Here is a 225,937-nt window from a genome sequence, read left to right on the forward strand (position 1 = left end):
AGTCGGCCTACAACCTCGGGTCGCAGAACGGCCTGTCGGTCCGCGAGATCATGGACGCGATGGCCCGCGTCACGGGCATCGACTTCACCCCGAGGGTCGGCCCGCGTCGCCCCGGCGACCCCGACCGCATCGTCGCCACCGGCGAGCTCGCCGCCCGCGACCTCGAGTGGGCCAACCGCTACTCGGTCGACGAACTGGTGCGCACCGGCTGGGAGGCGCGCCGGGCGGCATCCGTCTGACCGGACCCACATGCCGAACTGAGCTCACGCGGGCGCTTCACCTCAGCGCAGAGCTCGCGCGGACGACGAGCTCGGTGGGCATGGTGTGCGCCGGGGCCGTCGAGCCCGACTCGATGACCTCCACGAGCGCCTCGACGGCACGTGCGCCGAGGGCGTCGAAGTCCTGGCGGACGGTCGTCAGCGGCGGCCGGTACTCCGCGGCATCCACCACGTCGTCGAATCCGACGACCGCGACGTCGTCCGGCACCGCGCGACCGGCGTCGCTGAAGGCACGGAGCAGGCCGAGCGCCATCTGGTCGTTCGCGGCGAACACCGCGGTGGCATCCACGAGCGCCGCACCGGCCGCGTGACCGCCGCGTGAGGTCCAGTCGCCGCGGACGACCTCGGGTACCGCCGCATCCGCGTCGATCAACGCCTCGCGCCACCCGCGCTCGCGTTCTTGAGCCGCGAACGAGGCTGCGGGCCCCGCGAGGTGCTGCACCGTCGTATGCCCCAGCTCGAGCAGGTGCTGCGTCGCCTGTCGGGCGCCTCCCGCGTGGTCGGTCTGCACGATGGCGAAGCGGTCGTCGGGGGGCGAGTCGACGACGACGAGGCGGAGGTCGGCGGGCGGTGCGGTGTCGCGAGCGAGCCGCGTCGCCTCGTTGAGCACGATCGCTCCGTCGACGCCCTGGTCGCGCAGCTGGGCGAACGCCTCCGCGATGTCGCGCGCACCGGCGACCGTCACCACGGCCAGAGCGTAGTCGCGCTCAGCCGCCGCGTCGGCGATGGCCTGCAGCATGCGGGAATTGCCGACCGAGGCGAGGGTCGAGACGACGAGGCCGATCGTGCGGGTCTGGCCGGTGCGCAGCGCCCGGGCGGCGCGATGCATGCGGTAGCCGAGCGTCGCCATGGACGCCTCGACCCGGGCCCGCGTCGCGGGATCGACGCGCGGGCTGCCGTTGGCCACACGCGAGACGGTCTGCGCCGAGACGCCCGCGTGAGCCGCCACCTGGGCCATCGAGACGCGCATGCCGGTCCTCTCGTCGGGGTGTGTTGACGATATCACGGCCGGAATGTAGCGTGTTATCGTGAACATCAGCGCCCCTCCCGCCGTGCCGCTCGGCGCGGGCGTCGTCAAACGCTCCACGCGCCTCGACGACGGCCGCGAGCTTCTCTACTACGACGACCCCGACACGACGCTCGGCCCCGAGCGCGCCGTCGACGCCCGCACCCTCGACCCCCGCCCCGAGACCGCGACGATGCGGCAGGACATCCTGACGGGCGACTGGATCTCGATCGCGGCATCGCGCCAGAACCGCGCCTTCCTGCCCCCGGCCGAGCTCGACCCGCTCGCCCCGCAGACGCCGACCAACCCCTCCGAGATCCCGTCGCGCTACGACGTCGCCGTCTTCGAGAACAAGTCGCCGTCGTTCGGCCCCGCCCTCGCCGAGGCGTTCGGCGGCGCACCCGCGGCATCCGACCCGCCCCGCGGCATCGATGACCTCGCGCACCTGGGCCTCGGCCGCACCCGCACGAGCGTCGGACGCACCGAGGTCGTGTGCTTCTCCCCCGAGCACGCCGGATCCTTCGGAACCCAGACGGTCACCCGCGCCCGTACCGTCATCGAGGCGTGGGCCGATCGCACGGCCGCGCTGTCCGCGCTCCCCGGCATCGAGCAGGTGTTCCCGTTCGAGAACCGCGGCGAGGCGATCGGCGTCACCCTGCCGCACCCGCACGGGCAGATCTACGCCTACCCGTACATCACACCGCGCACGACGCGCCTGCTCGACTCGATCGACCGCACGGCTCCCGATCTGTTCCAGCGCATCCTCGAGTTCGAGCAGGCGGGTCCCCGGGTCGTGCTCCGCGGCGAGCACTGGACGGCGTTCGTCCCGTTCGCCGCGCGCTGGCCGATCGAGGTGCACCTCCTGCCCCACCGGCACGTCGCCGACTTCGCCGAGACGAACGAGGCCGAGCGCGACGAGCTCGCCCCGCTCTACCTGCGATTGCTGCGCGGGATCGACGCACTGTACGAGACCCCGACGCCGTACATCGCGGCATGGCACCAGGCACCGGTCCGCCACGCCCGCGACACCGCCCGCCTGCACCTGCAGCTGACGAGCCCGCGCCGCGCAGCCGACAAGCTCAAGTTCCTCGCCGGGTCCGAGGCCGCCATGGGCGCCTGGATCGGCGACATCCCGCCCGAGACCGCGGCTGCGCGTATTCGCGAGGCTGTAGAAGGAGTGACCCTGTGACCGACACCGATCCGCGCACCGACGCGCGCGACCTGCTGGCCTCCCTCGGCGCGACCGCGACGAGCGAATGGTCGGCCCCGGGCCGCGTCAACCTCATCGGCGAGCACACCGACTACAACGACGGCTTCGTGTTCCCGTTCGCCACTCCCCACCGCACGCACGTCGCGCTCGCCGCCCGCACGGACGGGCGCCTGCGGGTCATCTCGACGTTCGACACCGTGCCGGTCGAGGTCGCGATCGCCGACCTCGACGCGATCTTCCCGACCACAGGTGGCGAGCACGCCGTGCCCGAGTGGTCCGCGTACCCGCTGGGCGTCGCCTGGGCACTGATCCAGGCCGCCGGCGCAGACCCGACCACGCTGACCGGCGCCGATCTCGCGTTCGCGTCGAACGTGCCGGTCGGCGCGGGCCTGTCGTCGTCCGCCGCGATCGAAGGCGCCACCGCCTCGGCGCTCAACGAGCTGTGGAGCCTCGGACTCGACCGCGTCGCGCTCGCGCAGGTCGGCCGTCGCGCCGAGAACGAGGCCGTCGGAGCGCCCACGGGCATCATGGACCAGATGGCCTCGATGCTCGGTGAGCCGGATGCCGCGACGTTCCTCGACTGCCGTTCGCTCGAGACCGACGAGGTCGAGCTCGGCTTCGCCGCCGCGGGGCTGACGCTGCTCGTGATGGACACCAACGTCAAGCACGCGCACTCCACGGGTGGCTACGGCGAGCGCCGTGCCTCGTGCGAGAAGGGCGCGCAGCTCATGGGCGTCCCGATGCTGCGCGACCTGTCGGTCGACGACCTCGACCGCGCCGCCGGCATCCTCGACGACGTCACCTTCCGCCGCGTGCGCCACATCGTGACCGAGAACCAGCGCGTTCTCGACACCGTTCGCACCCTGCGCGAGCAGGGGCCGCGGGCGATCGGATCGCTGCTGGACGCCTCGCACGTCTCGATGCGCGACGACTTCGAGATCTCCGTGCCCGAGCTCGACCTCGCCGTCGAGACGGCGCGGGGCGCGGGCGCCATCGGGGCCCGGATGACCGGCGGCGGCTTTGGCGGCGCGGCGATCGCGCTCGTCGAGACCGGTGCCGTCGACGCGGTGGCCGGCGCCGTCGAGAAGGCATTCGCGGATGCCGGCTACGCGGCTCCGACGATCTTCTCGGTCAGCCCGTCGGCTGGCGCGCGCCGCGACGGCTGATACCGCGCCCGACAACCACGCACGCACGACGAGAGGGGGATGCCGGCCCGGCACCCCCCTCTGCGTTCACGCGACTTACTTGAAGGCGTCCTTGACGTCTTCGCCCGTCTTCTTCGCCTCGGCCTTGACCTGGTCGGCCTTGCCTTCGGCTTCGAGCTTGTCGTTGTCGGTCGCCTTGCCGATGGCCTCCTTCGCCTTGCCGGCGATGTCCTGGGCGGCGTTCTTGATCTTGTCGTCGAGACCCATGATGGGCTCCTCTCCTTCGGTGGTGACGCCCCGGGCGGGGCTGTGGACGTGTGCGGTCAGGACAGGCGGCGCTGGTCGTGCGCCAGCTTCGCGCGCAGCCCCGTGTGGATGGAGATGTAGGTCGTGAGCTGCTGACCCGTCAGAGTGCCGAGGTTGCCGACGAGACGTTCGACGGTCTCGGCCACGTGCAGCGGCGAGGTGTTCTGCCGCGGAGTGACGCTGACGTGCAGCACCGGCTGCTTCTTGATGTCGTTCGCGGTGACACGGGCGCTGAGGATCTCGTCGCGGTCGGCGAGCGCGTTCTTCAGCGCGTCCGCCGCGAATCCCTCGGTGACCGTGATGCGGCCGAGGTCGCTCTCCGCACCCGTCGCCCGGAGTGCGGTTCGGCGGCGGCCGTGGATGCTGCGCACGACCAGAACGATCAGCAGCACGACCAGCAGCGCGAGCGCGGCGAGCACGCCGACGGCGAGCCAGGTGAGGCTCGTGCCCGCGATGACGGTGGCATCCCACGCCTGCTTCGCCCAGTCCTCGGCCCCGGACCCGACCGAGGTCCAGGTGTCGGCGGCTGCCGGCCACACCGCGCCGGCGATGATTCCGCCGCCGACGACGACGAGCACCAGTCCCAGGATCAGGAGGATCGTGCGGTTGACCGCGCGATTGGTGTTGTTCATGCGTTCTCCTCCTGTTCGCGGGGCCGCTCGACCCGCACCGCGGTGCGCAGCTTCGACGCGAGCCGATACGACTCCAGCTCCGCGTCCGCCAGGGCGCGGACCTGCGTCTCGTCGACGGGGACTCCCACCGCGGGGGTGAGGGTCACATCGACCGAGCGGTGGCCGACACCGACCCGCACCTGGTCGCGGGGCAGTCCGCTCTCGTCGCTGACCCGCTGCGCGATCGCCGAGGCGATCACGCCGTTGTCGGCGACGACGGCGCTCTCACCGACGACGAGCTGGTGCTTCGACAGGCGGCCCGGGGCGACGGCGAGCGCCACGAGGATGACGCCGAGCACCGCGATGACCGCGCCGATGGCGACGCTGACGCCGACCGGCACCTCCGTCGGGAGTCCGACGACCCACCCGAAGGCGGCGGCGGGACCGAGGAGAAGGGCCGGCTGACCGGCGAGGTTCAGCACGATCTCCGTACCGACGTAGACGAGCGCGAGGATGACGAGGACGACGGCGACGATCATCGCGACGGTGCGCGGCGAGTGCGTCTCACGCCGCACGACGCGGCGCAGCACGGGACTGCTCATCGGACTCTCCTCCTTGCGGGTGTCGTGGCGCCGATGACGGTGATGTCGACGCGCGTGACGGGCTTGCCCAGCACGCGGCCGAGCTCTTCCTGCACGCGGCGCTGGGCCTCACGGGCGATGTCGACGACGGCTCCGGCGGCTCGCACCGCTTCGGTGTCGTCGAGCGACGGGACGGGGAACGGCGCCTGGATGCGGACGGCCACCCCACCCCGGTGATCGGATGCCGTGACCGACACACGGTCGACGTCCACGCCGATGACCTGGGATGCGATCTGCTCCGAGACCTTCCGCACCACGCGCTCGCGCACATCGACCCGTCCGGCGAGACCGGACGCCCCGCCGGTGGCGGCCGTGACGCCGCCACCGGGACGGATGGCCTCTGCGACGGTCATGACGAGGTGCGCCGCCCGGTCAGCACGTCGGCCAGCCCGCGGACGTCGAGCTTGCCGGACGCGATGCGGCCGACCGCGGCACCGATCGCCATGAAGAGGGCGACGAGGAGGAATCCCCAGAAGCCGAACAGCAGGGCGGCGGCGGCGAGGATGGCGCCGATGAGCGCACCCGAGACGGTGGCGCTCATGCGACGCGCGACTCGGACTCGTCGTCGTCGTCAGCGCCGGCGATGTGCACGTCGTTGACCTCGACGTTGACCTCGACGACCTCGAGGCCCACGAGTCGGCTGATGGCACCGGCAACGGCGGCACGGACGTTGTCAGCGACCTCCTGGATCGGCGCGGGGTACTCGACGACGATCGTGAGGTCGGCTGCGGCCTGGGTCTCGCCGACCTCGACCTTGACGCCCTGCGACAGGTCGGTGGCGTTGATGGCGTCGCGGATCGCACCGAAGGCGCGGGCTCCGCCGCCACCGAGGGCGTAGACGCCGGCGACCTCACGGGCTGCGATGCCGGCGACCTTCGCCACGACGCCGTCGGCGATCGTGGTCTTGCCCGCGGCATCGGTGTCGGCCGGGACACGCGACGACGAGAACGTGCGGTCGACGCGCGAAGCCTGCGGCGCGGCGGCCTGCGACTTCGTGGTCTCAGCAGCGGGGGCGGTGTTCTTCTGGTCCTCAGCCATGACGTTTCCTTATCTGTCTGCGTTGTCCGATGCAAGCTCTCGGCTCGTCATTCGGTGAGCGTTACGTTCGCTCTACAGATAAGAGGGCGGCTCATCCGGATTCGTCACAAAAAAGTTCGAGAAGTTTTCTGGGGGAACGATGCGAGCCGAAGACAGCGGGTCGAACCCCGACCTGCAGGCCGCGCCCGACGGCATCCTGGCGGCCCGAGCCGCCTCCGGAGACGCCGATGCCTTCGACGTCCTCCTTCATCGGCACACCCGCATCGTCCGCGCCTACGTGTACCGCATCGTCGGTACCCTCTCGGAGACCGACGACGTCGTGCAAGAGGCCTTCCTCACCGCGTGGCGGCAGCTGTCCACCTTGCGCGACCCGAACGCCGTGAAGGCGTGGCTGATGAAGATCGCGAGCCGCGAGGCGTATGCGCATCTCAGGAAGCGCCCCGACCATGACACACTGGACGGATTCGACAGAGCCGCGGAGGCGGGTCTCCTCCCCGAGGCCGCTGCCATCCGCAACGCACAGTTGCAAGCGCTCTCTCTTGCACTCGATGCGCTGCCGGAAGCCCAACGCCGCTGCTGGCTGCTCCGAGAAGTCGGGTCGCTCAGCTATACCGAGATCGCAGAAGAGATGAACCTCCCTCTCAGCACCGTTCGAGGAAACCTGTCCCGCGCCCGCGCCAGCATCACGATCCAGATGGCGGGGTGGCGCTGATGGATGCCGATGGCATGACTCTCGAGTGCGGCAAGACGATCGACGAGATCAGCGACTACCTCGACAGCGGTCGCTCGCCGTACGACCCCGAGATCGAGACCTGTCCCGACTGTCTGAACGCCCTCGACGCGCTCGAGCGCGCGGGGCGGTTGTCACGCGAGCTCATCGCGGCGGATGCCGCGGAGATGCCCGAGCCCTCGGAGAACTGGTTCCACGGCGTGATGAACGCGGTGCGGGCCGAGCTGCGGGCCGGGCGCTCGATCCCGCTCTCGCATCCCGATCCCCGGGTCTCGATGACCGTCACCGAGGGAGCCGTGCAAGCGCTCATCCGCGCCAGCGGCGACGCGATCGACGGCGTCTTCATCGGCCATTCGCGCATCATCGGCGACGTCGAGGTGCCCGATGCGCCGATCGCCGTCGACATCACCGCGTCGGTCGCGTGGGGCGAGTCGCTGCCGACCGCCGCCGGAGCGGTCCGCCGAGCGGTGTCCGACGCGCTCGCCCAACACACCGAGCTGAACGTCACCGCTGTCGACGTCACCGTCGAAGACCTCCACCGTCCCTTCCCGCCCAAGGACACCGCATGATCGAGCCCGTCTCCATCGTCGACCCGTCGGCTCCGCGCCCCCTCGTCGAGGTGCCCGGGGTCAGTGCCGTGCACGACCCCCGCCCGCCGCTGACCCGCGTGCTGGGAGCAGCGGCATCCGCGCTCCACCGAGAGACGGCGGCACCGACGAACGGCGTCCTCGTCACGGCCGATGGCGAGGTGGTGACCGCTGCCGCTGCCATCTCCGTCGCCGCATCCGCACGCACCCCCGAGGTGGCCCGCGCCGTCGCCGACGAACTGTGCGCGCAGCATCCGACGGCCGACCGCATCACGGTGCAGGTCCGCCGCATCGCCTGACCCGCGGTCGCCTCACCGAGGCGCCGCGGAGTCCGCTAGCTTCGGACTGTGTCTGCGACCGTCTCCGTCTCTCTCCGCCCCGCGGGTCCCGATGATCTTCCCGCTGTCCGGGAACTCGACAGGCTGTGTTTCCCGCCCGGGCGCGACGACGTCGAGCCCGCTCACCCGGGCGAGCTCGAGAGCGCCTTGGCGGGTGAACAGATCACGCTCGCCGTCATCGGCGACTCCGTGGTGGGGATGCTGCAGACCGAACGACTCGGCCCCGAGCACGTCTACCTCGCCGCCTTGGCCGTTCATCCCGACCACCAGCGCGCCGGGATCGGAGCGCGGCTCGTCCGGCACTTCTCCGACACGGTGAAGGGGATGTCGCCGCGGCCCTCGGCCACGACGGTGACCAGCCCCAGGAACGTCGCGATGATCGACCTGCTGACCCGGAGCGGCTTCGTCGGATCGCGCGGCATCCACGCCTACTTCGGTCCGAGCAAGGACCGTCTCTACTTCCAGCTGAAGAGCCGGCAGCTGGTCGCCGATCCCGACGACCGCGTCCTCGTCCCGGTGGCGGCGACCGATCACCTGTTCGATCTGCTGAACGCCGACGCGAACGCCGTGACCAGCGTCATCAAGAGCGTGCAGGGGACGTTCTTCGAGGTCTCGACCTTCGAGGTCGAGGACCGACCCGGCCTGCGCGCCGACGAGACGTCCGTCAGCACGGGTGAGGCGGGCGCCGTCCTGGCGGCACTCACCTTCCTGCTCGGCTTCTCGCTGACGATCACCGACTTCTCCGAAGCGCTGCGGATCTTCCTGCTGGTCGCCACGATCCTGACTCTGGGAGCCACGCAGGTCTACGCGAACGCGTCGGGCTCGTTGTCGCGCCTGCAGGACGATCAGTTCGGCCTGCATATGAAGTGGGGCAATCTTCTGCTCGAGTTCGGCGGGGTCTATCCCCTCGTCCTGGTGCTGCCGGCCGTGTTCGCCGACGCCTCCGACAACGCCGGACTCTCCCTCGCGACCGCGATCGTCGTCGCCGTCCTCGTCCTCGCGTACGAGGTGTCACCGTTCTCGATCAGCGGCCGGTACCGACGCAACATCGTGTTCTACGCGCTCGCGGTGGTCACAGCCGCGGCCCCGGTCGCCGCCGCGCCACTGCAGGCGCTGACCGGGCGCGACACCGCATGGGTCGTCCTGACAGCTGTCATCCTCATCGTCCGCTTGGCGTATCTCATCCCCGCCGGCCGGCAGGAGCTCGGCGCCCGAACCCGCCCCCGGCTGATGCGTCGCGCCCGGAGGACGCGATGAGCGCCGCAGCGGGGGAAAGCGGTGGCGGGAACCTCGTTCGCGCCACCGCGGCGGGCCGCGTGCGCGGCACGCGTCGCCCCGACGGAACCCTCGTCTTCCTCGGCATCCCGTACGCGCAGCCGCCGACCGGCGCACGGCGCTTCGGCGAGCCCGTGCCCGTCGAGCCGTGGGACGGCGTCCGCGACGCGACCGCCTACGGACCGACGCCGCAGCGCGGTGACCACGGCGACACCCTCATCCCCGAGCCGTCGATCCCCGGCGACGACACCCTGTCGGTCAACGTGTTCGCGCCGGACTCGTCTGGCGAGGCGGGCACCGTCGCACGGCATCCCGTTCTCGTCTACATCCACGGCGGCGGTTTCGTGCAGGGCTCCCCCGCGAGCCCCTGGTACGACGGCGGCTCGTTCGCGCGGGCGGGCATCGTCGTGGTCACGGTCTCGTACCGCCTCGGCTTCGACGGCTTCGGCCTCCTCCCCGGCGCCCCGACCAACCGCGCCGTGCGCGACTGGATCGCTGCCCTCGAATGGGTGCGGGCGAACGTCGCCGTGTTCGGAGGAAACCCCGATGACGTGACGATCGCCGGGCAGTCCGCCGGCGGCGGCGCGGTGCTCACTCTGCTCGGGATGCCCGATGCCCAGCACTTGTTCCATCGCGTGCTGTCCATCTCTGCGGCCCTGACGAACGTGCCGCCCGCCCGGGCGGCGACGGCGACCGGCCGGCTCGCGGCGCGCCTCGGGATCGCCCCGACCCGCGAGGCGTTCGCCGGCGTGGACGAGCTCACGGTGCTCGGGGCGCAGCAAGCGCTGGAATCGGAGCGGCACGGCAGCATCATCGCCTCGGTGCGCTCGCGGCTCGCCGACGGGCTCACGTGGGGACCGGTCGTCGACGGCGAGCTCATCCCGCGCCCGACCCTCGATGCGCTCGCTGCCGGCGTCGGCGCGGACAAGTCGCTCGTGCTCGGCACGACGGACGACGAGTTCACGATGATCACCGACGGGGTCGCCGGCCCGCTGCGTCTCGTCCCGCCGGCGCTGGCGCTTGCCGCACTCGGGGTCGGCCATGCGATGCGCTGGCGCTACATCCGCGACAACCGTACGCAGCGACGACTCGGCACCGCCGCATTCCTCGGCCGCTACGCCACCGACCGCATCTTCCGCGACACCGTGCCCCTCGTCGCCCGGACCCGTGGCGGTTCTTCGACGTGGGCCTACCGATTCAGCTGGCCCTCGCCGACCAAGCGCTGGGCGCTGCACTGCCTCGATGTGCCGTTCTGGTGGGACGCCTTGGGCGCCGACGGCGTCGCGAAGCTTGCGGGGCCACAGCCGCCGCAGGAGCTGGCCGACGCGATGCACGGCGCCGCCGTGTCGTTCGTCCGGACCGGCGGTCCGGGCTGGCCGCGATGGACGCCGGACGAGCGGACGACGCGGATGTTCGGCGCCGCGCCGTCGGTGCCGACGGTCGTGGCCGACGGTTACGCATCGGTGCGAGCGCTCGTCGGTTGACGGGGTGTCGACGATCCGGCGGCTTAGGGAACGCGCTTGAGCCAGGCGTCCGTCGCGAACTTCGACTCGACGAGCGCTTCGGCCTCGGCGTACTCCTCGTCCGAGATCGTGCCGGGAACCGCGCCGTAGCGCTTCGAGAACACCTCGATGAACCGCTCGATGATCGCGTCGCGCGGCAGACCCGTCTGGCTGCGCAGCGGATCGACGCGCTTGGCGGCCGAGACGGTGCCCTTGTCGCTGAGCTTCTCGCGGCCGATGCGCAGCACCTCGGTGAGCACCTGCCCGTCCATGTCGTACGACAGGGTGGCGTGGTGGAGCACCCCGCCGTTGGCGAGACGCTTCTGCGCGGCGCCGCCGATCTTGCCCGAAGGCGAGGCGATGTCGTTGAGCGGCTGGTACGTCGCCTCGATGCCGAGCGAGCGGAGGGCCTCGAGCACCCAATCGTCGAGGAAGGCGTACGAGTCGGCGAAGGTCAGCCCGGCGACGAGGGATGCCGGCACGTACAGCGAGTACGTCACGATCGAGTTCGCCGCCATCATCATCGCGCCGCCGCCGGAGATGCGGCGCACGACGTCGAAGCCGTGCTTCGCGGCACCCTCGGGGTCGACCTCGTTGCGGTACGACTGGAACGACCCGATGACGACGGCCGATTCGTTCCACTCCCAGATGCGCAGGGTGGGGTTGCGGCGCCCGTCGCCGACGCGGGTGGTGAGGACCTCGTCGAGCGCGAGGTTCATGCTCGGCGACACGGCGCGGTCGTGGACGACCTCCCAGTCGAACTCGCGCCAGCCCGGGGCGGTGATCATCGCGCGGCGAACCGCGGTGCCGACCGACTCGGGAGTGAAGCCGAGCAGTTGCGCGCCGTCGGGCAGCGCCGAACGCACGGCGGCCGCGATGGTGGCGACATCCGACTCCTCGGGCAGGCCCGTCACGGCCGCATCGATGTCGGCGAGCGCGTCGTCGGGCTCGAGGAAGAAGTCGCCCGCCAGGTGGAAATCGGCGATGCGGCCGTCGCGCACCTCGAGGTCGACGACGACCAGCTTTCCTCCGGGGACCTTGTATTCGCCGTGCATGCGTCCAGCCTAGGACCGGGCGGAGGATCGGTCGCCCGATGGATGCCGTTACACCTCGCGACGGACGACGGCGCGGGCCCCGCTCGGAAGAGTGGATGACATGAACCCCACCATCGACTCCGCCCCCGTCCTCGAAGCCCGCGGGCTCGTGAAGCGCTACGGGCCGCTCACCGCGCTCGACCGCGTGGACCTGACCGTCCGCGCCGGCGAGGCCGTCGCGATCATGGGCGCATCGGGGTCGGGAAAGACGACGCTCCTGCACTGCCTCGCCGCGATCATCGCGCCCGATGCCGGCTCCGTCCGCCTCACCGCTCCCGGTACGGCGCCGCGCGAGCTCGTCGGGATGCCCGACGCCGACCGGTCCGCGGTCCGGCGCAGCAGCCTCGGCTTCGTCTTCCAGGACCACCTGCTGCTTCCCGAGCTCACCGCCGTCGAGAACGCCGCGCTGCCGCTGCTTCTCGTGGGCACGGCCCGCGCGGCCGCCGAGGCCCACGCCGCGGCGTGGCTGGGCGCGCTGGGACTCGCGGGCATGGAGAACCGTCGCATCGGCGAGCTCTCGGGCGGACAGGCGCAGCGCGTCGCCATCGCCCGGGCTCAGGTGACCGGCGCTCCCGTCGTGTTCGCCGACGAGCCGACCGGAGCCCTCGACTCCACCACCTCGGCGGAGGTGCTCGACGCGCTGCTGCACGCCACGACCGGTCAGGGACGCAGCCTCGTCGTCGTCACGCACGACGCGGAGGTCGCGCGCCGCTGCGACCGCGTCCTCCGGATGCGCGACGGGCGCATCGTCGACTCGTCTGCCGGCCCCGCGCGTGCGGGCGCGGCCGCCACCGGGGCGACCCGATGAGCGCCGTCGTCGCGACCGGTTCGCTCCCGCAGCCTCCCGCTCCGCTCGCGCACGCTTCCGAGGCGCCGGGCGGCATCGGCCGCGTCGCAGCTCTGACGATCCTGCTCGCCCGGCCGGCGCGGCAGGGGTCGGCGGCGATCGTCCTGCCGCTGACGGCCTTCGCCGTGACGACGATGCTCATGCTGATCGTCGCGGGCGGCACGCGCATGTTCCTCACCGACCCGCGTGCGGGCGAGATGGCCTTCCTCTACGGCGTGCTCAGCGTCCTGGCGCTCATCCTCCTCGCCGTCCCGACGGCGACCCTCGGGGCTGCCGCCGCCCGCCTGTCGAGCCGCCGCCGCAACGACCGCCTCTCGACGCTGCGGCTCCTCGGGGCCACGAACACGGAGGTCGGAGCGATGGCGGTGGGCGAGGCATCCGTCGTCGCGTTCGCCGGTGCCGTCGTCGGCGCCGCCGCCTACGGCGTCGCGTTGCCCCTGGTCGGGCTGCTCCCCTTCTTCGGCGGGCCCGTCGGCGCCGCCGCGGTGTGGGCGGGGTGGCCGATCGTCCTCGCCGTCGTCATCGGGGTCGGTCTCATCGCCACCGTGAGCGCGGCGGCGAGCCTGCGTCGCGTGCGGCTGACCCCTCTCGGCGTGCGCCGCCGCACCGAGGCGCCGCCGCGACGCACCCGGACCCTCGTGATCTCCGCGATCGCGATCGTCGCCGTCGGCACCATCGTGGCCCAGTTCAGCAGCGTCAGCGCAGTCCTGGCCCCCGCTGCGTCGATCGTGGTGCTGCTGGCCCTGTTCGCCGGCGCCCTCGCGCTGGTCAACCTCATCGGGACTCCGATCGTCGCGGCGCGCGGACGATCGATGGCGCGCCGAGCCCGGACGGCTGCTCAGCTCATCGCCGGCCGCGAGCTCGCCGCACACGCCCCCACCGCGTGGCGCCGCGTGTCGAGCATCGCGATGATCTCGTTCATCGCGGTCGTCGGCGGCAGCGGAATGGCGCTGACCGAGATCGCCGGCGACGAGCCCGGGATGACGCTGTTCGCCGACATCCGCACCGGCGTCCTCGTCACGCTGGGCGCGGGCTTCATCCTGCTCGCCGCCTCGGTGGGCGTCAGTCAGGCGGCGTCGGTGCTCGACGACCGCGAGCTCATCGTGGGCCTCGACCGTCTCGGCATGGAACCCGCCGAGCTCGCCCGGGCACGTCGCATCACCGTGATGCTGCCCCTGCGCTGGGCGGCCGCCGGCGGGGCCGTCGTCGGGGTGGCGCTGGCCCTCCCGATCGTGGGGATCAGCCTGGTCGTGGCGCCGCTCACGATGGCCGTCATCGCGGCGACCTTCGTCGCGGGCTTCGGCGCGGTCGCGCTGGCGCTCCTCGCGTCACGCCCGCTCGTCACGGCGATCCGGCGCGGCCCCGCCCGGTGACCCCGACGCTCGCTTCCCCCGGCTCAGCCCCGCGGGAAGCGAGCGTCGAGCCACGCGAGCAGATCGGCCTGCACGTCGCCCCGCACCGCCTCGTTGAAGATCTCGTGGCGGGCACCCGGGTACACGAGTGTGGTCACGTCCGTCAGACCCGAACGCGTGCGGTAGGCGTCGGCGAGACGGTGGACGCTCCGCGGGCCGCCGACGGTGTCGTCGCGCCCGACCATGAGCAGGACCGGGACGTCGACCCCGAGGTCGCGACGCGGCCGGCCGATGAGCTTGAGCGTCTCGACGGGGCCGAACAGTCGGGGCAGCGCTGTCGTCGTGGTCAGTGGGTCGTCGAGGAAGCTCTGCTGCACGGCGACATCCGTGCTCAGCCACTCGACGCCGTTCGCGCCGGGTGCCTTCCACGGCGCGTTCAGGTCGCCGGAGTTGAGCGATCCGGGCCAGCGCAGCGCCGACCCCGAGAGCACGAGTCCGGCGTAGGCGTCCGGCCGGTCGTCGAAGAGCATCTGCGCCAGGAACGATCCCCACGAGTGGCCGAGGAGCACGATGGGCGCCCCGGGATGGTCGCGCTCGATGATGCGGGTAAGCTCGGCGCACGCGTCGCGCGCGGCATGCAGTCCGCCCCGGCCGAGCTTGCCGAGCTTGCTCGGGTCACCGTGCTGCCGGATGCCGGTGCGTCCATGGCCGCGGTGGTCGTCGGCGTAGACGGTGAAGCCGGCGGCGGTGAGCACCTCGGCCAGCTCGGCGTAACGGCCCGCGTGCTCGCCGACGCCGTGCAGCAGCTGCACGACCGCCCGCTGCGCACCCTGCGCGGGATGGATGTCGTAGACGATCGCGACCCCGTGCGCGTCGGTGAACTCGGGCATGCGGCGAGTCTACGTTTTCGGCCGTCGCATTCCGGACACCACAGACCGTTAGCAAGACTAATGAGCTAAGCTAAACATCACAGATGAGCACCTCCTCCCCCGCCTCCGCCCCGCCGTCCGCCATCGATCTCGCGCACGACGCGACCGACCTCCGCATGGCGACCTTCCGCCTCGCACGGCGACTCCGCGCGCAGCGCGCCGTCGATTCGATGAGCGACGGGCAGTACGCCGTGCTCGCGAACCTGCACGTGCACGGTCCGCACACGCTCGGTGAGCTGGCGGACCGCGAGCGCGTATCGGCGCCGTCGATGAACCGCACCGTCAACCACCTCGAAGAGCTCGGCTACCTGACACGGACGCCCGACGACGGCGACCGTCGCAAGGTCAACATCGCCCTCACCGACGAGGGCCGCACCGTCGTGATCGAGACGACCCGCCGTCGCGACTCCTGGCTCGAGCACGCGCTGGAAGAGCTCGAACCGGCCGACCGTGAGACTCTGGCCGCCGCCGCCGTCATCATGCGGGCGGTGGCCGACCGATGAGCTCTGCGATGTTCCGCTCCTTCTCGGTGTTCAACTACCGGGTGTGGTTCTTCGGCGCCCTCGTGTCGAACGTCGGCGCGTGGATGCAGGCCACGGCGCTGAGCTGGGTCGTCCTCACCGGCCTCACCGACAACGACGCGGGAGCGATGGGCGTCACGATGGCGCTGCAGTTCGCGCCGCCGCTCCTGCTCGTCGGCGTCACCGGGTGGGTCGCCGACCGTTTCGACCGGCGCCGTCTGCTCGTGGTCACGCAGAGCTCGCTCATGCTCGTCGGGCTGATCATCGGCACGCTCCTGCTCACGGGTGTCATGACGCTTCCGCTCATGTACGTCTTCGCGTTCACGCTCGGCATGATCTCGGCCTTCGACAATCCGGCACGCCAGGCGTTCGTCTCCGACATCGTCGCGCGCGAGATCGCGGCCAACGCCGTCGCGCTCAACGCGGCATCCTTCAACGGTGCGCGCATGATCGGCCCCGCAGCTGCGGGCATCGTCATCGTCGCGGTCGGCACCGGCTGGGTCTTCTTCATCAACGCGGCGACGTTCCTCGCGATGATCGTCGCGCTCTTCCTCATCCGGCCGGGCGAGCTCATCCCGCGCGTGACCTCGCCGGGCGCGGCTCGCCTCGCCGACGGCTTCCGGTACGTTCGCGGGCGCCCCGACCTCATGGTCACTTTCGCGATGGTGTTCCTCCTCGGCGCCTTCGGCATGAACTTCCCGATCTTCGCGTCGACGATGGCGATCGAGTTCGGGCGCGACGCCGACGGGTACGGCCTCCTCAGCTCGATCCTGGCGATCGGGTCCCTCGCCGGCGCCCTGATGGCGGCCCGTCGTGAGCGGGCGCGCATCCGCGTCGTGATCCTCGGCGCCGGACTCTTCGCCGTGGCCGCCGCGGTGTCGGCCTTCATGCCGGATTACTGGCTGTACGCGGTGACGCTGATGTTCACGGGCTTCGCGGTCGTGACCACCCTGACCACGGCCAACGGCTACGTGCAGACGACGACCGACCCGGCCCTGCGCGGCCGCGTGCTCGCGCTGTACATGGCGATCCTCATGGGCGGCACCCCCATCGGCGCCCCGATCGTCGGATGGGTCGCCGACCAGTTCGGGCCGCGCGCGGCCATCGGTCTCGGTGCCGTCGCCGCCCTGGTCGCGTTCGGCGTCGGGGTGACATGGATGCTCGTCTCCGGACGCGTCCACCGCTCGAGCTCGCGCCGGTTCGCGCTCTCGCTCGACGAGACGCGCCCGATCTCGGTCGTCGCGCCCGAGGAGTTCAGCGACGAGGTCGCCGGAACGACGCCCATCCCGCTGCCCGACGCAGCCGCCGAGCGCCCCCACCGCATGCGCTGAGGCCCCGCCGGCGCCGATCCGCGCCCGAACCCGATACATCCGTCGGACGGGTGGGGCTGGTGAGCGTTCGCGCCGCGTCACCAGCCCCACCCGTCACTCCGGTCCTGCAGATGTATCAGGGCATCACGTCTGAGCGGGCCGCCTCAGCACATCCGGGCGAAGTAGGGCACGTCGTAGGTGGCGTGGTAGCCGACTCCGTCGAGCCACTGATACGCCGTCACGGTCGCCGATCCGGGCACGAGCGAGTCACGGCCCGCGTCGAAGAGCCGGTACGCCGCGTCGCCCGCGGCGACCTTGTGCTGCGCGTGCTCACCGCCGACCGCGGCCAGCCGCACGTCGATCGCACCCTCAGCCTCGTTCGCAGCGTGGACCGCGACGTGCACCGCCCCGTTCACGCACTGCGACCGCGCGCTCACGCGCAGCGGCACCGGCTGCCCCGCTCGCACCGTGGCCGTCGCCGACGGCTGTGACGGTGCCGCCTGGCCGAAGGTTCCCGCGGGGGTGACGGTCGCGGTCCACTCCCCCGGCGGCACCGCCGCGAACCGCGCGGAGCGAGCCTCGGCCCCGACCTGCTGGGCGACGGTCTCACCCGCCGCCGAGCGGAGCGTGACGGCGAAGCCGGTGGCCGGGGCGCCGGCATCCGTCGTCGCCCACGTGACGTTGACGCCGGCCGAGTCGACCCCGATGCCGGGAGCCGCGACGGGCGCGGGGGCGGGCCGCAGCGGCACACCGGCGAAGTCCATGCCGGAGGCGAGGTGGAACCCGGTGTAGCTCGGCTGGTTGTAGGTCGTCTGCTGACGGGCGACCTCGGCGCGGTACTGCGGATCGTGCATGAGCGTATACAGCTTGTGCTCGGTCACCTCGGTCGAGACGTACAGCCGCAGCGCCGACGAGTCCGCCGTCCGTACGACCAGCTCTTCGCGCCAGTCGCCCAGCACGTCGGCGACGAGGCCGGGGTTTCCCTTCGTGCCGTTGTTGGCGAGGGCTCCGGATGCCGTCAGCACGGTGCCGCGCGCCCAGTCGTCGATCGTCGGGGCGACGTCGCCGCTGCCGTTCACGATCTGCGTCGTGAGGTCGCCGGCCCAGCGGATCGAGGCGTTCGTGCCGGGCGTCGCCGCCGAGAGCACCTCGCCCTGGGCGGTCAGCAGGCCCGAGGCATCCGTCCCGCCGGGCATGCTCGACCAGACCTCCATGCCGGGGACGTCGGGGCGGACATCGCCGATCATCCCGCGCCCGGTGTCGCGACCCGAGTAGGCGCCGAAGACGACCTCGCCGGTGGCCGCATCCCGCAGCGCCGTGCCGTACGGCGCATACGCTCCGCCCTCGTGCACGGTGAAGATCTCGAGGCCCGGGCGCGACGGGTCGATGTCGGCGACGTGCATCGCGTCGCCGTGACCGAGACGCGCCATCTCGCCCGGGGTCGCCGATCCCTCGGGCATCTCGGCGAACGAGCTGTAGAGGAGGCTTCCGTCGTCATCCAGCGTCGCCGATCCGTAGACGATCTCGTGGCGGCCGTCGCCGTCGACATCCGCCGCCGAGAGGCTGTGGAAGCCCTGCGTCGTGATCGTGCCGTACACGGGGTCGGTGCCGTCGACCCCGTGCGGGCCGTCGTTGAACGGGTTGGTCATCGGCGCGTGCCCGCTGTCGACGAACCAGCGCTTGACGAGGTTCTCGCCGTCCCAGTCGTAGGTCCCGATCGTCGTGCGCGTGTAGTAGCCGCGGGCGAAGACCGCCGACGGACGCTCGCCGTCGAGGTAGGCGACGCCCGCCAGGAACCGGTCGACCCGGTTTCCGGGCTCGATGCGCGACATCGCGTAGTCGCCCCACAGCAGGCCGTCGTCGCCGCGGTCCGGCTCGTAGCGCACGGTCTGCAGCTCGGCTCCGCTCTCGCCGTCGAAGACGGTGAGGTACTCGGGCCCGTCGAGGATGAAGCCCTCGAAGTTCCGCAGGGCGTTGCGGGCGCTTCGGCTCGGCGCGTACACGTCGATGAAGTGGTCGACGAGGGCGCGGGCGTCGGCATCCGACAGCGGGTAGTCGAAGCGCGGCTCGATGCCGAAGGCCTCCTCGAGCGTGGCCGGCCACCGGCCCGACACGACCTCGTCGCGCGTGGACCACCCGCGGAACACCTCGACGAGGTGATCGGCGTAGTCGGCGGCGCTCATGCGGTAGTCGTCGGTGTGGGCGTAGCCCGCGGCGACATCCTCGCCCGGCATCGTGATGTACTGCTCCGACGCCACCGAGCCGTCGTCGGCGTAGGTGATCGACTTCGTCCCCGGCGCGGTCTTGAGCATCGTCTCCGACCGTCCGTCGCCGTCGAAGTCGTAGACGAGGAACTGCGTGTAATGCGCGCCGGCCCGGATGTTGGGACCGAGGTCGAGCCGGTTCAGCAGGCGTCCCTCGAGGCTGTAGGTGTCGATGTAGACCCCGCCGGTGTACCCGACCTGCGAGACGTCTTTGGAGTTCGAGGGGTCCCACTTCACGACGAATTCGTAGCGCCCGTCGCCGTCGACGTCGCCGACCGAGACGTCGTTCGCCGAGTAGGTGTACTCCTCGCCTGCCGGAGTCACCCCGCCTTGGGGCCGCTGCAGCGCGATGTCGAGGAAGCCGTCTTGCATCGGGATCGCGGCGTCGCTCGCCGCCGTCTCGACGCCCGCCGTGACCGGCGCCACGCGGTAGACGGATGCCGCCGTGCCGGCGTCGTCGCGGTAGTTCGTGCTGTCGGTGACGGTGGCGATCGGCGCGTCATCGCGGTAGACGACGAAGTCGGTGCCGGTGAGGCCGGTCTCGCCGGCACCGCTGGCCTCGCCCGCGAGGAGGCGCCAGCTGAGGAAGACGCCCTCGCTCGTCGGCACCGCGACGAGGCCCCGGTCGAGGGTCTCGAGCCGGGGCACGGGGGCGGCCGGTGGCTCCTGCGCGCCCGCGGCCGGGAGCGTCGCGACGCCTCCGGCGGTGAGGGTCGCGGCGGCGAGCGTTCCCGCGGTGAGGCCCGCGAGCAGCGTGGAGCGGAGTCTGTTCTTCATCGAATGGATCCCATCGGAATACGCTTTCCTGGATTCCGACGAGCCTAGGCGACGACGCTCCTCGCCCCGATGAGTTCTCTCTCATCCCCCGCATCCCTCGCGGCTCACAACGCGGCGGGCACCACCTTGAACACCAGGGATGCGGGGGCGTAGCCGGGGGCGGAGGCCGTGACGGCGACCGTGCCGGTACCGGAGGGCTTCACCACCGCGAGCAGCCGGCCGTCGAACGTCCTGAAGACGGGACCGGCGAACGACTCCTCACCGTCGGTCCGCCCCGACCCGATGCCCGCCAGCACTCCGGCGCCGGCCACCTCGACCGTCACCGGAACGTCGCGGTCGCAGACCACGACTCCGTCGTCGTCCTCGAGCGTCACCGCGACGAATGCGAGACCGTCGTGGTGCACGGCGGCGTCTTCCAGACGTGCGACCAGCGAGGCCGGGCCCGCGCTGACGAGAGCGTGCCGCCCGATCTCGGCACCGCGGCGAGCCACGGCGACGAGGCGGCCCGGGCGGTACCGGGTCTCGAAGCGAGCGAGGAACGCCTTCTCGCGGCCGACCGGCTCGGCGCGCACGCTCTCGTCGTCGACGAACAGCTCGACCTCGTCGGCATCCGCGTAGACGTCCACGGTCACGGGGGCACCGGATGCCGAATCCCACGACCACGACGACACCGTGTCGGTCCACGACCACGGCGTCGTCGCCGTCGGCCGCCCGTGATGCTGCGGGCGGTGCACGGCGATGTAGGGGTCGCGGCGCAGCCCGTAGACGATCTCGCGGTAGTACGAGATCGGCCGGCGGAACCCGGTGATGTCGAGGTCGCCGCAGCCGGCCAGCCGGTAGGGATAGGGACCGGCCGTGCCGGTGGGCGTGTAGCCGGGCTCGTCGGTGTAGTCGACGCGACCGATGCCGGCCTCGCCGAGGTAGTCCCAGCCCGTCCACGTGAAGTCGCCGATGACGTGCGGCAGCTCGCGCACGAGCTCCCACATCACGTCGATGCGCTCGGGGAAGGTCTCGGAACCGACGATGATGCGATTCGGATGGTCGAGGGCGTCCTGCCGGTAGCGCGAGTCGGCGTAGTTGAACCCGACCACGTCGAGCACCGCTGCCGACTCCTCGATCGACGCGCTCACGAGCGGCGAGGCGTTCATGAGCCCCATCTGCTCACCCATCCCCGCCATCATCGTGTTGGCGTCGGGCATCTGCTCGCGGGCTTCGGCCATGCGGTCGAGGTTCGCGATGATGCCGTTGATCCCGTTCGTGACGAATCGCGTCGGGTCGAGCTCTCGCACCTGCTCGGCGAGCCGCCGGCTCCAGGTCGCGCCCAGCGGCGTGGCGAGCTCGAGGATCTCGTTGCCGATCGAGTACATCACGACGCTCGGGTGGTTGCGGTCCTTCGCGACGAGCGAGGCGATGTCGTCGCGCCAGTGCTCGGCGAACGTGATCGTCGCGTCGAACGGGGCCTTCGGGCGCGTCCAGGCGTCGGTCAGCTCGTCCATGACGAGCATCCCGTGCCGGTCGCATGCCGCGAGCATCGCGCGACTCATCGGATTGTGTGCGCTGCGCAGCGCGGTGAAACCCGCCCGCTTGAGCAGCCGGACGCGCCGGTCCTCGGCGGCGGGCTCGGTGGCCGCTCCGAGCATGCCGTTGTCGTGGTGAACGCAAGCGCCGCGCAGGTCGATCGAGCGCCCGTTCAGACGGAGGCCGTGGCGCGGATCGAGCTGGAGCGAGCGGATGCCGAAGTCGGTGACATCCTCGTCGAGCAGCGCGCCGTCGGCGGAGGCGAGCGTGCTGCGCACCCGGTACAGGTCGGGCGTCTCGACATCCCAGCGCATCGGCGCCTCGACCGTCACCCGCGCCCGGGCCACGGCGCGCTCGCCCGGCAGGACCGTGACGGGCGAATGCGCACTCGCGACCACCGTTCCGTCGGGCGCCGCGACCTGCCAGCTCACCCGGGTCGTCACGGTGTGCCGCGTCGTGTTCGCGACCTCCGTCGCGACGGCGACGACCGCGCGCTCGTCGTCGATGTCGGGTGTCTCGACCCGCACGCCGTCGAGCGGGATGTGCACGGGATCGGCCACGACGAGATGCACCGGGCGGTAGATCCCCGCCCCGGAGTACCAGCGCGAATCGCGATGCGCCCGCGCCTCGACGCTGATGCGGTTGACGGCGCCGAACTCGAGGAAGGGGTCGAGCACGACCGAGAACCCGGCGTAGCCGCCCGCCTGATGCGCGGCGAACGCGCCGTTCACGAACACGACGGCGTCGCGGTAGACGCCCTCGAACTCGAGGACGACGGTGCGCGAACGCCAGTCGCCGGGCACGTCGAGCAACCGCGCGTACTCGAAGACGCCGCCCGGGGTGTATCCGGTGTGCACGCCCTGCGGTTCGTCGGGCGAGCGCGGCAGATCGCGCAGCGCATCGTGCGGCAGGGTCACGGCGACGGGACCCCGCCCGTCGGCCGGGGTCTCGAACGGACCGAGCTTGGGGCCGACCGTCCACCCGTCGTGCAGCGGGACGCGGATCACGACGACGGCTCTTCTCGGGTTCGGGGCGACCACTCGATGTCGACGAAGCTCGCGAACATGGCCTGCAGCTCCGCGGCCATGTCCAGCGCGTCGCGGTCGAGCAGCCACTGCACCTGCAGGCCGTCCATGAGGGCCACGGCCATGATCGCCGCGCGACGAGGCGTCATCCCGTGCCGGAGGCGCCCCTCGTCGCGCAGGACCCGGAACGACCGTTCGATGTTGCCGCGGGTGTACTCGTACCGACGGACGAAGTAGCCGTGCGCCGGATGATCGGACGCCGTCGCCTCGGCCGACAGCGTCGTGTAGAGCTCGACGACGCCAGGCGTCGAGGCGTTGTGCGAGGCGAGTTCGATGAGCCCGCGGAGGACATCGGTGCCGTCCTCCGACTCGATGGGCACCAGTGCGCGGGCGCGGGCGTCGCGCTCCTCGAGCACGGCCTCGAGCAGGGCGCTCTTGTTGCGGAAGTGGTGCAGCAGCCCGGCCTCGCTCATGCCCACGCGCGTCGCGATGTCACGGAGCGATCCCGCACGGTAGCCGGACTGCGAGAACACCTCGAGAGCGGCATCCAGGATCGCCTGGCGGGTGGCCTCGGTCTTCGCGTACGTGCCTCGCCGTCGACGGCGCTCGGGCGCCGTCGTGTCGGTCGTCGTCATCATCGTCCATCTGTCCGTCGTCGCCCTCGTCGGCGAACGGAGGCCAGTCTGCCCGCTCGGATAACGAAAACCTAGCGATCGATAGAAATTCGTCTCAAAAATCTAGTCACCGCTCGGATTTGGTGCTAGCGTCCAGCGCCAGGGCGATCCACCGGGGTATCGCCTCTCCCGAGAAAAAGGACCAAAGATGTTCCGATGGAAGGCCACAGCAGCCCTCACGGTCGTCGCCGCACTCGCCCTGGCGGGGTGCGCGGGGACCGACGACGGATCCGGCGGTGACAGCGGTCGCGCCGACCGGCTCACCCTCACGGCGATCGCCGCTCCCACGAGTTACGACATCGGCCAGGGCGCGGAATGGGGCAACCGCAGCCCCTTCTTCCAGGCCGTGTTCGACACCCTCCTGTCGAAGGACTCCTCCGGTGAGACGCAGCCCTGGCTCGCCACCGAGTGGTCGTACAACGACGACAACACGGTGCTGACCCTGACGCTCCGCGAGGGCGTGAAGTTCACCGACGGCACCGACCTCGACGCCGCGGCGGTCGTCGCGAGCCTCGAGCACTTCCGCGACGGCACCGCCCCGCAGGCTGCGACCCTCGCCGGCAAGGAGTTCGCCGCCGTCGACGCGACGACGGTGACGATCACGCAGCAGGCGCCCGACCCCTCGCTGATCAACCTGCTCTCGATCGCCCCGGGCCTGATCCAGGCCCCGTCGACGTTCGACGACCCCGACTCCGCGACCGACCCCATCGGCTCGGGCGCGTACATCCTCGATACCGCCTCGTCGGTCACCGGGACCACGTACAACTACACCGCGAACCCCGACTACTGGAACGCGGACGCCGTCAAGTACGACAACCTCACGATCAACGTCCTCGAGGACGTCACCGCCACCGTCAACGCGATCCGCGCGGGCGAGGCGAACGGCGCGAAGATCGCCGACAACAACACGATCTCCGAGGTCGAAGGCGCCGGCTGGACGATCGAGTCGAACGAGCTCGACTTCCAGGGTCTGCTGCTGCTGGACCGCGCCGGCACGATGGCCCCCGAGCTCGCCGACGTCAAGGTCCGCCAGGCGATCAACATGGCCTTCGACCGCGAGGCGCTGCTGGCGTCGCTGCAGAGCGGATACGGCACCGTCACCGAGCAGGTGTTCCCCGAGACCTCCGTCGCGTACGACGCCGCGCTCGACAGCACCTACCCGTACGACCCGGATGCCGCGAAGGACCTCCTCGCCGAGGCGGGCTACCCCGACGGGTTCACGCTCAACATGATGTCGACCCCGGCCTTCCAGACCACCTTCGACCTCGTCGCCCAGCAGCTGTCCGACATCGGGATCGCCGTCAACTACACCGACCCCGGCACCGGCAACTTCATCACCGACATGCTGGCGCCGAAGTACCCCGCGACCTGGATGGCGCTGGAGCAGAACCCCGACTGGCAGCTGATCAACTTCATGGTCGGCCCCGACGCGACGTTCAACCCCTTCAAGTACCAGGACCCGACGGTCGACGGCTACATCGAGACCGTGCAGTTCGGCACCCCGGACGAGTCGGACCAGGCTCTCAAGGACCTGAACAAGTACCTCGTCGACCAGGCGTGGTTCGCGCCGTTCTTCCGGGTGCAGGGCACGTTCGCGACCGACGCGAACACGAACCTCGAGTTCTGGCCCACCAACGCCTACCCGTCGATCTTCGACTTCTCGCCGAAGAACTGATCAGACTCCCTCGGACCGGGCGACTCTCCAGCGCCCGGTCCGAGGGTTCCACCTTCGGGAAGGCATCATGCTCACATTCATCCTGCGCCGCCTGCTCTCGGGCGTCGTGCTGATCGCGGTGATCTCGTTCCTCGCGTTCGTCCTGCTGTACGCCGGCGGCGGCGACATCGCCCGCCGCATCCTCGGCGAGAACGCGACCGCCGAGACCGTCGCGAAGAAGACCGAGGAGCTCGGTCTGAACCGCCCGCTGCTCGTCCAGTACGGCGACTGGGTCGCCTCCGCACTGACCGGCAACCTCGGACGCAGCTGGTTCACCGGCGAACTCGTCTCGGTGAGCGTCAGCGGGCGCCTCGCCGTCACCCTCTCGCTGGTGCTGGGCGCGACGATCGTCTCCGCCGTCCTCGCCGTCGTCCTCGGCGTTCTCGCGGCACGCCGCGGCGGCATCGTCGACGGGGCCGTGCAGTTCCTCTCGCTCGTCGGCTTCGCCGTGCCGGGCTTCCTCATCGCCCTGCTCCTCGTGCTCGTCTTCGCCATCAACCTCGGATGGTTCAAGGCGACCGGTTACGTGCCCATCACCACGTCACCGACGGGCTGGCTCGCCTCGGTGACCCTGCCCGTGGTCGCCCTCTCGCTGGGGGCGATCGCGACGGTCGCCGCTCAGGTGCGCGGCTCGGTCATCGACGCGATGTCGCGCGACTACGTCCGCACCCTCCGCTCGCGGGGCCTCGGCATGCGCTCGGTCATCTACAAGCACGTCCTGCGCAACGCGGGCGGCCCGGCGCTGGCCGTCCTGGCCGTGCAGTTCGTCGGTCTTCTCGGCGGCGCGGTCGTCGTCGAGCAGATCTTCGCCATCCCCGGCATGGGCCAGCTGAGCGTCCGCTCCACCACCCTCGGCGACGTCCCCGTCGTCATGGGCCTCGTGATCGCGTTCGCGATCATCGTCGTCATCGTGAACCTCCTGATCGACCTCGCCCAGGCCGCTCTGAACCCGAAGGTGAGACTGTCATGACCGCCGTCGACGTCCCTCCCGCCGTCCCCATCGCCCCCGTGCGGGTGAGTCTGTTCCGCCGGCTGCTGAAGAAGCCCCTCGGAGTCGTCTCGGCGCTGTTCCTGCTGCTGGTCGCCGTCGTCGCGGTCATCGGCCCGGTGATCGCGCCGCAGGACCCGAACTTCGCCGACATCCGCAGCATCCTCGCCCCGCCGAGCGCCGCGCACCTCCTCGGCACCGACGGGAGCGGCCGCGACGTGCTGTCGCGCCTGCTCGCAGCCACCCAGACGAGCGTCGCCGCCGCTCTCATCGCGGTCGTCGTGGCCGTCGTGCTCGGCGTCGTCAGCGGACTCATCGCCGGTTACTACCAGGGCTGGTTCAACACCGTCGCCACCTGGGTGACCGAGCTGAACATGGCCCTACCCGGCATCGTGGTGCTGCTCGCGGCACGCGCCGTGCTCGGCCCGTCGGTGTGGATCTCGATGCTGATCTTCGGCATCCTGCTCGCCCCGGCGTTCTTCCGACTCGTGTACGCCGCGGTCACCGCGGTGCGCGGCGAGCTGTACGTGGATGCCGCCCGGGTCTCGGGGCTCGGCGACGGCCGCATCATCGGACGCCACGTGCTCGCGGTGGTGCGGGCGCCGATCATCATCCAGGGCGCGATCATCTCCGGCATCGCCCTGGCCATCCAGTCGGGCCTGGAGTTCCTCGGCCTCGGCGACGTCAACGTCCCGACGTGGGGATCGATGCTGACCGACGGCTTCAAGAACATCTACAAGACGCCCGTCCTGATGATCTGGCCCTCGCTCGCGATCGCCCTGACCTGCATCGCTCTCACTCTCCTGGCCAACGTCATGCGCGACGAGCTCGAGCGCACCGTCACCGTCCGGCGCAAGCGCCGCCGTGCGGTGACCACCGCCACCGGCTCGGTCGCCGCCGTCACCACCTCGGTGTCGACCGGCGGCGGTGAGCCCATCGAGGACCTCGACGAGCTGCCCGTCGTCGAGGGCTCCGACGTCATCGTCCATCCCGAGGACGCACGCAGCAAGGCGACCGAGCGCGTGCTGCAGATCCGCGACCTGCGCGTCGGCTACGACCAGCCCGACGGCTCGCACATCGAGGTGGTGCACGGTGTCTCGCTCGACATCCGCCGGGGCGAGGTGCACGGACTGATCGGCGAATCCGGCTCGGGCAAGACGCAGACCGCCTTCGGCGTGCTGGGCCTCCTCCCCCGCGGCGGCCGGGTGACCGGCGGCTCGATCACCTACGAGGGCACCGAGCTCGCCGACGCCTCGGACCGGGTGTACGCGGGAGTGCGCGGCAAGCGCATCGGCTACATCCCGCAGGAGCCGATGAGCAACCTCGACCCCGCCTTCACGATCGGAAGCCAGCTCGTCGAGCCGCTGCGCGCGACGCTCGGGCTGTCGAAGAAGGAGGCGACCGAGCGATCGCTCGACCTGCTCGCCCGCGTCGGGATCCCGCAGCCGAAGCGGACGTTCGATGCCTACCCGTTCGAGGTCTCGGGCGGCATGGCGCAGCGCGTGCTGATCGCCGGCGCGGTCTCGACCGATCCCGACCTCATCGTCGCCGACGAGCCGACGACCGCCCTCGACGTCACCGTGCAGGCCGAGGTGCTCGATCTGCTCCGCGATCTCCAGGCCGAGCGTCACATGGCGATGCTGCTCGTGACGCACAACTTCGGCGTCGTCGCAGACCTGTGCGACCGCGTCACCGTGATGCAGAACGGCCGCTTCGTCGAGCAGGGCCCCGTGCGCTCGATCTTCCGCGACGCACGTCATCCGTACACCCGAGCGCTGCTGGACGCGATCCTCGACGAGGGTCCCGCCCGCCCGGCGCTGGTCACGAAGGGAGCGAGCGCATGACCGCTCCGCTGCTCGAGGTCTCCGATCTCGTCGTCGAGTACCCCGGCAAGGGATTCCGCGCCGAGCCGTTCCGCGCCCTCAAGGGGGTCTCGCTCGACATCCTGCCGGGCGAGACCGTGGGTCTCGTGGGCGAATCCGGCTCGGGCAAGACCACGCTCGGGCGCGCGGCGCTCGGCCTGGCACCCGTCACCGAGGGCTCGATCATCTTCGACGGCCGCGACATCTCGCACCTGACCCGGCGCGAACGGCGCCCCCTCAGCGCCGACATCCAGGTCGTCTTCCAAGATCCGTACTCGTCGCTGAACCCGTCGATGACGATCGAGCAGATCCTGACCGAGCCCCTCACCGCGGCCGGTGTCGGCGCTCGTGAGGCCCGCGACCGGGTGCGCGAGCTGCTCGACCAGGTCGGCCTGCCCGGCGATGCGCGCAGTCGCCTCCCCCGCGAGTTCTCGGGGGGCCAGCGTCAGCGCGTCGCGATCGCGCGCGCGCTCGCGCTGCGTCCGCGCCTGATCGTGTGCGACGAGCCGGTCTCAGCGCTCGACCTGTCGACGCAGGCGCGCGTGCTCGACCTGTTCATCGAGATCCAGGAGCGCACCGGCGTGGCCTACCTGTTCGTCACGCACGACCTGGCCGTCGTCCGCCATGTCAGCCACCGCGTCGCGGTGATGTACCGCGGCGAGATCGTCGAGTCGGGCGACGCCGACCAGGTCACCTTCCGGCCGGAGCACCCGTACACGCAGCGCCTGTTCATGGCGGCCCCCGTGCCCGACCCCGACCGGCAGGAGGAGCGCCGCGCCGCCCGACGCGCGTTCCTCGCGTCCGAGGCCGCGCGCGGCGCAGCCTGAACGGATGCCGGGGCTCCCGTTCCGGCGCCCCGGCATCCACCCCCTCACCCCCTCTCGCTTGGAGTTCCCGTGACCGCGTCCACCGACCACCTCCGTCCTCTACTCGACCAGCTCACCCTCGAGGACAAGGCCGCCCTCGTCCAGGGCGCCGACTTCTGGACGACGGTGCCGCTGCCGGCGATCGGGCTGCGGGCGATGACCCTCTCGGACGGACCCGCGGGTGTGCGCGGCCCCCGCTGGGACGAACGCGATCCCTCGCTGAACCTGCCCTCGGGCTCCGCGCTGGCGGCATCGTGGGACGCCGACCTCGCCTACCGCTACGGCGCCGCCTCGGCATCCGAGGCCCGCCGCAAGGGCGTCGACGTCGTGCTCGGACCCACCATCAACCTGCACCGCACCCCGCTCGGCGGACGGCACTTCGAGTGCCTGTCGGAGGACCCCGAGCTCACCGGCGAGCTCGGCGCCGCCTACGTGCGCGGCCTGCAGGACAACGGGGTCGCCGCGACGCCCAAGCACTACGTCGCCAACGACTCCGAGACCGACCGCTTCACCGTCGACGTGCAGGTGGACGAGCGCACCCTGCGCGAGCTCTACCTCGCCCCCTTCGAACGGACGGTCACGGATGCCGGCGCCTGGGCCCTCATGAGCTCGTACAACTCCGTCGACGGCGTCACGATGACCGAGAACGCCCTCCTCGAGACGCCGCTGAACACCGAGTGGGGCTTCGACGGCGTCGTCATCAGCGACTGGACCGCGGTGCGATCCCTCGGCGCCGTGCCCGCGGCACAGGACCTCGCCATGCCGGGACCGGCGCCGGCGTACGCCGACCTCGTCGCCGCCGTGCGCGACGGGCGCGTCGACGAGACCGACCTCGACCGCAAGGTGCTGCGCATCCTGCTGCTCGCCGAGCGGGTCGGTGCCCTGGGCGACAGCGCGCCGAGCGAGACGGCCCCGGTCGACGGCGTCGCGTTCGCGCGGGAGGCGGCGGTCGCCGGAACCGTGCTGCTGCGCAACGACGGCCTCCTGCCCCTCGACGCCACGCCGCTTCGCCGCGTCGCGGTCGTCGGCCAGAACGCCCGCGACGCCCGGACGCAGGGTGGCGGGTCGGCGACGGTCGTGCCCGCGCGGGTGGTGTCGCCGCTCGACGCTCTGCGCGAAGCCCTGCCCGGTGCCGAGGTGCGCTTCGAGATCGGCGCCGTCGTGCAGGAGGGCGTCGCCGAGCTGCCGCTGTCGCAGCTGACGAACCCCGTGACCGGAGAGCCCGGCATGCGCGTGAGCTTCCTCGACGCCGCCGGCGGCGAGATCTTCGCCGAGGACCGCCGCTCGACCGCCCTCGTGTGGTTCGGCGGCGACGCCCCCATCGGCGAGAGCGCGACGGTCGTCTACGAGACACGGCTCACCCCGGCCGAGTCCGGCGAGATCGAGCTCGGCTTCGCCGGGGCGAACCCGGGCCGCCTCTTCGTCGACGGCGAGCTGCGTCTCGACGACGCCCCCGTGCTGACGGGCACCGACCTCGGCGCCGCGTTCCTCAACCCGCCTTCGCTCACCGCGCCGGTGACCGTGACGGCCGGTACGCCCGTCGACATCCGGGTGGAGTTCGCGCGGGCGGGGGACGGCGCGATCGCCGGCGCGTTCTCCGCCACCCTCGGCATCGCCCCCGAGCGCACCGATCCCGACGAGCTGATCGCCCGCGCGGTCGACGCCGCCGCCGCGGCCGAGATCGCGGTCGTCGTCGTGGGCACGAACTCCAAGGTCGAGTCCGAGGGCTACGACCGGACAGACCTCGACCTCCCCGGCCGCCAGGACGACCTCGTGCGGGCCGTCGCCGCGACGGGAACCCCGACGATCGTCATCGTCAACGCGGGATCCCCCGTCGTGCTGCCGTGGGCCGGCGACGTCGCCGCGGTGCTGCAGGGCTACTTCGGCGGCCAGGAGTTCGGCCACGCCCTCGCCGACATCCTCACCGGCGCCGCGGAGCCCGGCGGCCGCCTCCCCACGACCTGGCCCGCCGCACTGGCCGACGTCCCGGTCACCGAGGTGACCCCCTCGGACGGCGTGCTGCGCTACGCCGAGGGCATCCACGTCGGCTACCGGGCCTGGCTGCGAGACCACGTCGAGCCCGCTTTCGTCTTCGGACACGGGCTCGGCTATACGACCTGGCGATGGGATGCCGCGCAGCGCCACGGCGACACGCTCACGGTGACGCTCACCAACACCGGTGATCGCGCCGGCAAGCAGGTCGTGCAGGTCTACGCCGAGCGGCCCGGCTCCGCCGTCGACCGCCCGGTGCGGTGGCTCGTCGAATTCGCCGTCGTGCGCGCCGAGGCCGGACAGACGGTGTCGGTCGACATCGCGGTCGACCCGCGTCGCCTCGCGCACTGGGACGGCGCCTGGGTCGTCGAGCCCGGCGCCTATACCCTGCACACGGGAGCATCGGTGGCCGAGCTCCCGCTCACCGCCGAGTGGGAGGTTCCCGCATGACCACTGAGCCGACGACCGAGCTGACCGGCGTCCTGCACGGGCGGGCCGACGATCGCCTGACCGAGGTGGTGACCGAGCTCGAGGGGCTGCTCACCGCCGATCCCGACCTGTCGTTCCAGGTCGCGGCGATCCACCGCGGCCGCACGGTGCTCGACGCGTGGGGCGGTCCGCACCTGAACGGCGAGTCCGTCATCGTGCCGTACTCGGTCACCAAGAACACGATCGGGCTCTCCGTCGGCCTGCTCGTCGAACGCGGCGAGATCGACCTCGATGAGCGCGTCGCGCACTACTGGACCGAGTTCGCCGCGAAGGGCAAGGGGGCCGTGACCGTCCGTCAGCTGCTGTCGCACCAGGCCGGCCTCCCCCAGACCGACGATCCCCTCACGTGGGACGAGCTGCTCGACCACCACGCCGCCGCCGCGCGGCTGGCCGACGCGACGCCGTTCTGGCACCCCGGCAGCGCCTTCGGCTACCACGCCATCACGATCGGCAGCCTCGGCGACGAGCTCGTGTACCGCGTGACCGGCCGCACGCTCCACGAGTTCTACGAGACCGAGATCCGCGCGCCGCACGCGATCGACTTCCATCTCGGGCTCCCCGCCGACCTCGAGCACCGCCGCGTCGATGTTCTGCCGATAATCCGGCCCGTCTCCGACACGGCCGAACGACCCTCGTCCGCGCTCGGGCCATGGGTGTTCGCGCCCCCGGCGGGCGGCCTCGACCTCGCCAACTCCCCGCGGAGCTGGCGCTACGGGCATCCGGCCGGCAGCGGTACCGGGTCGGCCCGCGGGCTGGCGCGCCTGTTCGCGGCCATGGTCACCGGGGTCGACGGTGCCGCACCGGTGCTCGGCGCCGACACGGTCGCCGCGATCGGCCAGCAGCAGGTCCGCGGCTACGACGAAGTGCTCCACCAGCACGACCGCGCACACGCCATCGTCTTCCAGAAACCCTCGCAGCAGCTCGCGTTCGGCGGCCCGCGCGCGTTCGGGCACGACGGAGCCGCCGGCGCGCTCGCGTGCGTGGACCCCGAGACGGGGCTCGCCTTCGCCTGGACGATCGCCCGCGGCCCCTGGCCCGGCGGCGCCGATCCGCGCGCCGTGGCGCTGGCCGCTCGGCTCGGCCGCATCCTGGGCGACGCATGACCGCCGCGATCGCGACGCTGCGTGCCGAGCTGCGCGACGACACCGCTTTCGTCGCCACCCCGACACCGCGGCTGAGCTGGACCGTCCGGACGGACGAGTCCGACTGGATGCAGCGACGCGCCGAGATCGACGACGGTTCGGGTGCGGTCGCCCTCGAGCACGACGAGAGCGCGCTCGTGACGTGGCCGTTCGCCCCGCTCGCGCCCGGGGAGGCGAGGCGCGTGCGCATCCGCGTCGAGGGCGCCTCGGGCACGATGACCCCCTGGAGCGACGACCTCGTCGTCACCGCGGCCTTCCTCGCCGACGACGAGTGGGTCGCCGAGCCCGTCGGGTTGGCCGCCCCGCAGCGTCCCGCCCAGCCCACCGTCGTCCGCACCCGGTTCCGGCCGCCCCGGCCCGTCGCCCGCGCGATCCTCTTCTGGACGGCGCTCGGGTCGGCAGAGCCCGAGATCAACGGCGTCGCCGTCTCGGACGAGGTGCTCGCCCCGGGCTGGACCGCCTACCGCGATCGTCTCGTGCACGAGACCGTCGATGTCACCGATCTCCTCCGCGACGGCGAGAACGAGCTGACCGCGACCCTCGCGGGCGCCTGGTACACCGAGAAGTACGGCTTCTTCGCGTTCGCCGATCGGCTGTACGGCGACCAGCCGTCGTTCCTCGCGCAGCTGCGGGTGACCTACGACGACGGCTCCGCCGAGACCCTCGCCGCGACCGGCGCGGGATGGGAGGCCGCGGGCGACGGACCCGTCGTCGACTCCGGCATCTACGCGGGCGAGCACCAGGATCTCGCACGCACGGCGACCGCCTTCTCGCCGGCGCGGGTCGGCGCGTCGGCACGTCCCGGTTACGAGAACGTGCCGACGCCGGAGGCTCGCATCGCCCCGCCCGTTCGCCGCACCCAGGCGCTTGCGGTGTCCGAGGTGCTCACCACGCCGTCGGGCGGGCGCATCCTCGACTTCGGCCAGAACCTCGTCGGGCGGCTGCGGCTGCGCGTGCGCGGCCGGGCCGGTCAGCGCGTCGTCATCCGCCACGCCGAGGTGCTCGATGACGGCGAGCTGGCGCTGCGTCCGTTGCGCAACGCAGCGGCGACGGCGACGTTCGACCTCTCGGGCGGCGACGACGTCCTCGAGTCGCGCTTCACCTTCTACGGGTTCCGGTACGCCGAGATCACCGGTGCCGACGTCGACCCCGCCGACATCGAAGCCGTCGTCCTGCACACCGACATGACCCGCACCGGATGGTTCGCCTCGTCCGACCCGCTGATCGACCGGCTGCACGAGAACGTCGTGTGGGGCATGCGGGGCAACTTCCTCTCGATCCCCACCGACTGTCCGCAGCGCGACGAGCGTCTGGGCTGGACCGGCGACCTGCAGGTCTTCGCGCCGACGGCATCCTTCCTCTACGACTGCGCCGGCTTCCTGACGTCGTGGCTGCGCGACCTCGCTCACGAGCAGCGCCGCAGCGGCGGCTCGGTGCCCGTCGTCGTCCCCGCTGCCCTCACGGGCTTCGGGGCGTTCGGGGTGAGCCCCGCAGCGTGGGGCGACGCCGCGACGGTCGTGCCCACCGTGATGCACGAACGCTTCGGCGATCGCGACGTCGTCGCCGCGCAGTACGCGAGCATGCGCTCGTGGGTCGACGCGGTGGCCGCCGACGCAGGCGACAGCGGGCTGTGGGCCGGACGCATGCAGCTGGGCGACTGGCTCGACCCCGCCGCTCCCCCCGACAAGCCGGGCCAGGCGAAGGTCGACTCCGACATCGTCGCGAGCGCGTACTTCGCCCGCTCGCTGCGGCAGGTCGCCGACGCCGCCGGGCTGCTCGGGTTCGACGCGGACGCCGCTCACTACGGAGCACTCGCGGAGCGCAGCCGGAAGGCCTTCGTCGCGGAGTACGTCACCCCCGCCGGCCGGATGGTCAGCGATGCCCCGACCGCCTACGCCCTGGCGCTCGAGTTCGACCTCGTCGTCGACCCGCCGGTGCGCGCGGCCCTCGCCTCCCGGCTGGCCGACCTCGTCCGCGAGGGCGGCTACCGCATCGGCACCGGATTCGTCGGCACGCCGCTGGTGGCGGACGCCCTCGCCGAGGGAGGACGGCTGGATGCCGCGGAGCGCCTCCTCACGCAGACGGAGTGCCCGTCATGGCTGTACCCGGTCACGCAGGGCGCGACGACCGTCTGGGAACGCTGGGACTCACTGCTGCCCGACGGAAGCGTGAACCCGGGCGAGATGACGTCGTTCAACCACTACGCCCTCGGCGCGGTCGCCGACTGGCTGCACCGCACGGTCGCGGGGCTCGCCCCGGCAGCCCCGGGCTATCGGCGGATCCGGGTCGCTCCCCGCCCGCTGCGTTCGCTCGACCACGCCTCGGCGCGCCACTTCACGCCGTACGGCGAGGCGAGCGTGGCCTGGCGCCGCGGCGGCGGGGAGATCGTCGTGACGGCGACCGTGCCGCCGAGCACCCGCGCCGACGTCGACCTGCCGGGGCTGCGCGGCCTGAGCGCCGAGGTCGGTTCGGGAACGCACGAGTGGCGTTTCGCAGCTGAGAGCGCGCCGGCGCTCCCGCCGCTCAACGGCCTGAGCGCTTCGCTCGCCGACGTGATCGACGACCCGCGGGCGTACGGCGCGCTGCTCGGCGCGCTCGAGCAGCACGCCCCCGACCGGGTGCCGGCCGTCCGCGACGAGACCCGCTGGGGCGCCGGCCGCACGGTGAGCTCGGTCCTCATGTTCAGCCCGCCCGACCTCCTCACGGCGGTCGACTCCGCCATCCGCGAGGCCACCGCGCGCTGAGCAGCGCGACGCCCCGACCCCGCTCCGACCCGCCCGACCCTCCCGATCCCGTTCCCGCCCAGGAGGCATGAATGTTCGACCGCGCCACGACCTTCGGCGAAGCCCTCGACGACCCCGCCGCGCGCGCCATCCTCGAGCGGTACATGCCCGGGGTCGCTGCCTCGCCGATGGCGACCCAGTTCCGGGGCGGTCGTCTCGGCCAGCTCGTCGCGATCGTGCCGGCGCTCGAGGACCTCGCCGAGCGCGAGCGCTTCTTCGCGGCTCTCGCCGAGGTCGGCAGCGGCGCGCCCCGACCGCCGTACGCGCCGGCGCTCGAGCCCGATCCCGCATACGAGGGCGACGACATCGCGCGCGGGTCGGCTGCGCTCGACGTACCGGCGAGCGCAGCCCTGTGGGACCCGATCGAGATCCGCATCACCGGCCCCGCCCACGGCAACCCCTTCGTCGACGTCGAGCTCGACGCGATCTTCGAGCGGGACGGCGCCGAGGTGCGGGTCGGCGGCTTCTACGACGGCGACGGCGTCTACGTCATCCGCGCCCTCGCCGACGCTCTCGGCGCCTGGACCTTCCGCACCCGGTCGACGGCGCGGTCGCTCGACGGCATCACCGGCGCTCTCGAGGTCGTCACGGCACGCGCGGGCTCGCACGGACCGGTTCGCGTCGACGGCTTCCACTTCCGGCACGCCGACGGCACGAGACACCGTCCGCTCGGGACGACGGCGTACGCCTGGACGCACCAGCCCGACGAGCTGCAGGAGCAGACGCTGTCGACCCTCGCTGCGGCATCCTTCGCGAAGCTCCGCATGTGCGTCTTCCCGAAGTCGTACCTGTACAACAGCGACGAGCCGGCCGACTTCCCCTTCGTCGGCAGCCTCGCGGACGGTTTCGACCTCGAGCGCTTCGACCCCGCGCACTTCCGCCGCCTCGAGAGGCGGATCGCCCAGCTCGGCGAGCTCGGCATCGAGGCCGACGTCATCCTCTTCCACGCCTACGACCGATGGGGTTTCGCCGACCTCGGACCGGCCGTCGACGAGCGCTACCTGCGTTACGTCGTGCGACGCCTGTCGGGCTATGCGAACGTGTGGTGGTCGATGGCCAACGAGTACGACCTGCTGTGGTCGAAGGATCTCGACGACTGGGAGCGGCTCGCCGCCGTCGTCGGCGAGGAGGACGCGTTCGGTCACCTCAACTCCATCCACAACTGCCGACCGGTCTACGACTACGACAAGCCCTGGATCACGCACGTCAGCATCCAGCGGGTCGACGTCTACCGCACGGCCGAGAACACCGATCAGTGGCGCGAGCAGTGGGGAAAGCCCGTCGTCATCGACGAGTGCGCCTACGAGGGCGACATCGACCAGGGCTGGGGCAACATCACCGGCGAGGAGATGACGCGGAGATTCTGGGAGGGCGCGGTGCGCGGCGGCTACGTCGGCCATGGCGAGACCTACTACCCGCCCGCGCACGGCCGCGATGACGAGATCCTCTGGTGGTCGAAGGGCGGCGAGCTGCACGGGTCGTCCCCCGAGCGCATCGCGTTCCTGGAGCGCCTCCAGTCCGAGTCGCCGACCGGGGTGTGGGACCCCCTGCCGAGCGACTGGGACGTGCCGTGGGGCGGGGTCGCGGGAGCCGTGAAGATCGGCTACTTCGGATTCAACCGCCCACGGTTCCGTAACGTCATCCTCGAGGAGGGCGCCTGGCGGGTCGAGGTCGTCGACACCTGGAACATGACCGTCGAGCCGGTGCCGGGCGAGCATCGCGGCCAGCTGCGCGTCGAGCTTCCCGGCCGCCCCTACATGGCCATCCGCCTCACCCGTCTCTCCGACTGACCCCGCCCCCGCGCGGGCACCCACCTCGAGGTCCCCGTTCGGCCGGGTATGGGACCCGGATAACCGGCCGAAGTGGGACCTCGCGGTTCTGTGAGCGGCCGGTCAGGGGGCGATGCGGCGGGCGGCGGTGGCCATGTGGGTGGCCATGGCCGAGGCCGCGGCATCCTCGTCGCCGGCGGCGACGGCCCGCGCGATCTCCTCGTGCTCGGCGAGGGCGCGGCGCGCCTGCTCGTCGTCGTGCACCGCACGGTCGGCGTAGACCTGCAGCAGCGACCGCACGACGTGGAGCAGATCGATCAGCATCGTGTTGCCGGCGATGCGGGCCAGCTCGTGGTGGAACGCCAGGTCGGCGCGGGCGAACGCGCCGAGGTCGCCGAGCGTCGACCGCATCCGCTCGACGTGAGCCTCGAGGTCGCCCGAACCGTCCGCCGCGGCGGCGAGGCGGGCGACGTAGATCTCCAGTCCCGATCGCAGCTCGATCAGCTCGTGCGTGTTCCGCTCTCCGATGAGCAGCCCCCACCGCAGCGTCTGCGGCAGCAGCTCGCTCGCCGCACCGCGCAGGTACGTGCCCGAGCCGGGGCGCACGTCGACGATGCCGAGGATCTCGAGGGCGGCGAGCGCCTCGCGCACGGCCGATCGGCCGACTTCGAGCGTCGCGGCGAGCTGTCGCTCCGGAGGCAGCCGCGTTCCCGGGGCGACCTCGCCCGACGTGAACAGGTCGAGCAGGCGCCGAGCCACCTCCGAGACGGGGGTGCGCGCCGGGAGCGCCGCGAGGGATGCCGCGAGGTCGGGCGATCCGTCGGAGCGATAGGCGGGCATGACGACAAACCTACCCGGCGCCCCTCGGGTTGCAATTGGTCAACCGGTTTGCCAAACTAGCCGAGCGATGAGGCAACCCATCGCGCAACCGACGATGGGAAGTCAGCGTGGACACCTCTTCCGAAACGGAATCCCCCGTAGCCCGTTCCGCGATCCGCAAGGTCGCGATCCGCCTCGTGCCCTTCGTGGCTTTGATGTTCTTCATCAACTACCTCGACCGCACCGCGATCGGCTTCGCCGCCCCGAACGGCATGAACGACGACCTCGCCCTGAGCGCCGCGCAGTTCGGGTTCGCCTCGGGGGTGTTCTTCATCGGCTACATCCTGCTCGAGGTGCCCTCCAACCTCGCCCTGCACCGCTTCGGCGCCCGCAAGTGGCTCGCGCGCATCATGGTCAGCTGGGGCATCGTCGCCGTGCTGTTCACCTGGGTGCAGAACTTCGAGCAGCTCGTCGTCCTGCGCTTCCTGCTCGGTGTCGCCGAGGCCGGGTTCTTCCCCGGCGCGATCCTGTTCCTGAGCCTCTGGGTGCCCTCGCGCTACCGCGGCCGCATCCTCATGCTCTTCTACCTGGCCCAGCCCCTCACCACCGTGATCGGAGCGCCGCTGGCCGGAGCCCTGATCCAGCAGCACGGCGTCTTCTTCGGGCTCGAGGGATGGCGGTTCATGTTCCTCGGCGTCGCGATCCCCGCCGTCGTCGTCGGCGTCGTGGCCTGGTTCTACCTGAAGGACTCCCCCGCGGATGCCGCGTGGCTGACGACCGACGAGAAGACCTGGCTCACCGGAGCCCTCGCGGCCGAGCGGTCGGCGACCGAGGCACGCGAGAAGCACGTCTCGGCACGGTTCGCCTTCGGCAGCGGACGCGTGTGGGCGCTGTCGTTCATCTACTTCGGCTTCATCTACGGCCTCTACGCGCTGGCGTTCTTCCTCCCGACGATCATCGAGGGCTTCCAGGAGCAGACGGGCCAGACCTTCGACGTCTTCCAGAAGGGCCTGATCACCGCGATCCCGTACCTGCCCGCGGCGATCGTCATGGTCCTGTGGTCGCGCGACGCCCACCGCCGCGGCATGAAGACCTGGCACATCGCGGTGCCCGCCGTGGCCGGCGCCGTATCGATCCCGCTCGCGCTCTTCGCCGGCTCGCCCGCCGCGACGATCGCCGTCATCACGGTCACCGCGTGCGCGATCTTCGCCGCCCTGCCGAACTTCTGGACCCTGCCCACCCGCTTCCTCACGGGAGCCGCGGCCGCCGCCGGCGTCGCGCTGATCAACACCGTCGGAAACCTCGCCGGCTTCAGCGCGCCCTACATCACCGGCGCCGTCCGCGACTGGACCGGGGGCTACGAGGTGCCGATGGTCATCGTCGGCGTGATGATGCTCGTCTCGGCCGTGCTGATGGCGCTGCTCGCGCGCGGCGACCGGATGGCTCCCGCGGCCGTCCCGCGAACAGGCCAGACGGCCGCCGCGACGCAGAACGGGCCCGCGACACGATGACCCGCCTGTGGAACGACCCGGCCGACTTCGCCGACGAGATGATCGACGGCTTCGTCGCGGCCAACGCGCGCTACGTCCGACGCGTCTCGGGAGGCGTGGTCCGCACCACGCCCGCGCCCGCGGGCCGGGTGGCCGTCGTCGTCGGCGGCGGATCGGGCCACTACCCGGCCTTCGGCGGGCTCGTCGGGGCAGGCCTGGCCGACGGCGCCGCGATGGGCAACCTCTTCGCCTCCCCCTCGACGCAGCAGATCCACGCCGTCGCCCGCGCAGCTCACGGCGGCGGCGGGGTGCTGTTCTCGTACGGCAACTACGCCGGCGACGTGCTGAACTTCGACGCGGCGCAGGAGCGGCTGCGCGCCGAAGGCATCGCGTGCGAGACGGTCGCCGTCACCGACGACATCGCCAGCGCATCGGCTGACGAGATCCACCGGCGGCGCGGGATCGCGGGAGACCTCACGGTCTTCCGTTCCGCCGCGGGCGCGGCATCCGCCGGTTACGACCTCGCGGACGTCGCGCGCGTGGCGCGCCTCGCGAACGACCGGACGCGCTCGTTCGGCGTCGCGTTCTCGGGATGCACGCTTCCGGGCGCCCCCGCACCTCTGTTCAGCGTTGCCGAGGGGCGCATGGCGATCGGACTGGGCATCCACGGCGAGCCGGGCATCGACGAGGCCGAGGTGCCGACCGCCGACGGGCTGGCCGAGCTGCTCGTGTCGCGGCTGCTCGCCGAACGCCCCGACGGCGCGGACGGACGCGTCGTGCCCATCCTCAACGGCCTGGGGTCGCTCAAGCACGAGGAGATGTTCGTCGTCTACCGGCGCATCGCCCAGCTGCTCGCCGACGCGGGCCTCGAGGTCATCGACCCGCACGTGGGCGAATACTGCACGAGCTTCGACATGGCGGGCACCTCGCTCACGCTGTTCTGGCTCGACGACGAGCTCGCCGAACTGTGGGAGACCCCCGTCGACACCCCGGCCTATCGCCGCGGTTCCGTCGCGCCCGAGGCCTCCGGTCGGTACACGGCGACGACCGCCGGCGCCGACGCAGATGGCGGTGAAGCCGCCACCGCCATCGTCCCCGGCGACACCGACTCGCAGTCCGTCGCCCGCGTGGTCGTCGAGGTGGTCGACACGGTCGCCCGCACGGTCGACACCCACGTCGACGAGCTGGGACGGATGGATGCGATCGCGGGCGACGGCGACCACGGCATCGGGATGCAGCGAGGCTCGCACGCCGCCCGCGCTGCCGCCCAGGAGAGCGCGGCCGCCGGGGCCGGCGCCGCCACGACGCTCGCCCGCGCCGCCGATGCCTGGTCCGACCGCGCCGGCGGCACGTCCGGGGCCCTGTGGGGCGTCATCCTCACCTCGGTCGCGAGCGCGCTCGGCGACACGGGACGGCCGGATGCCGCCGGGGTGGCCGCAGGTGTCGCTGCCGCGACCCGCGGGGTGATGTCGTACGGCAAGGCGGAGCTCGGCGACAAGACGATGGTCGACGCCCTCGTTCCCTTCAGCGCGCAGCTCACGACCGCGGTCGCGGGCGGCGCGACGCTGGCCGAGGCCTGGCGCTCGGCGGCATCCGCCGCGTCGGCCGCCGCTGCCGCGACGGCCGCGCTGCTCCCCCGCATGGGCCGGGCGCGCACCCACGGCCAGCACAGCGTCGGCACCCCCGACCCGGGCGCGCACTCCCTCGCGCTCATCGTCACCGCCGTCGGCGACGTGCTCACCCACCACGAGAGGACCCCGTCATGACCGAACCGCTCCGCATCGTCATCGGCTGCGACGACGCCGGCTTCGACTACAAAGAGGTGCTCAAGCGCGACCTCGAGGCCAGCGCCGGCGTCGCGTCGGTCATCGACGTGGGCGTCGGCGCCGACGGCCACACCCCCTACCCGACCGTCGCGATCGAGGCCGCCGAGCGGGTCGCACGCGGCGAGGCCGACCGCGCCCTGCTCATCTGCGGCACCGGGCTCGGTGTCGCGATCGCAGCCAACAAGGTCGCCGGCATCCGTGCCGTCACGGCGCACGACTCGTTCTCGGTCGAGCGCGGGGTGCTCTCCAACAACGCGCAGGTGCTGACGATGGGCCAGCGGGTCGTGGGCATCGAGCTCGCGCGCCGCCTCGTCCGCGAGTGGCTGACCTACCGCTTCGACACGTCCTCCGCCTCGGCCGAGAAGGTGGCCGTCATCGACCGGTACGAGAGCACCGGATCCTGCTGATGACGCCCGTGACCGTCGGGGTGAGCCTCAAGGCGTACTTCGGCCGACGCGCCGCCCGCGTGTGGTTCGGCGAGGTCGCCGCCGCCGTGAGCGAGCGCGAGGCCGTGCGCAGCGGCGCGGTCGAGGTCTTCGTCATCCCCACCTACCTGCAGTTCGACGATGCGCGCGACTACCTCGCGCCCGCCGGCGTCCGCGTGGGGGTGCAGGACGTCTCGGCGTACGAACCCGGCGCCTACACCGGCGAGATCACCGCGGCGGAGGTCGCGGAGTCGGGCGGCGCGTTCGCCGAGATCGGCCACGCCGAACGCCGGCGCCTGTTCGGCGAGACCGACGAGATCACGGCGGCCAAGGCAGCGGCGGCCCTGCGACACGGCGTCACCCCCGTGCTCTGCATCGGAGAGCCGGAACGGACGGATGCCGAGTCCGCGGCACGCACGGCCGTCGCTCAGCTGCACGCGGATCTCACGGGGGCTCCCGCCGGCCGGGTCGTCGTGGCGTACGAGCCCGTGTGGGCGATCGGCGCCCCCGAGCCCGCACCCACAGCGCACATCGTCACCGTGAGCCGCGCGCTGCGGGCAGCGCTCGACGCCGATCCGGAGCGCGCCGGATCGAGCGTCATCTACGGCGGCTCGGCCGGCCCCGGTCTGCTCGCGCGGCTCGAGGGCGCCGTCGACGGCCTCTTCCTCGGGCGCTTCGCGCACGACGCCGCCGCCTTCGGCCGCGTCATCGATGAAGCCACCGAGCTCGCGGCAGCCCGCAGCACGCAGAACGGAGCGACGTCGTGATCGGCCTCGGCACCTATGCCTTCCTGTGGGAGCACTCCGAGCGTGCACCCCAGCCCCTCTCGCTCGTCGGCGCGTTCGAGCGCACCCGCGAGCTCGGCGTCGACCTGTTCCAGATCTGCGACTACGCGCCGCTGGAGCGCATGGACGGCATCGAGCTGCGCGATGCGGCCGCCGCGGCCCGCGACCTCGGCCTGACGATCGAGGTCGGCACGAAGGGGGTCGCCCCCGAGCGTCTGACCCGCTTCCTCGAGCTCGCCGCGGTCTTCGAGGCGCGGCTCGTGCGCAGCATGATCTACGCCCCCGACTCCCACCCGACGCTGGCCGAGGCCGAGGCGTGGCTGCGCGGCATCCTGCCCGCGTACGAGGCAGCCGGGGTCTCCCTCGCTCTGGAGACCTACGAGCAGGTGTCGACCGCAGATCTCACACGGCTCATCGCCGCCATCGACAGCCCCGCCCTCGGGGTGTGCCTCGACCCGGCCAACGTCGTCGCGCGCCTGGAGCTGCCGCGCGAGACCGTCGAGCTCGCCGCGCCCTACGTCACGAACATCCACGTGAAGGACTTCGCCTTCGCCCGGCAGCCCGGCTGGGTCGGTTTCACGTTCACCGGGGCCCGCATGGGCGAGGGCCTGCACGACTACCCCCATCTGCTCGAGACCGTGAGGCCGCGCGAGCGCGGGGTCGACGAGCGCGAGGTCAACGAGATCGTCGAGCACTGGCTGCCCTGGCAGGGCGATGCCGAGACCACTGTCCGAACCGAGCGGGACTGGACCCGCGCCACCCTGGAATACCTGAGGAGCACCTGATGAGCCACACGATCGCCGTCGTCGGAGCGGGCGGGAAAATGGGCACGCGCGTGTCCAACAACCTCGTCAAGACCGATCACACCGTCTTCTACGTCGAGAACTCCCCGGCCGGGCGCGAGCGCACGATCGCCGCCGGGCGCGAGCTGACGGATGCCGCCGCCGCGGTCGCCGACGCCGACATCGTCGTGCTCGCCGTGCCCGACCTCGCGCTGGGACCGGTGACCGCCGATCTCGTCCCCCAGCTCAAGCCGGGCGCCATCGTGCTGACGCTCGACCCGGCCGCCGCCTACGCGGGCCTGCTGACGACGCGCGACGACGTCATCCAGGCCGTCGCGCACCCGTGCCACCCGTCGGTCTTCCTCGAGCGGACCACGAAGGAGGAGTGGGCCGACACGTTCGGCGGCATCGCGGCCCCGCAGGACGCGATCGCCGCGATCGAGTCGGACGACCCCGAGAAGCAGCGCATCGTCGAAGAGACCGTTCGCGCGATCTACGCACCGGTCATCGACGTGCACTGGGTGACGATCAAGCAGCTCGCGCAGCTCGAGCCGACCCTCGTCGAGACCGTCGCCTGCATGATCGGGTCGCTCCTGAACGAGGCGCTCGACGAGGCGATCCACACGATGGGCGTGCCCGAAGCCGCGGCCCGCAGCATCCTGTACGGCCACACGCAGGTCGCCCTCGCGAACGGCCTGCGCGGCGACAACCCGTTCAGCGATGCGTGCCTGATCGCGATGGACTACGGTCGCGAGAGCATCATCAAGGACGACTGGAAGAAGATCTTCCGCGACGACGAGCTCGATAAGAACCTCGCCCGGATGCTGCACCTGGATCACATCGAGCGCTGAGGACGACGACGATGACGAGACTGCAGGGCAAGACGGCGCTCGTGACCGGCGCTGCGATGGGCATCGGACACGCCGTCGCCGAGCGCTTCGTCGCCGAGGGCGCGCGCGTCGTTCTCGCCGACCGCAACGGGCCGGCCGTCGGCGATGCGGCGGCCTCGCTCGGGCCGCTCGCGCGCGCCGTGACGATGGACATCTCCGACGAGACCGCCGTCGCGGCGGCATTCGCCGAGGTCGAGTCGGCGGGGTGGACGCCCGACGTCGTCGTCGCGAACGCCGGCGTGCAGCTCTTCGGACAGGACGCATCCGCCGCCGACCTCGACCTCGACGTGTGGCGGCGGACGATCGACATCAACCTCACCGGGACGTTCCTCACCGTGAAGTACGCCGTCCGCGCGCTGCTGTCGCGCGGCGGCGGGTCGATCATCCTGACCGGGAGCCCGACCGCCGTCAACGGCGAGGGGTGGGCGTTCACCGCCTACAGCGCGTCGAAGGCCGGCGTGCACGGGCTCGGCCGCACGGTCGCCGCGGCATACGCCGATCGCGGCATCCGGGTGAACACCGTCCAGCCCGCGTACACCGAGACGCCGCTCGTGTCGGCCATCAGCGACGACCCGGAGTCGCGGGCGGCGATCGTCTCGCGCATCCCCGTGGGCCGCGCGGGCACCCCCGCCGACGTCACCGGCATCATGGTCTACCTCGCGAGCGACGAGGGCTCGTTCGCGACGGGGGCGACCTTCTCGGTCGACGGCGGCATGACGACCCTCTGAGGATGCCGACGATGTGGGGACGCGACGCCGCGGATCGGCGACGGATCGGGGCCTGGGAGTTCGAGCTGCGCGGCGACGAGTTCGCCGACGTCCGCTTCCGCGGACGGCCCGTGCTGCGCAGCATCCGGGCCGTCGTGCGCGACCGCGACTGGAACACGCTCGACCTCGTCGTCGACCGGGTCACCGCCAGCGAGATTAGCCTCACGATGCACGTGCGGACCGGCGACGAGCGGATGCCGCTGAGCGGCGTCGTCCGCGCCGAGGTCCGCGGCGATAGCCTGCGGGTGCTGTGCGACCTCGAGGCGGCGACGCCCATCGAGACGAACCGCACGGGCCTCGTCGCCCTCATCCCGCCCTCGGCGGCCGGGGCCGGATTGTCGGTGACCCACAGCACGGGCGGGGTGTCGCAGACGGCGCTTCCGGTCGCCATCAGCCCCCACCAGCCGGTGCTCGACATCGCGGGTCTGCGGTGGCGTGACGGCGGCGTCGACGTCGGGCTCGCGTTCGACGGCGATGTGTTCGAGATGGAGGACCAGCGCAACTGGACCGACGCCTCGTTCAAGGTCTACAGCCGGCCGCTCGCACTGCCGTTCCCCTACCCGGTCGCGGCGGGCGAGCGCGTGCGGCAGCAGATCACCGTCACGGCTGAGGCCGCGCCGACGCGGGGTGCCGCGCCGACCGAGGACTCCGCCGCCGAGAGCGATGTGATCGGGGATGCCGTGATCGAGCTGCGGCGCGCCGGAACCTTCCCCGCGATCGGGCTGAGCGCGTCGACCGCCCCCGACCCGGCGCCCGCTCCCGCGTCGGCACGCATCGGGACCGGCGGCTCGGCGAGCACGCTCGTCGAGCTCGACCTGGCGTGGCCGGGGTGGCCGGCGGCGCTCGAGCGCGCGGCATCCGAAGGCCCTCCCCTCGACGTCCGGCTCGTGCTGCCCGCCGAGGCGGGGGTGTCTGATGGCGCGGATGCCGCGATCGCCTCGGCGCTCTCCGGCGCGATGGCCGCGCTCGGTCGTCTTCGTGTGACGCGGGTGGCGGCGTTCCAGCCCTGCGGGCCGGGCCGTCACGTCTCCGACGAGGCCACGGTCGCGCTGCTCCGAGACGCGCTGGATCAGTCGGGCCTGGACGTGCCCGTCGTCGGCGGCGCACGCTCGCACTTCACCGAGCTCAACCGCGAGCAGCACCGCCTGCCGCGGGGTCTCGCGGGGCTGACGTTCAGCGTCACGCCGCTCTTCCACAGCCGCGACACCGAGCAGCTCGTCGAGTCGCTCGCGATGCAGCGCCTGGTCGCGACGCAGGCGGTCGAGATCGGCGGCGGGGTGCCGGTGCACGTCGGCCCGGTGACCCTGCGGCCGCACTTCAACGACGTCGCCACGACGGCGCCGCCGCGCCCCGCGGCATCCGATCTGTCGGCCGGCTACGGCACGCACCTGATCGACGCCGACGACTCGCGCCAGCACGCGGCCGAGCTCGCGGCCTGGACGATCGCGAGTGCCGCGGCCCTCGCCGCGCCCGGCGTCGCGAGCCTGACGTTCTTCGAGTCGTGGGGGCCGCGCGGCATCCTCGACTCCGATGGCACGGCGCTGCCGGTCGCCGAGGCGATCGCAGCCCTCGCCGGGCTCGCGGGCGGCGAGCTGCTCTCGGGCTCGAGCCCCGACGGTCTCGTCTGGGCCGTCGGCGCCGAGCATCGCGGTGAGGTCACGGTGCTGGCGGCCAACCTCGACACCCGCCCCCGCACGCTCACCGTGACCACCCCCGCCACTCTCCCTGCCTCCGTCCCTCTCTCCCCCACCACCTGGTCCCACCTCTGACCCCCCCTGCCCCGCCCTCTCTCCCCCCCCTCTACCTCCGCCTCGCCTCGAGGACGCGCGAACGCACGGTCAGAGCGGCCCAACACCGTGCAGACCTGCACTCTCGCCGCTGGTCAAGAGCAGAACCCGGGGCCGGGTGGGCGCGAGGTCCCCGTTGGGCCGGGAATTCGGCGCGCAGAACCGGCCGAACTGGGACCTCGCGGGGGGGGGGATACCGGGGCGGGGGGATACCGGGGGGTCAGGCGGTGGAGTCGCGGACGACGAGCTCGGGACGGAAGCGCACGCGGCGCTCGTGCTCGCCGCCGGGATCGTCGAGGCCGCGCAACAGGAGGTCGACGGCGCGGTATCCGATCTCGTGCGCGGGCTGGCGGATCGAGCTGAGCGGCACGACGGTGGCCGACGCGAAGTCGATGTCGTCGTAGCCGATCAGGGCGACCTCCTCGGGCACCCGTAGGCGCCCGAGGACCGCGAAGGCCTGCAGCACGCCGACGGCGAGCAGATCGTTCGCGGCGAACACGGCATCGACGCGGTCCTCTCCGCGGCGCTCGCGCAGCTGCTCCCCGGCGGCGCGGCCGTGCAGCACCGACAGGGCGGGCACGGCGATCTCCTCCAGCCGTGCGTCGGCGACCTCGGCCACCGCACGCCGCGCACCCTCGAGACGATCGGCGACCTGACGGATCGACACCGGCCCGCGGACGAAAGCGATATGCCGGCGCCCGCGCGCCAAGAGATGCGACACGGCGAGGTAGCCGCCCTCGACGTCGTCGACCGAGACCGAGGCGAAGACGTCGTCGGGTACCTCGCGGTCGACGAGGACGACGGGCACACCCGCCGCCTGCAGCCCGCGCAGCCGTTCGAGGTCATCGCTCGCGGGAGTCACGAGCACGCCGTTGACACGCTGCTCGCGGAAGAGGTCGAGGTACGCCGACTCGCGCTCGGGCTTCTCGTCGCTCGTGCTGAGCAGCACCGCCATGCCGCTCTCGGCCGCACGCTCCTCCGCGCCCCGTGCGACCTCGGCGAAGAACGGGTTGCCGATGTCGAGCACCACGAGACCGATCGATCGGCTCCGCCCGGCCCGCAGCTGCCGCGCCGCATCGTTGCGGACGAATCCCAGATCGGCGATGGCCTGCTGCACGCGCGCGACCATCTCGGGCGACACGCGCGTCGGGTTGTTGAGGACGTTCGAGACGGTCCCCACCGAAACGGATGCCGCGACCGCGACATCCCGCACGCTCACTGCCATGCACACCACCGTAGCGCGAGCACGACGGCAACGGCAGGATGTGGGTAAGCGCTTGCCGTTTGTGCTCCCGCGAACAACCCGCTACGCTCGTGAAACGATTCACAACCGCTCACCAAGGAGCCTCGATGACGAGTGCATCTGCCCACCGGGTCTGCTTCTCGTTGCAGATCCGTCCGGACCTGCTCGATGAGTACATCGCCCGGCACACCCCTGTCTGGCCCGAGATGCTGGCGGAGATCGCGGCATCCGGCCGTCGCAACTACTCGCTGTTCCTCGGCGAGGGCGGACGACTCATCGGCTACTACGAGGTCGACGACGATGCAGCGGCTCAGGCCTACCTCGCCGCGTCGCCCGTCGCCGCCCGCTGGGAGGCCGAGATGGCGCGCTTCTTCGTCGGGCTCGAAGGCCGCCCCGACCAGGCCGCCACACCCCTGACCGAGGTCTTCAACCTGCACGACCAACTCGCGGCGGCGACCACCGCCGCGGCCGTCACCGACACGGCCGCCACGACATCCACCGAAAACCCCGACGAAAGCGACGACGCATCGTGAGCACCCTCTCCCCCGACCATTTCGCCCTGCTCGAGCGCCAGGGCATCGAGCTGCCCAGCTGGGCGTTCGGCAATTCCGGCACCCGGTTCCGGGTCTTCCCCACCGCCGGCACGCCCCGCGATCCGTTCGAGAAGATCGCGGATGCCGCCGAGGTCAACCGCGTGACGGGCCTCGCCCCCGCCGTCGCCCTGCACATCCCGTGGGACAAGGTCGACGACTTCGGCGCCCTGCGCCGCCACGCCGAGGATCTGGGCGTCGCGCTCGGCACGATCAACTCCAACACGTTCCAGGACGAGGACTACAAGTTCGGCGCCCTCACCCACGAGGACGACGCGATCCGCCGCAAGGCCATCGACCACCACCTCGAGTGCATCGACGTGATGGATGCCACGGGCTCGCGCGACCTGAAGATCTGGCTCGCCGAGGGGTCGAACTACCCCGGGCAGAACGACATGCGCGCACGCCAGGACCGCCTGGCCGACTCGCTGCAGCGGATCTACGACCGCCTCACGGGCGAGCAGCGCCTCGTGCTGGAGTACAAGTTCTTCGAGCCGTCGTTCTACCACACCGACGTCCCCGACTGGGGGACCAGCTACGTGCAGGTGGCGGCGCTCGGTGAGCGCGCGATGGTGTGCCTCGACACCGGGCACCACGCCCCCGGCACGAACATCGAGTTCATCGTCATGCAGCTGCTGCGCCTCGGCAAGCTCGGCTCGTTCGACTTCAACTCGCGCTTCTACGCCGACGACGACCTCATCGTGGGCGCGGCCGACCCGTTCCAGCTGTTCCGCATCCTCGTCGAGGTGCTGCGCGGCGGCGGCTTCGACAACCCCGACGTGGTCTTCATGCTCGACCAGTGCCACAACATCGAGGCGAAGATCCCCGGGCAGATCCGCTCGGTGCTCAACGTCCAGGAGATGACGGCCCGCGCATTGCTCATCGACGCCGACGCCCTCGCCGCCGCCCGCACCGCGAACGACGTGCTCGGGGCGCAGGCGGTGTTCATGGATGCCTTCTACACCGACGTCCGGCCGGCCCTGGCCGAGTGGCGCGAGTCGCGGGGGCTTCCCGCCGACCCGATGGCCGCGTACGCGGCATCCGGCTATCAGGAGAAGATCGAAGCCGACCGCGTCGGCGGCACCCAGGCGGGGTGGGGCGCATGAGCACGACCCGCACCCGGCGCCCCCTGAGCGCGTGGAAGGCGACGATCGCCGTCGCCATGTCGAACTACATCGAGGCCGGCGCGATCATCGCGCTCGCCACGAGCCTGACGCTGTGGCAGGAGGCCTTCGGCTTCGACGACGGCGTCGTCGGCATCGTCGCCGCCCTGTCGGCCAACGCCTTCGGCGCGGCGATCGGCGCCGCGATCGGCGGCCCGCTGTGCGACCGGCTGGGCCGGAAGTTCATCTACACCTACGACCTGATCGTGTTCATGCTCGGCGCTCTCGCCGTGACGTTCGCGCCGAACCTCGCGGTTCTGCTCGTCGGCGTCATCCTCATGGGCATCGCCGTCGGCGCGGGCGTTCCCGCGTCGTGGACCTACATCGCCGAGGAGGCGCCCAACGAGCACCGTGCCGCGCACGTGGGCACGGCGCAGCTCGCCTGGTCGATCGGCCCCGCGGTCGGGTTCCTCCTCGCCGTCATCGTCGGCCCGCTCGGCCTGCTCGGCTCGCGCCTGATCTTCTTCCACCTCTTCGTCATCGCCGCGGTGACGTGGTGGGTGCGCCGCGGACTCCCCGAGTCGCGCCGGTGGAAGAGCCAGCGCGAGGCCGCGCTCGTCGCGGGCGAGCGCCCGTCGTTCTTCTCCGGCATCGTCGGCCTGCTCAAAGAGCCGAAGAACTGGGGCGCTCTCGCCTTCCTCATCGGCGTCTACGGCCTCTGGAACACCGTCGCCGGCCAGGCCGGCATCTTCCAGCCGCGGGTCTACGACGCCGCGGGCCTGCACGACCCGATGCAGCAGAACCTGCTGCAGGTGCTCGTCTGGAGCCTCACCGCCGCGGCGACCTTCTTCGGCTTCATGCGCTTCGGCGACCGGGTGCGCCGCAAGTGGCTCTACCTCGCTGGTGCGGCGCTCGGCGTCGTGGCGTGGGCCGTGCTGATCTACGCTCCCCCGGGCCTGTTCTCGCTGCTGTTCTTCGCCGTCACATGGGGTGTCTCCGCCGGCATCGGGGCACAGGCGTTCTACGGCCTGTGGACGGCCGAGCTGTTCGCCACCCGTTACCGCGCGAGCGCCCAGGGCGTGCTCTTCATGCTCGCCCGCGTCATGGTCGGCCTCCTGAGCCTCGTCTTCCCCGTCCTGCTGTCGGGACTCGGACTCGGCGGACTGGGCGTGATCATCCTCGGCCTGCTCGTCGCGGCGCTGCTCATCGGCACGATCTGGGCACCGAACACCGAGGGCAAGTCGCTCGAGGACATCGAGCTCGAGCGCTACGGCCGGCACGTCCCGACGCCGGCGGAAGAGCGGGTGGCCCGGTGAGCGCCGCCGCCCCGGCCGCGTCCTCCCCCACCTCCCAGGCGGACGGGCTCATCCGGCTCTACCGCGCGACCGAGCCCGACGGCACCGGACTGGTCTGGATGCACGGCGGCGGGTTCGCGTTCGGCGACCTCGACATGCCGGAAGCGGATGCCGTGGCCCGCGGGCTCGCCGCGGCGGGGACGACGGTCTTCTCCGTCGACTACCGCCTCGCCCCGGTCCCGCCGACCTGGGACGGCGGCGATGAGCAGACGGACGACCGCAGCGGCAACCGCTACCCGGCGGCATCCGACGACGTCCTGCGCGCCTGGGAGTGGGCGACCTCACACGCCGAGGAGCTCGGCGTGACGCGTCTCGCGATCGGCGGGGCAAGCGCCGGCGCGAACCTCGCGACGGGCGCGACCCTGCGCCTGCTCGGCGCGGACGGCATCCTGCCCCGCCTCGTCGTGCTGGCCTACCCCACGCTGCTCGCCGTGCAGCCGGCCCCCGGCCCGGCGCTGCGTGCCGCCCTCGCCGCTCACCCCGAGCACGACCGGTTCGGAGCCGACGTCGTCCGTGACATGTACGAGAACTACCTCGGCGGTTCGGTGATCGGCGCGCCGATCGCCGCTGTCCCGGGCCTCGCGTCGGCGACCGAGCTGCGGGGGTTCCCCCCGACGCTCATGATCAACAGCGAGATCGACGAGCTGAGCGTCTCGGGCGACGTGTTCGCCGCGACCCTGCGAGAGGCCGGTGGCGACGTGGAAGTCGTCGTCGAGCCGGGCACCGACCACGGCCACCTCAACCGGCCCGAGCGCCCGGGCTTCGCCGCCTCGATGGCACGCATCGCGCAGCGATTCGCCGGCCTCGCCGCATCCTGACCTCCCCTCCCTACCCCCGAAGGAAAGCCATGACCTCCGCCGCAGCCGCCGACCTCATCGCGCGCAGCAACCGCCTGGGCTCCGACCCGAAGAACACCAACTACGCCGGCGGCAACACCTCCGCCAAGGGCACCGACATCGACCCCGTCACCGGTGAGCCCGTCGAGCTGCTCTGGGTCAAAGGCTCCGGCGGCGACCTCGGCACCCTGACCGAGTCGGGGCTCGCGGTGCTGCGCCTCGACCGGATGCGGGCACTGGTGAACGTCTACCCCGGGGTCGAGCGCGAGGACGAGATGGTCGCCGCATTCGACTACTGCCTTCACGGCAAGGGCGGGGCGGCCCCCTCGATCGACACGGCGATGCACGGACTGGTGGATGCCGCGCACGTCGACCACCTGCATCCCGACGCCGGCATCGCCATCGCGACCGCCGCCGACGGCGAGGAGCTGACGGCGAAGATCTTCGGCGAGAAGGTGGTCTGGGTGCCGTGGCGGCGGCCCGGCTTCCAGCTCGGCCTCGACATCGCCGAGATCAAGAAGCAGAACCCGCAGGCGATCGGGTGCATCCTCGGCGGGCACGGCATCACGGCGTGGGGCGACACCTCGGATGAGGCCGAGGCGAACAGCCTCTGGATCATCGAGACCGCGCAGGCCTACATCGACGAGCACGGCGCGGCAGAGCCCTTCGGCGGCGTGCGCGCCGGGTTCCAGGCGCTGCCCGAGACCGAGCGCCGCGCCCGCGCCGCCGCCCTCGCCCCCACGATCCGCGGCATCGCCTCGACCGACAAGCCGATGGTCGGCCACTACACCGACGCCGACGTCGTGCTCGACTTCCTGACATCCGAGAAGGCGCCCGCTCTCGCCGCTCTGGGCACGAGCTGCCCCGACCACTTCCTGCGCACGAAGGTCAAGCCCCTCATCCTCGACGTTCCCGCGACGGCAACGGCCGAGGAGCAGATCGCCCGTCTGCACGAGCTGCACGCCGAGTACCGCGCCGACTACCAGGCGTACTACGACGCCCACGCCGACGCGGACTCGCCGGCGATCCGCGGCGCCGACCCGCTCATCGTGCTGGTTCCGGGTGTGGGGATGTTCTCGTACGGCGCGAACAAGCAGACCGCGCGCGTCGCCGGTGAGTTCTACGTCAACGCGATCAACGTCATGCGCGGCGCCGAGGCCCTCTCGACGTACGCGCCGATCTCGGACGCCGAGAAGTTCCGCATCGAGTACTGGGCCCTCGAAGAGGCCAAGCTCCAGCGGATGCCCAAGCCCAAGACCCACCAGGGGCGCATCGCGTTCGTCACGGGTGCGGCATCCGGCATCGGCAAGGCCATCGCCACCCGGCTCGCGGCCGAGGGCGCGTGCGTCGTCGTCGCCGACCTCGACCTCGAGAAGGCGAAGGCTGCCGCCGCCGAGCTCGGCGGCACCGACGTCGCGATCGGCGTCGCAGCCAACGTCGCGGACGCGGACGGCGTGCAGGCCGCGATCGACGCGACGCTGCTGGCGTTCGGGGGCATCGACCTCGTCGTCAACAACGCCGGGCTGTCGCTGTCGAAGCCGCTGCTGGAGACCACCGAGAAGGACTGGGACCTGCAGCACGACGTCATGGCGAAGGGCTCGTTCCTCGTCTCCAAGGCCGCAGCGAAGGCACTCATCGAGCAGAGGATGGGCGGCGACGTCATCTACATCTCGTCGAAGAACTCCGTCTTCGCAGGTCCGAACAACATCGCGTACTCGGCGACGAAGGCCGACCAGGCCCACCAGGTGCGGCTGCTGGCGGTCGAGCTCGGCGAGCACGGCGTGCGCGTGAACGGCATCAACCCCGACGGTGTCGTGCGCGGCTCGGGCATCTTCGCCTCCGGCTGGGGCGCCAACCGCGCCGCCACCTACGGCGTCAACGAGGAGGACCTCGGCCAGTTCTACGCCAACCGCACGATCCTCAAGCGCGAGGTGGTGCCCGAGAACGTCGCCGACGCGGTCTACGTCCTCACCGGCCCCGAGCTCTCGCGCACGACCGGCCTGCACATCCCCGTGGACTCCGGCGTCGCCGCCGCGTTCCTCCGATGAACGCGGGCACTCGAGTGCACGGCTTCGCGCCGAGTGCACGGCATCCGCACACTCCGAGGTCGTGCACTCGGCGGCAGGCCGTGCACTCGAAGGAAGGATGCGGCGCGTGAGCGTGTCGGGGAATGTGGCGGCGGTGGATCTCGGGGCCACCAGTGGGCGGGTCATCGTGGGGCATGTGGGGGCAGACACGCTCGAGACCGAGACGGTCGCGCGATTCGCCAACGACCCGGTGCACGCGGGCGACGGCCTGCACTGGAACCTCGTGGGCATGTACGGCGCGGTGCTGGGAGGGCTGCGCGACGCGTTCCGCACGACCCCCGGCCTCGCCTCGATCGGCGTCGACTCGTGGGCTGTCGACTACGGGCTGCTGCGCGGCGGGCGGATGCTGGGCGAACCGTTCCACTACCGCGACGAGCGCACCGCGCGCGGGGTCGAGAGCGTGCACGCCCGCTTTCCGCACGCCGAGCTCTTCGAGCGCAACGGCCTGCAGTTCCTGCCGTTCAACACGCTGTACCAGCTCGCCGCCGAAGACCCGGAGGTGCTCGCGTTCGCCGACACCGCCCTCCTCGTACCCGACCTCGTCGGGTACTGGCTGACCGGCGAGGCCCGCGCCGAGCAGACCAACGCGTCGACGACCGGACTCCTGCGGGTGCTGCAGGCCTCATGGGACGGCGCCCTCGTCTCGGCGCTCGGCATCCCCCGCGGCATCCTCCCCCCGCTCATCGCACCGGGTGATCGGCTCGGCCCGCTGCGGGCGCACGTCGCGGCGTCGATCGGAGCACCCGAGGGCACGCCCGTCACCGCCGTCGGCTCGCACGACACCGCCTCGGCCGTCGTCGCCGTGCCGATGCAGCCGGATGCCGCGGCCTACATCTCCTGCGGCACGTGGGGCCTCGTCGGCGTCGAGGTCGACCACCTCGTGCTCAGCCGCGCCGCGCTCGAGGCGAACTTCACGAACGAGGGCGGCGTCGACGGCCGCATCCGCCTGCTGCACAACGTCATGGGCCTGTGGGTGCTGAGCGAGGCCGTCCGTCAGTGGGAACGGCACGAGGGGCACCGGATCGACCTGCCGACGCTGCTCGACGCCGCACGCGAAGCGGATGGCGTCGTCTTCGACGTCAACGACCCGCGTTTCCTCGCCCCCGGCGAGATGACCTCCCGCATCGACGCGTGGTGCGCCGAGCACGATGTCGCACCGCCGCGCACGCGCGCCGAGTACACCCGGTCGGTCGTCGAGTCGCTTGCGCAGGCGTTCGCCGATGCCGTGGCCGACGCCGCTCGCCTCGGCCGCGTCGACGTCCGGACGATCCACATCGTCGGAGGCGGAGCGCTCAACGAGCTGCTGTGCCAACGCACGGCCGATCGCGCCGGAATGCCGGTTCTCGCCGGCCCGGTCGAGGCGACGGCGCTCGGCAACGTGCTGGTGCAGGCCCGCGCCGCGGGGTTCGTGTCGGGCTCGCTCGAGGCGCTCCGCGATCTCGTCGCCCGCACGCACGCCCCGCGCCGCTACGAGCCCCGCGCCTAGCCCCAGCGCCTGGCGGCGATACATTCGTCGGACCGGCGGTGCGGGAGTGGCCTCAAGCGGAGGCCGTCACCACTCCTGTCACGCCGATCCGACGGGTGTATCGGCACCACGGCCGGATCGCGTGTCAAGGGGTGCCGCGCGCGGCGACGGCGAGCGTAACGTCGCGCCCATGAGCAGCCACGACAACCCGGCCGGCGGCGCCGGAGACAGCGCGATCCCGTCCGAAGAGCCCACAGGCGACCGTCACCTCGACGATCCCAGCGCCGAGCAGTCGATCACCGACGACGCACCCCGCGGTGGCGATGAGACCACCGAGGACGAGCTCACGGCCGACAACGCCGCCGAGGAGGACATGCTCAAGACGCTCGACCCGGGCGACCCGCCCGCCTGATCCACGGGCTCGATCGAGACGGCCGGTTCCCCGCGGGACCGGCCGTTTTCGCGTTGCGCGAACCACGCCTTGTGCCCGCAATTTTGCTAGCTATTCTAGCAATCATGGAAACTTCGGCACGCCGCCGGTGGGCGGGACTCGTCTTCATCAGCATCGCCGTCGCACTCATCATCGTGGACTCGACGATCGTCAACGTCGCCGTCCCCTCGATCGTCGACGACCTCGGCATCACCTCGACCCAGGTGCAGTGGGTGCAGGAGGCGTACACCCTCGTATTCGCCTCACTGCTGCTCGTCTTCGGCAGCATCGCCGATCGGGTCGGCCGCCGCAGGATGCTGCTGACCGGCGTCGTCGTCTTCGCGCTCGCCTCCGTGGGCGCGGTGCTCGCGTCGACCGGCGACCTGCTCATCCTCGCCCGTTTCGTGCAGGGCGTCGGCGGCGCGATGATCCTGCCGACCACGCTGTCGCTGCTGAACGCGACCTTCCGCGGCCGCGAGCGCGGCATCGCCTTCGCCGTCTGGGGTTCGACCATCGGCGGCATGGCCGCGGTCGGACCGCTGCTCGGCGGCTGGCTGACGACGACGTTCTCGTGGCACTGGGCCTTCGGCATCAACATCCCGCTCGGCATCCTCATCGTCGTGGGCGTCCTGCTCACGGTCGACGAGTCGCGCGGCGGCGCGACGCGGATCGACGTCGTCGGAGCCGTCCTGTCGGTCATCGCCATGGGAACCCTCGTCTTCGGCCTCATCGAGGGACGTACCTACGGCTGGTGGACCGTCGACCAGCGTCCCGAGCTCTTCGGCGCGTCGTGGCCCGGCGACCTCTCGCCCGTCCCGATCGCGTTCGCGGTCTCGGCCCTCGCGATCGCGGCCTTCATCGCCTGGGGCCTGCACCGTCGCCGTGCCGGCCAGCCCACTCTGCTGGCGTTCGGGCTCTTCGGCATCCCGTCGTTCCGCAACGGAAACCTCGCCGCTCTCGTCGTCGCGCTCGGCGAGTTCGGCATCATCCTCGCCCTCCCCCTGTGGCTGCAGTTCGCGCTCGGTTTCGAGGCGGTCCAGACGGGCCTCGTGCTGCTCGCCCTCGCCGCGGGCTCGTTCGTCGCGAGCGGGCTGGCCGGCGCCCTGTCGGGCAAGGTCGCGCCGGTGTGGGTGGTGCGCGCGGGCCTCGCGGCCGAGATCGTCGGCGTCGCCGGCGTCGCCCTCGTCATCGGGCCGGATGCCACCTGGGGTCCGCTCATCCCCGCGCTGTTCGTCTACGGCATCGGCGTGGGCCTCGCCACGGCGCAGCTGACCGGTGTCGTGCTCGCCGACGTCCCCGTCGCCGAGGGAGGACAGGCGTCCGGCACGCAGTCGACCGCCCGTCAGCTCGGCGCCGCGCTCGGCATCGCGATCCTCGGAACCATCCTGTTCTCGACGACCTCCGGCGCCCTCGCGACGCGACTCGACGATCGGGGCATCCCGCCCGAGCAGCGCGATGAGGTCGTCAGCGCCGTCGTCGAGAGCGCGGGCGGCGCGATCGCGGGCCTCGAGGCCTCACCGCAGACCGCCGACATCGCGACCGACGCGAGAGCCGCCCTCTCCGACGGCACGCGCGCCGCGAGCTTCGCCGCGGCCGGATTCCTCGTGCTGGGCCTCGCCGCGACGGCATCCCTCGGCCGGGGCACCCGCCGCGAGGCGGATGAAGCGGATGCCGCCGAGGTCACGCCTCGCGGGTGATCGTCACCGTGACGTGCAGGGCGCTCTTGTAGGGCCCCGCGAACACGCCGCGCAGCGGCGGGACGTCGTTGTAGTCGCGCCCGCGCCCGACCAGCACGTGCCGGTCGCTGATCTCGACGTTGTTCGTCGGATCGAAACCCTGCCAGTCGCCGGCGAACCACTCGATCCAGGCGTGCGACTCACCCGTCACCGGCTCACCGACCTGCGCGTCGGGATCGGGATGCAGGTATCCCGAGACGTAGCGGGCGGGGATGCCGACGCTGCGCAGCGCCCCGAGGGTGATGTGCGCGATGTCCTGGCACACGCCCTTGCGCTCGGGCCACGACTCCGCCGCCGTCGAGTGCACTCCCGTGACGCCGGTCATGTACTCCACGGCGTCCCCGATCGCGATCGCGATCGCGTGCGCCGCCGGCCCCGGCTCGTCGTGAGACGCCGCGATCTCGCGGGCGAGCTGCACGACCTCCGGATGCGGCGCGGTACGGGCGGTCTGCCCCAGCTGCTCGACCGTGTGGATCGAGCGCTCGGTCTCGGCGGCCAGCTCCTCCCACGAGATCTGGCGGTGCTCGATGGGGCGCGGCCGCACCTCGACGAGCGAGCGGGCCGTGATCGCGAGCGAACGGTGGGCGGCCAGCACGTCGAACGCCGCGACCCGGGTGCCGAAGTAGTCGACGTAGTGGTTGACCGCCGTCGTCGGGTCGATGTCGAGCTGCGAGCTCAGCACGAACTGGCTGTCGGTCGAGCTCGGCAGCATCCGCGCCTCGTTGTACGACGCGGCGACGTCGCCGGGGTAGGTGAACCCGGTCGTGTGCTCGATGCGCAGACGCTTCACGAGGTCTCTCCGATCCAGTTCGGTTCCGCCGCGGTGGGGAAGAAACGGCTCCGGATCGCCTCGGAGGCCTCCCGGGTCACCTTCTGCACGTTGTCCATGTGCTCGGGCAGCTCCGACAGGATCTCGCCCAGCGGCCGGTACTCGAGGTCGTTGCGGATGCGGCCGAGCGCGCGGAGCACCGCATTGGAGTGGCCCACGCGGTCGGCGACCGGGTCGATCGCACTCATGCATTCCTCGGCGCGCTGGATCGAGTGGATGATCGAGCGCGGGAAGAGCCGATCGAGCAGCAGGAACTCCGCGGCGTTGCGCGCGCTCGGCATGCCGCGGTAGGTGCGCAGATACGCCTCGTACGCGCCGCAGGAGCGGAGGATCGTCGTCCACGACGGGCCGGACTCCTCGGTCAGCGACCGGGTCGCGAGCAGCCGCGCCGTCATGTCGGTGCGCTCGATCGAGCGTCCCAGCGTGAAGAACTGCCAGGCCTCGTCGCGGCTCGTCGACGAGTCGGTGACGCCGACGGCGAGCGCCGCGCGCTCGCGCACCCAGTGGAAGAACTCGTGCACCTTCTCGGCGTTGAGCCGCCGCGGCATCCGGGAGTAGGTCGTGTTGAGGGTCTCCCACAGCTCGGTCGAGACGATCTCTCGCGCGCGGCGGGCGTTCTCGCGAGCCGACTGCAGCGAGTAGGCGATGCTGGACGGGTTGGTGCGGTCGACCGCGAGCCGGGTCAGCACGTCCTGACGGGTCACTGTATCGAGGCCCTCGGGCGGGAACGACCCCATGACCGACAGGAGCGACCGGCAGGCGGTGTCCTCGTCGATCCACGGGTCCTCGAGCAGCAGCTGCAGGTGCACATCGAGGATGCGGGCGGTGCCGTCGCTCCGCTCGATGTAGCGTCCGATCCAGAAGAGGCTCTCGGCGATGCGGCTCAGCACGTCGCACCCCCGGTCTGCTGCTGCTGCTCCTGCTGCTCGCTCAGGCCGCCGGGATGGTCCTGCGGCGAATGGGCCGGCTCGTCCTGCTCGTCGTAGATGATCGGGATCGCCTGCGTCGACGCCTGGTCGGCCACGAGCCCGGCGAGGTTGCCCTGGCTGTACTCGGCCGTCCGGGGCGCATCGCCTCCGACGACCCACGTGTCCTTCGATCCGCCGCCCTGGCTGGAGTTGACGACGAGCTGGCCCTCCGGCAGCGCGACGCGGGTGAGGCCGCCCGGCAGCACCCACACCTCCTCGCCGTTGTTGACCGCGAACGGGCGGAGGTCGGCGTGGCGGGGACGCATGCCGTCCTCGACGAGCGTCGGGATCGTCGAGAGCATGACGACGGGCTGCGCGATCCAGCCGCGCGGGTCGGCGAGCAGCTTCTTGCGGAGCTTCTCGAGTTCGGCGGGTGAGGCGTCGGGCCCCACCACGAGCCCCTTGCCGCCCGAGCCGTCGACCGGCTTCACGACGAGCTCGTCGAGGCGGTCGAGCACCTCTTCGAGCGCCCCCGGGTCTTCGAGCCGCCAGGTGTCGACGTTCTTGAGGATGGGCTCCTCCGCGAGGTAGTAGCGGATGAGGTCGGGAACGTAGGTGTAGAGCAGCTTGTCGTCGGCGACGCCGTTGCCCACGGCGTTGGCGATCGTGACGTTGCCCAGGCGCGCGGCGAGCATGAGGCCCGGGGCGCCGAGCATGGAGTCGGCGCGGAACTGCAGCGGATCGAGGAAGTCGTCGTCGACCCGACGGTAGATGACGTCGACGCGCTGCGGGCCGCGCGTCGTGCGCATGAACACCTTGCCGCCCGAGCAGACGAGGTCGCGGCCCTCGACGAGCTCGACGCCCATGAGGCGCGCGAGCAGCGTGTGCTCGAAGTAGGCGGAGTTGTAGACGCCCGGGGTCAGCACGACGACGTTGGGGTCGTCGACTCCGGGCGGGGCCGAGGCGCGCAGCGCCTGCAGCAGCTTGTTCGGGTAGTCGCCGACGGGGCGCACCCGCATCGAGACGAACAGCTCCGGCAGGGTCTGGGCCATCACCCGGCGGTTCGAGATGACGTAGCTGACCCCCGAGGGCACGCGGACGTTGTCTTCGAGAACCCGCATCTCGCCGTGCTCGTCGCGGATGAGGTCGATGCCGGAGACCTGGATGCGCACGCCGTTGGCGGAGCGGATGCCGGCCGCCTGACGGTAGTAGTACTGCGACGAGGCGATGAGCTTCGCCGGCAGCACACCGTCGCGGACGCAGAACTGATGGCCGTACGCGTCGTCGAGGAAGGCCTCGAGGGCGCGCACGCGCTGCTTCACGCCCGACTCGACGTGCGACCACTCGTCGTAGTCGATGACGCGGGGAACGGCATCCAGCGGGAAGGGCCGCTCCTCTCCCGCGAAGTCGAACGTGACGCCCTGCGCGAGGTACGAGCTCGCGAGCGACTCGGTGCGTCCCCGGAGCTCCTCCTGGGTCATCTGCGCGAGCGCCTGGTAGAGCTCGCGGTATGCCGCACGCGAGCTGCCCGGAGCGGGCAGAGTGCCCGAGACCTCGAACATCTCGTCGTACGGCGGCACCCCCGTCACGGTCTTGCGCGGCGTCAGCGTCGAGCCGTATCCGTCGAAGAGGTCACCCATGGATGCGAGCCTAATCCGGGCTGTGTTGCGTCAGTATTTCCCGGTTCGTTTCGCTCGCCGGGTTGACATCCGGCGCGCAGGTTCGGCGATACATCCGTCGGACCGGTGGGGCTGGTGTCGTCCCGCCGTCGGCGGGCGTTGACACCAGCCCCATCGGTCCTGCAGCTGTATCGCGACGAGGCGAGATCAGCCGCGCACGGCGAGCTCGTAGACGCGCGCGATCTTGGCCTCGGTGGTCGAAGCCGAGGGGTTCGTGACCACCAGGCGCACCGCTTCGACGCCGTCGACCCCGATCGCGACCTCGCGCGCCGCCTGCGTGTTGCCGGTGATGGCGGCGACCTGCTGCCATCCCGCTGCGGTGCGGACCTCGACCGTGAAGTCGACCAGCACGACGCCGGTTCCGGCCCCGCCGCCGAACCCGCTGTAGACGCCGAGCGAGCTCACCCGCTGCGGCGCGGCCAGCTCGATCGTCGCCGTCGGCGTCGCATCGCCCACCGCCGAGAGCCACCGGCCGGCGTCGGTGCAGTCGCCGTCGACGAGGCGCGAGCCGGGGAACGCCGCGGAGTACGTCGATGACACCGTGACCGCGGCCCCGAGGCCGTCGTGCGAGGCGCACGGCGAGACGTTGGGCAGGCCGCCCAGCCAGTCCTTGACGAACTGCCCCTGGTGCTCGCCGCCGAGGATGTTCCAGTCGTAGTCGAACATCTGCGGCTTCCAGAAGTTGTCGAGGATCCATGCCTGCCACCCGATCCACGGGCGCGCGTCGAGGTAGGTGCGGAACGGCACGCCCCAGTTCGTCGTGGTCCCCGCCGTGATGCTGTCGGAGAACTCCCCGGGCGGATTCCACCCGAACTCGGTGATGACGACGGGAATCTGCTGTGCGGCGTTGCCGAACTTGCTGTCGAGCAGCGCCGTCGTCGGTGCCCCCTGGTTGGGGTAGATGTGGAACACGTAGGCGATGTTGCCGCCGGCGATCGGGTCGGTCACCGCGCCGTTGACGAACGTGCTCCACTGGGGCGAGCCCATCAGCAGCAGGGTGTCGGGCGCGGTCTCCCGGATGCCGTCGACGACGGGCTGGATGTAGGCCTTCCACGTCGACCAGCTCGCGGGGTTGATGGGCTCGTTGAAGACCTCGAAGACGACGTTGGTCACATCGCCGTACTGCGGGGCTACGTAGTCCCAGAAGCGCTCGACCGTCGAGCGCGGCACTGCGCCCGCCCCGTCGCCGTAGTCGCGGACGAGGTGCAGGTCGATGATCAGGTAGATGCCGAGGTCGACGGCCTGCTGCACGTACGGCGCGATGTACTCGGCGTCGTAGGCGGCGAGGTCGGTGGTCGCCGAGATCTCGGTGACCGGCAGGCGCACCACCTTCGATCCCCAGGCCGCCGCGAGATCGATCATCTCGGAGGTCGGACGCGAATCGCAGTAGTCGCAGAGGTCGTTCTGCTCGGGGGCGAGCACCGACACCCCGCGCAGGGCGACATCGGCGCCGGTGGCGTCGACGACGCGGTTGCCCTGGGTCGACAGCGCCGGGAGCGACCCGTCGGCGACGGCCGCGGTGGGTGCGGCCCACGCGAGGCCGGCGATGAGCGCGACCGCCGAGACGGCGGCGCCGAAACGTCGCCGCAAGCGTCCGCGCCGGCGCGCGGCGGGATGGGGCGGGTGGGAGAGAGGGGGCATGGATCCGTCCTTCCTGACACGTGCGCCGGCCTCGTCGCCGGCGCACGATCCCGGCGCGTCAGCGCGACGGGACGATGTGGCGGGTTCGTTCCCGCGGCTTCCAGTGGTGCGTGCGCACCTCTTCCGGCCAGCGCAGCGTGATGCCGAGCCGGCCCGTCAGCACCCGGCGCAGGTCGTCGAGCAGTCGCGGCTGTGCCCGCACGGCGCGCGGCGGCACGCGTTCGGCGAGCGCGACGGCGGCGAGTGCGGCGACGGCCTCGCCGATGCTCCATTCGACCGGATGCAGCCGGTAGCAGCCGTTGGTGATGTGGGTCGAGCCGATGTTCTTCGCGGCCGGCAGCAGATTGTCCACGCGCACCGGCAGCAGCGCGCCCAGCGGGATCTGGAACGGGTACGACTCGATGTCGACGTACGTGCGACCCGCCGTCGAGGGATGCAGGTCGATGCGGTAGTGCCCGAGCCCGACGCTGTCGTCGAACACGGCGCTCCCCACCCCCGCACCGCGGGCCTGCACCCCGACGTGCTGCTCGAGCACGCGGAACTCGGTCACCGCGCGTCGCGCCTCGCGGATGTAGACGCGGTCGGCGTATCCGTCGGCGGTGCCGGTGACGTCGCCGCGCAGGCGGAGACCCGGATATCCGGTGCCGCCGTCGTGACGGGGCGCCTCGGTCTGCATCCAGTACAGGAACGACTCCGACAGCTCGCGGCTCGCCGCGCGGGCCCGATCGGCCGCTGCGACGTCGACCCCGAGGAGCGGTGCCTCCCAGTAGTCGATCTGCGGCCAGTTCACGAGCGTGACGTCGGAGATCCCGCCGGTGAAGTTCGCGGCGGCGAGCACACGACGGTACCGCCACAGATCGAAGGGCACCTCGGGGGTGTCGATCTCCTGGAAGAGCGGCCGTGTGCGTTCGTGCAGGCCGATCGGTTCGATGTCGGTCCACGACAACTGCGGCCCCGGCCAGAACGCATCGACGTGCGTCCGCCAGTGCTCGTAGCGCGCGGGTCGGTCGCCGACGTGGTCCTCGCCCTCGCGGTGCTCGATCGCGAAGCACCACGACACCGCCTGCTGGTCCATCGGATCGGCGACGGCCGGGGCGTGCAGCTCGCCGGTGTCGTCGGCCCCCTCGGCTCCGATGACGTGTTCGACCCGCGCCAGCTCGAGCAGGTCGCCGAGCTCGGTGGCATCCACGACGATCGGGGCCGTCAGCACGATCTCCTCCCCCGTGCTGCCGCGGACGACGACAGCCTCGATCCGGTCGCCCACGACCTCGACGGCGACCGGCTCGTGGTCTCGCAGGATCCGCAGTCTCCCGGTCGCGAGCCACGGCGCGAGCATCTCGTCGATGACCGCGTCGGCCACACGAGGCTCGTGGCAGAGCCGGCTGACGATGCCGCGTCCCGGGTTGAAGACCTGCTCGGCCGCCGCCTCCGCGGTCACGGGGTAGTTGCGGCGATAGTAGTCGCGCACACGCCTCCGGAACTCGGCGTAGCTCGGCGACGTCGTCGGCTGCTCGATCCAGGCGTGCTCGTCGGGCGGCACGGCCTGGGAGGTCAGCTGCCCCCCGAGTCTGCCCGATTCCTCGGTCATCACGACCCGCAGGCCGAGGCGGGTCGCGGTGATGGCCGCGGCCACCCCGCCGACGCCGCCTCCGATGATCAGCAGGTCGATCGGCTCGGTCATCCTCGTTCCTCCTTGACGCGGGCGACCGTGGCGCCGGCGACCACCTCGCACGCGACGAACGTGCTCTCGCGGGCGGCATCCGGATCGTCCACCATCTCGATGAGGCGGTCGACGGCGATGCGCCCGATCTCCTGGCGCGGGATGCGGAGGTCGTCCCATCGCACGTCCCCGGCGCTGGTGTCCTCGAGGACGGCGACCGAGACGTCGCCGGGGATGTCGACGCCGCGCTCCGTCAGCCGGGTGCGCAGCTCGGCGGCGACGCGCTCGCTCTCGGCGACGGCGGCGGTGCACAGGCCACCCGCGAGAGCGTCGACGACCTCGTCGGGCACACCCGCCCGGCCCTCGCGGTACCCGGGCGATGCGTCGGCGATGCCGAGACGAGTGACCGCCTCGGCGTACCCGGCGCGGCGGTCCTCGTAGGGTTCGACGTCGATGGAATCGCGCAGATAGACGAGGTCGCGATGCCCGAGCTCGTGCAGGCGTCCGACGATCTCGGATGCCGCTGCGCGGTAATCGGGGATGATGCACGGGATGTCGGCGCCCGGCACATCGCGCCGGCCGATGTGGATGAAGGGGTATCCCTCGCGCCAGAGCTTGGCGAGCTCGTCGCGGTCGGGCGACACGCCCAGCAGCACGCTGCCGTCGGCGATGCGCAACCGGTTCGTCTCGTCGCGGTAGATCCGGCGTCCGCCGGCACCGTCGCCCGTCGAGCTGAACAGCACGAGGTCGTGACCCGTCTCCTCGGCGCGCTGCTCGATGCCGAGGAGGAACTCGACGTAGAAGCCCTCGCGGGCGTTCGGGAAGAGCGGCTCGAACGTGTGCACCCCCAGCAGCTGGGTGCGCGAGCCGCGGAGGTTGCGGGCGACCGGGTTGGGCACGTAGCCGAGCTCGGCGATCGCCTCGTGGATGCGCCGCCGGGTCTCGTCGGGGATCCGCGCGGCGTCGCCGCTGATCACGCGTGACACCGCCGACTGCGACACCCCGGCGAGGCGGGCCACGTCGGACTGGCGGATGGAGCGCGGGCGCGCGGCGGGCGTGGTCACGGGACCTCCTCGGTCAGGGTGCGGGAGACGAGCTGCGTCATCGATGAACCGGCGAGCTCGTGCCCGCGACCGACGTCGTGCAGCCAGCAGTCTGCGCCATGGTCGGGCCCCACGGCGATCCGCGGCGGACGCGTCGTCCGGCACTGCTCCATCGCGAACGGGCACCGCGGGTGGAAGCGGCATCCGCTCGGCGGGTCGATCAGGCTCGGCGGCTCGCCCAGGTCGTCGGCCGATCCGAAGACGGCGTCACGATCGCGGTCGGGGTCGCCCTGCGGGTCGGGCGACGACTCGATGAGCAGCTTCGTATACGGATGCTGCGGATCGGCGATCACCGCCTCCTTCGGCCCCATCTCGACGATGCGGCCCGCGTACATCACCACGATGTCATCGCAGAGGTAGCGGGCGCTCGCGATGTCGTGGGTGATGTACAGCAGGGCGAGACCGTCCTCGCGACGAAGCCGGTCGAGCAGATTCAGCATCTCCAGCCGGATCGAGACGTCGAGCATCGAGATCGGTTCGTCGCCGAGGAGGACACGAGGCTCGACGGCGAGCGCCCGCGCGATCACCACGCGCTGGCGCTGACCGCCCGACAGCTCGTGCGGGAACTTCTCGAGGTAGTCGTCGGCCGGGGTCAGCGCGACGCGTTCCAGCAGCTCGCGCGCGCGGCCGAGTCGCTGTGCGCGCGAGAGCCCGCGGTGATGCAGGCGGATCGCCCTGTCGATGTTGTGCCGTACGCGGTGCAGCGGGTTGAGCGACCCGAAGGGGTCTTGGAAGATCAGCTGCACCGCCTTCCGGTACGCGAGCTCTTCCTGACCGGTCGGCCGCTCGACGGGTCGCCCCTCGAGGCGGACGGTGCCCGAGGTGGGTTCGTAGAAGCGCGCGAGCAGCCGCGCGAGCGTCGTCTTGCCGCTCCCGCTCTCGCCGACGACGGCCGTGACCCGGCCGGGGACGAGCCGGAGCGTGATGTCCTCGACCGCGTGCACGGTCGCCTTGGCGCCGAGCCCCGAGGTGACGGTGAAGTGCTTGGTGACGCCGACGGCCTCGAGCACGGGCGCGGGCTCGATCGGGGGCTCGATCGTCGTGGTCTCATTCATGAGCCGACCTCCTCGGGTTCGCGCAGGTGGCAGGCGACGGACCGTTCGCCGTGCGGGGTGAGCTGCGGCAGTTCCGACCGGCATCGGTCGAACGCGTGGGGGCACCGGGGCGCGAACGGGCAGCCCGCGGGGAGCAGACGCAGATCGGGCGGCGTTCCCGGGATGCCCTCGAGCCGTTGGATCGGCGCGTGCAAGGGCGGGAACGAATCACGCAGCCCCTGCGTGTACGGATGCAGCGGCGAGCGGTAGATCTCGCGCGACGCCGCGAGCTCGACGATGCGGCCGGCGTACATGACGGCGATGCGGTCGGCGAGCTCGAGCAGCAGCGACAGGTCGTGCGTGACGAACACGACGGCGAACCCGAGCTCGCGCCGCAACCGCAGTACCTGGGCGAGGATCTGCCGCTGCATCACGACATCGACCGCCGTCGTCGGCTCATCCATGACGACGAGCTCGGGTCGGCACGCGAGGGCCAGCGCGATGGTCGCACGCTGCCGCATCCCGCCCGACAGCTCGTGCGGGAAGCTCCGCGCACGGTCGGCCGAGATGCCGACGAGCCCGAGCAGCCGCCGCGCCTCCTCCCACGCCGCGGCCCGGCTCATCGAGCGGTCGTGGGTGCGCAGCACGTCGACGAACTGCTCGCCGACTCGGGTGACCGGGTTGAGCGCGTCCATCGCGCTCTGCAGCACGATCGACAGTCGCGTCCAGCGGAGTCCCCGCAGCCGCCGCGGGCTGAGCTGGACGAGATCGATCCCCGCTCCGCCCTCGCGAGGGTGGTAGACCACGCTTCCCGCCGTCGTGACAGCCGGCGGCCGCTGCAACCGCGTGAGCGCCGTGATGAGCGTCGACTTGCCCGATCCCGACTCCCCCACGACACCGAGGATCTCGCCGCGCTGCAGGTCGAAGGTGACATCGGCGCACGCGCGCACCGCGCCCGTCGCTCCGGCGTACTCGACCGTGAGCCCCCGCACTTCGAGTAGCACGTCCGAGCCCGCGGCATCCGAGGGCGCGTCCGGTCGCCTCTCCTGGATCATCGTCATGTCATGCCCTCTCTGCACCGGTCGTCTCGAGCACGGCGGCCTCCCGGCGCACCGAGGCGGTGCGCTTCGCGACGCGCCGGCTCGCCGCCCGCAGCTTGGGGTTGGCGAGCTCGTCCACGCCGAAGTTGATGAGCGCGGCGGCCGTGCCGACCAGAGCGATGCACAGGCCCGGCGGCACGAACCACCACCAGAGCCCGCGCAGCACCGCGCTCTGCTGCTGCGCGGCCTGGATCATGGTGCCCCAGCTGATCGCCGACGAGTCCGAGACCCCGAGGAAGGCGAGCCCGGCCTCGGCCATGACGGCGCCGATGAGGCCGCCGAGGAACATCGACGCGATCCAGCCGTAGAGGTGCGGCAGCACCTCTACGAAGATGAGGCGGCGGTGGGGCTCGCCCAGCATCCGCATGGCCTGGACGAAGTCGCGGTTGCGCACGCTCATGGCCTGTGCACGGAGCGTCCGCGCCCCGCCGGCCCAGCCGAACACGCCGATGATGATCGCGATCATGACCAGGCCCGTGCCCTGCAGGTAGCCGGCCACGACGAAGATCAGCGGCAGCACCGGCATGACGAGGAAGATGTTGGTGAGGAAGTTCAGCAGGTTGCCCGTCGTGCCGCCGAAGTAGCCCGCCGGCACACCGACGACGATCGCGATCGCGGTGCCGATGGCCGCCCCGAGGAAGCCCACGAACATCGAGCCCCGAGCGCCTTCGATGACCTGCGCGAGCACGTCCTGACCGAACTGGGTCGTACCCAGCGGATGCGCCGCGCTCGGCGGGGCGGCGATCGCCGAGATGTCGTTGGCGCGGGCGTCGAGGCCGAGCGCCGACAGCAGCACGGGGCCCAGCAGCGCGAGCAGCACGAAGAACGCCAGCACGACGACTCCGAAAAGCACCTTGCCGTTGCGGAGCAGGGAGGCACGCATGTCAGCTCTCCTCTCGGACGCGGGGATCGAGCCACACGTAGAGCGAGTCGGCGATGAGGTTGGCCAGCAGGACGGTGAGGGTCACGAGCAGGAACACGCCCTGCATGACCGGATAGTCGCGCTTCTGCAGCGCCGAGAACAGCAGGTATCCGATGCCCGGGTAGCTGAAGACGATCTCGGTCAGCAGCGCCCCGCCGACCACGCCGCCGAGCGCCATCGCGAAGCCGGTGAACTGCGGGAGCATCGCGTTGCGCGCCGCATAACGCCAGCGCACGCGCGCGGGAGAAAGGCCCTTGGCCTGCGCGAGGAGCACGTAGTCCTCGCGCACCGTCGTGACGGTCATGTTGCGCATGCCCAGCATCCACCCGCCGAACGCCGAGAAGATGATCGTCAGGGCGGGCAGCGCCCCGTACTGCATGACGCTCAGCAGGAACGCCGGCTCGAGCGAGATCGGCAAGTTCGGGTCGTACCCGCCCGAGAGCGGGAACCAGCCGACGACGAAGCCGAACAGCCACAGGGCCAGCAGCGCGATCCAGAAGTAGGGCACCGACGAGACGAAGGTGATGAGCGGCGTCATGATCGAGTCGAACCTCGACCCGGCCCGCCATCCGACGGCGACTCCGAGCATCGTGCCGAGGACGAACGAGATGACGGTCGTCGTCCCCACCAGCAGCAGCGTCCACGGCAGGCCGGCGCCGACGAGATCGGCGACCGGCACCGGGAAGTTCGAGATCGACACGCCGAGGTCGAACCTCGCCAGCTGGGCGAGGTAGGCGCCGTACTGCTCCAACAGGTTCTGATCGGGGTTGCCGAAGAGCCCGCGGATCGACACGAGCGCCTCCGGCGCGAGCGCCTGACCGCTCACCCGTTCGAGCTGGTCGATGATCGCCGCCGACGGATCGCCGGGCATGAGGCGCGGGATGACGAAGTTCAGTGTGATCGCCGACCATGCGGCCACCAGGTAGAACCCGAGGCGCTTGAGGAGGAAGGCTCCGCTGCGCCGGCGGGGCTTCCGGCGCGCCGAGACCTCGGCCAGGGCCGTCGTCGTCGTGGGCGTGGGAGCCCCACCGAGCGCGGTCATGACGCGGGCTTCAGCGAGAGCAGCGTGCGGACGGTGTCGGGCCCGAGGCTCGGGAAGGGCACCGCATCGAAGTCGTCGGGCGTCGGCCAGCCGGTCCAATACGTCGCGTTGACGTCGACGAACCAGTACGAGTTGTACAGCGGGCTGAAGGGCACCTCGTCGACGACGATCCGCTGCATCTCCTGCCCCAGCGAGCGCAGCGTGTCTTCGTCGGCCGCGCGGGTCATGTCCGACAGGATGCGGTCGGTCTCGGGGTCGTTCCAGCGCCCGATGTTCGTCGCGGCGGCGGTGCCGAGAGGCTCGACGTACCGGCTGTCGAGGAACCCGTAGACGCCGTAGACCCCCGCACCGCCGGTCGTGGCGATGGTCAGGTCGAAGTCGCCCGTCTTCTGCTGGTCGTAGAGAGTCGCCCCCGGGGCCCCAACCGGGGCGACCGAGATGCCCAGCACCGACTTCCAGCTGTTGATCATGATGTCGGCGTACGCGTTCCACCCGAAGTCCTGGTTGAACGACAGGCGCGGCGAATACCGCTGCCCGTCCTTCTCGAGGGCGCCGTCGACGACCGTGAAACCGGATGCCGCGAGGGCGGCCTGCGCCGCAGCCGCATCCACCTCCTGCACGACGCCGCGATACTCCGGCGCGATCCAGTCGGCGTAGATCTGGTCGACGAGGCCCGTGGGGCCCGCCTCGGTGCCCGGCCGGTTGAGCGTCGCGGTGATGTCCGAGCGCGGGATCGACAGCGCGAGCGCGCGCCGCAGGTCGGCGTTGTCGAAGGGCGGCTGCGCGGTGTTGTACATCATCGAGTACGCGCCGCCGGTGGCGTAGAGCTGGTACAGGTTCGTCTCGGGGTTCTGCGCGACGAACTCCTCCTCCGCGCCCGCCCACGAGGCCGGGGCCCAGTCGACGTCGCCGCGGAGCAGCTGCGCCTTGACCGCCTCCGCGTTGGTCGCGAGCACCTTGAGGTAGGTCATGGGCATCTGCCCGCCCCAGTAGTCGTCGCGCGCCTTGAGCGTCACCTGCTGGGCCGCGAACGCGTCGACCGTGAAGGGACCCGTGCCCACGGGGTCGGGGTTCGTCCAGCTCATGAGGTCCTGGTCGCGCCAGATGTGCTCGGGGACGACCGGCAGCGAGCTCGACGCGAACTGGTTGAGAGCGGCGAACGAGGGCTCGGCGAAGTCGACCTGGACCGTGTCGTCGTCTATCTTGCTCACCGCCTCGTAGGTCACGCCGGCGAGGTTGAGCTCGGGGCGCTCGAGCGGCAGCGAGAGCGAGTAGACGACATCGTCGGCATCCATCGCCTCGCCGTCCGAGAATGTGACGTCGGAGCGCAGCTCGATCGTGAGCGCGGTGCCGGCCTCGTCGAACTGCAGCGACTGCGCGAGCCAGGGTTCGACCACCGCGCCGTTGGCGTAGTCGATGCGCGCGAGCGGCTCGTAGATCAGCTCGGCGTTGGGCGCCTTCTCGGTCGCGGGACCCAGGACGTTGTAGTTGCGGACGTAGGTGGTACCGCCGTCGGACTTGCCGTAGATCAGGGTGTCGGCTCGGGCGACGGTGTTCGTGGCGGCACCCGGTGTGCAGGCGGCCAGGGCGAGCGCCGCGGTCGCGAGGGCGGCGGTGGCGGCGATTCGGGAAGTGCGCATTCCGGTCTCCTGTGACGTGGCGTGCGGTTCCGACGGTCATACGTATGAGCGCCGATCCGTAGAAGAACGACGGTGTGCTTCTACGTATGACCAGCACGGTAGCGGCTCGGCGGCGACCGTGTCAACGACGGATTCTGCGGGCTCGGCGACGAGGCGGGATCAGGCCGCGAGCACGACGCGCAGCTGCTCGATCGCCCAGTCGAGCTCGGTCGCCCGAATGATCAACGGCGGGGCGAGCACGATCGTCGACTCGCCGACCACGTCGACGAGCACACCGCGTGCGACGAGGCGCCGGGCGACCTCGGGGGCGGTGACGACCGCCGGGTCGACGTCGACCCCCGCCCACACCCCCGCGGTGCGGACGGCCACGGCACCCGCTCCGACGAGGGCCTCCACGCGTCCGGCGAGGTGCTCGGCGAGAGCACGGGCCCGGTTCTGCAGCTCGCCCGCCTCGAGCATCTCGACCACGCGGTGGGCGATGGCACTCGCAAGCGAAGACACGGATGCCGGCGCCACGACACCGCCGAGCAGCGCACGGCTCCCGACGACGGCGGCGATGGGGACGATCGCGCCGCCCAGCGCCGGGCCGAGCACGCGGAGATCGGGGGCCATCCCTCCCCCGGCGAGGGCGACGGTGTCGCCGAGCCGGCCCAGGCCGCTGCGGGTCTCGTCGAGGATCAGGGCGATCCCGCGATCGGCGGTCGCCTGCCGCACGGCTTCGAGGTATCCCTCCGGCGCGCCGACGACGCCCGCGCGGGCCTGCACGGGCTCGAGGACGACGGCCGCGACGGTGGCGTCGAGCGCCGCGACGAGCGCGTCCACCTCACCGAAAGGCACGGCGACGGCTCCCGATGCGACGAGCTCGGGGTGCGAGCCGGCCGCGACGACGACGGTCGTCCGCTCCCCCGCACCGAGCACGACGTCGACCGCGACTTGCAGCGCATCGTCGCCGGTGCCGACGGGCAGCACCGCCTCAGCGCCGAGAAGAGCGGCCAGTGCGTCGGCGAAACCGTCGGCACGGTCGTCGGCGACGACGGCGCTCGTCGCGGTCAACCGACCCAGCTGTTCGGTGGCGACGGCGAGCAGGGCGGGATGGCGGTGCCCGAAGGCGAGCGCGGGATCGGCGGTCAGATCGAGGTACCGGCGCCCCTCGACGTCGGTCACCCACGCGCCCTCGGCCGTCGCGGCCATGACCGGCAGCAGCGGCGCGGGTCCCGCGAGGGCGCGCGTCGAGCTGCCGCTTTCATTCGCATCGGGGGCGGCAGGTGGGTCGGCGATCGTCATTCGGGCTCCTGGCGTCGGCGGTCGCGCACGCGGCGGCGGGTCGCCGGGCGGCCGGCATCCATTCTCCCCCGGGCCGTTCGGGCTCCGCTGAGAGACATCGCGGTCCGATTGCGCAAGGTCCTGCCCGTTCGCGGTCGCGCCTGACAGGCTGGAGCCACACCACCGCTCATCGTCGAAGGAGACCCATGCAGCAACGCACCCTCGGACCGTTCACCGTCTCGGCCATCGGCCTGGGCGGGATGCCCGTCTCGATGAACAACGACAAGCAGATCCCCGACCGGAAGGATGCCGTCGCCACGGTCCACGCCGCACTCGACGCGGGCGTCACCCTGCTCGACACCGCCGACATCTACGCCCCGAGCTGGGACACGATGGGGCACAACGAGGAGATCATGGCCGAGGCCCTGGCCACGTGGAGCGGCGACCGCTCGCAGATCGTGGTGGCCACGAAGGGCGGCATCACCCGCAGCGAGGGCGAGAAGTGGGGCCGCGACGGCTCGCTCGACTACCTGCGGAAGGCCGTCGAGGCCTCGCTCCGCGCGCTCCGCGTCGACGTGATCGACCTGTACCAGTACCACCGCCCCGACCGCTGGATGGTCTACGGCGAGGTCATGGAGAATCTCAAGACCCTGCAGCAGGAGGGCAAGATCCGGGCGGTCGGCATCTCGAACGCGAGCGTCGAGGAGATCGAGATCGCCGAGCAGGTGCTCGGCGCCGGCAACCTCACGAGCGTCCAGAACGAGTTCTCGCCGCGGCACCCGGGAAGCTACGACGAGCTGCGCTACTGCGTCGACCGTGGCATCGCGTTCCTGCCCTGGAGCCCCCTGGGCGGCACGGGCGGTGGCGCACGCTCGATCGGTGATCGCTTCGCCGTGTTCGGCGAGGTCGCCCGCGCCCACGACGTGAGCCCGCAGCAGGTCGTGCTGGCCTGGGAGCTGGGACTCGGCGACACCGTCATCCCGATTCCGGGAGCGCGTCGCGCCGAGTCGATCGTCGACAGCGCGAAGGCGGTCGACCTCGAGCTCTCCGGCGACGAGCGCGCACGCCTGTCGCACTCGGTCGGCATCGACGCCTGATCCGGCGCAGACCGATCGCGACGGCCCGCCCCCGACTCCGGCCGGGGCGGGCCGTCGCGCGTCCGGCCCGGCCGCCTCAGGCGGTGAGGGGATGCTCGCCGACGACGACATCCGGGTTCATCGGGATGGGGCCGAGGATGCGGGGCTGCCCATCGACCCGCGCCACCTCGACGCCGTTGCGCGCGAGACCCTCGACACTGCAGTCGATCCGCAGCAGCGGCAGCCGCACGTCGGCGTAGACCGTGGCGACGACGTCGGCCACGTCCGCGGGATCGCAGGCCCGGATGTGGCCGCCCGGCTCCCACGGCATGCCCCGTGTCGCGACCTCGTACTCGCCGAACTTCCGGCTCATGCCCCAGTCGTCGGCGATCGCGATGTGACAGACGATCTCGTCCATGGCGCCTCCTTAATGAAACGCCACCGTATCATTCTGCTAACCTGTCGGCATGCCCTCGACCGCAGACCGCCGCCGCGGACGGCCACCCGTCCACGAGCAGGCCGCACGCGACGCCCGCATCGTCGCGGTGGCCGCGCGGCTGTTCGTCGCGGTCGGCTTCCACGCCGCCTCGCTCGATGCGATCGCGCAGGAGGCGGGCGTGACCAAGCGCACGATCTACGACCGGATCGGCGACAAGCCGGCGCTCCTTCGCGCCGCGGTGACCGATGTGCACGACTACCTCGAGGTCGAAGCGCGCGGCCTCCGGCACGCCTGCACCCTGATCGCGGCGGCGCTGTTCGCCGACCGCGCCGTCGGCCTGCACCGCGCAGCCGTGGCGGTCGCGCTCGACGACCCCGCGATCTCGCGCGCGTTCTACGACGCCGGTCCGCTCGCGGCGCAGCGTTACCTCGCCGCCCACCTGAACGGCGACGAGCGCCGCGCCGAGCATCTCTTCGGGGCACTGCTGGGCGAGCCGCACCGTCGACGCCTCCTCGCCCTCGACCCCGAGCCGGCGCCGAAGGCACTGGATGCCCACGTCACCGCCGTGCTCGACGCCATCGCCTAGAGGTCGCGCGCAGCGCCGGGCTCAGCTCAGCGAGAGGCGGAGGCCGGGGCGGACCCGAGCCGGTCGAGCGCGGCGGCGGCACGCGCGGCGGCCGAACGGCGCAGGATGCCGTGGACGAGCAGCACCGCCCCCGCACCGACACCCACGAGCACCGGCAGGCTGAGAGACGGCGAGAACGCCAGCCCGATGACGGCGATCGCGAGTCCCACCGCCCCGAGCCCGATGAACAAGGCCCCGGTGAGCGACTCGCGTTCGATCGACAGGCGGGCCAGGATCAGCGTGGGCGCGGCGGCTGCGTCATCCGTCATCCCGCCACGCTACCGAGGCGGCTCCGCAGTCGTACGTCAGATGACCGCCTCGGACCAGTCGTCGGGGTTGCCGAAGCGGTGCGCCGTGATCGTGATCGACTGCTCGTGCACGAACGGCAGCACCTCGATGCGGCCGGCCGTCGTGACCTCGTCGGCGTAGACGGCGACATCCGGGTCGCCGCCGGTCGCCCCCGCGATCGCGGTTCGCAGCTCGGCCACCGCGTCTCGCGACCCGACCAGGCGGATGCGGCCGGGGCGCCGATCCGCCGCGGCGATGCGCTGCAGCCATTCACCATCCGTCTCGACCGACACCGAGATGTCGACCTCGCCGAGCGCCCGCCGCACCTCGGCCGGCAGGCCCACCGGCGAGCTGAGCGTCACGCCCGACCCGGCCCGCACACCCGCGACGATCACGCGGAGCACCGCCTGCCAGGTGGCGTCCGAAGACGCGCGCACGGCGACGTCGACCGGGCGGTACCGGAACAGGTTCCGCTCGACGCCGAGGCCGGACACGTCGCGCACCTGCCCGAACTCGCGGTCCCACGCGACGGCATCCGAGAGCGCACCGCGCCGCAGCCACTCGAACGACTCGTAGTCGAGCGTGGGCTGCGCCGACTCGATGATGGTCGTGATGCGCGAGTCGAGACCGCGCAGGTGCAGTGTGCTGGACGCCGACCCGCTCGAGGCGCGCCACGAACCGAGACCGACGAGGTAGTTCGGTCCCCCGGCCTTCGTGCCCGCGCCCACCGACGACCGCTTCCAGCCGCCGAAGGGCTGACGCTGCACGATGGCACCCGTGATACCGCGGTTGACGTACAGGTTGCCGGCCTCGACCCGGTCGAGCCACGTCGCGAGGTCGGCGGCATCCTGGGTGTGCAGGCCCGCGGTCAAGCCGTAGGCGACCGCGTTCTGCAGCTCGATCGCCTCCTCGAGCGTGCGGGCGTGCATGATGCCGAGCACCGGACCGAAGAACTCCTCGAGATGCGTGCGCGACCCCGGGCTCACCCCGACCTTGACGCCCGGCGACCAGAACCGGCCCGCGGTGTCGTCGCCGAGGTCGAGACGACGCGGCTCGACGAGCCAGCGCTCACCGTCCTCGAGCGAGGTGAGCGCCCACTCGAGCTTGCCCTGGGGCGGCTCGATCACGGGTCCGACCTCGCTGCGCGGATCGGTCGGCGGACCCACCCGCAGCGAACGGGTGGCGTCGACGAGCTGGCGCGCGAACCGCTTCGACCGGCCGACCGGTCCGACGAGGATCGCGAGCGACGCGGCGGAGCACTTCTGACCGGCGTGCCCGAACGCGCTCTTGATGAGGTCGGATGCCGCCAGATCGAGGTCTGCCGAGGGCATGACGATGATCGCGTTCTTGCCGCTCGTCTCGGCCAGCAGCGGCAGCTCGGGCCGCCACGACCGGAACAGCGCCGCCGTCTCCCACGAGCCGGTGAGGATGACGCGGTCGACCGACGGGTGGGTGATGAGGCGTCGGCCGAGATCGCCCTCGTCGATGTCGACCAGCGCGAGCAGGTCGCGGGGCACACCGGCGTCCCACAGCGCCTCGGCGACGACCGCCGCGCAGCGCCGGGCCTGCGGCGCTGGCTTGAAGACGACGCCCGAGCCGGCAGCGAGGGCCGCGAGCACGCCGCCGGCGGGGATGGCGAGCGGGAAGTTCCACGGCGGGGTGACCACCGTGACCGAGGCCGGCTGGAAGACGGCACCGCTCACCCGGTCGAGCTCGCGCGCCGTCGCCGCATAGTAGGCGGCGAAATCGACCGCCTCGCTGACCTCGACGTCGGCTTCGGCCAGCACCTTGCCCGTCTCGGACGCGGCGACCTCGATGAGCTCGGCCCGGCGCGACTCGAGCGCACGCGAGGCCGCGAGCAGCACGGCGCTGCGGTCGGCTGCCGCCATCGCGCCCCAGGCGGATGCCGCCGAGCCGACGCGCGCCACGATCTCGTCGAGCGTTCCGGCGTCGTCGACCCGCGCCGCCGCGATCGTCTCGTCACCGGCCGTGCTGCCGGCGATCCGCGAGAGGATGCCGCGCGCCCACTCCCGATTGACCGCGAGCGCGGGGTCGGAGTCGGGGGTGTTGGCGAAACCAGGTGCCCCGAGTGCCGGTGCGCGGCGCGTCTCGCGGGGCGCGTACACCGCCGTCTCGACGAAACGCTCACCGCCGAACAGGATGTCGTCGTGCTGGCCCAGCGCCGTGGTGTCGTCCGAGCGGCCCGCGGCGTCGGCGATCCCGAGCACCGCCTGCGTGAGGCCGTCGTCGCCGCCGGCGGGGTCGCGCGTGATGCGCTGCGGCGCGATGGGCCGGAGCGAGAGCGTGCGGTCCTGCGTACGGTTGGGCGAACTGGGCAGCGCCGGGTCGGCCGCGCGCTCGAGCGAGGCGAGGAATCGGTCGCGCTCGCGCTCGAACAGACTCGCATCGGTCGCGAGGTCGAACGCGGCGGAGAGGAAGTTCTCGCTCGAGGCGTTCTCCTCCAGCCGGCGGACGAGGTAGCTGATCGCGACATCGAACTCGTCGGGCCGCACGACCGGCACGTACAGCAGGACGTGGCCGACATCGGCCGTCACCGCCGCGACCTGGCCCTGGGCCATGCCGAGCAGCATCTCGATCTCGATGTCGTCGCTCACGCCGCGCTCGCCGGCGAGCAGCCAGGCGTAGGCGATGTCGAAGAGGTTGTGGCCGGCGACGCCGAGCCGCACCGCCGCGCTGCGCTCGGGACGCAGGGCCCGGTCGAGGCAGCGGAGGTACATCGCGTCGGCGTCGAGCTTGCTGGCGTGGGTCGCGAGCGGCCAGCCGTGGATCGTCGCGTCCACGCGCTCCATCGCGAGGTTCGCCCCCTTGACCAGGCGCACCTTGATCCGGCTTCCGCCGGCGGCGACGCGGGCCTGCGCCCACGCCGTCAGCTCGTCGAGGGCGTCCGCGGCGTCGGGGAGGTACGCCTGCAGCACGATTCCCGCCTCGAGGCCCCGGAGGCGCTCGTCTTCGAGCAGGCGGGTGAAGACGGCGATCGTGAGGTCGAGGTCGCGGTACTCCTCCATGTCGAGGTTGATGAAGGTGCCGTCCTCGGCGGCGCTGAGGTACAACGGCAGCAGACGTTCGACCACGTCGGCGACGACCTCGTCGAACGCCCACATCGAGATGCGGCTGACGATCGCCGAGACCTTGACCGAGACGTAGTCGACGTCGTCGCGGCGGATCAGCTCGTGGATGCCCGCGAGCCGGCGGCGGGCTTCGTCCTCGCCGAGCACGGCCTCGCCCAGGAGGTTGAGGTTCAGTCGGGCGCCGGACTCGCGGATCCGGGCGATCGCCGGGCCGAGCTTGTGGGGTCGAGCGTCGACGACCAGGTGTCCGACCATCTCGCGCAGCGCCGTGCGGGCGATCGGCACGACCGGGGTCGGCAGCATCGGGGCGACGGCGCCGCCGACGCGCACGGCCCCGCGGAGGTACCACGGCAGGAACTCGGGGACGAGCGGGGCGACGTGGTGCAGCCGGGTCGCTGCGGCGGTCACGCTCTCGGGGCGCATCACCCCGTCGACGAAGCCGATCGTGAACGGCAGCCCGTTCGGGTCGCGCAGGACTCCGGCGAGGCGCTGCGCTGCGGCATCCGCGGGGAAATCGGCCGACGAGTGCACCCATTTCTGGGCCAGGTCCACCGCCTGTTGGGCGAGGTTGTCGTCGGCGGGGAAGCCCGGCGGGGTGGTGCCGGACGAAACGGTGTCGGACATGCCGTCAGCCTATGTCGCGGCAGCTCTCCCGGGGTGGCGCCTCGCCCGGGCGATCACTCCCAGATGCTGGGCGCCTCGGCACGGGTCGACGGAAGCGCGGTAGCGGCAGCCCATTCGGTCATCCACGGCTCGAGCGGGGGCAGGTCGTCGCGTCGGCCGAGAACGTCGAACAGCTCGTCGAGCGGCACGATGCCACCCGTGCGGCGGAGGAACCGCGACCGCACGACCATCTCGGCGTACACCTCGCCGCGGACGACCGCGCGGTGCACCATGTACACCGACTTGTCGTCGTGCCCGTGCAGGCGCGTCTCGATCGTGAAGCGCTGCCAGAGGTTCAGCGACTTCCGGAAGGTGATCGTGCTGCTCGCGACGACGCCGTACCAGCCCTTCTCCTGGAACGTGTCCCAGATGCCGTTGCGCACCAGCAGGTCGAACCGGCCGAGGTCGAACAGCGAGGCGTAGCGCCCGTTGTTCATGTGCCCGAGCAGGTCGATGTCGGTCGGCAGCGTTCGCAGCTTCACCCGGCCGACCGCCATGAGCGGCCGCGGGCCGTTCCTGCGCAGCTGTCGCTTCGCTCGCCAGATCGTCAGCAGGGTCCGGAGCCACACGTTCACGAGGGCCGACGCTATCGGATGCCCCATGCCCCCACCCGCATCCGTTGTGCCCCTTCCACAACCCCGGCCCCCGCCGACCCGCGCGCAAGAACGGAGAATCGCGCGAACATCGGAGGATCTCGCGGGATCGGTCCGAGGTACGCGCGATTCTCCGACGTACGCGCGACGCGCGGGTCAGGCGCGCGCGGTGTCGAGCACGATCACCGCCCACGACAGCGGGGGCAGGGTCGCTCGCAGCGTGCCCTCGTCGAGACCGACGCCGCGCAGAGGCACGAGGCCGACGGAATCCTGGTCGTGCTCCGTGTTGGCCGACCGCCGGTCGCCGCCCTCGGGAACCGTCAGCACCTCGGCCGACACGACGCCCGAGGCCCCGAGCCCGCGCAGCTCGAGCGACACCTCGGTCTCGGAGTCGAGCGAGCGGTTCGCGACGAACAGGGCGACGCGGCCGGTCGCCTCGTCCCACGTGGCGGCCGCGTCGACGACGTCCACATCGCCGAACTTCGTCGTCGGCGTCTGGTCGGAGTCGACCGCGAGCCGGAGCACCCGCCCCTGGGCGAGCTGCGACATGCGGGCGAACGGCCAGAAGATCGACTGCCGCCAGGCCGGTCCGCCCTCCTCGGAACGGATCGGGGCGATCACGTTGACCAGCTGCGCCTGGTTGGCGATGCGCACGCGGTCGCCGTGGCGCAGCAGGCTGTGCAGGAACGTCCCGACCACGACGGCGTCGGTGACGTTGTAGGTGTCCTCGATGAGGCGCGGGTGGGCGCGCCATTCCTTCGACGCCGAGACGATGTGCGGCTGGTCCTCGGTGTCGAGGCCCCGCTGGTACCAGACGTTCCACTCGTCGAACGAGATGTCGACCTGCTTGCGGTGCTTGCCCGCGGCCTTCACCGCGTCGATCGTCGAGACGACGCCGTCGATGAAGGCGTCCATGTCGACGGCCTCGGCGAGGAAGGATGCCGCATCCCCGCCGTCCTCTTGGTAGTAGGCGTGCATCGAGATGTAGTCCACCTCGTCGTACGCGTGCGTGAGGACCGTGTGCTCCCACGAGCCGAAGGTCGGCATCTGCCGGTTCGACGACCCCACCGCGACGAGCTCGATGTCGGGGTCGACCAGACGCATCGCCTTCGCCGTCTCCTGTGCGAGCCGGCCGTACTCGTGCGCGGTCTTGTGACCGATCTGCCACGGGCCGTCGAGCTCGTTGCCCAGGCACCAGAGCCGGATGTCGAACGGAGCAGCTGCGCCGTTGCGGCGACGCAGGTCGGACCAGTACGTGCCGCCGGCGTGGTTGGCGTACTCGACGAGCGCGCGGGCCTCGTCGACACCGCGCGTGCCGAGGTTGACCGCCTCCATGACCTCGACCTCGGCCTCGCGCGCCCAGTCGACGAACTCGTGGAGTCCGAACGCGTTGGTCTCGACGGTGTGCCATGCTCCGTCGAGCCGGTGCGGACGCTCGGCCACGGGACCGACGCCGTCCTCCCAGTTGTAGCCCGAGACGAAGTTGCCGCCGGGATAGCGGATCACGGTGGCGCCCAGCTCCTTCACGAGCGAGAGGACGTCGCGCCGGAAGCCGCGTTCGTCGGCCTGCGGGTGACCCGGCTCGTAGATGCCGGTGTAGACGCAACGGCCCATGTGCTCGACGAACGAGCCGAAGAGGCGGCGCGGCACGTCGGCCACGGTGAAGTCGCGATCGAGGACGATGCGGGCGCGGGGCATGATGCTCCTGTTCTTTCGGGGTGCGGGGTGTGGATGGCGGGGCGGACGACGGCGCGGGAGCGCCGGTCACTGACCGCCGAAACCGGTCGTGGCGACGCCGCGGACGATCTGCTTCTGGAACACCAGGAAGACGATGATCAGCGGCACCGAGGCGAGGACGGCCTGGGCCATGACCTGCGCGTACTGCACGCCGTAAGCGCTGATGACGGTCTGGAGTCCGACCGGCAGGGTCATGAGGGTCGTGTCGTTGATGATGAGGAACGGCCAGAGGAAGTTGTTCCACGCGCCGATGAACACGAAGATCGCGACGGCGCCGAGGATCGGCCGCGACAGCGGCAGCACGATCGACCAGAACACCCGGAAGCGTCCGGCGCCGTCGACCCGCGCGGCATCCTCGAGCTCGATCGGCACCTGGTCGAAGAACTTCTTGAGGATGAACACCATCGCCGGCGCGACGACCTGCGGCAGGATCAGGCCCCACGGGGTGTCGACGAGGTTGAAGGCGAGCATCTCGTAGAAGAGCGGGATGATCAGCACCTGCGGCGGGATGACGATCGAGGCGATCACCGCGCCGTAGAGGAACTTCTTGCCGCGGAACTCCAGCCGCGAGAACGCATAGGCGGCCACGGCCGAGATCGCGACGGTGAGGAGGGTGATCACGGCGGAGGTCCAGAGGCTGTTGCCGGCCCAGACCCAGACGTTGCCCTGCGAGAGGATCGAGGTGAACGCCTCGGTCGTGGGCCCGCTCTCGCCCACCCATCCGCCGGCGCCCGATGCGGCATCCGTCTCAGTCTTGAAGGCGGTCGCGACCGCCCACAGGAACGGCAGCAGCCAGCCGATCGCCATGAGGGCGAGGGCGATGAAGGCGACGACGTTGATCGCGCTGAACCGGCGCTGACCGGGCTTGCGGCTTCGCGGATCGGGGGCGACCCCCGGGGCGACGACGGCGCGCGTGGCCGTGGAGCTGGCGGTGACGGCGCTCATGAGTGCTCCTTCCGGCGACGGGTGGCGAGGGCCTGGATGACGCCGATCAGGACGATCACGGCGAAGAAGACGTACGAGATCGCCGCCGAGTAGCCGAAGCGGTACCCGACGAACCCGGACTCGTAGATGTACTGCACGATCGAGCGGGTCGTCTCGCTCGCGATGCCTCCGAGCATCTGGTACGCCTGGTCGAACAGCTTCAGCGAAGCCAGCACCTGCAGGATGACGATGAGCACGGTGACCTGCCCGAGCTGCGGGATCGTGATCGAGAAGAGCTTGCGCCACTCCCCCGCGCCGTCGATGGATGCGGCTTCGTACTGGGTCTCGGGGATGTTCTGGAGGGCCGCGAGGTAGAGCAGGAAGTTGAAGCCGATCGTCCACCACACCGTCGCGACGACGATCGCGAGCATGTTGGTGTCGGGATTCTGCAGCCAGGCGATCGGCTCGAGCCCGAACGCCTCGAGGATGCCGTTGGCCGCGCCGATCTGCGGGTTGAAGATCCACACCCAGATCTGCGAGATGACCGTGGAGGCGAGCAGGTACGGCATGAAGAACGACAGCCGCCAGAGCCACTGCCCGGGCAGGCCGCGCTGCACGAGCAGCGCCATGACCAGGGCGAGGACGACGAGCGGCACGGTCGACAGAACCGTGAACCAGGCGGTGTTGCCGAGCGAGCGCCACATGACGGGGTCGCCGAGCGCTTCGACGTAGTTCGCGATGCCGATGAACGATCCGCCGGCGCCCGTCAGCGACTGGTCGGTGAAGCTCAGATAGAGCCCGTGCAGCAGCGGCCACACGAGGAAGAGGAGGAAGGCGGCGAGGAAGGGCGCGAGGAAGGTCCAGGCGATGCGCTGCTCTCCGCGGTCGCCGACGTGACGGTGCCGCCGCGTGCGGTCGCCGGTGACGATCGTCCGCGTCGCGGCCGTGTCGGCGAGACCGGCGCGGCCGGATCCGGTGTCGAGGGTCATGCGCGGGCTCCTTCCGGTGCGGCGGGGTTCGGCGTCTGCAGGCGCAGGTCGACACCCGCGCGGAAGCGGGCGATCGCCTGAGCCGGGTCGGCGCCCTGGAGCAGGACGTTCTGCACGGCGGCGCCGAAGTCGGCCTGGAAGCGCGAGCCCGAGCCGGTGAACCACGCCGGCGGGTCGTACCGGACGAGCTCGGCGGCCTCGGCGTAGTGCGCCTGCGGCAGCAGGTCGGCATAGGCGGCCGACTGCGTGACCGGGAGGTAGGCGGGGATGTGTCCTGCCCCTGCCCAGTCGAACGAGCCCTTCAGGATGTCGGCGACGAAACGGTAGACGAGGTCGCGGGTCTCCTCGTCGGGTGCGCTCTGGTGCGGCAGCGTGAACGAGTGCGAGTCGGCGTAGACCGACGGGGTGCCGAACACGGCCGGGATGATCGCGGCGTCGATCGGCAGGTTCTGCTGCTGCATCGAGCGCAGTTCCCAGACGCCGGTGAGGAACAGTCCGCTGCGGCCGGTGGCGAACTCCGCGATCGCGCTCTGGTAGTCGGCGCTGCGCGAGGCGATCTCGTCGTCGAGGAGCTGCTGCATGAAGCTGAGCGCCGCGACCGCGGCATCCTCGTCGATCTGCGCCTTGCCGCCCTCGGGAAGCTCGATCTCGAGCCCGTGCTGCGTGTAGAGCGTGTAGAAGAGGCGCCACATCTGCGCGCCGTCGCCGAGGTAGCCGAACGACAGCCCGTGCGACTCCGAGACCGCGGCCACCGCCCGTCCGAGCTCGAGGAAGTCGTCGGGCGAGGTGATCGGCGGCAGCTTGCCGTCGCTGTCGAGCACACCCGCCTCGGCGCAGATGTCGGTGTTGTACATCAGGATGAACGGGTGCGCGTCGAGCGCGACGCTGTAGAGGTCGTCGCCGATGAAGCCCTTGCGCCAGATCGCGTCGGTGAAGGTGCTCGCGTCGACGCCGAGGTCGGCCAGGCGTGCGGTGTCCCACGTGTCGAGCAGCCCGCCCGGCGCATAGCCGACGACGCGCGAGGCGTGCATGACCGAGACGTCGGGCGCCCGCCCGCCCGCGGCCGCCATCGCGAGCTTCGTGTAGTACGGCTCGCCCCAGGCGAGCACGGTCGGGCGCACGCGGTAGTCGGACTGCGCGGCGTTGACGCCGTCGATGAGCCCGGACATCGTCACGCCGTCGGCACCGGAGAGCAGGTGCCAGAACTGAAGGGTGCGGGCGCCCGTACCGCCGGGGAGACCGGCGCACGAGGCGAGGAAGGCGGTTCCGGCGAGGGCTGCGGCTCCCGTGAGGAACCGCCGTCTGCTGAGTTCTATGGGTGGGGCCATCGGTCACTCCTTTGTGACGGCACGACATCGTGACAACCAGGGACCCTCATACTTTTACATCGATGTAATCAATGCGCAAGGAAAATCCGGATGCTGCCACCGATGGCGTTCCGCGACGCCATCGGTGCGTCACCGTCGCGCGGAGATGCCGCGGGGCGCGCCATCCGTGCTGGCGCGGGCGACGACGCGATGCGCGATCGCGACGGCGCGGACCGGGATGTCGCGCGCCGCGATGCGCTCCTCCAGAAGCGCCATGGTCGCGCGCGCGAACTCGACCCGGTCGAACGACACGGTCGTCAGCTCGGGCGTGGTGTAGCGCGACTGCTCGATGTCGTCGAAGCCGCACACGAGCACGTCGTCCGGCACCCGGATGCCCGCACGCGCCAGCTCGTGCAGCGCACCCACCGCGATCGAGTCGGTGAAGCAGAGGACAGCGTCGACGTCGACCCCGCGCTCCAGCAGCGTCCGGACGCCGATCGCGCCCGCCTCCATGTTCCACGGCAGGGCGTTGATCTCTCGGCGACGATCGTGCGCGAGACCCGCTTCGTCGAGCGCGTCGCGTACCCCGGCGAGGCGCAGGCGGCTCGTCGCCGTCGCGAGGCCGGCCTGCTCATCGCCGCCGATCGCGGCGATGCGTCGCGCGCCGCGGGACACCAGGTGCGCGACGGCGTCGCGCGCCCCGGCGCGACTGTCGACGAGAACCCGGTCGGTGACGTGCTGCTCGACCTCTCCGATCAGCACGACGGGCGGCAGCCGCTCATCACGGTCGACCACGCTGTCCTCGATGCGGATCGGATTCAGGACGACACCGTCGACGAGGTGCTGTCGCGCCCGTGAGACGAGGTCTCGCTCGCGCTCGGGCTCGAGCGCCGTCTCCTCGATCTGCACCGCATAGCCGCGCTGATGCGCCGCATCGACGAGGTGATGCAGCATCTCGGCGGAGTACGCCGTCGCGAGGTCCGGCAGCGCGATGGCGATGACACCGGAGCGGCCGTTCCGCAGCCCGCGGGCGCTGAGGTTGGGCACGAAGTCGAGCTCGCGCATGGCCGACTCCACGCGCTGCTGCGTCTCGGGACGGACGACCGCGGTGCCCGTCAGCACGTTGGAGACCGTCTTCGCCGAGACTCCGGCGAGCGCCGCCACATCCTTCATGGTGGCTCGGCCGGCTCTTCCCTTCGGCATGAGCACAGACTAGGCCCCGCGCATAGCCCCTCCCGCCCGTGCTGCGCCGACCAGCGCTGCGACGGGGGCCTCGAAGAAGGCGAGCTCGTGGCGCATCGATCGTTCGAACGCGACGCTCATCCGCTCACGCTCGAACGCCGATGCGCCTGCGGCGGCCCGGTCGGCGATCTCGATCGCGGCACGAGTCGACGCGGCGAACGCGGGGTCGGCATAGGTCGAGAGCCAGTCCCGATACGGATGCCGCGCGTGGGATGCCGCTGCGAACCGCTCGCCCACATCGGAGTAGAGCCAGAAGCACGGCAGGAGGGCGGCGACCAGTTCGCCGTACGAGCCGCGGGCCGACGCCGCATGCAGGTGATCGGTATACGCGAGCGTCGTGGGCGCCGGTTCCGCGGTATCTGCGTCGACGCGCGAGCGATGCAGCTCCGACTCGACTGCGATCGCCGAGGCGGCGGCTTCCGCCCAGAACACCTGTTCATCGCTCCGCGGCGCGAGAGCGCTGGCGCGGGCGAGCACGCGGGCGTACTCCGAGAGGTACAGCGCGTCCTGTTCGAGGTACCAGGCGAACACGGGCTCATCGAGCGACCCCGTGCGCAGCCCGTCGACGAAGCCGCACGCGTCGACGGCTGCGCGCAGCGGAGCCGCCTCGGCCCATACGCGCGCTGTCCACGACACCGACGAGACAGGCGACACCGGCGACGGGAGGTGCGGGCGCAGTTCGTGCAGGTGGTCGACGGGCCCGTTGCCGCGACCGACGCCGAGCGCCGCGCCGGCCGCGATCGCACCGGCCAGCCACGCCGTGGCGCGCGGGAGGGCGTCGGTCCAGTCGACGCCGCTCGCGCCGAGGGTCGCCATCGCCGACGACAGCGAGCATCCGGTGCCGTGCGTGTTGGTCGAGGCGATGCGCCGCCGGGCCACCTCTGCGGCGACGCCGTCCGGCGTCACGATCGCGTCGGGGCAGTCCTCGCCGGCGAGATGCCCGCCCTTGACCAGCACGATCGAGCCCGAGGCGCGGGCGAAGCGCAACGCCTGCGCGAGCGCATCCCGCCACGACCGCGCGACCGGCTCCTCCGTCAGGACGGCCAGCTCGGGGAGGTTGGGCGTCACGAGGGCGGCGCGCCGGCAGAGGTCGCGGATCGCAGCCTCCGCGGCGGGGTCGAGCAGGCGATCGCCGCTCGTGGCGACCATGACGGGGTCCAGCACGACGAGGTCGTGGCCGCGGCGAGCGAGCCAGTCGTCGACGACCGCGATGAGCGGCGCGGAGTGCAGCATCCCGACCTTGATCGCGTCGATCTCGACGTCGTCGCCCACGGCGTCGAGCTGCGCGCGCAGGAACTCAGCCGGAGGCACGTGCACCGCCCGCACGCCGCGGGTGTTCTGCGCCACGAGCGCCGTCACGACGGCCATCCCGTAGCCACCCATCGCGGCGATCGACTTCAGGTCGGCCTGGATGCCGGCGCCGCCCGAGGGGTCGGTGCCGGCGATGCTCAGCACCCGCGGCACCCGGGGCGCCGGTGCCCCCGGGGTCACCGGTCGCCCCCGCGGGCGAAGGCACGGGCCGCGGCGGCGGGATCTGCGGCGCCACAGATCGCCGACACGACGGCGACCCCGGCCGCGCCCGCACGGCGAAGCGGAACGACGTCCTCGGCGACGACGCCGCCGATCGCGACGCACGCGAGCGGCGTGGCCGCGGCGCGTTCGGCGAATCCGTCGATGCCGAGGGCCGGCGGGTGATCGGCCTTCGTCGAGGTCGGCCGGATCACACCGACACCGAGATAATCGAGGGTTCCGTGCGGCATCGCGTGGGCGGCTTGCAGATGCGCGGCCGTGTTCGCCGTCCATCCGATGACGGCGCCCGTCCCGAGCAGCCTGCGCGCGGTCGTGGGAGGGATGTCGTTCTGACCGAGATGCACGCCGTCCACGCGGGCACCCGCATCGATGGCGGCGAGGGCGACGTCGACCCGGTCGTCGATGAGCAGGGGGACCCGTCCGGCGACCACCTCTGACAGCACCCGGGCGCGGCGGACGAGCTCCGCCGCGCTCACTCTCTTGTCGCGCAGCTGCACGACGGTCACGCCCCCGTCGATCGCGGCGTCGACGATCGACGGCAGCGCGTCGGCATCGAGCCGGTCATCGGTGACGAGGTGCAGAGCGAGGTCGACCCGGCGGGTCACCGCGTCGCCTCCGCGCCCGCGAGGTGCGCCTCGACCCGGGACCCGTCGAGGTCCTCGGGGCTCAGCGCCGCGAGCGCGTCGAGGAACGCGACGGCGAACGAGCCGGGGCCGGACGAGACGGATGCCGCGGCCTCGGCCGCGTGCTTGTGCACGACCGACGCGGCGATCGCCGCCGAGAACGGCTCGACGACGCCGAGGAAGGCCGCCATCGTCGCGCCCAGCGAACAGCCCCCGCCGGTCACCCGGGTCAGCAGGGGATCTCCCCCGCGCACCCGCGCGACCCGCTCGCCGTCGGTGATGAGATCGACCTCTCCCGACACCGCGACCACCGTCCCGGTCCGGCGCGCGAGGTCGGCAGCCGCCGCGTGCATCGAGTCCGGGTCGTCGACGCTGTCGACGCCGCGTCCGCCGGAACCGCCGCCGGCGACCGCCGCGACCTCGGAGGCATTGCCCCGGATGATCGCGGGTCGAGCGGCGACGAGCTCCGCCGCGAGAGCGGTGCGGATCGGCAGCATCCCGACCGCGACAGGGTCCAGCACCCAGCGCCGCGTCGCCGCCACGATCTCACGGGCGCTGGCCTGCTGCTGGGGATTCGGGGTGCCGAGGTTGATCAGCACACCGTCGGCGATTCCGGCGAAGATCCCCGCTTCACCGGCGATGTCGACCATGGCAGGACTCGCCCCGAGCGCGAGCAGCGCATTCGCGGTGAACCCGGTGACGACGGCGTTGGTCACGCAGTGGGTGAGCGGAACGGCATCCCGCAGCGCTCGGAGCGCCGCTTCCGGTCCTCGGACGGTGGGCACGACATCGCGCATTTCGACATCCCTTCGCCAGCATTGCACTGGAGCAGGTTCGACGGGTCTGATCTCAGCTCGCGGTCGCGGGCACCCCGTGTCGGGACACGACCATAGCAGGCCGGTTTGCACCCTCTGGACCGCGATGCTTTTCTCCCGGTCCCCGAAGCGCGTAGGTTGCGAGTGAGCGCGCTTCACGGGCCGGCGCGCGAGGGGGTGGGGCCGTGCTGACAGCAGGGGCCGCACTGGTCTGCGCGTGTCTGGCGACCATCGCCGGACTCGTCGGGGTGCTCGCCCTGCGGCCGAGCTGGCGACGCCGCGCTGGACTGCTGCGCTTCGGCATCGTGGGCGCGCTGTCGGCGACGGCGGCGAGCCTGCTGTACCTCGTGCACACGAAGACCGGCGACGCCGCGACCCTCGTCATCAGCGACATCGCCATGGTTCTGGCCCCCGGCCTGGTCTTCGCCGGGCTGGGCTCATTGAGCGGCAGGGTTCTCGCCCGTGCCGGGGTCGCCCTTTCGCTCGCCGCCGTGGTCGGAGTCGTGTCCACGACGGTCGGGATGCCGGCGTCCCTCGCGGTGAAGGTCGTGGTCGTGGCTGCCGCCTGCGGGCTGACCAGCGCCGCGGCGATGCAGCCGGCCATCGCCGCGAGACGCGGATCCCGGCTGCTCGCGGTGACCATGGCCGCGTACGGGGTCTTCTCCCTGTGCCGCGCCGTCGTCGGACTCACCGCCGGGTGGGATTCGCCCCTCTACCGCTCGGCGCTGTCGGTCGTGCCCACGACTGTCGCCGGCGCTGCGCTCGTGCTCCTCAGCGGGATCGCGCTGCTGATGATCCTGTCGGACCGGAGCGCGGCGCTGGCCACGCAGCGCGAGCGCGCCGCCGGGAGGCTCGACCTCGAGCTCGGCCCGACATGGTCGGTCGGCCTGAGCTCGTTCGGCATCGTGCGCGCCGCGCTCGGCCCCGCCCGCGCGGATCGGATGAAAGACGACTTGATCGCCGCGGCACGGACGCTCGATCCGGATGCGGTCGTCGACGCGACGCGGACGGGAACGCGCGTGCGCATCGACGACGACCAGGCTGCCGTCGAGGAGGCGCTCCACGACCGCCTGATCGCTGCCGGGTGGACGCCGGGAGAGGTCAACCTGGTGTCGATCGAGGCAGCGGCGAGCGACGAGGCCGCGGCTGCGGTCGGCGACGGGGCCGGGGCCGGGGCCCGATGACCCCGTCCGCAACCCCCGTTCCTCGATTTCACGCCACCGCCGGCCGCGCGTAGAGTCTGGCCATGGAAGCCGAACTGCAGACCGACATCGTCGTCCGTCCGGTGCGGGATGTCGACGCCGAAGCCCTCGGGCGCGTGCACGCCACCTGCTGGCACGAGACGTACGACCACCTCATCAGCACCGCCGCGCTCCAGAGCGTGTCGCCGCGGCGTCTCGCCGAGCTGTGGACGCACTGGGCCGCACAGGGAGAGGACTTCCGGATGCACGCCGCGCTCGTCCGCGGCGAGATCGTCGGTTTCGTGGGGTCGGGCCCGGCTCGCGATCGCGACGCCCCTCGGATGCGCGAGCTCTACTTCATCTACCTCCTCGACGCGTGGCACGGCACCGGCATCGGCCAGCGCCTCTTCGACGCCGCCGTCGAGAAGGACGAGGGCGTCTACCTGTGGGTCGCGGAGGACAACCCCCGCGCGCACCGCTTCTACGAGCGCAACGGCTTCACGCTCGACGGGCAGACGCACACCGAGCCGTTCCTCGGCGAAACGCTGACCGAGGTCCGTTTCGTCCGCTGAGTCGGAGTTCGCCCCGCTCGGCTAGGTCGCGAGGCTTCGGCGAGCTGACTGGCCTCGACTGGCTATTCGGCCTCGGCGGTTGGCGCCTCTTCTCCCCCGCTGGGCTAGGTCGCGAGTTACCCACAATCGCACTTTTGTTCGAGTTCGATGTCGTACCCCACTGCCATAATGGGAACATGACGGCGAATGGCGGCGGTGGTGAAGTGGGACGCGGAACGCTCGCGCCGTCGCAGGCGCTCGCTTTCTCGCGATACGCCGAGGCTCTCGACCTCTCCCACGCCGCCGACCTCGCCCGCACCCGGGCCCTGGCCGATCTCGGTCGCGCCGCGTTGCGTGAGGCGCGCCGTGATGGGGTGCGGGGGATGGCGTCGGATATGGAGCTGCGGTCGGTCGCGGCCGAGGCGGCGGGGATGGCGCGGCTCACCGACCGGCGGTTGCAGGGTGAGATCGACCATGCGATGACCGTCATCGACGACTATCCTGCGGTGTTCGAGGCGTGGGTTTCGCGGCGGATCGAACGCGGACATGTCGATGTGGTCGTGCGGGTCGGCGCGGGGGTGCCGGTCGAGGTGCGGGATTGGTTCGCGGAAGCCGCGATCATGGTGTGCGAGCGGGATGTGCCCTCCCGGGTGCGCGGTGCGCTCGAGGCTCTGGCGGCCAGGTTGCACCCGCAGACGTTCACCGAGCGGCACAAGACCGCGGCGGCGGAACGGTGCGTACGCGTGTTCCATGGCACGGACGGGATGTCGAACCTCGTCGCGAACCTGCCCACGGTGATCGCGGCGGGGATGCTCGACCGGCTCACGCAGATGGGACAGTCCGTGAAGGACGCCCGCACCGAAGGTGACGGGGCGGGCGGTGCCGGGGCTGGCGCGTATGCCGCCGGGGAGGATGCCGCCGGGATGGCTGGCGCCGGGATGGGTGCAGTCGGCTCGGGTGAGGATGCCGCAGGCGCAGGCGCCGCTGGAGAGGCTGCCGCTGATATGCGGACCATGGATCAGCTGCGCGCAGACATTCTGGGCGACCTGGTGCTCGGCGGGGCACCGGTTGTCGACCCGACCTACGGGACCGACCGGGCCGGTGGGCTCGGGGCGATCCGGGCCCGGGTGCAAGTCGCCGTCACGGCGGAGACCCTGATGGGGCGGGACGAGAACCCCGCCGAAGCCGTCGGGGGCGCGCTGATCGACGCCGACACGGCACGACAGCTCGCGGGACAGGTATCGGAGTGGGACCGACTCTTCATCGACCCCGTCACCAGGACCCCGGTCGAGATCGACACCTACCGGCCCACCGCATCGATGAAGAAACTGCTCACCGCCCGGGATCAGCACTGCCGGTTCCCCGGATGCCGGCGAGCGGCGATCCGCTGCGAACTCGACCACACCGTCGATCACGCTTTGGGTGGGCACACCCACATCTTCAACCTCGCCCACCTCTGCCAACGACACCACTCCATGAAGCAGTTCACGAGGTGGGAAGTCCGGCAGGTCGGTGGCGGGGTCCTGGAATGGACCTCACCCCTCGGGCGGATCTACCGCGAAGACGTACCCATACCCGCGGTGAGCTTCACCATCGACACCGCAAACCCGCCACCGGATGAACCACCACCTTTCTGACATCGCGTGATGACGCGGGCGTGATCTCCGACCCGCAGGCGCGCGTCAACGGGTGATGGTCGTGCCGAACAATCGTGCGATCGGTACGAGGACAGCGGGGCGAGCGGCGACGCACGCGCCGACGATGACGCCGAGCGACAGCACGAAGAGCCAGAACCCGGTCCAGTTGTCGGCGTACGCCGCCGGGTCGGCCGACCCTTGCGCGGCATACATGTGATTGAGGTTGCGAAGCGCTCCCGTGGCCAGGACGAGAGCGACATGGGTCACGATGAAGACGACGAAGAAGAGCATCACCAGCACGTGCAGGCGTCGCGCCCACTCGATCGGATACAGACGGTTGAGCCTCCCGTCACCACGCGGCCAGACGGTGCTGAGGCGCGCACCGGTGGCGACCGCGAGCGGAGCAGCGACGAACACCGTCGTGGCGTAGGCGAGCTGCTGCAGGCTGTTGTAGTTGACCCAGCCGTTCTCCGTCGGCCAATCGAGCGACACGTATTGCAACGCCGCCGACACCGCGTTCGGCACGACCTCCCAGCTCGTCGGCACGATGCGCATCCACTGTCCGGTCGCGAAGAGCAGGATCACGAACACGACGCCATTGCCCATCCAGAGCACATCGAGCGCCTGATGGAACCAGATCGTGAGGCTCGTCCGGCGCTTCGGCCTGCCCCGCGGCGACCAGAACACCCTCGGACGCTTCTCCTCCCGCGCCTGCAGACCCGTGCGGATGATCAGCACCATCAGGAAGGCGTTGAAGAAGTGCTGCCAGGCGAGCCACGGCGGAATCCCGACCGGCGCCCCCGCCGGCAGCGGGTATGCGCCCGGGTACCGCTCGACGAACCCACGCATCGCATCGAGGCTCAGCGCCCAGCGGGCGAACGCGACGGCTCCCGCGGCCGCGAGCACCAGGGCCACGCCGAGGACGGCGACCAGCGTCGCCCGTCGGCGCGCGGCGGACCCGCGTTCGAGCATCACCGCAGAAGGTCAGCGGTGTCGGAACTCGGGGCTGCGCTTCTCGGCGAAGGCGGCCATGCCTTCCTTCTGGTCCTCGAGGGCGAACAACGACGCGAAGAGCGTCCGCTCGAGGCGGAGGCCCTCGGCCGCGGTCGTCTCCTGCGAGGCGCGCAACGCCTGCTTGGCGGCATAGGCGACGGGAAGCGAGCGCGACGCGATCCGATCGGCCACCGCACCGGCTTCCTCGAGCAGCTTTTCCGCCGGAACAACACGCGAGACGAGGCCGGCCCGCTCCGCCTCTTCCGCCGGCATCCGCCGTCCGGTCAGCACGAGCTCGGCGGCCTTGTAATAGCCGATCGCACGCGCCAGTCGCTGCGTTCCTCCGATGCCCGGAATCACGCCGAGGTCGATCTCCGGCTGCCCGAACACCGCGGTGTCGGCGGCCAGCACGATGTCGCACATCATCGCCAGCTCGCACCCGCCGCCGAGCGCGAACCCGGCAACCGCCGCGACGACAGGGGTACGCACCCGCGCGAAGTCCTCGAGCGCGGCGAAAGGGCTCTCCATGGACATGTCTCGGGCGCTCTTGCCCGCCATCTCCTTGATGTCCGCACCCGCCGCGAACGCTCGCTCCGAGCCGGTCACCACGATCGCTCCGATCGCCTCGTCGCGGTCGAACGCCATGGCCGCGTCGGCGAGTTCGGCGACGAGCGTCGAGTTCAGGGCGTTCAACGCCTCCGGTCGGTTCAGTGTCAGCCAGCCGACGCGCCCTCGCGTCTCGCTGACGATGGTCGTGTAGTCGCTCATCCCCTCATCGTGCCACGCGCCTCTCCGCGCGTCTCCGATCGGTTGCCGGGCATTCACATGCCGGACACGTGCGGAGAGTACTCACGACCTGCACCCGTTCACCCGACCAGAGGACACCTATGCCTTCGCCTGCCCGGAGCCGCACGGTTCCCCGCACGCTCGCCGCCGTCGCGACGGCCGCACTCACCTGCACGCTGGCGCTGACGCCGCTCACCACGGCATCCGCCGCGATCGTCAGCGAACCGATCACCGACTCCGCTCCCGGTGCCGCACTCGCACTGACGCCGATCGGCACGCACGAGACCGGCGTCTTCGACGAGTCGGCCGCCGAGATCGTGCAGTCGTACCGCGACCGCCTCTACGTCGTCAACGCGCAGGCCGGCTCGGTGACGGTGCTCGACAACAGCGACCCGACCACGCCGGTCGAGCTGTTCACCATCGCCGATGCCGGCACGGCGAACTCCCTCGCGATCCGCGACGACGGTCTCGGCGTCGTGGCCTTCGAGGCCGAGGACAAGACCGCGAACGGGTCACTGGTCTTCTTCGACGCGAACGCCGGCGACGCGGCATCCGCTCGCCTCGGCTCGGTCACCGTCGGCGCCCTGCCCGATATGGTCACGATCTCGAAGGACGGCGCGTACGCGGTCGTCGCGAACGAGGGCGAGCCCGCCGACGACTTCTCGGTCGACCCGGAAGGATCCGTCGGTGTCGTCGCGCTTCCCAAGACCGTCTCGGCTCCCGCGCAGGCGGCCGTGCGCATCGCGGGCTTCGGCGCGTTCGAGCCCGGCGGCTCGAAGACGCTTCCGGCCGGCGTGCGCGTGTTCGGACCGGACGTCGCGGCACCGGACCAGGGAGACAAGCCCCTCGACGCCAACCGTGTCAGCCGCAACCTCGAGCCCGAGTACATCACCGTCGACGGCACGACCGCTTACGCGGCGCTCCAGGAGGCGAACGCGATCGCCGTCGTCGACCTCGCCAAGGCCGAGGTCACCAAGGTCGTCCCGCTCGGGTTCAAGGATCACGGCGCGACCGGCAACGGGCTCGACGCGAGCGATAAGGACGGCGCGATCAACATCGCCACCTACGCCGGCCTGAAGGGCGTCTACATGCCCGACGGCATCCAGTCGTACTCGGCCACGGCGGGCGGCAAGGCCACGACCTACCTCGTCACCGCCAACGAGGGTGACGCCCGCGAGTGGGGCGACTACGCGGAGGCCGTCCGTGTGAAGGACCTCGGCAAGAAGGGGCTCCCGGCCGTCTGCGCCGATTCCCCCCTCGCGGCGCAGCTCGGCGATGCAGCCCTCGGACGCCTGAACGTCACGATCGAGGACGGTCTGCGCGCGGACGGCAGCTGCTACGACGAGCTGCACTCCTTCGGCGGTCGCTCGTTCTCGATCTGGGGCACCGACGGCTCGCTGGTGTTCGACTCCGGCGACCAGTTCGAGCAGATCCTCGCGCGCGTCGTGCCCGAGTACGTCAACTCGAACCACACCGAGGCCAACCTCGAGGGACGCAGCGACGACAAGGGCCCCGAGCCCGAGAACCTGTCGATCGGCACGGTCGGCGGCCGCACGTACGCCTTCATCGGCTTCGAGCGCGTCGGCGGCGTCATCGTCTACGACATCACGGACCCGAAGGCACCGGCTTACGTCACGTACGTCAACAACCGCGACTTCAGCGCCGCCGCCGACGCGCCGGCTGCGGGCGACCTCGGCCCGGAGGGCATCCAGTTCATCCCGGCGCACCGCTCACCCTCGGGACAGGCTCTCCTCGTCGTCGGCAACGAGGTGTCGGGCAGCACGACGGTCTACGGCATCGAGCAGCTCGTCGGCGGCGCGCCGGTGACGCAGCCCGACATCCGCATCCTGACGATCAACGACTTCCACGGCCGTCTCGTGCCGGAGTCGAACGGCGTGGCGGGCGCCGCGGTGCTGGCGGGGGCCGTGGAGTCGTTCCGTCGGCAGAACCCGAACACGCTGTTCGTCTCGGCGGGCGACAACATCGGCGCATCGGCGTTCGAATCGTTCATCGACGCCGATAGCCCGACGATCGACGCCCTGCACACCGCGGGACTTGACGCGAGCGCGGTGGGCAATCACGAGTTCGACCGCGGGTTCGCCGACCTCACCGACCGCGTTATCCCCCGCTACGAGGGCGACGCGGATGCCGACGCGTTCAGCGACCTCGCACTCGGCGCGAACGTCTTCGTGAAGGGCACCGATGAGCACGCCCTCAAGTCCTACACGATCAGGGAGGTCGACGGCACGAAGGTCGCCTTCGTCGGCACCGTGACCGAGCAGACCGCGGGCATGGTGAGCCCGCAGGGCATCGCGGGCATCGAGTTCCGCGACCAGGTCGCATCGGCCAACGATGCCGCGTCCGCGGCGGTCGACGACGGCGCCGATGTCGTGGTTCTCCTCGCTCACGAGGGATCCGCCGGCTCGGACTGCGCCGCGATCGCGACCGAGACCGGCGACTTCGGCGACCTCGTCCGCGGCGCGTCCGACGACATCGACGCGATCGTCTCCGCTCACACGCACCAGAGGTACGCGTGCGAGATCGGCGGCCGCCCGGTGATCCAGGCTCACCAGTACGGCACGACGCTGGGCTCGCTCGACATCGAGCTCACGGATGCCGGCGACCTCGCGTCGATCACCCCCGGTACCGTGTCGCTGTACGACACGACCGTCGGCCAGTACATCGCCTACCCCGACACCGAGACGGCCCAGGTCGTCGCGAACGCGGTGCGCATCGCGGACGAGAAGGGCCGCGTGCAGGTCGGCTCGATCACCGCCGACATCCTGCGCGGCAAGACCGCGTCGGGCTCGGAGGACCGCGGCGTGCACTCGACGCTCGGCAACACCGTCGCCGACGTCTACCTGTGGGCCACGTCGCAGAACCCCGCCTACGGCGGGCGCGACGCCGAGGTGGCGTTCATGAACCCGGGCGGCCTGCGCGCCGACCTGATGTTCGGCGACGACAACGGCGCTGTGTCATACCGCGAGGTCGCCAACGTCCAGCCGTTCGCGAACACCCTGGTCACGCTCGAGCTCACCCCGGCACAGATCAAGCAGGTGCTCGAGGAGCAGTGGCAGCCGGCAGGAGCGTCGCGCCCCAAGCTCGCGATGGGCGTGTCGAAGGGCTTCACGTTCGAATACGACCCCGAGGCGACGCGTGGCTCGCACATCCGCTCGATGCAGCTGAACGGTGAGCAGCTCGCGCTCGACGACACCACCACGAAGATCCGCGTCGTCACCAACTCGTTCCTCGCGGGCGGCGGCGACAACTTCGGCACCTTCGCGACGGGCACCGGCACGGCGGATTCGGGCCAGGTCGACCTGCAGGCGACCGTGGAGTTCTTCGCCGCCGTGGGCCCGGTCTCACCCGCACCGGCGAACCGCGCCTACCTCGCCGGCGAGCAGCCGCCGGTCGAGCAGCCCGGCTTTCCCGGTCCCGGTGCCCCCGGCGGCGAACCGGGCGAGCCCGGCGAGCCCGGCGAGCCCGGCGAGCCCGTGCAGCCGTGGGCGACCGTCGAGCTCGGCAGCGGCACCGTCGCGCAGGGCGGCACGCTCGCCGTGACGGTGACGGGCCTCGAGCCGGGGCAGCGGGTCGCCGCGACGCTGTTCAGCGAGCCGATCGCCGTCAGCGGCATCCCCGCAGCCGACGCCTCCGGCCGCACGGCGTTCTCGATCGCGATCCCGCGGGACTTCGAGGTCGGCGCGCACCGCCTCGTCGTGACGTCGGGCTCGCTCGCACCGATCGAGGTCGGCGTGACGGTGACGGCCGCCGCGCCTGCGGGCACGATCGCCGTCACCGGCGGGACCGCCCCGATCGGGTTCGCGGTGGCGGGCGTCCTCGCCCTCGCGCTCGGTGGCCTGCTGGTCGCCGCGCGTCGCCGCCGAGCCGCCTGACCAGCCCGAATAGGCCCGGGCCAGCCCCGAGGAAGTCGTCAGCCGGCGGCTTCCTCGGGGCGCTCTGCTGCCTCGACCTCGGCCTCGTCCGCGACGTATCCGTCGACGTGCCGCTCGGCGGGGCCGTCGTACGCCGACAGCGGGCGGATGAGCGCGTTGGCGGCGTACTGCTCCATGATGTGCGCCGTCCAGCCGACCACCCGGGCCGCGACGAACAGCGGCGTGAAGGTGACGGTGTCGAACCCCATGAGGTTGTACGCCGGCCCCGACGGGTAGTCGAGGTTCGGGTAGATGCCCTTGCGGCCGGTGAACTCGCGCTCGAGGGCGTCGTAGAGCTCCGCGACATCCGGGCGATCGTAGTGGGCGACCAGCGCGTCCAGCGCCGCTTTCATCGTCGGCACCCGCGAATCGCCGCGCTTGTAGACGCGGTGACCGAACCCCATGATCTTCCGCTTCTCGGCGAGCGCCCGGTCGAGCCAGGCCTCGACGGCGGCGGCATCCCCGATCTCGTCGAAGACGTGCATCACGGCCTCGTTGGCGCCGCCGTGCAGCGGCCCCTTCAGCGCCCCGATCGCGCCCACCACCGCGGAGTACAGGTCGCTGAGCGTCGACGCGATGACCCGCGCCGTGAAGGTCGAGGCGTTGAACGAGTGCTCGGCATAGAGGATCAGCGACCGGTTGAACGCGTCGACCACGACCGGATCGGGCTCCTCACCGAAGGTCATCCACAGGAAGTTCGCCGCGTCGTCGAGGTCGTCGCGCGGCTCGATGATCTCGAGCCCCCGACGGCGACGCTGCCCGTAGGCGACGACCGCGGGCAGCACCGCAAACAGGCGCAGGCTTCGCTCGCGGTTGCGCTCGGGCGTCCCCACCGCCTCGAGAACGGATGCCGCGCCGGCGGTGTCGAGAGCGCCGAGAACGCTCACGGCGGTCCGCACCTCGTCCATCGGGTGCGCGTCCACCGGCATCCGGTCGATCGCCTCACGCAGCTCCGGCGGCAGCGCACGGTGCGGCCGAGCCCGTCGGCGCTGCTCGGCGAGCTGGTCGCCGGTCGGCAGCTCGCCGTGCCACAGCAGATGCGCCACGGCATCGACCGGCTGGGTCGCCGCGAGCTCCTGCACCGGGTACCCCCGGTAGAGCAGCGAGTTCGTCTCCGGATTCACCTTCGAGATCGCCGTCACATCGGCGACGACCCCCACGAGCCCCTTGCGGATGTCTTGCTCGGTCATGTTCTGTTCCCTCTCCGTCGAGTAGCCAGAATCTGCGGGTCTCAGCCCCGGTCGATCGACTCATTCTGGCGAGTCGACAGGGTGAAGTCGAAGACCGACGAGTCGAATCGCGTGTAGCCCTCGTAGTCGACGAGGTCGTACAGGTCGGCGCGGTGCTGCATCTCGCCGAGCTTCGCGGTCAGGTTCCCGGCCGTCGTGAGCTCGTCGAGCGCGCGGCCCGCCGCACCCATCGCGATGCGCAGCAGCGAGACCGGCCAGATGACGATCCGCACGCCCGCGTCGCGCAGCTGGTCCACCGTGAACAGCTCCGACTTCCCGAACTCGGTCATATTCGCCAGGATCGGCACGTCGAGGGCCGACGCCATCGCCTCGAACTCCGCGAGGTCGCGCATCGCCTCGGGGAAGATCGCGTCGGCCCCGGCGTCGACGAGCGCGCGGGCGCGGTCGACAGCCGCATCCATCCCCTCGATCCCCCGCACGTCGGTGCGCGCCATGATGAGGAAGTTCGCGTCGCGCCGGGCATCGACGGCAGCCCGGATGCGGCCCACCGCCGTGTTCTCGTCAACGACGCTCTTCCCGTCGAGATGCCCGCATCGCTTGGGGTTGACCTGGTCCTCGACGTGGCATCCCGCGAGCCCGGCATCCTCGAGCGTCTGAATCGTACGGGCGACGTTCATCGGCTCGCCGAACCCCGTGTCGGCGTCGATGATCGCCGGAAGCTCGGTCATCCGCGCGATCTGCTGTCCGCGTCCGGCGACCTCGCTGAGCGTGGTGAGACCGACGTCGGGGAGCCCGAGGTCTGCCGCGATGACCGCGCCCGATACGTACACGCCGTCGAAGCCGTGCTGCTCGATGAGCCGGGCCGAGAGCGGGTTGAATGCTCCCGGGAAGCGCAGCGTCTCACCGCTCGCGAGTCGTTCCCGCAGCACGCGGCGCTTGTCGGCCGCCGTGGTCTGCGAATACAGCATCAGAACAGCCCCCGCGGGTTCGGTGCCGACGCGATGACTCCCTCGCGCGCGACGATGTTCAGTTCGCGCACCTCGTCAGCCGTGAGCTCGGGCAGGCGCTGGGCGAGGTCGAGGAAGCGCTCGATCTCGGCCGGTTCGAGCACGGGCTCGGCGAGGATCCGGAACTTGCGGATGTAGTCCTCGCGGGCGAACGGCCGGGCCCCGAGCGGGTGGGCGTCGGCGACGGCGATCTCGTCGACGATCGTCGAGCCGTCGGCCATCCGGATCTCGACGCGTCCGCCGAACGCCTTCTCCGCCGGATCCTCCGAATGGTAGCGCCGGGTCCACTCGGCATCCTCGGCCGTCGTGATCCGCCGCCACAGGGCGATCGTGTCGGGGCGGGCCGCGCGCTCGGGCGTATACGAGTCGACGTGGTGCCACCCGCCGTCCTGCAGCGCGACCGCGAAGATGTACGGGATGGAGTGGTCGAGCGTCTCGCGCGACGCGGTCGGGTCGTACTTCTGCGGGTCGTTCGCGCCCGAGCCGATGACGTAGTGCGTGTGGTGGCTCGTGTGCAGGACGATGCTCTCGACGTTCGTCGGGTCGCGCAGCTCGGGGTGCTCGCCGTGGAGCTTGCGGGCGAGGTCGATCCACGCCTGCGCCTGGTACTCGGCAGAGTGCTCCTTCGTGTACGAGTCGAGGATGCCGCGCTTGGCCTCCCCCGGCGCCGGCAGCGGCACGGTGTAGGCGGCGTCCGGTCCGTCGAGCAGCCACGCGATGACGCCGTCCTCGCCCTCGTAGATCGGGTTCGGGCTCGTCTCGCCGCGCATCGCGCGGTCGACGGCCTCGACCGCGAGCTTGCCGGCGAACGCGGGCGCGTGCGCCTTCCAGGTCGAGATCTCGCCCTTGCGCGACTGGCGGGTCGCCGTCGTCGTGTGCAGCGCCTGGCCGACCGCCTGGTAGATCGTCGGGGTGTCGAGCCCGAGCAGCGTGCCGATGCCGGCGGCGGCCGAAGGCCCGAGGTGGGCGACGTGGTCGATCTTGTGCTTGTGCAGGCAGATGGCCCGCACGAGGTCGATCTGGATCTCGTACCCGGTCGCGAGGCCCCGCACGAGCGCCGCGCCGTCGGCACCGACGTGCTGAGCGACCGCGAGGATCGGCGGGATGTTGTCGCCGGGGTGCGAGTAGTCGGCGGCGAGGAAGGTGTCGTGGTAATCGAGCTCGCGCACCGCGACGCCGTTCCCCCACGCGGCCCACTCGGGGCTCGTGCGGTCGGTCACGCCGAACACGCTCGCCCCCGCGCCGCCCCGCGAGACCGGGTGGTCGAGCGCCTGCGCGCGGGCCGAGCTGACGGGCGCCCGGGTGAGCGATGCCGCTGCCACGGCGGCGTTGTCGATGATGCGGTTCACGATCATGTCGACGACCTCGGGCTCGACCTCGACGGGGTCGACGGCGACCTCCGCGATCTTCCAGGCGAGCTGGTCCTCGCGTGCGAGCTCCTCGTCGCTGCGGTGGACGCGGACGTGATGGCTGACGGTCATGCGGATGCCTCCAGGGAGTCGAGGATGCTGGTCAGGGCGTTGTGCAGGTGGACATGGGTCGCGTGGGCCGCGAGGTCGGCGTCGCGGGCGGCGATCGCGCTCGCGATGAGCCGGTGCTCCCCGATCGACGCGGCGAGCCGCGCGGGGTTGTCGCGCGCGAGGCGCCGGACCCGCACGAGGTGAGCGCGAACCTTCGTGAGCGCCGACGTCAGGTAGGCATTGCCGGCCGCGTCGTCGAGGGCGGCGTCGAAGCGTGCGATGAGCGCGTAGTACGCGTCCGGGTCGCCCGCGGCTGGCGCCTCAGGCTGCGCCGTGCGCTCGAACGCCGCGGCGAGTTCGGCGAACAGCGCGGCGTCGCCCCGGGATGCCGCGAGCCGTGCGGCGGTCTCTTCCAGCGCACGCCGCACCTCGAAGAGCGATCGGATGTCGTCGCGATCGATGTCGGCGACGACCGTCACCCGCGGCGAAGCCTGACGCACGAGGCCGTCGGCCGCGAGCCGCCGCAGGGCCTCGCGCAGCGGCGTGCGGCTGACGCCCAGCCGGGTCGCCTGCTCCACCTCGCCGAGCACCGCGCCGGGCGCGAGGTCGCCGTTCTGGATCTCGGTCAGCAGAGCGGCGTACGCGCGCTCTCCCGCTCGTGCTCCACCCTCGGCCGCCATGCGGCGATTGTATACACAAGAGCACGCAAACGGGCCCATATCACCGGAATCCAACGTGAACGTATACAGAAATCGCATCAAGCCGGGCCCCGGGTACCCTTGCCCGAGTGAGTTCCGACCGATACACCGTGGCCACCGACGGCGCCTGCAAGGGCAATCCCGGACCGACCGGCTGGGCCTGGGTCGGCGAGGACGGCCACTGGGCCGCCGGAGCGATCCCGCAGGGCACGAACAACATCGGCGAACTCCTCGGTCTGCTCAAGGCGATCGAGGACCACCCCGACGTCCGCGAGCTCGTCGTTCAGGCCGATTCCAAGTACGCGATCGACACATACGCATCGTGGATGGACGGCCATCGCCGCCGTGGCTGGAAGACCTCGACCGGCGCGCCGACGAAGAACCGCGACATCCTCGAGCAGCTCATCGCCGCCCGCGACGCCCGCCGTGCGCGCGGCCTGCCCGACGTCATCCTCGAGCACGTCCGGGGACACCGCGGCCACGTCCTGAACGAATGGGCCGACGAGCGAGCCGTGCGCGGCGCCGAGCACGCCGCGAAGGGCACCGCCAGTGCCTGGTCATCGCTCGGCGGGCTGCACGAGAAGCTGGACGTCTCGGAGGCGCCGAAGAAGAAGCGCTGACCCTGAGTCACAGCTTGTCGGCGAGGGCGCGGGGCAGCCAGACCCGGGGGTCCGCGAAGTCGCTGATGATCACGCCACCGGCGGGAACCGCATCGTCGTAGCGCGCCAGATCGAGACCGTGGGGCGAGACGGGCGCCTCGGCGAACGCCGCAGTGCGGATCCGCACGATCGCGGCCGCAAGCTCAGGGCCCAGCCGGTCGGCGGTCTGCCGCTGGAGGTCGGCCGCTCGGTCCTGCACCGTGGCCAGCGCGGCCAGAGCGACGAGCGCCGCCGACGCGACGATGGCGCCGCCGACGACGGCGCCGCGACCGAGCGTGAGCGCTGCCGCGCCGACGAGTGTCACCGCAATCAGGACGGCAGCGGCGACACTCAACGCGACGACGACCCCCTCCAGGTTCTTCGCGGGAACGCGGAAGCCTGTGGACATGACGAGCGCCAGGGCGGCGCAGATCGCAGCCAACACCAGCACCCACCCGATCCACCCGACGCCCGGCGCCCGACCGCCGTAGCGGCGGCGCAGCTCGGCGCGGGCCGACTTGTTGCCTTCCTCGCCGATCGCGCGAGCGGCGTGCCAGATCTCCACAGCGTGCGCCCGCTGACCGGCGGCGTCGAATACCAGCATCTCCGCGTCGCGCGGGTGGAATGACCGCGAACCGAGGCTTCCGCGTACGTTGCGACGCGCGGCTTCGGATGCGACTCTGATCGACTCTTCGTCCGTCACCGTCAGGCGCGCTTCCTCCAGCGCACGCTCGCAACGATCGCGTCGCAGACGAGCTCCATCGCATCGATGCCGTCGTCGGGGATCTCGGTGCCGTCCACACGCTGGAGGATCGTCGATCGGAAGACGAGCGCTCGCTTCTGCTCGTCGGGCACGCGGATGAGATAGCCGTGACCTGCAGTGCGCACCTCCGCACCCTCGATCGTGGAGGTCTTCGCCGCAGACCACTTCAGGATCGTCCCGCGCTCGTCGAGCGGCCGTGCCCGGTAGCGCTGCACCATCGTCGCCCCCAGATCGGATGCCGTTGCACCCGCGGGTGCGATGAGCCACGAGGCGACGAGCGAGACCGGGATCGCGTCGTCCTCGCCGGCCTGCGACGGCGAGAAGACCCGGATGATGTCGGCACGCGTCGCCTCGGCACGGGCCGAAGCCACCGTCTCGCGCAGCGCCGCCAGCACCGCACCTCGGGAAGCGACCGGGAGCGCCGCGACGGCAGCGTCGACACGCTCATCCACCGATGCGAAGTCGGGCGTGTGAGCCTCCCAGCCGGTGGGCAGGAGCACCGCGAACGACGGCTCGCTCACGGTCTCACCGATCAGCTCCGCGCGCAGCGACATGGGGTTTCCTTCCGTCGGGGGTGCCAGCCTATCGAGCCGGCTGTGTCAGATCGCATCGCGCACCACCTCGGGGATCCACGAGGCCAGCAGAGCGTCGATGATCACGCCGCCGGCCGGCACGTGCGGATCGATGGGCTCGAGCGCGATGCCCTCCGCGGCGAGTGCATCGAGCGTCGCCGTACGCAGCTCGACGATGCGGCGCGCACGCGCGGGCCCGAGCGCGACGACGAACCCGACGACCCCGACGACAGCCGCGACGATCACCACCGGCGTCGAGTGTCCGGCATCCCGGCTCATCGTGAAGCCGGCCGCCACGAGAAGCCCGACGGTCGCCGTCGCCATGTCGTCGGGTTCGAAGCGCGCACCGCGGCCGAGAGCGGCGGCCACGGCCGCGCACAGCGCTCCCACGAACAGCACGGCGAGCGGCCACCCGCCCGGGTGCCTCGCACCGTGGCGGGCACCGGTGAGGACTAGCGGGCCGGCCGCTTCCGCGTCTTGGCGAGCGCAGCCGGAAGCCAGCGATCCGGGTCGGTCTTCGCGGCGATGAGCGCCGAACCGACCGGTGCGGACGGGTCGAACGCGGCGAGAGCGGCATTCCGTTTGCCGAGGTCGGCGAACAGCACCGTGCGGACGCGCAGGATCACCGCAGCGGCGCCTGGATCGAGTTCGGCATCCAGCCGTTACTGCGCTTCCCGCGCCCCCGCCTCCACCTCGTCGATGGCGCTCAGATAGGCGCGCTCGACGCAGAGGTCGATCTCTTCGGTCGCCTCGGCGTCACGCCCGCGTACGACGACGATGACGATGCCCACGATGACCGTGACGATCAGGCACACGAGTTGCGCCGTAGCCGGCCAGACGAGCCCATGGGAGAAGCTCAGCGCCACCGCGGCCGCCAGGGCGACGCAGGTCACGAGCTGCATGCGCAGGACGAACCGGTTCAGCGGTCGCAGCCTCGAGGCCGCGAGTGAGATCGCGTTCGCGAGGGCGCCGACCACGGCGAGGATGGTGGCCACGATCGCCACGTCAGCCGGATCGGACCGGATGCCCGACGCGAAGGCGGCCGCCAGCACGCTCGCCACGACGGAGAGGAACATCGCGAAACCGATCCAGCCGCGCTCGGGATTACGCGCGCCGAAATCGCGGACGAGTCCGCTCTTGGCCCGCCGCACCGCTTCGGAGCCGAGGTCGCGAACCGCGTCCGACGCGCAATCGGCCACGGCCCGTTGGCCGGCGACATCGAACACGTTGACCTCGGCCATGCCGGGTGTGAACTGCGGGAGGGCCATGGCCGACTCGACGCGGGGCTTGGCGCGCGCGACCAGCGTCTCGACCTGCTCGTCCGACACCGCGTTCACGTCAGCGCAGTCAGATCTCGTCATTCATGACGTCCGGAACCCAGGCGGCGAGCATGGCATCGATGATCACTCCGCCCGCGGGAGTCCGGGAATCGACGGGCTCGATCAAGATGCCTTGCGCCGAGAGCCCCTCGAGCGTCGCGGTCCGCAGCTCCACGATTCGGCGTGCACGCTCGGGCGGCAGGGCGGCCGAGACCTCGGAGCGCAGCCGCAGCGATACCGCCTCCACCTCGGGCAGCGTCTCGGCAAGCCCAACGTTCGCCGCGGTGTCGACAGCCTCGGTGTCTGCGGCGTTGCGCGCCCGGGCAACGAGCACGATGACGAATCCAACGACCCCGACGAAAGCAGCGACGAGCACAACCGGCGTCAGCGGACCGGAGTCCCGGCTCATCGCGAAAGCCGCTGTTGCGAGGAGGCCGACTGTGACAACACCATGTATGCGGATGACTGCGCGGTTGAGGGCGCGCCCGCGGGCCGCGACCATGACGACGACGCAGGTCGCGGCCGCGACACCTGCGAGCACGACGGTGACGGTCGCCGTGTCTTCCGGGTCGAACCGGACGCCGCTGGCGAGGGCGGCCGCCACCGCCGCGCACAGCGCACCGACGAACAGCACCGTGAGCGGCCACCCGCCCGGGTGTCTCGCGCCGTGCCGTTCGCGCAGACGACGTCGCATCGCGCGACGAGCCTCCTCCGCCGCCTCGCGAGCTTCGTGCCACACTCTTAGCGCGAGCTCGCGCTCGCCAACGGCGCTGAAAGCCGCGAGTTCGACGATGTGCGGTTCCACGTTCCGGGGCAGTGCCGGCGCGATCTCCGCGCGCACGGCGGCGAGCTGCGCCATCAGCTGCGTATCTGTCATACCTCAGACCTTTCGGATACGTCGATAGTCGAGAGCGCGCGCTGCGCCAGCACCTGAGCCGCAGCCGCCGCAAGGGGTGCGAGCGGCGAGAGTGCAGCGACGACACAGCGACCATCGACGTCCAAGACGTACGCCGTCGACACGGTCTGCGGCAGGGCGACGCCATCGTCGTCGCGCTGAACCGGGTCCAGCACGGTCGCACGCCACCCACGGGCGGTGCCGAGATCCACCGCTAACATCTCCGCGCCCCAAGGCGAAGGGAGCAGCGCTTCGGCGACATCGCGCGCTTCCTCCGCATTCGAGGGCGCGGGGGCACCGGCGACCCCGAGCACCCCCAGCATTCCGTAGATCCCCGACGATGGCACGGTGAGCAGCAGCGCGAGGCTGAGCTCGCTGCCGAGCGTTGCATAGAGCGCAAGCCGGGCGGCGTCCTCGACATGTCTAGCAGTATCTGCCGGGGCGCTGGCCACCCGGGCGGCGATCCAATTGTTTACCTCCGCGTGAGCGTGGGGCACGGGACTCCAGATCGCGGGGTCAGCGCGCAGGACTATCTCGGAAACATGCGATGACATGTCAGCCTCCCCCGGCGGACGACCGAACGCGGTACAGCTGCCGAGCTTATCGCGCGAGCGAGGTGAGACGTTCGCTACCATCCTTGGCGATCCCGATGACGTCGAGCATCACGTCGATAGAGCCGCCGAGAGCCTCCGGCAGGTTTGTCGGGTTGCCAGCGAGGGCGTTCCACCCAGCCCTCCACCCGCCGACCCAGCGATTGCCCTGCGCGAGGTAGGCGGGCATGTTCACGACCCGCATGAGATTCTGCGAGTTCAGGCCGTGCACGGTGAATAGATCGGGGATGCGTCTGGTGAGGAACTGGTTCAGTGACGTATGGAGGTCGGCGAACTCGCTCCCGCCGAGACGAAATGCACCGCTGAGCCGCGGGAACCGGGCGCCTGCCCCCGCGAATTGAGCGAGGTCCCCCAGCTTGGCGAGCTTGCCGAAGGGGATGATGCCGACGGCGGCGAGTGCGACGCTCTGCCAGTCACCGCGCCCGGCGTTCAGCTTGGCGATCTCGCCGAGAAGGCTCAGCACTCCAGCCACTGCGGCCAGCACACCGGCAAGCAATGCAAGTGGGCCGGTCACGAGGAAAGCGACCACGAGCAAGATCACGCCGACGACGAGCAGAACGTCGAGCATGGCCTCGACGAAGGGCATCGAGTTGTCCCAGAAGCTGTCGGACACGCCGTCGGCGTTGGTGCGCTCGAGGCTGTTGACGGCCGTGTCGTAGGCCGACTCCCATGTCTCGACAGGCGCGTCGTAGGTTCCCCAGTAGGCCTCCCACGACGACACCGCGGCATCGAACGCTGCCTGCGCGCCGGCGGTGCTGGGGCGCGTGCCGGTCTGCTCGACGTCGGGATGCAGGCGTTCCTGGGTGTCGAACTCGTGCTGGTCGGCTTCCGCACCGCTCAGGGCGCGCGATGCCTCGTTGACCTCGGGCCACGTCCGGTTCGCTCCGTCGACCCGCCAGTCGCTGTCGGCCTGGACGGTGCTGAGCGCGGTCGCATACGCCGCCAGCGCGGTGCCACTGGGGCGGTACCGGCGAGCCGCCGTCTGCAGGTCTTCGTAGACCTCCTTCGCCTGCTCGCGGACCGCCTCGAACGACTCGCCACGGCCCACGGTGCCGTCGGCGAACCGCTCAAGGGTCGCCGCCGCACGAGCCATCTTGTCGCCGAGCGACTCGATGTCGGCAGCCCGTGCGCTGATCGCACCGGGATCACCCTCGATCTTGCGCACCCGCCGACGACCCGGCGTCGAGGGCATCTCCTCGCGGGAGTAGATGAACGAGTTCTCGGTCATTCGGCGGACTCCATGCTCTGCGCGAGTTCCAGATCGGCCTGCTCCCAGCCCTCGCGGGCGTCGTCGAGGCGCTTCTTCATCTCTTCGAGGTTGCGACGCTGGGTCTCGCGCTTGTCGTCCCACTCGGACTCGAAGTCCTCGGCGGCACGGGCGAGACGACTGTCGCCCTGGGGGTTGCCGATCGCACCCACCAGGTCACCGGTGCGCGAGCCGGCGTCCTCGAACTCGGCGATGATGTCGCTCAGCGCATCGCTGAGCGCTTGCATCGAGTCGAGCGGAATGTCTACGCCGTCGGCCATTGCGGTCCCCCCAGGTTGTCGTGGAACAGCATAGGAACACTCGGGCGGTCACGGCGATGGGGAGTTCTCCCCATCCAGGAGTTGGTCGAGCCGGTCGAGGGCCGGTCGCTGACCCTTCACGAGCAGCTCGCGGGCGCGGCCGAGGTCGACCCACTCGACGCGGTCGACCTCCGGAAAGGATGCCGTACGCCCTGACCGCGGCGGCCACTCCATCTCGAACTCCCCGAAAACCGCACCCGAGACGTCGAGATCGGCGCCGTCGACGACGAACACCGTGATGCGCTTGCCCGACGAGTACGAGAAGGTGCCCAGCTCGGCGTACTCGCCCTCGGGCGGTTCGAGCCCGAGCTCTTCGCGGAACTCGCGGCGGGCCGCGTCCAGCGCCGCCTCGCGGTCGGGGTCGTACTCGCCCTTGACGATCGACCAGGCTCCGGCATCCTTGGCCGACCAGAACGGCCCGCCCATGTGTGCGACGAGCGCCGACACCGTGCCGTCCGCAGCAATGCGGTAGGGCAGGATGCCGGCGCTCGTCGTGACCACGATCAGCCCGGATCAGGCCGGGCGCGTCTTCGGCGAGACGTTGTCGGTCTCGGCCGGATCGGTCACCGCGACGCCGGCGAGGGCGTCGTTGATCGCGTCGTACGCCGACTGCTCGAGCTTGACGCCCGAGGCCTTGACGGTGTCCTCGAGCTGCTCCGGGCGCGAGGCGCCGACGAGCGCCGCCGCGATGTTCTCGTTGTGGAGCACCCACGCGAGCGAGAGCTGCGCGACGGTGAGGCCCGCCTCGTCGGCGATCGGCTTCAGCTTCTGGACGGCCGTGAGCACCTCGTCGTTCAAGAAGCGCTTGATGAAGTTCGCGCCGCTCTTCTCGTCGGTCGCGCGCGACCCCTCGGGCACGGGCTGACCGGGCTGGTACTTGCCGGTCAGGACGCCCTGCGCGAGCGGCGACCAGACGATCTGCGAGATGCCGAGCTCCTGCGAGGTGGGGATGACCTTGCCCTCGATGACGCGCCACAGCGCCGAGTACTGCGGCTGGTTCGACACGAGCTGGAAACCGAGCTGCTTCGCCAGGGCGTGCCCCTCGCGCAGCTGCTCGGCGGTCCACTCGCTGACGCCGATGTAGAGCGCCTTGCCCTGACGGACGATGTCGGCGAAGGCCTGCATCGTCTCTTCCAGCGGCGTCTCGTAGTCGTACCGGTGCGCCTGGTAGAGGTCGACGTAGTCGACGCCGAGACGGCGGAGCGATCCGTTGATGCTGTCGAAGATGTGCTTGCGCGAAAGCCCCTGATCGTTCGGGCCCTTGCGGCCGGTCGGCCAGTACACCTTGGTGAAGATCTCGAGCGTCTCGCGGGGCTGGCCCTTCAGCGCATCGCCGAGGACGACCTCCGCTGCCGTGTTCGCGTAAGCGTCCGCGGTGTCGAACGAGGTGATGCCGAGGTCCAGCGCCTTGTGGACGGTCGCGATGGCCGCGTCGTTCTCCACCTGCGACGCATGCGTCACCCAGTTGCCGTACGTGATCTCCGAGACCTTGAATCCACTGTTGCCGAGGTAGCGATACTCAACCATGGGAAAACGCTACCTCCCGGTGGGTCCGGACGGGCCGGAGTTGCGTCTTATGACCTCAACCCGCAGGAACGGTGTCGGCCGCGCGCTGGTCGTCCTCGGTCGCCACGAGCTGACCGCATGCGCCGTCGATCTCCTTGCCGCGCGTGTCGCGGAGAGTCGTCGGTATGCCGGCCTCGTTGAGCCGTCGCACGAACTCGTCCTGCACCTCGGGCTCGGAGGAGGTCCAGATCGAACCGGGCGTGGGGTTCAACGGGATCGGGTTCACGTGCACCCACCCCCGACCGCGGGCGTTGAGCTTCTCGGCGAGGAGGTCGGCGCGCCACGCGTGGTCGTTCATGTCCTTGATGAGGGCGTACTCGATCGACACCCGCCGGCCCGTCTCATCGAAGTAGGCCTTCGCGGCGTCGAGCGCCTCGTCGACCTTCCAGCGTGAGTTGACGGGGATGAGCTCGTCGCGCAGCTGGTCGTCGGGGGCGTGCAGCGAGAGAGCGAAGGTGACGGGGATGTCCTCCTTCGTCAGCTTCTGGATCGCGGGCACGAGGCCCACCGTCGACACCGTGATGCCGCGGGCGCTCATGCCGATGCCGTGATCCTTGTCGACCATCGTGCGCACCGCCTGCATGACGCGGGCGTAGTTCGCCAGCGGCTCGCCCATGCCCATGAAGACGATGTTCGTGACGCGCTCGCCCTCGTGCCCGACCTTGCGGGGATCGCCGAGGCCGCCGTCCGCGATGAGACGGTTCGCCCGGACCACCTGCTCGATGATCTCGGCGGCCGACATGTTGCGGGTCAGGCCCGCCTGGCCCGTCGCGCAGAACGGGCAGTTCATGCCGCATCCGGCCTGGCTCGACACGCACAGCGTGATGCGGCCGGTGTAGCGCATCAGCACCGACTCGACGAGGGCGCCGTCGTGGAGCTTCCACAGGAACTTGATCGTGTCGCCGCGGTCGGTCTCGAGTCGGCGCACCTCGGTCAGCAGCGGCGGCAGCAGACCCGCGACGAGCTCGTCGCGCCCCGCGGCGGGCAGGTCGGTCATCTCCGCGGCATCCGAGGTGAAGTGACGGAAGTAGTGCTTCTCGAGCTGCTTGGCCCGGAAGCCCGGCATGCCGAGCTCCTTGACCTTCTCGACGCGCTGCTCGGGGGTGAGGTCGGCGAGGTGGACGGGCGGCTTGCCGCGCTTCGGGCTCGCGAACTGGAGGAGGGGGCGACCGGACTCGTCCTTCTGCTGCGACCACCCCTCGGTCGCGGGGCGCACCTGGCGCGGCTTGGTGGAGCGCACGCGCGACGCGGTCTCGCGCACGGACGACGCGGTCTCGCGCACGGGATCAGAATCGGTCATATGATCCAGGGTACCGGCGCCGGCTGCGCGAAGGCTGGCCGCCGGCATTCGCCGTGCCGGGCGGCCTCGACCCCTCCCGCCCTAGACTTCAGCCATGAACCTCGACGACGTCGCTCCGCCCCCGCGCGGCACCGTCGTGCACAAGGTGCTGAACAACAACGTCGTCATCACCCTCGACGAGCACGGCCGCGAGCGCGTGCTCATGGGGCGCGGACTCGGATTCCAGCTGAAGCCCTCCGACACCCTCGACCCCGACAAGGTCGAGAAGACCTTCATCCTCGATGCGGGGGATGCCGGTGACCGCGAGCGGCAGCTGCTGACCGACGTTCCCTATCCGGTCGTCGAAGCCGTCACTCGCGCCGTCGACGAGGCCGAGCGCCGTCTCGGCCACCACCTCGACCGGTTCTTCACGATGGCCGTCATCGATCACATCCAGTTCGTGCTCGAACGGCTCGACAACGGCATCCGGATCCCCGCGACCAACATGCCCGAACTGCGCGTGCTGCATCCCCACGAGTTCTCCGCGGCGCAGCGCATGGCCACCGCGATCTCCGAGTCGCTCGATCGCGAGCTGCCCGACGAAGAGGCCGTGTTCCTCACGATGCACCTGCTCAACGCGACCCGTGACGAACCCAACGGCACGGCGGCCCTTCTCTTCCGCCGTCTGCAGCACGTCGTCATGACGGTCGAGAACGGCCTCGGCGTCAAGCTCGACACCGACAGCCCCGACTACGCGCGCTTCATCCTGCACATCCAATTCCTGCTGCAGCGCCTCGTCTCCAAGACGATGCTGCGCAGCGCTGACACCTCGTTCTTCGAGTTCGCCAAGCACAGCTATCCCCGGTCGTACGCGATCGCGGAGGAGGTCAAGGCCTACGTCCGCGCCGCGACCGAGTCGGAGCTGACCGACGAGGAGCTGCTCTACGTCATCGTCCACGTCGAGCGCCTCGCGACGCAGGTCGGGGCGAACGGCACTGGCGAAGACACTACACGCGTGGTACTGTGACCCTCGCAGGGCGTCGCTGCCCTGTGGAAGTCTCCGGATTGTTACCGCGGCAGCGGGCAAAACCTGAACTCACATCGCTTTGATCGGCGGTGAACGAGTTCAGGTTTTTTTGTTGCCCGGAAACGGGATGCGGCGGCTTCCTCCACCCGAGTGCCGCGATGCTGCGGCAGAAAGCGAGCAGTCCCGATGGATTACTCGAAGACCGCGGCCGGCGTCCTGGAGGGCGTCGGCGGCGAGGAGAACGTGAACTCCCTCGTCCACTGCGCGACGCGTCTGCGTTTCGTGCTGAAGGACGAGTCGAAGGCGAACACCGCCGCCGTCAAGGCCGTGCCCGGCGTCGTCACCGTCGCCCAGGCCGGCGGCCAGTACCAGGTCGTCATCGGCAACGACGTCCCCGACGTGTTCGCCGAGATCGGCAAGATCTCGAAGTTCGGCGCCGGCTCCGACGCCGCGGCATCCGAGGGCCCCAAGGGCAACCTCTTCAACCGCTTCATCTCGATGATCTCGGCGATCTTCACGCCGCTGCTGTGGGCCCTCGCGGGCACCGGTCTGCTCAAGGCGTTCCTCGCTGCGGCGGTCACGTTCGGGTGGATCACCACCGACAACTCGACCTACGCGGTGCTCAACGCCCTGTCGGACGGCCTCATCAACTTCCTGCCGATGGCGCTCGCCTTCACCGCGGCGCGCTACTTCAAGGCCAACGAGTTCACCGCCTTCGCGATCGCGGCAGCGCTGCTCTACCCGACCATCACCCCGCTCGTCGGGGTCGAGGGCCTGACCTTCTTCGGCATCCCCTTCACGATGGTCACCTACGTCTCGAGCGTCATCCCGATCATCGTGATCGTCTGGCTGCAGAGCCACGCCGAGAAGTTCCTCTACGCGAAGCTCCCGGGCGCGGTGCGCCGCTTCGTCACCCCGATGATCGTCGTGCTCATCGCCGTCCCGATCGTCTTCGTCGTCATCGGTCCGATCTCCGCGATCCTCAGCGGCGCGCTCGGCAACGGCATCGGCTGGGTCTTCGAGAACGCGCCGTGGGCCGGCGGCGCCATCATGGGCGGCTTCTGGCAGGTCTTCGTCATCTTCGGTCTGCACTGGGGCCTCGTGCCGCTGTTCACGCTGGAGTACCAGACCACCGGTCAGATCCTGCTCATCGGCCCCGTGTTCGCGGCCGTCCTCGCGCAGGCCGCTGCCGTCGCCGGCGTGTGGGTGCGCGCCCGCAACAAGAACCTCAAGTCGCTCGCCGCCCCCGCAACGCTCTCGGGCTTCCTCGCCGGCATCACCGAGCCCGCCATCTACGGCATCAACCTGCCGCTCAAGCGCCCCTTCGCCTTCGGCATCGTCGGCGGTGTGATCGGTGGCGCCATCATCGCGATGGGCGGCGTGTTCTCGACGGCGTTCGTCGTGCCCTCCGGGCTGGCCCTCCCGGCCCTGTTCGGCAACGGCAACATGGTCATGCTGATCATCGGACTCGCCGCCGCGATCGTCATCCCGTTCCTGCTCACCGCGATCGTCGGATTCACGGAGCCGGAAGAGGATGCCGCACCGGCCGCGGCCCCCGCGGCATCCGGCAACGACGTCGTCGTGCTGAGCCCCGTCGACGGCACGGTCGTGCCGCTGAGCGAGACTCCCGACGCCGCCTTCGCCGAGGGCAGCCTCGGTGACGGCGTCGCGATCAAGCCGCGTTCGGGCGCCGTGTACGCCCCGTTCGACGCAACCGTCGCAGCCGCGTTCCCGACCGGTCACGCGATCGGCCTCCGTCACGCCGACGGCGCCGAGGTGCTCATCCACATCGGCATCGACACGGTGAGGCTCGCGGGCGCGCACTTCGACGTCAAGGTCACCACCGGCCAGGAGGTCAAGGCGGGCGACCTGCTCGTCGAGTTCGACGGCGACGCGATCGAGCGTGCGGGCTACGACCTGACGACGCCCGTCATCGTCACCAACGGCGAGCTGTACCCCGCTCTGGCCGGCCAGGCGTCCGGCCCGATCGCGCACGGCGAGCCGCTGTTCACGGCGGTCTCGGTCGAGTCCGCGCTCGCGAACTGACCGACACCCCGCGCGGAGGGGGCGCGGAACCGGACCGCGCCCCCTCCCCCACCCGTCCCGCCAGCCGCGGGACCAGCGATACACAGTCCCGCCACCTGCGGGCCAAGCGATACGAAACGAGAGAGCCATGAGCACCACCACCTTCCCCGACGGATTCCTCTGGGGCGGAGCGACCGCCGCGAACCAGCTCGAGGGCGCCTACGACGAAGGCGGCAAGGGGCTCTCGGTGCAGGACGTCATGCCCCGCGGCATCGTCGGCGCCCGCACCGACGAGCCGACCCCCGACAACCTCAAGCTCGTCGGCATCGACTTCTACCACCGCTACGCAGAAGACATCGCCCTCTTCGCCAAGATGGGCTTCAAGACCTTCCGCTTCTCCATCGCGTGGAGCCGCATCTTCCCGAAGGGCGACGAGACCGAGCCCAACGAAGAGGGCCTCGCCTTCTACGACCGCGTCCTCGACGAGCTCGAGAAGCACGGCATCGAGCCGCTCGTCACCATCTCGCACTACGAGACGCCGCTCCACCTCGCCGAGACCTACGACGGGTGGACCGACCGCCGCCTCATCGCCTTCTACGAGAACTACGCGCGCACCCTCTTCGAGCGCTACGGCGCCCGGGTGAAGTACTGGCTGACCTTCAACGAGATCAACTCCCTCCTCCACGCCCCCTTCATGTCGGGCGGCATCAACACCCCGAAGGACGAGCTGACCGAGCAGCAGCTCTACCAGGCGATGCACCACGAGCTCGTGGCCTCGGCCCGCGCGACGCGCATCGCACGCGAGGTCGCCCCGAACGCGCAGATCGGCTGCATGGTGCTGTCGATGCCCGTGTATCCGCTCTCGCCGTCGCCCGCAGACGCGCTGGAGGTCATGTCGTTCGACCACTCGAACCTCGTCTACGGCGACGTGCACACCCGCGGCGCCTACCCCGGGTACTTCCTGCGCACCCTCGCGGAGAAGGGCATCGAGCTCGACATCACCGACGAGGACCGCGACGACCTGACCAACACGGTCGACTTCGTGTCGTTCAGCTACTACATGTCGGTCGCCGCGACCGCCGACCCCGCGAAGAAGGTCACCGGCGAGGGCAACATCATGGGCGGCGTTCCGAACCCGACCCTCGAGGCGAGCGAGTGGGGCTGGCAGATCGACCCCGTGGGCCTGCGCCTCGTGCTCAACCAGTTCTGGGACCGCTGGCAGAAGCCGCTGTTCATCGTCGAGAACGGTCTGGGCGCGAAAGACCAGCTCGTCGAGGTCGACGGCGTCAAGACGGTCATCGACGACTACCGCATCGCCTACCTCAACGACCACCTCGTGCAGGTCGGCGAAGCGATCGCCGACGGCGTCGAGGTGCTCGGCTACACCTCGTGGGGCTGCATCGACCTGGTCAGCGCCTCGACCGCGCAGCTGAGCAAGCGGTACGGCTTCATCTACGTCGACCGCAACGACGACGGCTCGGGCACGCTCGAGCGCTACGAGAAGAAGTCGTTCGGCTGGTACGCCGAGGTCATCCGCACCAACGGCGCCTCGCTCACCCGCTGAGACGCCGACCCGACCGGGCGCGGTCGCGGGGCCCTCCTTCTGGCCCGCGACCGCGCCCTTCTCCGCATCCGAGAGGGGATCGCATGACTTCGTCCGACTTCCGCCGCCGCGCCGTCTTCCTCGATGTCGACGGCACGCTCCTGCAGGACGGCACCCACCTGCCCGAGTCCGCCGTCGCCGCCGTCCGCCGCGCGCGCGAGAACGGCCACCTCGTGCTGTTGAGCACGGGCCGCGGCATGGCCGAGCTGCGCGGCCGCATCCTCGACATCGGCTTCGACGGCGCCGTCACGAACGGCGGCGCGTTCGCCGGCGTGGGCGACGAGCTGATCGTCTCGCGACTCATGACCGCCGCCGAGGTCGCGCGCCTCAGCGCCGCGTTCGAGGCACGCGGCATCCACTGGTACTACCAGTCCTTCGACCGTATGTTCGCGAGCCCCGGTCTGCCGGACCTGCTCGCGGACCGGCTCGAGCGCGACCGCGCCCGCCACGCCGACGACGCCCGGGCCGCGGGGGTCGACCCCGACGAGCTCGAATTCTTCAGCGTCGGCATGAAGACCTTCGACGACGAGGTCCACTTCTCGGATGCCGAGGTCGCCAAGGCCGTCATCCTCGGGCACGACGCGGACGCGGTCGCCGACCTGCTCGCCGAGCTCGCCCCCGACTTCGCCGTCGTCTCGGGCACGATCCCGCTACCGGAGGGCAGTTCGGGCGAAGTGGCGCCGCGCGGCGTGAACAAGGGCGCCGCGATCCTGGAGGTGCTCGCCCACCTGGGCGTCGATCCCGCCGACGCGATCGGCATCGGAGACAACTGGAACGACGCCGAGATGTTCGAGGTGTGCGGCACCGCGATCGCGATGGGCAACGCCGCGCCGGAGGTGCAGGCCCTCGCCGACGAGGTGACGACGGCGATCGACGACGACGGGATCCACAACGCCTTCGTCCGCCACGGCCTCATCTGAGCCGGCGGGCAAGAGCGGCGATATCGTCGGGCGTGGTGCGGCAGCATCCGCCCACGATGCGCGCGCCGGCCCGGATCCAGTCTTCGGCCTCGGCCAGCGCGTGGCCCGGTTCGCCGGTCCAGACGCGCGAATCGGCATCCCACGACTCGCCGCTGTTCGGGTAGACGACGAACGGCACGGCTGCGGCCGACGTCAGGGCCGACGCCACGGCGGCCGGCGGGCAGCAGTTGACCCCGACGGCGACGACGCCCGGCACCCGCGAGATCGCGACGAGGGTCTCGCGCAGCGACGCCTCGTCGAACGCCGTGCTCGCCGCCGACAGCGCGACCCATGTCGGGATGCCGATGCCCTCGACCGCACGCGCGACCGCCTCAGCCTCGGCCGGGGAGGCGATGGTCTCGACCGCCAGCAGGTCGGGCTCGGCGGCGACGAGCGCATCGAGACGGCGACGATGCCAGCGCTCGAGCTGGGCGGCGGTGTGACCGTAGTCGCCGGTGTATTCGCTGCCGTCCGCCCGCGTCGCGCCGAACGGCCCGACGGATGCGGCCACCCGCACCTCCCGCCCCGCCTCAGCCCCGCCCTCACGGGCGACCCGCACCGACAGGTCCAGCAGCCGGCGGGTGCGAGCGGCGTCGAAGCCCGCCGCGGCCAGGTTGTCGAACCCGATCTGGTACGACGCCGTGGTGAGGATGTCTGCGCCGGCAGCGGCGAAACGGGCGTGCGCCGCGCGGACGTCCGCCGGAGCCTCCGACAGCACGCGCGCCGACCACAGCTCACCGGAGAGGTCGTGTCCTCCTGCCTCGAGGGTCGTCCCCAGACCGCCGTCCAGCAACAGCGGCCGGTCGGACAGAGGGGTCGCGACGTCGGACATGTCGTCACTCTAGATCGCCCCATTACGCTGGAGGGGTGACGTCGCAATCTCGCATCATCTTCCTCGACGTCGACGGCACCATCCTCGCGCACGGCGAGTCGATCGCCCCCTCGACGATCGCAGCGGTTCGCGCCGCGCGTGAACGCGGGCACCTCGTCTACCTCTGCACAGGACGCGCCGCCGGCGACATCAACCCCCGTGTGCTCGACATCGGCTTCGACGGCGCCATCTCCAACGGCGGGGCCCTCGCGGTCTCCGGCGACGAGACGGTGCTCGCCGAGCTGATGCCACGCGCCGCCGTCGAGCGCGTCATGGCCTACTTCGACGAGCAGGGCACGCGGTACTTCATCCAGTCTCACGCCGGGGTCTACGCGAGCGAGGGCGTTCGCTCTTTCATCGCCGACTTCATCAGCGAACGCCGGCGCCGTCACGCTGAAGACGTCTCCACCGTGGCCCTCGCCGAGGACGTCGTGGCCGCGCCGCGCTTCGCCCCGGTCGAGGAGGCCGATCTCGACCACATCGCCAAAGCGGTGTTCGTCAGCTCCGACCCCGACGCCGTCGAGAAGACCCAGCGAGCCCTCGGCGATGAGTTCCACGTGATACCGGGCAGCATGCCGCTGCCGACCGGGTCGAACGGCGAGGTCGGTATGCGCGGCACGAACAAGGGGACCGGCATCCAGGCGATGCTGAGCCATCTCGGCCGCGACGCCGCCGACGCCATCGGAATCGGCGACAGCTGGAACGACGTCGAGATGTTCGAGGTCTGCGGCACCGCGATCGCGATGGCCGAAGCCGACCCGCACCTCCAGCGCATCGCCGGCGAGGTCACCACCGGCGTCCTCGACGACGGCATCTGGAACGCCTTCGTCCGCCACGGCATCATCGACCCTGAGACGGCCGCCTGATGGCCCGCGAGCACGACATCCGCCCCATCGACCCCGCCGACGCGGGTGAAGTGCTGACCCTGCAGCGCGCGGCGTTCGTGTCCGAAGCCCTCATCTACGACGCGGCCGACATGCCGCCCCTGACCCAGACCCTCGACGAGCTCCGGGCCGAGCTGCACGAGAACCTCGGCTGCGTCGCCCTCGACGACGGACGCATCGTCGGAGCGGCACGCGCCCGTCTCGACGGCGAGCTGCTGCTCATCGGCCGCATCGCGATCGCCCCCGACCAGCAGGGATCCGGTCTCGGCACCGCGCTGCTCGCCGCGGTCGAGGAACGCGGACGGCAGGCCGGTGCGCGCGAAGCCGAACTGTTCACGGGCTCGCTCAGCGAAGCCAACCTCCGCCTCTACGAGCGCGAGGGGTATGCCGAGTCCGAGCGCGTGCCGCAGGGCGACGGCACCTTCCAGATATTCCTGCGCAAGCCACTCGACTGATCGGCTGCGCCGGACGCGCGGTCAGCCCTTCGATGCGCCGCGACGGCGACGTCGCACGGGCTCGGCGGGCAGCCGTTCTGCCAGACGGGGCATCGACTCGACCCGCCCGCGCTCGACGTGGGCCGCTGCGAGCGCGAACGCGAGATCCGCGTGCCCACCGAGGATGGCCTCGACGATCTCGTCGTGCTCGTCCCATCGGCGCTCCGTGTCGCGCTCCGGGGTGAGGCGGAAGAGCCAGCGTGTGCGGCCCGTGAGCTGGCCGCTCATCCGCAGCAGAAGGCGGTGTCCGGCGAGCGCGAAGATCTCCTCGTGCAGATCGGAGTTGCGGGTCGACGCCGGCGCGTCCTCGTCGTGCGCGACGTGAGCGACCTCGAGGGCGGCGACCAGGTGGGTCGTGTCGGCGCCTGCCGCGGCGTTGCGGGCGGCGAGGGATGCAGCGAAGGGCTCGAGCTGCATGCGCATGTCGAACAGCTCGACGGCGTCGTCGAGCGTGAACGTGTGAACGATCGCGGCCCGCCGGTGCGACGACGACACGAAGCCCTCGGACTCGAGCAGCTGCAGCGCCTCGCGGACGGGCACCCGCGAGACTCCGAGCTGCAGGGCGACGTCACGCTCGCCGAGCTTGTCGCCCATCGCGATGTCGCCGGTGATGATCCGCTCCCGCAGGGCATGTGCGATGCGCCGCCCGGCGGCATCCGTCTCGTCATCCACCCGACCATCCTGGCAGGTCGGGCAGTCGGGGCGGGAATCGCCATCTGGTATCCCTGATGGCCATTTGAAGCCTTGAAAGCGGCTCGAAGGCACGATTCGGTACGCCAAAGTGTCACGAGCGTAAGAGTTGTGTTGCGTGTTCGTTACGCGGCCCGGTCCGCGAGCCGCCGTGCCATAGCGTCCTGCTCGTGCTCCCCTTTCTCCTCCGCCGCCTCGGCCTCGCCGTCGCCACGATCTTCCTGGTGGTGACCGTCGGCTTCGTCCTCGGGCGCCTCACCGGCGCGCCCGGGGCGCTGCTCCTGCCCGACAACGCCTCGACCGCCGACGTCGACGCGCTCAACGCGCGCCTCGGTTTCGACCGGCCCGTCATCGTGCAGTACCTCGACTTCCTCGGCGGTCTGTTCGTCGGCGACTTCGGTGATTCGTACCGCCGGCACGAGCCGGCCCTCGGCCTCGTCCTCGAGCGCGTCCCGGCGACCGTCGAACTCGCCTTCTGGGCCTTCATCGCGGGCTTCGCCCTCGCGCTGATCGCCGCCCTCGCCATCCAGCTCACCGGCAGCCGCCTGCTGCGAGCGATCGTCGGCTGGAGCGGTGCCGTGCGGCAGTCGGTCCCCGATTTCTTCTTCGCTCTCCTGCTCGTGCTGGTCTTCTCGGTCCTGCTGGGCGTCCTGCCCTCGCTGGGCCGGACGAGCCCCGCCAGCCTGGCGCTTCCCGTCATCACGCTCGCCACGGGCCAGTTCGTCATGTACCTGCGCCTCCTCGACGCCGCGCTGAGCGAACAGGCCGAACAGGACTACGTCCGCACCGCGTTCGCGCAGGGGCACAGCCGGGCGAGCATCCTGCTCACCCAGATGCTTCCCAACGCGCTCGCGCCCGTGCTCGGCATGGCGGGCCTGAACCTCGGCGGGCTCCTGGGCGGCACGGTCGTCGTCGAGGTGGTGTTCGCCTGGCCCGGCCTCGGCAGCCTCCTGACCGACGCCGTCAGCCAGCGCGACTTCCCCATCGTCCAGGCCGGCCTGCTGTTCGTGGCCCTGATGTTCGTGCTCGTGAACACCCTGGTCGACACCCTCGTCTCCCGCATCGACACCCGGACGGCTCAATCATGACCCTCACGCCCGTCGCTCCCGCGCCCGTCACCGCGTCACCCGCGACCGCCCCGCGTCCGCCGCGTCTGCGCCTGCGCCCCTCGGCCGTCGTCGGGTTCACCATGATCGGGCTCGTCATCGCCCTCTCCGCGCTGCGCCCGGTGCTGCCGGGGTTCGATCCGATGGGGCAGGACCTCTCGCGGGCTCTGCTGCCGCCGTTCACGGACCCCGCCCACCCCCTCGGGACCGACCCGCTCGGCCGCGACCTGTTCAGCCGGGTGGCCCTGGCGTCGTCGGTCACCCTGGGGATCACCCTCGCGATCGTGGCCCTCAACGCCCTCATCGGGACGACCGTCGGGATCGTGTCCGGCTACTTCGGGGGCAAGGTCGAAGCCGGCCTCTCGGTGCTGTCGAACACGGTGCTGGCGATGCCCGTGGTGCTGCTGCTCATCGCCATCTGCGCCGTCGTCTCACCGAGCGCGGGTCTGACGATCCTCGTCGTCGGCTGCACCTGGTGGGTCGGCTACGCCCGCGTGACCCGGAACATCACGGCGGCGCTGCGACGGCAGGACTTCGTCGTCGCCCCGCTGACGCAGGGTGCCGACACCTTCTGGACCATCACGCGCCACGTGGTGCCCAACGTCTGGCCGCACACCCTCATCATTGCCGCCACGGACATCGCCACCATCGTCCTCATCGAGGCGTCGCTGGAGTACCTCGGGCTCGGCGTCCAGCCGCCCACGCCGAGCTGGGGCGCGATGATCTTCGACGGTCAGAAGTACCTGTCGACCGACCCCTGGCTGGTCATCCTGCCCGGACTCGTCATGTTCCTCGCCGTCGCGGGAGCCCAGTTCGTCAGTCAGCAGTTCACCGCGGAGGCGCGCGGCGCCCTGCTGCGCAAGGGAGGCCGGCGATGACCGCATCCGTCCTGACCATCGAGGATCTGTCCCTCGAGGCCGTCACCCCCACCGGCCCGCGGCCGCTCGTGGCCGGCGTATCGCTCGACGTCGGGCGCGGCCGCGCGCTCGGAATCGTCGGCGAGTCGGGGTCGGGCAAGAGCCTCACCATGCTCGCGACGATGGGACTGCTGCCCGAGGGCGTTCGCGTGACGTCCGGCCGGATCCTCCTCGACGGACGCGACGTCACGGCGCTCACGGACCGCGAGCTGCGGTCGAGCCGGGGCCGCGTCGCGGCCATGATCTTCCAGGACCCGATGTCGTCGCTCAACCCGCTGCGCGCGGTCGGCGCGCAGGTGGCGAGCGCCGTGCGGGTCCACGCGCCCGGCCTCGGACGCGGCGCAGCCCGGCGGCGCGCGGTGGAGCTCCTCGAGTCGGTCGGGGTCCGCAACGCCGCCGAGCGCGCCGCAGCCCGGCCGCACCAGTGGTCGGGCGGGATGCGGCAGCGCGCGATGATCGCGATGGCGATCGCCCACGACCCCCTGCTGCTCATCGCCGACGAGCCGACCACGGCGCTCGACGTGACGGTGCAGGCGCAGGTCATGGCACTGCTCGACGAGGTGCGCGAGCGCACCGGCTCGGCGCTCGCGCTCATCACGCACGACCTCGGTCTCGTGGGCGAGCACACCGACGACATCGCGGTCATGCGCGCCGGGAGCATCGTCGAACGGGGTGCGACCGCCGACGTGCTCGCCGCCCCGCGCGAGGAGTACACCCGGATGCTACTCGCCGCGGTCCCCTCGGCGCACGAGCCGCCCGCCCGCGCGGCGACCGTGGTGGTCGACGATGCTGCGGAGATCGCGTTGGAGGTGACCGACCTCGTCGTCGAGTACCCCGGCCGCCGCGGTGGCACCGTGCGCGCGGTCGACGGCGTCTCGCTGCGGATCCGGGCGGGCGAGACCCTCGCCGTGGTCGGCGAGTCCGGATGCGGCAAGTCCTCGCTGCTGCGCGCGATCCTCGGTCTCACGCCGGCAGCTTCGGGCCGCGTGACGATCGCGGGCACGGCCGCGGCACCCGCCATCTCCGGGCGTTCCGCCGCGGAGCGCGCACGGGCGCAGATCGTCTTCCAGGACCCCTCGTCGGCCCTCGACCCCCGGGTCAGCGTCGCCGGCTCCGTGGCGGAGCCGCTGCGCGTGCGGCACGCGTACAGCCCGGACCGCGTCCGCGACCTGCTCGCGGGCGTCGGCCTCGACCCGTCGTTCGACGACCGGCTGCCCCGATGTCTCTCCGGCGGACAGCGTCAGCGCGTCGGGATCGCCCGCGCTCTCGCGCTCGACCCGGCGCTCGTGCTCCTCGACGAGCCGGTCTCGGCGCTGGACGTGTCGATCCAGGCGCAAGTGCTCGACCTCCTCCGCGACCTGCAGCGCGAGCACCGGCTCGCCTACCTCTTCGTCTCGCACGACCTGGGCGTGGTGCGCGGCATCGCCGACCGGGTCGTCGTGATGGAGGGCGGCCGCATCGTCGAGCACGGCCCCACGGAAGACGTCTTCACCGACCCGCAGCATCCCTACACCCGCACCCTCCTCGACGCCATTCCCCGTCTCACCGCTCGAAAGGCACTCACATGACCCGACACACCTCCCGGCGCGCCCTCGCCGGCGGATCCCTCCTCGCCCTCGGCGCCCTCGTGCTCGCCGGCTGCGCCGGCGGGTTCGACTCCCCGTCCGGCGGCTCCGCCTCGGGGTCGGCCCAGACATCCATCACCGCCGCCCTGCCCACCGACCCGACGTCGATGGATCCCATCCGCTCGGGCGCTCTCGTGGTGCTGTCGGTGTTCTTCCACACGCACGACCAGCTCGTGAAGATCACCGCCGACGGCGAGATGGTGCCCAAGCTCGCGACCGACTGGACCGCGAACGCCGACCTGACCGAGTGGGAGTTCACCCTCCAGCCCGACGTCACGGCGAGCAACGGCGAGGAGATCACCGCCGACGACGTCGTGTTCTCGTACGAGACGATCCTCGGCGACCCGACGGGCGAGAACTACGCCTACCTCTCGTCGGTCGACCGCGTCGAGAAGGTCGACGACCTGACGGTGCGCTTCGTCCTGAAGCAGCCCTTCTCGGCGTTCCCCCGCAACACCTCGCTCATCTCGATCGTCCCGGCCGACACCTATCAGGAGATGGGTCCCGACGCCTACGCCCGCGAGCCGATCGGATCGGGCCCCTACGTCTTCGACTCCATCACCCCGGGCGTCTCGTACGACCTCGTCCGCAACGAGGACTACTGGGGCGAGGCCCCCGCCATCGAGACCATCTCGCTGCAGCCGGTCTCGTCCGCCGAGTCGCGTGCGAGCGGCGTGCTCTCGGGCGACCTCGACGTGGCCCAGATCGGTCCGACCCAGGTCTCGAGCATCGAGTCGGCCGGCAACGCGCAGGTGTTCTCGGCCCTGTCGAACGGCGTGGTCTTCCTCGGCGCCAACTCGACGGCCGGCCCGCTCCAGGACGTCCGCGTCCGGGAGGCCATCGGCCATGCGATCGACACGGAGGCGATCGTCGACTCGCTGCTGGCCGGACTCGCCGAGCCGGCGAAGGCGATGCTCGCCCCCGCCGTCGAGGGCTACTCCGACGACGTCGAGGCGATCGGCTACGACCCGGAGGCGGCGCGCGCGCTGCTCGCGGAGGCCGGGTACGACGGCACCCCGATCCCCTTCGACTACGCCACCGATGGCCGCATCCCGCTCTCGAGCGAAGTGGCCCAGAGCATCCAGGGCTACCTCGAGACCGTCGGCATCGCCGTCGACATGCGCGGCGCCGACCAGCAGAGCCACACGCTCAAGGTCCGCGGCAAGGAGATGCAGGGCATCTACCTGAACACGTGGGCTCCCTCCACCCTCGACGGCGACCTGCCCCTGACCGACTTCTACGAGCCGGCGGGCAACAACAACTACGCACTCGACCCCGCGACCACCGAGCTCGCCGAGCGCCAGCGCGGCGTCGAGGGCGCCGCGCGCGAAGACGTCTTCGCCGAGCTGCTCGGCTACAGCAACGAGCAGGTCTACTTCGTGCCGCTGTACGTCCCCGCCAACAACTTCGCCGCCGGATCGTCGCTGCAGTGGACCCCGCGCGCCGACGGCCTGTACGACTTCACCGAGACGAGCTTCGAATGACCCGCACCATCCTCTCCCGCGTCCGTCCCTGGGGCGGCGCGACCACCGATGTGATCGTGGACGGCGGTGTCATCATCGGCACCGCCGCCCCCGGCACCGCGGACACCACCGCCGCGGACGTCGTCGACGGACGGGGCCGGATCCTGATCCCCTCGTTCGCCGACGTCCACGTGCACCTGGACTCCACGCGCGTCGGCCTGCCGTTCCGCCCCCACACCGGTTCGCCCGGCGTCTGGAACATGATGCTCAACGACCGCCGCAACTGGCGCGAGGCCGAGGTCTCGATCGAGGAGCGGGTCGCGACGACCCTCGAGCGGGCGATCGCCCGCGGCACGACCGCCGTCCGGACATACGCGCAGGTCGACGTCGACGCCGGCCACGAACGCCTCGACGCGGTCGTCGCCGCGCGCGAGGCCAATGCCGGGCGCTGCGACGTCGAGATCATCGCGTTCCCGCAGGCGGGCCTGCTGCGCGAGGCGGGATCGGCCGACGTGCTCGATGAGGCCATGGCACGCGGCGCCGACGTCGTGGGCGGCATCGACCCCTGTGCGCTCGACCGCGATCCGGTGCGCCACCTCGACATCGTCTTCGGCATCGCCGAGAAGCACGGCGCCCCGATCGACATCCACCTGCACGAGCCCGAGCAGCTGGCGAAGTTCTCGGCCGAGCTGATCATCGAGCGCACCCGCGCGACGGGGATGCAGGGGCGGGTCACCATCTCGCACGGGTACGGCCTCGGCCGTCTGCCCGAAGCGCAGCTGCGGCCGCTCCTCGACGAGATGCGGGAGCTCGACATCTCGATGGCGACGATCGCCCCGCCGACGGCGCTCCCGACGCTGATGCTGGCCGAGTACGGCATCCGGCTCGGACTCGGCCAGGACGGTCAGCGCGACTACTGGTCGCCCTACGGCAACACCGACATGCTCGACCGCACGTGGCAGCTCGCCTTCACCAACGGCTTCCGCCGCGACGAGGACATCGAGCACTGTGTCGCGATCGCCACGGTCGGCGGCCGCTCCGTCATGGGGCTGGCGCCGGGCCTGAACGGTGCGGCCGACCGCCCGGGGCTCGCCGAGGGAGATCCGGCCGACCTCGTGCTCGTGTCGGGTGACACGGTCACTGCGGCGGTCATGGACCGGTCCCCCGATCGCACCGTGCTCTACCGCGGCGTCGTCGTCGCCGACGGGCTCGAGCTCACCGGAGGGGTGACCGCGTGACCCTGCTTCTCGGGGCGTCCGAGCTGGAGTCCCTCGTCGACCGTGACGCCACCCTCGAAGCGGTGGCGCGGGCGTTCGCGGAGATCGCGGACGGCGGGGCGCACCAGCCCGGCCCCACCTCGATGGCGACGCCCGGCGACACGGGACGGTTCATCCTCATGGCAGCGGTCTCCGATGCGGCGGGCCTCGCGGGGGTCAAGCTGCTCGCCGACGTCCCCGACAACGCCGAGCGCGACCTGCCGACGCAGCGGTCGATGATCCTGGTCGTCGACCGCGCCGACGGCGCCCCGGTCGCGCTGCTGCACGGCCGCGTCCCGACGCGCGTGCGCACCGCGGCCGCGAGCGCCGTCGCCACCAGAGCCCTCGCCCGCGACGACAGCCGGTCCCTGGGCCTGCTGGGGGCGGGGGCGCTCGCCCGCGAGCATGTCCGCGCGCTGCGGACCGTGCGACCGTTCGAACGCCTCACCGTCTGGTCGCGCTCGGCCGCCACCGTCGCGCGCTTCGCCGCCGACGTCGAACGCTCGGGCGACTGGGACGGTGAGATCGTCGCGGCATCCTCGCCGCGCGAGGTCGTCGACGCCTCCGACGTCGTCTGCACGCTGACCCCGTCGGTGGAGCCGATCCTCTCCGGCGCGTGGCTGCGGCCGGGTCAGCACCTCAACGTCGTCGGGGCACGGCCGCGTCCCGACGAGCGCGAGGTCGACGGGGCCGCCCTCGCCAGATCCTCCGTGTGGGTCGACGACCGCGCGACGGCCGAGACCAAATCGGGCGACCTCCTCCTCGCCGTCGCCGAGGGAGCCCTCACCCTCGACGACGTCGTGGGGACGCTCGGCGAGGTGCTCACGGGTCGGGTGCGCGGCCGCGCCGGCCACGACGAGATCACCCTCTTCGACTCGGTCGGCATCGGCGCACAGGATGTCGCCGTGGCGGCCGTCCTGCTCGACGCTGCGCACGAGCGCGGCATCGGGACGCGCGTCGACCTCAACGCCTGAACCCGGCCGGTCGGAGCGGTCTCAGTCGAGGAACACGTCGGGGAACAGCTCGCTGTCCGGCGTGCCGGGAACCGCCGCATAGCCCGAGAAATCGGTCACGCCCGACGCCTCGAGCACATCCTCGACGATGAGCGTCCGGCCCGTGTACTCGCGCGCGGGCCGGACGAGCACCTCGTAGGCGGCATCCGCGTAGATCTCCGGCGTGCGGCTCGCGGCCATCATCCGGTCACCGCCGAGAGAGTACTGCACCGCCGCCGTCGCGATCGTCGTCCGGGGCCAGAGCGTGTTCGCGGCGATCCCGTCGCCGGCGAACTCCGCCGCGATGCCGAGGGTCGCCATCGTCATGCCGTACTTCGCGAGCGTGTAGCCGGTGTGCGCGCCGAGCCACTTCGGCGAGAGGTTGAGCGGGGGCGACAGCGACAGGATGTGCGGGTTCGCGGCGTCGCGCAGCACGGGGATCGCGGCCCGCGACAGCAGGAACGTCCCGCGCACGTTGACAGCATGCATCAGATCGAAGCGCTTCGTGCCGAGCTCCAGGGTGCCCGAGAGGTCGATGGCCGAGGCGTTGTTCACCACGATGTCGATGCCGCCGAACTCGCCCTGCGTCTTCAGCACGGCCTCGGTGATGGAGTCCTCGTCGCGCACGTCGCCGACGATCGGCAGCGCCTGACCCCCCGCCGCGACGATCTCGGCCGCGGCGGTGTGCACCGTGCCCTCGAGCTTCGGATGCGGCTGGTCCGTCTTGGCGAGCAGCGCGATGTTCGCGCCGTCGCGCGCGGCTCGGAGCGCGATGGCCAAGCCGATGCCGCGGCTTCCGCCCGACATCAGCAGCGTCTTGCCCGCCAAGGGCTTCGCGTCGGTCATCGGTTCTCCTCGGTTCGGGTGCGGCGAGCGGATGCGGCGGCGAACGCGTCGATGCGAACGCGCGCCTCGGGGGTGTCGAAGCGCGTTCCGATCGTCCGCGCCTCGTCGTCGAGGTTCTCGGCGAGAGTGCGCCCGGCGCCTTCTCGGACGAGGCGCTTGGCCTGCCCGAACGCAGTCGTCGCGCCGTCCAGCCAGGCTGCGGCGAGCGCCTGGGCGCGAGCTGCCGGATCATCGACGACCTCGGCGATGAGCCCCCAGTCGAGCGCGGTCGCGGCGTCGAGCGCCGTGTCGTGGAGCAGCAGCTGCAAGGCCCGCCGCTGGCCGATCGCGGCCGGGAGCAGGGTCGACACGCCGAGGTCGGGAGTGAGCCCGATGTTCGCGTACTTGCTGACGAAGACCGCCGACGGCGATGCGACGATGTAGTCGGCGACCAGCATGATGCCGAGCCCTCCCCCGGCGACCGCACCCTGCACGGCGGCGACGATCGGCACCGCCGCAGTGGTCAGCGACGTGATGCCGTCGTGGATGACGCGGGCCGTCTCGGTGACCGCCGCGCCGCCCATCCCGGAGGTCGACATCGACACGACGTCGCCGCCGGCGCAGAAGGCGCGGCCCGCCGCATCCAGGATGACGGCCCCGATCGACGCGTCGGCCGCGACCTCGGCGGCGACCTCGCGCCAGCGGACGGCCATCTCGGCGTCGACCGCGTTGAGGGAGGCCGGACGGTTCAGGGTGATGCGCGCGAGCGCGCCCTCGCGCCGCAGCAGGACGGTGTCGGATGCGGTGTCGGATGCAGTGTCGGTCATCGTGGTGCCATTCTGATCGCGCCGTCGAGACGGATCGTCTCGCCGTTGAGGTAGTCGTTGTCGACGATGTGGGCGGCGAGCGCGGCGAACTCCTCGGGCGCTCCCAGCCGCTGCGGGTACGGCACCTGCTCGCCGAGCGAGCGCTGCGCGGCATCCGGCAGCCCGGCCATCATGGGGGTCTGCATGATCCCGGGGGCGATGGTGCAGACGCGGATGCCGTAGCGCGCGAGCTCCCGGGCGATCGGCAGGGTCATCGCGTGCACCGCCCCCTTCGACGCGGCGTAGGCCGGCTGCCCGATCTGGCCTTCGAAGGCGGCGACGGAGGCCGTGTTGACGATGACGCCGCGGGCGCCGGTCTCGGTCGGCTGGGTCCGGGCGATCGCCGCCGAAGCCTGGGCCACGACGTTGTAGGTGCCGACGAGGTTGATGCGGATGACGCGCTCGAAGTCCGGCAGCGGCGTGGGGTGTCCTTCTCGGTCGAGCACCTTGGCGGGCGGCGCGATCCCGGCGCAGTTGACGACGACCCGCAGAGGCGCGGTCTCGCCGGCTGTCTCGACGGCCGCGGCGACCTCGCCCGGATCGGTGACGTCGGCCGGCGCGAACCGGCCGCCGATCTCGGCTGCGACCTCGGGCCCGGATGACCCCGGGAGGTCGACGATCGTGACGTGGGCGCCGGCGGCGGCGAGGCGCCGCGCCGTGGCCGCACCCAGGCCGCTGGCGCCGCCCGTGATGAGGGCGGAGACTCCCGCGATCTGCATGTGTTCTCCTTCGAACTCGCCCCTCCACCCTAGAACGCCCGCGGCGAGCATCCGACCGGCGATCGCGCGTGCCGTCGCGTCGACGAGCCGCCGTCTCTCCGGAGTCGGGCGGGAGAGCGGTGCGGGCACGACGCCGAGTGGCTCGTGACCCGCGCACTGCCCGGCCGGTCGGCTGTCGATCCCCGCTGGGTCGAGGAGCCCGCCACCGCCGTGCGCGCGGTCGGCGAGGGACTGCGCGCCCTCCACGACGCCCTGCCGGCCGCCGGCTGCCCGTTCGACTGGGGTGTCGAGCACCGGCTGCGCACCGCAGCGGCGCGCGGCCTCGACGTACCGGCATCCCTCCACGCGGCGCCCGAGCCCGATCTTCTCGTCGTCTGCCACGGCGACGCCTGCTGCCCGAACAGCCTCGTCGACGACGACGGGCGGTGGCTCGCGCACGTCGACCTGGGGGCCCTCGGCGTCGCCGACCGGTGGGCCGACATCGCCGTCGCGGCGATGAGCACCGAGTGGAACTACGGCCCCGGCTGGGAGGACGCGCTCATCGCCGCCTACGGCGTCACCCCCGACCCCGAGCGCCTGGCCTACTATCGGTCGCTGTGGAACGAGACCTGACCTGGCGCATCGTCGACGTCGCCTACGACGATCCCCGCGCCCGTGACCTGCGCCGACAGCTCGACGACGACCTCGGCGCCCGGTACGACGGCTTCCACGGCGACGAGCCAGACGAGCGACGCCGCGCCCGCGCCCGCGCGCTCGCGACGCACCCTGACGAGATCGTCACGACGCTGATCGCCCTCGTCGCCGAAGCCGGCGCGGACGAGGCCCCCGCGGGGCACGTCATCCTGCGCCGGCTCGGCGACGAATGGGAGATCAAGCGGCTCATCGTGGCACCCGCGTTCCGCGGGCTCGGCATCGCGCGCGCCCTCATGTCGGCCGCGCTCGATGCCGCCCGAGCAGACGGTGCGGAACGCGTGATCCTCCAGACCGGGCTCCAGCAGCCCGAGTCCCTCGCGCTCTACTCCTCGATGGGCTTCAGCCGCATCCCGGTCTACGAGCCCTATGCCGAGACGATGCCTCGCTCGGTCTGCTTCGCGCTCGCGCTCTGACCGCGGCCTCAGCGGACGTCGTCGTCGACCCAGTCCATCGACTTCGTCACGGCCTTCTTCCACAGCCGCAGCTGGCGCTCGCGCTCCGGGGCGTCGTCGTTCGGCGTCCAGCGCTTGTCCTCCTGCCAGTTGGCCCGCAGCTCGTCGAGGTCGTTCCAGAACCCGACGGCGAGACCCGCGGCGTAGGCGGCACCGAGCGCGGTGGTCTCGGCGACGACCGGTCGCACGACGGGAACGCCCAGGATGTCGGCCTGGAACTGCATCAGCGTGTCGTTGGCGATCATGCCGCCGTCGACCTTCAGCTCGGCCAGGTCGACGCCGGAGTCGGCGTTGACGGCATCCAGGACCTCACGCGTCTGGAAGGCCGTCGCCTCGAGCGCTGCCCGCGAGAGGTGCCCGCGGTTCGCGTAGCGCGTGAGCCCCACGATCGCGCCGCGGGCATCGGGCCGCCAGTACGGGGCGTACAGGCCCGAGAACGCGGGCACGAAGTAGACGCCGCCGTTGTCCTCAACCGACAGCGCGAGCTTCTCGACCTCGGGCGCCGTGGCGATGATCCCGAGCTGATCGCGCAGCCACTGGATGAGCGACCCCGTGACGGCGATCGATCCTTCGAGCGCGTAGTGGGTGGGGCCGTCGCCGAGCTTGTAGCCGATCGTCGTGAGCAGACCGTTCTCGGACCGCACGATCTCGGTTCCGGTCTGGAAGATCAGGAAGTTGCCGGTGCCGTAGGTGTTCTTGCTCTCGCCGGCATCGAAGGCCGCCTGCCCGAAGGTCGCAGCCTGCTGGTCGCCGAGGATGCCGGCCACCGGCGTCTCGCGCAGCAGCGACGTGTCGCGAGCCTCGCCGTAGACCTCGCTGGAGGAGCGGATCTCGGGCATCATCGAGCGCGGCACCCCGAAGTCGGCCAGGATGTCGTCGCGCCATTCGAGGGTCTCGAGGTCCATGAAGAGCGTGCGCGACGCGTTCGTGACGTCGGTCGCGTGGATGCCGCCCGAGGGGCCACCGGTGAGGTTCCACAGCACCCAGGTGTCGGTCGTGCCGAAGATGAGATCGCCGGCCTCGGCCTTCTCGCGCGCACCCTCGACGTTCTCGAGGATCCAGACGATCTTGGTGCCCGAGAAGTAGGTCGCCAGCGGCAGACCCACGATGTCCTTGTACCGCTCGACACCCTTGTCACCGGCGAGCCGGTTGACGATCGGCTGCGTACGCGTGTCCTGCCAGACGATGGCGTTGTAGACGGGGATGCCGGTGTTCTTGTCCCAGACGACGGCGGTCTCGCGCTGGTTGGTGATGCCGATCGCGGCGATGTCGTGGCGGGTGAGGTTGGCGCGACCGAGCGCGATGCCGATGACCTCGCGCATGTTGTCGCGGATCTCGATCGGGTCGTGCTCGACCCAACCCGCCCGCGGCATGATCTGCTCATGCTCCTTCTGCCCGACGGAGATGATCGAGCCCTTCTTGTCGAAGATGATCGCGCGGCTCGAGGTCGTGCCCTGGTCGAGGGCGATGATGTAGTCGGTCATGATGTGACGTCCTTGTCTGTTCTCGTTGTCGGTTCGGTGGAGAGGGTCAGGCGAGGCCGAGCAGGGCGCCGGCAGCGAGTGCCGCGAGCGTACCGCCGATGAGGGGTCCGACGACGGGAACCCACGCGTACGACCAGTCGCTCGATCCCTTGCCCTTGATCGGGAGCACGGCATGCGCGATGCGCGGGCCGAGGTCGCGGGCGGGGTTGATCGCGTACCCGGTGGGACCGCCGAGCGACGCGCCGATGCCGACCACGAGGAGGGCGACCGGCACCGCGGTGAGGGGGCCGAGCGAGCCCGGCGTGCCGATCTCGATGTCGCCGTAGTCGGCGAACCCGAAGATGACGAACACGAGCACGAAGGTCGCGATGATCTCGGTGACGAGGTTCCAGCCGTAGGCGCGGATGCCGGGGCCGGTCGAGAAGACGCCGAGCTTGTTGGCCGGGTCGGGCTCGGCGTCGAAGTGGTCGTGGTAGGCCAGCCAGCAGAGCACGGCGCCGAGGAAGGCGCCGACGAACTGGGCGGCGATCGCGACGAGGAACTGGACGAACTCGATCTTCCCGCCCACCAGAAGCCCGATCGAGACCGCCGGGTTCAGCTGAGCGCCCGAGTACGACGACACGAGCACACCGGCGAACACCGCCAGGCCCCAGCCCCAGTTGATCATGAGCGTCCCGCCGCCGAGACCCTTCGACTTGGCGAGGATGACGTTGGCGACCACGCCACCGCCGAGCAGGAGCAGCATCGCCGTTCCCACGAGCTCCGACACGAAGTAGAGCCCGAGATTGATGTCGTGCATGTCAGCGTCGACCTTTCTGCAAAATCATCGCGCGGCGGCGTCGCCGTGCGAGAGGGCGGCCCGAGGGTGATCCGGCGTCGGGCCTCGCCGGGTCTGTGAGCGCGTCAGGCGGGGAGAGGCGCGAGGCGCGACGTGCGGACGTCGATGCGGTGGGCCTCTTCGAGTGCCTGCGCGGCCTCCTCGACCTGAGCGCGGACGGTCTCCGCGTCCCAGCCGAGCACCGGAGCGGCCGCTTCGGCGACCTCGGTGAGGGTCTCCATCGAGACACCGCCGACGAAGGCGATCGAGGTGCGGCGCAGCAGCAGGTCCATGAGCGTGACCACCTCTTCGCGCTCGGCGAGGAAGGCGATCTCCTCGACGGAGTAGCCGGGCGCGTGCCCGAGCTCCTGCTGAGCGACCGGGAGCGCGGCGAGCACCTCCTGCGCGTAGGTGCCGTAGCGCTCGAGCATGCGATCGGCGAACTCGGCGGAGTGCGCACCGCGGCGGGCCTCGATCCAGCGCCGACGCTGAGCGACGCTGCGGGGGTAGCCGGCACCGCCGCCGATCGCGAGGTCGGTGGTCGCGACGCGGCGCGGGCGCCGCATCAGCTCGAGGACGTCGGTGGCGAGGTGCTCGGCGAGAGCGCGGAAGGTCGTCCACTTCCCGCCGACGAGGCTGAGGACGGGCACGTCGCCGAGACGGTCCTTCTCGATGCGGTAGTCGCGGGAGACGAAGCCCGGAGCGAGGTCGTCGTGCCGCGGGAGGGGACGGATGCCCGAGAACGTGTAGACGATCTGCGAGCGGTCGACGGCGATGTCGGGGAAGACCTGGCCGATCAGATCGAAGAAGTAGTCGATCTCGTCGTCGGTGCAGACCGTGGGGCGGCTCGGGTCGGCGTCGATGTCGGTCGTCCCGACCATGACCCGGCCCTTGAGCGGGTAGATGAGGACGATACGGCCGTCCGCGGCCTCGAAGAAGATCTCGTTGCCGCCGGTCGCCTCGAGCAGCGAGGTGTTGTCGAGGACGATGTGCGACCCCTTCGTGCCGCCCATGAAACGGGTCGGGGTGCCGAGCGCGCTGTTGGTCAGATCGGTCCAGGGGCCGCTGGTGTTCACGACGACGTCGGCCGTGAACGGGAACTCCTCTCCCGTGACGTCGTCGCGGATGATCACCGACGACCCGTCGGCGCCCACGACCGGAGCGTAGTTCGCCGCGCGGGCGGAGTCCTCGCGTGCGCCGTCGCGCAGCACGTCGAGCGCGAGGCGCTCGGGATCGTGCATCGAGGCGTCGTAGTAGGTCGCGGTGTAGCGGAACCGCTCGTCGAGCTCGGGGAACTGCGTCCGCGAGCTGCGGCGGCCGCGGAACCGGTGACGAGGCACCGACCCGCCGTCACGCGAGAAGGTGTCGTACATGATCAGACCGACCTTGATCAGCAGCGCGCCGCGCTCGCGCGGCTTGCCGCGACCGTGCGTCACGAGCAGCCGGAACGGGGCGGCGAGGATGCCCGAGAAGGTGCGATGGATCGGGATCGTCGTCGGCAGCGGCTTGACGAAGTGGGGCGCGTTGCGCACGAGACGGTTGCGCTCGGTCACCGACTCCTTCACGAGACGGAACTCGCCGTTCTCGAGGTAGCGCACACCGCCGTGGATCATGTGGCTCGACGCGGACGATGCGCCGCTGACGTAGTCGCCGCGCTCGACGAGTGCCACGTCGACCCCCTGGAGGGCGAGGTCGCGGAACGTCGCGATCCCGTTGATGCCTCCGCCGATGACGAGGACCTCGGCATGTGGGCGCTCGCGCAGGGCTCGGATGTTCGCGCGGGTGGTCGGCGTCGACTCGGTCATACTGCATCCTTTTCCACGGCTGTCCCGATCTACACTGGGGTCCACCGCACGAATGCGCAACGGTCATGCACGAACGTGCACCGGCGCTGCGGCGATGCACGAACGTGCAGGACGGATGACGATGAGCGCGGACGCCGAGGCCGAGGCACGCACACGGGACGCGCTGCGCGCGGCGCAGCTGTACTACGTGCAGGACCGCACGATGGATCAGATCGCGGCCGAGATGACGCTCTCGCGCTCCTCCGTGTCGCGCCTGCTCGCTCACGCGCGCGACATCGGACTCGTCGAGATCACGGTGCACTCGCCGCACGAGGCGAACTCCGTGGTCGCCCGGCGCCTGTCCGAGCGCTTCGGCATCTCGGTTCACGTCGTCAGCACACCCCCGCGCACGAACGACGCCGAACGACTCGAGCGCACGGCGCGCACGGCGGCCCACGTCCTGTCGTCGACCCTCGACCCCGACGCCAGCATCGGCATCGCGTGGGGAGCCACGGTGTCGGCGATCGCCCGCCATCTGCCGACCAAGCGGCTGCACGACTCGCAGATCGTGCAGATGAACGGTGCGGCCAACGAGTCGACGTCGGGGATCTCGTACTCCGGCGCGATCCTCGAGCGGTTCGGGCAGGCGTTCGGCACCGACGTGCAGCAGTTCCCGGTGCCCGCCTTGTTCGACGACCCGCTGACCAAGCAGCTGCTGTGGCGCGAACGGTCGATCCGGCGCGTCCTCGACGCGCAGTCGCGCGTTCAGGTGTTCGTCTTCGGGCTCGGCTCGCCTCACGCCGACGTCCCCTCCCATGTCTACGCCGGCGGCTACCTCACCGGTGAGGACCTGCGCTCGCTGCTGCGCGACGGCGTCGTCGGCGACTGCGCGACCGTGTTCTACCGCATCGACGGCTCGGCGACCGGCATCGAGCTCAACGCCCGCTCGAGCGGCCCGTCGCTCGAAGCGATCCGCCGCATCCCCCGTCGCCTGTGCGCGGTGTCGAGCCTGACCAAGCTCGACGCGCTGCGCGGCGCGCTCGCGGCGGGACTGATCACCGAGCTCGTCGTCGAGGAAGCGCTCGCCCGGCGGCTGGCGGAGACCACGGTCGGAGCGGCCTGAGGCCCGATCTCGGGACGCGACCTCAGGACGGACCGAAGATCGGGTGGAAGGCTCCCACCGCGACCGACACCGCGACCGCCGTGGCCGAGATCACGAGCCCGCCCGCCATGACCGCGACATCGGATGCCGCCAGCCGCGACTCCCGTGCCCACGTTCGACGTCCGGGTGCGCCGAAAGCCCGCGCCTCCATCGCCGTCGCGAGGGCGGAGCCGCGCCGGATGGCCAGCACGAGCAGCGCGAACGCCATGCCCAAGGCGCGCCGCAACCGCCCCGCGTCGGCAACACCGCGGGCCCGCCGCGCGAGCGCGAGCGCGCGCCAGTCCTCGGTCAGCAGACCGAGCATCCGCATCCCCGCGAGGCCCCCGATGACGAACCGGGCGGGAAGACGCAGGATCTGCGCCAGCCCGTCGGCGAGGTCGGTCGGGTCGACCGTGATGAACAGCACGACGGCCGGGAGACCGATCGCCAGGACGCGGAGCGCGGCTGCCAGTCCCAGCGCGAGAGACCCCTCGCTGACGTGGACGAACGCCCAGGAGAAGACCTCCGCTCCGCTGCGTTCCCCATAGAGCGAGATTGTCACCGCGGCCGCCGGCGCGGCGATCCACAGCGGCAGCGTCCGCACCCAGAATCGGCGCCAGCCGACACCCGAGGCGAGCAGGAGCGGCAGCTCGAGGAGCAGGGCCACCCCGGCCGAGACCGGGTCGATCGTGATGACCAGCGGCAGCGCGATGAGCAGTGCGGCCAGCAGCTTCGCCACGGGGTTGAGCGTCGCGACGCCACGTCGGACAGGGGACGGTGCGATGGCCGTCATGCGCCGACTCCGGCGGGCGCGTCCAGGGCGAACCGGCGTGCCGAGAGGGCGTCGAGCACCGCGTCGTCGTGCGTGATCGCGATCACCCCGCGCGGGCCGCGATCGTCGACTCCGTCTCGAAGGGCGGCGATGATCGCGACCAGCTCCGACCACGTGCGCGCGTCCTGGCCGTAGGTCGGCTCGTCGAGGACCACAACCCGGGGACGCGCCGCCAGCATCGCGGCGACGGTCAGGCGGCGCTTCTCGCCGCCTGACAGCGTGTAGGGGTTCGCCGCGGCGAGCGGGGCGAGCCGGAGCCGCTCCAGCAGCTCGTCGACGCGCGCTGTCATCTCGGTTTCTTCGAGCCCGAGAGCGCGCGGCCCGACCTCGAGCTCGGCGCGGACCGACGAGCGCAGGATCTGGTGCTCCGGCTCCTGCAGCACGGTGCCGATCCTGGTCAGCAGCGCCGTCGAGGTCCATGCCGCGGGGTCGGCGCGGTCGGCGCGGTCGCGTCGCCGGGAACGGCGCAGGAGCGCCGCTCCCGCCGCCAGATCGTCGGCCGCGCGCACGGCGCCGCCCTGCCCGGGGAGCAGCCCCGCGAGCGTGAGGCCGAGGGTCGACTTGCCGGTGCCGTTGGGGCCCACGACGCCGAGCACCTCGCCGGCGCGCAGGTCGAGGTCGAGGGGGCCCGCGACCGGCACGTCCGTCGCGCGCCCGACGACGAGGCCGTCGGCCGACAGCAGCACGTCGCCGGGCGGAGAGGCCGGCCGCGGGGGGACGACCGGACGGATGCCGGGCACCCACACCCCCGAGGCCGCCAGCTCCGCGCCGCGTTCGGTCAGCACCGTCCGCGGGTCGCCGTCCGCGACGACGCCGCCGCCGGGTGCGAGGACGATGACCCGGTCGACGAGCGGGAGCCACGCGTCGATCCGATGCTCGATCACGACGAGGGTGGCTCCCGTGGCATCGAGCGCGCGGGCGACGGCGTCCCGCACATCGATCACACCCGCCGGATCGAGGTTCGCCGTGGGCTCGTCGAGCAGCACCGCGCCCGGCTGCATCGCGACGACGCCCGCGAGCGCGAGGCGCTGCTTCTGCCCTCCCGATAGCGCGGCGGTCGACCGGTCGAGCGGGACGTCGAGCCCCACGGCATCCAGAGCAGCGCGCCCCCGGCGCCAGATCTCGTCGCGCGGCACGGCGAGGTTCTCGCATCCGAAGGCGACGTCGTCGCCCACCCGCGCGAGGATCGTCTGACTGTCGGGGTCTTGGAGGACCAGCCCCACCCGACCCCGGGCGTCCGCCGCCGGCTGACCGTCGACGAGGAGCCCACCCTCCTGTTCGCCCTCGTCCGCTCCCCCGAGCACACCGGCGAGACCCTGCAGCAGCGTCGACTTGCCCGATCCCGATGCTCCGAGCAGCAGCACCCGCTCGCCGGCCCCGATGCGGAACGTCGTCTCGCGCGCGGCCCACGCGCGACGTGTGGCGTAGCGCCACCCCCAGCCGCGGGCTTCGAGGGTCGCGGGTCGCGCCGCGCCGGCGTCTTCGCCCACCGTCAGACGCGGGCGGTGGCTTCGCGCCCGGCCGCGAACCTGCTCAGGGCTCCCGTCCGCGCCAGGGCACGCGTGATGAGCCACCCGCCGAGGCCGGCGATGACCGCGCCCGAGACCGTCGTCGAGGCGATGTAGACCGACGTGAACAGCGTGTCAGCACCGGGGTACCAGAGGACGCGGTCGTTGATGCCGCCGGCGAGGCCCGCCCCGGCGCCCGCGAGGAGCGCGACCGGAAGACGCCACGACGCGTAGAGGAAGACGAGGAAGATCAGTTCTGCGCCGAGTCCCTGCACGAGGCCGGAGACGATCGTGAGCGGACCCCACTGGTTGCCGACGAGCGCCGAGATCACCGCCGCGAGCAGCTCGGTGTACAGCGCCGCACCGGGTTTGCGGATGATGAGGCCGCCGAGCACTCCGGCGATGAGCCAGGGCCCCGCGAGCAGCCCCTGCAGGCCGGGGAGCAACGGCGTCAGCGCGGCGGACGGCCCCTGATAGGCGACGTTCCACAGCAGGAACACCGCGGCGCAGGCGACGCCGATGACGCTCGCGATGACGATGTCGACGACGCGCCAGCGGAAGCGGCCGGGCGTGCGCCCGGTACGACGATCGGACTCGGTGGTGGACGCAGCAGCGTGCATTCTCTCTCCTCCCTGCGCCGGCATGATCCGGATCAGGTTCGACGGTCGAAGCGTGGATCGCTTCCTCTCAGCCCGGCTCACCGGACTCCCGTGGTTGTCGATGAAGTATATCGGCGCACGCGCGTTGTACGTTGGGCGGGTGACCTCTCCCGCCCCGCGCGTCGCCCTCGCGTGGCTCGACGACGATGCCGTCGCCAGCGGGAACGACCGTCGTGACGCCGCCGCTTCAGCGGGACCGTACACGCTCGCGCACGCCGAGCTGCTCACCGAGCCCCCTCGACGCTCGGCCGCACCGGCCGTGCTCTCGACGCTGGGGGTCGCCGCGCTCACCGTGGGCGGATACACGGCGGCGACGCTGCTGTGGCCGCTCGACGCCGTCGCGCCCGACATCCTGCCGGCCGCCCTCTCGGCGCCCGCCGCGCCCGTCGCACAGCCCGCGTGGCCGGCCGAGGGCGCCGGCGCCACGGCCGTCGGCGGCTTCGCGGCAGTGTCGGCATCATCCGGCGAGCCGGAGTCGATCGCGAGCATCACGAAACTCGTCACCGCCCTCGTCGTGCTCGATCGGATGCCGCTCGCCGACGGCGAGCAGGGCCCGGAATTCGCGTTCACCTCCGCCGACCGCCGGGAGTACCGCGCCTACCTCGCCGACGACCAGTCGGCGCTCGACGTTCCCGTCGACGGTGTCCTCACGCAGTACCAGCTGCTCCAGGGAGTGCTGATCGGGTCGGCGAACAACTACGCCGACCGGCTCGTGTCCGAGCTCTGGCCCGACGAGGACGCCTACGTCGAAGCGGCGAACGCCTGGTTGCAGGCGCATGGCCTGGGCGGCGTCACCGTCGTCGATTCGAGCGGTATCGACCCGGAGAACACGGCGGCACCGGCATCCGTGATCACCCTCGCCGAAACCGCGATGTCGAACCCCGTCATCTCGGGCATCGTCGGGCAGCGCTCCGCCGAGCTGCCGGGCGCCGGATTCGTGGAGAACACCAACGCTCTGCTCGCCGACCCCGCGGTCGTCGGAGTCAAGACGGGCAGCCTGTTCGGCTCGTACAACCTCGTCGCCGCGAAGGACACCGACGTCGACGGCGTCAACGTCCGCGTCTACGCGACCGCCCTCGATCAGCCCGACGACGAGACCCGCCACTCCGCGACGGCCGCGCTGCTCGATCGCACGATCAGCGAGATCGCGGCCTCACCGGCTCTCCCCGCGGGAACCGTCGCGGGAACCGCGACGACCGCGTGGGGCGCGACCTCCGAGATCGTCACCGAGTCCGACATCCGTGTCGCACTGTGGAACACGCAGTCGTCTCAGGCCGCCGCGAACGTCGAGCTCGGCGATTCGCGCGGCGCCGGCGACGAGGCCGGCGAGCTGACGCTCACCGGTCCGCTGGGCACGGCGACCACGGCCCTGCGCCTGACCACAGACATCCCCGACCCGGACGTCTGGTGGCGCCTCAGCCACCCGCTGCAGCTGTGGGGCCTCGCGGACTGACCTCGCGACGCACGAGCACGAACCCCTGCGCATGACGCTCTCCATCTCGCGCCGGCCGCTCGAACGCTTCGAGCACGATGAATCCGTGAGCGACGAACTCCGCCGCGACATCGTGCGGATCGTGCAGGACTGCGTCCAGGGCAACGTCGTGACCGTAGGCACGCTCGATCCGCCGCGTTCCCCTGCCGCTTTGGAACCCGAGGAGGACGAGTCCACCGGCCGCCGTGACGCGCGCGGTCTCGTCGGCGATCGCCGCGAGCTCGTCCGCGTTCGCGTGGATCACGGAATACCAGGCGAGCACCCCGGCGACAGACCCGTCGGCCAGCGGCAGTTCCGCGAGGTCCGCCGAGTACAGATCGGCGAACGAACACTCCGCCCGAGCCTCCGCGATCATCCGGGGCGAGAGGTCGACCCCCACGAAACGCAGGTCCGGGCGGCGGTCGCGCATCTCTCGCAGCATCCGTCCCGACCCGCACCCGGCATCCAGCACGCGCGCGGCGTTCGGCAGCTCGGCGAGGAAGTGCTCGAGCATCGCGAGATCCGCCGGGGCTTCGAACGACGCGTCCGGCAGCAGGGCCGCGTAGGCGGCAGCGACAGTGTCGTAAGCCGCGCGCAGCGATTCTCGCGACATCACACGAAGCGGACGGTCTGCTGCAGGCGGGTGCGGACGTCGAAGAGCTCGTTGCCGCCGATCTCGCGCGCCCCGGCGACGCCCCGGCGCAGCACGGTGGCGAGCGCGGAGCGGCCGACCACGGCGATCGCGAGCCCGCGCACGCGTCCGAGCTCCTCGATGGCCTGCACGACGTCGTCGTCGGGCAGGACGACGATCGCGCCGCTGAACTTCACGCGAGCCGCGCGGCTGAGCGCGCGCGCCCGATGCACGAGCGTCGCGATCGGCGAGTCGACGCCCTCGCCGATCAGCTCGCCCCGCCGGGTGCGCACGGGGGTGCCGAAGTCCTCGGACAGCACGGCGTAGAGCCCCGAGGGCCCGAGCACGACGTGGTCGAGCTTCGCCTCGGGATCCCGCGGATCGGCGGCGACGTCGTGCCAGACCGTGTATCCCATGCCGAGGTCGGCGACGACCCGGGCGGTCGCCTCCTCGGCGAGCGCGTCGGCCAGCAGCCGCCTGATCTCGTGCGGCGCGGTGCGGACGAGGGCGGGGTCATAGGGGTCCTCGACCGGTGCGCCGCGTCCCACCCACTCCCGGATGAGGGTCAGGTAGCGCTCGCGACGCCAGCCGCCGGGCTGACCGAACGACCGCGCCCGCGGGCGCGTGTCGGCGGGTCGCTGCGGCGGCCGCCACGTCGGCGCATCGGGCGAGAACGTCGGTGCGTCCGCGAAACCGTGACCGCGGTCGTAGGCGGCCCGGGCAGCGGCCGTGCCGACGAGGTCCCACGCGCGCTGCACCTGCACGAACGTCACGGCGTCGCCGCCGGTGTCGGGGTGCGTCTGCCGCAGCCGGAGGCGGTAGGCGCGGCGGAGCTCCTCGTCGTCGACGTCGGGCGCGACCCCGAGCACGTCGTACGCAGAGGCGGACAGCGGACTGTCGAACACGAACCCTCCCTCGTGCGGCGCTGCCCCGGGACGGCGCGGACGCACAGCATCCCGAGACTATTACCTTGCCCGGAGGTGCGGCCCGGACGGACGCGCGAACTCAGTCAGTCCATAGGGCGAGTGCCGGCTCGAATGCGAACGCCTGCGTCACGACATCCGGGGCGAGATCGTCGCGGGATGCCGGTGACCACGAGGGAGCCCCGTCCTTGTCGACGAGGCGAGCGCGAATGCCCTCGACGAGGTCGGGCTGCGTCGTGGCGAACCAGAGCACGAGACCGTACTCCTGCGCCAGGACGGCCCGGAGCTCGTTCCGCTCGCGCGCTGCGCGGACGGCCGCGAGCGTCACGGCGAGAGCGGTCGGCGGAAGGGTCTCGAGCAGCTCCGCCGTCGCTCGCGCGTCCGGCTCGGCCCGATCCCGCAACCGTCCGATGATCTCGGCGACCGAATCGGCGGCGAAGGCGTCGTCGATCCAGGGCCGGGCGGCCTCGAGGCGAGCGGGCCCGGCGGTCTCGTCGAACAGGAGGACGAGCTCGGTCGCGGTCTGCGGATCGGCGCGGCTGACGAGAGCGTCGCGCAGATCGTCGAGCCGCTCGGAGGGAACGAGGTGGTCGGCGAAACCGGCGTAGATCGCGTCGGCGGCGTCCATCGACTCGCCGGTCAGGGCGAGGAACTCCCCCACACGACCCGGCGCGCGGGCGAGCAGCAGGCTCCCGCCGACGTCGGGGGTGAACCCGATGCGGACTTCGGGCATCGCGAGGCGCGACCGTTCGGTCACCACGCGCACCGCCGCATGGCCGGCGAGCCCGATGCCGCCTCCCATCGTCACGCCGTCGGCGAAGACGACAACGGGCTTCGGATACGCGGCGATGCGCGCGTTGAGCGCATACTCGGCACGGAAGAAGTGGGCCGTCTCGGCCACATCGCCCGCGACGATCTGGTCGTACAGGCCGCGGACGTCGCCGCCTGCGCACAGCCCGCGCTCCCCTGCACCGTCGAGCAGCACGGCATCCACACTCGGGTCGTGCTCCCACGCGTCGAGCGCGGCGGCGAGGTTCTCGATCATGCCGAGATCGAGGGCGTTGATGGCTCGCGGGCGGTCGAGCGTGAGGTGTCCCAGCGCACGATCGACACGGGCCCGGACACGCGAATCGGATGCTGCGGCGTCGGTCACCCTCGCCACGCTACCGCCCGGAGTTCGCGGTGAACGCGGCGTGTCGGGCAGGATGGGAGCCGAACCACCCGGCGAGAGGGGGCGCGATGGCGGACGGACAGGTGCTGGAGTTCACCGACGTGGCCAAACGTTTCGGCCCCGTCGCGGCGGTCGACGGTCTGACGGCGCGGGTCGAACCCGGCGCGGTCACCGGCTTCCTCGGGCCCAACGGCGCCGGCAAGACCACGACGCTGCGTATGCTCCTGGGCCTCATCGCCCCGACGTCGGGCTCGGCGGCGATCGGCGGGCAGCGCTACCGCGATCTGAAGCACCCGCTGCAGACCGTCGGCGCCGTTCTCGAGTCGTCGAGCTTCCACCCCGGCCGATCGGCGGCGGCGCACCTGCGGGTCTACGCGCACGCCGCCGGGATCCCCGCGTCCCGCGTCGATGACGCCCTCGGCATCGTCGGTCTCGGCGACGTCGCCGGGCGGAAGGTCGGCGGGTTCTCGCTCGGGATGCGGCAGCGCCTCGGCCTCGCCTACGCACTGCTGGGCGACCCCGGCGTCCTGGTCCTCGACGAGCCGACGAACGGACTCGACCCCGAGGGCATCCGCTGGATCCGCCGCTTCCTCCGAGACCTCGCCGCCGAGGGACGCACCGTTCTGGTCTCGTCGCACCTGCTCGCGGAGGTGCAGCAGTCGGTCGATTCGCTCATGATCATCACGCGCGGCCGCCTCGTCTACCAGGGCGGCATCGAGCACGTCGTGCCGCAGGACGAGATCGCGACCGTCGTCGACGCCGAAGACCGCGAGGCGCTCCGCCGCGCCATCTCGGCCGCCGGCTTCGAAAGCGACGAGCGTCGCACCGGCCTCGCCGTGCGCGGAGCCGACGCCCCGACGGTCGGACGCATCGCCGCCGACGCCGGCATCGCCCTGACCGCGCTGCAACGGAAGGGCCCGGCGTTCGAAGAGGTCTTCCTCGAACTGGTGAGCGGCGCGCGCGTGCACCCGTCGGCCGCCACCGGGGAGGAGACGCGATGAACCTCGTGAACGCGACCCGATCGGAACTGACGAAGCAGTTCTCCACCTCGGTCTGGTGGGTGCTCCTGATCGTGCTCATCCTGTACATCGGCGGAACGGCCGGGGGCATGGCCGCCGTCTTCGCGGCCGGCGAGAACGGTTCCCTCCCCGGCACCACGTCGTTGCCGACCGGGCTCGGCGACCGACTGCCGAGCCTCATCTACGGGCTCGCGACCGCCATGGGATACGTCTTCCCGCTCGTCGTGGGCTCGCTGCTGGTGACCGGCGAGTACCGCCACAAGACCCTGACACCGACCTTCCTGGCCACGCCCCGGCGCGGCGTCGCGCTGGCCGCCAAGATGATCGCCGGCGTCGTGATGGGTCTCGTGTTCGGCGTCGCCGCCGTCGGGTCGACGGTCGCCGCGGGCGGGGGGATGCTGGCGCTGTTCGGCGTCGACCCGCAGCTCGGACGCCCCGAGACCTGGGCGTTCCTCGGACGGATGCTGCTCGCCCTCGTGCTCTGGGTGCTCGTGGGCATCGCGCTCGGCACCCTCATCCGCAACCAGATCGCCGCCGTCGTCGGCATCCTCGCCTTCACCCAGTTCGTCGAGCCGATCGCCCGCGTGGGAGCGAGCATGGTCGACGGGCTGGCCGACGTCGTGCGCTTCCTTCCGGGCGCCGCCTCGGATGCGCTCGCGGGCGACAGCATCTACGCGGCCATGGGCGGCAGCGCCGGTCAGCCGCTGGAGTGGTGGGCGGGCGGGCTCGTGCTCGCGGCCTACGCGGTCGTGTTCGCTGTGATCGGCTACGCCGTGTCGTGGCGGCGCGACGTCGCCTGATCGACCAGGTCCGCGACGTCTGCGGGCTCGTTCTCAACCTCGAGGCGCAGGGCTCGCACGAGCGCGACCCCGTGCCGGGTCGTCAGGATCAGCCGCTGGAACTCGTCGTCGCCCTCGAGATCGACCACGACCGACGGCCGGCGACGCCGGACGAGCACGAAGTCGGTGCCGCCGGCCGACTCGAAGGAACCTGCCGCGATGACCGCGGGCACCAGAAGCCCCGGGCGCGGCACGCCGCGCAGCCACGACCACGCGTCATCCGTCAGCTGGACGCGCGCGATGTTCTCCCGTGACACCAGGACATTCCGCTGACGGAATGCCGCGGCACGCTCGGTCGCCGACAGCACGACTTCGAGCTGAGCGGAGTCGAGCAGAAGCGTCACCATGCATCTCAGTCTGCCAGTCGGACGCTCACGAAATGCTCACAGACCGGCAACGATCGCCGCCACGATCACGTCACGACGCGGGAGCGTCGGATGCCGGCGATGGCTGGCGTGCGATCGCATCGATGAGCGACGAGATCGTCGTCTCGGCCGCGACCACGTCGACGGCGAGACCGAGCTTGCGCGCGTCTCGCGCGGTTCGGGGACCGATCGCCGCGATCAGGGTCGAGGCGGGAAGGTCGGGGAACTGCTCGCTGACCTGCTCGGCGACGGAGCCGCTGGTCACGAGCACGGCGTTGATGCGCCCGCTCGCGACATCGGCGGCGATGCGCTCGGTCACCGGGACGCCGACGGTCCGGTAGGCCACGACGCTGCGGACATCGTGACCAGCTTCGACGAGCATCCGGGTGAGGACGGGTTTGGCCACCTCGCTGCGCAGCGCGAGGACGCGCGTGGGCTCGGCCTCGATGGCAAGGATCTGCTCGGCCAGCCCCGCCGCCGAATCGTCTTCGTCCGGCACGAGATCGACGCGGTACCCGACGGCGGTCAGCGCGGCGGCCGTGGTCTCGCCCACGGCGGCGACGCGGGTGTGCGCCGGGATCTCCGCCCGGTAGGCGTAGAGCACGTCGACGGTGGTCGCGCTGGTCAGAGTGATCCAGTCGAAGGCTCCCGCCGCGAGCTCGGCGAGTGCCCCCTCGAGATCGGCGACATCGGTCGTGGGCGCGAAGTTGACGAGCGGCGCGATGACCGGCGTAGCGCCCTGCGAACGCAGGAGAGCCGCGACCTGGTCTCCCCACGGGCCTCCGCGCGGCACGAGCACGCGCCACCCCCGAAGGGGCTTCTGCGGCTCGGGGCCGGGCTCGACATGCATATGGTGGCTCTCATGAGGCGCCACCGCCCCCGGAAGAGCGGCCGACGCACGTTCCTTCTCCGGGCGGTGCAGGCCCGGATGCGCAACATCGGCAGCATTCGCTCCATCGCCGCTGCCTCGTTGTCCGAGCATACTCCGCTGCGGACGCGAGGCGGCGGCGGGAGGTATCGATCCGGACTCGGTTGGCCGAGAACGGCTCGCCTCCCGCCCGCTGGGCGGACCCGACGGCGTCAGCGCGCGATCAGTCGGGCGATGCCCCAGACCACGGCGCCCACCGCGACGGCGACGCCGACCGCTGCCGCGGTCGCCCCGGCGGGGTTGCGCTGCGCGTATGCGCGCGCCTCGCGGCTGGCTCGGTCAGTGGCGATGACGGCGCGCTTGGGGAGGTTCGCCTTGTGCTCGATCGCGGCGAGCGCGGCCTTCAGCTCGGCGCGCGCCTTCTCGACCGGATCGGTGATGCCCAGCGGTACGGCGGTGTCGGGGAGCTCAGAACTCATCGGCCACTTCCTTCACGATCTTGGCGTCGGTGGAGATCGCCTGGGCGGGGTTCTGGCGCGAGCTCAGGCGCTTGAAGCGCAAGAGGCCCAGCACCGCGAACACGGCGGCGATCACGAGCAGGATCCCGATCACGATGAGCGACGCCGCCCAGGCGGGCAGCCACGACGACAGTCCGATGATCGCGAAGGCGCCGATGGCCGGGATCGTCCAGAAGAGGAAGAACAGCGCGACGATGAACCAGACGCCGCCGAGGCCGGCATCCTTTCCCGTCTTCTTGGCCCAGGCCTTCGCCGAGTCGATCTCGGCGACGACGAGGTTGCGGACCAGCTCGGGGATCTCGCCGATCAGGGTGAACAGGCTGTCGTCGGCGCGGTCGCGGAATCCGCGGGGCGTGCTCATCTCAGCTGTCCGCCACGGCGCTCGCGTCGGCGACCTTGCGTGCGTCGCGTTCAGCGGCCTTGCGCACGTCACCGGCGGCCTTCTCGCCCTCGGAGACGGCCGCGTCGAGCTTCTCGCCGGGAGTGCCGCTCTTGCTCGCGGCCTTCACGACCTTCTTCGCGCTGTCCCAGACGACGCTGGGCACGGCGAGGGCGGCTGACTTGCCGAGCTCGGTGACCTTGCCCACCTGCTTCTGCACGGGATCGAGCTCCCAGACCTGCTGGGCCTTCTCTTTGATCTGCTCGTAGCGCTGACGCCCGGCGCGTGCCCCGAGCACGTAGCCCGCGGCGAGTCCGACGGCGATGCCAATCTTGCCCCTCATGGGGTCTCCTCACGTTCGACGTTGCTGCGTGGTCCCAGGCTATCGCCGTATGCCGCCTCAGGTATCCACTCCCGTAACCGGGCGGAGCCGACTATCATGCCGGATCGACCCCGCGCCACAGCACCGCGTGGCGCGCCGCGTCGGCCTCGGCGATCGCGTCGGCGGCGACCCGCTCGAGACTGTTCCCCGACAGCCACCCGCCCACGAGCGCGAGCCCCGGAACCGAGCGCGCGCGGGACCGGATGCTCTGGACCGCCTCGTCATGACCGAGCAACGACGCCGGTGCCGCGCGGGAGTAGGTGATGCGCGCCGAGGCGCGGACGGCATCCGCCGGGATCGCTGCTCCGCTCAGCTCGGATGCCGCGATGCGCGCGGTCTCGACGACATCCGCATCGGGCGCGTCGGTGTCGGGAACGGTCACCCGGAGGATGTGCTCGCCCTCGGGCAGCGCCGCGCCGATCCAGGGCCACGTCCGCGAGATCGGACGCACGGTGACCGGCTCTGCCCCGGGGCCGATGACGAGTGACCCGCGACCGGGCAGGTCGACTCCGGCGATGCGCAGCAGCACGACATCCAACGGCTGCGGGCGCGGCTCGGCGCTCTCGGGAAGCTCGACGTGCGGGGCGAGCAGCCGTCGAGCGGTGTCTTCGTCTGCCGCGACGATCAGCAGGTCGGCAGGCACGGGCTCTTCGACGCCTTCGGCACGCACGAGCCAGGTGTCGCGCTCGCGACGGATCTCCGTCACGGCCGCGCCGGTGCGGATGTCGACGTCGAAGTCCCGCAGGCGAGCGTCGAGGGCATCGATCAGGCGGAATAGCCCGCCGCGCGGAGCCTGACGACGGGGTGAACCGGCGCGCAGGGTCTGCGCGACCGCGCCGCTGAGCGAGCCGGTCCGGGTGAGCGCGGGGTTGAGCGACGGTGCGGCGGCGTCGACGTCGATGAACTCGGGTGCGACGCCGTGTACGGCGAGCACGTAGGGCGCCACGAGGCGGTCGCGCACGCGCTCGCCCATGCGCGAAGACACGAGCTCGCCCAGGCTGCGGCGACGCCCGACGGTCAGGGGCGGGCGAACGCGGTCGAGATAGGCCCGCCAGGCACCCCGGGTCTCGATGTGCCGCCGCACGTCCTCCGCCCACGGATTGGCGGGGATGCCGAGCACGGTCTCGGCAGGTGCCGGCGCGGGCCCGTTCGGGCCGGCGCCGAGCCAGAGCTCGTCGTCGCGGGCGGTCTCGAGGTCGCCGGTCAGCCCGACCTCGTCGATCAGGGTCGCGAGGGTCTTCGCCGACGCCGGCAGGCCGTCGGCCGCGGCATCCACCGTCAGGTCGCCCAACGCCGCGCGGTCGAGCGAGCCGCCAAGATGCGGCCCGGCCTCGATCAGCGTGACCCGCAGGCCGAGTCGCGCGCACTCCAGAGCCGCAACGACACCCGCCATTCCGCCGCCGACCACGACGACCCGGGTGTCGTGGGCGTGCGTCACGAGATCCGTCATCCCCCCATCCTGCCGTCTCGCCGATGAGAACATGGGGAGCATGAGCCTGCACATCACCGACGACGACGACGCCGATCAGCTGCTGACCGAGAACCCGCTCGCGCTGCTGATCGGGATGCTGCTCGACCAGCAGATCGCCATGGAGACGGCGTTCACGGGCCCGCTGAAGATCCGCGAGCGCGCGGGGTCGGTCGACGCGGCGACGATCGCGGGATACGACCCCGAGGAGTTCGTCGAGGTCTTCCGCCAGACGCCCGCCGTGCACCGGTTCCCCGGGTCGATGGCAGGCCGCGTGCAGACGCTCTGCCAGACGATCGTGGATGACTGGGGTGGCGACGCCTCGGCGATCTGGACCTCCGGCGACCCGGATGGACCCACCGTCCTGAAGCGGCTCAAGGCGCTTCCCGGCTTCGGCGAGCAGAAGGCGAAGATCTTCCTCGCGCTCCTGGGCAAGCAGTACGGCTTCGCGGGCAGCGGATGGCGCGAGGCGGCCGGCTCCTACGGCGACGAGGGCTCCTTCCGCTCGGTGGCCGACATCGTCTCGCCCGAGTCGCTGACGAAGGTGCGCGAGTACAAGCGCGCGGCGAAAGCCGCTGCGAAGGAGGCTGCGAGCTCCTGATCACCGGGGGTTTTCGAAAAGGCTGGCGGAACGCGGCGGATATGTTTGAGTAGTCGACAATCCGTTCCCCCGGTCTGCGCAAAGGAGCGCTCGAACCATGCGAATTCGTCGACCCCGAATACTGGCAGTCGCGGCGACCGCGGCCCTCGCCGCACCGCTGCTCGCCGCGACGGGAGCCGCCGCGGCCCCCACGGCCGCCGCCCCCGTCATCGCCAACGATTTCTCGACCCCCTCACTCGGCGACGGGCTGACGCAGAGCGGCGGTGACGGCTCGACCCTCCTCTACGCCGACGGAGCCCTCGTCGTACACGACCGCGACGCCGACTACGTCGGCATCCAGACCGCGGCGGGCGTCCTCGAGCCCGAGACCGAATACACCGTCAGCGCGCGCCTGCGTCTCGCCGCCGGCACGCCCGACACGCAGGCGCGCTGGGTCGGCGTCCCCGGATACACCTGGATCGGCAACACGACCATCACGGCCGACGACTGGACGACCGTCACGGGGACCTGGACGTCGCCGGCCACCACCGAGGACGTGCGGCTGTACCTCGGCGCGGGCGACATCGCCGGGACGGCCGCGTACACCTACCTCGTCGACGACGTCACCGTCACGGCGACGTCCGGCGATCCGGGCACGGATCCCGGAACCGGCCCGCAGACCCCCGGCACCGTTCTGATCGAGAGCGCGTTCGACGACGGCGCCCTCGGCGCCTGGCAGCCCCGGGTCGGGTCGAGCGGCGCGGGCCCGACCGTCGAGGTCGTGCCGGGCGGAGCCGACGAATCGTCGCACGCGGCACTCGTCAGCGACCGGACGCACGAGGGTGACGGCATCCTGCTGGACGTCACCGACACCCTCCTCGCGGGGCAGACCTACGCATTCTCGGCGGCCCTCCGCTTCGCGCCCGGCGCGGACCCCGGGCAGGGTCTCACCGTCTCGATGCGCACCGACGACGGCGGCACGGTCACCTACACCAACCTCCTGCAGGCCGAGAGCGTCTCGGCGACCGGATGGACGACCGTCGCCGGCGACATCACCGTCCCCGGTTACGACGCGGCCGCCGAGCTCTACATCGAGGCCCGCTACAACTCCGGCAACACCTCGCCGTTCCTCGTCGATCAGGTCCGGGTCACGGTGCCCGAGGCCGGCGAGGGCGACCTCGATCTCACGCCGCTGAAGAACACGACCGACTTCCCCGTCGGCGTCGCGATCGATCAGCGCGAGACCGGCGGTGCGGCATCCGACCTGCTCCGGCACCACTTCGACCAGATCACGCCCGAGAACCACATGAAGGTCGAGGCCTGGTACGACGACCAGCAGCGGTTCCAGCGCCACCCGCAGGCCACCGCGCTGCTCGACTACGCGGCCGCGAACGACCTGCGCCTCTACGGACACGTCCTGCTGTGGCACGCGCAGACCCCCGACTGGTTCTTCCAGGATGCGTCGGGGCGCGAGCTCGCCGACTCGGAAGCCGACAAGCAGCTGCTGCGCGACCGGCTCGCGACCCACATCGACGACGTCGCCCGATCGATCGCCGACGACTACGGCCTCTTCGGATCCGAGACCAATCCCCTCGTCGCGTGGGACGTCGTCAACGAGGTCATCTCCGATCAGGCGACGCCCGACGGCCTGCGGACCAGCCGGTGGCACGACGTCCTCGGCGAGGAGTTCATCCACCTCGCCTTCCGGCTCGCCGACCAGGCGTTCAACGTCGACTACGCCGCCCCGGGCTCGGACCGCCCCGTGAAGCTGTTCATCAACGACTACAACACCGAGCAGGACGCCAAGGGCACGCAGTACGAGGCCCTCATCCGGCGGATGCTGGATGCCGGGACGCCGCTCGACGGGGTGGGCCACCAGTTCCACGTCTCGATCAACACCCCCGTCAGCGCTCTCGAGAGCACGCTCGACCGGTTCGCCGGTCTCGGCCTCATGCAGGCCGTCACCGAGCTCGACGTCACGGTCAACCCCGCCACCGCCGCGAACCTCGCGCGCCAGGGGTACTACTACCGCGACGCGTTCGACGTGTTCCGCGACTACCACGCCGGGGCACCGGCATCCGAGGGGCTCTACTCGGTCACCGTCTGGGGTCTCACCGACGCGCGTTCGTGGCGCTCGGAGCAGGCGCCGCTGCTGTTCGCGGGCGACCTGAGCGCGAAGTCGGCGTTCTACGGCGCGATCGGTCAGGACGACGGCCTGCCGCCGCTCGTGACGACCGCGGATGTGTTCCGCGGCGACGTCGACCTCGACGGGGCGATCGTCGACTCCCCCGCGTGGCGCAACCTGCCCGAGCATCCGCTCACCGGCGACGCCGGCGGCTTCCAGACGCGCTGGAGCGACGACCATCTCACAGTGCTGGTCCGCTCGAACGCGCGGCCCGAGCGGATCGAGTTCACCTACGGCGACGACCAGGCCGTCTTCGGCGCCGGCGGCACGCTCGCTGGCCGGACCGTCGAGGCCGAGGGCGCGTTCTACTCCGTCGTCCGGCTGCCGCACGAGGCGCCCACCGTGGGCGCGACAGCCGCGTTCGATGTGCGCGTCTTCAGTGCGGACGGCCTCGCCGGATCATGGAACTCCGCGGGCGCGACGGGTCAGCTGACCTTCTACGAGGAGCTGTCGTACCTCGAGATCCCCCGCGCCGAGGCGATCACGGTCGACGCGGTCGTGGACGACGCGTGGGCTGCCGCGCCGCGGATCGAGACCGCCAAGCGCGTCGAGGGCGACGCCGCCGGGGCGAGAGCGACGGTCCGCACGCTCTGGCGCGACAACGTGCTCTACGCGCTGTTCGAGGTCGTCGACCCCGAGATCGACACCGCGAACAGCGACCCCTGGAACCGCGACGGCGTCGAGATCTTCCTCGACCTCGGAAACACGAAGAACGGCGCGTACGGTCCCAACGACACGCAGATCCGCATCACCGTGGACGGCGACGTCACCTTCGGCACCGGCAACGAGGCGCTCCAGCGGTCACGACTGCTCGAGAGCGCGACCGCCCGCACCGCCGACGGGTACATCGTCGAGGCGGCGATCGACCTCGTCGGCCAGTCCGGCGGGCAGAGCGACGTTCCGCTCGGCGGCGCCGGCACCTTCCAGGGCTTCGACGCGCAGGTGAACGACGCCCGCGGCGGGTCGCGCTTCGCCGTGCACACGTGGGCCGAGCCGACCGGAACGGGCTACCAGACCACCTCGCGGTGGGGCGTCCTGCACCTCGTCGAGTCGGTGACCACGCCCGGCGAACCGGCCGAACCCGCCGCGTGGGCGACGATCGACGTCGGCGACGGCCGTGTCGCCCAGGGCGGATCGCTGCCCGTGCGGGTCTCGGGCCTCGAGCCGCAGCAGCAGATCGGCGCCACGCTCTACAGCGATCCGATCGTCGTCAGCGGCATCCCCGCGGCCGACGCGGCGGGCGAGGTGCGCTTCGTCGTCGCCATCCCCCGAGACCTCGAGGTCGGCGAGCACACGCTCGTGATCACCTCACCCGGGTTGGACGACATCCGTGTGGCCGTGACGGTCGTGAGCGCGGCGGGCAGCGGCGGCGCGGGCGGCAGCGGCGGCGCGGGCGGCACGGCCAGTGCGGGCAGCAGCCTCAGCGCGACCGGCGGCGAACTGCCGTGGGGCGCAGCACTCGCGGCCGCGGTCCTCCTGACCGCCGGCGGCCTGTTCCTCGCGCTCCGTCGTCGCCGGACCCCCTGACCCGCGGTCTCGACCTCGGGCACGAACGTCGGAGAAAAGCGCGAACCTCGGAGTCCATCACAGGATGGCTCCGAGGTTCGCGACGTTCTCCGCCCGCAGGTGCGTCAGGCGCCGCGCAGGCGCTCGGCGAGGTAGCCCTCGAGCGCGTCGAGGGCGATGCGCTCCTGGGCCATCGAGTCGCGGTCGCGCACCGTGACGGCGCGGTCATCGAGCGAGTCGAAGTCGACGGTGACGCAGAACGGCGTGCCGACCTCGTCCTGACGGCGGTAGCGGCGCCCGATCGCGCCGGCGTCGTCGAAGTCGATGTTCCAGCCGCGGCCCCGGAGGGTGTCGGCGACCTCGCGCGCCAGCGGCGACAGGCGCTCGTTGCGGCTGAGCGGCAGCACCGCCACCTTCACGGGAGCCAGGCGCGGGTCGAGGCGCAGCACGGTGCGGGTGTCGACGCCGCCCTTCGCGTTCGGCACCTCTTCCTCGTCGTAGGCGTCGACGAGGAAGGCCATCATCGCGCGCGTCAGACCGAACGAGGGCTCGATGACGTACGGCGTGTACTTCTCGCCGGAGGCCTGGTCGAAGTAGGTCAGCGACTGACCGGATGCCTCGGAGTGGCTGCCCAGGTCGTAGTCGGTGCGGTTCGCGACGCCCATGAGCTCGCCCCACTCCTTGCCCGGGAATCCGAAGCGGTACTCGACGTCGATCGTGCCGGCGGAGTAGTGGGCGCGGTCGTCCTCGGGAACGTCGAAGCGCCGCATGTTGTCGGCGTCGATGCCGAGCTCGATGAACCAGTTCCAGCACGCCTCGACCCAGTGCTCGAACCACTGCTGCGCCTCGGCGGGCGGCGTGAAGAACTCGATCTCCATCTGCTCGAACTCGCGCGTGCGGAAGATGAAGTTGCCCGGCGTGATCTCGTTGCGGAACGCCTTGCCGACCTGGCCGATGCCGAACGGCGGCTTCTTGCGGCTCGCGGTCAGAACGTTCGAGAAGTTCACGAAGATGCCCTGAGCGGTCTCGGGGCGCAGGAAGTACAGGCCGGTCTCGTCGTCGACGACGCCGAGGTAGGTCTTCACCAGGCCCGAGAACGACTTGGGCTCGGTGTACTGACCCTTCGTGCCGCAGTTCGGGCACGGGACATCGGCCAGACCGTTCTCGGCCGTGCGGCCCTTGCGCGCCTCGAAGTCCTCGATGAGGGTGTCCTCGCGGAAGCGCTTGTGGCACTGCAGGCACTCGACCAGGGGGTCGGTGAAGGTCGCGACGTGGCCGGAGGCCTCCCAGACGCGCTTGGGCAGGATGATCGATGAGTCGAGGCCGACCATGTCGCCGCGACCGCGGACGAACGTCTGCCACCACTGACGGCGGATGTTCTCCTTGAGTTCGGTGCCGAGGGGGCCGTAGTCCCACGCGGAGCGCGAACCGCCGTAGATCTCCCCCGCCTGGAAGACGAACCCGCGGTGACGGGCGAGGGCGATGACTTTGTCGAGGCGGGACTGCTCGGCCACAGGTGGCTCCTCATGGTCGTTTTCGGGATGCGCCAGCGGCGCGGATGCCGCAGACAACGGCATCCTCGATTCTAGTCGCGCCGCGCAGGCCGACCCCGATACGGTCGAAGGACACATCGTTACGCACGGGAAAGGTCAGCATGGAAGCTCTATTCGCCGGAGGCGCGCTCGTGATCGGCGGCATCGCCGTGATCGCCGTCATCATCCTTCTCATCTTCCTGCTGGTCATGGTGCGGGCCTGGTACAAGGTCGCCAAGGCCGACCAGGCGCTCGTCGTCGTCGGTCGCAACCAGAAGAACGCGGCGGGAGACTCCTCGCGCATCTCGGTCATCACCGGAGGCGGCGCCCTCGTCAACCCGCTGACCCAGCGCGCCGAGATGATCTCGCTGCGTGCACGTCAGATCAAGATGGAGCCCACGGCTCAGGCATCCAACGGCGTCACCGTCATGGTCGCGGGCGTCGCGCTCGTGAAGATCGGCTCGGACCCGGAGTTCGTCCGTCGCGCCGCCGAGCGCTTCCTGTCGCAGGACGGCGCGATCGAACAGTTCACGACCGAGCAGCTCGAGGGTGCGCTCCGCGGCGTCGTCGCGACGCTGACCGTCGAGCAGCTGATGAAGGACCGCCAGAAGCTGTCGGACCAGATCGCCGAGGGCATCAAGAGCGACCTGCTGGCCCAGGGCCTCATCCTCGACTCGTTCCAGATCCAGGGCATCACCGACAAGAACGGCTACATCGACGCCCTCGGCGCAACCGAGGTCGAGCGCGTGCGCCGCGAGGCCGAGGTCGCCCGCATCAACGCGGCCCGCGAGGTCAAGGCGCGTCAGCTCGCCACCGACGAGGCGAACCTGATCGAGCAGACCGCGTACGACAAGAACTCCGCCGCCGCCTCCGCCGAGGTCGGTCGCGCCCGTGCCGAGGCGGAGCAGGCCGAGGCCCTCGCCCGGGCACAGCGCGAGCAGGACGTGCTGCTGCAGGCCGCCGAGAACCGGCAGGCCCAGCTCGACGCCGACATCAAGAAGGTCGCCGACGCCTCGCTCTACGAGCGCCAGCGCAAGGCCGACGCCGACGCGTACGCCGAGGTCAAGGCCGCCGAGGCCCGCGCCCAGATCGCCGCCCAGGAGGCCGAGGCCACGCGTCTGCGTGCTCAGGCCGAGGCCGACGCCGTGCGCCTGGCGGGTGAGGCCCGCGCCGAGGCGATCGAGGCCGAGGCCGCCGCCATCGCCGAGAACCAGGAGGCCCTGCTCGCGCAGCGTGCGATCGAGGCCCTCGTGCCGCTGATGACCGAGTTCGCCCGCGGCTTCGACAAGGTCGGTTCCATCACGGTGCTCGGCGGCGACGGCGCGTCGAGCCACATCGCCTCCGAGAGCGCGTCGAGCATGCGTGCGACCTTCGACGCCGTGCAGGCCACGACCGGCATCGATCTGCGCCAGATCATCCAGGGCCAGGCAACCGGCCGCGGTGTCGCCCAGGGTCTGCGGGAGGACGACGGCGCCGCGGCTGCTCCGGCTGCTGCCTCGGCTGAGTGACCCTGCGCTGACTCCTCAGATCCGACGACGCCCCGTCTCACCTCCCGTGTGATGACGGGGCGCCGTCGGTTTCGGGCGCCCGGATCCGAGGAGTTACCGCGCGCCCTTGTCAACCGGGTGCGCCGCCACGCCGTCCGTTCGTAGCGTCAGGGCATGACCTTCACTCCTCGCCGTGCCATCGTGACCGCTTCCGATTCGGGGATCGGCCGCGCGACCGCCCTCGCCCTCGCCGACGCCGGAATGGACGTCGGGGTCACCTGGCACTCCGATGAGGAGGGCGCGAACGAGACCGCCGAGGGTGTCCGGGCCCGGGGCCGCAAGGCCGTCGTCGCGCAGTTCGACGCGACCGAGTTCGAGAAGGTCCCCGGTGTCATCGAGCAGCTCGCCGCAGACCTCGGCGGCCTCGATGTCTTCGTCAACAACGCCGGCGGGGGCACCGGGGGGCCCGTGCTCGACCTCGACCTCGACGGCTGGCGCACGGTCGTCGCGCTCAACCTCGACGGCGCGTTCCTCGGGATGCAGACCGCCGCGAAGCTCATGGCGGATGCCGGCGACGGCGGCCGCATCATCGCGGTGACGAGCGTCCACGGCTCGCAGCCGCGCGTGGGCTCGGCCGCCTACGTCGCCTCGAAGCACGGGCTCGAGGGCCTCGTGAAGACGATGGCGCAGGAGCTCGGCCCCCGTGACATCACCGTCAACTCCGTCGCCCCGGGCGAGATCGCGACGCCCATCAACGACATGGAGGGCGACGAGGCCGAGAAGACCCACCGTCCCGGCATCCCGATCCCGCGCCCCGGCAAGCCCGAGGAGATCGCAGCCGTGGTGGCCTTCCTCGCCTCGCCGGCCTCGTCGTACGTCACCGGCGCAACGTGGGTCGTCGACGGCGGGATGCTGCAGATGGGCCCGCAGGCCGGCTCGCACATGGAGTCCGACGACTGGCGCGACGCCGGCGCCGAGTAGCCCGCGCCACCCCGACGCACACCCCGAGGTCCCACTTGGGCCGGTTACTCAGAGCTGATACCCGGCCGGAGTGGGACCTCGCTCGGTTGCGGCTGCGATTGCGGGTGCGGGCGCAGGTCAGGTCAGGTCAGGGCCAGACGAGGAGGTAGCCGCGCTGGTCGTCGAAGCCGCCGACGGAGAGCCCGGCCGCGAAGTGCTCGAGGAACTGCGCGCGCACGCGGTCGCGCCAGGCGTCGGCTTCGGCCGGGGACGCGGCGCGGATGGCATGGATGTCGTCGGGCACCTCGATCGTCGCGACGATCCGGTCGTCGGACGGACGCTCCTGCGGCGGCGCCGCGAGCGGCCACGTCACCATGAGGCGGTCGGTGACCTCGCCGCGGTTGATGCCGTCGTCCATGAGGCCGTACTGGTCGACGAGGTAGTCGCTGATGCGGGCTCCGAGCACCTGCAGGTTGAAGTGCGCGTTGCGCGCGAACAGCGGGTCGAAGGTCCACGTGATCGTGCCGACCTCGCGAGCGAAGGCCCACGCCCGCTGATGCTGCTTGAGCACGCGTCCGAGCCCCTGCTGCTGGTACTCCGGCAGCACACCGGTCACGTGCGAGTGCATCGACCGCGCTCCGGGCTCGGCGAAGAACGCCACCGACGCGCCGACGACCCGGTCGCCGTCGAAGAGGCCGACCACGTAGTTGCCCGAGTAGGCCAGCGCGCGCATGAGGTTCGTGGGCACCGAATCGCGGTCGCCGCCCCACACCTCGCGCAGCACCGCGGCGCCGGCGAAGATGTCGGCGACGGTCTCGAGGGGGCGGATGTCGATCCCCGCGGGCACGTCGGCTGGGATCGGGGGAACGCTCTCGCTCATGAGCCCACCCTACGCCGCCGCGGATAGCCTGAAGGGATGGCATCGGGCGACGACCAACGACGAAGACTCACCCGGATGCCGCGGCAGGGCGCGATCGTCGCCGTGCTGGCCATCGCGGGACTGGCCTCCTCGTTCATGTTCACGCTCGTCGTCCCGATCCAGTCGAAGCTGCCGGAGCTGCTCGACGCGAGCCGCGAGGACACGGCGTGGGTCGTCACCGCCACGCTGCTCGCCGCGGCGGTCTTCACCCCGATCGCGGGGCGGCTCGGCGACATGTACGGCAAGCGCCGCATCGTGCTCGTGCTGCTCGTCCTGCTCATCGTCGGGTCGATCATCGCGGCGCTGTCGACCGACATCGTCGGCGTCATCGTCGGGCGTGCCCTGCAGGGCGCGGTGACGGGCGTCGTGCCGCTCGGGATCTCGATCATGCGCGACGTGCTGCACGAGAACCGCGTCGACGCGGCGATCGCGCTGATGTCGGCGACCCTCGGCGTCGGCGGTGCCGTCGGCATGCCCGTGAGCGCGCTCATCACCGAGACGAGCGACTGGCACGTGCTGTTCTGGATGTCGGCGGGCCTGGGCGCGGTCGTCCTCGTGCTTGTCGTGCTCATCGTTCCGCCGAGCGTGCTGCGAACCCCCGGCCGATTCGACCTCATCGGGGCGATCGGCCTCGCGATCGGCCTGACCGGCGTGCTCCTCGCCGTCTCGCGCGGGAACACGTGGGGCTGGGCGTCGGCGGCGACCCTCGCCTGCGGCCTCGGCGGCATCCTCGTGCTGCTGGTGTGGGGGTGGTTCGAGCTGCGCATCGCCGACCCGCTGCTCGACCTGCGCGTCGCCGCCCGGCCCGCGGTGCTGCTGACGAACCTCGCCTCGATCGCCATCGGCTTCTCGCTCTTCGCCTCGAACGTGTCGTACCCGCAGATGCTCGAGCTTCCCGAAGCGGTCGGCGGCTTCGGGCTGACGCTGCTGCAGGCGAGCCTCATCGTCATGCCGGCGGGCCTGGTGATGATGGTGCTCTCGCCGTTCTCGGGGCGCCTGGCGCGCACCGTCGGTCCCCGCCTGCTGCTCGTCCTCGGCTCGATCGCCCTGATCCTCGCCTACGGCTTCTCCCTCGTGTGGGCCTCCGAGGTCTGGCATCTGCTCGCGGCGAATCTCCTCATCGGCGTGGGCATCGGCTTCGGCTACGCCGGCATGCCGATGCTCATCATGCGCTCGGTGCCCCCGACCGAGACCGGCGCATCGAACGGGCTCAACGCCCTGTTCCGCTCGCTCGGGACGAGCACCGCCGCGGCACTGATCGGCGCCGTGCTCGCCGCGTTCTCCCTCGAGCGCGACGGCGTGGCCGTGCCGACACCTGCGGCATTCCAGGTGTCGTTCGCCCTCGGCCTGGGCGCGGCCGTGATCGCCCTCGCCGTCGCGCTGTGCATACCGCAACGCCGCGATCCGCACGAGGCGCACCCCTCCTTGCCCTGAGCGGCGTATCGTCGGCATCCATGAGCCACGAGGACGCAGCCACCACCGCATCCCGCGATCATTCCTCCGACGACAGCAGGAACGACCGCCGCTTCTTCGGGCAGCCGTGGGCGCTCACGCACATCTTCGGCGTCGAGCTGTGGGAGCGGTTCAGTTTCTACGGCATGCAGATCGTCCTGGTCTACTACCTCTACTTCTCGGTCTCGGACGGCGGGGCGGGATTGCCCGAGGCCACGGCCGTCGGCATCGTCGGCGCCTACGGCGGAGCGGTCTATCTCTCGACGATCCTCGGAGCATGGATCGCCGATCGCATGCTGGGCTCCGAGCGTGTGCTCTTCTTCAGCGCGATCATCATCGTCGCGGGCCACGTCGCGCTCGCGGTGCTCCCGGGGCTGCTCTCGGTCGCGGTCGGGCTCGTGCTCGTAGCCCTCGGCTCGGGCGGGTTGAAGGCGAACGCCACGGCGGTCGTCGGATCCCTCTACTCCGAGCACGACCCCCGCCGCGACGCCGGATTCTCGCTGTTCTACCTCGGCATCAACCTCGGCGCCTTCGCGGGGCCGCTCCTGACGGGCTTCCTGCGCACGAGCCTCGGGTTCCACTGGGCGTTCGGCGCCGCGGCGGTCGGCATGACCATCGGCCTGATCCAGTACGCCATCGGACGCCGGTCGCTGCCCGAGGCCGCGCGTCGCGTTCCCAACCCGCTCCCCCGGTCGCGTTACCCGCTGGTCATCGGCATCGCCGTGGCGGCGATCGCGGCCATCGCGCTCCTGATCGCCCTCGGAGTCATCCGGGCCGACAACCTGTCGCTCGTCGTCGTCATCGTCGTCATCGCCGCGACCATCGCCTACTTCACCGTGATCATCTCGAGCTCGCGGATCACCTCGACCGAGCGGTCGCGCGTGTACGGCTTCATCCCGCTGTTCATCGTCAGCGTCGCCTTCTGGTCGCTGTACCAGCAGCAGTTCACCGTCATCCCGATCTACGCCGAGAAGCGGCTGGACCGCAACATCTTCGGGTGGGAGATGCCGCCGGACTGGGTCAACTCCATCAACCCCATTTTCATCATCATCCTCTCGGGGGTCTTCGCGGCTCTGTGGACGAAGCTCGGAAGGCGTCAGCCCTCGACACCGATCAAGTTCGCCGCGGGCGTCATCGTCATGGGACTGGCGTTCCTGCTCTTCCTGCCGTTCGCCTCGGACGGCCCCTCGGCGACACCGCTGCTCGCCATCGTCGGCATCCTGTTCGTGTTCACCGTCGCCGAGCTGCTGATCTCGCCCGTCGGTCTGTCGGCTGCGACGAAGCTCGCACCGGCCAGGTTCCAGACGCAGATGGTCGCGCTGTTCTTCCTCTCGGTCTCGCTGGGAACGGCGATCTCGGGACTGCTCGCGCCTTTCTACGACCCCGAGAACGAGGTGCCCTACTTCTCGATCCTCGCCGCCATCGCGATCGTCCTCGGCCTCGCCCTCGCCGCGGCCCGAAAGCCCGTGCTCGCACTCATGCGCGACGTGCGCTGACACACGCGGGAGAATGGAGGCATGTCCTCCTCCGCAGTGCGCCGCTCGAACCCCACCGCCTGGGCCGCCTTCTGGGTCGGCCTCCTCGGGCTCATCCTCATGCCGATCCCGCTGTTCATCGGCTTCGTCCTCGGCGGGGGCCTCTCGCTCGTGGCCGCTGTGCTCGTCGTGATCGCGCTTCTGAAGGGCCTCGCCCGCAGCGGGTCGGGCATCGCCCCGGTCGTCTTCGCCGGCATCTTCGTGCTGCTCACGTGGGGCGGGATCTCGGTCGGCGGCGGCATCGTCTGGTGAGCGCCCGCGCGGGCGGCATCGTCACACGATGACGGCCGGATGCCGGGCCATCGCGGACCCGGCGCTAGAGTCGCGGCGCACCCGATGAGAAAGCGACGCTCATGACCGAGATCACCACGACCACCGCCGGCAGCCTCCCCCGCACGCAGGCCCTCATCGACGCGAACCGCGCACGCACCTTCGCCGACGACGGTTTCACCCTGCAGTCCAGCCCCGAGTTCACCGAGCTGACCGCGCAGGCGGTGGCCGACGTGGTCGCACGCCAGCGTGAGGCGGGCGTGACCCAGGTCGGCGACGGCGAGTTCGGCAAGGCGATGTCGAACGCGGTCGACTACGGCGCGTGGTGGTCGTACTCGTTCCAGCGGGCGAGCGGCCTGTCGCTGACCGAGGTCAACGCGTTCAACGAGCCGCCCGTGCGCTCCGAGCCGGGCCGCATCCGCCTCACCTCGTTCCTCGATCGCCGCGACCGGCAGCTCTTCCCCGCCGTCTACGCCGACGCCGTCGAAGCGGGAGCGACCGCGACGGCGTTCCCCACGACGACCGGGCCGATCGCCTACCGCGGGCACGCGGCCGTGGCATCCGACATCGCCAATCTGAAGGCGACGCTGCGCGACGGCGAGCAGGGCTTCCTCACCGCGATCGCCCCCGGCTCGGCCTCACGCGTGCGCAACGAGTACTACGCCACCGACGAGGAGCACATCTTCGCGTGGGCCGACGCCCTGCGCGAGGAGTACAAGGCGATCACCGACGCGGGTCTCATCGTCCAGCTCGACGACCCCTCGCTCGCCGAGAACTTCGACCAGATCAACCCGGAGCCCGCGATCGCCGACTACCAGGCGTTCACCCGCATCCGCGTCGAGGCCATCAACCACGCGATCGCCGGGCTGCCGAAGGAGCTCGTGCGGCTGCACGTCTGCTGGGGCTCGTGGCACGGTCCGCACACGACCGACGTCGCTCTCGCCGACATCCTGCCCGTCGTCCTCGAGGCGAACGTCGGATCGATCTCGTTCGAGGCCGGCAACGTCCGCCACGAGCACGAGTCGGGCGTGTGGGCGCAGACGTCGGTGCCCGACGACCTCGTGCTCGTGCCCGGCGTCGTCAGCCACGCGACCAACGTCGTCGAGCACCCCGAGCTCGTCGCGCAGCGCATCGAGCGCTTCGCGAGCATCGTCGGAGCCGACCGCGTGATCGCCTCGACCGACTGCGGCCTCGGCGGCCGCATCCACCCCGACCTCGCCTGGGCCAAGCTCGCCTCCCTCGGCGAGGGCGCCCGGATCGCCGCATCGCGCGTCTGACTCTTCCTCGCCGCGGGCGGCCGTTCCGCGATGCAAGGGATCATCGACGACATCCCGGGGAGCGGCATCCGCCAGCGGGGTGTCGATCACGATCCATTGCATCCGCGACCGCGGGTGCTCAGCCGATTCGACTACCGTGAAAGATCGCAGGACACCGCGAGAGGGAGCCATGACCGACACACAGCCGCAGATCTTCGAGCCCGAGGGCCGCGCCATCCCCTACGTCGAGGATGCCGGCAGCGAGCCGGTCCTGGTGCTGATCCCCGGGTACAGCAACGTCGCCGCCCTCGGCACCCTCGCGCACGTGCTGGCCGAGGAGGACTTCCGCATCCTGCGCGTGGGCTACCGCACGGCGCAGACCGAGGGCGTCACGCTGCACGACCTGGCACAGGATGTCGTCGACGTCATGGACCACGTCGGACTCGGCGATGCCTGGGTCGGCGGACACGCCTTCGGCGGCGCCGTCGCGCGCACCGTGTCGACCGACCACACCGACCGCGTCGACGGCGTGCTACTGCTCGGCGCGGAGGGCGACGAACCCCGCACCGACCTCGAGCCCCTGCAGGCGGCAGCCGCGGCGGCCGTGTCGCTCGACGAATGGCGCGCGCTCGCCCCGACGGTCCCCGTCATGCTCATCCAGGGTGCCGACGACGACGTGCTGCCGCCCGCGAACGGCGAGCGCCTCCAGGCCGCCGCTCCCGGCCTCGTCAGCCTCGTGACCCTCGAAGGCGGCGGGCACCTCTTCCCGGCGACCCACGCCGGCGAGGCCGCGTTCGTCATCGAGGACTACCTCGACGTCGACTGACCCCCCCTTTCCCCTTCCCCCGTCTCCCCCGTCGACTCGCCAAGAAACGCGGATGCCGCACCCCGCGGACCCGCAGAATCCGGCGAGTCGACGGGAGTGACGTGCCGAGAGGGCCCGTCGGACAGGGCAGAATCGAAGGATGATCGACTCTGCGCTCCACCCCGCCCACGCCTGCCTCATCGTGCACGGGCAGGACCAGCCGGGCATCATCGCCGCCCTGTCGGCGATGGTCACCCGCGTGGGTGGCAACATCGTCGCGTTCGACCAGTACTCCGATGACCCGACCCGCGGCGCCTACTTCTGCCGCGTCGTGTTCCACCGGCCGAACTTCGCGGTCGACCGTCCGTCGATCGAAGCCGAGATCGGCGAGACGCTCGCCGGGTTCGATCTGCAGTGGTCGCTGACCGACCAGTCGGTGCCCAAGCGCATGGCGATCCTGTCGTCGAAGCAGGACCACTGCCTGCTCGACCTGCTGTGGCGCCACCGCCGCGGCGATCTCCCCGTGACGGTGCCGATGGTCGTGTCCAACCACACCACGTCGGCCGAGGACGTCCGCTCGTTCAACGTCCCCTTCTTCCACGTCCCCTCGACGCCCGGCCCCGACAAGTCGGCGTCCGAAGCCGAGATCCTGAAGCTGCTCGTCGGCAACGTCGACTTCGTCGTCCTCGCCCGCTACATGCAGATCCTGTCGTCGGACTTCCTCGAGAAGCTGGGCGTGCCCGTCATCAACATCCACCACTCGTTCCTCCCCGCCTTCATCGGCGCCGAACCCTACAAGAAGGCCAAGGAACGCGGCGTCAAGCTCATCGGGGCGACGAGCCACTACGTCACCACCGACCTCGACGAGGGGCCGATCATCGAGCAGGACACGATCCGCGTGACCCACGCCGACACCGCGGCCGAGCTCGCCCGCCGCGGCGCTGACGTCGAGCGCCAGGTGCTCTCGCGCGCGGTGCTGTGGCACGCGCAGGACCGCGTCATCCGACACGGCAACCACACGATCGTCTTCTGACCGCGGGCGGGGTCTCAACCCGCGGGCGGGGTCTCGACTCCCGGACGGAGCCTCAGCTCGCGGGCTGCACCGGCTCGAAGTCGTCGACGCCCGTCTTCCCCGTCGGCGACAGGAAGATGCGCGTCGTGTCACCGGGGTCGGCGGGGTCGAACACCAGCGGACGCGTGTCGCCGACCGCCGGCACCTCGCGTGGCGCGATGAGCACCATGGTCGTGACCCAGCGATCCGTGCCGACGGCGTCGGTGAACTTCGCCACCAGCGATGCGGCCATCCGCGACGCGTCGTGCGCGGGCAGGGGCGCCTCGACGATCTCCGCCTCGACGCGCGAGCCCGAGGCCAGAAGACGCGAGATGACCGCGTTGTTGCGGCGACGCGTCGCGAGGGCGCGCACCCGCGCGATGTAGCTGAGCACCGCGAGAAGCGCGAGAAGACCGGGGAGCCACCACTGTCCGGCGTACAGAATCCACTCGCCGACACCCCACGGCTCGTTCTGTCCGAACGTCGGGTCGACGGCGACGCCGATCGCGTCGGGCGCGATCCACATCGTCGTCGCCACCCACGTGCCGATGGCCAGCCCGGCCAGGATGATCGTGAGCGGGCCGATCGCCGCATAGCCCTTCTCGCGTGCGCTGAACCGGTGGTTCCACTTGCCGTACTGTCCGATGCAGACGAGAAGCAGAAGGATGCCGACGGGCAGGCCCCATCCGCGGACGGCAACCGGGATGCCGGTGTCCCACGTGCCGAAGACGCTGTTGACGTTCACGGCCCGGAGCTGCTCGAAGATGCCGCCGATCGCGAACCCGACGACACCCGCGGCGGCGACGGACAGGATTCCCCAGATCAGGCTCGCGACCAGCGCGGAGGTGGCCCCCCGAAACTTGGCTTGCTCACGACGTGCAGCTTCTCGGGGGTCCAGCAAACTCACTCCCCCAGGCTAACGCTCCCCGCGCCGGGGCTCAGGACACGGGCTGCTGCAGGTCGATGACCCATCGGTCGCCGTCATAGGGCGTCTGCAGATACACCTCGCGGCACGCGCCGTCGGATCGCAGCCCGCGCCGCTCCGCCTCGGCGACCAGCGCCTGCCACGCGCTCTGGATGCCGGCCAGATCGGGCGCCTCGTAGCGAAGGGTGAGCGCCCGCGGTTCGGCCGCGACGACCGCGCGCTCGAGGCCGTCGGGCACCGGCGCCTCGCCGATCTGCTCGGCCGCGGCGACGACCATGCCATCGCCTGTCGTCATGTAGACGGCGACGCCGGGTCCGACCCGCTGCGCACCGGCGGACTCGATACGGTCGTTCACGCGCTGGAACATGACGCTGATCTCGTCTTCGATCTGCGCCATCTCGTCGATGCGGACCGACAGCTGGGTCAGAGTCAGCTCGGGCAGTGCGGTCTCGATGAATGTGGACACGGGTATCTCCTTCTCGATCGATCGGAGCCTCGCCTCGACCTCGTGCAGCCGCTGAACGTCCGCTGCGATCTGGCCGCTCAGCTCAGCCCTCCGCTCCCGCAGGAGCGCGGCCACCGATGCCGACGACATACCGTCGTCGAGCAGCCGGCCGACCTGTTCGAGGGTGAAGCCGAGGTCCTTCAGCGCGATCAGCCGGTTGGCCCGATCGAGCTGCGACGCGGAGTACGAGCGGTATCCCGAGGCCGGATCGACGCGATGCGGACGCAGCAGGGCGAGCTGGTCGTAATGGCGCAGCATCCGCACCGATACGCCGGCCAGCCGGGCGAACTCTCCGATACTCAACATGGTGATCCCACTCGACAGCCTGACACGGTGTGAGAGTCAAGCGCACGGCCGGATCACATCAGAAGACGTACTCCATGAGGTCGAACCCGAACGCGCGGAACGCCTCGTGAGCACGCAGACGATCGCTCATCGACAGGTCGTCGAACCCGACCAGCAACGCGTAGGCCACCCCGGCGCGGGGGCCGGCGAGCACGCCGGCCTCGGCGCGGATGCCGTCGGCCCGACCGGTCTTGTTGACGAACAGCAGCTCGTGCTTGTCGTCGTCGTGCGCGAAGGGATCGAGTCCTGTCACCGAGCCGACGAGCGACAGGTCGTGGTTCAGACTCAGCCACTCGGACACCTGGGCGCTCACCCCGGGCGAGACGACGTCGGTGTTGACCAGTGCCGCGAACATGGCGGCGAGCTCGCGCGCCGTGCCGAGAGCGTAGTGCGGCGCATCGTCGGGCCCGCGGGTGTCGCGGAACCGGTCGAGCAGCGCCGTGCGCGGCATCCCGAGGCTTCCGATCCGCGCCCGCACGGCATCGAGGCCGACCCGCTCGAGCAGGGCGTTCGCGGCGAGCGCGTCGCCGGTCGAGGCGGCCAGCACCGCGAGATCGCCGAGCGGCAGGGCGGGCGCCGCGAGATGGCGCCAGAGCCCCGCGACCGCGACGTCGCCGACGGTCGACCGATCGACGATCTCGAGCGGATCGAGGGTCCCGGCCTCGAAGCGCGTCGCCACCTCGATCAGCAACGGGACGATGCCCAGGCCCGCGACCGGCAGCGTGACGAAGTCGTCGCCCGCGAGCACGGGCGTACCGCGGTCGAGGTCGCTGACCCGCACCGACACCCGCGCCCCGGATGCCGCCAGGGCGTCGAGCGCCTTCTCGGTCGACGCGAACCCTCGCCGCGGCACGCCGGAGCGACGGCGCGGGCGCGCGCCGGTGCGTCGCTCCGCGCGCGAGCGGGCGGTCCCGGGGGAGGATTCGGATCCATCCACCGTCATGTTCTCGTCTCCGTCGGAGTCAGTTCGAGCGATTCGGTTCGAGTGATCACCAGATCGTGACGCGGCGCTCGGGCGCGAGCCACAGCTCGTCTCCCTCGGTCACGCCGAATGCGTCGTAGAACGCATCGATGTTACGGACGATCTGGTTGCATCGGAATTCGTTCGGGGCGTGCGGGTCGATCGTGAGCAGCCGGATCGTCTCGGCGTCGCGCCCCTTCTGCTGCCAGATCTGTCCCCAGCTGAGCAGCAGCCGCTGCACACCCGTGAAGCCGTCGACCACGGGGCCGTCGGGCGCCTCGGCCAGCTCTTCCGGCGACATCGTGGCGGCGAGGTGAAGCCGGTACGCCTTCAGCGCGATGCCGAGGCCGCCCAGGTCGCCGATGTTCTCGCCGATGGTGAGCGCGCCGTTGACGGTGTGCTCCTCGCCGAGTCCCCGCGGCACGAGCGCGTTGTACTGGTCGATCAGTGCCCCCGTGCGCTCCTCGAAGGCGGCGCGGTCGGCGTCGGTCCACCAGTCGTTGAGCGCGCCGGTGCCGTCGTAGGCGCTGCCCTGGTCGTCGAATCCGTGCCCGATCTCGTGGCCGATGACCGCGCCGATGCCGCCGTAGTTCGCCGCGGCGTCGCGCTCGGACGAGAAGAACGGCAGCTGCAGGATGGCCGCGGGGAAGACGATCTCGTTCATCAGCGGGTTGTAGTAGGCGTTGACCGTCTGCGGCGTCATGTGCCACTCGTCACGGTCGATCGGCTGGCCGAGCTTGGCGAGCTGACGCTCGTACTCCCACTCGGTCGAGCGCAGGACGTTGCCCAGGAGGTCGGTGGGATCGATCTCGAGCGCGGAGTAGTCCTTCCAGCGGTCGGGGTAGCCGATCTTCGGCGTGAAGGCCGCGAGCTTCTCGAGCGCACGCTCGCGCGTGGCCGGCGTCATCCACTCGAGGCCCGTGATCGACTGCCGGTAGGCCTCGATGAGGTTGTCGACCAGGGCGTCCATCTCGACCTTGGCCTGGGGCGGGAAATGCCGCTCGACGTAGATCTCGCCGACCGCTTCACCGAGAGCCGCCTGCACGATGCTGACCCCCCGCTTCCAGCGCTCGCGGTTCACGGGCACGCCGGTGAGCTGGGTGCCGTAGAAGGCGAAGTTCTCGGCGACGAACGCGTCGGGCAGGAACGGCGCCGACGCACGGACGACCTGCAGCCGCAGCCAGGCCTTCCAATCGTCGAGGTGCTCGTCGGTCAGCAGCGTGCCCAGACCGGAGAGGAAGCTCGGCTGGTTGACGTTGATCTCGGCGAAGCCGTCGCGGTGCCGGGGCGCGAGGCCCTCGAGCCACGGGTCGAGGTCGACGCCCGCGAGGGTTCGCACCTCGTCCCACGTGTGCAGGTTGTAGGTCGCCACCGCGTCGCGGTTGCGGACGTTGTCCCAGTGGTGCGCGGCGAGCTCGGTCTCGAGCCGCACGATGCGGTCGGCCTGGTCCGCGGCATCGCCGACGCCGGCGAGCTCGAGCATGCGCTCGGCGTAGCCGCGGAACGCGGTGCGCGTGGCGTCGAAGCCGTCGAGGCGGTAGTAGCTCTCGTCGGGAAGCGACAGCCCGCCCTGGACGAAGAAGACGACATAGCGCTCGGGGTTGCCCGGGTCGGGCTCGATGAACGTGCCGATCATGCCGCCGATGCCCTCGCGCTCGAGCTCACCGACGGTGCTCAGCAGCGCCGTGATCGAGTCGACCGCGTCGACCCGCGCCAGCTGCGGGCGCAGCGGCTCGGCGCCGAGCTCGTCGATACGGGCCGTGTCCATGAAGCTCGTGAACAGGTCGCCGATCTTGCGCTGCACCGTGCCCGGCTCGGCCGACGTCGCGTCGTCGATGATCGCGCGGACGTCGCTCTCGGCCTGTTCGGCGATGACGTGGAACGAGCCCCACCGCGCCTTGTCGTCGGGGATCTCGGTGCGCTCGAGCCAGCTGCCGTTGACGTGCCGGAACAGATCGTCCTGCGGTCGGATCTCGGGGCTCAGCTCGGCGATGTCGATTCCGGAGGGGAGGACGGGGTCGGTCATGGCACCCATGCTAGGCCGACCGGACGACACGAACTTCCGAGGGCGTTCAGCGTTCTGTGGTGGTACATCCCTCGGCAACCGGGATGCCGGCGAAACGGTCCCTGGTCCAGTCGAACAGCTCGTCGATGAGGGGCGACGGGCGCTCGACGACGCCCGCATGCTCGAACCCCGCGTACGTGCGGAAATCGACGTCCTGGCCCGCCGCGCACATCCGGTCGACGAAGGCGGCCTGGGTCTGCACGGGGATGACGCTGTCGGCTCCGCCGTGCGCCAGCAGCACGGGCGCGGTGGAACGAAGCGGAGCCGTGTTCTCGCGCAGATGGCGACCGAGCACCCCGGATGCCGGCGACCGCGAGAACAGCGCGGGATCCCGGCTCATCCCGAGCGCCGCGGCCACCGACAGCACGATCGTCGGGTCGGACAGGCACCGCTCCGACATCTGCCGCAGCACCGTCTCGGCGCCGGGACGCACATAGTCGCGATACTCGATCTCGGGGTAGATCGCCGAGAACGAGGCGAAGGCGTAAGAGGCGAAGATGCTCCCGCCGGTGACGCTGGAGATGCCCTGCACGAGAGCCGCCGGGTCGCTCGCCGGGGCGAGGGCGGCGACGCCCCGCACCCAGACCTCGGGGGCGTACTCCCGGGCGACGGCGCCCGTCCACAGCGCGGCAGCACCGCCCTGGGAGTGCCCCCAGACGACGGTCCGCGCACCGAGATCGGCCTCCTCGAGCTCGCGAGCCGCGCGAACGGCGTCGAGCGAGGCGTGCGCGCTCGGCAGGCCGACGAGGTACGGGTGCGGACCCTCGGTCCCGAGCCCGATGTAGTCGGTGCCGACGACGGCCCATCCCTCTTTGATGGCTCGCGGCAGCATGTAGAACGCCCCCGCCCACAGTCCGCGCGGCTGCAGCGACGGGGCGCAGTGCTGAGCGAACCCGGTGGTGCCGTGATTCCAGTCGATCACCGGCCACTGCCCGTCTCCCTCGCGCGGCACCGCAACGATGGCGCTCGCGACGCGGACCTCCCCCTCGACTCCCGTCGTGGTGTAGAGGATGCGCCATCCCTGGGCGCTCGCCGGGATGCCCGCCTCGAACGGCTCGGCGCGTACGAGTCGTCCGGGCTCGTCGGGCAGGTCGCGCGGTGCCGCGTAGAAGTCGTCGACGACGGTCGAACCGTCGCGCAGCGGCGCGGTCACGATCGTCGTGGTGACGGCGAGCGCGACGGAGGCGATCGCGACCACGGTGCGACCCCATCGCCGGCGCGGGCGCCCGTCGGCCCCCAGCCGTTCGGCCGCCCGGTCGTCGCGGCGACGGCGCAACCGCGTCCAGAGGTCGACGACGCCGCTCATGATCAACCGTGCTCCGAAGACGACGGCGGTCACGAGCAGGGTGATGTCGGGCCAGAACAGTGCGAGCGCGCCGAAGATGACCCCCGATGCGCCGAATGCCGCATCGGCGATGCGCGCGTCCCACGTGCGCCCGCGTCCGAACGCGGCGATGACGCCGAAGATGCCGCCGCCGAGAAGAAGGATGCCGACGACGATCGCGACCACGCGGACCGTCAGTCCCGGCGCGAGGAGGACGATCGCGCCGCCGACCAGCCAGGCGACGCCGGTCGCCGTGCGCCAGCGCGGCCGATGCGCCTCCCCCTCACGTCCGGTGAGCTCGAGCAGTCCCGTCAGGGCCATGCCGCCGCCGATCAGCCAGGCGAGGACGTCGAGAGCGGTCGTGGGCCGGATGACGATGACGACGCCGAGCACGACGGCCGCCGCGGCGACGACGACGCGGACCCACGTCGGCAGCCGCGCGTGCAGGCGCGCGATCGCCAGGCGTTTGAGCAGCCGCATCCCCGTCCTTCCCCTCCGGTCGATGATCAACGCTAGTCGGGGATGCGGTGCTGCTCCGCGCGCTCGACAGCGACCGGGCCCGCGTGCAAGGCCGGCCCGGCGGCGGTCCGCCCCTAGGCTCGTCTCATGGCGCCCACGCTCAACCGCGAGATCCTGCGGCTGGCCGTTCCCGCGCTCGGGGCCCTCATCGCGGAGCCGATGTTCCTCATCGTCGACGCCGCCCTCATCGGCCACCTCGGCGTCGTGCCGCTCGCGGCCCTGGGCATTGCGGGTGCGGTGCTGCAGACGATCGTGGGCCTGATGGTGTTCCTCGCGTATGCGACGACGCCGGCGGTGGCGCGCCGCTTCGGGGCGGGCGACTCCACGAGCGCCGTGAGCGCGGGGATCGACGGTCTGTGGCTCGCGCTCGGCCTCGGCGCCGTGCTCGCGGCGGCCGGCTCGCTCGCGACCCCGCTGCTGGTGGGTCTGTTCGGCGCCGGGGAGGCCGTCTCGACGGATGCCGAGACCTACCTGCGGCTGTCGATGTGGGGGCTTCCGGCGATGCTCGTCGTCTTCGCGGCGACCGGGCTGCTGCGCGGGATGCAGGACACCGTCACCCCGCTGTGGATCGCCGGCCTCGGGTTCGGCGCGAACGCTCTGCTGAACGTCCTGTTCATCTACGGCTTCGGATGGGGAATCGCCGGATCGGCCATGGGCACCGTCATCGCCCAGTGGGGCATGGTCGGTGCCTACGCCGTCGTGATCGGCCGTCTCGCCCGCCGGCATTCGGCGTCGCTCCGGCCCCGCGCCGACGGCATGCGCGGGTCGGCGCGTCTGGGCGGCTGGCTGTTCCTGCGCACGGTGTCGCTGCGGGCCGCGCTGCTCGCGACCGTCGCGGTCGCGACGGGACTGGGAACGAACGAACTCGCCGGATGGCAGGTCGCCTTCACGATCTTCTCGACCGCGGCCTTCGCGCTCGACGCCCTCGCGATCGCCGCGCAGGCCCTGATCGGACGCGGGCTCGGTGCCGGCGACGAGACGTTCGTCAAGCGCGTGCTCGGGCGGACCGTCGCCTGGGGCGCGTGGTTCGGAGTGCTCGTGGGCGGGCTGATCGCGGCGACGTCGGGAGTCATCGGGCTGCTGTTCACCGGCGATCCCGCGGTCGCCGCGCTCGTGCAGCCGGCTCTGCTCGTCCTCGCGATCGCCCAGCCCGTGTGCGGCGTCGTCTTCGTCCTCGACGGCGTTCTGATGGGCGCCGGAGATGCGCGCTACCTCGCCATCGCCGGCGGGCTCAACCTCGTGCCCTTCATCCCCGCTCTCCTGATCATCGGTGCGCTGCATCCGGAGGGCGCGGCGGGCCTCGCGTGGCTCGCGGCGGCGTTCTTCGGTGTGTACATGATCGCTCGGCTGCTCACCCTCGGCTGGCGCGTGCGCCGGGGCGCATGGTTGCGCATCGCCGTCTGAACGGCGGCCCGGGCGAAACTGTGATCGGGTCGAAACCTCGCTCACGTGCGAACCTCAGCCTCGGCCCGTACCGTGGCCCCATGCCGAAGCTCACCGCTGTTTCCGCCGCCGGCATCGCCGTGCTCGCGGTCGGGATGCTCGCTTGCGGCTGCGCGGAACGGACTCCGCCGGTCGAGGTCGCGACCCCGTCCGATGACGCGCGCACGCTTCCCCGACCCACCGCGGATGACGCCCAGCGCTGGGCCGACACCGTCATCCCCGAGAACGCGCTCGGCGGAGCCTCGTGGACTCAGCGCGAGGCGGGTGTCCTCGATCCGGGCGGAGAGCCGATCATCGCGGTCACGGCGGGCGAGGCTCCCGCCATCGTGACGATCGCCTGCGTCACCGGCTCCGGCAGTCAGCTGACCTACACCGTGACGGCGAACGGCGAGACGCTCGACAGCGGTGAGGCGACCTGTGCGGCGGTCGACGAGAACGCCGAGGCGCACAGCATCCGCGACGTGCCCGCCGACGCCACGGTCGAGCTCAGCGCCTCGGCGACGGGGCTGTTCGTCTACGCCGTCACGCCCGACCGTCACCCCGAGCGGTGATCTCCGGTCGATGCAGGCTCACCGAGCCCAGCGCCGGCACCACTCGTACATGACGACGGCACCCGCCGCCGAGGCGTTGATCGATCGCGTCGAGCCGTACTGCGTGATCTCGACGACGACGGATGCCGCGGCCACGGCCTCGGCCGAAAGCCCCGGGCCTTCCTGGCCGAACATCAGCACGGCACGCTCGGGCAGGTCGGCCCGGTCGACCGGAACCGACCCCGGGACATTGTCCACCGCGACGATCGGGAGGTCGTTCTCGCGCGCCCACGTGGCGAAGGAGGCGACATCCTCGTGGTGGCGGACGTGCTGGTAGCGGTCGGTGACCATCGCGCCGCGGCGGTTCCAGCGCCGGCGTCCGACGATATGCACCTCCGCCGCACCGAACGCGTTGGCGCTGCGAACGATCGAGCCGATGTTCATGTCGTGCTGCCAGTTCTCGATCGCGACGTGGAAAGGATGCCGATGCTCGTCGAGATCGGCCACGATCGCCTCGAGCCGCCAGTAGCGGTACCGGTCCACGACGTTGCGCCGGTCGCCGTCGGCGAGCAGCTGCGGGTCGTAGCGGGGGTCGTCGGGCCATGCGTCCGGGCCGCCCGGCCACGGTCCCACGCCCACCGGCAGCTGCGGTTCCGCGTCGGCGGGGTCGGGGCGGGTCACCGGGACAGGCTATCCCGCCGCCGCGGATAATCTGGAGTGTGCCCTCCCCCGCCGTCGACGACTACCTGAAGACGATCTACCACCACACCGAGTGGCAGTCGGCGCCGATCACCCCGTCGCAGCTCGCGGCCATGCTCGGGCTCGCACCGTCGACGGTCACCGAGATGGTGCGCAAGCTCGCCGCACAGGACCTCGTGTCGCATCGCCCCTACGGACCGGTGACGCTGACCGAGACGGGCCGCCGGCGGGCGGCATCCATCATCCGGCGTCACCGGCTCATCGAGACGTGGCTCGTGCGCGAGTTCGGGTACGCCTGGGACGAAGTGCACGACGAGGCCGAGGTGCTCGAGCACACCATCAGCGACCGTCTGCTCGCGGGAATCGCGGAGCGGCTGGGCGATCCGCGATTCGATCCGCACGGCGACGCGATCCCCGACGCCGACGGCGAGGTCCATCGCGAGCCGTTCGTGCTGCTCGCCGAGGCCGCGATCGGCCACGAGGGCCGCATCCTCCGCGTGAGCGACCGCGACCCAGCGCTCCTGCGGGCGCTCGAGGAACGCGGCATCGACGTCGGTCACACCCTGATCGTCAGCGGACGCGACAGCGTTCAGCTCGACGGCGGCGGTTCCGCCGTGCTGCCGCCCGGCGCCGCCGCGGCCATCTGGATCACCGCCTGAGCGCGATCAGCTCTTCGCGCGCGTCCGGCTCGCCTTCAGATACGGCCACGGCGTGCGGGTCGTGTGCTCGCAGTACGACCACAGGCGCGCGGCGATCTCGGGATCGCGCGTGATCGCCGCGGGCGTCGCGACGCGCGGCTCGCCCCGCACCACACCGGAGGGTCCGTAGAACTCGCCGCCCGCGGCATCCGGATCGACGAGCGCGCGCACGAGCGGCCAGGCCCCGCGCTCCTTCGACTGGGTCACGGCGACCTGGAGGTTGTCGGTGAAGCGCGTCATGCGCGTGGGCTCGTTGATCCCCGCGATGCCGCGGGTGCGCCCGCTCGTGGAGTACCCGGGGTGGGCGACCAGGCTCGAGACGGGCACGCTCGCCGCCCGCAGCCGCTGGTCGGCCTCGAGGCCGAGCGAGGTCGTGGCGACCTTCGACTGGACGTACGCGCGCCAGGGCGAGTAGTCGCTCTCGAGCTCGATGTCGGTCGGGTCGTACTTCCAGATCGAGGTCGACACCGAGCCGACCCACACCATGCGCCCGCGGCCCGCGGCGAGCGCGATGAGCAGCTCACCGGCGAGCGCGTAGTGGCCGAGGACGTTGGTGGCGAACACCAGCTCATGGCCGTCGGGGGTCGTGCGGCGCTGCCGAGGCGGGTGCACGATCCCGGCGTTCAGAAGCAGGCCGTGCAGGGGCTTGCGCCCGCGCGCGGTCGCCGCCGCCGCACGGACCGAACCGAGGTTGCTGGTGTCGAGCAGCAGCGTCTCGATCGAGCCCACCCCCTCGGGAAGGGCCCTCGTGACCGATGCGCGCGCGGTCGCGAGGCGCTGCGGGCTGCGACCGGTCATGATGACGTGGGCCCCGGCGGAGGCGAGCTGGAGCGTCGCGAAGTAGCCGAGTCCCGCGTTGGAACCCGTGACGAGGTACCGCTTGCCCGACAGGTCGGGCAGCTTGCGGGGATTCCAGTCGTCGTGGGCCACGAGTGAAGACTACGGCCGGATCGCCACGGCTAGGCTGGGGCCATGCGGACACGCGCCGATATCGAGTGCTGGCTCACGGACATGGACGGCGTCCTCGTCCACGAGAACCACCCCATCCCGGGTGCGGCGGAACTGCTCGCGCAGTGGCGCGAGACGGGCACGCCGTTCCTCGTGCTGACCAACAACCCCTTCTTCACGCCGCGCGACCTCAGCGCGCGTCTCGCGCGGTCGGGGCTCGAGGTCCCGGAGGACCGCATCTGGACGTCGGCGCTCGCGACGGCCGACTTCCTGCGGTCGCAGCATCCCGGCGGCTCGGCGTTCGTCATCGGCGAGGCCGGCCTCACCACGGCCCTGCACGAGGCGGGCTACATCATGACCGAGACCGACCCCGACTACGTCGTCGTGGGTGAGACCCGCAACTACTCGTTCGATGCCATCACGAAGGCGATCCGGTTCATCAACGCCGGCGCACGCTTCATCATCACGAACCCGGATGCCACGGGCCCGACCCCCGAGGGCGTGGTCCCCGCCACCGGCTCGTTCGCGGCGCTCATCTCGCACGCGACCGGCAAGAGCCCGTACGTCGTCGGCAAGCCGAACCCCATGATGTTCCGCTCCGCGATGAACCGCATCGGAGCGCACTCCGAGAACACCGGCATGATCGGCGACCGCATGGACACCGACGTCGTGGCGGGCATCGAGGCGGGCCTGCACACCGTGCTCGTGCGCACCGGCATCTCGGACGACGCCGAGATCGAGCGCTACCCCTTCCGCCCCGACGAGATCCTCGACTCGGTCGCCGACCTGCTCGAGGCCGAGCCGTACGAGACCGAGGATCCGGGCATCCTGTGAACGAGTTCGAGCAGAACCTGCTGCTGATCAGCGTCGCCCTCATGCTCACGACCACCCTCGTGGTCGTCGTCGTGCAGATGGCGCGGCGGCGTCGGGACGGTGACGACGACTGATGTCGATCGTCCTGGCGCTCACCGGACTGGCGGTGCTGCTGGTCGCCCTCATCATCTTCGTGCGCAACCAGCAGATCGGCACCGACGGCACCAATCGCGGGTCGACGCGGCGCGGCATCATCCTGCTCATGTTCTTCGGCCTGCTGCTCGGCCTCGCCTCGCAGCTGCCCGTCTTCCGGGGCTGAGGTTCCGGGGGCCCGCCGCGGGGCGTCAGTCGAGGATCGCGGTCGCCTCGACCTCGACGAGGACATCGGGCTCGAAGAGGTAGTCGACCCCGATGAGCGATGCCGGCGGCATCGGCGTGGGCATCCCGATCTCCTCGGCCACCTCCTGGACACCCGCCATGAAGTCGGCGATGCGGTCGGGGGACCACCCCGTGACGTAGAACGTCAAGCGGACGACATCGCCGAGCCCCGCCCCCGCGCTGACCAGCCCGGCGTGGGTGTTGCGGAGGGCGTGAGCGACCTGACCGGTGAGATCGCCCGGGGCGACGGGCCTGCCGTCGGCGGTGCGGGCGATCTGGCCGGCGACGGTGACGTGGCGGGTTCCCGTGGCCACGGCGACATGGTGGTACGGGACGGGCTGCATCAGCGAGGCGGGTGACGACAGGTGGACGGTCATGTGTATCTCCTTGCATCAACGCGGGTATCTCATGGATACCTGGTGCGCGGAGGTCACATCAACGAGACTGGGTAGCGTGACCGATACCGCCCCCACTGCCACAGACCGATTCGAGATCACCGCCCCGCATCGCGAGCTGCTCGACCAGGTGCTCGACCGGTGGTCGCTCGCGGTGCTGAACGAGCTGTGCGACGCACCCGCCCGGTTCAGCACCCTCAGGCGGGCGATCCCCGCCGTGACGCAGAAGTCGCTCACCGCGACCCTCCGGCGCCTCGAGCGCAACGGGATCGTCGAGCGCGTGGTCCTCAGCACCCGGCCCGTCGCCGTGGAGTACCGGATCACGCCGCTCGGCAAGACGCTGCGTCCGCCCGTCGACGTCATCCTCGCCTGGGCGCACGAGCACATGCCCCGCATCGAGGACGCACGTCGGCGCTTCGACGATGAGATGGACGGAACGCCCGGGATCGGGGCCTAGGTCGATCAGACCGTGCCGGCGCGCACCTCGGCGAGGAAGGGATAGTCGATGTATCCCTCGGCGGTCGAGCCGTAGAAGAGCTCGGGGCGCGCCTCGTTGAGCTCGGCGCGCTGCTGCCACCGCACCGCCAGGTCGGGGTTGGCGATGACAGGACGGCCGACGGCGACGGCATCCGCCCAGTCCGACGTCACGAGCGTCTCGGCCTCTTCGCGGGTCGTGGGCGAGCCGAAGCCCGAGTTGAGGATGAACGGCGCGCCGGCCACGCGGCGGATGTGCTGCACGAGGTCTCCCTTGGGGTCGGCGCTCAGCACGTCGACGAACGCGAGCCCGAGCGGGGCGAGCCCCTCGGCGACAGCCGTGTAGGTGGCGAGGGCGTCGGCGTCGTCGTGCTCGAGCACACCCTGGATGTTGTGCTGCGGCGACAGGCGGATGCCGGTGCGGTCGGCTCCCACGGCTGCGGCGACGGCCCGCGTGACCTCGACCGCGAAGCGGGCACGGTTCTCGGGCGACGCGCCGTACTCGTCATCGCGCACGTTCGACACCGGCGAGAGGAACTCGTGCACGAGGTACCCGTTGGCGCCGTGGACCTCGACGCCGTCGAGCCCGGCCGCGAGGGCGTTGCGCGCCGCCTGTGCGAACTGTTCCACGACGAGCGGGATCTCCGCCGCGGTGAGCGCGTGGGCGATCGGCATGTCGGCCTTGCCCTTCGGGGTCCGGGTCTGCCCGGGCGCAGCCAGGGCGCTCGGCGCGACGACCCGATCGGCACCGGTGATGTCGGGGTGCGACACGCGTCCGCCGTGCATCAGCTGCATGACGATGGTGCCGCCGGCCTCATGGACGGCGTCGGCGATGCGCCGCCAGCCCGCGATCTGCTCGTCGGTCCGGATGCCGGGCTGCCCGGGGTACGACTTGCCCTCGACGACCGGCCACGTACCCTCGGTGACGATGAGCCCCTGCCCCGCACGCTGGCGGTAGTACTCGACCATCACGTCGGTGGGGACGCCGTCCTCGCCCGCGCGGGTGCGGGTCAGCGGCGCCATGACGACGCGGTTCGACAGATTCAGGGCGCCGAAGACGGCGGGCTCGTACAGGCTCATACCCGAGCGCAACCACCCCCACCCTGCGCGCTATTCCTCCGCGGGGCGGTTCGTTTGGCAGTTCACGCCCCCTCATGCGGCTGGAAGCGGCGGATGCTGCCAGGTGAAGCGCCCTACTGCGGCGCGAGGCCCAGGTCGTCGAGGTCGATCGCGGCGAGCCACTGCAGCCCGGCCTCCTCGACCGCCGCCTGCGCGCCGGTCTTGCGGTCGACGATGACGGCCACCGCGACGGGCTCAGCGCCCTCGCGCCGCAGCGCCTCGACGGCCTTGAGCGCGGACTGGCCGGTGGTCGAGGTGTCCTCGACGACGACGACGCGCTTGCCCGCGACATCCGCGCCCTCGATCTGGCGACCGCGGCCGTGGTCCTTGGGCTCCTTGCGCACGACGAACGCGTCGAGGGGGCGACCGGCACGCACCGACTCGTGCATGACGGCGTTCGCGATCGGGTCGGCGCCGAGAGTGAGACCGCCGACGGCGACGACGCCGTCGATGTCCGAGATGAGGTCGAGCATGATGCGGCCGATCGCGGGCGCGGCCCGGTGGTCGAGGGTCAGGCGCCGCATGTCGACGTAGTACGTCGCCTTCTTGCCGCTCGAGAGGGTGAAGTCGCCGTGGAACACCGCCTCGTCCTGAATCAGCCGGATGAGGTCCTGGCGGTCGGCTTCGAGCTCGGGCGTGCCTGCGACGGTCATGACCCCGATTCTACGAGCGGAGCGCGCGCGCCTCGCGCCGCTCAGACCACGACGAGCTCGACATCACGGAGCTCGCCCGCCTCAACCGTGAGCGTGAGAAAGGTCTTGTGCGGCTGGCGGCGCCGGTCGGTGGGCGAGCCCGGATTGAGCAGCCGGAGCCCGCGCGGGGTCGTCGTGTCCCAGGGGATGTGGCTGTGCCCGAACACGAGCACGTCGTCGTCGGGGTACGCGACATCCATCCGTCGCTCGCGCCCCGTCGCCGCCCCCGTCTCGTGCACGACCGCGAACCGGAGTCCCTCGATCGTGCGACGCGCGACCTCGGGCAGCCGAGCGCGCAGGTCGGCTCCGTCGTTGTTGCCCCACACCCCCAGCACCTCGCCGTGCTCCTCGAGCTCGTCGAGGACGGATGCCGCGACCCAGTCGCCCGCGTGGACGATGAGGTCCGCCGCATCCGCTGCGGCGAGCACGGCATCCGGCAGCACCCGCGCCCGCCCGGGAACATGGGTGTCGGCGATGAGCAGCAGTCGCGTGACCATCCCCCGACGGTATCCGGATGCCGCGCAGCGGGCGACGTCCGATGCTCCGAATAGGCTGGAGGCATGCGCATCGCCACCTGGAACGTCAACTCGATCCGCGCTCGCGTCGACCGCATCGTCGGCTTCGCCGTCAACGAAGACATCGACGTCCTGGCGATGCAGGAGATCAAGTGCAAGCCCGAGCAGTTCCCGATGGAGCAGTTCGAGGCCGCGGGCTACCACGTCGAGCTGCACGGCCTGAACCAGTGGAACGGCGTCGCGATCGCCAGCCGCGAGCCGATGACCGACGTGCAGATCGGTTTTCCCGGGATGCCGGGCTTCCTCAAGGGGCACGAGGGACCCGACGCGCCGCAGGAGGCGCGGGCCATCGCCGCGACGGTCGGCGGCGTCCGGGTGTGGAGCCTGTACGTCCCGAACGGCCGGTCGCTCGACGACCCGCACTACGTCTACAAGCTGCACTGGCTGCAGGCGCTCGAGCAGTACACGCGCGACACCCTCGCAGCATCGCCCGACCTCGCCCTGGCGCTCACCGGCGACTTCAACATCTGCCCCACGCCCGAGGACGTCGGCGACCCCAGCCTCATCGAGGGCGTCACGACCCACGTGTCCCCGGCCGAGCGCGCCGCCTTCCAGGCGCTGCTCGACGCCGGGCTCGCCGACACGGTGCGGCCGCTGGTCCCGACCGGGTTCACCTATTGGGACTACAAGCAGCTGCGCTTCCCCCGCAACGAGGGCCTGCGCATCGACTTCATCCTCGGCTCGCCGGCCTTCGCCGACGCCGTCACGGGCGCCGCCATCCACCGTGACCAGCGCAAGGGCGAGGCGCCCAGCGATCACGTCCCCGTCGTCGTCGACCTCGACCTCGACGGTGACGACGACGACGATCGCCCGATGATCTTCTGACCGTCGTGCCGACCGACCGGCTCCCCCGCACGGGGGATGCCGCGCCCCGGCGCGCCCCGTAGCGTGGAAGGCATGTCCGTGGCCACCCCCGTTCCCGACGAGCGCCTCGCCCCGACCCCCGAGCAACTGCGCAACGATCTGTGGCTCGCCGCCGCGCTGCTCGTGAGTGCGATCCTCAGCACCTGGCTCGGAAGCGTCGCCCAGGTCTGGGGAGGCGATTCCCCGCACCTCGGCTGGGGCCTGCTCTACTGCGTCGCACTGACGGCGCCGCTCGCGTTGCGTCGCCGCATCCCGGAGGTGTCGCTCATCGCCGTCGCGGTCGTCTACTTCGTCGGCATGTCGGTGCACGTCCCCGAGATGTACGTCGGCAGCATCGCCCTGTTCATCGCGATGTACTCGGTCGGCGCCTGGGTCGTCGACCGGCGCCGGGCGATGATCGTCCGCGTCGTGGTCATCATCGGCATGTTCTTCTGGCTGCTGGCGGCGATGTTCCAGGCGGCGAGCGAGCAGGGCAGCGACAGCGCCGCGGAGTTCTCGCTGTTCTCCCCCGTCGCAGCGATGATGATGCTGCAGTTCCTCTTCAACGTCGTCTTCTTCGCGGGTGCCTTCGCCTTCGGCGAGCGGGCCTACGCGGGCGCGCTCAGCCGAGAGGAGCTCGAACAGCGCACCCGCGAGCTCGAGCACGAGCGCGAGATCACCGCGGCCCAAGCGGTCGCGCTCGACCGCGTCCGCATCGCCCGCGAGCTGCACGACGTCGTCGCGCACCACGTCTCGGCGATGGGCGTGCAGGCCGGCGCCGCACGCACGGTGCTCGACCGCGACCCCGACGCGGCGCGGCGCGCGCTCACCGTGGTCGAGGAGTCGGCACGGGCGTCGCTGACGGAGCTGCGGCAGCTGCTCGAGACGCTGCGGACCCCGGATGCCACGGCCCCGCATGACTCGACGCTGCGGCTCGACGCGATCGAGGAGCTCGTACGGTACTCCGAGGAGAACGGTATGCCGACCACCTTCGCTGTCGTGGGCGAGCCGGTGGCGGCATCCGAGGTCGCGCAGGTGAACCTGTACCGCATCGCGCAGGAGGCGCTGACGAACGCCCGCCGCCACGGCGGGCCCGACGCGCGCGCCGACGTGCGCTTGCGATTCGACGGCGACGAGATCGAGCTCGAGGTCGCCAACGATGGGCGCGTGCGGTTCGGATCGATACCGGGCCTCGGCCTCGTGGGCATGCGCGAGCGCGCGGCTGCGTCGGGCGGATGGCTCGAGGCGGCACCGCGTCCGCGTGGGGGATTCCTCGTCCGGGCCCGTGTTCCCGCGAGTGCGCGGTCGTCCCAGCCGAGCGCCGAGGAGGTTCTCGCGTGAGCACCACCGCCACGCCCACGTCGGTGGTGCTCGTCGACGACCATGCCGTCATGCGGGCCGGATTCCGCATGATCCTCGAGGCGAGCGGCGACATCGCCGTCGTGGGCGAGGCCGGCGACGGCGCCGAGGCCGTCGAGACGGTCGCGCGCCTGCAGCCGGACGTCGTCTTCATGGACGTTCAGATGCCCGTCCTCGACGGACTCGAAGCGACCCGCCGCATCGTCGCCGACCCACGCAACTCCAGCGCAGTCGTCGTCGTGACGACCTTCGACCGCGACGACTACCTGTTTCAGGCGTTGCAGGCCGGGGCCAGCGGCTTCCTGCTGAAGAACGCCGGGCCCGAGGAGCTCGCCGCCGCCGTGCGGGTGGCCGCCGCCGGTGACGCCCTCCTCGCTCCGGAGGTCACGCGGCGGGTCATCGAGCGCTTCGCGGGCGGCCCGCCCGACGCGACCGCCTCGGCCGTCGAAGCACCCGCCGCGCCGCCGACGTCGACTCCTGCCGATCACGGCCTCACCGAGCGCGAGGCGGAGGTGCTGCGCCTCCTCGCGCGGGCGCTCAGCAACGCCGAGATCGCGCGCGAGCTCTTCATCGGCGACGCCACGGTGAAGACGCACGTGTCGAACATCCTCATCAAGCTCGGCGCCCGCGACCGCGTGGCCGCCGTCGTCCTGGCCCACCGCAACGGCTGGGCCTGACGGTTCAGGCCGGGTCTGAGACGGGCGAGCGCGAGGGGCGCGGCAGCGGCATCGAGAGGGGCCGGACCGCGCGCGGCATCGCGACGCGCCAGAGCGCCTGGATGCTCCAGATGAACAGTCCGACCAGCAGCACGTTCCGGGCGAGAAGCAGGCTCGCCGCGAAGGGATCGGCTCGCACGAGAGGCATGTAGAAGATCGGGAAGACGAGGGTCGTGAGGAAGCTCGTCACCGCCATCCACTTCGCCGGTGTCCGCCACCGGTCGGGATCGACGAGGAGACCGACCACGACGATCGGGGCGATCCACAGCATGTACTGCGGCGAGCCGACCTTGTTGAAGACGATGAGCGCCGCGGTGAGAGCGAAGGCCCCGAGCACGACGAGTCGTCCCTCCGCGAGCTCGGTGCGCGGCGCGCCGGCGACCCAGGTCATCCGCGCACGCACCAGCAGCAGGGCGATCCCCGCGAATGCGACGATCATCAGCCACCCCACGATCTCTCCGGCGGCCATCGCCCCGTATCCGACCACCTCGCGGGTCGCGAGCTCGTCGTTCTGCTGGATCCGCGCTCCGGGCATCTCCCAGATCGTCGCCCAGACCCAGGGGGTCGCAACGGGCGCTTCGAGCTGCGGCGCACGCGTTCCCTGAATCGTCAGGAAGCTGAAGAGGTTCGAGGCACCACCCGCGAGGACGATGGCGACCATGATGACGACGCTCGCCGCGATGCCGCCCAGGGCGACCCACCAGCGGCTGCGGCACACAGCGACCACGGCGGCCGCGATGGCGGCGGGCCAGACCTTGATCCAGGTCGCCAGGGCGATGAGCGCTCCGGCCACGACGGGCCGCCGCGAGACCCAGACGAGCCCGGCGATGGCGAGCGGCGCGGCGACCCCCTCCAGGCGCAGCATCGACACGGGGGCGAGAAGCAGAATGCTGAGCAGCCAGTACCAGGCGGCCGGGTAAGCCGAGCGCCGCTGCAGCCGCGCGCCGGCGATCGCGGCGAGTGCGAGCCAGTTGGCACCGGCGAGCATGAGCAGCCAGACGAGCTGATACAGGTAGGGGCCGAGCGCGATCGGCGCGACGATCGGCAGCAGCGCGCCCGCCGGGTACACCCACTCGAAGTCGATGATGGGCCAGGTCCCCTGCACGGCATCCTGCGCCCACTGCCGGTACAGCGGCAGATCGCCCTCCGTGCCGCCCGCGATGATGAGGGGCAGGAGGGCGAGGATGTAGGCGGCGTGGAAGGCCACGAATCCAGTGACGAGACCTCGACGGGTTCGGCCGAACGCCGCCAATCGTTGGCGGCGCGTCGAGCGGCGGGGGGATGCCGGAAGAGACGTCACCCGGGCATCATAGGCCCCGCGCATATCTGCACGATGAACGCCCGGGCGGCGCCGGCCGGCGGCCCGGATCGGCTCATCGGCGGTGCGCCGCGCGTCCGCCGTGGCCCGCCAGCGCATCGGCCGCGCCCACGAGCGCGAGATGAGACAGCGCCTGAGGGGTGTTGCCCGCCTGTCTTCCTCCAGTGACGTCGTACTCCTCCGACAGCAGTCCGACGTCATTCGCGAGCCCGCACAAGCGGTCCATGAGCGCGGTGGCGTCGTCGATGCGTCCGGTCGCCGCGTACTGCTCGACGAGCCAGAACGAGCAGGCGAGGAAGGGATGCTCCGTGCCGGCCAGCCCGTCGACGCCGGCCTCGGTGCGGTAGCGCATCACGAGGCCCTCGCGCAGCAGCGTGCTCTCGATGCGGGCGACGGTCGCGAGCATGCGCGGATCGTCGGGGGCGCAGAACCCGACGGCCGGGAGCAGCAGCAGCGATGCGTCGACATCGTCGGTGCGGAAGTGCTGCGTGAAGTGGCCGCCGGCGGCATCCACACCGTGCGCGTCGATCTCGGCGCGCACGCGGTCGCGCAGACCCCGCCACCTGGCGGGATCGCCGTCGAGCCCGTGCTCCTCCACGGCCCGGACGCCTCGATCGAGCGCGGCCCAGATCATCGCGCGCGAATGGGTGAACATCTGCGGTTCGCCGCGGATCTCCCAGATGCCGTGATCGGGTCGGTCGAGCCAGGCGACGGCCTGATCGAGCAGCGCGCGCTGCAGCGCCCACGAGAACGACGTCTCGGTGACGCCGGCGATCCGGGCGGCTTCGAGAGCGACCATCACCTCGCCGATGACGTCGGCCTGGTACTGGTCGACCGCGCCGTTGCCGACGCGCACCGGCGACGACCCTGCATAGCCGGGAAGGCTCTCCAGCTCGCGCTCGGGCAGGTCGCGCTCCCCCGCGATGCCGTACATGATCTGCACGTCGGCCGGGTCGCCGGCCACCGCCCGCAGCAGCCAGTCGCGCCAGCGCGCCGCGGCCTCGAGATAGCCGTGCGAGATGTAGGCCTCGAGGGTGAGAGCGGCGTCACGCAGCCACACGTACCGGTAGTCCCAGTTGCGCGAACCACCGAAGTCCTCCGGCAGCGAGGTCGTCGCGGCGGCGACGATGCCGCCCGTCTCGGCGTGGGTGAGCGCCCGCAGCACGAGCATGGAGCGCAGCACCCGGTCGCCCCACCGCCCGCCGTCGCGGATGCGCCGCGCCCAGGTCGTCCACCACCCGCGCGTGCGGTCGAGGGCGTCGTCGACGTCGAACGGCTGCGGAACGTCGCGGTACGAGGCCTCCCAGCGCAGCACCGAGTCGACGGTGCGGCCCGCCTCGACACGGAACTCGCCCCGGTGCATCGTGTCCTGGGCGACGAGCCGCGGGCCGCGCAGCGTGACGGCATCGGGCCCCGCCACCGCGAGCAGGACGCCCATCGGCAGCGCATCGGAGGTGTCCCCCGCGCCGATCTGCCGCACCCAGGGAACGGCCCGCGCGTAATCGAACCGCAACCGCACCTCGCTCACGAAGTCGACCTGGCCCGCGACGCCGACGACGCGCCGGACGACCGCATCGACCCCGTCGAGGACCGGCATGAACTCGTGCACCTCGGCGACGCCGCCGGCGCACTCCCACCGGGTCACGAGCACGAACGTGTCACCGTCGTAGCGCCGCGTCGCGGTCGCGTCCGGGTCGCGGGGCCGCACGCTCCAGCATCCGTGCGAGTGGTCGCCGAGCAGCGCCCCGAAGATCGATCCCGAGTCGTAGCGGGGAAGGCACAGCCAGTCGAGGTCGCCCCGGTCGGACACGAGCGCCGCGCTGCGGCAGTTGCTGAGGAGGGCGTAGCGCTCGATCGGTGCGGGCATCCTCGCATCATCGCGCCCGCGGGCCGGATCCGCCAACACGACGATTCGCGGACGCTTATTAGGCGAGGCTATCCTTCTCCGGTGCGTCTTCGTCACCTGGTCAGCCTCACCATCGTTCCGCTCGTCGCTCTCGCTCTCACGGGGTGCGGCGCATCGGAGGTCGTCCCGGCCGGCGCGGCCACCCCGGCCGGCAACGGCGAGACGTCCTACCCCCTGACGATCGAGAACTGCGGCCGCACCGTCACGGTGGATGCCGCACCCCAGCGCATCGTCTCGCTCGATCAGAACTCGACCGAGATCCTGCTCTCGCTCGGGCTCGAGGACCGGATCGTGGGCACGGCTTCGTGGACCGACCCGATCCTGCCCGCCCTCGCCGAGGCGAACGAGAAGGTGCCCCGCCTGGCCGACAACGCGCCCACCTACGAGGTCGTGCTCGGTGCCGACCCGGACTTCGTCACCGCCTCGTTCGGACGGCACTTCACGCAGGGCGGCGTCGCGACGCGCGACCGGTTCGACGAGACCGGGATCGGCAGCTACCTCTCGCCGACCGACTGCGACAACGGCGTCAGCATCAACGGCGGCGGCACCCGCACCACAGCCCTCACCGTCGACGCGCTCTACCAGGAGATCACCGAGCTGGGTCGGATCTTCGACGTGTCCGACCGCGCTGACAAGCTCGTCGACGACCTGCGCTCGCGCGCTGCGGCGGCGACAGCGGGCATCGACGCCTCCGGCGCCACCGTCGCCTTCTGGTTCGCCGACACCAAGACGCCGTACGTCGCCGGCGGTCTCGGATCGGCGGCGCTGCTCGCTTCGACGACCGGGTTCACCAACGTCTACGACGACCTCGACGACGACTGGCCAGCCACGACCTGGGAGGACCTCGTCGACCGCGACCCGCAGGTGCTCGTCCTCGGAGACCTGCAGCGCGACCGGTTCCCCGGCGACCGGCTCGACGACAAGGTCACCTTCCTCGAGTCGGATCCGCTCACGCGCACGATCGATGCGGTGCGCAATCATCGCTACATCGCGCTGCACGGCGCCGAGCTGAACCCCTCGATCCGCTTCGTCGACGGGCTCGAGAAGATCGAGAGCTGGATGGCCGAGCACCGGGACGAGCTCTGAGCGCCCGCACCCGCGGCCCCCTCGCCACGGCCGCGCTGCTCGGCGGCGGCATCCTGCTGCTCGTCGTCTCGGTCGGCGTCGCGATCACCCTCGGCCCGGCGGACATCCTGCTCGTCAACGTGCGCGACATCATCACCAACCACCTCGGTCTGACCGACATCCCCGTCCGGGCCGCGAAGGACGCGATCGTCTGGGAGGAGCGGCTGCCGCGCGCCCTCGTCGCCGCGACGTGCGGTGCCGGGCTCGGGCTCTGCGGCGTCATCATGCAGTCGCTCCTGCGAAATCCCCTGGCGGAACCCTTCATCCTCGGCATCTCGTCCGGCGCCTCGACCGGCGCCGTCGCGATCGGCGTGCTCGGCCTCGGCGGCGCCGCACTCGGCCTGTCCGGGGGCGCGTTCATCGGCGCGCTCGTCGCCTTCGCGGTGGTGCTGCTGCTCTCACGCCTCGCCGGCGGCGGGAACGACCGCGTCGTCCTGGCCGGTGTCGCGAGCACGCAGCTGTTCTCGGCGCTCACCTCGCTCGTGATCTTCGCGTTCGCCGACGCCGACGAGACCCGCGGCGTGATGTTCTGGCTTCTCGGCTCGCTCGAGGGCATCCGCTGGGACGACGTGGTGCTGTGCGCCGTCGTCGTCGGGCTGGGCTCCCTGCTGTGCCTGCGCTACGCCTCGGCCCTCGACGCCTTCGTCTTCGGTGACGAGGTCGCGGCGTCCCTCGGCATCCACATCGCACGCACGCGCGGCATCCTGCTGGTGACGACGGCGCTGATCACGGCCACCCTCGTCAGCGTCGCCGGCGCGATCGGGTTCGTCGGCCTCGTCCTGCCGCACATGGCGCGCCTGCTCGTCGGGTCGCGCCACGGCCGACTCATCCCCACCACGGTCGTCGCCGGAGCGGTCTTCATGGTGTGGGTGGATGCCGGCTCGCGCGTCGCGTTCTCACCGACCCCCCTTCCCGTCGGCGTCGGCACCGCGCTGGTCGGCGTGCCCGTCTTCATCGCCCTGCTCGCCCGCCGGAGGAACCGCGCATGACCCTCGCCGCACGCGACCTGTCGTGGACGCGCTCGGGAACGCTCGTCGTCGACGGCGTGAGCGTGCACCCCGAGCCGGGGCGGACGCTCGGCCTGCTCGGCCCCAACGGGTCGGGCAAGTCGTCGCTGCTGCGCCTGCTGCACGGGCTCGTCCGGCCGGATGCCGGTCTCGTGACCCTCGACGACGAGGACCTCGCCTCCCTCGGCCGGCGGCGCGTCGCGCGTGCCGTCGCCGCGGTGACGCAGCACGCCGACACCGAGGTCGACATCACTGTGCGCGAGGTCGTGCGCCTCGGCCGCATCCCGCACCGCACCGCGTTCGGCGGCGATCCCGCGGCGGACGAGGCCGCGATCGACCGTGCTCTGGAGCACGTCGCCCTCACCGATCGAGCCGATCGGCTCTGGCACACCCTCTCGGGCGGCGAGCGTCAGCGCGCGCAGATCGCCCGCGCTCTCGCTCAGGAGCCGCGCGAGCTGCTGCTCGACGAACCCACGAACCACCTCGACATCCGGCATCAGCTCGACCTCCTCGAGCTCGTCTGCGACCTGCCCGTGACGTGCATCGTCGCGATCCACGACCTGAACCTCGCCGCGATGTACTGCGATGCCGTGATGGTGCTGCGGTCGGGCCGGGTGGTCGCCGCCGGCGCCCCGGCTGACGTGCTGACCGCCGAGCTCATCGCCGACGTCTACGGCGTCGCCGCCGAGGTCACCGCTGACCCACGGGACGGGCATCCCGTCATCACCTTCCTGCGCCGCTGACCCGGTCGTCGCCTGCCCCACTCCACCGTGCGGCTCCCCCGCCGGGCGGGGCCGCACGGCCCACGATCCGCCGTACGGGGGATCCGCCCGCCCCCGCTCGCTCCCTAGCGTGGAGTCATCGGCTAAGGAGGCGGAATGCTCGAACTGAGCGGCATCACCAAGAACTACGGCACGCACCGCGTGCTCGACGACGTGGGGTTCCGAGTGCCCGACGGACGGCTGACCGGTTTCGTCGGCGGCAACGGAGCGGGCAAGACCACGACGATGCGCATCATGCTCGGCGTGCTCTCCCGCGACCGGGGCGAGGTCACCCTCGACGGGTCGCCGGTGACCGCTGCCGACCGCCGCCGCTTCGGGTACATGCCCGAAGAGCGGGGCCTGTACCCCAAGATGAAGGTTCTCGAGCAGATCGTGTACCTGGCCCGGCTGCACGGCTTCTCCAAGCCGGAGGCCACGTCGCGTGCCCGGGCCCTGCTCGAGGAGCTCGGCCTCGGCGAGCGCCTGAACGACAACATCGAGACGCTGTCGCTCGGCAACCAGCAGCGCGCGCAGATCGCCGCCGCTCTCGTGCACGACCCCGAGGTCCTGATCCTCGACGAGCCGTTCTCGGGTCTCGACCCCCTCGCCGTCGATGTCGTGGCCGGTGTCCTGCAGACCCGGGCCGCCCAGGGCGTCGGCGTGCTGTTCTCGTCGCACCAGCTCGACGTCGTCGAGCGTCTCTGCGACGACCTCGTCATCATCGCCGGCGGCACCATCCGCGCCGCCGGCACCCGTGAGGGGCTCCGCCGCGAGCACCAGGGGCACCGCTACGAGCTCGTCTCGACGGGGGACGCCGGCTGGATCCGCACCGAGCCGGGCGTCGAGGTCGTCGAGTTCGACGGCGGCTACGCCCTGTTCGACGTCGATGCCGACGAGACGGCTCAGCGCGTGCTGCGCCGCGCCGTCGAGCACGGCGACGTCGCGAGTTTCACGCCGCGGCATCCGTCACTCGCCCAGATCTTCACCGAAGTCATCCAGGAGGTCGCCCCGTGAGCGCCGCATCCCCCTCATTCGCCCAGAGCACCTGGCTCGTCGCCGAGCGCGAGATCGGCTCGAAGCTGCGCAGCAAGTCTTTCGTCATCTCGTTCGCCATCCTCTTCCTCGGCGCGCTCGCGCTCGTGATCTGGGGCGGTTTCTCGGCGGGGGACGACAGCGGCTCACCCGTCGCGGTGACCCCGGATGCCGCCTCGTACGTCCAGAACGCCCCCGGCCTCGACGTGAAGAACGTCGCCGACCGGGCGGCCGCTGAGAGCGCCGTGCGCGACGGCGACGTCGACGCCGCGGTCGTCGCCGACGCGTCCGCACCCAGCGGATACGTCGTCATCGGCGACACGTCGGTGTCGAACACCATCCTCATGTCGCTCGCGCAGCTGCCGAAGGTCGAGCTGCTCGACCCCTCCGGCGACGCCGGATTCCTCGGCTACATCGTGGCGATCGGGTTCGGCGCGATCTTCTTCATCTCGGCGCAGACCTTCGGTGCGACGATCGCGCAGTCGGTCGTCGAGGAGAAGCAGACCCGCGTCGTCGAGCTGCTGATCTCGGCCGTGCCCGTCCGGGCATTGCTGGCGGGCAAGGTGATCGGCAACACGGTGCTGGCGATGGGGCAGATCCTCATCCTCGCCGCCGTGGCGGTGATCGGGCTGACGGTCACGGATCAGACCGCGCTGCTCACGGGCATCGGCGCGCCCATCGCCTGGTTCGCGGTGTTCTTCCTGTTCGGCTTCGTGCTGCTGGCCGCCCTGTTCGCCGCGGCCGCCGCGATGGTCTCCCGCCAGGAGGACATCGGGGCGACCACGACACCGCTCATCCTGCTCGTCATGGCGCCGTACTTCCTCGTCATCTTCGCCTGGAACAACCCCCTGATCCTCGGGATCATGTCGTACGTGCCCTTCTCGGCACCGGTCGGCATGCCGATGCGCCTGTTCCTCGGCGACGCGCTGTGGTGGGAGCCGCTGCTCTCGCTCGCGATCCTGCTCCTGACCTGCGTCGGCGCGATCCTCGTGGGAGCGAAGATCTACGAGAACTCGCTCCTGCGCATGGGCGCCCGCGTCAAGCTCAGCGAGGCCCTGCGCCGCTGAGCCGCACACCGGCGGGCCACCCGCCCTCCCCCCTCATCGCCGTCCTCCCGGTTCACGCCTGAAGGACGGCGATGACGTTTCCGGCGGGGTCGCGGAACCAGGCGATGTCGGGCCCGCCGCCACCGCCGCGCACGATGCCCCGCTCATCGGAGGGGAACACCTCGTCGGGGTAGATCTTCGTGTCGACGCCGCGTTCGCGGAGCTCGTCGACGGCGGCGTCGATGTCGTCGACCGGGAAGTTCAGGATCGTGAAGCTCGCGGGCGTGTGGTCGGGTTTGGCGTAGACGAGGATGCTGCCGCCCGACGCCAGCCGGATCTCGAGGAAGCCCATGGCGTTGGTCTCGACATCGAGACCGAGGGTGTCGGTGTAGAACGATCGGGCCGCGTCGATGTCGTCGACGCTGAACCCGCTGAAGGCCCCGTCAGGGGTGAATGCGCTCATGCCGACAGATTCGCCCCGACCGGATGCCGGCGCAAGAGGTTTCTCGTGACGGGGAATGTCGAGGGACGCGCCGTGGTTCGCACGTGACGGGACGATGGAGTCCGACGCTGTCCGCACGAACCCGGGAGAATCCCATGTCCCTCATCGAAGAGCGCGTCGCCGAGACCGACGCCCCCGTCCTCGACATCCTCGCCGCCCGCTGGAGCACGCGCCTGTACGACGAGGTCTCCCCCGTCGACGAGGACGCCCTCGCGAGCGCCCTGGAGGCGGCACGCTGGGCCCCGTCGGCCTTCAACGCGCAGCCCTGGCGCTTCGTCGTCGCACGACGCGGCACCCAGACCCACGAGAAGGTCGTCTCGACGCTCGTCGAGTTCAACCAGGCCTGGGCCGGCCCCGCGGGCGCGCTCATCGTCTTCATCGCGCAGACCGAGAACAACGGCAAGCCCGTGCCCACCGCGCTCTACGACCTCGGCCAGGCCGCCGCGCACTTCACCGTGCAGGCCCACGCCGACGGCCTCTACACCCACCAGATGACCGGTTTCGACGCCGACGCACTCGCGGTGGAGCTCGGCATCGAGGCCCCGTTCATCCCCGTCACCGTCATGGCCGTCGGTGAGCTCGGCGACGTCGACGCCGCCCCCGCCGCCGTCCGCGAGCGCGAGCTCTCGCCCCGCACCCGCCGGCCCGTGGCCGAATCGGTCGTCATCGACGACTGAGCTGCCCGCAGGCATCGCGCGGGGGGCGCTCGCACCATAGACGAGGGCTGTGAGGTGCGACACCCCCGCGCCCCCGGGGCCGTCGGCCGGTTATCGTCAAGCATGACCGCCCGCATCCTGTCGATCGGCACCGCCGTGCCGCCGGCCGTGCTCCACCAGAACGCCGTGCGCGACCTCTTCGCCGCGCAGCCCGGCATCGGCCGACTGTCGCAGCGTCTGGTCCGTGCGGCGTTCGACGCCTCGGCCATCGAGACCCGGCACACCGTGCTGACCGATCTCGCCGACGCGCTCGAGCCCGAAGGCGCGCGATCGGATGCCGCGGCCCTGGCCCCGGCTCCCGGCGACCCGGCATCCCTTCCCGTGATCTCCGGCGACGGAGCGCTGCTCTCACCCTCGACGGGCACGCGCAACGACACCTACATCGCCCTCGCCCCCGAGCTCTCGGCGCGCGCGGCGCGAGAGGCCCTGTCTGCGGCATCCGTCGCGCCGTCCGAGATCACGCACGTGGTCACCGTCTCGTGCACCGGCATGTACGCCCCCGGTCCCGACTACCGGCTGGTGCGCGACCTCGGCCTTCCCACGACCGTCGAGCGCTACCACCTGGGGTTCATCGGCTGCGCGGCCGCCGTCCCCGCGCTGCGAGCCGCGGCACGGATGTGCGCAGCCCAGCCCGACGCCGTCGTGCTCGTGGTCTGCGCCGAGCTGTGCACGCTGCACTTCCGCATCGCCGACGACCCCGATCAGATCCTCGCGGCCTCGCTGTTCGCCGACGGTGCCGCAGCGGCCGTCGTCAGCGCCGACCCGGCGCGACGCGGAGAGCGATGGCTCGACCTCGACCGGTTCGCGACCGCGGTGACCGACGACGGCGAGCGCGACATGACCTGGACGATCGGCGACGCCGGCTTCGACATGGTGCTGACGGCCGAGGTGCCGCGCATCATCGGTCGCGAGATCCGCGCCGCGGTGGCCGACGTCATCGGCGACGCCCGGGTCGACACGTGGGCCGTGCACCCCGGTGGCCGAGCCGTCCTCGACCGCGTCGAGTCGGGGTTGGAGCTGCCGCCCGAGGCCCTCGCCGCGTCGCGGGCGGTGCTGCGCGACTACGGCAACATGTCGAGCGCGACGATCCTGTTCATCCTCCGCGCGCTGCTCGCGGGCGATGGTCTGCGCGACGGCGAGACGATCGCGACCCTCGCCTTCGGCCCCGGGCTCACGATGGAGGCCGCACTCCTCACGGCGGGGGTCGCCGCCGGAGCCGGCGCCGAGGACGCCGAGACCGTTCCGACGGATGCCGTGCGGGCGGAACCCGTCGCGTCATGGACCTGAGGCGCCGCGACGTCGACCTGCGCGAGCTCATGGACGACCCGGACTGCGATCCGGTCGCCCTCGCGCAGACCCTGCGCCGTTTCGACGTCGTCAACCGAGCCGTGAGCGGCTGGGGAACCGTGTGGCGCCGGCATCTGCGCCCCGCCCTCGCTCGCCTGGATCGTCCCGCACGGGTCCTCGACATCGGATCGGGCGGTGGCGACGTCACCGCCCGGCTGGCGAGGCTGGCGCAACGCGACGGCCTCGACGTCGGCTGGGTCGGCATCGACCCGGACCCGCGCGCCCTCGCCGTCGCACGTGAGCGCGGCCGGCCCGATCTCGAGTTCCGCAGCACCGACTCGACCGCACTGCGCGCAAGCGGCGAGCGCTTCGACGCCGTCATCTCGAATCACGTGCTGCACCACCTCGGCGAACCCGAGCTCGAGGCGTTCATCGCCGACTCGCTCGCTCTGTCGCGGGGTGTCGTCCTGCACGCCGACATCGAGCGGGGGCGCGCGGCGTACGCGCTCTACGCAGCCGGGATCCTGCCGCTCCAGCACGGGACGTTCCTGCGCACCGACGGCCTGCGGTCGATCCGGCGCAGCTACCGTGCTCGGGAGCTCCGGACGACGCTGGCCGGTCGCGGCGAGTGGCACGTCGTCCGACCGGCACCGTTCCGCGTGCTCGCTGTGGGAGCGGGGCGTGCCTGACGTCGTCGTCGTCGGCGCCGGTCCCGTCGGGATGCTGCTCGCCGCCGAGCTCACGCGGCGGGGCGTCGACGTCACCGTGCTCGAACGACGCGACCGCACCGGCGACGGCTCACGCGCGATCGGGCTCCATGCGCCCGTCCTCGCCGCGCTCGAGGAGGGCGGTGCGACCGACCGGATCCTCGCAGACGCGGTCCGCGTCTCGCGCGGAGAGGCCCGCAGTGACGGCGCGCTGCTCGGCGTCGTCCGCTTCGACCGCCTGTCGGTCCGGCATCCGTATGTCGCCACCCTCCCGCAGGCCCTCACCGAGCGCGCTCTCGCGTACGGCGCACCGTCGGCCGTGCGAGGGGTCACCGTGACGCGGGTGACGCCCGGACCCGCCGACGTGCGGCTCGAGACGTCCGGCGCTCACGGGGGCGGCGAGCTGTCGGCGCCGCTGGTGGTGGTCGCCGGTGGCGTCGGCGCACGCGACCTCGTGTTCCGGCCGAGCGCCGTGCGACGCACCAGCTATCCGGATCGGTACCTCATGAGCGACGCGCACGTGCCCGGACGACCCGACGCCGACGTCGCCGTCGTGCACCTCGCGGCATCCGGCGTGCTCGAGTCCTTCCCGCTGCCCGGCGCGCGCCGTCGCTTCGTGGCGTGGGACGCACCGCCCGGGCGGGACGACACCGCGTTCGACGAGCCCGAGGCGCGCCTGCAGCGCCTGCGCGCAGCGATGCGCGATCGCGGCGAATCGGATGCCGCCGATGCGCTCACCGGCGCCACCGGCTTCCGCGTGCGGCGCGTGCTCGTGTCTGCTCTGCGCCGCGGCCGGGTCACGGTCATCGGCGACACTGCGCACGAGATCAGCCCGATCGGCGGACAGGGCATGAACCTCGGCCTGCTCGACGCCGCGACCCTGGCTCCCCTGCTCGCCGATTGGATCCGCACCGGAACCGAGCCCGTCGCCGCCCTCGCGGCGTGGGAGCGCGACCGCCTGCGCTCGGCCAGGACCGCGGGCCGACTGGCCGCGGTGAACATGCGGCTCGGCCGGCCCGTCAGCGCCGCTACGCACGCGGTGCGCACCCGCATGCTGGGGCACGCGCTCACTGCGACGGGCTCGCTCGTGCCGAACGCCTACGCGATGGGTCTCGACGCCGCCGCCCGCTGATGCGCGGGTCAGCGCAGCGAGCCGGCGGCCACGACCAGTTGGGCGGCGAGCACGAGAGCCGCGGCCATGACGAGGCGGAACCCGGTGCGGTCGGGACCCCGCAGCCGCATCCGCACGACGACGGCGACCGCGAGAGCGAGCACCGCGCCGAAGAACAGCCAGGCGAGCACGCCCTGACTGCCTCCTCCGATCAGGACCGCGATCGCGGCGACGACGATTCCGGCCACCGCGACGAACACCGAGGCGGGCGCTCCGAGACGATGCGGCAGCCCGCGAACGCCGGTATCGCGGTCGTCGTCGAGATCGGGCAGGACGTTCGTCAGGTGCACCGCTGCGCCGAGGGCCGCCCCCGCCACGGCGGCGAACGGGGCCGTGAGCGCGGGGGCGGGCGACGAGAGCGTCGCGAGCGAGGGGAAGAGCCCGAAGCTCACGAGGAACGGAACGACCGACACCGACGTCGACTTCAGCCCCAGGTTGTACGACCAGGCCGACGCGATCGTCACGGCGTGGGCGAGCAGCATCCCCCATCCGAGCACCGCCGAGAGACCGAGCGCGATGACGACGGACGCTCCGGCCGCGATCCACGCCGCACGATTCGAGACCTCGCCGCGGACGAGCGGCTTGTCGGCACGGCCGACGGCGCGGTCGCGCTCGCGGTCGATCGCGTCGTTGGAGATGCCGATCGAGAGCTGACCGAACAGCACGGATGCCACGAGCACCACCAGCCGCCAGGTCTCCAGCCCTGCCGCGAGGCCGAGGGCGAGGGAGAGGGCCGTCACCACGACGGAGGGCCCGGGATGTGAGGCGCCCCACAGGGCCCGGACCGTGCGCATTCCCCCACACTCTCACGCCCGTGGGAGCCGCGAACAGGCCAGGGGCTCAGGCCACGGGCTCAGAGGGTGTCGACGAGCCGGACGATCGGGCGCACCGAGAGGTTCAGGTAGCGCACCTCCCGCACGCTCAGGCGCGCGGATTCCGTGACGGCGGTGCCCGCGCTGTTGGTGAAGACCGCCCGGTAGAGCGTGCCGTCCATTGCCAGTCGCGCGTCGTCGATGGTGAACTCCGCGCCGGTCGCGCCGTCGATGTCGGCCCACGACGCCCCGGCATCCGTGGACGCCTGCCACTGCACGGCCGGCGCAGGATGCCCCGTCGCAGCAGCACTCAGCACCGCGCCCTGCCCCTCGACGACGCTCACGGCCTGCGGATGCTGCGTGATCTCGGGAGCGGCGATCACTTCCACCGCGATCGACATCACCATGTTGGGCACGCCGGCACTGCTCATGGCCCGGGCCTGCCCGCCGTCGAGGATCGCCCCGGCGGGCGCATTGGGATCGACCTGCAGCGTCACCCACGCGCTCGGGAAGGCGCCACCCCACGGGTTCACCAGCCGAGAGCTCACCGCCGTCCGACCGTCCTCGGAGATCAGGAATGTGATGTTGACACCGTTGGACCGGGCACTCGTGATGCGAGTGCCTTCCGGAGCAGTGACCTCCATGACGCCGGTACGAGGCTCGTCGATGCTGTGGATCTGCACCTCGACCTCGCCGCCGGCAACCGCCTGACCGACCACATCCGGCCACACCGCCGCCACCGTCAACCGCGCCGCATCCGACCACGCCGACCCCGCAGCGTTCGTGAACCGCGCCCGATACAGCCAGCCATCCATCTCCGGCGTCACCGGGTCGACGATCAGCGGGATCGACTGAGCCCCGTTCGGCCCCACCCCCGCAGGCACATAGCTGAACGTCGCCCCACCATCCGTCGAGAACTGCCACTGCACCGTCGTCTCAGCATCCGTCCCACCGAACGCCGCCGAGAACTCCGCCGCAGACCCCGCCGGCACCCCCGCCGGCCCTGGATGCTCCGTCACCACCGGACGCACCGGATTCACCGTCAGCGTCGCCGCCTCAGTTACCGTCGTCCCCACACCGTTCGTGAACACAGCCCGATACAACGTCCCGTTCACCGACAGCCGCACATCGTCGATCGCGAGGTCGACACCGGTCGCGCCGTCGACATCGACCCACGTCGCCCCAGCATCCGCGGACGTCTGCCACTGCACGGCCGGCGCAGGATGCCCCGACGCAGCGGCACTCAGCACGGCGCCCTGCCCCTCGACGACATCCACGTCCCGCGGATGCTGCGTCACCTCGGGAGCCCCCAGCACCTCGACCGCGATCCGCGTCACCATATTGACAGTTCCGCTAACACCGACGACGCGAGCCTGGCCCCCGCTGAGGACCGAGCCGGGAACCGCGTCGGGGTCCACCCGCAGCGTTAGCCATACGCTCGGCCCCGATCCGCTCCAGGTGCCGATGACCCGATCGCTCACCGCCGAACCTCCGTCTTCGGAGATGGTGAAGCTGATGGCAGAGGATGCGTTCGTGCGCACGCTCGTGATACGAGTCCCCGCGGGAGCGGTGAGCTCCATCGTCCCGCCGACGGACTCGTTGATGTTGTAAATCCGTACCTCGACCTCGCCGCCGGCAACCGCCTGACCGACCACATCCGGCCACACCGCCGCCACCGTCAACCGCGCCGCATCCGACCACGCCGACCCCGCAGCGTTCGTGAACCGCGCCCGATACAGCCAGCCATCCATCTCCGGCGTCACCGGGTCGACGATCAGCGGGATCGACTGAGCCCCGTTCGGCCCCACCCCCGCAGGCACATAGCTGAACGTCGCCCCACCATCCGTCGAGAACTGCCACTGCACCGTCGTCTCAGCATCCGTCCCACCGAACGCCGCCGAGAACTCCGCCGCAGACCCCGCCGGCACCCCCGCCGGCCCTGGATGCTCCGTCACCACCGGACGCACCGGATTCACCGTCAGCGTCGCCGCGTCGGACCACACCGACCCTGAGGCGTTGCTGTAGCGGACGCGGTACTGGCGACCGTCCATGTCGAGCGTCACCCGCTCGAAGGTGAGTGTGGGGTCAGCGGCGGCATCCGGTACGTCTGCCCAGCTCGCGCCCCCGTCGACCGAGTGCTCCCAGGTGGCGCTCGTGGGCGCAGCCGTACCGGTATACCGACTGGTGAACGTCGCCGAGCCGCCCTCCGAGACGGAACGGGAGACGGGCGACTCGGAGACGACCGCCAGAGCCGGGATAACGGTGAGCCTGGCCGGATTCGTCGCGGCCTCGGTCCGCGCGTTGGAGAACACCGCCCGGTAGGACATGCCGTCGCGAGCGAAGTCCGCCTCGACCTCGAACCGCGCCTCTGCGTTGAATCCGATCGGGACACGGGACCCGTCGATGTCGGTCCACGAGGACTGGTCGCGCGACTCCTGCCAGCGGACCTCGGCCGGGGCGGAGGCCCCGCCATGACGGGCGGCGAACACCGCTGTCGCGCCCTCCGCGAGAGTCTGGCCCTGCGGGCTGGCGTTGACGGCGATCTGCCCGGGGAGAACGGTGAGGGTGGCGGGGTCGCTGTAAATGACGACTCCTGTCGGCGCGGCGACCTTCGCCCGATACATGTAGCCATTCATGTGCCACCAGACGTCGGGCAAGTCGTACGACAGCGTCACCCTGGACGTGGAGCCATTCATTGTCGTCTCCGTACCTGCGATATCGCCCCAGGTGAGCCCCCCGTTGATGCTCGCCTGCCAGTTAGCCGTGAGATCACTGACGCCCATCGGCCTCACATTCGCCGTGAAGTCGGGCCGGAAGGGCCGGCCATTGCGCTCAGCGAGTGACACGTCTCGCGGGTGGGTAGCCCACTCCGGACGCACGCCCCACCCACCTTCACGAGCGAGGTCAGCGAGGCCCGGCGCCGCGCCGGAGCCGCCTCGCGCTGGCACGCCAGCCGCTGGGCTAGCCGCCTTCTGTCCCTCGGGTTGTTCCGGACCACTTCCTTCGCCCTCCGCGAGATCAGTCTCGCTCGCAGCGGTGCCCCCGGCATGCTCTTCCGTGTCCTCGGCGTCGGCCTGCCCCGCGTGTCCGGCCTCAGTCGCCACCTTGACGGCGTGAGCCGACGCGGGTGCCTGCAGGAACGAGCCCACGGTCAGCACCGAGGCCAGTGTGAGAGCGATCAGCATCCGGAAGAACAGGTACACGAGAGGTTCCCATGCTCGAGGGCGGCACGACCCATGCGGGTCGTCTGGTCGTTCCGAGTCTGTACGTCATACATGGCGCTCTTACGCGACTGCGGCCGAACTGAGTGCACCCGTGACCGACATGAGGGCACCGACGCGCCGCGTAGGTGCCCTCATGGTGTGCTCGTGGCCCGCGCTTCGCCGTGCCGGGCTCGCGCCGCTGAGCCTGTCGACAGCACGTCGAGCACCCCGAAACCCACGCGACACCGCGGACGAGCAGCCGATCAGTCGTCGAGGAGCTCAGCCTCGATCACGTCCTCGTCTCCGCCGGCACCGGCAGACCCGGCACCGCCGGGCTCGGCCGCGGGACCGGCACTCGTGAGGACGAGCGCCGAGCCGTCGGCGGCGACATCGACCCGCACGATGTCGCCGTCGCGCACCCCGCCCGACAGGATCGCCATCGCGAGGCGGTCCTGGATCTCCGACTGGATGAGGCGTCGCAGCGGGCGCGCGCCGAACACGGGGTCGTAGCCGCGCTCGGCCAGCCAGGCACGCGCGTCGGGCGTGACGGCGAGCGAGAGACGCCGGTCCTTCAGGCGCCGCTGCAGCGCGTCGACGGAGAGCTCGACGATCTGCGCGAGGTCGTCCTGGCTGAGAGCCTCGAACATGACGGTGTCGTCGAGGCGGTTGAGGAACTCGGGGCGGAAGGCCTGCCGCAGCAGGATCTGCACCTGCTCGCGCTTCTGCTCGGGGCTGAGCGTCGGGTCGATGAGGATCGGCGATCCGAGGTTCGACGTCAGGATCAGAATGACGTTGCGGAAGTCGACCGTGCGGCCCTGACCGTCGGTGAGGCGGCCGTCGTCCATGACCTGCAGCAGCACGTCGAAGACCTCGGGGTGCGCCTTCTCGACCTCGTCGAGCAGCACGACCGAGTACGGACGGCGCCGAACGGCCTCGGTGAGCTGGCCGCCCTGCTCGTAGCCGATGTACCCGGGAGGGGCACCGACGAGCCGCGACACGGAGTGCTTCTCGCCGTACTCCGACATGTCGATGCGCACCATGGCGTGCTCGTCGTCGAAGAGGAACTCGGCGAGCGCCTTCGCTAGCTCGGTCTTGCCGACACCGGTCGGCCCCAGGAACAGGAACGAGCCGGTGGGACGGTTGGGGTCGCTGATGCCCGCGCGTGAGCGGCGCACGGCGTCGGCGACGGCCTTGACGGCGGTCTTCTGCCCGATGAGGCGCTTGCCGAGCTCGGCCTCGAGGCGCACGAGCTTCTCGGTCTCTCCCTGCAGCAGACGTCCGACCGGGATGCCGGTCCACGCGGCGATCACGGCGGCGATGTCCTCGTCGGTGACCTGCTCGTTGACCATCCGCTCGGGACCGTCGACGGCGGTCTCTGCCCGCTCCGCCTCGATGACCTCGCGCTCGAGCGCCGGGATCTCGGCGTACAGCAGGCGCGACGCCTTCTCGAGGTTGCCCTCGCGCTGGGCCCGCTCGGCTTCGACCCGAGCCGCGTCGAGTCGCGTCTTGAGGTCGCCGACCCGGTTCAGGGATGCCCGTTCCCGCTCCCACCGCGCCTGCAGCTCGTCGAGCTTCTGCTGCTCGTCCTTCAGCGTCGCGCGCAGGGCCTCGAGACGCTCGCGCGACGCGGCATCCTTCTCCTTCTTGAGCGCGAGCTCTTCGAGCTTCAGCCGGTCGACGTGCCGGCGCAGCTCGTCGATCTCGAGCGGCGCCGAGTCGATCTCCATGCGCAGGCGCGACGCGGCCTCGTCGATCAGGTCGATCGCCTTGTCGGGCAGCTGACGTGCCGGGATGTAGCGGTTCGAGAGGGATGCCGCGGCGACGAGCGCGCCGTCGGAGATCGCGACCTTGTGGTGGGCTTCGTAGCGCTCCTTGAGACCGCGGAGGATTGCGATGGTGTCCTCGACGCTCGGCTCGCCGACGTAGACCTGCTGGAAGCGGCGTTCGAGGGCGGCATCCTTCTCGATGAACTCGCGGTATTCGTCGAGGGTGGTCGCGCCGATGAGGCGGAGCTCACCGCGGGCGAGCATGGGCTTGAGCATGTTGGATGCCGCGACCGAGCCCTCGCCGCCGCCCGCGCCCATGAGCACGTGAAGCTCGTCGATGAAGGTGATGATGCGGCCGTCCGACTCGGTGATCTCCTTGAGCACGCTCTTCAGCCGCTCCTCGAATTGGCCGCGGTACATGGCGCCGGCCACGAGAGCGGAGATGTCGAGCGAGACGAGCTCCTTGTTCTTGAGGCTCTCGGCGACGTCGCCCGCGACGATGCGCTGGGCGAGGCCCTCGACGACGGCGGTCTTGCCGACGCCGGGCTCGCCGATGAGGACCGGGTTGTTCTTCGTGCGCCGGGTGAGCACCTGGCTGACCCGGCGGATCTCGCTGTCGCGGCCGATGACGGGGTCGAGCTTCCCCTGCCGGGCACGGTCGGTGAGGTTGATGCCGAACTGCTCGAGGGCGCTCTGCGCCTCCTCCTGTCCGGGCTGTTGTGTGGCGTTCATGTCTCTCCTGAAATCTCTCGGCTCAAACTTGAGCCTGTCTGACTCAAGTTTATCACCGCGAGGCTCAGGGCGCTACGGCCCCCGCCGCCGCCCCCGCGGCCGAGGCCGCCAGAGACCGCTGCGTAACACGGGTCTCGATATGCGCGAGCAGGGCAAGACGAGGCCGGGTTCGCAAGAACAGGGCGACAGCGTGCAGCACGGTGAAGAGCGCGCATGACCATCCGATCGCGCGCAGGAATTCCACCGAGGCTAGTGACAGCGCGAGCGCAAGGGCCGAACCGATGGCGAGCGTGATCCCGAGCCCCTGCACGGCGATCCGAAGCTCCGGGCGTTGCGACAGGTCCGCCGTCGCCCGCCAGACGACGCTGAGCACCAGATTGGGGTAGTAGATGGCGCAGGCGATCCCCACGAGACTCTGCCACCACGGCTGATCGAGCAGCCGGCCGACGACGAAGATCGCGGCGGCCACCCCCATCCAGATCATGAACGGAAGAACGAACTGGGCCACCGTCGCGACCCAGGGAGAACGCGGCGCACTCGTAATGGCCGAGACACCATAAACGCGGGCTCGCTCGTGGGCGATCTGCGCACGACGCTTCCGCTCGCGACCGTCCGCGACTCGTTCCACCGCCCGCGTCAGGAGGAGCGCCATCCACGTCAGCGCCAGCACCACCACGACCCGGGGCGTCTCGGACGGCGTGACGACGGCCACCGGCACCGTGAGCACGGCAAGGAAGCCCAGAAGGAGGGCGCCCACCACGATGCACCCGAAGAGCGCTTGCCTCGTCACCACTGCCATCGACTGCTCTTCGGCTCCAAACGCCGTAGCGGCGGCCGCCGCGACGAGAAATGTCGCCACCACGGCGGCGATGCCGAAGAAGTCGTGCAGCCCCACCTCCCCCGCGGCGGCGACCGCTTCGAGCGCATGGTGCCACGATTCCGCTGTCAGCGGCCCCGCCCCCGGAACCGTGGCGATCAGATAGGCGGCGCCGAAGACGCCGACCGTCATCAGCGCGAGCGATGCGGGCCCACTCAGCCACACCCACGCGAGAGCCCGTCGGGCCGAGCGCAGCTCTCGGTGAGCTACCGGCGCTGCACTCATGCGACGGCCGCATCGAGGGAGCGCGGCTCCGCTGCAGCGATATCCGGCACGCCCTCCCGCGTCGAGCGAACACCGGCTCCTACCGCCTCGGGTGTGCACGCGAACCGCGCCCGATACGCACTCGGGCTGAGCCCCAGGGCCCGGGCGAAGTTCTGGCGCAGGACGGATGCCGACCCGAATCCGCTGTCGGCCGCGATCTGGTCGAGCCCGAGGTCGGTGCGCTCGAGCAGGCGCTGGGCCCGCAGGATCCGCTGCCGCCCGAGCCACGCCGCCGGCGTCGTGCCGTAGTCGGCCTTGAACCGCCGCGCGAAGGTCCGGGGCGACATGTGAGCGCGCGATGCGAGGAGGTCGACGGAGAGGTCGAGGTCGAGGTTCGCGATCATCCAGTCGGTGATGGGCGCAAGCGAGAGCGACGCCGCCTCGGGAAGAGGACGGGCGATGAACTGGGCTTGACCGCCGTCGCGGAGAGGCGGGACGACCATCCGCCGGGCGATCGTGTTCGCCGCCTCGGCACCGAGCTCGATCCGCAACAGATGCAGGCAGGCGTCGAGCCCGGCCGCGGTGCCAGCCGACGTGATGATCCGGTCGGACTGCACGTAAAGCACGTCGGGGTCGACCTCGATGAGCGGATACATGCGCGCCATGGTCTCGGCGTAGCGCCAGTGCGTCGTGGCGCGCTTGCCGTCGAGCACACCCGCCGCCGCCACGACGAACGCGCCACTGCAGACCGTGAGCACCCACGCCCCGCGTTCGACCGCGCGGCGAACCACCGCCGTGACTCGCTCGTCGACGGCATCCCAGCTCTCGCGCGGAATAGGCGTGATGATCACCAGGTCGGCCTCGTCGGCGAACTCGAGTCCCGCGTCGACGTTCAGCGAGAACGCGAGGTTGGCCGGAACCACGCCGGGGTCGGGCGCCACGACCCGGAAGTCGAAGTTCGGAATCCCCTCGTCGCTGCGATCGAGACCGAACGCCTCGCAGGCGAGGCCGAACTCGAACGGTGCGAATCCGGGCTGGACGACGCAGGCGACCGTGTGCATGGCAGGAATCCTCCGAATACCGTCATCTCCGCCAGTATCGGCAGGATGACGCCCATCGTAGCGTTTCTGCCATGGATTCCGACATGCTTCTTCTCGCCGTCGCCCTCGTCGTCATCGCCGCGGTGACGGGCACCCTCGCAGTCGTCGCGCGCGACGGCTACCGCCGAGTGCCCACCGACGCGACGCGCATGCCGCCGCGGGACGAGGATGCCCCGACGCGCCCCAGCACCAGCCGGCGCCGCGTCGAGGGATCAGCCGAGGTCAGCGGGCGCGGAGCGCGCGGGCGCGACGCGATGCCGCGAGCAGTCGCGACGCCGATTCCGCCCAGGTGAACCGGGCGATGTGGGCACGACCCGCCGCGACCAGCGCCGCACGAGCGGCATCGTCGTCGAGCGACTCGACGGCCGCCGCGAACGCGCGCGGGTCGCGGGGCGGCACGTAGAGCGCACCGTCACCACCGACCTCGTGGAAGATCTCCATGTCGCTGACCACCGCCGGCACCCCCAATGCGAGCGCCTCGGCGATCGGCAGCCCGTACCCCTCGTCCAGACTCAGCGTCGCGAGCATGCCCGCATCGGCCAGGAGAGCCGCGTACTCGGCATCCGTCACCCCGCCGTGGAAGACGATACGGGCGTCGGCGGGCGCGAGCTTCTCGAGTTCGGCGCGCCGGCTGTCGGAGATCCGGCTCAGCAGGTGCAGCGTACGACCGGGCAGCCACTGCATCGCGCGGACGAGCGTCTCGACGTTCTTGTAGGGCATGAACGAGCCCATGTAGACGATGTTGCGCGGCTTGGCGGCTCCCGGCATCGCCGTCGACGGCGCGAGATCCGCCAGACGCTGCGGAGCGTTGGGGAGGACGACCACCTCGCGCTTGGTCAGCTTCACGTCGGCGAACTGCCGCTTGCTCGTCTCGCTGACGGTCGCGACGAGGTCCGCGGCGTTGAGCGTGGCGCGCTGGGGCGCGTACGAGAGGTGGAAGAGCCGCCAGCCCAGGCGCACGAACCACGGCAGATCGCGGGGCGGCGTGCGGTGACGGTAGTAGATCGTGTCGTGAAGCGTCAGGATGAGGGCGAACCGCCGGCCGAGCGCGCCGATCGTCTGCATGGGTGAGTAGACCACGTCGGGCCGATGCCGGTTCAGCCGCAGGGCCGCGAACGGCTCGAGCATCGACGTGGGGGCGTGCAGCAGGATGTGCGGTGCCCCCTCCGGCAGGAAGGGAACCTGCGCGGGGTCGTGCACGATGAACGTGACCTCGACGTCCTCGGCGGGGGCCGCCGCGAAGACGGCGTGCGCGAGCTCGTGCGAGAAGCGGCTGATGCCGTCGTGGAAGTCGGTGCGGATGTAGCGCGCGTCGAAGAAGAGCCGCATCGTCACGCGTCGAGCGGCTCGCCGCGGTAGAGCTTCTCGAAAGTGTCGAGGGTGCGCTCGATGTCGTGGATCTCGACACCGTCGAGCGAGGCCTGCTGCATCCGCAGGTACTCCTCGGGAGAGGCGGTGAGCACCCGGCGCAGCTTGTCGGCGAGATCGTCGACGTTGCCGGGCTCGAAGAGGTAGCCGTTCACACCGGACTGGACGAGGTGCGGCAGGGCGACGGCATCCGCCGCGACGACGGGCAGCCCCGAAGCCATGGCCTCCATCGTCGCGATCGACTGCAGCTCGGCGATCGACGCGATCGCGAAGACGTCGGCCCGCGTGTATGCCGCCCGCAGGTCGGCCTCGTCGGTACGCCCATAGAACGTGACGCGGTCGCTGATGCCGAGCTGCTGCGCGGTCTGCTCGAGGTTCCGGCGCTGGTCGCCGCCGCCGACGATGTCGAAGTGGACGTCGAGCTCGGGGGCGAGCTTGGCGACGGCCTTCAGGGTGACCTCGACGTGCTTCTCGGTCGTGAGGCGCCCGACGAACAGGATGCGGCGGTGCTCGCGCGGGGTGAGGTCGGGGGTGTAGTTGCGCTTGTCGATGCCGCAGCTGATCGGGATGACGCCCGAGATGTCGATCGTGTCCTCGAGGAACTCCGCGGCCTTGCGTGTGGGCGTGGTCACGGCACGCGACATCAGGAACGTGCGCTTGGCGTCGTCCCAGCAGAGCTTGATGATGATCTTGTCGAGGAACGGCGGGAGCGTCGTGAAGTCGATGACGTTCTCGGCCATGACGTGGTTGGTCGCGACGACGGGGATGCCGCGCTTGCGCGCCTCGCGCGTGAGTCCGCGCCCGATGACGATGTGCGACTGGCTGTGGACCACGTCGGGCTTGACCGAGTCGAGCACGCGCCGTGCGTAGTGCTTCGAGCGCCAGGGCAGTACGAAGCGCAGCCAGTCGTGCGGGTACCAGCGCCACCCGGGCAGGCGGTGGACGGTGAGGTCGGCGCCCTCGATGTTCTCGGTGAAGATGCCCGACTGCGAGTGCTTCACGCTCGGCGTCACGACGTGCACGTCGTGACCGCGGGCGGCCAGGCCGGCGGAGAGCCGCTCGGCGAAACGGGCGGCGCCATTGACGTCGGGGGCGAAGGTGTCGGCGCCCATCACGATGGTCAGGGGCGCGCGCGTACTGTCGGCGGGAACACCCTCGGTCGTCGTGGATTCGGTCACGGGTCAGGCCCAATCTGTACGGCGGAGTGCCGCCGGCTGTGGCCGACGCGGCGGGCCTGAGCTTACCCGAGCGGTCTTGGGGCTTCCGGGAGGCGGTGCGGCGTTGGGGAAAACCGGGCGGCACGGGCCTGCGCCGCGGGCTGCGCGGTAGACGGGGGCGAGCACCCAGGCGGCATCCCTAGGCTGTGGTCATGGCCCGACTCGAAGCCGATGCCGATCCCGCCCGCTGGGTACCCGTCACCGAATCATTCGGATTCTCCGGACGCCGCGCCCGCAAGCGCGCCATCGGGATGCTGCTGAGCCAGGCGAACGCCGCGATCGGCGCCGCGCCGCGCCCGGGCGGGCGCTTCGCGGCGTGGGCTGCGAGCCAGGCCGTGCCGATGCTCATGCGCCGCGCGAACGGGCGCGTACGGGCCTGGATGTGGAAGGCCGACCCCGAGCTGGTCGTCGTGCTCGCGCAGATGCAGGAAGCGACGCCGCAGGTACGCACCGCGCGGGCGATGATGCCGATGGAGTACGACGACACCGAGGACTTCCGCTCCCCCTACCTCGGGGCGGGCGAGAAGCTCGTGATGACGCTGCCGCCCGATCCGCGGACGCCGCCGTTCGTCTCGTACACGTGGGACACCGGGACGCATCTCGTGACGCTCTCGGCCGTGTGCAGCGACCGCGAGCGCGTGGGAACGGTTCTCGACGAGCTCGATCACCTCGCCCGCTCGCTCCGCGTCGTCGACGACCTGACCCTCGACGAGTCGGCTGGCACCCTCCGCCTCCCACCCGCCTGATCGCCGACCCGACGCAAAGCGTCGTCGATCACCGGCCGGAGCGACCTTTCGCGTCGGTTGGGCGCAGAGTCACGGAGGGCCGGGGTCAGCGGGCCAGCGCCTCGCGTGCGCGGAGGAGAATGGCGCGCCGCCGCGCGCCGCGGTGGGTCCTGTTCACCCGGATGACGCGCCAGCCGAGGCGAGCGAGGTCGTCGAGGCGGTCGACGTCGCGGCCGTACTGCGCGTCGTCGAGCCGGTGCTGCTGACCGTCGTACTCCAACAGCACGCGCCGCTCGACGTCGACGAGGTCGCCATAGGCCACGAAGCGCCCGGCCTCATCGCAGATGACCGCGTTGACCTCGAAGGTGGTCATTCCGAGGTCTTCGGCGTCGAGACGCAGCTCCGTCTCCGCAACGGAGTCGGTGCGTTCCCGGCAACGTTCGTACGCGAGCCGGAGCGCGCGTACGCCGCGCCGACCGGACCACCCCGCCACCGCTCCACGGAGCTGCTCGATCGACAAGACAGGATCATGCCTGCGCATGAGAGAGTCTGCCGCGATGACGAGCTCGCGTTCGCCCATGAGCTCGGCCGATTGGCACCAGGCGACGGCCGGGTGCGCGATCGGAACGGGTCCGAATCGCCACGGACTCGCCGCCGCGGCTTCGTGCCCGCGCACCCCGGCACCACGGGCACGCCCGAGCGGTCGCGGCGCCGCGACATCCACCTGCGCGCGCAGCCGCTCTGGGATCCAGCCGCCGACGAGAGCCACTGCCGTGGCATGACTGATGTGCTCGCCCGGGCGCAGTTTCGGCAGATAGGCGGTCACCAGCGCGCGCACATCCGTCACGGGCGCACGGGAGCGGATGCCGTGGAAGGGCGCGGGCAGGTCGGCCGAACGGAGTCTGCCGCGCGTCACCCCGGTCGCGCGCGCCGTCCCGACCGTGAAGGCACCCGGCAGCGCCTCGGGAAGCTCAGCAGGAGTGCGTGCCACCCGTCCAGGCTGGCGGCCCTCCGCACCCCACCCCGAGATCTCCCCAGCCCGTTCGACATCCGATCTCCGTCGCCCCGCCTGTGCAGGACCCCTACCCACATCCCCGCCACACGCGCGAACCGACCCGAATGGTCGGTTCGCGCGTCGGATAACGCCCCTTTGCGTCGGGTCGCTACGACTGCGGGGACGCGGGCGGGTCGGAGGGGCGGCGGTAGAGCACGACCTCGGTCGCCCGGCGCACGCGCGCGCCGTGACGTAGGGTCACGACCGCGCCGGTGGCGCCGGCGGCGAAGACCCGCGCACCGGGACGCTGCTGCATCTCGTCGCGCAGTCGTTGCTCGAGGTCGCGCACCTCGCGGCGGAGCCCAGCGACCTCGTTCTCGAGCTCCAGGATGCGCGCGATGGCGGGGAGGCTGATGCCCTCCGCAGACATCCGCGCCACTTCTCGCAGCTGCCGGATGTGACGCAGCGAGTATCGACGCGATCCTCCCTGCGTGCGCCCGGGCACCACGAGGCCCAGCCGGTCGTACTGCCGGAGGGTCTGCGCGTGCATGGCCGCGAGCTCCGCCGCGGCCGCGATCGCGAAGATCGGGGCGTCCTCGTCGATGTCGTCTTCAGCCATGGTTGGTCACCTCCTGGGCGTCGCGGGTGTCGCCGTCCAGCCCGCCGCCCCGTTCCGTGGGATCGGGGACGGCGAGCGAGCAGCGGGTGGATCAGCCGCGCGCCTTGTTCATCAGGTCGGCGCGGGGGTTCTCGCGGGGCTCGACCTCCGCGAAACGTTCGAGGGCCGCTCGGGCCTCCTCGTCGAGATGGGCGGGAACCGCGATTTGAACCTCCGCCAGAAGGTCGCCCGTGCCTTTGGACGTGCTCACGCCGCGCCCCTTGACCCGCAGGACGCGACCCGACGGGGTGCCGGGCGCGACCCGCAGCTTGACCGGGTCGCCGCCCAGTGTCGGTACCTCGATCGTGGCACCGAGGGCTGCCTCGGTGAAGGTCACCGGCACCACGACACGGAGGTTGAGTCCGTCGCGGGTGAACACCGGATGCGGCCGGACGGTCACGCTCACGACGATGTCGCCCGGCTCTCCGCCATCGGGCGAGGGACGCCCGCGACCGCGCAGCCGGATCTTCTGCCCGTCCTTGACCCCGGCCGGGATCTTCACCTTGAACGGCTTGCCGTCCTCGCCCTGGAGCGTGACGGTGTCGCCGCGAACCGCCGTGGCGAAGTCGAGCGTCGTCCGCGCCGTGACGTCGGCGCCGCGCTGCGGGCCGCCGAAGCCCTGGAACCCTCCGGTCGAGCGGCCGAAGCCGCCCGACCCGAAGCGACTGGACCGCCCGGTCTGCTGGTTGAACATCGCGAAGATGTCGTCGAAGTCGGCGCCGCGCGCTCCGGCGCCGCCCCGCGCACCCTGGTTGAAGGCGCTGAAGACGTCCTCGAAGCCACCGGCGCCCTGGCCACCCGCGGTGAAGCGGGCGCTGCCCGACCCCATCGCCCGGATCTGGTCGTACTCGGCACGCTGCTCCTTGTCGGAGAGCACGGAGTACGCCTCGCTGATCTCCTTGAACTTCGCCTCGGCCGCGGGGTCGCCCTGCGTCGAGTCGGGGTGGTACTTGCGCGCGAGCTTGCGGTAGGTCTTCTTCAGGTCGCTGTCGGAGACGTCTTTGGAGACGCCCAGCACATTGTAGAAGTCCTTATCGAACCAGTCCTGACTGGCCATGTCGTTGCCTCCTATTCGGCCGGCACGGCGACGACGACCTTCGCCGGACGCAGCTCGATGCTGCCGAGGCGGTAGCCGACCTCGACGACCTCGAGGATCGTCGGCTCGGCCGTGCCCGGGGTGGGCGCCTGGAAGATCGCCTCGTGCTGCTGCGGGTCGAAGGCGTCGCCGGCGGCGCCGTAGGACTCGACACCCAAGCGCGCCACGACCCCTCGGAGCTTGTCCGCGATCACAGCGAGCGGCGATCCCTCGACGAGGTCACCGTGCTTGTCGGCACGGTCGAGGTCGTCGAGCACGGGCAGCAGCCCCTTGGCGACCGACCCCTTGGCGCGCTCGATCTCGGCCTCGCGCTGGTCCTCGGTACGCCGACGGTAGTTGGCGTACTCGGCCTGCACGCGCTTGAGGTCGAGCAGCAGGTCGTGCTCCTCGGCCGGCGCCTCGGCGACGGCCGCCTCGTCGGACTGCGTCGCTCCGAGGATGTCGTCGATGGTCAGTTCGTCGTCCGCAGCCGCGGCGTCGGCGGCATCCGATGCTCCGGAGGCCTCGTGCGCGTCGGGGCCGGACGCCTGGGCGTCCGACCCCTTCCCGCCGAGGACCTCGTCTTCGCCGTGCGGCTCTTCGAAGTCCTTGTTGGTCATGATTACTTCTTCTCGTCCTCGTCTTCGACGACCTCGGCGTCGACGACATCCTCATCGGATGCCGCCGCACCGGTGTCACCGGTGGGAGCGTCGGTCGGGGCGCCCTGCGCCTGGTCGGCCTGACCCTGCGCGTAGATCGCCTCGCCGAGCTTGCCCTGCGATGCGTTGAGCTTCTCGAACGCGGTCTTCACGGCCTCGTCGTCGTCGCCAGCGAGCGCGGTCTTCAGCGCGTCGACGTCGCCCTGGACCTCGGTCTTGACGTCCTCGGGGAGCTTGTCGGCGTTGTCGGCGATCAGCTTCTCGATCGAGTACGACAGGGTCTCGGCCTGGTTGCGGACCTCGGCGGCCTCACGGCGCTTCTTGTCCTCTGCCGCGTGCTCCTCGGCCTCGCGCACCATGCGCTCGATGTCGTCCTTGGGCAGCGACGAGCCGCCGGTGATCGTCATCGACTGCTCCTTGCCGGTGCCCTTGTCCTTCGCCGAGACGTGAACGATGCCGTTCGCGTCGATGTCGAAGGTGACCTCGACCTGCGGGATGCCGCGGGGCGCCGGTGCGATGCCCGTGAGCTCGAACGTGCCGAGCGGCTTGTTGTCGCGGGTGAAGTCGCGCTCGCCCTGGAAGACCTGGATGGCGACCGACGGCTGGTTGTCGTCGGCGGTCGTGAAGGTCTCGCTGCGCTTGGTGGGGATGGCGGTGTTGCGCTCGATGAGCTTCGTCATGATGCCGCCCTTGGTCTCGATCCCGAGGCTCAGGGGGGTCACGTCGATGAGGAGGACGTCCTTGCGCTCGCCCTTCAGGACGCCGGCCTGCAGGGCGGCGCCGACGGCGACGACCTCGTCCGGGTTCACGCCCTTGTTGGGCTCCTTGCCGGCTTCCTTCTTCACGAGCTCCGACACGGCGGGCATACGGGTGGAACCACCCACGAGCACGACGTGGTCGATGTCGCCGACCTTGATGCCGGCCTCGCGGATGACGTCCTCGAACGGCTTCTTCGTGCGGTCGAGCAGGTCCTTGGTGAGGTCCTCGAACTTCGCGCGCGACAGCGTCTCGGACAACGAGACGGGGCCCGAGTCGGTGAGCGAGAGGTAAGGCAGGTTGATCGAGGTCGACTGCGAGCTCGAGAGCTCCTTCTTCGCCTGCTCAGCGGCCTCCTTGAGGCGCTGCAGCGCGATCTTGTCGCCGGAGACGTCGACGCCGGTCGTGTCCTTGAACTGCTTGATCAGGTACTCGACGATGCGCTGGTCCCAGTCGTCACCACCGAGGCGGTTGTCACCGGCGGTGGCGCGCACCTGGATGGTCGAGAAGTCGTCGTCCTTGCCCACCTCGAGCAGCGAGACGTCGAAGGTTCCGCCACCGAGGTCGAAGACGAGGATGAGCTCGTCCTCCTTGCCCTTGTCGAGACCGTAGGCGAGCGCGGCGGCCGTCGGCTCGTTGATGATGCGCAGGACGTTGAGACCCGCGATCTCGCCGGCCTCCTTGGTGGCCTGGCGCTCGGCGTCGTTGAAGTACGCGGGGACGGTGATGACGGCGTCCGTCACCGTGTCACCCAGGTACTGCTCGGCGTCGCGCTTGAGCTTCTGGAGGATACGGGCCGAGATCTCCTGCGGCGTGTACGCCTTGCCGTCGATCGACTGGGTCTTCCAGTCGGTGCCCATGTGGCGCTTGACCGAGGTCAGCGTGCGGTCGACGTTGGTGACGGCCTGCCGCTTGGCGGTCTCACCGACGAGGACCTCGCCGTCCTTGGTGAACGCGACGACCGAGGGGGTCGTACGGAGCCCTTCGGCGTTGGCGATGACCTTGGGCTCGCCGCCCTCGAGGACGGCCACGACGGAGTTCGTCGTGCCCAGGTCGATACCCACTGCACGTGCCATGAGTTGTCTCCTTACTTGCGGTTCGAATGGATCGGAAGTCTGCGGCGGCCCGACCTGAGCCGCGATGACTCAACTGTACTCGCGCCGGAAAACCCTGTCAAGAGAACTTGAGTCTGGTCGTATCAAGTTCGACGATAAGCAGCGTCAGCCGCATGACGATGGACTGAGGAAAAGCTGAGTAACCCTGAGGCGGCATCATCGGATCCTCCCAGGGGAGCGCTATATGTTGAGTCCACCCATGACAAGAAGCGTGAACCCGAACTCGCCTCTCGTCGACATCGAGCCCGCGATGGGCGGTCGCCGAGCGTTCCCGCGCGCACGGAGGCGCTCATGACTCGCAGCGCTGTCGTCATCGAGGATGACGACGACCTCCGTCACCTGCTGACTCAGACCCTCGAACAGCACGGCTTCGCCGTGCATGCCTTCCCCGACGGCCCGGCCGGCGTCGACGCGGTGCGCTTGCTGCGCCCCGACCTCACGACCGTCGACGTCAAGCTCGACGGGATCGACGGGTTCGAGGCCGTCCGCCGCATCCGGGCGTTCCACGACGGGTACGTGCTGATCATCAGCGCCGTCGACGACGAGACCGCGACGGTCGAGGGGTTCCGCAGCGGTGCCGACGACTACGTCATCAAACCCTGGCGCCTCTACGAGCTGCGCGCCCGGATCGACGCCCTGATGCGCCGCCCCCGCGCCCTCCAGCCCGGCGAGGCGGCGCCGGGGGCGTGGCTCGAAGCCGGCGGGCTGCGGCTGAGCCCCGGCTCGCGCCGCGTCGAGCTCGACGGCCAGTCGCTGGATCTCACACGCTCCGAGTTCGACGTCCTGCAGGCGCTCATGCAGCGCCCCGGCGACGTCATCGAGAAGGCGTGGATCGCGCTCATGCTGCGCCGGCAGAGCGGCGCCCACGGCGAACACGTCAGCGGACATGATCTCCACGCGGTCGAGGTCCACCTGATGAACCTGCGGCGCAAGCTCGGCGACGACGGCCGTACGGGCCGCTGGATCGAGACGGTGCGCGGCATCGGCTACCGGTTCGCGCGTCGCGACTGAAAAGCACGCTCCCCCGCCCGGCGACGGATACGCTGACCCCGTCGCGATGACGCGACGCGCCGCCGACCGGCGGCACCGAGTGTTCACGGAGAGGTCGTAGCGTGCCCGGCATGTCACCCGAGACCGACCCACCCGGCGCGGGCCGCTCCCCACAGGCATCCGATCCCGGCGTGCCGGCGCCTCCGACGGCCGCCGACACGCAGGCACTCGGGCGCATCGCCGCCATGCGGACCCGCGACGTCGACGAGCAGCCGATCCCCCGCAAGGCCGTCGTGTCGTGGGCGCTCTGGGACTGGGCGACGCAGCCCTTCAACTCCGTCATCCTCACGTTCGTCTTCGCGTCGCTGTTCCTCGTCTCGGATTCGTTCCTCCCCGCCGACATCGCGGCGCTGCCCGACACCGACCCGGTGAAGGAGGCGGCGCTGGCCGAATTGGCGAGCGGCTACGGCGTCGCCTCGACCGCCGCCGGCATCCTGATCCTGCTGCTCGCCCCCGTGCTGGGACAGACCGCCGACCGGTCGGGGCGGAAGAAGCGATGGCTCGGGGTGTTCACCGTCGTCCTCGCGCTGCTGCAGTTCGCCCTGTTCTTCACCTTCGCCGACCCGGCCTTCTTCTGGTACGGCGCGATCGTGCTCTCTCTCGGCGCCGTCGTCTCGGAGATCGCGGGCGTCAACTACAACGCCATGCTCGTCGAGGTCTCGACCCCCCGCACGATCGGACGGGTCAGCGGTCTGGGCTGGGGCCTCGGCTACATCGGCGGCATCATCGCCCTGGCCCTCGTGGTCGCCCTCACCTTCGCCGACTGGTTCGGGATGGACACCAGCAACGGTCTCGCCTACCGGCTCATCGCCGTGGGCTGTGGCGTGTGGACGATCGTCTTCGCCATCCCGCTGATGCTGAACGTGCCCGAGCGCTCCGCGCCCCACACCACGGAGAAGGTCGGTTTCTTCGCGGCGTACGCGCACCTGGTGGCCGACATCGTCCGCCTGTACCGCACGGAACGCCCGACGTTCTGGTTCCTCCTGGCGAGCGCGGTGTACCGCGACGGCCTGGCGGGCGTCTTCGCCTTCGGCGGCGTCCTGGCGGCACGCGCGTTCGGGTTCTCGGCGACGGAGGTCATGATCTTCGGCATCGCCGCGAACCTCGTCGCCGGCGCGTCCACCATCGTCGCCGGACGATTCGACGACCGGTTCGGGGCACGCGCCGTGATCGTCGCGACCCTGTCGGGCCTCATCGCCGTGGCCGTGCTGCTGTTCGTCCTGCAGGATGCCGGATCAATCGTGTTCTGGATCGCCGGACTCATCCTCTCGGGGTGCGTCGGCCCCGCCCAGGCCGCGAGCCGCTCGCTGCTGGCCCGTGTGACGCCTCCCGGCATGCAGGGCGAGATCTTCGGGCTCTACGCCACGACCGGTCGCGTCGCGAGCTTCCTCTCCCCCGCGATGTGGGCTCTGTTCATCGCGTGGTTCGGCAGCATCATCTGGGGCGTGCTGGGCATCGCCGTGGTGCTGCTCCTCGGGCTCGTGCTGCTGCTGTTCGTGCGACTGCCGAGACAGGCCCGCATCCGCTGAGCAGGTTCAGGCGGGACGCTGCATGGGGACGTGCGGGATGTCGTCCTCGGAGAACTCCGGTCCGCTGATCACGAACCCGAACCGGCCGTACCAGTCGGCGAGGTGCTTCTGCGCGTCGAGGTCGATCACGGCCCCGGGCCACCGCTCGCCGGCGCGTTCGACCGCCGCGCGCATGAGCTGCGCCGAGAGGCCACGGCCGCGCGCGTCGGCGGCGGTCGCGACTCGGCCGATGCGCGCGTTCCCCGAGGCATCGCGAAGCAGCCGGAGCGTCGCGAGCACGTGCCCGTGGTCCTCGACCCAGAAGAGCTCGGTGTCGGGCTCGAGGTCGCGGCCGTCCAGCTCGGGGTAGGCCGCGGCCTGTTCGACGACGAACACGCTGACGCGCAGCCAGAGCAGACGGTAGAGCGTTTCGGCGGGAACATCGGTCAGACGGGCGGAAGACACCGGGAGCATCCGCCCAGCGTACGACGAAGGCGCCGGGCGGTCGGGCCCGGCGCCTTCGAGACGGTTCACTGACGATCCGCGGCAGCTGTGTCAGCCGCGCCTGCCGACGATCCACGGGAAGCGCACTCCCCGTTCGTTCGGCTCCTCGACCTCGAGCCCGTAGTGGTCGCCGATGCGCTCGATGAACTGCGCGCGCTCGGCGCGGGCGTAAGCGCGACGTTCCCGCTGGAAGGCGAGCACCGTCGACCAGCACATCAGGAGCATGACGATCGAGAACGGCAGGGCGATCAGGATCGCCGCCGTCTGCAGCGCCTGCAGGCCTCCGGCGAGCAGGAGCGCGCTCGCGAGGGCGGCGGTGATGACGACGAAGAAGGTGCGCACCCAGCGCGGCGGCTCGGGGTTTCCGCCCGTCGCGATCATGCCCATGACGAGCGCGCCCGAGTCTGCCGAGGTGATGAAGAACACGGCGATCAGGACGATGGCCCCGATCGTCAGCACGCCTCCCGCCGGCAGCCCCTCGAGCAACTGGAACAGGGCGCCCTGCAGGTTCACCGACCCGTCGGCGGCGAGCATCGACCCGGGCTGCTCGAGCTCGCGGTACAGCGCCGAGCCGCCGAGGACGGCGAACCACAGGATGCCGATCAACGTGGGAACGAGCAGCACGCCCGCGACGAACTGGCGCACCGTGCGCCCCTTGCTGACGCGCGCGATGAAGATGCCGACGAAGGGCGCCCACGAGATCCACCAGCCCCAGTAGAACGACGTCCACTGCGCCTGCCAGGCCTCGCCGGCCGCCCCCTGGAGCGCGCTGACCGTGAACGAGAGACCGATGAAGTCCTGGATGTACGCGCCGATGGACTGCACCCATTCGCGCAGGAGGAACTGCGTCGGGCCGACGAAGAGCAGGAACAGCAGCAGAAGACCGGCGACGATGAGGTTGAAGTTGGAGAGCCACTTCATCCCCTTCGTCACGCCCGACAGCACCGAGAACAGCACGAAGACCGACACGATCGCGATGAGCCCGATGAGCATCGCGTCGTTCATGGGCGGGAGGCCGATGAACTCGAGCCCCGACCCCATCTGCATGACGCCGAGGCCGAGCGAGGTGGCGACGCCGAACAGCGTGCCGACGAGGGCGACCGCGTCGATGACGTTGCCGGCGGCGCCGCGGACACGGTTGCCGAGCAGGGGCTCGAGCGCCCAGCGGATCGAGATCGGGCGGCGGCGACGGTGGATCGCGTACGCGAGGGCGAGCCCGACGACGACGTACATCGCCCAGGCGTGCACGCCCCAGTGCAGGTAGGTCTGCGTCAGAGCGCTCTGCGCGAGCTGCTGCTCGGTACCGGTGACACCCGGACGCGGGTCGACGAAGTGGCTGAGGGGCTCGCTCACGCCGTAGAAGACGAGGCCGATGCCCATGCCCGCGGCGAAGAGGAGCGAGAACCACGACCCCGTCGAGAACTCGGGCTCGTCATCGTCGCGCCCGAGCTTGATGTCGCCGAAGCGACTGAAGCCCACGAAGATCGCGAAGCCGACGAAGAAGGCGGCGATGAGGACGTAGTACCAGTTGAACGAGTCGACGATCGAGGTCTGGATGGCGCCGAAGAACGACTCGGCCGTGGTGGGGAAGATGATCGCGAAGGCGCTGAACCCGACGATCACCACCGCGGCGGGCCAGAACACCCAGCGGGCGATCGTGCCCGGGGTGGACACCGCGGCTATGCGTTCTGCGGGAGAGGGCTGATTGTCGGTGCTCACCGAACCAGGGTGACAGGATACCGGCGCGACGCAAAGCGGGGAAGGCCAGTTGCCCGCGGCGGCGACAGCGGCTATGCGTCAGGGGCGCGGCCAGGCGTCGGCGAGTTTGGTGAGCAGTCGGGCCAGCTCGGAGCGCTCGTCGTCGGTGAACCCGTCCAGCGCGCTGCCGAGGGCAGCGCGACGCTCACCCCGCACGCTCTGCGCGAATCGGCGCCCCTCGTCGGTGAGCGCGATGCGGGTGCGGCGGGCATCGTCGGGGTCGGCCTCCCGACGCACCAGGCCGAGGTCGACCGCCTGCTGGACGAGTCGCGAGGCACGCGGCTGGTCGACACCGATCGCCTCGCCGATCTCGCTGACGGTGAGCGGATGGGATGCCGCGACGAGCACCTCGAGCATCCGCAGGCGCGCAAGCCCCGCCATCCGGCCGCGCCCCTCGGCGAACGGGCCGCCGCGATGTCCGTGCGGGCCATGCCCGGCGTGGGCGCCGAACCCCCCGTGCGTGTGCGGCCCGCGCTCGATGCCCGGCCCGGGCCGCCGCAGTCCGCGGAGGCGACCGAGGGCATCGGCGATGGCATCGATCTGCGGGTCGTCGGCGGCCGTCATGCTTCGAGAATACATGCGACTTGACATGCACCTGAGCTACATGTCATAGTGCATGTACATGACAAATGACATACATCTCGGGTCGGACGCACCGGCCCACGAAGGGAACACCATGAACACCCACGACAACACCTCCGAGACTCCCCACCCGCGTACGCGGCCGCTGACCTTCTGGATGCGCGCCGCCGAGACGGCCCTGTCGTCCGAGATGCATCGGACGCTGTCGGCCGAAGGGCTCGACCGCCGCGACTGGGCGGTGCTCAACGTCCTGGCCGGCGAGCGCGACATCCCCGAGCTCGCCGAGCGCGTGCAGCGGGGCGGCAAGCGCGTCCGGTCGCTCGCCGCTCGCGGCTGGGCCGCCGAGCGCGACGGGGCCTGGATCATCACCGACGACGGACGGCGCGAACGCGACCGCATCCACGCGCTCGTGAGCGGCGTGCGCGACCGCGTGCGCAGCACCGTCACCGAGGAGGACTACGCCACCACCGTCGCCTCACTCGAGGCGATCGCCCGCGGGCTCGGCTGGGACGAGACCTCACCGCGCCGATTCGGCCCTCGTGGTCGACACGGCTTCGGGCACGGCTTCGGTCGCGGTCACGGCTGCGGCCCGCGCTTCGGCGAGCACCCGCACCGCGGCGACCACGCGCACCGCGGCGAGCACGCGCACCGCGGCGAGCACGCCTTCGAGCGCGGCTTCACCGCGGGCTTCGCGGCGGGACGCGACGCCGCCTGATCCGCGGCATCGCCTGCGACGGCCCCGAGGCGCGAGCCTCGGGGCCTCGTGCATGCCGCACGCGGCGTCAGGCGCCGCGCGACCCGGCGTCGATCGTGCCGACGTCGGTGCGGTGGAAGTTCTGGAACGAGCGGGATGCCGTCGGCCCGCGCTGCCCCTGGTAGCGATTGCCGTAGGGGCCCGATCCGTAGGAGTTCTCACTCGGCGAGCTGAGCTGGAAGAAGCAGAGCTGGCCGATCTTCATGCCGGGCCAGAGCTTGATCGGCAGGGTCGCGACGTTGGCGAGCTCGAGCGTCACGTGGCCGGAGAACCCTGGGTCGATGAAGCCGGCCGTCGAGTGGGTGATGAGGCCGAGGCGGCCGAGCGACGACTTCCCCTCCAGGCGCGCGGCGACGTCGTCGCCGAGGCGCACCTGCTCGAAGGTCGATCCCAGCGCGAACTCGCCGGGGTGCAGGATGAACGGCTGGTCGGGCTCGACCTCGATCAGCCGGGTCAGCTCGGGCTGGTCCTGCGCCGGATCGATGAAGGGGTACTTGTGGTTGTCGAACAGCCGGAAGTACCGGTCGAGGCGCACATCGACACTCGAGGGCTGCACCATCGAGGCATCCCAGGGGTCGAGGCCGATGCGGCCCTGATCGATTCCGGCACGGATGTCGCGATCACTCAGCAGCACGCACACAGCCTAGAGCGCGTCGCGGTGCGACGCCGTCATCCGGCCCGTTGCCGCACCGGCGGCGCGGTCGTCTGCCGGGCTACGAGCTTCGTCGGGAGGCGCAGGTGCGTGGCCGGCGGAGTCTCACCGCGCATGAGGGCCAGCAGCATCTGGACGGCGGCCGCGCCCAGCCGCCCCATCGGCTGCCGCACCGTCGTGAGGGGGACCGGAAGCCGCGTCGCCTCGGGGATGTCGTCGAATCCGACGATCGACAGGTCGCGGGGAACCTCGAGCCCGAGCTCGGCGGCGACCTGCAGGATCGCGATGGCCGACACGTCGTTCGCCGCGAAGACCGCGGTGGGCCGGTTGGGCGTCGACAGCATCTCGATCGCGACCTCGCGCACCGTTGCCTCGCGATAGCGCCCCGCACCGACGTAGGTCGCATCGAACGGGATGCCGGCGTCGGCGAGCGCCCGACGATACCCCGCGTCACGTGCGATCGACGAGCGCAGGTCGGCGCGCCCGGCGATGTAGCCGATGCGCGTGTGCCCCATGCCGATGAGGTAGGCCGTCGCCTCGCGGGCGCCTCCGTAGCTGTCGCTCTCGACGATGGGGACGTCGGCCGGACCGGTGTGCGGGTCGATCGCGACCAGCGGCACGTCGGCGCTCGCCTTGACGACGGTCGGGGTGACCATGATCGCCCCGTCGATCAGCGTTCCGCTCAGGCGGGACAGTGACCGGCGCTCCCACCCCTCTTCGTCACCGCGCGACCCCGAGTAGGCGAGCAGGTCGTAGCTCGTGTCGCGGAGCGCCTCGCCCACCCCCTTGAGGATCTCGGCGCTGAACGGTTCGAAGTCGGCGACGAGCACGCCGATCACACCGGTCGATCGCGACCGCATGCTGCTGGCGATCAGGCTCGACTCATAGCCGAGCTCCGCGACGGCCGCCATCACAGCATCCACGGTCGCCGTCGCAACCCCGTAACGGCCGTTGACAGCCTTCGACACGGTCGACACGGAGACGCCGGCACGCTCCGCGACGTCGTGGATGGTGGGTCGTCGTCGGTCCATGACCGCATGCTAGCCCGAAATGGAAACCGTTTTCGAAAACGTTTGACACCTCTTTGTTGCCCGCGCAAACTTTCGGTGTCCGACAGCACCAGCGAATGTCCGACGACACCGAGCATCGCCGCTCGGCGGTTCGAGCAGCCCAGCCCGGGCCCGGCCGCGGCGCGCTCATCGGCAGATGTCCACTCAACGAAGAGAGAAGGAATCACATGGCACGCACCATCACGGCTCGCCGCAAGGCGGCCGTCACGGCAGCCGTCCTGGCGGTGGGGGCCCTCGCCCTCACCTCCTGCAGCGGCAACGGCGACGGAGGCAGCGCTGACGGCACCGTCGAGATGACGCTCTGGCAGAACTCGACGACCGGCCCCGGCCAGCAGTTCTGGAAGGATGCCATCGCCGCATTCGAGGCGGAGAACGAGAACGTCAAGATCTCGATGCAGTCCGTGCAGAACGAGGACATGGACGGCAAGCTCCAGACGGCGCTCAACGCGGGCGACCCGCCCGACATCTTCCTGCAGCGCGGTGGCGGCAAGATGGCCGCCATGGTGCAGGCCGGACAGCTCATGGACCTCACCGACCTCATCGGCGACACCGCCAAGGAAGAGATCTCCGAGGGCTCGTTCAAGGCCGAGACCTACCAGGACAAGGTATGGGCGATGCCGCTCGCGGTGCTCCCCAGCGGCTTCTGGTACAGCTCCGACCTGTTCACGCAGGCCGGAGTCACCGAGGCCCCCGCGACGATCGACGATCTCGAGACCGTGGTCGGGCAGCTCAAGGATGCCGGAATCGCCCCCATCGCCCTCGGTGCGAAGGATGCTTGGCCGGCGGCGCACTGGTTCTACAACTTCGCCCTGCGCGAGTGCAGCCCGGAGACGATCGAGGAGACCGGCGACTCGAAGGACTTCAGCGACGAGTGCTGGCTGAAGTCGGCCGAGGACCTCGCCGACTTCGCCCAGCTGCAGCCGTTCAACGAGGGCTACCTCACGACCTCGGCTCAGCAGGGCGCCGGCAGCAGCGCAGGCCTCATCGCGAACCACCAGGCGGGCATGGAGCTGATGGGCGCCTGGAACCCGGGCGTCATCGCCTCGCTCACGCCGGACGAGCAGCCTCTCCCCGACCTGGCATGGTTCCCGTTCCCCGAGCTGTCGGGCGGCGCCGGTGAGCCCGGCTCGATCATGGGCGGCGTCGACGGCTACTCCTGCTCGGCCAAGGCCCCGAAGGAGTGCGCCGACTTCCTGAACTTCCTCGCCAGCGCCGAGCAGCAGGAGGCCTACTACAAGGCCTTCAACGCTCCCCCGGTGAACTCGGTCGCGCAGGAGGCGGTCGAGGAGGAGTACCTCCAGGAGGTCCTCGCCGCGTACAACAAGGCTCCCTTCGTCTCGCAGTGGCTCGACACCGTCCTCGGACAGAACGTCGGCAACGCGCTCAACGTCGCGGTCGTCGACCTGCTGGCGGGCAAGAGCACGCCCGAGCAGATGATCCAGTCGGTCTCCGACGCAGCGAAGAAGGGCTGATCCGCATCATGTCGCTCAGCGAGACAGCCGTGGCGGGCACCGCCGACGGCGTGGATCTCGCGGCCCGGGGCGAGGGCGTCTCCACGACGCCCTCGCCCTCCCGGCGCCGCCGAGGCCTGGGCTGGTCGGGTCGCCTCGAGATCGCGGTGCTCGTCGGCCCCGCCCTGGTGATGTTCGTCGGGTTCGTCATCTTCCCCGTGGTGATGGCGGCCTACTACGGCTTCTTCCGCTGGCAGGGCTACGGGCCGCCCACCGAGTTCGTCGGCCTGCAGAACTACATCACGATCCTCACCGACCCCACCTTCGTCGAGGCCCTCAGCCACAACGCGATCATCGTCGTGGCGTCCCTCGTGCTCCAGGGTCCTGTCGCGGTCCTCCTCGCCCTGCTGCTCAACCGCCGCATGCGAGGACAGTCGCTCATCCGCGTGCTGATCTTCGTGCCCTACGTCATCGCGGAGGTCGTCGTCGGCACGGGCTTCGGACTCATGCTGCAGACCCAGGGCGCCCTCAACGGGGCCCTCGAGCAGCTCGGACTGGGCGCGCTCACGCGCGACTGGATCGCCGATCCCTCGATCGCGATCTGGACGCTCATGGCCATCCTGACCTGGAAGTACGTCGGCTTCGCCGTCATCCTCTTCCTCGCGGGCCTCCAGGGGATCCCCGACGAGCTCTACGAGGCCGCCGCCCTCGACGGCGCGGGCTACTGGCAGATGCACTGGCGGATCACCCTGCCCCTGCTCGCCCCCACCCTGCGCATCTGGGCGTTCCTGTCGATCATCGGCGCACTGCAGCTGTTCGACCTCGTCTACATCATCTGGGGTCAGTACGTCGCGTCGACCGCCGGTACCTCGACGATGGCCACCTACATGGTCGTCAACGGCCGCAACGCCGGCAGCTACGGCTTCGGAAACGCCGTCGCCGTCGTGATCTTCCTCATCTCCCTCGTCGTCGCGATCGTCTACCAGCGCTACGTGCTGCGTCGCGACACCGCGGGGGCCATCACCGAAGGGAAGCAGGAGCGATGACCGCCCTCACCTCCCCCGCCACGCGCGCGATCGTCGCGCCCGCACCGACAGGGCGTCGCGGACGCCGCACGGAGCGCCTGCCCTGGGGCAGCCCCGTCGTGTACTTCGTCGCCCTCGTGGTGATCGCGCTGATGCTCGCGCCGGTGCTGTACATCATCATCGGCGGCTTCCGCAGCAACGCCCAGATCACCGTCGACCCCGCCGGGTGGCCGTCGCCGTGGAACATCGAGAACTATCTGGCGGTGCTCACCGGCTCGCAGTTCTGGCAGCAGGTGCTCAACTCCACCATCGCCGCCGGCGCGACGACGATCGGCGCCGTGCTGCTCGGGCTCATGGCCAGCTACATCCTCGCCCGGTACCGGTTCCGCGGCCGCGGGGTGCTGTACGCCGTCTTCGCCTCGGGCCTGATGTTCCCCATCACCGTCGCGATCACGCCGCTGTACATCGTCATCCGCGACCTGGGCCTGATGAACTCTCTTGCGGGCATCATCCTGCCGCAGATCGCCTTCGCGCTGCCGATGACGATCATCATCCTGGTGCCGTTCCTGCGGGCCATTCCCGACGAGATCCAGGAGGCCGCGTTCATCGACGGATGCGGGCGCCTGTCGTTCTTCTGGCGGATGGTGCTGCCCCTGTCAGTGCCCGGCGTCATCACGGTCGGCATCCTGGCCTTCATCGGCAGCTGGAACAGCTACCTGCTTCCGCTGTTCATCCTCAACAACGAGGCGACCTTCACCCTGCCGCTCGGCGTGCAGGCGTTCTCGTCGCAGTACTCGGTCGACACCGCGAAGGTTCTCGCCTTCACCTCGCTGTCGATGCTTCCCGCCCTGGCGTTCTTCAGCCTGTTCGAGCGCCGCATCGTCGGTGGCCTGACCGGCGCCGTCAAGGGCTGATCCCCCGTAGAGAAAGCACAAACCGTGACCCTCACCGATATCTCCGTCTCGACGCGCGTCTCCGACCTGATCGCGCGCATGACCCTCGACGAGAAGCTGGCCCAGCTGGTCGGCTTCTGGGTCGACCAGGGCGATGAGGTCGTCGCCCCGATGGCGGGCGAGATGGCGTCGTCGACCGCCTACGCCGACGCGACCGTCCACGGACTCGGGCAGCTGACCCGCGTCTACGGCACGCGGCCCGTCGACCCGATCGAGCGGGCGGCGTGGTTGTGGAACGAGCAGCGCCGCCTGGTCCGCGAGACGCGTCTGGGCATCCCCGCGCTCGTGCACGAGGAGTGCCTGACGGGTCTGGCGGCGTGGCAGGCGGCGACCTTCCCCACTCCTCTCGCGTGGGGCGCGGCGTTCGACCCCGAGCTCGTCGAGGAGATGGGGGCGCTTATCGGCGAGTCGATGCGCGAGCTCGGCGTCCACCAGGGTCTCGCCCCGGTGCTCGACGTCATCCGTGATCCCCGCTGGGGACGCGTCGACGAGTGCATCGCAGAGGATCCGTACGTGGTGGGCTTGATCGGCACCGCGTATGTGCGGGGTCTTCAGAGCACGGGGGTCCATGCGACGCTGAAGCACTTCGTCGGGTACTCGGGCTCGCAGGCGGGCCGGAACCACGCGCCGGTCCACGCGGGACCGCGCGAGATCGCCGACGTGTTCCTGCCGCCGTTCGAGATGGCCGTCCGCGACGGCGGCGTGCGCTCGGTCATGAACTCGTACGCCGAGATCGACGGGGTGCCGGTGGCGGCGACGCCCGCCTACCTCACCGACCTCCTGCGCGAGACGTGGGGCTTCGACGGCACCGTCGTGTCGGACTACTTCTCCGTCGCCTTCCTCCAGACGATGCACGCCGTCGCCCGCGACCGCGGCGAGGCCGCGCAGCTCGCCCTCGAGGCCGGCATCGACGTCGAGCTCCCGACGGGCGACGCCTACGTCGGCCCCCTCGCCGAGCGCGTTCGGGCGGGCCAGGTCGACGAGGCCCTCATCGATCGCGCCGTGCGTCGCGTGCTCATCCAGAAGGAGGAGCTGGGGCTCCTCGACGAGACCTTCGAGGAGCCGCCGACGAGCATCGACCTCGACTCGCCCGCGCACCGCGCGGTCGCCCGTCGCCTCGCCGAGGAATCGGTCGTGCTCCTGACCAACGACGGCACCCTTCCCCTCGCATCGCCCCGTCGCGTCGCCGTGATCGGGCCGAACGGCGACAGCTCGGAAGCGCTCATGGGCTGCTACTCGTTCGCCAACCACGTTCTCGCCCACCACCCGGGCGTGCCGATGGGATTCGAGATCCCGACGCTCGCGGCATCCATCGTCGATGCCCTGCCCGACGCCGACGTCACCGTCGTGCGCGGCTGCGAGGCCGAGGGCGACGACCGGTCGGGCTTCGCCGAGGCGGAGGATGCCGCGCGCGCGGCCGACGTGGCGATCGTCGCCGTCGGCGACCGGGCCGGCCTGTTCGGCCGGGGCACCGTCGGCGAGGGGAACGACGCCGACTCGCTCGAGCTGCCGGGCGTGCAGCGCGAGCTCGTCGAGCGTCTCGTCGCGACGGGCACCCCGGTCGTGCTCGTCGTCCTGTCGGGCCGGCCGTACGCGATCGACTGGGCGCTCTCGGGCGAGGGGGCCGTCGCGGCGGCGCTGCAGACCTTCTTCCCCGGCGAAGAGGGGGGTGCCGCGATCGCCTCGATCCTCAGCGGCGAGGTCTCGCCCTCGGGCCACCTGCCCGTCTCACTCCCCCGGACGTCCGGCTCGCAGCCCTACAGCTACCTGCACCCGATCCTCGGCGGACCCAACGAGATCACGAGCGCCGACAGCACCCCCGCGCTCCCCTTCGGACACGGGCTCGGCTACACGACGTTCGAGCGGACCGGTCTGTCGGTGACGGAGACGGTCTCGGCCGGAGACGCGTTCACGGCGAGCGTGCGCGTGCGGAACACGGGCGAGCGCGCCGGCACCGACCTCGTGCAGCTCTACGCCCGCGACGTCCACGGAAGCGTGACGCGTCCCGTCGCGCAGCTGCTCGGGTTCGCCCGGGTGGAGCTGGATGCCGGCGCCGAGGCGACCGTCTCGTTCGACGTGCCCACCGCACGGCTGGCCTTCACCGGACGCGAGGGCGTGCGCATCATCGAGCCCGGCGAGATCGAGCTCTGGGTCGGACCGTCGTGCGCGGAACGCGAGACCGAGGCGGCGACCGAGATCGTCGGCGAGGTGTATCGCGTGACGGCACCCGACCGGCGCATCGTCGAGGTCTCGATCGAGCGGTGACCGGGGGTCGTGCGCGGCGGGCCCGAGCGATAGTGTGCGGGCCATGTACAACGACTACGCAGGGCCCGCGGCGGCCTTCGGCATCGGCTTCATCGTGCTCGGGATCGCGATCTACCTCGGGACGATCGCGCTCATCCTGTGGGTGAGCTATCTGCTGATGCGCACGGCGGTGAAGAACGGGATGCTGCTCGCGATGCGCGAGAGCGGCGGGCAGTTCCCGGGTGGGGGCGGGGCCGGTGTCGGGGGTGTCGGGGGTTATGGTGCCGGTCCGCGTCCGGCGGCGCCGCCGTACCCGCAGGCTCCGCCCGCGCCGGGAGGCCACGGTGCTCCGGGTGCTCCGGGTGGGCCAGCTGCTCCCGGCGCACCGGGCGGTCCGGCTTCCGGCGGTCCGGCTTCGGGCGGTCCGAGCCCTGTGGGGTAAGCTGACCGAGCACCTCCGGGTGCGTGGGGCTGTAGTTCAATGGCAGAACATCTGCTTCCCAAGCAGATAGCGCGGGTTCGATTCCCGTCAGCCCCTCCAATGCGGAAGCCG

General features: G+C 71.1%; 207 protein-coding genes, 1 tRNA gene, 1 pseudogene and 2 riboswitches (1 of these 211 running past the window's edge). Of the genes and pseudogenes, 100 read left to right on the top strand and 109 right to left on the bottom strand.

The window, feature by feature from the left end:
- Nucleotides 1-239 carry the end of a UDP-glucose 4-epimerase GalE gene (gene galE / locus MTS1_RS06660; RefSeq protein WP_023952526.1) on the top strand. It extends 742 nt beyond the left edge of the window, so the window shows 239 of its 981 coding nt (coding positions 743-981); its start codon lies beyond the left edge, outside the window; the stop codon is at nucleotides 237-239.
- A gap of 37 nt (nucleotides 240-276) precedes the next feature.
- Here galE and MTS1_RS06665 read toward each other — a convergent pair whose 3' ends face one another.
- Nucleotides 277-1,248 (bottom strand): LacI family DNA-binding transcriptional regulator, encoded by a 972-nt coding sequence (locus MTS1_RS06665; protein WP_023952527.1) that lies wholly within the window; start codon nucleotides 1,246-1,248, stop codon nucleotides 277-279.
- Nucleotides 1,249-1,312: 64 nt separating this feature from the next.
- Between MTS1_RS06665 and galT the strand changes: the two genes are divergently transcribed.
- Nucleotides 1,313-2,473 carry a galactose-1-phosphate uridylyltransferase gene (galT, locus tag MTS1_RS06670; RefSeq protein ID WP_036305144.1) on the top strand — a complete coding sequence of 387 codons (1,161 nt, stop codon included), beginning with the start codon at nucleotides 1,313-1,315 and terminating at the stop codon, nucleotides 2,471-2,473.
- A complete protein-coding gene (gene galK / locus MTS1_RS06675; protein WP_023952531.1) occupies nucleotides 2,470-3,660 on the top strand; it encodes a galactokinase in 1,191 nt (396 codons plus the stop codon). Before galT ends, galK begins: the two co-directional genes overlap by 4 nt.
- Before the next feature lie 75 nt (nucleotides 3,661-3,735).
- On the opposite strand, the gene MTS1_RS16270 is transcribed toward galK, so the two are convergent.
- Genes MTS1_RS16270 through MTS1_RS06700 form a run of 6 tightly spaced genes read right to left on the bottom strand, consistent with a single transcriptional unit; the run spans nucleotide 3,736 to nucleotide 6,235 of the window.
- On the bottom strand, nucleotides 3,736-3,906 hold the full coding sequence (locus tag MTS1_RS16270) for a CsbD family protein (RefSeq protein WP_023952533.1): 171 nt from the start codon (nucleotides 3,904-3,906) through the stop codon (nucleotides 3,736-3,738).
- A gap of 56 nt (nucleotides 3,907-3,962) precedes the next feature.
- Nucleotides 3,963-4,577, bottom strand: a complete 615-nt coding sequence (locus MTS1_RS06680) for a hypothetical protein (RefSeq protein ID WP_023952535.1) — start codon at nucleotides 4,575-4,577, stop codon at nucleotides 3,963-3,965.
- The gene (locus tag MTS1_RS06685; protein WP_023952537.1) at nucleotides 4,574-5,158 is read right to left on the bottom strand and encodes a hypothetical protein; all 585 of its coding nucleotides are present in this window, start codon (nucleotides 5,156-5,158) and stop codon (nucleotides 4,574-4,576) included. Before MTS1_RS06685 ends, MTS1_RS06680 begins: the two co-directional genes overlap by 4 nt.
- Nucleotides 5,155-5,550: a hypothetical protein gene (locus tag MTS1_RS06690; protein WP_023952538.1), complete on the bottom strand. Its 396-nt coding sequence runs from the start codon at nucleotides 5,548-5,550 to the stop codon at nucleotides 5,155-5,157. Before MTS1_RS06690 ends, MTS1_RS06685 begins: the two co-directional genes overlap by 4 nt.
- Entirely contained in the window at nucleotides 5,547-5,738 is a 192-nt protein-coding gene (locus MTS1_RS06695) for a DUF2273 domain-containing protein (RefSeq protein WP_023952539.1), read from the bottom strand. Before MTS1_RS06695 ends, MTS1_RS06690 begins: the two co-directional genes overlap by 4 nt.
- Nucleotides 5,735-6,235, bottom strand: coding sequence for an Asp23/Gls24 family envelope stress response protein (locus MTS1_RS06700; RefSeq protein ID WP_023952540.1), 501 nt, complete (start codon nucleotides 6,233-6,235; stop codon nucleotides 5,735-5,737). The genes MTS1_RS06695 and MTS1_RS06700 overlap by 4 nt, the downstream gene beginning before the upstream one ends.
- Nucleotides 6,236-6,374: 139 nt before the next feature.
- On the opposite strand from MTS1_RS06700, the gene MTS1_RS06705 reads away from it, so the two are divergent.
- Genes MTS1_RS06705 through MTS1_RS06725 form a run of 5 tightly spaced genes read left to right on the top strand, consistent with a single transcriptional unit; the run spans nucleotide 6,375 to nucleotide 10,649 of the window.
- A complete protein-coding gene (locus MTS1_RS06705) occupies nucleotides 6,375-6,947 on the top strand; it encodes an RNA polymerase sigma factor (RefSeq protein ID WP_023952541.1) in 573 nt (190 codons plus the stop codon).
- Between the two features lie 14 nt (nucleotides 6,948-6,961).
- Nucleotides 6,962-7,534 (top strand): Asp23/Gls24 family envelope stress response protein, encoded by a 573-nt coding sequence (locus tag MTS1_RS06710; RefSeq protein WP_233494903.1) that lies wholly within the window; start codon nucleotides 6,962-6,964, stop codon nucleotides 7,532-7,534.
- The gene (locus MTS1_RS06715; RefSeq protein ID WP_023952543.1) at nucleotides 7,531-7,851 is read left to right on the top strand and encodes a hypothetical protein; all 321 of its coding nucleotides are present in this window, start codon (nucleotides 7,531-7,533) and stop codon (nucleotides 7,849-7,851) included. The genes MTS1_RS06710 and MTS1_RS06715 overlap by 4 nt, the downstream gene beginning before the upstream one ends.
- A 48-nt stretch (nucleotides 7,852-7,899) precedes the next feature.
- Entirely contained in the window at nucleotides 7,900-9,147 is a 1,248-nt protein-coding gene (locus MTS1_RS06720) for a GNAT family N-acetyltransferase (RefSeq protein ID WP_036304683.1), read from the top strand.
- Nucleotides 9,144-10,649 (top strand): carboxylesterase/lipase family protein, encoded by a 1,506-nt coding sequence (locus MTS1_RS06725; protein WP_023952550.1) that lies wholly within the window; start codon nucleotides 9,144-9,146, stop codon nucleotides 10,647-10,649. Before MTS1_RS06720 ends, MTS1_RS06725 begins: the two co-directional genes overlap by 4 nt.
- 23 nt (nucleotides 10,650-10,672) lie before the next feature.
- Here the strand turns inward: MTS1_RS06725 and MTS1_RS06730 are convergent, their stop codons facing one another.
- Nucleotides 10,673-11,722, bottom strand: a complete 1,050-nt coding sequence (locus tag MTS1_RS06730; RefSeq protein ID WP_023952552.1) for a biotin/lipoate A/B protein ligase family protein — start codon at nucleotides 11,720-11,722, stop codon at nucleotides 10,673-10,675.
- 100 nt (nucleotides 11,723-11,822) lie between these two features.
- On the opposite strand from MTS1_RS06730, the gene MTS1_RS06735 reads away from it, so the two are divergent.
- Nucleotides 11,823-12,569, top strand: a complete 747-nt coding sequence (locus MTS1_RS06735) for an ABC transporter ATP-binding protein (protein WP_023952554.1) — start codon at nucleotides 11,823-11,825, stop codon at nucleotides 12,567-12,569.
- On the top strand, nucleotides 12,566-13,981 hold the full coding sequence (locus tag MTS1_RS06740) for an FtsX-like permease family protein (RefSeq protein WP_052007622.1): 1,416 nt from the start codon (nucleotides 12,566-12,568) through the stop codon (nucleotides 13,979-13,981). The genes MTS1_RS06735 and MTS1_RS06740 overlap by 4 nt, the downstream gene beginning before the upstream one ends.
- Before the next feature lie 23 nt (nucleotides 13,982-14,004).
- Here MTS1_RS06740 and MTS1_RS06745 read toward each other — a convergent pair whose 3' ends face one another.
- Nucleotides 14,005-14,850 (bottom strand): alpha/beta fold hydrolase, encoded by an 846-nt coding sequence (locus tag MTS1_RS06745; RefSeq protein WP_023952556.1) that lies wholly within the window; start codon nucleotides 14,848-14,850, stop codon nucleotides 14,005-14,007.
- A gap of 83 nt (nucleotides 14,851-14,933) precedes the next feature.
- On the opposite strand from MTS1_RS06745, the gene MTS1_RS06750 reads away from it, so the two are divergent.
- Complete coding sequence (locus MTS1_RS06750) at nucleotides 14,934-15,392, top strand: MarR family winged helix-turn-helix transcriptional regulator (protein ID WP_023952558.1); 459 nt, start codon at nucleotides 14,934-14,936, stop codon at nucleotides 15,390-15,392.
- Nucleotides 15,393-15,400: 8 nt separating this feature from the next.
- A complete protein-coding gene (locus MTS1_RS06755) occupies nucleotides 15,401-16,741 on the top strand; it encodes an MFS transporter (RefSeq protein WP_233494904.1) in 1,341 nt (446 codons plus the stop codon).
- 143 nt (nucleotides 16,742-16,884) lie between these two features.
- On the opposite strand, the gene MTS1_RS06760 is transcribed toward MTS1_RS06755, so the two are convergent.
- The 3 genes from MTS1_RS06760 to MTS1_RS06770 form a co-directional block, all read right to left on the bottom strand.
- Complete coding sequence (locus MTS1_RS06760) at nucleotides 16,885-19,761, bottom strand: rhamnogalacturonan lyase (protein WP_023952560.1); 2,877 nt, start codon at nucleotides 19,759-19,761, stop codon at nucleotides 16,885-16,887.
- A gap of 104 nt (nucleotides 19,762-19,865) precedes the next feature.
- On the bottom strand, nucleotides 19,866-22,286 hold the full coding sequence (locus MTS1_RS06765; RefSeq protein WP_023952561.1) for a glycoside hydrolase family 2 TIM barrel-domain containing protein: 2,421 nt from the start codon (nucleotides 22,284-22,286) through the stop codon (nucleotides 19,866-19,868).
- A complete protein-coding gene (locus MTS1_RS06770; protein WP_023952562.1) occupies nucleotides 22,283-22,942 on the bottom strand; it encodes a TetR/AcrR family transcriptional regulator in 660 nt (219 codons plus the stop codon). Before MTS1_RS06770 ends, MTS1_RS06765 begins: the two co-directional genes overlap by 4 nt.
- A gap of 184 nt (nucleotides 22,943-23,126) precedes the next feature.
- On the opposite strand from MTS1_RS06770, the gene MTS1_RS06775 reads away from it, so the two are divergent.
- From MTS1_RS06775 to MTS1_RS06810, 8 genes are all read left to right on the top strand, one after another.
- The gene (locus tag MTS1_RS06775; RefSeq protein WP_023952563.1) at nucleotides 23,127-24,653 is read left to right on the top strand and encodes an ABC transporter substrate-binding protein; all 1,527 of its coding nucleotides are present in this window, start codon (nucleotides 23,127-23,129) and stop codon (nucleotides 24,651-24,653) included.
- A gap of 67 nt (nucleotides 24,654-24,720) precedes the next feature.
- Nucleotides 24,721-25,662: an ABC transporter permease gene (locus MTS1_RS06780; protein WP_023952564.1), complete on the top strand. Its 942-nt coding sequence runs from the start codon at nucleotides 24,721-24,723 to the stop codon at nucleotides 25,660-25,662.
- A complete protein-coding gene (locus tag MTS1_RS06785; RefSeq protein WP_023952565.1) occupies nucleotides 25,659-27,524 on the top strand; it encodes a dipeptide/oligopeptide/nickel ABC transporter permease/ATP-binding protein in 1,866 nt (621 codons plus the stop codon). The genes MTS1_RS06780 and MTS1_RS06785 overlap by 4 nt, the downstream gene beginning before the upstream one ends.
- Entirely contained in the window at nucleotides 27,521-28,369 is an 849-nt protein-coding gene (locus tag MTS1_RS06790) for an ATP-binding cassette domain-containing protein (protein WP_023952566.1), read from the top strand. The genes MTS1_RS06785 and MTS1_RS06790 overlap by 4 nt, the downstream gene beginning before the upstream one ends.
- A 195-nt stretch (nucleotides 28,370-28,564) precedes the next feature.
- Complete coding sequence (locus MTS1_RS06795) at nucleotides 28,565-30,850, top strand: glycoside hydrolase family 3 protein (RefSeq protein WP_233494940.1); 2,286 nt, start codon at nucleotides 28,565-28,567, stop codon at nucleotides 30,848-30,850.
- Nucleotides 30,847-31,992, top strand: a complete 1,146-nt coding sequence (locus MTS1_RS06800) for a serine hydrolase domain-containing protein (RefSeq protein WP_023952568.1) — start codon at nucleotides 30,847-30,849, stop codon at nucleotides 31,990-31,992. Before MTS1_RS06795 ends, MTS1_RS06800 begins: the two co-directional genes overlap by 4 nt.
- A complete protein-coding gene (locus MTS1_RS06805; RefSeq protein WP_023952569.1) occupies nucleotides 31,989-34,775 on the top strand; it encodes an alpha-L-rhamnosidase in 2,787 nt (928 codons plus the stop codon). Before MTS1_RS06800 ends, MTS1_RS06805 begins: the two co-directional genes overlap by 4 nt.
- 71 nt (nucleotides 34,776-34,846) lie before the next feature.
- Nucleotides 34,847-36,604, top strand: coding sequence for a DUF5605 domain-containing protein (locus tag MTS1_RS06810; RefSeq protein ID WP_023952570.1), 1,758 nt, complete (start codon nucleotides 34,847-34,849; stop codon nucleotides 36,602-36,604).
- Between the two features lie 102 nt (nucleotides 36,605-36,706).
- Here the strand turns inward: MTS1_RS06810 and MTS1_RS06815 are convergent, their stop codons facing one another.
- Nucleotides 36,707-37,423 carry a FadR/GntR family transcriptional regulator gene (locus tag MTS1_RS06815; RefSeq protein WP_023952571.1) on the bottom strand — a complete coding sequence of 239 codons (717 nt, stop codon included), beginning with the start codon at nucleotides 37,421-37,423 and terminating at the stop codon, nucleotides 36,707-36,709.
- Nucleotides 37,424-37,530: 107 nt separating this feature from the next.
- Here MTS1_RS06815 and MTS1_RS06820 point away from each other — a divergent pair, with 107 nt between their 5' ends.
- From MTS1_RS06820 to MTS1_RS06855, 8 genes are read left to right on the top strand one after another with little or no spacing between them, the layout of a single operon-like run.
- A complete protein-coding gene (locus MTS1_RS06820; protein WP_023952572.1) occupies nucleotides 37,531-38,913 on the top strand; it encodes an MFS transporter in 1,383 nt (460 codons plus the stop codon).
- Nucleotides 38,910-40,658, top strand: a complete 1,749-nt coding sequence (locus MTS1_RS06825) for a dihydroxyacetone kinase family protein (protein ID WP_023952573.1) — start codon at nucleotides 38,910-38,912, stop codon at nucleotides 40,656-40,658. The genes MTS1_RS06820 and MTS1_RS06825 overlap by 4 nt, the downstream gene beginning before the upstream one ends.
- Complete coding sequence (locus tag MTS1_RS06830; protein ID WP_023952574.1) at nucleotides 40,655-41,125, top strand: ribose-5-phosphate isomerase; 471 nt, start codon at nucleotides 40,655-40,657, stop codon at nucleotides 41,123-41,125. The genes MTS1_RS06825 and MTS1_RS06830 overlap by 4 nt, the downstream gene beginning before the upstream one ends.
- Nucleotides 41,125-41,910, top strand: coding sequence for a triose-phosphate isomerase family protein (locus MTS1_RS06835; RefSeq protein ID WP_023952575.1), 786 nt, complete (start codon nucleotides 41,125-41,127; stop codon nucleotides 41,908-41,910). The genes MTS1_RS06830 and MTS1_RS06835 overlap by 1 nt, the downstream gene beginning before the upstream one ends.
- A complete protein-coding gene (locus MTS1_RS06840; protein ID WP_023952577.1) occupies nucleotides 41,907-42,713 on the top strand; it encodes a sugar phosphate isomerase/epimerase in 807 nt (268 codons plus the stop codon). Before MTS1_RS06835 ends, MTS1_RS06840 begins: the two co-directional genes overlap by 4 nt.
- Nucleotides 42,713-43,561, top strand: coding sequence for a phosphogluconate dehydrogenase C-terminal domain-containing protein (locus MTS1_RS06845; RefSeq protein WP_023952579.1), 849 nt, complete (start codon nucleotides 42,713-42,715; stop codon nucleotides 43,559-43,561). Before MTS1_RS06840 ends, MTS1_RS06845 begins: the two co-directional genes overlap by 1 nt.
- A gap of 11 nt (nucleotides 43,562-43,572) precedes the next feature.
- Entirely contained in the window at nucleotides 43,573-44,328 is a 756-nt protein-coding gene (locus MTS1_RS06850; RefSeq protein WP_023952581.1) for an SDR family NAD(P)-dependent oxidoreductase, read from the top strand.
- Between the two features lie 2 nt (nucleotides 44,329-44,330).
- Nucleotides 44,331-46,136: a hypothetical protein gene (locus MTS1_RS06855; protein ID WP_199484995.1), complete on the top strand. Its 1,806-nt coding sequence runs from the start codon at nucleotides 44,331-44,333 to the stop codon at nucleotides 46,134-46,136.
- Nucleotides 46,137-46,374: 238 nt separating this feature from the next.
- Here MTS1_RS06855 and MTS1_RS06860 read toward each other — a convergent pair whose 3' ends face one another.
- A complete protein-coding gene (locus tag MTS1_RS06860; RefSeq protein WP_023952585.1) occupies nucleotides 46,375-47,379 on the bottom strand; it encodes a LacI family DNA-binding transcriptional regulator in 1,005 nt (334 codons plus the stop codon).
- Nucleotides 47,380-47,504: 125 nt separating this feature from the next.
- On the opposite strand from MTS1_RS06860, the gene MTS1_RS06865 reads away from it, so the two are divergent.
- From MTS1_RS06865 to MTS1_RS06900, 8 genes are all read left to right on the top strand, one after another.
- Nucleotides 47,505-47,930, top strand: a complete 426-nt coding sequence (locus MTS1_RS06865; protein WP_023952587.1) for an L-rhamnose mutarotase — start codon at nucleotides 47,505-47,507, stop codon at nucleotides 47,928-47,930.
- A complete protein-coding gene (gene rhaI, locus MTS1_RS06870) occupies nucleotides 47,927-49,093 on the top strand; it encodes an L-rhamnose isomerase (RefSeq protein ID WP_023952589.1) in 1,167 nt (388 codons plus the stop codon). The genes MTS1_RS06865 and rhaI overlap by 4 nt, the downstream gene beginning before the upstream one ends.
- On the top strand, nucleotides 49,090-50,406 hold the full coding sequence (locus MTS1_RS06875) for an MFS transporter (protein ID WP_023952591.1): 1,317 nt from the start codon (nucleotides 49,090-49,092) through the stop codon (nucleotides 50,404-50,406). Before rhaI ends, MTS1_RS06875 begins: the two co-directional genes overlap by 4 nt.
- Nucleotides 50,403-51,263, top strand: coding sequence for an alpha/beta hydrolase fold domain-containing protein (locus MTS1_RS06880; RefSeq protein WP_023952593.1), 861 nt, complete (start codon nucleotides 50,403-50,405; stop codon nucleotides 51,261-51,263). The genes MTS1_RS06875 and MTS1_RS06880 overlap by 4 nt, the downstream gene beginning before the upstream one ends.
- A gap of 29 nt (nucleotides 51,264-51,292) precedes the next feature.
- Nucleotides 51,293-53,329 (top strand): bifunctional rhamnulose-1-phosphate aldolase/short-chain dehydrogenase, encoded by a 2,037-nt coding sequence (locus MTS1_RS06885; protein WP_023952595.1) that lies wholly within the window; start codon nucleotides 51,293-51,295, stop codon nucleotides 53,327-53,329.
- A gap of 97 nt (nucleotides 53,330-53,426) precedes the next feature.
- Nucleotides 53,427-54,854, top strand: coding sequence for a rhamnulokinase family protein (locus MTS1_RS06890; RefSeq protein WP_036304684.1), 1,428 nt, complete (start codon nucleotides 53,427-53,429; stop codon nucleotides 54,852-54,854).
- Between the two features lie 169 nt (nucleotides 54,855-55,023).
- Nucleotides 55,024-55,245 carry a hypothetical protein gene (locus MTS1_RS06895; RefSeq protein ID WP_036304685.1) on the top strand — a complete coding sequence of 74 codons (222 nt, stop codon included), beginning with the start codon at nucleotides 55,024-55,026 and terminating at the stop codon, nucleotides 55,243-55,245.
- Nucleotides 55,246-55,349: 104 nt separating this feature from the next.
- Nucleotides 55,350-56,960, top strand: coding sequence for a DHA2 family efflux MFS transporter permease subunit (locus tag MTS1_RS06900; RefSeq protein WP_023952601.1), 1,611 nt, complete (start codon nucleotides 55,350-55,352; stop codon nucleotides 56,958-56,960).
- On the opposite strand, the gene MTS1_RS06905 is transcribed toward MTS1_RS06900, so the two are convergent.
- From MTS1_RS06905 to MTS1_RS06960, 12 genes are all read right to left on the bottom strand, one after another.
- Complete coding sequence (locus MTS1_RS06905) at nucleotides 56,944-57,789, bottom strand: transglutaminase family protein (protein ID WP_023952603.1); 846 nt, start codon at nucleotides 57,787-57,789, stop codon at nucleotides 56,944-56,946. The genes MTS1_RS06900 and MTS1_RS06905 overlap by 17 nt on opposite strands.
- Nucleotides 57,786-58,718, bottom strand: coding sequence for an alpha-E domain-containing protein (locus tag MTS1_RS06910; protein WP_023952605.1), 933 nt, complete (start codon nucleotides 58,716-58,718; stop codon nucleotides 57,786-57,788). The genes MTS1_RS06905 and MTS1_RS06910 overlap by 4 nt, the downstream gene beginning before the upstream one ends.
- The gene (locus MTS1_RS06915; protein ID WP_023952606.1) at nucleotides 58,712-60,376 is read right to left on the bottom strand and encodes a circularly permuted type 2 ATP-grasp protein; all 1,665 of its coding nucleotides are present in this window, start codon (nucleotides 60,374-60,376) and stop codon (nucleotides 58,712-58,714) included. Before MTS1_RS06915 ends, MTS1_RS06910 begins: the two co-directional genes overlap by 7 nt.
- A 186-nt stretch (nucleotides 60,377-60,562) precedes the next feature.
- A complete protein-coding gene (locus MTS1_RS06920; RefSeq protein WP_023952608.1) occupies nucleotides 60,563-62,056 on the bottom strand; it encodes a cellulase family glycosylhydrolase in 1,494 nt (497 codons plus the stop codon).
- A 58-nt stretch (nucleotides 62,057-62,114) separates the two neighbouring features.
- Nucleotides 62,115-63,737 (bottom strand): FAD-dependent oxidoreductase, encoded by a 1,623-nt coding sequence (locus tag MTS1_RS06925; RefSeq protein ID WP_023952610.1) that lies wholly within the window; start codon nucleotides 63,735-63,737, stop codon nucleotides 62,115-62,117.
- A complete protein-coding gene (locus MTS1_RS06930; protein WP_023952612.1) occupies nucleotides 63,734-64,780 on the bottom strand; it encodes a LacI family DNA-binding transcriptional regulator in 1,047 nt (348 codons plus the stop codon). Before MTS1_RS06930 ends, MTS1_RS06925 begins: the two co-directional genes overlap by 4 nt.
- A complete protein-coding gene (locus MTS1_RS06935) occupies nucleotides 64,777-65,874 on the bottom strand; it encodes an ABC transporter ATP-binding protein (RefSeq protein ID WP_023952614.1) in 1,098 nt (365 codons plus the stop codon). The genes MTS1_RS06930 and MTS1_RS06935 overlap by 4 nt, the downstream gene beginning before the upstream one ends.
- Nucleotides 65,871-66,914 carry an ABC transporter ATP-binding protein gene (locus MTS1_RS06940; protein ID WP_023952616.1) on the bottom strand — a complete coding sequence of 348 codons (1,044 nt, stop codon included), beginning with the start codon at nucleotides 66,912-66,914 and terminating at the stop codon, nucleotides 65,871-65,873. The genes MTS1_RS06935 and MTS1_RS06940 overlap by 4 nt, the downstream gene beginning before the upstream one ends.
- Nucleotide 66,915: 1 nt before the next feature.
- Nucleotides 66,916-67,836 carry an ABC transporter permease gene (locus MTS1_RS06945; RefSeq protein WP_023952618.1) on the bottom strand — a complete coding sequence of 307 codons (921 nt, stop codon included), beginning with the start codon at nucleotides 67,834-67,836 and terminating at the stop codon, nucleotides 66,916-66,918.
- 1 nt (nucleotide 67,837) lies between these two features.
- Nucleotides 67,838-68,917 carry an ABC transporter permease gene (locus MTS1_RS06950; RefSeq protein ID WP_023952620.1) on the bottom strand — a complete coding sequence of 360 codons (1,080 nt, stop codon included), beginning with the start codon at nucleotides 68,915-68,917 and terminating at the stop codon, nucleotides 67,838-67,840.
- Nucleotides 68,914-70,557 carry an ABC transporter substrate-binding protein gene (locus MTS1_RS06955; protein WP_023952622.1) on the bottom strand — a complete coding sequence of 548 codons (1,644 nt, stop codon included), beginning with the start codon at nucleotides 70,555-70,557 and terminating at the stop codon, nucleotides 68,914-68,916. Before MTS1_RS06955 ends, MTS1_RS06950 begins: the two co-directional genes overlap by 4 nt.
- Before the next feature lie 159 nt (nucleotides 70,558-70,716).
- Complete coding sequence (locus MTS1_RS06960; protein ID WP_023952624.1) at nucleotides 70,717-71,841, bottom strand: aminotransferase class III-fold pyridoxal phosphate-dependent enzyme; 1,125 nt, start codon at nucleotides 71,839-71,841, stop codon at nucleotides 70,717-70,719.
- A gap of 185 nt (nucleotides 71,842-72,026) precedes the next feature.
- On the opposite strand from MTS1_RS06960, the gene MTS1_RS06965 reads away from it, so the two are divergent.
- The gene (locus tag MTS1_RS06965) at nucleotides 72,027-72,917 is read left to right on the top strand and encodes an aldo/keto reductase (protein ID WP_023952626.1); all 891 of its coding nucleotides are present in this window, start codon (nucleotides 72,027-72,029) and stop codon (nucleotides 72,915-72,917) included.
- Between the two features lie 76 nt (nucleotides 72,918-72,993).
- Here MTS1_RS06965 and MTS1_RS06970 read toward each other — a convergent pair whose 3' ends face one another.
- Nucleotides 72,994-73,314: an acyl-CoA dehydrogenase gene (locus tag MTS1_RS06970; RefSeq protein ID WP_023952628.1), complete on the bottom strand. Its 321-nt coding sequence runs from the start codon at nucleotides 73,312-73,314 to the stop codon at nucleotides 72,994-72,996.
- A gap of 49 nt (nucleotides 73,315-73,363) precedes the next feature.
- On the opposite strand from MTS1_RS06970, the gene MTS1_RS06975 reads away from it, so the two are divergent.
- On the top strand, nucleotides 73,364-73,921 hold the full coding sequence (locus MTS1_RS06975) for a TetR/AcrR family transcriptional regulator (RefSeq protein ID WP_023952630.1): 558 nt from the start codon (nucleotides 73,364-73,366) through the stop codon (nucleotides 73,919-73,921).
- A gap of 26 nt (nucleotides 73,922-73,947) precedes the next feature.
- On the opposite strand, the gene MTS1_RS06980 is transcribed toward MTS1_RS06975, so the two are convergent.
- The 11 genes from MTS1_RS06980 to thiM all read right to left on the bottom strand — a co-directional run bounded on the left by MTS1_RS06980 (nucleotide 73,948) and on the right by thiM (nucleotide 87,742).
- Nucleotides 73,948-74,229, bottom strand: a complete 282-nt coding sequence (locus MTS1_RS06980) for a hypothetical protein (RefSeq protein ID WP_023952631.1) — start codon at nucleotides 74,227-74,229, stop codon at nucleotides 73,948-73,950.
- Between the two features lie 36 nt (nucleotides 74,230-74,265).
- Nucleotides 74,266-77,961, bottom strand: coding sequence for a bifunctional proline dehydrogenase/L-glutamate gamma-semialdehyde dehydrogenase (locus tag MTS1_RS06985; protein ID WP_023952632.1), 3,696 nt, complete (start codon nucleotides 77,959-77,961; stop codon nucleotides 74,266-74,268).
- A gap of 53 nt (nucleotides 77,962-78,014) precedes the next feature.
- Nucleotides 78,015-78,575 (bottom strand): thioesterase family protein, encoded by a 561-nt coding sequence (locus MTS1_RS06990; protein WP_036305161.1) that lies wholly within the window; start codon nucleotides 78,573-78,575, stop codon nucleotides 78,015-78,017.
- A 174-nt stretch (nucleotides 78,576-78,749) separates the two neighbouring features.
- Entirely contained in the window at nucleotides 78,750-80,291 is a 1,542-nt protein-coding gene (locus MTS1_RS06995) for an alpha-N-arabinofuranosidase (protein WP_023952634.1), read from the bottom strand.
- A gap of 66 nt (nucleotides 80,292-80,357) precedes the next feature.
- Complete coding sequence (locus MTS1_RS07000) at nucleotides 80,358-81,275, bottom strand: carbohydrate ABC transporter permease (RefSeq protein ID WP_023952635.1); 918 nt, start codon at nucleotides 81,273-81,275, stop codon at nucleotides 80,358-80,360.
- Nucleotides 81,272-82,243 (bottom strand): carbohydrate ABC transporter permease, encoded by a 972-nt coding sequence (locus MTS1_RS07005; protein WP_023952636.1) that lies wholly within the window; start codon nucleotides 82,241-82,243, stop codon nucleotides 81,272-81,274. The genes MTS1_RS07000 and MTS1_RS07005 overlap by 4 nt, the downstream gene beginning before the upstream one ends.
- On the bottom strand, nucleotides 82,240-83,571 hold the full coding sequence (locus MTS1_RS07010) for an extracellular solute-binding protein (protein ID WP_023952637.1): 1,332 nt from the start codon (nucleotides 83,569-83,571) through the stop codon (nucleotides 82,240-82,242). The genes MTS1_RS07005 and MTS1_RS07010 overlap by 4 nt, the downstream gene beginning before the upstream one ends.
- Nucleotides 83,572-83,700: 129 nt before the next feature.
- Nucleotides 83,701-84,753: a LacI family DNA-binding transcriptional regulator gene (locus MTS1_RS07015; protein ID WP_036305168.1), complete on the bottom strand. Its 1,053-nt coding sequence runs from the start codon at nucleotides 84,751-84,753 to the stop codon at nucleotides 83,701-83,703.
- A 9-nt stretch (nucleotides 84,754-84,762) separates the two neighbouring features.
- On the bottom strand, nucleotides 84,763-86,283 hold the full coding sequence (locus tag MTS1_RS07020) for a bifunctional hydroxymethylpyrimidine kinase/phosphomethylpyrimidine kinase (protein WP_023952641.1): 1,521 nt from the start codon (nucleotides 86,281-86,283) through the stop codon (nucleotides 84,763-84,765).
- Nucleotides 86,280-86,927 (bottom strand): thiamine phosphate synthase, encoded by a 648-nt coding sequence (gene thiE, locus MTS1_RS16810; protein ID WP_023952643.1) that lies wholly within the window; start codon nucleotides 86,925-86,927, stop codon nucleotides 86,280-86,282. Before thiE ends, MTS1_RS07020 begins: the two co-directional genes overlap by 4 nt.
- Nucleotides 86,924-87,742 (bottom strand): hydroxyethylthiazole kinase, encoded by an 819-nt coding sequence (gene thiM / locus MTS1_RS07030; protein ID WP_023952646.1) that lies wholly within the window; start codon nucleotides 87,740-87,742, stop codon nucleotides 86,924-86,926. Before thiM ends, thiE begins: the two co-directional genes overlap by 4 nt.
- Nucleotides 87,733-87,829, bottom strand: a riboswitch (TPP riboswitch). (Overlaps the previous gene by 10 nt.)
- Nucleotides 87,830-87,945: 116 nt before the next feature.
- Here thiM and MTS1_RS07035 point away from each other — a divergent pair.
- The 3 genes from MTS1_RS07035 (at nucleotide 87,946) to MTS1_RS16595 (ending at nucleotide 91,129) form a co-directional block, all read left to right on the top strand.
- Nucleotides 87,946-88,944 carry a hypothetical protein gene (locus tag MTS1_RS07035; protein WP_023952648.1) on the top strand — a complete coding sequence of 333 codons (999 nt, stop codon included), beginning with the start codon at nucleotides 87,946-87,948 and terminating at the stop codon, nucleotides 88,942-88,944.
- Nucleotides 88,945-89,006: 62 nt separating this feature from the next.
- A complete protein-coding gene (locus MTS1_RS07040) occupies nucleotides 89,007-89,513 on the top strand; it encodes a GNAT family N-acetyltransferase (protein ID WP_023952650.1) in 507 nt (168 codons plus the stop codon).
- A 176-nt stretch (nucleotides 89,514-89,689) separates the two neighbouring features.
- Entirely contained in the window at nucleotides 89,690-91,129 is a 1,440-nt protein-coding gene (locus tag MTS1_RS16595) for an HNH endonuclease signature motif containing protein (RefSeq protein WP_023952652.1), read from the top strand.
- A 45-nt stretch (nucleotides 91,130-91,174) separates the two neighbouring features.
- Here MTS1_RS16595 and MTS1_RS07050 read toward each other — a convergent pair whose 3' ends face one another.
- Together MTS1_RS07050 and MTS1_RS07055 are read right to left on the bottom strand one after the other, a co-directional pair.
- Complete coding sequence (locus tag MTS1_RS07050; RefSeq protein ID WP_036304687.1) at nucleotides 91,175-92,101, bottom strand: cytochrome b/b6 domain-containing protein; 927 nt, start codon at nucleotides 92,099-92,101, stop codon at nucleotides 91,175-91,177.
- 12 nt (nucleotides 92,102-92,113) lie between these two features.
- Nucleotides 92,114-92,890 (bottom strand): enoyl-CoA hydratase-related protein, encoded by a 777-nt coding sequence (locus tag MTS1_RS07055; protein ID WP_023952655.1) that lies wholly within the window; start codon nucleotides 92,888-92,890, stop codon nucleotides 92,114-92,116.
- 119 nt (nucleotides 92,891-93,009) lie between these two features.
- Here MTS1_RS07055 and MTS1_RS16025 point away from each other — a divergent pair, with 119 nt between their 5' ends.
- On the top strand, nucleotides 93,010-96,801 hold the full coding sequence (locus MTS1_RS16025; protein ID WP_023952657.1) for a choice-of-anchor I family protein: 3,792 nt from the start codon (nucleotides 93,010-93,012) through the stop codon (nucleotides 96,799-96,801).
- Nucleotides 96,802-96,839: 38 nt separating this feature from the next.
- On the opposite strand, the gene MTS1_RS07070 is transcribed toward MTS1_RS16025, so the two are convergent.
- Genes MTS1_RS07070 through MTS1_RS07085 form a run of 4 tightly spaced genes read right to left on the bottom strand, consistent with a single transcriptional unit; the run spans nucleotide 96,840 to nucleotide 101,177 of the window.
- The gene (locus tag MTS1_RS07070) at nucleotides 96,840-98,030 is read right to left on the bottom strand and encodes a bifunctional 2-methylcitrate synthase/citrate synthase (RefSeq protein ID WP_023952659.1); all 1,191 of its coding nucleotides are present in this window, start codon (nucleotides 98,028-98,030) and stop codon (nucleotides 96,840-96,842) included.
- 41 nt (nucleotides 98,031-98,071) lie between these two features.
- Entirely contained in the window at nucleotides 98,072-98,998 is a 927-nt protein-coding gene (gene prpB, locus MTS1_RS07075) for a methylisocitrate lyase (RefSeq protein ID WP_023952660.1), read from the bottom strand.
- Nucleotides 98,998-100,518 carry an MmgE/PrpD family protein gene (locus tag MTS1_RS07080; RefSeq protein WP_023952661.1) on the bottom strand — a complete coding sequence of 507 codons (1,521 nt, stop codon included), beginning with the start codon at nucleotides 100,516-100,518 and terminating at the stop codon, nucleotides 98,998-99,000. Before MTS1_RS07080 ends, prpB begins: the two co-directional genes overlap by 1 nt.
- Nucleotides 100,515-101,177, bottom strand: coding sequence for a GntR family transcriptional regulator (locus MTS1_RS07085; protein WP_023952662.1), 663 nt, complete (start codon nucleotides 101,175-101,177; stop codon nucleotides 100,515-100,517). Before MTS1_RS07085 ends, MTS1_RS07080 begins: the two co-directional genes overlap by 4 nt.
- A gap of 107 nt (nucleotides 101,178-101,284) precedes the next feature.
- Here MTS1_RS07085 and MTS1_RS07090 point away from each other — a divergent pair, with 107 nt between their 5' ends.
- Nucleotides 101,285-101,815 carry a ribonuclease H gene (locus MTS1_RS07090; protein ID WP_036304688.1) on the top strand — a complete coding sequence of 177 codons (531 nt, stop codon included), beginning with the start codon at nucleotides 101,285-101,287 and terminating at the stop codon, nucleotides 101,813-101,815.
- A gap of 7 nt (nucleotides 101,816-101,822) precedes the next feature.
- On the opposite strand, the gene MTS1_RS07095 is transcribed toward MTS1_RS07090, so the two are convergent.
- The 12 genes from MTS1_RS07095 to rlmN all read right to left on the bottom strand — a co-directional run bounded on the left by MTS1_RS07095 (nucleotide 101,823) and on the right by rlmN (nucleotide 110,425).
- Nucleotides 101,823-102,437 carry a hypothetical protein gene (locus MTS1_RS07095; RefSeq protein WP_144083374.1) on the bottom strand — a complete coding sequence of 205 codons (615 nt, stop codon included), beginning with the start codon at nucleotides 102,435-102,437 and terminating at the stop codon, nucleotides 101,823-101,825.
- 101 nt (nucleotides 102,438-102,538) lie between these two features.
- Nucleotides 102,539-103,150: a hypothetical protein gene (locus MTS1_RS07100; protein ID WP_023952665.1), complete on the bottom strand. Its 612-nt coding sequence runs from the start codon at nucleotides 103,148-103,150 to the stop codon at nucleotides 102,539-102,541.
- Between the two features lie 45 nt (nucleotides 103,151-103,195).
- Nucleotides 103,196-103,567 carry a hypothetical protein gene (locus tag MTS1_RS07105; RefSeq protein ID WP_023952666.1) on the bottom strand — a complete coding sequence of 124 codons (372 nt, stop codon included), beginning with the start codon at nucleotides 103,565-103,567 and terminating at the stop codon, nucleotides 103,196-103,198.
- 53 nt (nucleotides 103,568-103,620) lie between these two features.
- Nucleotides 103,621-103,794 (bottom strand): hypothetical protein, encoded by a 174-nt coding sequence (locus tag MTS1_RS16600; RefSeq protein ID WP_023952667.1) that lies wholly within the window; start codon nucleotides 103,792-103,794, stop codon nucleotides 103,621-103,623.
- A 36-nt stretch (nucleotides 103,795-103,830) separates the two neighbouring features.
- Nucleotides 103,831-104,529, bottom strand: coding sequence for a hypothetical protein (locus MTS1_RS07110; RefSeq protein WP_144083375.1), 699 nt, complete (start codon nucleotides 104,527-104,529; stop codon nucleotides 103,831-103,833).
- Entirely contained in the window at nucleotides 104,516-105,364 is an 849-nt protein-coding gene (locus tag MTS1_RS07115; protein ID WP_023952670.1) for a hypothetical protein, read from the bottom strand. Before MTS1_RS07115 ends, MTS1_RS07110 begins: the two co-directional genes overlap by 14 nt.
- A complete protein-coding gene (locus MTS1_RS07120; RefSeq protein WP_064956319.1) occupies nucleotides 105,361-105,834 on the bottom strand; it encodes a hypothetical protein in 474 nt (157 codons plus the stop codon). Before MTS1_RS07120 ends, MTS1_RS07115 begins: the two co-directional genes overlap by 4 nt.
- Nucleotides 105,835-105,982: 148 nt before the next feature.
- Nucleotides 105,983-107,221: a hypothetical protein gene (locus MTS1_RS07125; RefSeq protein ID WP_023952675.1), complete on the bottom strand. Its 1,239-nt coding sequence runs from the start codon at nucleotides 107,219-107,221 to the stop codon at nucleotides 105,983-105,985.
- Nucleotides 107,218-107,520, bottom strand: coding sequence for a hypothetical protein (locus MTS1_RS07130; RefSeq protein ID WP_023952676.1), 303 nt, complete (start codon nucleotides 107,518-107,520; stop codon nucleotides 107,218-107,220). The genes MTS1_RS07125 and MTS1_RS07130 overlap by 4 nt, the downstream gene beginning before the upstream one ends.
- 48 nt (nucleotides 107,521-107,568) lie before the next feature.
- Nucleotides 107,569-108,060, bottom strand: coding sequence for an NUDIX domain-containing protein (locus MTS1_RS07135; protein WP_023952678.1), 492 nt, complete (start codon nucleotides 108,058-108,060; stop codon nucleotides 107,569-107,571).
- Nucleotides 108,061-108,072: 12 nt separating this feature from the next.
- A complete protein-coding gene (locus tag MTS1_RS07140; RefSeq protein WP_023952680.1) occupies nucleotides 108,073-109,086 on the bottom strand; it encodes an aldo/keto reductase family protein in 1,014 nt (337 codons plus the stop codon).
- A gap of 55 nt (nucleotides 109,087-109,141) precedes the next feature.
- Nucleotides 109,142-110,425: a 23S rRNA (adenine(2503)-C(2))-methyltransferase RlmN gene (gene rlmN / locus MTS1_RS07145; protein WP_023952682.1), complete on the bottom strand. Its 1,284-nt coding sequence runs from the start codon at nucleotides 110,423-110,425 to the stop codon at nucleotides 109,142-109,144.
- Nucleotides 110,426-110,519: 94 nt separating this feature from the next.
- Here rlmN and MTS1_RS07150 point away from each other — a divergent pair, with 94 nt between their 5' ends.
- The 4 genes from MTS1_RS07150 (at nucleotide 110,520) to MTS1_RS07165 (ending at nucleotide 115,979) form a co-directional block, all read left to right on the top strand.
- Complete coding sequence (locus MTS1_RS07150) at nucleotides 110,520-111,431, top strand: PRD domain-containing protein (RefSeq protein ID WP_023952684.1); 912 nt, start codon at nucleotides 110,520-110,522, stop codon at nucleotides 111,429-111,431.
- A 186-nt stretch (nucleotides 111,432-111,617) separates the two neighbouring features.
- Nucleotides 111,618-113,477, top strand: a complete 1,860-nt coding sequence (locus MTS1_RS07155) for a beta-glucoside-specific PTS transporter subunit IIABC (RefSeq protein ID WP_023952686.1) — start codon at nucleotides 111,618-111,620, stop codon at nucleotides 113,475-113,477.
- A gap of 127 nt (nucleotides 113,478-113,604) precedes the next feature.
- Nucleotides 113,605-115,020: a glycoside hydrolase family 1 protein gene (locus MTS1_RS07160; RefSeq protein WP_023952689.1), complete on the top strand. Its 1,416-nt coding sequence runs from the start codon at nucleotides 113,605-113,607 to the stop codon at nucleotides 115,018-115,020.
- 83 nt (nucleotides 115,021-115,103) lie between these two features.
- Nucleotides 115,104-115,979, top strand: a complete 876-nt coding sequence (locus MTS1_RS07165) for an HAD hydrolase family protein (protein ID WP_023952691.1) — start codon at nucleotides 115,104-115,106, stop codon at nucleotides 115,977-115,979.
- Here the strand turns inward: MTS1_RS07165 and mmuM are convergent.
- Nucleotides 115,972-116,850, bottom strand: coding sequence for a homocysteine S-methyltransferase (mmuM, locus tag MTS1_RS07170; RefSeq protein ID WP_023952693.1), 879 nt, complete (start codon nucleotides 116,848-116,850; stop codon nucleotides 115,972-115,974). The genes MTS1_RS07165 and mmuM overlap by 8 nt on opposite strands.
- A 35-nt stretch (nucleotides 116,851-116,885) precedes the next feature.
- On the opposite strand from mmuM, the gene MTS1_RS07175 reads away from it, so the two are divergent.
- Nucleotides 116,886-117,755 carry a Cof-type HAD-IIB family hydrolase gene (locus MTS1_RS07175; RefSeq protein ID WP_023952695.1) on the top strand — a complete coding sequence of 290 codons (870 nt, stop codon included), beginning with the start codon at nucleotides 116,886-116,888 and terminating at the stop codon, nucleotides 117,753-117,755.
- Entirely contained in the window at nucleotides 117,755-118,228 is a 474-nt protein-coding gene (locus MTS1_RS07180; protein ID WP_023952697.1) for a GNAT family N-acetyltransferase, read from the top strand. The genes MTS1_RS07175 and MTS1_RS07180 overlap by 1 nt, the downstream gene beginning before the upstream one ends.
- A 21-nt stretch (nucleotides 118,229-118,249) precedes the next feature.
- Here the strand turns inward: MTS1_RS07180 and MTS1_RS07185 are convergent, their stop codons facing one another.
- On the bottom strand, nucleotides 118,250-118,939 hold the full coding sequence (locus MTS1_RS07185) for a GntR family transcriptional regulator (RefSeq protein WP_023952699.1): 690 nt from the start codon (nucleotides 118,937-118,939) through the stop codon (nucleotides 118,250-118,252).
- A gap of 188 nt (nucleotides 118,940-119,127) precedes the next feature.
- Between MTS1_RS07185 and MTS1_RS07190 the strand changes: the two genes are divergently transcribed.
- From MTS1_RS07190 to MTS1_RS07215, 6 genes are read left to right on the top strand one after another with little or no spacing between them, the layout of a single operon-like run.
- Nucleotides 119,128-120,045 (top strand): ABC transporter permease, encoded by a 918-nt coding sequence (locus tag MTS1_RS07190; protein ID WP_023952701.1) that lies wholly within the window; start codon nucleotides 119,128-119,130, stop codon nucleotides 120,043-120,045.
- Nucleotides 120,042-120,941, top strand: coding sequence for an ABC transporter permease (locus tag MTS1_RS07195; RefSeq protein WP_023952703.1), 900 nt, complete (start codon nucleotides 120,042-120,044; stop codon nucleotides 120,939-120,941). Before MTS1_RS07190 ends, MTS1_RS07195 begins: the two co-directional genes overlap by 4 nt.
- Entirely contained in the window at nucleotides 120,938-122,548 is a 1,611-nt protein-coding gene (locus tag MTS1_RS07200; protein WP_023952704.1) for an ABC transporter ATP-binding protein, read from the top strand. Before MTS1_RS07195 ends, MTS1_RS07200 begins: the two co-directional genes overlap by 4 nt.
- On the top strand, nucleotides 122,545-124,089 hold the full coding sequence (locus tag MTS1_RS07205; RefSeq protein ID WP_023952706.1) for an ABC transporter substrate-binding protein: 1,545 nt from the start codon (nucleotides 122,545-122,547) through the stop codon (nucleotides 124,087-124,089). The genes MTS1_RS07200 and MTS1_RS07205 overlap by 4 nt, the downstream gene beginning before the upstream one ends.
- Entirely contained in the window at nucleotides 124,086-125,306 is a 1,221-nt protein-coding gene (locus tag MTS1_RS07210; protein WP_023952708.1) for an amidohydrolase family protein, read from the top strand. The genes MTS1_RS07205 and MTS1_RS07210 overlap by 4 nt, the downstream gene beginning before the upstream one ends.
- Nucleotides 125,303-126,298: an ornithine cyclodeaminase family protein gene (locus MTS1_RS07215; protein WP_023952710.1), complete on the top strand. Its 996-nt coding sequence runs from the start codon at nucleotides 125,303-125,305 to the stop codon at nucleotides 126,296-126,298. The genes MTS1_RS07210 and MTS1_RS07215 overlap by 4 nt, the downstream gene beginning before the upstream one ends.
- Nucleotides 126,299-126,319: 21 nt before the next feature.
- Here MTS1_RS07215 and MTS1_RS07220 read toward each other — a convergent pair whose 3' ends face one another.
- Genes MTS1_RS07220 through MTS1_RS07230 form a run of 3 tightly spaced genes read right to left on the bottom strand, consistent with a single transcriptional unit; the run spans nucleotide 126,320 to nucleotide 128,726 of the window.
- Nucleotides 126,320-127,162 carry an NAD(P)-dependent oxidoreductase gene (locus MTS1_RS07220; RefSeq protein WP_023952712.1) on the bottom strand — a complete coding sequence of 281 codons (843 nt, stop codon included), beginning with the start codon at nucleotides 127,160-127,162 and terminating at the stop codon, nucleotides 126,320-126,322.
- Nucleotides 127,159-127,968 carry an enoyl-CoA hydratase/isomerase family protein gene (locus MTS1_RS07225; RefSeq protein ID WP_023952714.1) on the bottom strand — a complete coding sequence of 270 codons (810 nt, stop codon included), beginning with the start codon at nucleotides 127,966-127,968 and terminating at the stop codon, nucleotides 127,159-127,161. Before MTS1_RS07225 ends, MTS1_RS07220 begins: the two co-directional genes overlap by 4 nt.
- Nucleotides 127,965-128,726 (bottom strand): SDR family NAD(P)-dependent oxidoreductase, encoded by a 762-nt coding sequence (locus tag MTS1_RS07230; RefSeq protein ID WP_023952716.1) that lies wholly within the window; start codon nucleotides 128,724-128,726, stop codon nucleotides 127,965-127,967. Before MTS1_RS07230 ends, MTS1_RS07225 begins: the two co-directional genes overlap by 4 nt.
- 111 nt (nucleotides 128,727-128,837) lie before the next feature.
- On the opposite strand from MTS1_RS07230, the pseudogene MTS1_RS07235 reads away from it, so the two are divergent.
- Together MTS1_RS07235 and MTS1_RS07240 are read left to right on the top strand one after the other, a co-directional pair.
- Nucleotides 128,838-129,338: pseudogene (locus tag MTS1_RS07235) on the top strand (phosphotransferase); the annotation flags it as partial.
- Nucleotides 129,323-129,832 carry a GNAT family N-acetyltransferase gene (locus tag MTS1_RS07240; RefSeq protein WP_023952719.1) on the top strand — a complete coding sequence of 170 codons (510 nt, stop codon included), beginning with the start codon at nucleotides 129,323-129,325 and terminating at the stop codon, nucleotides 129,830-129,832. The pseudogene MTS1_RS07235 and the gene MTS1_RS07240, both read left to right, overlap by 16 nt.
- 8 nt (nucleotides 129,833-129,840) lie before the next feature.
- Here the strand turns inward: MTS1_RS07240 and glpK are convergent, their stop codons facing one another.
- The 3 genes from glpK to MTS1_RS07255 form a co-directional block, all read right to left on the bottom strand.
- Complete coding sequence (glpK, locus tag MTS1_RS07245; RefSeq protein WP_023952720.1) at nucleotides 129,841-131,355, bottom strand: glycerol kinase GlpK; 1,515 nt, start codon at nucleotides 131,353-131,355, stop codon at nucleotides 129,841-129,843.
- Nucleotides 131,356-131,401: 46 nt separating this feature from the next.
- On the bottom strand, nucleotides 131,402-132,154 hold the full coding sequence (locus tag MTS1_RS07250) for an MIP/aquaporin family protein (RefSeq protein WP_023952721.1): 753 nt from the start codon (nucleotides 132,152-132,154) through the stop codon (nucleotides 131,402-131,404).
- A gap of 104 nt (nucleotides 132,155-132,258) precedes the next feature.
- On the bottom strand, nucleotides 132,259-133,977 hold the full coding sequence (locus MTS1_RS07255) for a glycerol-3-phosphate dehydrogenase/oxidase (protein WP_023952722.1): 1,719 nt from the start codon (nucleotides 133,975-133,977) through the stop codon (nucleotides 132,259-132,261).
- 121 nt (nucleotides 133,978-134,098) lie between these two features.
- Here MTS1_RS07255 and MTS1_RS07260 point away from each other — a divergent pair, with 121 nt between their 5' ends.
- Nucleotides 134,099-135,079, top strand: a complete 981-nt coding sequence (locus tag MTS1_RS07260; protein ID WP_023952723.1) for a sugar-binding transcriptional regulator — start codon at nucleotides 134,099-134,101, stop codon at nucleotides 135,077-135,079.
- A gap of 22 nt (nucleotides 135,080-135,101) precedes the next feature.
- Here MTS1_RS07260 and MTS1_RS07265 read toward each other — a convergent pair whose 3' ends face one another.
- The 3 genes from MTS1_RS07265 to MTS1_RS07275 all read right to left on the bottom strand — a co-directional run bounded on the left by MTS1_RS07265 (nucleotide 135,102) and on the right by MTS1_RS07275 (nucleotide 138,057).
- Nucleotides 135,102-135,890: an energy-coupling factor transporter transmembrane protein EcfT gene (locus tag MTS1_RS07265; protein WP_023952724.1), complete on the bottom strand. Its 789-nt coding sequence runs from the start codon at nucleotides 135,888-135,890 to the stop codon at nucleotides 135,102-135,104.
- Nucleotides 135,887-137,419 (bottom strand): ABC transporter ATP-binding protein, encoded by a 1,533-nt coding sequence (locus tag MTS1_RS07270; RefSeq protein WP_023952726.1) that lies wholly within the window; start codon nucleotides 137,417-137,419, stop codon nucleotides 135,887-135,889. Before MTS1_RS07270 ends, MTS1_RS07265 begins: the two co-directional genes overlap by 4 nt.
- A 2-nt stretch (nucleotides 137,420-137,421) precedes the next feature.
- Complete coding sequence (locus tag MTS1_RS07275) at nucleotides 137,422-138,057, bottom strand: ECF transporter S component (RefSeq protein WP_023952729.1); 636 nt, start codon at nucleotides 138,055-138,057, stop codon at nucleotides 137,422-137,424.
- A riboswitch (TPP riboswitch) is annotated at nucleotides 138,050-138,159 on the bottom strand. It overlaps the preceding gene by 8 nt.
- Before the next feature lie 37 nt (nucleotides 138,160-138,196).
- Here MTS1_RS07275 and MTS1_RS07280 point away from each other — a divergent pair.
- Nucleotides 138,197-139,549: a D-alanyl-D-alanine carboxypeptidase gene (locus tag MTS1_RS07280; RefSeq protein WP_023952731.1), complete on the top strand. Its 1,353-nt coding sequence runs from the start codon at nucleotides 138,197-138,199 to the stop codon at nucleotides 139,547-139,549.
- On the opposite strand, the gene MTS1_RS07285 is transcribed toward MTS1_RS07280, so the two are convergent.
- The 3 genes from MTS1_RS07285 to MTS1_RS07295 form a co-directional block, all read right to left on the bottom strand.
- Complete coding sequence (locus MTS1_RS07285; protein ID WP_144083376.1) at nucleotides 139,512-140,180, bottom strand: class I SAM-dependent methyltransferase; 669 nt, start codon at nucleotides 140,178-140,180, stop codon at nucleotides 139,512-139,514. The two genes, MTS1_RS07280 and MTS1_RS07285, sit on opposite strands and share 38 nt — an antisense overlap.
- The gene (locus tag MTS1_RS07290) at nucleotides 140,180-141,103 is read right to left on the bottom strand and encodes a DnaJ domain-containing protein (RefSeq protein ID WP_023952735.1); all 924 of its coding nucleotides are present in this window, start codon (nucleotides 141,101-141,103) and stop codon (nucleotides 140,180-140,182) included. Before MTS1_RS07290 ends, MTS1_RS07285 begins: the two co-directional genes overlap by 1 nt.
- Nucleotides 141,104-141,203: 100 nt before the next feature.
- A complete protein-coding gene (locus MTS1_RS07295; RefSeq protein ID WP_023952736.1) occupies nucleotides 141,204-142,274 on the bottom strand; it encodes an enoyl-CoA hydratase/isomerase family protein in 1,071 nt (356 codons plus the stop codon).
- A gap of 86 nt (nucleotides 142,275-142,360) precedes the next feature.
- Here MTS1_RS07295 and MTS1_RS07300 point away from each other — a divergent pair, with 86 nt between their 5' ends.
- Entirely contained in the window at nucleotides 142,361-143,293 is a 933-nt protein-coding gene (locus tag MTS1_RS07300; protein ID WP_023952737.1) for an ATP-binding cassette domain-containing protein, read from the top strand.
- Complete coding sequence (locus MTS1_RS07305; protein ID WP_023952738.1) at nucleotides 143,290-144,111, top strand: ABC transporter permease subunit; 822 nt, start codon at nucleotides 143,290-143,292, stop codon at nucleotides 144,109-144,111. Before MTS1_RS07300 ends, MTS1_RS07305 begins: the two co-directional genes overlap by 4 nt.
- Here the strand turns inward: MTS1_RS07305 and MTS1_RS07310 are convergent.
- The 6 genes from MTS1_RS07310 to MTS1_RS07335 form a co-directional block, all read right to left on the bottom strand.
- Entirely contained in the window at nucleotides 144,078-144,497 is a 420-nt protein-coding gene (locus tag MTS1_RS07310; protein WP_023952739.1) for a hypothetical protein, read from the bottom strand. The genes MTS1_RS07305 and MTS1_RS07310 overlap by 34 nt on opposite strands.
- A 70-nt stretch (nucleotides 144,498-144,567) precedes the next feature.
- On the bottom strand, nucleotides 144,568-145,365 hold the full coding sequence (locus MTS1_RS07315) for a uroporphyrinogen-III synthase (protein WP_023952740.1): 798 nt from the start codon (nucleotides 145,363-145,365) through the stop codon (nucleotides 144,568-144,570).
- 230 nt (nucleotides 145,366-145,595) lie between these two features.
- A complete protein-coding gene (locus tag MTS1_RS07320) occupies nucleotides 145,596-145,862 on the bottom strand; it encodes a hypothetical protein (protein WP_023952742.1) in 267 nt (88 codons plus the stop codon).
- Nucleotides 145,852-146,262: a phage holin family protein gene (locus MTS1_RS07325; protein ID WP_023952744.1), complete on the bottom strand. Its 411-nt coding sequence runs from the start codon at nucleotides 146,260-146,262 to the stop codon at nucleotides 145,852-145,854. Before MTS1_RS07325 ends, MTS1_RS07320 begins: the two co-directional genes overlap by 11 nt.
- A gap of 1 nt (nucleotide 146,263) precedes the next feature.
- Nucleotides 146,264-146,623: a hypothetical protein gene (locus tag MTS1_RS07330; RefSeq protein ID WP_023952746.1), complete on the bottom strand. Its 360-nt coding sequence runs from the start codon at nucleotides 146,621-146,623 to the stop codon at nucleotides 146,264-146,266.
- Nucleotides 146,624-146,717: 94 nt separating this feature from the next.
- Nucleotides 146,718-148,112 (bottom strand): NAD(P)/FAD-dependent oxidoreductase, encoded by a 1,395-nt coding sequence (locus MTS1_RS07335; RefSeq protein ID WP_023952748.1) that lies wholly within the window; start codon nucleotides 148,110-148,112, stop codon nucleotides 146,718-146,720.
- A gap of 40 nt (nucleotides 148,113-148,152) precedes the next feature.
- On the opposite strand from MTS1_RS07335, the gene MTS1_RS07340 reads away from it, so the two are divergent.
- Nucleotides 148,153-148,731, top strand: a complete 579-nt coding sequence (locus tag MTS1_RS07340) for an HhH-GPD-type base excision DNA repair protein (RefSeq protein WP_036305188.1) — start codon at nucleotides 148,153-148,155, stop codon at nucleotides 148,729-148,731.
- A 97-nt stretch (nucleotides 148,732-148,828) separates the two neighbouring features.
- The gene (locus MTS1_RS16030) at nucleotides 148,829-152,422 is read left to right on the top strand and encodes an endo-1,4-beta-xylanase (RefSeq protein ID WP_023952752.1); all 3,594 of its coding nucleotides are present in this window, start codon (nucleotides 148,829-148,831) and stop codon (nucleotides 152,420-152,422) included.
- 104 nt (nucleotides 152,423-152,526) lie between these two features.
- Here the strand turns inward: MTS1_RS16030 and MTS1_RS07350 are convergent, their stop codons facing one another.
- On the bottom strand, nucleotides 152,527-153,915 hold the full coding sequence (locus MTS1_RS07350; protein ID WP_023952754.1) for a glycine--tRNA ligase: 1,389 nt from the start codon (nucleotides 153,913-153,915) through the stop codon (nucleotides 152,527-152,529).
- Nucleotides 153,916-154,055: 140 nt separating this feature from the next.
- Between MTS1_RS07350 and MTS1_RS07355 the strand changes: the two genes are divergently transcribed.
- Complete coding sequence (locus tag MTS1_RS07355) at nucleotides 154,056-155,441, top strand: flotillin family protein (protein WP_023952756.1); 1,386 nt, start codon at nucleotides 154,056-154,058, stop codon at nucleotides 155,439-155,441.
- Between the two features lie 153 nt (nucleotides 155,442-155,594).
- Entirely contained in the window at nucleotides 155,595-156,401 is an 807-nt protein-coding gene (locus tag MTS1_RS07360) for an SDR family oxidoreductase (RefSeq protein WP_023952758.1), read from the top strand.
- Nucleotides 156,402-156,528: 127 nt separating this feature from the next.
- On the opposite strand, the gene MTS1_RS07365 is transcribed toward MTS1_RS07360, so the two are convergent.
- A complete protein-coding gene (locus tag MTS1_RS07365; protein WP_023952759.1) occupies nucleotides 156,529-157,260 on the bottom strand; it encodes a GNAT family N-acetyltransferase in 732 nt (243 codons plus the stop codon).
- 75 nt (nucleotides 157,261-157,335) lie between these two features.
- On the opposite strand from MTS1_RS07365, the gene MTS1_RS07370 reads away from it, so the two are divergent.
- The 6 genes from MTS1_RS07370 (at nucleotide 157,336) to purU (ending at nucleotide 163,650) form a co-directional block, all read left to right on the top strand.
- The gene (locus MTS1_RS07370) at nucleotides 157,336-158,733 is read left to right on the top strand and encodes an MFS transporter (protein ID WP_036304690.1); all 1,398 of its coding nucleotides are present in this window, start codon (nucleotides 157,336-157,338) and stop codon (nucleotides 158,731-158,733) included.
- A 20-nt stretch (nucleotides 158,734-158,753) separates the two neighbouring features.
- Nucleotides 158,754-160,247 (top strand): peptide MFS transporter, encoded by a 1,494-nt coding sequence (locus MTS1_RS07375; RefSeq protein WP_023952760.1) that lies wholly within the window; start codon nucleotides 158,754-158,756, stop codon nucleotides 160,245-160,247.
- A 21-nt stretch (nucleotides 160,248-160,268) separates the two neighbouring features.
- The gene (locus MTS1_RS07380; protein ID WP_023952761.1) at nucleotides 160,269-160,538 is read left to right on the top strand and encodes a hypothetical protein; all 270 of its coding nucleotides are present in this window, start codon (nucleotides 160,269-160,271) and stop codon (nucleotides 160,536-160,538) included.
- 101 nt (nucleotides 160,539-160,639) lie between these two features.
- Complete coding sequence (locus MTS1_RS07385) at nucleotides 160,640-161,833, top strand: cobalamin-independent methionine synthase II family protein (RefSeq protein WP_023952762.1); 1,194 nt, start codon at nucleotides 160,640-160,642, stop codon at nucleotides 161,831-161,833.
- Nucleotides 161,834-162,002: 169 nt separating this feature from the next.
- Nucleotides 162,003-162,638: an alpha/beta fold hydrolase gene (locus MTS1_RS07390; RefSeq protein ID WP_023952763.1), complete on the top strand. Its 636-nt coding sequence runs from the start codon at nucleotides 162,003-162,005 to the stop codon at nucleotides 162,636-162,638.
- Between the two features lie 139 nt (nucleotides 162,639-162,777).
- Nucleotides 162,778-163,650, top strand: coding sequence for a formyltetrahydrofolate deformylase (purU, locus tag MTS1_RS07395; RefSeq protein WP_036304691.1), 873 nt, complete (start codon nucleotides 162,778-162,780; stop codon nucleotides 163,648-163,650).
- Nucleotides 163,651-163,702: 52 nt separating this feature from the next.
- Here the strand turns inward: purU and MTS1_RS07400 are convergent, their stop codons facing one another.
- Genes MTS1_RS07400 through MTS1_RS07420 form a run of 5 tightly spaced genes read right to left on the bottom strand, consistent with a single transcriptional unit; the run spans nucleotide 163,703 to nucleotide 170,273 of the window.
- Nucleotides 163,703-164,575: a hypothetical protein gene (locus MTS1_RS07400; protein ID WP_023952764.1), complete on the bottom strand. Its 873-nt coding sequence runs from the start codon at nucleotides 164,573-164,575 to the stop codon at nucleotides 163,703-163,705.
- Nucleotides 164,576-164,606: 31 nt separating this feature from the next.
- Entirely contained in the window at nucleotides 164,607-165,404 is a 798-nt protein-coding gene (locus MTS1_RS07405; RefSeq protein WP_023952765.1) for a MerR family transcriptional regulator, read from the bottom strand.
- Nucleotides 165,405-165,462: 58 nt separating this feature from the next.
- Nucleotides 165,463-166,380 carry a serine hydrolase gene (locus tag MTS1_RS07410; RefSeq protein WP_233494906.1) on the bottom strand — a complete coding sequence of 306 codons (918 nt, stop codon included), beginning with the start codon at nucleotides 166,378-166,380 and terminating at the stop codon, nucleotides 165,463-165,465.
- Nucleotides 166,381-166,432: 52 nt separating this feature from the next.
- The gene (locus MTS1_RS07415) at nucleotides 166,433-168,430 is read right to left on the bottom strand and encodes a M13 family metallopeptidase (protein ID WP_023952767.1); all 1,998 of its coding nucleotides are present in this window, start codon (nucleotides 168,428-168,430) and stop codon (nucleotides 166,433-166,435) included.
- A gap of 46 nt (nucleotides 168,431-168,476) precedes the next feature.
- Entirely contained in the window at nucleotides 168,477-170,273 is a 1,797-nt protein-coding gene (locus MTS1_RS07420; RefSeq protein WP_023952768.1) for an alpha/beta fold hydrolase, read from the bottom strand.
- Between the two features lie 126 nt (nucleotides 170,274-170,399).
- On the opposite strand from MTS1_RS07420, the gene MTS1_RS07425 reads away from it, so the two are divergent.
- Nucleotides 170,400-171,716, top strand: coding sequence for an MATE family efflux transporter (locus tag MTS1_RS07425; RefSeq protein ID WP_023952769.1), 1,317 nt, complete (start codon nucleotides 170,400-170,402; stop codon nucleotides 171,714-171,716).
- An 80-nt stretch (nucleotides 171,717-171,796) separates the two neighbouring features.
- Nucleotides 171,797-172,306, top strand: a complete 510-nt coding sequence (locus tag MTS1_RS07430) for a hypothetical protein (RefSeq protein WP_023952770.1) — start codon at nucleotides 171,797-171,799, stop codon at nucleotides 172,304-172,306.
- An 18-nt stretch (nucleotides 172,307-172,324) separates the two neighbouring features.
- Here MTS1_RS07430 and MTS1_RS07435 read toward each other — a convergent pair whose 3' ends face one another.
- On the bottom strand, nucleotides 172,325-172,966 hold the full coding sequence (locus MTS1_RS07435) for a TrmH family RNA methyltransferase (protein ID WP_023952771.1): 642 nt from the start codon (nucleotides 172,964-172,966) through the stop codon (nucleotides 172,325-172,327).
- Between the two features lie 38 nt (nucleotides 172,967-173,004).
- Here MTS1_RS07435 and MTS1_RS07440 point away from each other — a divergent pair, with 38 nt between their 5' ends.
- Complete coding sequence (locus MTS1_RS07440; protein WP_023952772.1) at nucleotides 173,005-173,643, top strand: metal-dependent transcriptional regulator; 639 nt, start codon at nucleotides 173,005-173,007, stop codon at nucleotides 173,641-173,643.
- Between the two features lie 6 nt (nucleotides 173,644-173,649).
- On the opposite strand, the gene MTS1_RS07445 is transcribed toward MTS1_RS07440, so the two are convergent.
- Nucleotides 173,650-174,612 (bottom strand): SDR family NAD(P)-dependent oxidoreductase, encoded by a 963-nt coding sequence (locus tag MTS1_RS07445; protein WP_023952773.1) that lies wholly within the window; start codon nucleotides 174,610-174,612, stop codon nucleotides 173,650-173,652.
- 42 nt (nucleotides 174,613-174,654) lie between these two features.
- On the opposite strand from MTS1_RS07445, the gene MTS1_RS07450 reads away from it, so the two are divergent.
- Both MTS1_RS07450 and MTS1_RS07455 read left to right on the top strand, forming a co-directional pair.
- Nucleotides 174,655-175,464, top strand: a complete 810-nt coding sequence (locus MTS1_RS07450) for an HAD-IIA family hydrolase (protein WP_023952774.1) — start codon at nucleotides 174,655-174,657, stop codon at nucleotides 175,462-175,464.
- A 112-nt stretch (nucleotides 175,465-175,576) separates the two neighbouring features.
- Nucleotides 175,577-175,762, top strand: coding sequence for a hypothetical protein (locus MTS1_RS07455; protein ID WP_023952775.1), 186 nt, complete (start codon nucleotides 175,577-175,579; stop codon nucleotides 175,760-175,762).
- A 25-nt stretch (nucleotides 175,763-175,787) separates the two neighbouring features.
- On the opposite strand, the gene MTS1_RS07460 is transcribed toward MTS1_RS07455, so the two are convergent.
- On the bottom strand, nucleotides 175,788-176,198 hold the full coding sequence (locus tag MTS1_RS07460; protein WP_023952776.1) for a RidA family protein: 411 nt from the start codon (nucleotides 176,196-176,198) through the stop codon (nucleotides 175,788-175,790).
- Nucleotides 176,199-176,274: 76 nt separating this feature from the next.
- On the opposite strand from MTS1_RS07460, the gene MTS1_RS07465 reads away from it, so the two are divergent.
- On the top strand, nucleotides 176,275-176,673 hold the full coding sequence (locus MTS1_RS07465; protein WP_023952778.1) for a helix-turn-helix domain-containing protein: 399 nt from the start codon (nucleotides 176,275-176,277) through the stop codon (nucleotides 176,671-176,673).
- Nucleotides 176,674-176,678: 5 nt separating this feature from the next.
- Here the strand turns inward: MTS1_RS07465 and MTS1_RS07470 are convergent, their stop codons facing one another.
- The 3 genes from MTS1_RS07470 to MTS1_RS07480 all read right to left on the bottom strand — a co-directional run bounded on the left by MTS1_RS07470 (nucleotide 176,679) and on the right by MTS1_RS07480 (nucleotide 178,998).
- The gene (locus tag MTS1_RS07470) at nucleotides 176,679-177,770 is read right to left on the bottom strand and encodes an alkene reductase (RefSeq protein ID WP_036304693.1); all 1,092 of its coding nucleotides are present in this window, start codon (nucleotides 177,768-177,770) and stop codon (nucleotides 176,679-176,681) included.
- A gap of 113 nt (nucleotides 177,771-177,883) precedes the next feature.
- Complete coding sequence (pyrE, locus tag MTS1_RS07475) at nucleotides 177,884-178,462, bottom strand: orotate phosphoribosyltransferase (RefSeq protein WP_023952782.1); 579 nt, start codon at nucleotides 178,460-178,462, stop codon at nucleotides 177,884-177,886.
- 41 nt (nucleotides 178,463-178,503) lie between these two features.
- Nucleotides 178,504-178,998: a metallophosphoesterase family protein gene (locus tag MTS1_RS07480; RefSeq protein ID WP_023952784.1), complete on the bottom strand. Its 495-nt coding sequence runs from the start codon at nucleotides 178,996-178,998 to the stop codon at nucleotides 178,504-178,506.
- A 63-nt stretch (nucleotides 178,999-179,061) separates the two neighbouring features.
- Here MTS1_RS07480 and MTS1_RS07485 point away from each other — a divergent pair, with 63 nt between their 5' ends.
- From MTS1_RS07485 to MTS1_RS07495, 3 genes are all read left to right on the top strand, one after another.
- Entirely contained in the window at nucleotides 179,062-179,901 is an 840-nt protein-coding gene (locus MTS1_RS07485; protein WP_023952787.1) for an exodeoxyribonuclease III, read from the top strand.
- Between the two features lie 72 nt (nucleotides 179,902-179,973).
- A complete protein-coding gene (locus tag MTS1_RS07490) occupies nucleotides 179,974-181,260 on the top strand; it encodes a sensor histidine kinase (RefSeq protein ID WP_023952788.1) in 1,287 nt (428 codons plus the stop codon).
- A gap of 50 nt (nucleotides 181,261-181,310) precedes the next feature.
- Complete coding sequence (locus MTS1_RS07495; RefSeq protein ID WP_052007807.1) at nucleotides 181,311-181,955, top strand: response regulator transcription factor; 645 nt, start codon at nucleotides 181,311-181,313, stop codon at nucleotides 181,953-181,955.
- A gap of 4 nt (nucleotides 181,956-181,959) precedes the next feature.
- Here MTS1_RS07495 and MTS1_RS07500 read toward each other — a convergent pair whose 3' ends face one another.
- Both MTS1_RS07500 and MTS1_RS07505 read right to left on the bottom strand, forming a co-directional pair.
- On the bottom strand, nucleotides 181,960-183,294 hold the full coding sequence (locus MTS1_RS07500; protein WP_233494907.1) for a DUF2029 domain-containing protein: 1,335 nt from the start codon (nucleotides 183,292-183,294) through the stop codon (nucleotides 181,960-181,962).
- A 73-nt stretch (nucleotides 183,295-183,367) separates the two neighbouring features.
- Nucleotides 183,368-185,179, bottom strand: coding sequence for a glycoside hydrolase family 15 protein (locus MTS1_RS07505; protein WP_036304694.1), 1,812 nt, complete (start codon nucleotides 185,177-185,179; stop codon nucleotides 183,368-183,370).
- Between the two features lie 81 nt (nucleotides 185,180-185,260).
- On the opposite strand from MTS1_RS07505, the gene MTS1_RS07510 reads away from it, so the two are divergent.
- From MTS1_RS07510 to MTS1_RS07530, 5 genes are all read left to right on the top strand, one after another.
- Nucleotides 185,261-186,304 carry an ABC transporter substrate-binding protein gene (locus MTS1_RS07510; RefSeq protein WP_023952790.1) on the top strand — a complete coding sequence of 348 codons (1,044 nt, stop codon included), beginning with the start codon at nucleotides 185,261-185,263 and terminating at the stop codon, nucleotides 186,302-186,304.
- Complete coding sequence (locus MTS1_RS07515) at nucleotides 186,301-187,332, top strand: iron ABC transporter permease (protein WP_052007626.1); 1,032 nt, start codon at nucleotides 186,301-186,303, stop codon at nucleotides 187,330-187,332. The genes MTS1_RS07510 and MTS1_RS07515 overlap by 4 nt, the downstream gene beginning before the upstream one ends.
- Complete coding sequence (locus MTS1_RS07520; protein ID WP_023952794.1) at nucleotides 187,329-188,093, top strand: ABC transporter ATP-binding protein; 765 nt, start codon at nucleotides 187,329-187,331, stop codon at nucleotides 188,091-188,093. Before MTS1_RS07515 ends, MTS1_RS07520 begins: the two co-directional genes overlap by 4 nt.
- A gap of 135 nt (nucleotides 188,094-188,228) precedes the next feature.
- Nucleotides 188,229-189,125, top strand: a complete 897-nt coding sequence (locus MTS1_RS07525) for an ABC transporter ATP-binding protein (RefSeq protein ID WP_023952797.1) — start codon at nucleotides 188,229-188,231, stop codon at nucleotides 189,123-189,125.
- The gene (locus tag MTS1_RS07530) at nucleotides 189,122-190,210 is read left to right on the top strand and encodes an ABC transporter permease (RefSeq protein ID WP_023952798.1); all 1,089 of its coding nucleotides are present in this window, start codon (nucleotides 189,122-189,124) and stop codon (nucleotides 190,208-190,210) included. The genes MTS1_RS07525 and MTS1_RS07530 overlap by 4 nt, the downstream gene beginning before the upstream one ends.
- Nucleotides 190,211-190,262: 52 nt before the next feature.
- Here the strand turns inward: MTS1_RS07530 and MTS1_RS07535 are convergent, their stop codons facing one another.
- Nucleotides 190,263-190,652, bottom strand: coding sequence for a VOC family protein (locus tag MTS1_RS07535; RefSeq protein ID WP_023952800.1), 390 nt, complete (start codon nucleotides 190,650-190,652; stop codon nucleotides 190,263-190,265).
- A gap of 134 nt (nucleotides 190,653-190,786) precedes the next feature.
- Here MTS1_RS07535 and MTS1_RS07540 point away from each other — a divergent pair, with 134 nt between their 5' ends.
- The 4 genes from MTS1_RS07540 to MTS1_RS07555 all read left to right on the top strand — a co-directional run bounded on the left by MTS1_RS07540 (nucleotide 190,787) and on the right by MTS1_RS07555 (nucleotide 194,533).
- Nucleotides 190,787-191,368 carry a nitroreductase family protein gene (locus MTS1_RS07540; RefSeq protein WP_023952802.1) on the top strand — a complete coding sequence of 194 codons (582 nt, stop codon included), beginning with the start codon at nucleotides 190,787-190,789 and terminating at the stop codon, nucleotides 191,366-191,368.
- A 102-nt stretch (nucleotides 191,369-191,470) separates the two neighbouring features.
- Complete coding sequence (locus MTS1_RS07545) at nucleotides 191,471-192,694, top strand: type III polyketide synthase (RefSeq protein ID WP_023952804.1); 1,224 nt, start codon at nucleotides 191,471-191,473, stop codon at nucleotides 192,692-192,694.
- Entirely contained in the window at nucleotides 192,685-193,383 is a 699-nt protein-coding gene (locus tag MTS1_RS07550; protein WP_023952806.1) for a methyltransferase domain-containing protein, read from the top strand. Before MTS1_RS07545 ends, MTS1_RS07550 begins: the two co-directional genes overlap by 10 nt.
- Nucleotides 193,376-194,533 (top strand): NAD(P)/FAD-dependent oxidoreductase, encoded by a 1,158-nt coding sequence (locus tag MTS1_RS07555; RefSeq protein ID WP_023952808.1) that lies wholly within the window; start codon nucleotides 193,376-193,378, stop codon nucleotides 194,531-194,533. The genes MTS1_RS07550 and MTS1_RS07555 overlap by 8 nt, the downstream gene beginning before the upstream one ends.
- Before the next feature lie 8 nt (nucleotides 194,534-194,541).
- Here MTS1_RS07555 and MTS1_RS07560 read toward each other — a convergent pair whose 3' ends face one another.
- The 5 genes from MTS1_RS07560 to MTS1_RS07580 all read right to left on the bottom strand — a co-directional run bounded on the left by MTS1_RS07560 (nucleotide 194,542) and on the right by MTS1_RS07580 (nucleotide 203,227).
- On the bottom strand, nucleotides 194,542-195,366 hold the full coding sequence (locus tag MTS1_RS07560; RefSeq protein WP_023952810.1) for a UbiA family prenyltransferase: 825 nt from the start codon (nucleotides 195,364-195,366) through the stop codon (nucleotides 194,542-194,544).
- A gap of 59 nt (nucleotides 195,367-195,425) precedes the next feature.
- Entirely contained in the window at nucleotides 195,426-198,080 is a 2,655-nt protein-coding gene (locus tag MTS1_RS07565) for a hypothetical protein (protein ID WP_158497460.1), read from the bottom strand.
- Between the two features lie 770 nt (nucleotides 198,081-198,850).
- Entirely contained in the window at nucleotides 198,851-201,085 is a 2,235-nt protein-coding gene (locus MTS1_RS07570; RefSeq protein ID WP_023952814.1) for an ATP-dependent Clp protease ATP-binding subunit, read from the bottom strand.
- A gap of 64 nt (nucleotides 201,086-201,149) precedes the next feature.
- Nucleotides 201,150-202,094, bottom strand: coding sequence for a hypothetical protein (locus MTS1_RS07575; RefSeq protein WP_144083378.1), 945 nt, complete (start codon nucleotides 202,092-202,094; stop codon nucleotides 201,150-201,152).
- A gap of 89 nt (nucleotides 202,095-202,183) precedes the next feature.
- Nucleotides 202,184-203,227, bottom strand: coding sequence for a helix-turn-helix domain-containing protein (locus MTS1_RS07580; RefSeq protein ID WP_023952818.1), 1,044 nt, complete (start codon nucleotides 203,225-203,227; stop codon nucleotides 202,184-202,186).
- A gap of 71 nt (nucleotides 203,228-203,298) precedes the next feature.
- Here MTS1_RS07580 and MTS1_RS07585 point away from each other — a divergent pair, with 71 nt between their 5' ends.
- Complete coding sequence (locus tag MTS1_RS07585) at nucleotides 203,299-203,559, top strand: hypothetical protein (RefSeq protein WP_036304698.1); 261 nt, start codon at nucleotides 203,299-203,301, stop codon at nucleotides 203,557-203,559.
- Here the strand turns inward: MTS1_RS07585 and MTS1_RS07590 are convergent.
- Nucleotides 203,489-204,595 carry a glycosyltransferase gene (locus MTS1_RS07590; RefSeq protein ID WP_023952820.1) on the bottom strand — a complete coding sequence of 369 codons (1,107 nt, stop codon included), beginning with the start codon at nucleotides 204,593-204,595 and terminating at the stop codon, nucleotides 203,489-203,491. The genes MTS1_RS07585 and MTS1_RS07590 overlap by 71 nt on opposite strands.
- Nucleotides 204,596-204,597: 2 nt before the next feature.
- Nucleotides 204,598-205,746 carry a glycosyltransferase gene (locus tag MTS1_RS07595; protein ID WP_370576219.1) on the bottom strand — a complete coding sequence of 383 codons (1,149 nt, stop codon included), beginning with the start codon at nucleotides 205,744-205,746 and terminating at the stop codon, nucleotides 204,598-204,600.
- 257 nt (nucleotides 205,747-206,003) lie between these two features.
- Between MTS1_RS07595 and MTS1_RS07600 the strand changes: the two genes are divergently transcribed.
- Nucleotides 206,004-206,597: a hypothetical protein gene (locus MTS1_RS07600; RefSeq protein ID WP_023952822.1), complete on the top strand. Its 594-nt coding sequence runs from the start codon at nucleotides 206,004-206,006 to the stop codon at nucleotides 206,595-206,597.
- An 85-nt stretch (nucleotides 206,598-206,682) separates the two neighbouring features.
- Here the strand turns inward: MTS1_RS07600 and MTS1_RS07605 are convergent, their stop codons facing one another.
- From MTS1_RS07605 to dnaK, 5 genes are all read right to left on the bottom strand, one after another.
- On the bottom strand, nucleotides 206,683-207,567 hold the full coding sequence (locus tag MTS1_RS07605) for a hypothetical protein (protein ID WP_023952823.1): 885 nt from the start codon (nucleotides 207,565-207,567) through the stop codon (nucleotides 206,683-206,685).
- Nucleotides 207,568-207,739: 172 nt separating this feature from the next.
- Entirely contained in the window at nucleotides 207,740-208,189 is a 450-nt protein-coding gene (locus tag MTS1_RS07610) for a heat shock protein transcriptional repressor HspR (protein ID WP_023952824.1), read from the bottom strand.
- A gap of 91 nt (nucleotides 208,190-208,280) precedes the next feature.
- Complete coding sequence (locus MTS1_RS07615; RefSeq protein WP_023952825.1) at nucleotides 208,281-209,285, bottom strand: DnaJ C-terminal domain-containing protein; 1,005 nt, start codon at nucleotides 209,283-209,285, stop codon at nucleotides 208,281-208,283.
- An 11-nt stretch (nucleotides 209,286-209,296) separates the two neighbouring features.
- Nucleotides 209,297-209,923 carry a nucleotide exchange factor GrpE gene (locus tag MTS1_RS07620; protein ID WP_023952826.1) on the bottom strand — a complete coding sequence of 209 codons (627 nt, stop codon included), beginning with the start codon at nucleotides 209,921-209,923 and terminating at the stop codon, nucleotides 209,297-209,299.
- Between the two features lie 2 nt (nucleotides 209,924-209,925).
- On the bottom strand, nucleotides 209,926-211,794 hold the full coding sequence (gene dnaK / locus MTS1_RS07625) for a molecular chaperone DnaK (protein WP_023952827.1): 1,869 nt from the start codon (nucleotides 211,792-211,794) through the stop codon (nucleotides 209,926-209,928).
- Between the two features lie 330 nt (nucleotides 211,795-212,124).
- Between dnaK and MTS1_RS07630 the strand changes: the two genes are divergently transcribed.
- Both MTS1_RS07630 and MTS1_RS07635 read left to right on the top strand, forming a co-directional pair.
- On the top strand, nucleotides 212,125-212,844 hold the full coding sequence (locus tag MTS1_RS07630) for a response regulator transcription factor (RefSeq protein ID WP_023952829.1): 720 nt from the start codon (nucleotides 212,125-212,127) through the stop codon (nucleotides 212,842-212,844).
- Between the two features lie 110 nt (nucleotides 212,845-212,954).
- Nucleotides 212,955-214,412 (top strand): MFS transporter, encoded by a 1,458-nt coding sequence (locus MTS1_RS07635; protein ID WP_081731754.1) that lies wholly within the window; start codon nucleotides 212,955-212,957, stop codon nucleotides 214,410-214,412.
- A 6-nt stretch (nucleotides 214,413-214,418) separates the two neighbouring features.
- Here the strand turns inward: MTS1_RS07635 and MTS1_RS07640 are convergent, their stop codons facing one another.
- The 3 genes from MTS1_RS07640 to MTS1_RS16815 form a co-directional block, all read right to left on the bottom strand.
- Nucleotides 214,419-214,865: a GNAT family N-acetyltransferase gene (locus MTS1_RS07640; protein WP_023952833.1), complete on the bottom strand. Its 447-nt coding sequence runs from the start codon at nucleotides 214,863-214,865 to the stop codon at nucleotides 214,419-214,421.
- Nucleotides 214,866-214,946: 81 nt separating this feature from the next.
- On the bottom strand, nucleotides 214,947-216,614 hold the full coding sequence (locus tag MTS1_RS07645; RefSeq protein ID WP_036304700.1) for a BCCT family transporter: 1,668 nt from the start codon (nucleotides 216,612-216,614) through the stop codon (nucleotides 214,947-214,949).
- Nucleotides 216,615-216,692: 78 nt separating this feature from the next.
- Complete coding sequence (locus tag MTS1_RS16815; RefSeq protein ID WP_023952837.1) at nucleotides 216,693-217,217, bottom strand: MarR family winged helix-turn-helix transcriptional regulator; 525 nt, start codon at nucleotides 217,215-217,217, stop codon at nucleotides 216,693-216,695.
- 112 nt (nucleotides 217,218-217,329) lie between these two features.
- On the opposite strand from MTS1_RS16815, the gene MTS1_RS07655 reads away from it, so the two are divergent.
- Nucleotides 217,330-217,950, top strand: coding sequence for a MarR family winged helix-turn-helix transcriptional regulator (locus MTS1_RS07655; protein WP_023952838.1), 621 nt, complete (start codon nucleotides 217,330-217,332; stop codon nucleotides 217,948-217,950).
- A 67-nt stretch (nucleotides 217,951-218,017) separates the two neighbouring features.
- On the opposite strand, the gene dcd is transcribed toward MTS1_RS07655, so the two are convergent.
- Together dcd and MTS1_RS07665 are read right to left on the bottom strand one after the other, a co-directional pair.
- Complete coding sequence (gene dcd / locus MTS1_RS07660) at nucleotides 218,018-218,623, bottom strand: dCTP deaminase (RefSeq protein ID WP_023952839.1); 606 nt, start codon at nucleotides 218,621-218,623, stop codon at nucleotides 218,018-218,020.
- Nucleotides 218,624-218,658: 35 nt separating this feature from the next.
- Nucleotides 218,659-219,672 carry a LacI family DNA-binding transcriptional regulator gene (locus MTS1_RS07665; RefSeq protein WP_023952840.1) on the bottom strand — a complete coding sequence of 338 codons (1,014 nt, stop codon included), beginning with the start codon at nucleotides 219,670-219,672 and terminating at the stop codon, nucleotides 218,659-218,661.
- Nucleotides 219,673-219,878: 206 nt separating this feature from the next.
- On the opposite strand from MTS1_RS07665, the gene MTS1_RS07670 reads away from it, so the two are divergent.
- The 6 genes from MTS1_RS07670 (at nucleotide 219,879) to MTS1_RS07695 (ending at nucleotide 225,925) form a co-directional block, all read left to right on the top strand.
- Nucleotides 219,879-221,183, top strand: a complete 1,305-nt coding sequence (locus tag MTS1_RS07670; RefSeq protein WP_052007628.1) for an ABC transporter substrate-binding protein — start codon at nucleotides 219,879-219,881, stop codon at nucleotides 221,181-221,183.
- An 8-nt stretch (nucleotides 221,184-221,191) separates the two neighbouring features.
- Nucleotides 221,192-222,208 (top strand): carbohydrate ABC transporter permease, encoded by a 1,017-nt coding sequence (locus MTS1_RS07675; protein ID WP_023952841.1) that lies wholly within the window; start codon nucleotides 221,192-221,194, stop codon nucleotides 222,206-222,208.
- Nucleotides 222,205-223,101: a carbohydrate ABC transporter permease gene (locus MTS1_RS07680; RefSeq protein ID WP_023952842.1), complete on the top strand. Its 897-nt coding sequence runs from the start codon at nucleotides 222,205-222,207 to the stop codon at nucleotides 223,099-223,101. Before MTS1_RS07675 ends, MTS1_RS07680 begins: the two co-directional genes overlap by 4 nt.
- A 78-nt stretch (nucleotides 223,102-223,179) precedes the next feature.
- Nucleotides 223,180-225,405, top strand: coding sequence for a beta-glucosidase (locus tag MTS1_RS07685; RefSeq protein WP_081731829.1), 2,226 nt, complete (start codon nucleotides 223,180-223,182; stop codon nucleotides 225,403-225,405).
- Nucleotides 225,406-225,448: 43 nt separating this feature from the next.
- Nucleotides 225,449-225,826, top strand: coding sequence for a hypothetical protein (locus MTS1_RS16035; RefSeq protein ID WP_023952846.1), 378 nt, complete (start codon nucleotides 225,449-225,451; stop codon nucleotides 225,824-225,826).
- A 25-nt stretch (nucleotides 225,827-225,851) separates the two neighbouring features.
- Nucleotides 225,852-225,925, top strand: a tRNA-Gly gene (locus MTS1_RS07695).
- The last annotated feature ends 12 nt before the right edge of the window (nucleotides 225,926-225,937 follow it).

Origin of the sequence: Microbacterium sp. TS-1 (genome assembly GCF_000509385.1) — a bacterium.
GTDB classification, from domain to species: Bacteria; Actinomycetota; Actinomycetes; order Actinomycetales; family Microbacteriaceae; genus Microbacterium; species Microbacterium arborescens.

Coding starts and splice junctions, on each gene's coding strand:
- MTS1_RS07480 (WP_023952784.1), bottom strand. CDS start 178,998: ATGGTCACGCGACTGCTGCTCATCGCCGACACCCATGTTCCCGGGCGG.
- MTS1_RS06935 (WP_023952614.1), bottom strand. CDS start 65,874: ATGAATGAGACCACGACGATCGAGCCCCCGATCGAGCCCGCGCCCGTG.
- MTS1_RS07565 (WP_158497460.1), bottom strand. CDS start 198,080: ATGAATGGCTCCACGTCCAGGGTGACGCTGTCGTACGACTTGCCCGAC.
- MTS1_RS07665 (WP_023952840.1), bottom strand. CDS start 219,672: ATGGACCGACGACGACCCACCATCCACGACGTCGCGGAGCGTGCCGGC.
- MTS1_RS07005 (WP_023952636.1), bottom strand. CDS start 82,243: ATGACCCTCGACACCGGATCCGGCCGCGCCGGTCTCGCCGACACGGCC.
- MTS1_RS06725 (WP_023952550.1), top strand. CDS start 9,144: ATGAGCGCCGCAGCGGGGGAAAGCGGTGGCGGGAACCTCGTTCGCGCC.
- MTS1_RS06980 (WP_023952631.1), bottom strand. CDS start 74,229: ATGACGGATGACGCAGCCGCCGCGCCCACGCTGATCCTGGCCCGCCTG.
- MTS1_RS06800 (WP_023952568.1), top strand. CDS start 30,847: ATGACCACTGAGCCGACGACCGAGCTGACCGGCGTCCTGCACGGGCGG.
- thiM (WP_023952646.1), bottom strand. CDS start 87,742: ATGCGCGATGTCGTGCCCACCGTCCGAGGACCGGAAGCGGCGCTCCGA.
- MTS1_RS07310 (WP_023952739.1), bottom strand. CDS start 144,497: ATGGTGACGCTTCTGCTCGACTCCGCTCAGCTCGAAGTCGTGCTGTCG.
- MTS1_RS06950 (WP_023952620.1), bottom strand. CDS start 68,917: ATGACCGCGCTCGGTGGGGCTCCCACGCCCACGACGACGACGGCCCTG.
- MTS1_RS07305 (WP_023952738.1), top strand. CDS start 143,290: ATGAACCTCGTGAACGCGACCCGATCGGAACTGACGAAGCAGTTCTCC.
- MTS1_RS06895 (WP_036304685.1), top strand. CDS start 55,024: ATGAGCAGCCACGACAACCCGGCCGGCGGCGCCGGAGACAGCGCGATC.
- MTS1_RS06860 (WP_023952585.1), bottom strand. CDS start 47,379: ATGGCAGTGAGCGTGCGGGATGTCGCGGTCGCGGCATCCGTTTCGGTG.
- MTS1_RS07460 (WP_023952776.1), bottom strand. CDS start 176,198: ATGACCGTCCACCTGTCGTCACCCGCCTCGCTGATGCAGCCCGTCCCG.
- MTS1_RS06755 (WP_233494904.1), top strand. CDS start 15,401: ATGTTCCGCTCCTTCTCGGTGTTCAACTACCGGGTGTGGTTCTTCGGC.
- MTS1_RS06970 (WP_023952628.1), bottom strand. CDS start 73,314: ATGGACGAGATCGTCTGTCACATCGCGATCGCCGACGACTGGGGCATG.
- MTS1_RS07490 (WP_023952788.1), top strand. CDS start 179,974: ATGTCCGTGGCCACCCCCGTTCCCGACGAGCGCCTCGCCCCGACCCCC.
- MTS1_RS06945 (WP_023952618.1), bottom strand. CDS start 67,836: ATGCGTGCCTCCCTGCTCCGCAACGGCAAGGTGCTTTTCGGAGTCGTC.
- MTS1_RS07335 (WP_023952748.1), bottom strand. CDS start 148,112: ATGACGGATCTCGTGACGCACGCCCACGACACCCGGGTCGTCGTGGTC.
- mmuM (WP_023952693.1), bottom strand. CDS start 116,850: ATGTCCGACGTCGCGACCCCTCTGTCCGACCGGCCGCTGTTGCTGGAC.
- MTS1_RS06925 (WP_023952610.1), bottom strand. CDS start 63,737: ATGACCGAGCCGATCGACCTGCTGATCATCGGAGGCGGCGTCGGCGGG.
- MTS1_RS07615 (WP_023952825.1), bottom strand. CDS start 209,285: ATGGCCAGTCAGGACTGGTTCGATAAGGACTTCTACAATGTGCTGGGC.
- MTS1_RS07525 (WP_023952797.1), top strand. CDS start 188,229: ATGCTCGAACTGAGCGGCATCACCAAGAACTACGGCACGCACCGCGTG.
- MTS1_RS07375 (WP_023952760.1), top strand. CDS start 158,754: ATGAGCCACGAGGACGCAGCCACCACCGCATCCCGCGATCATTCCTCC.
- MTS1_RS07015 (WP_036305168.1), bottom strand. CDS start 84,753: ATGCCGAAGGGAAGAGCCGGCCGAGCCACCATGAAGGATGTGGCGGCG.
- MTS1_RS07220 (WP_023952712.1), bottom strand. CDS start 127,162: ATGACCGACGCGAAGCCCTTGGCGGGCAAGACGCTGCTGATGTCGGGC.
- MTS1_RS06790 (WP_023952566.1), top strand. CDS start 27,521: ATGACCGCTCCGCTGCTCGAGGTCTCCGATCTCGTCGTCGAGTACCCC.
- MTS1_RS07535 (WP_023952800.1), bottom strand. CDS start 190,652: ATGAGCGCATTCACCCCTGACGGGGCCTTCAGCGGGTTCAGCGTCGAC.
- MTS1_RS07050 (WP_036304687.1), bottom strand. CDS start 92,101: ATGCTCGAACGCGGGTCCGCCGCGCGCCGACGGGCGACGCTGGTCGCC.
- MTS1_RS07205 (WP_023952706.1), top strand. CDS start 122,545: ATGACCCGACACACCTCCCGGCGCGCCCTCGCCGGCGGATCCCTCCTC.
- MTS1_RS07520 (WP_023952794.1), top strand. CDS start 187,329: ATGACCCTCGCCGCACGCGACCTGTCGTGGACGCGCTCGGGAACGCTC.
- rlmN (WP_023952682.1), bottom strand. CDS start 110,425: ATGACCGATTCTGATCCCGTGCGCGAGACCGCGTCGTCCGTGCGCGAG.
- MTS1_RS06960 (WP_023952624.1), bottom strand. CDS start 71,841: ATGACGATCGCCGACCCACCTGCCGCCCCCGATGCGAATGAAAGCGGC.
- MTS1_RS06715 (WP_023952543.1), top strand. CDS start 7,531: ATGATCGAGCCCGTCTCCATCGTCGACCCGTCGGCTCCGCGCCCCCTC.
- MTS1_RS07485 (WP_023952787.1), top strand. CDS start 179,062: ATGCGCATCGCCACCTGGAACGTCAACTCGATCCGCGCTCGCGTCGAC.
- MTS1_RS06810 (WP_023952570.1), top strand. CDS start 34,847: ATGTTCGACCGCGCCACGACCTTCGGCGAAGCCCTCGACGACCCCGCC.
- MTS1_RS06815 (WP_023952571.1), bottom strand. CDS start 37,423: ATGCCCGCCTATCGCTCCGACGGATCGCCCGACCTCGCGGCATCCCTC.
- MTS1_RS07680 (WP_023952842.1), top strand. CDS start 222,205: ATGACCGCCCTCACCTCCCCCGCCACGCGCGCGATCGTCGCGCCCGCA.
- MTS1_RS07355 (WP_023952756.1), top strand. CDS start 154,056: ATGGAAGCTCTATTCGCCGGAGGCGCGCTCGTGATCGGCGGCATCGCC.
- MTS1_RS07340 (WP_036305188.1), top strand. CDS start 148,153: ATGAGCCTGCACATCACCGACGACGACGACGCCGATCAGCTGCTGACC.
- MTS1_RS07430 (WP_023952770.1), top strand. CDS start 171,797: ATGCCGAAGCTCACCGCTGTTTCCGCCGCCGGCATCGCCGTGCTCGCG.
- MTS1_RS07495 (WP_052007807.1), top strand. CDS start 181,311: ATGCGGGCCGGATTCCGCATGATCCTCGAGGCGAGCGGCGACATCGCC.
- MTS1_RS07000 (WP_023952635.1), bottom strand. CDS start 81,275: ATGAGCGCCGTCACCGCCAGCTCCACGGCCACGCGCGCCGTCGTCGCC.
- MTS1_RS07225 (WP_023952714.1), bottom strand. CDS start 127,968: ATGACCGACACTGCATCCGACACCGCATCCGACACCGTCCTGCTGCGG.
- MTS1_RS07010 (WP_023952637.1), bottom strand. CDS start 83,571: ATGGCCCCACCCATAGAACTCAGCAGACGGCGGTTCCTCACGGGAGCC.
- MTS1_RS07040 (WP_023952650.1), top strand. CDS start 89,007: ATGGAAGCCGAACTGCAGACCGACATCGTCGTCCGTCCGGTGCGGGAT.
- MTS1_RS07450 (WP_023952774.1), top strand. CDS start 174,655: ATGCGGACACGCGCCGATATCGAGTGCTGGCTCACGGACATGGACGGC.
- MTS1_RS07250 (WP_023952721.1), bottom strand. CDS start 132,154: ATGCACGACATCAATCTCGGGCTCTACTTCGTGTCGGAGCTCGTGGGA.
- MTS1_RS07125 (WP_023952675.1), bottom strand. CDS start 107,221: ATGACCGAGAACTCGTTCATCTACTCCCGCGAGGAGATGCCCTCGACG.
- MTS1_RS07195 (WP_023952703.1), top strand. CDS start 120,042: ATGACCCTCACGCCCGTCGCTCCCGCGCCCGTCACCGCGTCACCCGCG.
- MTS1_RS07365 (WP_023952759.1), bottom strand. CDS start 157,260: ATGAGCGAGAGCGTTCCCCCGATCCCAGCCGACGTGCCCGCGGGGATC.
- MTS1_RS06750 (WP_023952558.1), top strand. CDS start 14,934: ATGAGCACCTCCTCCCCCGCCTCCGCCCCGCCGTCCGCCATCGATCTC.
- MTS1_RS07570 (WP_023952814.1), bottom strand. CDS start 201,085: ATGAACGCCACACAACAGCCCGGACAGGAGGAGGCGCAGAGCGCCCTC.
- MTS1_RS06665 (WP_023952527.1), bottom strand. CDS start 1,248: ATGCGCGTCTCGATGGCCCAGGTGGCGGCTCACGCGGGCGTCTCGGCG.
- MTS1_RS07390 (WP_023952763.1), top strand. CDS start 162,003: ATGACCGACACACAGCCGCAGATCTTCGAGCCCGAGGGCCGCGCCATC.
- MTS1_RS07080 (WP_023952661.1), bottom strand. CDS start 100,518: ATGACCGTCAGCCATCACGTCCGCGTCCACCGCAGCGACGAGGAGCTC.
- MTS1_RS07380 (WP_023952761.1), top strand. CDS start 160,269: ATGTCCTCCTCCGCAGTGCGCCGCTCGAACCCCACCGCCTGGGCCGCC.
- MTS1_RS06855 (WP_199484995.1), top strand. CDS start 44,331: ATGCCGACGATGTGGGGACGCGACGCCGCGGATCGGCGACGGATCGGG.
- MTS1_RS07275 (WP_023952729.1), bottom strand. CDS start 138,057: ATGCACGCTGCTGCGTCCACCACCGAGTCCGATCGTCGTACCGGGCGC.
- MTS1_RS07155 (WP_023952686.1), top strand. CDS start 111,618: ATGGATTACTCGAAGACCGCGGCCGGCGTCCTGGAGGGCGTCGGCGGC.
- MTS1_RS07370 (WP_036304690.1), top strand. CDS start 157,336: ATGCCGCGGCAGGGCGCGATCGTCGCCGTGCTGGCCATCGCGGGACTG.
- MTS1_RS07455 (WP_023952775.1), top strand. CDS start 175,577: ATGTCGATCGTCCTGGCGCTCACCGGACTGGCGGTGCTGCTGGTCGCC.
- MTS1_RS07425 (WP_023952769.1), top strand. CDS start 170,400: ATGGCGCCCACGCTCAACCGCGAGATCCTGCGGCTGGCCGTTCCCGCG.
- MTS1_RS06995 (WP_023952634.1), bottom strand. CDS start 80,291: ATGCCCCGCGCCCGCATCGTCCTCGATCGCGACTTCACCGTGGCCGAC.
- MTS1_RS07675 (WP_023952841.1), top strand. CDS start 221,192: ATGTCGCTCAGCGAGACAGCCGTGGCGGGCACCGCCGACGGCGTGGAT.
- MTS1_RS07130 (WP_023952676.1), bottom strand. CDS start 107,520: ATGGCCGACGGCGTAGACATTCCGCTCGACTCGATGCAAGCGCTCAGC.
- MTS1_RS06690 (WP_023952538.1), bottom strand. CDS start 5,550: ATGACCGTCGCAGAGGCCATCCGTCCCGGTGGCGGCGTCACGGCCGCC.
- MTS1_RS06850 (WP_023952581.1), top strand. CDS start 43,573: ATGACGAGACTGCAGGGCAAGACGGCGCTCGTGACCGGCGCTGCGATG.
- MTS1_RS16030 (WP_023952752.1), top strand. CDS start 148,829: ATGCGAATTCGTCGACCCCGAATACTGGCAGTCGCGGCGACCGCGGCC.
- MTS1_RS07200 (WP_023952704.1), top strand. CDS start 120,938: ATGACCGCATCCGTCCTGACCATCGAGGATCTGTCCCTCGAGGCCGTC.
- MTS1_RS06965 (WP_023952626.1), top strand. CDS start 72,027: ATGCAGCAACGCACCCTCGGACCGTTCACCGTCTCGGCCATCGGCCTG.
- MTS1_RS07330 (WP_023952746.1), bottom strand. CDS start 146,623: ATGAGGGGCAAGATTGGCATCGCCGTCGGACTCGCCGCGGGCTACGTG.
- MTS1_RS06685 (WP_023952537.1), bottom strand. CDS start 5,158: ATGAGCAGTCCCGTGCTGCGCCGCGTCGTGCGGCGTGAGACGCACTCG.
- MTS1_RS06940 (WP_023952616.1), bottom strand. CDS start 66,914: ATGACGATGATCCAGGAGAGGCGACCGGACGCGCCCTCGGATGCCGCG.
- MTS1_RS16270 (WP_023952533.1), bottom strand. CDS start 3,906: ATGGGTCTCGACGACAAGATCAAGAACGCCGCCCAGGACATCGCCGGC.
- MTS1_RS06745 (WP_023952556.1), bottom strand. CDS start 14,850: ATGCCCGAGTTCACCGACGCGCACGGGGTCGCGATCGTCTACGACATC.
- MTS1_RS06845 (WP_023952579.1), top strand. CDS start 42,713: ATGAGCCACACGATCGCCGTCGTCGGAGCGGGCGGGAAAATGGGCACG.
- MTS1_RS07560 (WP_023952810.1), bottom strand. CDS start 195,366: ATGCGCACGGTCCGGGCCCTGTGGGGCGCCTCACATCCCGGGCCCTCC.
- MTS1_RS06890 (WP_036304684.1), top strand. CDS start 53,427: ATGCGGCGCGTGAGCGTGTCGGGGAATGTGGCGGCGGTGGATCTCGGG.
- MTS1_RS07255 (WP_023952722.1), bottom strand. CDS start 133,977: ATGACCGAGTCGACGCCGACCACCCGCGCGAACATCCGAGCCCTGCGC.
- MTS1_RS06885 (WP_023952595.1), top strand. CDS start 51,293: ATGACCTCCGCCGCAGCCGCCGACCTCATCGCGCGCAGCAACCGCCTG.
- MTS1_RS06875 (WP_023952591.1), top strand. CDS start 49,090: ATGAGCACGACCCGCACCCGGCGCCCCCTGAGCGCGTGGAAGGCGACG.
- MTS1_RS07620 (WP_023952826.1), bottom strand. CDS start 209,923: ATGACCAACAAGGACTTCGAAGAGCCGCACGGCGAAGACGAGGTCCTC.
- MTS1_RS07180 (WP_023952697.1), top strand. CDS start 117,755: ATGGCCCGCGAGCACGACATCCGCCCCATCGACCCCGCCGACGCGGGT.
- MTS1_RS06705 (WP_023952541.1), top strand. CDS start 6,375: ATGCGAGCCGAAGACAGCGGGTCGAACCCCGACCTGCAGGCCGCGCCC.
- MTS1_RS06740 (WP_052007622.1), top strand. CDS start 12,566: ATGAGCGCCGTCGTCGCGACCGGTTCGCTCCCGCAGCCTCCCGCTCCG.
- prpB (WP_023952660.1), bottom strand. CDS start 98,998: ATGCTGTATTCGCAGACCACGGCGGCCGACAAGCGCCGCGTGCTGCGG.
- MTS1_RS06700 (WP_023952540.1), bottom strand. CDS start 6,235: ATGGCTGAGGACCAGAAGAACACCGCCCCCGCTGCTGAGACCACGAAG.
- MTS1_RS06695 (WP_023952539.1), bottom strand. CDS start 5,738: ATGAGCGCCACCGTCTCGGGTGCGCTCATCGGCGCCATCCTCGCCGCC.
- MTS1_RS06805 (WP_023952569.1), top strand. CDS start 31,989: ATGACCGCCGCGATCGCGACGCTGCGTGCCGAGCTGCGCGACGACACC.
- MTS1_RS07210 (WP_023952708.1), top strand. CDS start 124,086: ATGACCCGCACCATCCTCTCCCGCGTCCGTCCCTGGGGCGGCGCGACC.
- MTS1_RS07470 (WP_036304693.1), bottom strand. CDS start 177,770: ATGAGCCTGTACGAGCCCGCCGTCTTCGGCGCCCTGAATCTGTCGAAC.
- MTS1_RS07140 (WP_023952680.1), bottom strand. CDS start 109,086: ATGGTTGAGTATCGCTACCTCGGCAACAGTGGATTCAAGGTCTCGGAG.
- MTS1_RS06975 (WP_023952630.1), top strand. CDS start 73,364: ATGCCCTCGACCGCAGACCGCCGCCGCGGACGGCCACCCGTCCACGAG.
- pyrE (WP_023952782.1), bottom strand. CDS start 178,462: ATGACCGTCGCAGGCACGCCCGAGCTCGAAGCCGACCGCCAGGACCTC.
- MTS1_RS06825 (WP_023952573.1), top strand. CDS start 38,910: ATGACCCGCCTGTGGAACGACCCGGCCGACTTCGCCGACGAGATGATC.
- MTS1_RS06985 (WP_023952632.1), bottom strand. CDS start 77,961: ATGTCCGACACCGTTTCGTCCGGCACCACCCCGCCGGGCTTCCCCGCC.
- MTS1_RS07575 (WP_144083378.1), bottom strand. CDS start 202,094: ATGACGGTCGGCGTCTTCGGCGCCGCCTATCTGATCGCCACGGTTCCG.
- MTS1_RS07640 (WP_023952833.1), bottom strand. CDS start 214,865: ATGCTCCCGGTGTCTTCCGCCCGTCTGACCGATGTTCCCGCCGAAACG.
- MTS1_RS07600 (WP_023952822.1), top strand. CDS start 206,004: ATGGCCCGACTCGAAGCCGATGCCGATCCCGCCCGCTGGGTACCCGTC.
- MTS1_RS07110 (WP_144083375.1), bottom strand. CDS start 104,529: ATGACGAGATCTGACTGCGCTGACGTGAACGCGGTGTCGGACGAGCAG.
- MTS1_RS07405 (WP_023952765.1), bottom strand. CDS start 165,404: ATGTTGAGTATCGGAGAGTTCGCCCGGCTGGCCGGCGTATCGGTGCGG.
- MTS1_RS06920 (WP_023952608.1), bottom strand. CDS start 62,056: ATGCCCCCTCTCTCCCACCCGCCCCATCCCGCCGCGCGCCGGCGCGGA.
- MTS1_RS06830 (WP_023952574.1), top strand. CDS start 40,655: ATGACCGAACCGCTCCGCATCGTCATCGGCTGCGACGACGCCGGCTTC.
- glpK (WP_023952720.1), bottom strand. CDS start 131,355: ATGACCGACTACATCATCGCCCTCGACCAGGGCACGACCTCGAGCCGC.
- MTS1_RS06780 (WP_023952564.1), top strand. CDS start 24,721: ATGCTCACATTCATCCTGCGCCGCCTGCTCTCGGGCGTCGTGCTGATC.
- MTS1_RS06915 (WP_023952606.1), bottom strand. CDS start 60,376: ATGGGTGACCTCTTCGACGGATACGGCTCGACGCTGACGCCGCGCAAG.
- MTS1_RS07160 (WP_023952689.1), top strand. CDS start 113,605: ATGAGCACCACCACCTTCCCCGACGGATTCCTCTGGGGCGGAGCGACC.
- MTS1_RS07150 (WP_023952684.1), top strand. CDS start 110,520: ATGAACCTCGACGACGTCGCTCCGCCCCCGCGCGGCACCGTCGTGCAC.
- MTS1_RS07115 (WP_023952670.1), bottom strand. CDS start 105,364: ATGACAGATACGCAGCTGATGGCGCAGCTCGCCGCCGTGCGCGCGGAG.
- MTS1_RS06835 (WP_023952575.1), top strand. CDS start 41,125: ATGACGCCCGTGACCGTCGGGGTGAGCCTCAAGGCGTACTTCGGCCGA.
- MTS1_RS07505 (WP_036304694.1), bottom strand. CDS start 185,179: ATGCCCGCACCGATCGAGCGCTACGCCCTCCTCAGCAACTGCCGCAGC.
- MTS1_RS07635 (WP_081731754.1), top strand. CDS start 212,955: ATGTCACCCGAGACCGACCCACCCGGCGCGGGCCGCTCCCCACAGGCA.
- MTS1_RS16025 (WP_023952657.1), top strand. CDS start 93,010: ATGCCTTCGCCTGCCCGGAGCCGCACGGTTCCCCGCACGCTCGCCGCC.
- MTS1_RS07325 (WP_023952744.1), bottom strand. CDS start 146,262: ATGAGCACGCCCCGCGGATTCCGCGACCGCGCCGACGACAGCCTGTTC.
- MTS1_RS07420 (WP_023952768.1), bottom strand. CDS start 170,273: ATGCGGCTGCTCAAACGCCTGGCGATCGCGCGCCTGCACGCGCGGCTG.
- MTS1_RS06775 (WP_023952563.1), top strand. CDS start 23,127: ATGTTCCGATGGAAGGCCACAGCAGCCCTCACGGTCGTCGCCGCACTC.
- MTS1_RS06735 (WP_023952554.1), top strand. CDS start 11,823: ATGAACCCCACCATCGACTCCGCCCCCGTCCTCGAAGCCCGCGGGCTC.
- MTS1_RS06710 (WP_233494903.1), top strand. CDS start 6,962: ATGACTCTCGAGTGCGGCAAGACGATCGACGAGATCAGCGACTACCTC.
- MTS1_RS06785 (WP_023952565.1), top strand. CDS start 25,659: ATGACCGCCGTCGACGTCCCTCCCGCCGTCCCCATCGCCCCCGTGCGG.
- MTS1_RS07055 (WP_023952655.1), bottom strand. CDS start 92,890: ATGAGCGACTACACGACCATCGTCAGCGAGACGCGAGGGCGCGTCGGC.
- MTS1_RS07165 (WP_023952691.1), top strand. CDS start 115,104: ATGACTTCGTCCGACTTCCGCCGCCGCGCCGTCTTCCTCGATGTCGAC.
- MTS1_RS07320 (WP_023952742.1), bottom strand. CDS start 145,862: ATGAGTTCTGAGCTCCCCGACACCGCCGTACCGCTGGGCATCACCGAT.
- MTS1_RS07670 (WP_052007628.1), top strand. CDS start 219,879: ATGGCACGCACCATCACGGCTCGCCGCAAGGCGGCCGTCACGGCAGCC.
- MTS1_RS07230 (WP_023952716.1), bottom strand. CDS start 128,726: ATGCAGATCGCGGGAGTCTCCGCCCTCATCACGGGCGGCGCCAGCGGC.
- MTS1_RS07585 (WP_036304698.1), top strand. CDS start 203,299: ATGGATTCCGACATGCTTCTTCTCGCCGTCGCCCTCGTCGTCATCGCC.
- MTS1_RS06955 (WP_023952622.1), bottom strand. CDS start 70,557: ATGCGCACTTCCCGAATCGCCGCCACCGCCGCCCTCGCGACCGCGGCG.
- MTS1_RS07300 (WP_023952737.1), top strand. CDS start 142,361: ATGGCGGACGGACAGGTGCTGGAGTTCACCGACGTGGCCAAACGTTTC.
- MTS1_RS06900 (WP_023952601.1), top strand. CDS start 55,350: ATGGAAACTTCGGCACGCCGCCGGTGGGCGGGACTCGTCTTCATCAGC.
- MTS1_RS06770 (WP_023952562.1), bottom strand. CDS start 22,942: ATGATGACGACGACCGACACGACGGCGCCCGAGCGCCGTCGACGGCGA.
- MTS1_RS07545 (WP_023952804.1), top strand. CDS start 191,471: ATGACCGCCCGCATCCTGTCGATCGGCACCGCCGTGCCGCCGGCCGTG.
- MTS1_RS07590 (WP_023952820.1), bottom strand. CDS start 204,595: ATGCGGCTCTTCTTCGACGCGCGCTACATCCGCACCGACTTCCACGAC.
- MTS1_RS07540 (WP_023952802.1), top strand. CDS start 190,787: ATGTCCCTCATCGAAGAGCGCGTCGCCGAGACCGACGCCCCCGTCCTC.
- MTS1_RS16595 (WP_023952652.1), top strand. CDS start 89,690: ATGACGGCGAATGGCGGCGGTGGTGAAGTGGGACGCGGAACGCTCGCG.
- MTS1_RS07685 (WP_081731829.1), top strand. CDS start 223,180: ATGACCCTCGACGAGAAGCTGGCCCAGCTGGTCGGCTTCTGGGTCGAC.
- MTS1_RS06865 (WP_023952587.1), top strand. CDS start 47,505: ATGACGAGTGCATCTGCCCACCGGGTCTGCTTCTCGTTGCAGATCCGT.
- purU (WP_036304691.1), top strand. CDS start 162,778: ATGATCGACTCTGCGCTCCACCCCGCCCACGCCTGCCTCATCGTGCAC.
- MTS1_RS07595 (WP_370576219.1), bottom strand. CDS start 205,746: ATGGGCGCCGACACCTTCGCCCCCGACGTCAATGGCGCCGCCCGTTTC.
- MTS1_RS07415 (WP_023952767.1), bottom strand. CDS start 168,430: ATGACCGACCCCGTCCTCCCCTCCGGAATCGACATCGCCGAGCTGAGC.
- MTS1_RS07385 (WP_023952762.1), top strand. CDS start 160,640: ATGACCGAGATCACCACGACCACCGCCGGCAGCCTCCCCCGCACGCAG.
- MTS1_RS07610 (WP_023952824.1), bottom strand. CDS start 208,189: ATGGCTGAAGACGACATCGACGAGGACGCCCCGATCTTCGCGATCGCG.
- MTS1_RS07285 (WP_144083376.1), bottom strand. CDS start 140,180: ATGTCGCGAGAATCGCTGCGCGCGGCTTACGACACTGTCGCTGCCGCC.
- MTS1_RS07070 (WP_023952659.1), bottom strand. CDS start 98,030: ATGACCGAGCAAGACATCCGCAAGGGGCTCGTGGGGGTCGTCGCCGAT.
- MTS1_RS06680 (WP_023952535.1), bottom strand. CDS start 4,577: ATGAACAACACCAATCGCGCGGTCAACCGCACGATCCTCCTGATCCTG.
- MTS1_RS07630 (WP_023952829.1), top strand. CDS start 212,125: ATGACTCGCAGCGCTGTCGTCATCGAGGATGACGACGACCTCCGTCAC.
- MTS1_RS07580 (WP_023952818.1), bottom strand. CDS start 203,227: ATGCACACGGTCGCCTGCGTCGTCCAGCCCGGATTCGCACCGTTCGAG.
- MTS1_RS06795 (WP_233494940.1), top strand. CDS start 28,565: ATGACCCTCTCGGACGGACCCGCGGGTGTGCGCGGCCCCCGCTGGGAC.
- MTS1_RS16035 (WP_023952846.1), top strand. CDS start 225,449: ATGTACAACGACTACGCAGGGCCCGCGGCGGCCTTCGGCATCGGCTTC.
- MTS1_RS07550 (WP_023952806.1), top strand. CDS start 192,685: ATGGACCTGAGGCGCCGCGACGTCGACCTGCGCGAGCTCATGGACGAC.
- MTS1_RS07655 (WP_023952838.1), top strand. CDS start 217,330: ATGAACACCCACGACAACACCTCCGAGACTCCCCACCCGCGTACGCGG.
- dnaK (WP_023952827.1), bottom strand. CDS start 211,794: ATGGCACGTGCAGTGGGTATCGACCTGGGCACGACGAACTCCGTCGTG.
- MTS1_RS06730 (WP_023952552.1), bottom strand. CDS start 11,722: ATGCACGGCGAATACAAGGTCCCCGGAGGAAAGCTGGTCGTCGTCGAC.
- MTS1_RS07360 (WP_023952758.1), top strand. CDS start 155,595: ATGACCTTCACTCCTCGCCGTGCCATCGTGACCGCTTCCGATTCGGGG.
- MTS1_RS07095 (WP_144083374.1), bottom strand. CDS start 102,437: ATGCTGGTATTCGACGCCGCCGGTCAGCGGGCGCACGCTGTGGAGATC.
- MTS1_RS07260 (WP_023952723.1), top strand. CDS start 134,099: ATGAGCGCGGACGCCGAGGCCGAGGCACGCACACGGGACGCGCTGCGC.
- MTS1_RS07265 (WP_023952724.1), bottom strand. CDS start 135,890: ATGACGGCCATCGCACCGTCCCCTGTCCGACGTGGCGTCGCGACGCTC.
- MTS1_RS07100 (WP_023952665.1), bottom strand. CDS start 103,150: ATGTCGCTGCGCGCGGAGCTGATCGGTGAGACCGTGAGCGAGCCGTCG.
- MTS1_RS07085 (WP_023952662.1), bottom strand. CDS start 101,177: ATGGCGGCCGAGGGTGGAGCACGAGCGGGAGAGCGCGCGTACGCCGCT.
- MTS1_RS16815 (WP_023952837.1), bottom strand. CDS start 217,217: ATGACGGCCGCCGACGACCCGCAGATCGATGCCATCGCCGATGCCCTC.
- MTS1_RS07315 (WP_023952740.1), bottom strand. CDS start 145,365: ATGCATGTCGAGCCCGGCCCCGAGCCGCAGAAGCCCCTTCGGGGGTGG.
- MTS1_RS06760 (WP_023952560.1), bottom strand. CDS start 19,761: ATGAAGAACAGACTCCGCTCCACGCTGCTCGCGGGCCTCACCGCGGGA.